The sequence below is a fragment of the Niastella sp. OAS944 genome (assembly GCA_024809215.1).
In the GTDB taxonomy this organism is placed as follows: Bacteria; Bacteroidota; Bacteroidia; order Chitinophagales; family Chitinophagaceae; genus Niastella.
The window spans coordinates 115,344-346,029 of sequence record JANUBW010000004.1; the positions used below are offsets into that span (position 1 = coordinate 115,344).

The following is a 230,686-nucleotide window of genomic DNA, read 5'->3' on the forward strand; positions in this document are numbered from 1 at the left end:
TTTTCACAAAACTGCCCGAGGTTCCTGAAGAAATTAAGATAGTAACCTTTATAGCTGGCGAGGGTGATATTTCAACCGATTTGCTGTCACCGGGTAACCAGGCCCACTCCCGTTCAGACCGTGAATTGCACGGAAAATGCATGATCACGCCAAAAGCACAAGCTGAGATCAAGGCGCTTCAGGCACAACATCCTGACAAAAGCGTTATGTTGATCGCCGAAAAAGGCACCATGGGCGTGGGCTCATCAAGAATGTCGGGCGTAAACAATGTGGCACTTTGGACAGGTAAACAAGCAAGCCCTTATGTTCCATTTGTTAATATTGCCCCCATTGTAGGTGGTACAAACGGAATTTCTCCCATCTTCCTTACCACCGTTGACGTTACCGGCGGTATTGGAATTGACCTCAAAAACTGGGTGAAAAAGGTTGACGCGGATGGCAAAATTGTTCGCGATGAAAATAATGAACCTATTCTTGAGGAAGTTTATTCTGTTGCTACCGGCACTGTTCTTACCATCAATACCAAGACAAAGAAATTATATAATGGCGACCGGGAACTGATTGACATTTCCAAGGCGCTTACCCCCCAGAAGAAGGAATTTATCAGGGCTGGCGGTTCATACGCTATCGTATTTGGTAAAAAGATCCAAACGATCGCAGCGAAACTCTTAGGCATTGAACCTACTCCTGTATTTGCTCCTTCAAAAGAAATTTCTCATGAGGGTCAGGGTTTAACAGCAGTAGAAAAGATCTTTAACAGAAATGCTGTTGGCACTACGCCCGGTAAAGTATTACACGCCGGTTCAGATGTTCGTGTTGAAGTGAACATCGTAGGTTCTCAGGATACCACCGGTCTTATGACCGCTCAGGAACTGGAATCTATGGCAGCCACTGTGATCTCGCCAATTGTTGACGGTGCTTACCAATCAGGTTGTCACACTGCTTCGGTATGGGATAAAAAAGCGCAGGCAAATATTCCAAAACTCATGAAGTTCATGAATGATTTTGGTTTGATCACTGCCCGTGACCCCAAAGGCGAATATCATTCCATGACGGATGTAATTCACAAAGTACTCAACGATATTACAGTAGATGAGTGGGCGATCATCATTGGTGGTGATTCTCATACAAGAATGTCGAAAGGTGTTGCATTTGGAGCCGACTCAGGTACCGTTGCGCTGGCGCTGGCTACCGGTGAAGCATCAATGCCAATTCCGGAATCTGTGAAAGTAACCTTCAAAGGCGAAATGAAAGATCACATGGATTTCCGTGATGTTGTACACGCTACCCAGGCGCAAATGCTGCAGAAATTTGGCGGCGAGAACGTATTCCAGGGTAGAATTATTGAAGTGCACATTGGAACACTTCCTGCTGACCAGGCGTTTACCTTTACAGACTGGACTGCAGAAATGAAAGCAAAAGCTTCTATCTGTATTTCTGAAGACGACACGCTGATCAAATCACTGGAAATTGCAAAAGGCAGGATCCAGATCATGATCGACAAGGGCATGGATAACAGCAGACAGGTTCTTCAGGGTTTGATCAATAGAGCCGACAAAAGGATCGCAGAAATTAAATCAGGTGAAAAACCTGCTTTAACACCAGATGCAAATGCGAAGTATTATGCTGAAGTGGTAGTTGATCTGGATGCGATCGCAGAACCAATGATCGCAGACCCCGATGTTAATAATGCAGACGTTTCTAAACGCTATACCCACGATACCATTCGTGCAATCTCTTACTATAAGGGCGAGAAAAAAGTGGACCTCGGTTTCGTAGGATCCTGCATGGTGCACAAAGGCGACTTGAAAATTGTTTCTCAAATGCTCAAGAACCTCGAGAAACAACAAGGTAAAGTTGAGTTTCGTGCACCGCTTGTAGTAGCAGCGCCAACTTACAATATCATCGATGAACTCAAGGCTGAAGGCGATTGGGAAATATTGCAGAAGTATTCTGGTTTTGAATTCAATGATGATGCACCGAAAGGCGCGGCACGTACCGAATACGAAAACATGATGTACCTCGAGCGTCCAGGTTGTAACCTTTGTATGGGTAACCAGGAAAAAGCAGCTAAAGGCGATACGGTAATGGCAACTTCTACCCGTCTTTTCCAGGGAAGAGTTGTTGAAGATTCAGAACGCAAAAAAGGAGAATCGCTTCTTGCGTCAACACCAGTAGTTGTTCTTTCTGCAATCCTCGGAAGAATTCCTAACATGAATGAATATAAAGAGGCAGTAGTGGGTATCGATTTAACCAAGTTCGCACCTCCTCTTAAGAACTTAACTTCAAGCAAAGACAGTCTTACTTACTAAGACTTAAAATTGATAAAAACAAAAGGCTTCCCGATGCATGGGAGGCCTTTTGTTTTTTAGGGAAGTTATTTGGTTATTTCACCTTCATACTATCTGCCAGCATTTTCATAAAGAATCCTCCAACAACACTTCTGGCCTTAAAGTTTTCGCGAATACCTGTGATGGCATCGTAGAAATCGTTGAGGGGAACGCGGGACTCTGTTTCAAGCGAATGCCGGTAAACAGGCGTTATTAGCTTTTCAAATTGTTCTTGCTGCGGTGCAAAAGAGGCCGTCCATAAGATCCAGTCATTCTTGGTATAGGTTTTCCGGCTATCCAATGGCAAACCGAATTTCTGCTGCCTGGTAAGATAGTACTGGGTTTCTGTGTCATATACCTTTTGTGGGAAAAGACGAAGATTGAGCACTTTATCCCATATAAGATTGTACTTCTGGCTCCAGGTTTCTTTGTTATCAAAAGTGAGGCTGTAGTGATCGCCGGCGTCTGCCATTTGCATCCACCTGGGAACCATGCTTTCGGCAATTTCCCGGTATTTCTTTGCAGTAGCGGTTTCACCTAACATCTCTGCCAGCTGCGCATAACAGGCAATAGCAACGATTGCCTTTACCGATAAGTTCGCATTCCGTGCCAGGTGACCGGCAAAATCATCTGTGCAAAGTTGCGTTTTAGGGTCAAGCCCTTCTTTTGTCAGGTAGTCGACCCAGGTAGTTAACGTTTTCCAGTGCTGTTTTGCATAATTGGCATTCCCCTGCACTTTAGCTATTGCGGCCGTCAATATGATCATATTACCCGATTCTTCTACAGGCATTGGCTCTCCATAGGTTTGACCGTTTGCAAGCGGATAAGTGCCAAGATCATGGGCAGCCCAGGGATGGTCATATTTACCGGTTTCACTAAAATGAAAAATACCATTTAACATACCCTGAACCAGATCGGGATTATAAAGCAGGTACAACGGCGCCGATGGATAAGTAACGTCAACCGTGTTTATAAAGCCTCCGCTATTGTTCTCCTTCGAAAGCCAAAGAATTTCTCCTTTAGGACTTTTTACCAGCGTGTGCGCTGCAATGCTTTGCCGATAAGCCAGCGCACAAAGGTGAGCATACATGTTACCCCCTGCTTTAGCAGCTTCATTATTCAGCTCTTTATTGAAGGCCGCACACTTCTCCATAACGGTCTTATATTCTTTCGCAGCATCAGCCAGTTGACCTTCTATCGTTTGCCTGCCATCATTATTCCACCAGGGACGCAAATTAGTATTGAAATACTGGATAGAATATATCTCGTCATAACCAAGCATCACCTGTCGCTCAACAAGGTCTTTACCTACAGCGCCGAAGGGCATTATTGTATTCAGCGATAGCGACTTTCCGGTAGAAGCGGTTGAAACTACCGCGCCATTACTAAAGGCCCGGGCTGCATCTGCACTTTTGGTAATAAATTGCAATGCACCGGATGACTGGGGTACAGCTACACAAAAATAGCCCCAGTCAATTCGCATATCATCCGACGACTTTTTAAGTATAGGCTGCTCGCGGGTACCAGTCTTCAGGATCGACAAACCACCGGCAGCATATTTTCGGGTAGAAACTTCCTGAGCTGGTTGATACACTGCAATATTTGAGGAAGCACCCAGGAATACTTTAACATTGTGCTTTTTTTCATCATTGGCCTGCACCGCATATGTAATGTATGAAACGGGTCGTGCAAGCAACTTCATATCATTCAGCAGCAACGGAGATGTAAATGTGAGTTTCAAATCAACATCGCCGCAGGTAAAATCATACATGGTTTGGGTAGCAGTAACCTCAACACCCTTTTGTTCAGCCAGCGCAATAGCATCTGTATTGTCTTTGATCTTATCTACCAGACCAAAGTCAAGAAACCTGCCACCTGCTGTATTTTTCAAATGAATGGCAATTACATTTTCGCCTGATTTAAGATCAGCTTTGTTTATGGGATGATACTGAAATGAATGCGTCCATCCCTCCTTGTTATATATGTTCTTTCCATTTAGAAAAACTTCAATATTGTCGTCATGGTTCAACTTCAGGAAGAGCTCATTGATACCGGCGAGGTTTGTTATATTAAAAGACCTTCTTACCCAAATGTTGTTTGATCGCCAACTGGTCTTTGCAATGCTTTCGTTATCACCGATGGGGGCCTGACCGGTTTTCCAGCCAGCATCATTGAAATTTGCCGACATCCAGTCACCCTGTGGTTGCTCTTCGGAATAACGAACCGGATATATGGTTTCATCGGCAGCCGTAACAATGGTCTTGTAATTAGTTTCAGCCTTGCCCATAAACCGGTAAATGCGGCCATCTACATTGATCAACCCCAATAATGAATGGTTAGCACCGGTCCAATGTTGCGTTGTTGAGGAATTCAACTGATCGGTAGTTGACCAAATGCTAAAATAGGTGTTGTGCGTAATGAGGGGGTAAGCAGGCGCTTGTCTCTCCTGTGCGCCAATCTGGGTAGTCGCAAATAAACCTGTGATGGCAGCAAATGCTTTAATAATGGCAAATCTCGTCATGTAAGATATCGTTGTTCAATGAAAAGAGAAGCAAAGTAAATAAATGGCAACTCTCAGAAGGCGCAATTTGTTTCAATCTTTGTTCAATTTGTTTCAAAATGATAAAACTGGTCTTTGAGCTTACGTGAGCCTTAAACTGTATGATGAACCTGTGCGGGCATGGTTGCGCAAAAAGCTAAAATAATAACGTTGGATAAAACCAATTAAAGAAATTATTTTAGCGTATGAAAATCAGAAACCTTGTTGAACTGTTTGCTGTTCTTCCGGAAGATGAACGAATAATTGTAGATGTTTTGCGGCAGATAATTGTTGAAACACTCCCTGCATATTGCAAAGAGAAAATATCATACAATGTTCCATTTTTTTACGGCAACAAAGGTATTTGTATTATTTGGCCGTCAACCGTTCCTAGAGGCGGTATCAAAAAAGGCGTTCTTTTAGGTTTTTGGTATGGAAATAAATTAAATGATCACGATCACTTTCTGTCACATGGAACTAATAAGCAGATCTTTTACAAGATCTACCACACACCCGAAGAGATCGATGACAAGCCAATAAAAAAGCTTCTAAAAGAAGCGATCAAATTAGACAGCTCCTTCAAAAAAGTATCCTAGGCCATTTTATTGGTAAAATATACATAACTCCATATTATATTTGTCCCTAAACTTATAATATACATGCGTTTAATTAATCTTGTTTTTAGTTTGGTATTAGCCCTGGGGTTTACGGGATGTAGTAATAAGGATAAAGAAGAGCATAGATGCACCACCGCAGCGGAAGATGATGCCAGTATGCAGAGTTATATTAGCGCAAACGGCATTACAGCTACCAAACATGCCAGTGGGCTGTATTATCAGATCATTGAGCCGGGCAGCGGTGCAACACCCACAGCCAGTTCAACAGTGAAAACAAACTATACAGGTAAATTCACCAACAACACTTCCTTCGATGCAGGAACAGTAAGTTTTCCGTTAAGTAATGTAATTGAGGGCTGGCAAATAGGTATCCCCCTTATCAAACAGGGCGGCAAGATAAAATTGATCATTCCGCCTTACCTGGCTTATGGATGTAATGATTACAGGAGTATTCCAGGCAATTCAGTATTGGTATTTGATGTGGAATTACTGGAAGTTCAGTAAACGCATGCCTATCCCATAGAAATAAAAAGTAATCTTCTGTTACCAGTTTTATAAATTAAATGGTCCCTGCTTACCGGCAGGGACCATTTAATTTATGATTATTCTAAAAAAACCAATTTATTATTGTAACCTTTTTCTGCTTCTGAGTAATATATAAAAACAAACTGCAGTTGGAGCTTGCCGATGAAATATACATGAAAGAAATACAGAATGGCCGGTTGGAGGCTATGGCTGTATTGTTTGATCGTTATCAGGTTCGTATATATAATTATTTCTTTAAACTTAGTTTCGACGCTTCACAGAGCGAAGACCTGACGCAGCAATTGTTCATCCGCGCCCTTCAATATCGCAACAGTTTTAGACCCGAGCAGGGACGCGTAAAAACATGGCTATACCGGATGGCGGTAAATCTGCATATTGATCACAAAAAACTTCAGGCGAAACACAGGATGACGGTTATGCCATTGAGTGATGTGCACGGAAACGTAGCGGAAGTCACCTCCGGCAATTTTACCGAGGCAGATTACAGCACGCTCGATAAGGCATTGATGCAACTTGAACCAGACCAACGGCAACTCATCATACTAAGTAAGTACCAGGGTTTGAAGTATGAAGAAGTGGCAACTATTATGGGCATCACTGTTGCGAATGTGAAAGTAAAAATGCACAGAGCAATTCTTGCTTTACGCACATTATATTTCAGTAAACCAAATGGAACATATGAATTGTGAAGAAGCGATGCAGGCTTTTCTAAATGCCCGCGAAACGGGCGCCGCCCTAAACAAAGCGGAGGCGCAGCACATAGAAAAATGCGAAGTATGCAGGAGGGAAATCGCAGAAATAGTTCACCTCTTTGCTGAAATAAGCAATGATGAGGTTTTACCTCCTCCCCCGTCTATACGACAGGTATTTGAGACAGCATTGGCAAATGAAATAGCGATATCCCAAAAAACAATAGCACCCCGCAGGGGCATCTTCCGGTCTCGCTTTACTACTATGGCCGCGGCCTGCGTATTACTGATCGTAGGGATTGGCATTGGACATCTGGTAACGCGCACCAGGGATAACCGTCCTTATCCAGAAGCTTTCAATGGCAATAAACCTGATTCCATTGCGTCAACATTGTACCAATCTTCCAGCGACCGAATTGAAACGATCAATAGGTCTGTGGAAAATAATACGCCGGATGATAGCCTGCTGGTTACACTTACCAGAATTTTGGCCAACGACAAAAATTCCAATGTTCGCATGGCGGCCCTGTATGCATTGGCAAAATACGCCGATAGCCCCTACGTTCACGAATGCCTGATTGCCTCTCTGGCACGGGAAACCGAACCGGTAATACAGGTGCTGCTGATCAATTTGTTGATGGAAAAAAAAGGAGATGGCGCCATTGACGCCATTCAAAACTTTATCAAAAACGAAGGCATCCGCAAAGAAGTAAAAATGGTTGCTCAAACAAAATTACGCTCATTATGAAACAGTTTTTATTAATATTTCAATTGCTGTGTTTCATCAACCTGTATGCACAACATTTTCAGACCCCCACCCAAAAGGTAAACACGATTAAGTTTGCCAATGTTTCCGGATATGTCAGCATTGAAGGCACTACAAATAAAGAGATAAGTATTGACTATTATTCGGATGATGCCCAAAGCAAAACATTACCAGGTAACACTGGCGTAGGGCTGGAATTGCAAAAACTTGATAGCGCCTGGGTTTTCACCGGCCTCCTTTCCGAAACAAGTAAAGGTCGCTATGCCATAAAAGTTCCGGAAAAGACCGTATTGAATTATCAATCAGATGCAGATCATACCCGGCATGTTGTAATTGCAAAGTGCAAGGGCGATATAGATATTAATATACCCAAAGATGTTACACTAACTGAGGTTTCAGGAGGTGTAGTAATACAATCTACGAGTGGTAAGGTCACTGTAAATTCGATTGCCATCAGTAAACATAAGCCTGTATCCATTATCACTGAAACTGGCCCTATTTCCCTTGCCATTCCGGCCAATACCAATGCCGAACTTAAGCTCGGTACAGCAACGGGAACTGTACATGCCGCATACAATAATGAAAAGGGAAAAACCTTGATGAATGGAAAACAATTGAATACAAAACTTGGTACCGGCGGCCCCCAAATTCATATCCAGTCTTTAAGTGGCGACATTCACTTTGTGCAATATTAATCTTATAAGTTGACCTGCCATGCGAAATAAAAACTTATGGGTCCTTATACTGACCTTCTCCTTGCAAATTCTTTTAAACGTGCAGGCTAAGGCACAGGACCAGATAATAAAGGTTGATTCGTTTTACTCCCAAATCTTACAAGAGCAGCGGTTATTACATATGGTTTTTCCTAAAAATTACAACCCGGCCTCTACTAATAAATATGAAATATTGTACTGTCTCGATGATATTGCCGATTTTCTTACTATGGAATGGGGCATGTTGCAATGGGAAGGATTTATACCCAAGAATATGATCATGGTGGGCATTACCAATCCTAAACCAAACGGTGTGGATATGCGAGACAGAGATTTTACACCTACAAAAACCTGGGGAAACACAGGCGGTGCAACAAACTTTATATCGTTTATCAGGAAAGAATTAATACCATACATCAATAATAAATATAAAGGCTCGAATGATGGTAATGTATTGTATGGTGGATCACTTGGCGGATTATTCGTAATGTATACCTTTTTAACTGACCCTGCCCTTTTTACCTCCTACATTGCTATTGACCCCAGTTTGTGGTGGGATGATTTTATACTAACCAAGACCGCCACTGGTAAATTAGACAGTAATAAAATGCTTCGCAACACACTTTATATTGCCGGCAGAGAAGGGAACGCTTTTAAAGAGATGGGAGTAGCCGCGATGGACTCTGTGCTTCGCAAAAAAACGCCAGTAGGACTCGACTGGACATGCGTTGCCTATCGCAATGAAACACACTATTCTACTAATTTCAAAGGATTTTGGGACGGACTAAAATTTTCTTATGGCGGCTTTTATGCCTCAACAGGTGGCTACTCTACTTCCAGAAAGATTGCAATTAAACCTAAAAGAGGCATCGTGCTGAAAGACGTTCCCTTTAACCTGACTTGTTACAACCTGATGGCAGATAGATACCTGCATTATACAACCAATGGCGCAGAACCTACTTCATCATCACCCAGGCTTGCCGGAGATGAAACGTCTATTTTACTTACCAGTAACTCGAAAGTTATTGTAAAATCTATAGGAGTAAGATCAGAATATAACAAGCTGGACAGTGCATATTTTGTTATTGGCAAAACTTTAAATCCGATCACCAAACCAACAAAAGTAAAGCAGGGAGGACTGCATTACGCTTACTATCAAAGTACCACGGATTCCTTTCCTGACCTTAAAATAAGCAAGCCGGTTAGCCAGGGAATTGCGGGTAAAGATTTTGATGTAAACAAGTTCACCACCGATAAAAATTTTGCTTGTATCCTCACCGGATACATTAAGATTGAACATGCAGGATATTATATCCTGGAAATGGGTGGCGGAAATGACCATTCAAGAGTTTACCTAAGTAACCAACAGGTTTTAGGCAACCATTTTATTCGCGATGAAGGCGAGATGTATTTGCTTCCTTTACAGGCAGGGTTTTATCCGTTTCGAATCGAATACTTTCATAAAAAAGGAGAAGCAGATCTGGCACCTATCTACCTAAAGCCGCAAGGGAAAGAAGATTTCGCCATTCCCTCTGAGATGTTATATAGCGATATAAGATAATGCTCATTTCCTGATGTTCGTCATTAGCGCTGTTTGCTGCAGGAAGACTACGTATATTAGTACTATCCTTAACGCATGAAAAAAATAACTTACATAGTAATTCTATTATTTCCAATGTTTCTTATGGCACAATCGAAAACGGAAGTCACAGAAACCTTTCTGCAGTCGTTTGCTAATGCCTTTAATGCGCACGACGTTAAACTGATCATGTCACATATGACTAATGATTGCATATTTGAAGCTTCAGCGGGGCCTGATCTTAACGGAGAAAAATTTATTGGTCAGGACCAAGTAAGGAAGGCATTTGAAAATGTATTTGAAACCTTCGTTGACGCTCACTGGGGAAATACCAGGCATTTTGTTTTTGCAAACAGAGGTTTATCTGAATGGGTTTTCACCGGCACCAAAACTGATGGAACCAAAGTAGAAGTAACAGGATGCGATCTTTTTACCTTTAAAGATGGAAAGATCTTTATCAAGAACTCATATAGAAAGAATCGCATACCCAAAAACTAAAGAAATTTCAAACCGATTAAACTTACTCATCTTCCAGTTTATCGAAGCTGCCTTTATCACAAGGACATAAAAATGAGCAGTACTTTTTTCTCTATTGCTAAATACCGGATCGCCGCCCCCACTTATTTCCTGCTCATTTCCTTCATTTGTTTCAATTAGTCGTTCTTTTGATTGGACACGATCAATCAAATAATAATCAGATGAAAAAGCAGGTTAAAGAAACGAACGATTTCATTTTGCAAGAGGTTTTAACCTCATTTAAAAGTGAAAACAACTTATTAGTGAAATTAACATAACTCCGCCTTATATTTGTCCCAACTGCTTTAGAATAAAACCCACAATCAAATTCGTACTAAGCCAATGGTCAATAATTATCAACTATCAAACGAGGACAAAAAATTAATTGACGGAAAATTAAAAGAAGATATTTTTAATAAAACGGATTCAGAAAACCAGATCAGGCCAGAGGTTTTACTCATGGATTATTACAGATTGAATAATATGGATTTTAATTGGATCATATTAGATCCAATGTCAAAACTTCTTCAACAACCAGTTTTCTACAGCTCTGGAAAAATCGGCTACATCAATCGGATGTCTGCTGGTAACTAAATTTCCATCGGTAACTACAGATTGTTCCAACACGGTTGCGCCGGCATTTTTCAGGTCACTTTGTATATTCCAATAGCCTGTGAGCTTTTTCCCTTTAATAATTTCAGCAGAGGCCAATACTACAGGTGCATGACAAATAGCTGCTATTAGTTTTCCTGATTTATTAAAGTCCTGAACAAACTTAATCACATCCTTATCAGCCCTAAGATTATCGGGATTCCAGGCGCCGCCGGGAATAAATACGGCATCATAATCACTGACTTTGATCTGATCTGCCGTGCGATCAAATTTTATCCAACCTACGGGCTGCAGATATTGTATAGCCATCACATGGGTTTTTGACATTTCAGGATAGGCAAGCCCGTATCGTTCGGGAGCCGGGTTGTATTTAGGCGCAACTATGTCTACGGTTGCTCCCAATTCCCTGAAATACCATACCGGTCCTGTCAATTCTATTTCCTCGAAACCGTCGGCAACAAGCACGGCTATTTTTTTACCTTTTAATGCAGATCTGTCTTTAACAGGTGTAAAGAAAAATGCCTTTAACGCCTCGTTCCCCGGGGCATTTAATAATTTAGATACAGGCATGTTTACAACAGCCGACGCTGTTGTCAATTGATTAATAACTGCCAGCTCGTTTGCATTTATCTGGGCTTCTGCATTATTCATTGCAAGCATAATTATGATCCCTCCTACGATTTGATTAATAGTTTTCATTTTCTAAAAATTAATTACCGTAAATAAATTTGATTGAATGTTGATTTGTGTCACTCACGAATAAGCGGTGCAAACTCAACGAGATTATGGATGCCATCCTGAAATGGTTGCTTTTTGATACTAGAATTAAGATAATCAATCACCGGTTTGATGGGAGGAAAGTTCAGATGATATTGAAAAGCCTCATTGCTTCTGAATTTTTCATAAGTCACAAACTGTGTATCGTCTTCTTCCAGTTGCGATAGCTGATAGGTGATCACACCCGGCTCACTCCTGAATTGTGGCATCGCTACATGGTACACATCCTTAAATTCCCCCTGTGTTCCTGCTTTCGCATCTACAAACAGCATAATGGTAAGCTGACTATCGGAAGTATTTGCAGGCCTGCGCCATTGCTGTTTTGAAATTGGTTCAATGTCTTTTATCCTGATACTTTTCAGCGGCGCTACCAATGCCATTTCCGCCAAACGGATTACTACTTTAGACTGTGCGTTGCTTTTTGCTTTCGTCCACTCTTCATTACTTTCCCACCGCTCAGTCAGCCAAAGTATGGAAGGGTTTTCCTTTTCATAATAGGCTTCTGCCATGACATTGCTTTCGATAACAATTGAATTCGATACATAATCAGCAACTGCTTTTCTGAACTGCTCCAGATATTCAGGTTTCACATCATATTGCGTAAGTATAGCCACCGCCTGCTGCTGCTTTAATATTGACAGTACAGCCTCTCCTACCGCTTTTGCGGATTGGGGATTCTGTCCCGTAACTACCCGTTGATCTGTTACAACATGTGATTGCCAAAGACCTGATTTTTCGAACATCGCACCGCGCTTAATTAGTTTCGATTCCAAAAGAAAGGGAACAACATTGTCAAGTTTAACAGCCACTTCTTCTTCATTGGTAAAGGCATTTATTCTTTTACCATCCACCAGGTATTTTCCATTAGACAATTTGATGTTTACAAGCCCAGCGGGGCCATGACAAACGGCACTTACAATGCCTCCGTTCTCATAGATTGCTGCAGCAATAGAAGCCAACTCTATATTGTCTGCAAAATCCCACATAGCGCCATGACCTCCTACATAATGGATGGCAATGTATTGCCTGGGGTCAATTGCTGAGGGCTTTAGTGTTTTTTCAATTTTTCGTCTGTATACAGCGTCGTTCCAGAATTTTTTATTTACTTCTTCCCCCAGGTTAAGTCCATCTACAGGAGCCCTACCTCCTGCGGGGCTAACAAAATCAATTTCATAGCCAGCATTCGTCAGCACTTCCCACGGATGGGCAGCTTCAGACAAGTAGAATCCTGTTTTTTCACCAGTATTTCCCTTTTTATTATGACTGGTTACAACAAATAGAATTTTCTTTTTCATCTTACTTACATTTTGTGCCTTTGTATACGAGGTGCTTACCAGGAGAAATATTACAATCAATACAAATACACTGTAGAATTTATACATCCTTGCTTTTGCATTCATTTCATGTTGTTTTGTGTTTTAATTAGTAATGCCGAGCAGCAGCTTTGATACTTCGTGCGGTTGGGAAAGAAATGGAGAGTGGCTGGTGTTTACCGAATAAACTGTTTTAATGCCTGCTGCCGCTATCATTCTATCCTGCAGGCCCGGAGAAATAACAATATCCTGCAGCGTTTTAATATATACTTTCGTTACGGCACCAAAGCCCTCATTGGTTAACGTAACTTTATTGGTAAAAGGAATGGCTGGCTCAGCACGATATTTGTCAATTACCTGGGTCTTAACCGCCGGAGTGCCATCATTGATAAACAGATAGGTAAGACTATCGGCCTTTACATCAAGTGTTAACTTGTCGGCAGACTGAATAAGCGAATTACCCAGTTTAGAACCAGGATCGGACATGGAAAGATCAACCAGCGCCTGCCCCGATGTCGGCAGGAAAGCTCCGATGTAAACCAGTTTGCTGATCCTGGCCGGGATCTTCTCTGCCACAGCAGTTACAACCATGCCACCCATACTGTGTCCAACCAGTATAACGTTTTCATTTGCTGCAGAAATTGCCTGAATAACTTTATCACGGTAAACATCCAGGCTCAGGATATACGTTGCTGTATTATCGTTACCATGCCCCGGAAGTTCAACAACAATTACCTTGTTTCCTGCTTTAAGCAAATCATCACGTACGGCATCCCATACGTATGGAGCCTGCCATGCACCATGTACCAGCACATAGGTCTTAGGCTTGGCGTTGTCTTCTTTTTTGTTACAGAATGCAAATGTGAAGATTGCGAGCATTGATGCCAGCAATGAGGAAGCTATTTTTTTCATTTTTAAAGTTCTTAGTTGTTATGATAACTCATTTCTTAGCCTAAGTCACCCATCTTTTCAGGAGCTGGCATATCAAATCCATTTAATACCGTTGCAATGAGACAATAGCCACTTATAAGGAATATAAGTTCACCGGTGCCATTTTGCCCAAACAACTTAACAGCGTGATTATATGTAGAGGCAGGAACAATGTGCCCTTTTACAAGTGCAGAAGCTACATCATGCGCAATGGCCTCCTGCTCCTTTAAACCTTCCGGGCGGCCACCAGCTGCCAATGATGCGATAATATTTGGTGAAAGACCAAAAGCAGCCGCCATGATCTCATGCGCATATAACTCGAAACGGGCTCCAAAGGCGCCTCCTACTGTAAGAATGGCTACTTCGCGCACCCTTTTGTCGAGTGTTGCATGGTTGTCGAGCGATCTTAGAAATGCTAAAGCAGGTACGCCAAACTGCGGGAAATGCAGCATGGGAGGAAAAGGGCCCAACAGCGCTCCCTGTGCATCCAGCATAACTACGGGGCCCTGGCTTTTGGTTATAAGATTAGCGATCTCATTATGAACGTAACGAAGATTAGGGCTCAATGAATCTGGTGGTAGTGGTTCTAAACGCATCATACTGGATTTTAGGTTTTACAAAAGTTCACCGGTGAACTGACCATCTAACAGAATAAAGGCCATGCGGCAGCTTTTGCCCGACCGGTTAGCCCAGGCATGGTTAGTACCCCGTTGTATGATAATATCCCCGGCTTTAATATTCACTTCGCCCTGATCAACTATTAATGTCATTTCTCCCTCAAGCACAATCCCATAATCAATAGTTGCGGTGCGGTGCATTAAAGGATGCGGTGCGCCTTGTCCTGCTTTTGAAGCATCTTCACCTCCCATTGATTTAAAAGTTTTACCCGCCTCATCTTTAGTAAGATTCCGGATCTCGTCCCCTTCGGGCGGGAAATCAATAACTCTTATGCGCGTGCCACCTTTGGGCGGCGCCAATACCAAGCTGGTTTCATCCGGCTCTCCGGATACGCTATCGATCAGCGCCGGCGACTGGCCGGTAGTCCATACTTCGTGAAACTTCGCTCCGTTAGGACCTCCAATCATATACGTGCGCCCTGCAACAGCGTCTGATAGAATAATTGCTTTTCCTTCTTTATTATGCCCTGTTACGATACGTCTCACTATTTGTTGTTGCTGATCCATACAATTAGCTTTAGTTTTTCTTTGATTTTCTGAAAACAAAAACGCCCAGGTAGTGAAACAGCACCCCTATTGCCCATGTTGGTGTAGACCATAAAGGCCATGGATAGGTTCTGTCGGTTAAATACCATACGATCCATATAGCCGGGGTGGCAAGAAAGAAAACAAGCAGGTGAATTTTGAAACCCTTTTGAGGATTGACAGATGCTGATGCTCCCCATTCTGTTTGTTGCGACATAAGTTTTAGTTTAATGACGTAATGATTTTTCTTAACAACCTTTGTAGTATAAAATTACCCCTGCAACCCACAACACGGAGGAGCCCCAGTCACTTTTAACGGGTGATCGCAATCACTATTAATAAGTGATTGCAATCACGCCTAATAACAAACGAGGGTGTCCTTATGTATCAGGACACCCTCGTTTATATAGTTCCTTTACCGCCTTCTTATTTACTGCTGGAGTATAACCGGCTTAAAGTTTCCCGGCGCAAGCCAAGAAATTCGGCAATCATTTTCTTGGGTATTTGTTGTACTAAGACGGGATATAATTTAGCGAACTCTTCATATCGTTTTTGCGGCGCATTGAAAAGTAATATTTTGATCCTTTGCTGCAAGGCAACAAATCCCTTAGTCATTTTAATCCTGAAAAAATGCTCCATCTTGTGCATCTCTGAAGCCAGCTTTTCTCTGCCATACAGGGTTAAACATAATACTTCACCCGGCACTAAACATTCAAGGTACATAGCTGCCGGCGTTTGATTAAAATAAGAATTATAGTCAGACATCCACCAGTTTTCCTGTGCGAACAGCAAACATATTCTTTTCCCCGATCGTCGGTATAAAAAACCTTGTAGATCCCTGATAGTACCAGGTATTCGTATTTTACCTCCTCCCCTTCCTGAATGAGATATTGATTCTTGCGAACTTTTTTTAATGTAAAGAAGGATTTGATGAATTCGAATTCCTCGTCGCTTACAGGGGTGATCTGTTCGATATGTAACCTCAATTTGTCCATATTATCATAAGTCTGTTCGCTTATGATCAGGGCTATTTGCATGCCATTAAACAGAAAAGTAAAAAGCAGGGGCCATTCAACCTTACAATAAAATGAGAACTAATTGCTTAGCAATTGTTGCGAAGAAACACCTGCAATTAAATACAGATATGTAGCTCCAAAAATATTGGAGGTTGCTGATCATACGTCTAAAAATATTGGAGTAGTTCATGTTGCTTAAAGATCATCCTTTTTAATATTCAGCTTTGCCATTTTGGCTTCCAAAGTAGTGGGCTTGATATTCAACAATTCTGCAGCACCATTGGTTCCCCGTATACGGCCATTGGCTTTTTTTAAAATGGAAATGATATAGGCTCTTTCTGTTTCCTGCTGAATGAGCTTTACATCACCGAGATTTTTGATGGCCATATTGCCGGGTACGTCGGGCGACGCCATGGAGAGGCTTCGCCTTAACTCCAGTTTAGCGCTACCGTCATTAAGAATAACAGACTGCTCTATAATATTCTCCAGCTCGCGAATATTCCCCGGCCAGCCATAGACGCACATTTTCTCCATCATGGATGGTGCTATACCGGTGAATGGCTTATTGAATTCCCTGCAAAACCTGTTTGCAAAAAATAATGCCAGTGCTTCAATATCAGTTTTTCGTTCCCGTAATGACGGTAATGTAATTGGGAAAACATTAAGGCGATAATACAGATCGAGCCGGAAATTTCCTGCAGCAACTTCTTTTTCGAGGTTTCGGTTGGTTGCTGCAATAATTCGAACATTCAGCTTTATGGGTGAGTTGCCTCCCACATATAAAATTTCTTTTTCCTGTAAAACACGCAGCAATTTAACCTGCATATCCAGCGGCAATTCTCCAATTTCATCTAAAAAAATAGCTCCTCCATCAGCCTGTTCAAATCTTCCTTTTCTTTTTTCGAGAGCGCCGGTAAACGCGCCCTTTTCATGACCAAATAAATCAGATTCCATCAACGTGGCAGGAATAGCAGCACAATTTACTTTTACGAATGGGCCCTGTGCTCTTTGCGAAAGTGCGTGAATATGCTCAGCTATTTTTTCTTTTCCCGTTCCGCTTTCCCCAAGGATCAGCACTGATGTGTTGTAAGGAGCTACCTGTATCGTAAGATCTAATGCAGCTAATAACAAAGGATGATTTCCAATAATATTCCGGAATGCCGAATGCTTCGCTGCGTCACTATTGTCTTTACCAAAGGAACCGGATTGGCCCATTGGGGCAGTTTCATACCCAATCATTTTTTCAGCGATAGCTGTCAAATGTATTTTCAAACGATTCAATATGGCAAAATGCTTTTCTGTATAAACAGAACGCTGACGGCTATAAAAGAAAAAGCGAACTGAAGACCCGTTAGGCAAAGCCACAGGAAACACCAGGTATTCCTGAAGATCAAAAAAATTAAACAAAATGTGTTGCAGTGAAGGGTCAGCCGGTTTTTGTTTTGATATTCCATCACTGAAAATGAGGGCATCATCATCTATACGGCTATTTTTAATGGCTTCGTAAAGAACTTCATTATTTAAACCAGTAATTGTGATCAATTCCTTTTCACCAATAAACTGATATTCATCAAATCCAATGCGTAAATAAGCCGAATCATTAAAATGTGCCTCATCATGCAGCCTGGGGCCCCACAAAATAAGATCAAATGGTATATAAGGTTGTAATAAACGGGTAATCTTCAGTAATTTTTCTTTAGCGTCTGAAGTTTCAATCCCTATTTCGATCAGTTGTTTTTTCAAAAATTCTTCCTGCCGGAATTTTGACTCAAGGCTATGACGGTGGCGATACAAGGCAATATCCAACGTGATCAAAAGGTCTTTTTCCCTGAATGGTTTTACAAGAAAACCATAGGGCTCGGTGGCCTTTGCTTCTTCCAATACTTTCTGGCTTGAATTGGCTGATAAATAAATGAAGGGGATGTTTTCATCCTTCAATTTCCTGGCCAGGTCTATACCCGAACTTTGTCCTTCCAATCGAATATCAAGTAGTGCAAGGTCTGGTTTTTGGTTTTGAAGATACTCTTCTGCCTCTTCAACCGAAGCAACAATACCCGCCACGCTATAACCGGCTTTTGCCACGGCCAAACGGAGTGTATTTGCTACAATAAATTCATCCTCTACAATTAGTATTTTGGTATTCATATATTTGTTACCCTGCTCTTAAAGGAGGATATAGTTTGAGTTCATTTAATTAAAACCGGAAACCTTACGGTTACATGCACTCCATCATTACTTTCAATAAGAAAACTTCCCTTTAGCTGTCTGGTAAGCCCCTGCATTAGATCGAGCCCCAGCGAATGATGCTCCATGGCGTGGAACCCTGCCGGTAAGCCAATACCATTATCCGATATTTTTAACAATAACTGATCAGTAGTCCCGCACTGTAACTGAATGCTTACTACTCCTTTCTGTCCATTCAGAAATGCATACTTAATGGCATTCACAACACATTCGGTAATGATCAATCCGAGTGGGATTGCCTGCGACACATCAAGACACACAGGTTCAATAGCTTGTTCAAAAACTATCTGGTTGTTGGTATCAAAACTCTCATGCAGATAGCGAACCAGATCGTCGATATAGGCAGGCATCTCAATGGTTGTTGTGTTTTCGTCCTGGTAAAGCTTTTGGTGAATCAGGGACATTGCCTGCATCCGTCGCAGGCTGTCATTGACAGCGAGCCTTGCTGTTTCATCTTCAAGATACATGGACTGCGAATAGAGTAAGCCGGTTACCATTTGAAGGTTGTTCTTAACACGGTGATGCACCTCCTTGATCAGCCATTCTTTTTCTTTGAGAAGTTTATCCTGGTCTGCATTCAGTGTTTCTAAAAATAAGTTCTTCTGATCCAATTCCTTTTGATTTGCCTCCAGTTTCCGGTTGCTTCTTTGTTTAATGATATAACGATTATATAACAACCCCACAATGATCAGCAATAAAGCTACAAAGGCTAAGGTTATATTCTTCGTTTTGGTAGCCTGCTCAACACTGATACGCTGCAATTGATTTTGATTGTTAAGCAACTTAATATCCTTTTCCTTTTTAGCGGTTTCGTATTGGATCTGCAACTCCTCAATTTGCCTGCTTTTGTTTTCTGTAAATATGGAATCGCTTATTTCTTTATTTCTAATTAAATATATGTTAGCAGATTTATAGTCTCCGATTGCTGCATATGCCTTATAAAGCATCAGATAAATACCTTTGATATCAGAAGCGTTATTAATGCCTGAGGAGGCATTAAGTGCCTTATGAAAAAATGCGGCAGCTTTAGTGTATTCTCTTTCGTCCATAAAATACTGCCCGATCTCGTAATGGGTATCCGTGGTTATTTCATTGTTTTTTTGCAGTTCGCCGGTCAGACTGATCAATTCAAGATAATATTTATCAGCTTGCTGGTGTTGGTTCATAACATGATAACAATATGCCAGCGAACCAAGTAAACTTGCTTTTGCATAGACCCCTATAGGATTATTTTTAGTTTTAATATCAAGAAGAAATGCAAGTGCTTCTCTTTCTTTTTTAAGCTTAATAAGTTCCCTTGCTAAAAAACCTGCATCCCTGAACATATACAGGTTGGTTGACCCGGTGAACTTCCGTTCTCTGAACATTTTCCCAAACCATTCCACGCTTTTTTCAGGTTGCCCTAATTCCCTGAACATATTGGCCATGCGACTGTAGAAAGTAGTGATCCTGGTAGTATCATTGGTAGCAGCTGCACTTTCTATTGTCTTTAAACTATAAATAAGAGCTTTGCTAAAATCTCCTTTATTGCGGTAAAGTCCCGATAGCAAATCATACACGTCATGCAGTTTTCGGTTACCAAATGCTTTGTAACGCTCCAATAAATTAAGCAATTGGGATTCTGCCAGGTCTAACCTGCCATGGCTCAAATTCATAACAGCAACGTCTTTTAATGCATCTATCTCTTTTTCCTGATCGCCGGTTTTCCTAAAAAGTGAGATCAGTTTTTCAAAGCAATACATCCTGGTTATGCCTGTGCTGTCACGTGACGGGATTAATTGTGCAAGGTCGTGCCATAAAAGGGCTTCTCTTTCTTCATTACCAGGATAACTTATTTTATCTATCATTTGCTGGTAATGATTTTTGCTTTGCGGCAGACCTTCAGTAATAAAGGAACACATTGCTTTAATATGCATGTACTCCGGGCGCCATTTTTCAGACAATTGATCCGGCGCTATTTTATTTGCCATCTCAAAAAAAAGCAGGGAGCTGTCCAGATCTTTTTTGGATCTGGCGGTACGAAAAAGATAATGCTTGCCCAACATGATCAATAAACGAAAACGGGTTGAATCGTGCAATGTGCCCATGAGGTTAATAGCAGGTCCTATTTCTTTTTTTCTGAGAAAGGCATCTCCTTTTAATAAAATTGCCTCATTTTTTCCATTTTCATATTTCAATACATCACTAAGACGAAGCGCCTGCTCTGCGCACCAGGATGCACTGTCGAGCTCCGCTCTGGGATTACCGGTCCTATTCAGGTAATACTCTCTGGGCATATAAAATTCACTCAGCCTTAGCAAAAGATGCACCCGGCTTGTATCTGCTTTGCTTTTTCGGAGTTGCAATAACAGCTGCGATGGATCATTCCACCTGCTTTGAGAAAAAGAAAATAGTGGAGTAACCAGCAAAATAATAATGATGGTAATAAAACAAGGAACCCTATTACTATCACGCTTCATATTAAAAAAGAAAGTCTTGTATATTTAAACGCGGCAGTTTACATTAAATTTATCAAAAATAAACAATACTCTCGAGTTACACTTAAACATAATAGTTACGGACTTTTCACGACAAATTCAAATTCTTGGGGATTGCGTTGGAGCTAATGTTTAACGATACGACAGAAGTAGTTTACTATGTCTCGTCCCTATTTAACTATGTGCTATCAATAACCAACTATCGTGCGTCAGTAGCTTAATATGCCGCATCTTGACCTAACTATGAGCTACCGGTACTTAAGTATGCGGCATTTGTAGCTAATTGTGAGTTATCAATAACTAATTATACCGCATAAATAACCATTTTTGTATAGCACTTACAAATATACGAGGCAAAATTGCTCCGGCACGAGCAATAGTTGGCTACTAATGAGCCATAGTTAGTTACCGATGATCCATATTTAGTTACTGACGACTCATAGTTACTTCCTGATAACACGTATTGAGTAAAGGATGTGTTATAATTGCAACTGTATAAAACATAGTGAGCAATGAGAATTACATAAATACTTCTTGAATAAGCATCTTTCACAATGGAATCAATAAGGAGGGTTATTTAATACAGGTGATTACTTCTTATACCCTGGTTGCAGCGTTGAAGTTATTGTATCGAATATCACCAATGCATCATATGCATTTTTGGACCCGATTAGAAATTGCTCCCCGTACGAAGGAATGGCGTTTATTCTATCGGCCATTAGACGTGAAGCAACTTCATCATGAAAGAAAATGCCACTCGCTATTCCAAACATGTTCAAAATTAACAGCGGCGTAGACGAGGCGATGGGCTGAAAAGACCGTATATAATAATACCGGTCTACAGTATTAACAACCGTAACAGCAGCTTCTTTGGAGTAATCTGTAAGCAAAACAAAATAACCTGATTGATAATGATGATAAAGATCCAGGCCCATGTAAGAGGAACCCTTGTACAGGTGAACGTTGTGTGCCCAAAGGACCGTTTTGTTGCCTGCGGCAAGATATTGTACGTTTCGTGCCATTATACTGTCCCGATATCTAATATCCCTGAATAGGTCCTGAAGGCCATTTACCTGGTTGCTGATATGGAAATGCAGTTGATCAAATGCCTTTTTGCCAAGGGACGCCGCTAATACATTTTTATGATCATTAAACCAGGCAAATATATCCCGCAGTTTCATGGAGTCGGTAGCTAAACTGCTGATCCATTTATTGACCATGATTTGTGCGCTGTCGATATTATGGCGGAAAATATAATTGTATAGGAAATAATTGCAGAAGACTTCATGAGAATCGGGAATATCAAAACCGCCTATTTGTACCATATAGCCGGGGTGACACAGATTGTATAGTTTTAACCAGCGAAACAGGGCCGACAATACAGATGCGGCAATGGGGGGTACCCGCAGCGGTTTCACCAGAGAATCTATAATAGACAATGTTTTTATACGGCGATCCGTGAGGTAATTGCGAATAGGCATACAATTAAAATCAGGCAATTCAAACAATATATTCCGGTACCCTTTTTTTTCAACCAGGTATTGTATCATTTTTACTTTAAGTGCAGCCGGTTCAAACCCGCCATGGCTAACCTCGCCCAGCCCTACTATTTGAATGCGGCTGTTGATCTTTGAATCGAATATGCGGGCTACCCAGGCAGTGCCCGAATCAATATGGAGGGGGCCGATCGGCGAATAGGGAATGGTAGCATCACTTTGGCCTGAAGCAATGCCAAAGCTCATTACATGAATTCCTACAGCTGGTAACAACCTTTGAGCCCAGCCCGGCAGATGGCCATAAAACTTTTTCATGACATAGCTTTTACGGGGTCAGGCTTTTGATTTGTAAATGCGGAATACAAAAAATGGGTCTGTTGCATTTTCTTTAATCGCTCAGAAGCATGATTGAACATTTCCTGCACAATCCCGCTGTTTGAATTTTGGGATGGAGTAACGTCGGAATAACCAAAATTCTTCTGGTGAGAGATGTATGGAAATAATATCATTTTATTGCGCGTCATTTGAGATATTTTGATATCGCCAATCACCGTTTCATCGAATGGTGCGTCTATAATTGTTTGAAAAAATTTCCGGTAAAGGATAATGAACTGCGTGGATAGAAAATGGTTCGCCCAAAAAAGATTGTCGGAAACAGGTACTGCATAATCAAATTTTCCGCTTCCTCCAGACAGATAATCGCAGCCCAGCATGTGTGCTTTCAGTATATTGCGTAAGAGCATTTCGCCGGTATAGTAATTGCTGAATTCATGATCATCCTCGCAAATAATCATCACATCATCATCATTTTCGATGGCCACGCTAACCGCTTTTCGAATGCTTTGCCAAAGGCCGTAGGCGCCTATTTCATGTTTGCAGGCATCGATCATGGTTATATTGAATTCTGTCTTTCCTTCAAATTGTTGTAGTATATGTTCGCGTCTGTCTGTTCTTTCCGGAAGATTGATGATATAAACCGGAATGTTTACATTTTGCAATGTAGTTGAATCTTTTGCTTCACTACCTGATGGCATGCTATTGTAGAAGCGCCGGATGCTGTTGCATATTCTGGCGCGCGCAGCACTTTTCACAAACAGGCGTTCAACCCGCCGGAACATATTGTTGAATGCGGTTGCATCGGAATACCCGAACTCTTTCTGTACAGAAATGAAGGGATTGATGAAAAAAATGCGATCAGATAAAGACGCCATCTTACCGTCGGCAATATCGTCTTTTGTAAATGTTGCTTCCAGAATGAGCGGAAAGAACTTTCTGAATATGATCAGAAACTGTGTTCCTGAAAATTTTTTTACCTGGAATAAAAGGTCGGACGCCTGCACTGCGTCTTCGAACCAGCTTACGCCACCGGATAATATATCTGCCTCCAATGCAATGGCTTCGGCAATGGCTTTTTTTAATATTTCCATTGAGTAATCGTCGGTGAACAAATGGTCATCCTCGCAAATAAGAATAAGATCGTTATCAGGAGCAGATAGTTCCAGGATTATTTTTTTTATGGAATTCCATAAACCAACATTGCCATATTGATGTATACAGGCTTCAACAATGGTAGTGCAAAATTCCTCACGTCCGGAAAATTCATTTAAGCAATGTTCTTTCCTGTCAGTACGGGACTTTAGGTTAATGATATAAGTGGGAATGGTCACGGTGGTTTTAATTTAATTTGGCGTTACCGGTTTAATTCCAGGTGTTAAATTTTTGAATAGAAACAGGGCATCTAATGGCCGGATGGCCGTATCCGGGACAATAGTGATTGCATCATTTGTAAAAGTTGGCAGTTCTGCAGGCAGGTATTGTTTCAACACCAGTGTATCTTCGGGAATAAAAAAGCGATCCTTTTTTTGGTACAACAGTTTTTCCTGCTGCGGCGCAATAAAAACCGAGTCCACAATTTTAGCGGCCTGTCGGTTTACGAGGAGCAGTCTTGCAGTATCTGAAAAACCGGTAAGGCAGGCAAAGTAGCCTTCTTTTAACTGCTCATGTAAATACATACCTGTATAAGAAACAACAGGCCTGCCGGGAATATAATCCAGCCGCGTGTTGGATCTTGCTATAAAATCATTTGAGGTGTAAAGAATGCTTCGTTGACTCACTTGTTGTAATATTTGATTTCCTATGATATTTACCGTAAGATCCATATACTGCGTTACATTGGTTTGCTTTGCCCGGCGACTCGTGGCATCATAATACGCCAGATCTTCTGCACATGCTGCCAATAGCGCCTTGTTTTTATTAACAAACGCCCTGTTTTTTACTATACCCTTATACCACTCTTTAACATCCTTAACGGCGAGCGAATCGGGATAGTTGGGTACCCCCCATTTTGTTGACAGGGACGTCCCGTTTTCTTTATCCAATGGATAAATATATGTGATCATGAAATAGGATATAGGGATAGCCCGCGCAGCACCAATACCGCGCAGGCTAACTATTTTATCCTGATGTAGGAGATTGTATTTCTTTAGCCAATACAAAAAAGTTCTGAAGCCCGTTGTTTTATACTGGAAGTTGCCTATGGTTTGTTGCACCAGTGAGTCAATGACCGTAGAATCGAAACTCCTTGTTCCGCTCAAATAGTGGTGCAGGGGACGAACCATCCAGTTATCATCCATTACCAGAAAATTCCGGAATCCTTTTTTTCTTATTAAAAAAGCAGCCAGTGTGGTATTGAACCTTACAGGTTCATAAGCCAGGGCTGCAGCATCTCCCAGTCCAACAAGTTTTACATTGTCCGGAATTTTGTTACCTGCCATCAATTCAATGTCGGCCATTGCGGCCTCTATTGATTTTCCGGGCACATGTTGTACCTGGCGGGCTCTGGTGGTGAAAAAAAAGCAAACAAGGCAGGCGCATAAAACAATGAGCTTGTGCATACTTCAATGATATGGTTGATCTTGATTTATAAGGAATAAAAAAGTTCTAAAAGCCAAAAGCACTTTTAAATTGCTGGATTATCTGAGTTACAGGTATTGAGCCGCTTACTTGTATTCTACCCGAATTGGGGTCAATTGAAATAGTACCTCTTAAGCCGTTTGCATCGGTATAGTTGATATGCGGAATACCACCGGAACCGGCCGGAGCGGTAAAGTCGAAAATAGCTCCACCTGATGTTGTATATCTCGCAGGCGCCGGATTACTGCCGGTAACCGGGAGTAAACTCCAGCCGGAACTGCTCGACGACGAACCATTAATGGAAAAGCTGGGTCTCCAGGGTGATGAACCGCTGCCGTTAAGTGCCGATACTAAATAGCCTTGCGATCCGCTGCCGAAATTTGAAAAAAGCAGGAAGGCGCCTGAACCGCTTCCAGAGCCATACTCCATATCCCAGGCAACTTCAAGGCTACTACCGTCAATATTGTCAAGCATACCAGAGGTAACCATTCCATAAAGATTATTCCAGTATTCATCTTCTGTATCCCATGAATCGGAAGTGTCGTCATATCCACCAACGATGGTCCTTAATTCTTCCTGAGAAATTACATCGCCTACTTCTTTCTTAAGTTCGGTAAATGGAAGTTTTAATTTTTTTTTCATGATACAAGTTTGTTAGCGTTTAAAATTGTTTTTTAGTTATTGTTAAATATTAAATCCTGCCATCATTTTTTAATACTGTAAGTAATATTGTCAAAGAGACGTTCTATCAGTTTCCTGTCTTTGGTAATTATTTCAGCACTTCCTGTGGCTTCGTGTTTAAAATCCAGTATCTGACCATAGTTGGTGGTAAGCCCCTTGTCGAATTTGATCGTAACAAGGTAAATTCCCATGCCGGCATCTTTCGTTCGGTCGCTGACTGTAGTAAGGGATATGGAAGCCACAGTACCTTTTACGGAACCGTACTCCGTGTATGGGTAATCGTTGAGCTTTACAATCACTTCCTGCCCTGTTTTTACTTTTCCAGCCCCTACAGCAGGGAGTAACACCTGGCCATACGGCGCTGAAATGGTTGGAAGTATCGTACATACCGGCTCGCCAGCCTGTACAAACTGTTTATTTGTCCAGAATTTCAAAAACTGGATGTGCCCGTCAAAAGGGGCACGTAACACATATTTTTTTTCCCAGGTATTTATATTATCCATCAGGTCGTAGTACGCCGCCATAATGCTTAGTTCCAGTTCTCTTTTTTTCTCCTGCTTCTGTACTTGCAGTTCCGCGATCCTGCCCTGTGTTTGCTGCGACTCTTTACGGGAGGTAATGTAATTTTTCAGGGCGTTATTCCTGTCGGCTTTGCTGCCAAGCAGTGATTGTTTGGATCTGTCGAATTCAGCTTCCGCAGCGATCTTATTGGAAAACAGAATGGAATCTCTTCGAAAAGCCTTGTTTATATAGTTGTCGTTTTCTTCAGAAATGCTTACCACCGCTTCACCAATGGATACTTCTTTTTGTTGTTCGGCGTTCAGCAATAAAAGGCTGGCGATCTGTTTATCATAAATGCGGTCAGTATTGAAATTATACATTTGGTGAAGACTGTTTAAAAAGATGTAAAATTTACCGGTGAGTTCCCCGAGTGCTATTCCCGGGGGTAACACCTTTAAAATATCGGTGCTAACCGGCTCGTCTACATGAAATCGCTGTAACATACTCTTTATCATTTGCACTGTATCATACGATACACCGTTTTCGATGATGGCAACGGCGGATTCTTTTTTTACAGGCGAGAGGCTGCTACCTCCGTTCAGGTTTAATTGACCCGTACTGGTGGCAACCAGTTTTACCGGCGATACAGGTGTATTGATTACAATGCTTCCGGTAACTACGTCGGGGTATCGGATCACCCAACCAAAAAAAAGCAGCAGGATAAGTAAGCCGGTAAGTATGGCAACCACCATGCTTCCAAAACTACCAGGCATGCGGTCAATAATATCCTGTACTTCTTCTGACCGGTGTTGATTATTATACTTGTTTGTGGTGTTCTCCGATTGCATCTGTTTTCAGTTGACCTTCGTGTTGTGTTAATATGTTTTCAGCCAGCGTTTCAAACGTTGTTGTTATATCCAGTTGTGACCTTATCAATTGGTGGTACCTGCCCTTCTGCTGCATTAAACTTTCATGATTGCCGGTTTCAACTATGGCACCATTCTGCATGACGACAATTTGATCGGCCTTTCGAATCGTGCTTAGCCGATGGGCTACTACAATGACTGTTTTATCCTTAAAAACATTATCCAAAGCCTCCACTATTTTTTGTTCATTCAGTGCATCCAGCGAGTTGGTAGCTTCGTCGAAAAAGAGAAAATCAGGATCTTTGTACAACGCACGGGCAATCAGTATCCGTTGCTTTTGACCTCCGCTCAATCCTCTTCCCTGTTCTCCCATTTTTGTTTGATAACCGAGGGGCAGGCGTTCAATTTCCTGTGCAATATTCGCTGCGTCCAGCGCCTTTTTTAATCGCAGGTAATCTATTTTTTCAGCATCCAGAACAATATTGTTCAGGATCGTATCATTGAAGATTTTTCCATCCTGCATAACGGCGCCGCATCTGTCGCGCCATTGCCTCAGATTTACATTATTGATATTCAGATTGCCTATTAATATTTCTCCGTAGGTAGGTTTGTACAACCGCAGAATTAATTTCAATAACGTGGTTTTTCCACTGCCGCTATCCCCGACAATAGCCGTTACTTTTTTTTCAGGAATTTGAAGGTAGATAGATTGTAGTACCGGCGTACTATTAGGCGTATACTGAAAAAAAACATTATTAAGCGTAATGGTTTTGGTATCGGGCAGGTCTACCGGATTTTCAGCTATGTTTTGATGTTCATCTTCCAACTGATGTATTTCGTTCAACCGGAGGAAGCTGATCTTTGCAAATTGGTAATTAACCATAAAGCCTATAAATTGGGCAACAGGGGCATTTAACACGCCAATGATAAATTGGATAGAGATCATTACTCCAAATGTGATCTCTCCATTTATCACAGCTTTTGCACAAAAAAAAGTAATGATCAGATTCTTGACATTGTCAATAAATTGTGCCCCGCTGTTTTGAAGGTTGTTTACCTGTAAGGAACGGGTATTGACCTTATACAGTTGCGCCTGGATGTTTTCCCATTTCCATCTTTTGGGCTGCTCATAATTGTTGATCTTGATGTCCTGCATGGCGCTGATGGTTTCAACCCAATAGCTTTGGTTTTTTGATATCAGCTCAAAGTATTGCCAGTCCAGTTTTTTTCTCAGCTTCAAAAAGCCCATTACCCATAAAATGTATAAGGTGCTGCCGACAACAAAAATTAAAAAAACAATTTTGTTATACAGGAGCAGCACTATTCCAAATATGACAAACGAAATGGTGGAAAATAGCATGCTGAGCGAATTATTGACAACAAAGTTCCTGATGCGTTCATGGTCGTTGGCTCTTTGTAAAATGTCGCCCGTCATTTTATTCTCAAAAAATGTAATAGGAAGAAGCATCAGCTTGTTGAGATAATCCGAAATAAGCGCGATATTCACACGTGAAGTAACGTGCAGCAATATCCAGTCTCTGGCCATATTTGAAAGCAGGATGCTGATATATATAGCAATATTGGCAATCAATACAAGATTGATGAAATGGATGTCGTTTGTATGAATGCCTACATCAATTACCGCTTTTGAAATAAAGGGAAGTAACGACTGTAACAAGGTTACAATGAGCATAACAATGCATAGGTGTACAAAGCTTTTTTTATAGGGTCGCAGATAGGTGAGAAAGCCAGCAAACGTTTTTCTTTTATTTTCTGTTTCCTGAATTTGTTTTTCATAGAATTCAGGTCCAGGTTCAAAAGCCATTAGTACGCCCACATTGGCATCCTTTTTTTTGATCCATTTTCGCGCAAACTCATCCGACGTGTATTTTATATATCCTTTGGCCGGGTCCGAAACATAAATAGTGCCTGTTTTGCGGCGGGTTTTATAAACTACCACAAAGTGGCTGTTATCCCAATGTACAATTACCGGCAGAGGCACTCTGTCCAACAGATCTTTTATCGTACATTTTAACGACAAGGTCCTGAATCCTATCTGTTCACCAGCATAACTAAGATCTAACAATGATACGCCTTCCCTCGAAATGCCGCATTTATCCCTTAGATAATGTAAGGAATAAAACCTGCCGTAATATTTTGCGATCATTTTCAAACAGGCCGGGCCGCAATCCATAATATCAAGCTGTCTGTCTATTGGGAACTTTCGTGGCATGATGAGATTAATATTTTATAAGTGATACGGAACGCGCAACCGTTGAAACCGGCAGATACTCAGTAAACATGACGAAAGCTTTCCAATGCTGCTGCCTTCAGAGAGGCACCAATTACCTGATGCATATCATAATATTGATAACACCCAAGCCGGCCGCCAAAGATCACATTGGGCACATCATCCGCCATTGACTTATACTTTTTATATAACCGATTGTTTTTTTCATCGTTAATTGGATAATAGGGCTCGGCCTCATCTTTAAAATTCATCGGAAATTCTTTTGTAATAACTGTATGCGGTTGATCTCCGAATTCGAAGTGCTTGTGCTCGATGATCCTGGTATAAGGAACTTCTCTTTCGGTGTAGTTGATAACTGCATTTCCCTGGAAGTTTTTTATTTGCTTACGTTCATGTTCAAATCGAAGGCTGCGGTATTCCAACCGGCCGAGCCTGTAGTCGAAAAAGCGATCTATAGAACCCGTAAAAACTATTTTATCGGCAACCTCGTGCAAGGCGCTGCGATGGGAAAAGTAATCTGTATTGATTCGAAGTTCAATGCCTTGCAATAGTCCACTTATCAGTGCATTGTATCCCCCTACGGGAACGCCCTGATATTTGTCGTCAAAATAGTTGTTATCGTACGTTAGGCGCAGTGGTAGCCGCTTAATAATGGATGCCGGCAATTCACAGGCGGGGCGTCCCCATTGCTTTTCTGTATATCCTTTTATTAACCTGCTGTAAATATCGTCGCCCAGAAGCATCAGGGCCTGCTCTTCGAGGTTCTTCGGCTGCTGCTTTGTAAAAGGAAGTGTTTGTTCGCGAATTTTTTCCAGTGCCTCGGTTGGAGTAGTAACGCCCCAGAGCTGGTAGAATGTGTTCATGTTAAAAGGCAGATTGTACATCTTGCCTTTATAACAGGCCAAAGGGCTATTGGTATACCGGTTAAATGGAACAAAACGATTGACAAACTTCCATATGAATTCGTCGTTGGTGTGAAAAATATGCGCACCGTAATTGTGTACATTTATGCCGTCTACATTTTCGCAATAGGTATTGCCGCCGGCATGATTTCTTTTGTCAATGACCAGGCATCGTTTGCCAGCTTTGTTCATCTCATAGGCAAATACAGCACCGTATAGTCCTGATCCCACGATCAGGTAATCGTATTTTTTTTGCATAGTATGCAAACTTTCGTTGTCTGAATTAGTCAACCGGTGAGTAGCGGATGTTTTTTGAAAAGGTGTCTGATGCAGTAGTTCCTACGACTGGATTCATAATATTATAACTAAATAATCAAATGCTGATATTTATTTTTATAAAAAATAAATAAACCTTTGTTGTGATTTTTGTTTAGCAAAGTTTTGCACTTTTTGCATTTGCAGAAGACCGTTATATAAATATCGTTTTCACTTGATGTGTTTCAGTTCAGTAGAAGTTTAAATTAATAATGTATGGTTGTGGTTAATCTAAAAGGAGGTTTGGGAAATCAGATGTTCCAGTATTCGTTCGGAAAAGGGTTGGCCATGTTGCTCAACCAGGAACTTTTCCTCAACACCGGTATATATGATCGCGGAAAAAGTAACCGTCAGTATGACCTCGACATATTTAAGCTGTCAAGCCATAGTATAGCAGGCGGCGAATCAATTTATCGTACTTTAAAAGAAAGTGATGGTCGAATATTCCATGTAAATGAAAAATACTTTCATTATCACGGCTCATTAATGAAGTCTTTAAAAAAGTATTCATTGGTCATTTCTCCGTCAGACAACGTTCATTGGTTATGTTCAGGTTACTGGCAGTCATATAAATATTTTGAACATATGGAATCCGTATTGAGGAATGACTTTACTTTTTGCAATCCAATTCATGAAAAATGGCCCAATATCGCGGAACAAATTGAACAACGGAATTCGGTAATGATAAACGTTAGAAGAGGGGATTATTTAAACAAGCTGGATTTTCACGGCGTAGTAGATATGGCATATCTGACGAAAGCCATGGACATAGTCTATAAAAATGTTATAGATCCCTGGTTCTGCATTTTTTCCGATGACATGAAGTGGTGCAGAGAGAATTTTGGCGGGCTAAAAAATATTTTCTTTGTAGATGAAACTTATTATGATCCCAAATACCAGTACTATCTGCAGTTGATGAGTATGTGTAAGCATTTTATAATATCCAATAGTTCTTTTTCATGGTGGGCCGCCTGGTTATGCCAAAGAAAGAATAAGCTTGTGATCGCACCGAAGAATTGGTTTAAGGATCAGGATATTAATGCAAAAGATCTTCTACCCCCATCCTGGCTCAGTGTATAGTGGCGTAATGTTCAGCTAGCGGCTTATGTAGAAAATTTCACGGGATGGTATAGTTTGTTTTGTAAGCTGCCAGCTTCCTGCATAACAGGCCGGTACCTAACTGTGCACTCGGCGTATTCATTTGTGTAAAACCTGTTTTCAAATCCAGGTTTTACAAAGTGGCCATTTCCGCCAAAATCTAATAACTGCAGATCATACAGATGAAAAAGTGTAGCTATCAATACTTCATGATGTCCTTTCCATTGCATAGCCAGCATATCACAAAGGAAGCGAAGCCCTTTATTAGATACCCGATATATAGGGTTAAATGATTTCAGCCTTTTTTCATAAGGCACATCATACGTCGGATGTTTCATCGAACTCCACCAATTCCACCCCGGTTCTTCATGGAAATGTCGTATTTGAGAAGTAAGCAAGTCAGCATGTTCCAATTCGGAACATGCTTCAAAGAAGTACGTCCATGAACCGGTAAATCTTACATCATCCTCGATGATCCAGTAGTGATCATATTTAGGATTGTTAAGAAAAAAATCGAGTAACGGAAAGTGGCCATTTACCGGCATCGGCTTTTTATCTAAAAGAAAATAACCGAGCTTGCATAAACTGTCATCGGTAAAGATAAAGCTATTGGCCTGGTTAAGGAACGGCGGTAAATCCTTTGTCGGCTGGTGATGATACAGAAATTTGCTCTTGCCCAACCCTTCCGTACACGCGCTCAGTTCCGTGAATAGGCTGATAGTTGTTGGACAAATGTTATTCGTTAGTAGTAAGAAAACCTGGTTTGTTATCATAAATCTGGAGAACGTTTGGGAAATACTTCTTCAATTACTTTCGTATAAGCCGGGAATATTTGTCAATGAAGGTTTGCTTCTTATGCAATTTCGGGTAAGAGTTTGAGTATTTGTTTCTTCCAACGCTTCAGCCCCGTCGGAATGATGATGCCGGTAACAATACAACACATTGGGAAAGCAATATGCGTTTTTAAAACCGGCAATCTCGAGCAGCGGAAGCATTAATGCCATGTCGCTTTCCATCATAAAAAACGAGCCGTCGTCGTCTTTTAAACTATTGCACTCCGAATCGATGCTTAGAAATTTTTTAAATAACTTATATTTAAAAGTTTTAAGATGCAAGGCATTCCACCTCGCTTTTCTAATATCTAAAAACTCCTGAGGAGTATAAGGCATAAAGTTTCCCATAAACCCGAAGTTGGTAATAAACTGTCCATAGGTAAGTAAAACATTAGGCTCATTATATTTTGCATTCAATAATTGAAATGCGTATTCGCCAAAAATGTAATCATCGCCATTTACTATTACAATGATATCTTCATCATTAACAGGCAGCGTGGTTAATGAGCGGTAAATAGTTGCTAAAGGGCCTATATGTTGTTTATTTCTTAATTGATGAAGGCAAGTGTATTCCTTATCCAACTCTTCAAGCGTGCCATCGGTAGAATCGTCATCCAGTAAATATATCTCGTAATTCGTGTAGACCTGGCTAAATATTGAATTAACGCAGTCGACAATAAAGCTACGTGCATTCCTGAAAGGGACCAATACAATCATTTTGTGTAATATGGTGGACATTTTTATAATGTTGTTGAGTATATAAGATCGTTTGCCATCCATTCAACCTCTGCGGTTGTGGCGTCTATTGATTCACCGTGAATACGTTATATCTGGCGGGTACTGGTGATAAAACTTTCTTTTGAAACGGTGTCTGATGAAGTAGTTCCTACGACTGGTGAGTAATATTATAAATAAATAATGAAATGCTGGTATTTATTTTTATAAAGAAAAGCAAATCTTTATGGCGGTTTCTGTAAAACGATCCTACATAGTAAAGATAGCCATCGAACGCTTAAAAGATGCTGAGAAAAAGAAACGGTCGTTAACGGACATCCGAATTAAGCAAACTGAAGTGCGAATTAGAGGCAGAGTGGAACCGACGAATTGCCGAACCATATCAAAAACTTTTAGATGCGCTGTGAACCTTTTCTTCTGTCCCGATGCATCGGGAAACCGCCGACGGATCAGGTTGAATTGTTGGGGGACTCCGGTGCGTTGTTTTGTTACAATACGGCGTATGTGGCTGTTTTTTGAGCATTGCTACCTGACCTTGATACGTATCTAAGCTGCAATGCAGCATCTCTCACTTACTTTGTACCGGTGCCAGGCTGCAATGCAGCATTGTTGAGCTGCAATGACCATTGCAAGCAAACTCCGGACCATTGCAACGCAACATTGGTCCGTTGCAACACAACAATGGACCATTGCTGTTTGTATTTGACTTGCAAATCACTAACAACGAACATTATCTCACTACAATTTTCAATTGTAAGTGACTTTGAGCTCATTGTAAGCTTGCAATTGCCAAAATACACGGAGCAACGCTCCGGAGTTGCGTTGCAATACTCCATTGTATCGTAGCAATGGTCTATTGTAAAGAAGTAACGCCGGAATAAAAAATACCGATCGGTATATTATAAGCGTCTTTCGTTAAATCATAATAGCATATTGATAAAAATCAACAGTAGTACAAATTCTCAACTTTTCAACATGGCCCGTTGGTTGTTGGTCAATTTGATCTGGTGAAGCCAGAAATGAGTTAGGGGCTCGAAAAATTTGTAAGGATTGAAAAAAAAATCTTCTATAAAATTTGTGTTATTAATTAAGAGTCATACATTTGCAACCCCAACGACGATTAAAAGGGAGTTTAGCTCAGTTGGTTCAGAGCATCTGCCTTACAAGCAGAGGGTCGGCGGTTCGAGCCCGTCAACTCCCACAGACAAAGGTTCACAGCAATGTGAGCCTTTTTATTTTTCGGCGGTTTCCCGATGCATCGGGATCAACTCCCACAGACAAAGGTTGGATCATATTGAACTCTTGGGGGATTAGTTACTTCGTTAAAAGCTGCATCGTTATGCTGTATGCGTAGTTAAATAAATGGCTGGTTAGTTATAATGCGGGAGGGTAAGTGTTGTCTGTACTCAATTGATGCAGACAGACCGGGACAAATACGATTCTTTATAAAGAACAGCCGTACCGACAGTTTAAATACCTGAAAATCAATTTATTTCTATTAAAGGGACGCTAATTCAATTGAAAAAAATGTAAATTCTTTTTAATTGAAAGTACTTCTAATTAAAAAAAAACTGCATTCTTTTTAATTGGAAGCGCATCTGATTGAAAAAACTGCACATTCTTTTTAATTGGAAGCGCATCTGATTGAAAAAACTGTACAATCTTTTTAATTGTATGGGCTCCCAATTGAAAAAACTCTTCTTCTTTTTCAATTGAAAGAACTTCTAATTGAAAAAACAATCCCTTCTTTTTAATTAGGAGAACCTCCAATTGAACAAACAGTTTCTTTTTTTCAATTCAAAAGACTTGTAATTGTATTATTCCATCTTTTTTCAATTAACCCGCCCTAAATTCCAACGGACGGGCTCACCCTGCATTTTGAAAAAAGCAAACGCTTCGTATATTAGTATCCAGGGCAAACTCTTACACCTAATTAACTTTATAGCCGTGAATTCGAAATTCAGCAATCACAAATTAACCCGCATGTTTAACCATGGCTATACACTACCCTTTGAAACCAATTCCCGAAAGAAAGAATGGAAAAAGATCTTCGCCTTATGGAGTTGCGTTGCGGAAGGCGGACTTAAACGGTTTATTGGTACACATTAGCAGCTCACCAGGGCCTCATTGATGTACAACTTTGAAAAAGCCAAACATTTAGGTCACAAAAAGGCAACAAAGAAACTAAAAGAACTTGCATCATAAACTATTATAACATGCATCACACCGTTATAATACTTATAAGCAAAAGGCCGCCGAAGCGACCTTTTGTTCAACACCATCTCTATCACTTATGGGTATAAAACTCTACATTCAACACAACGCTGCGGTGCTGGTATCTTAATAATCCCATTTATTTTTTACAGTTACCAGCTTAAACACTTTCCCAGTATTGCCCGAAGGGCCTAACATAGAAGAAACAGTCAGGTACACTTCACCATCATCATCGTTACCAAAACCACGCAAATAATATCCAACATCATCGGGATGGCTTTTCAACATTACTTCTTCATAAGACCATCTATCAGATGATGACGGGCTGGCCACAAACAATTCGCCATTAGCCGTTGTAGGCGTTTGTGAGAAGGTACCAAAGATGTATTTACCATCCCAGCCTTTAATATCCTTACCACGGTAAAAGTTTCCGCCAATAACTGTAGTAGCGATACCACCTGCGGGGTTTGCCCAGTTATTCAATTCTATTACCGGGTCAATCAAGTTGTTACCAAGATTGTCGACCATTGGACAGGAAGCCATTACCATGGTATTATTGGCGGCATTAAAACAATGGGTCCCCTCTTTTACATTCCAGCCGTAATTGCCGCCTTTCTTTACCACACTGATTTCTTCCCATAATACCTGGCCGGCATCACCAGCAACCAGCATATGAGTGCCACCCATATCAAACGCCATGCGGAACGGATTGCGAAAACCATAGGCATATATTTCATCCATGCCGGCCTTGTTTACAAACGGGTTATCGGAAGGTATGCTGTACGGAGTTCCATTTACATTTATACGCAATATCTTGCCAAACAAATTGGCTTCCACATTTTGTGCATTACCACCGGCATTGGCTGCATACCAGTCTTCTACGTGCCCCGGCGCTACATCATTGGCCGCGCCGCCGTCACCCAGAGAAATGTACAAGTAACTATCCGGACCAAATGCCAGGGTACCGCCATTGTGGTTCGATTGCGGATCATCCCATTCCAACACCACTCTTTCTGAACTCATATCGGCCACATTTACATTGCCCGATACTTTGAATTCGGAAATGCGGCTGAGATTATCCCATAACACACCGGTTGCAGGGCCGCCGGTACGGGGCGGCATTTGATAATAAACATAGAACTTACCATTTTCCCTAAAGCCGGGATGAAAAGCCAACCCCAGCAAACCGCGCTCATCATATGCCGGAGTAAGGGTCACTAATTTGCTGGTCAGATCAAGAAATGGTGTCGATAACTTATTACCGTTCTTATCAATAACCCAGATCTTTCCAACCTGGTCAATTACAAACATCCGCTTGCTGTTATCATCGGGTGCTACCAAACCAATGGGCGAAACAAAATTATCTGCTACCAGTTTTATATCCACTTCTCTATCCTTTTCATTAGGTACATCGTGCTTTTTACAACCAGACGCAAGCTGTAAAAAGATAACAACAGTGGCCACCACACGGCAAACCATGGCCATGGAGGAAATTCTCATAACCAACAATTTTAAATGGTTTACTAAACATTAATGTATTGCCAGGGCTGGCAAAGCGCCCCGTAATAAAAAAGTGGAGTTATTTATAAAGGAAGGGTTGGTTTGATAAAATGAATAAATGCAAAATTTATTCCCTGTAAAATAAAAATGATGGCGGAACCTGGTTTTACTATAATCTTAACAAAGCGCAGTGTATATTGGTAGCACTATGCCAAAGCTTGCCCTCCTACTCCCCTTTCTGTTTATAGCCCAACTGGCTACCAGCCAGCAGCAACCATTATTCAAAATAACCGTAAATGGGAAAATGGGTTTTATAGATAGTACAGGCACTACGGTTATACCAACCATTTACCATAATGCTTTCGATTTTAAAGAAGGGTTGGCAGCGGTACGTGAAAATGAATTATACGGCTTTATTGACGCCAGTGGCAAATATGTGCTCGCCCCGCAATTTGATTATGCCACTTATTTTGAAAATGGTATTACCCTCGTTTACAAACAAAGGCAACCTTACTTTATTGACAAAACCGGCAAAGTGATATTGCCCACTGCTTATCGTTCTATAGAATTTATAACCCCAAGTAAAGCAGTTATTGCAACAAAGTCGAAAAGATATGGCATAATTGATATACCAGCCAATCGACTTTTGTTAGATACACTATACAGCCACATCCATTTCTTTAATAGCGGAGTTACCGTCGTAAATTTATTCGATGCTGCGCATGAGGATTACGGTTTACGGCCCCGGGGAGTAATTGATACTGCAGGTAATTTTATAGTACCCATTGGCAAATATGATTACATTGGCGAATTTCATAACGGCTTTGCCGATATAACAATTGATTCAATCAACCGAACGCCTGGTACAATTGACGCTACCGGCAGGCTTATCAACAAAGAAGAGTCTATGCCATTAATTGGCGACGTAACATTTCCCATTCCTTACGGCTACTATACATTCCATAGCGTTTCCTCCGGCGAACAAATATATGAAGGGCTTATTAGCCCCAAAGGCGACACCATTTTAAACAACCCCAGTTACAAAAGCGTTAGCAGTTTTTCTTGCAACCGTATAGTAGTTGAAGATCATAACGAAAATTATTTTATTCTCGACCGGCATGCAAAACCAGTTTGCAATAAGTCGTTTGATGATATAAAGAAGTTCTTTAAAAATTACGCAATAGTAAAATCGGGCGGCTGCTATGGCATTATTGATACCACCGGGAAATTTGTTATACCAGCTACGTATGAAGACATAGCCTTTCCAGATTCAACGGCCGATCATTTCTTTTTTGGCGTACCCGACGGAAAAAATGAGTATACCCGTATATACGGTCTGGCAAACATGAAAAACCAGGCAATTGTTCAACCCGGAATGGACTATCCTGAAAAAAAAGCATTTGTAAATGGATTATTTAATACAATGGTCAATTACCAATCAACCTACTATAACCAACAGGGAAAAATTGTATGGCAGGACCCCATTGACCAAGAGGCTGTTCCACTGAATATCGACTATCTGGGTTATAGCCAATACCGCGATTATCCTGAAACATTAATAAAACTAAACAATAGCGATTCATCATATGTAGAGCTTCTGGGGAAACTAATTACAACCGCCGAACATTTACCAAACAACAAATTCATTTTCCAATTCGATACCACGCAGGGCTACGCCTCAAACGGCTTTAAAACCTATAAGTTAATTGTTGGCAACAGCACAAATGAAGCCATAAAGCTATTGCGCATCTCAGGCCTCATCATTTTACTTGAGGCGCTGGACGAGGACGGTGCCTGGAAAAAAATACAGATCATCGGTTACCCTACCCATACCAACGGGTACGATGACATTATATTAAACCCGGGAAAATTCTGGCCCTTTATAGTTGCCCAATACGGAGGCGGCTTTCCAACAAAACTAAGGGCTGCCCTATGGTATCTCAACAAAAATGAAAAAGTACAAACCATCTATAGTAATGTCATCAATACAAATATCAACAGGAGCCAATTCTGGCGTGAATACGATTATCCCAGGGGCGTATCTGATCCGCACCGGTGGAACCCGAGTATTGATCTTTCAACCATAAAAAGAGACAACTGGGGCCAATGGGACCTGCCAGATCTATAACTGATTTTTCATAACGATCAAATTTGCTACCAGTCCCGTCCAGCCGGTTTGGTGGGAAGCGCCCAGGCCGCGGCCATTATCGCCGTGGAAATATTCATGAAATAACATGTAATCCCTGAAATGCGGGTCGTTCTGCATTTTATCATTATCACCAAACACAGCCCTTTTCCCTTGCTTATCCCGCTTAAAGATATCAACCAGGCGGCAGGCAATTTCATTACCCACCTGTTTCAAGGTAAGGAACTGTCCGGATGCAGTGGGATATTCTACTTTAAAATCATCACTATAATAAAAATGATACTTGCGTAAACTTTCAATGATCAGGAAGTTCATGGGCATCCAAACCGGTCCGCGCCAGTTGGAGTTGCCGCCATACATATCGCAATCACTATCGCCGGGCACATAGGGCACACTCATTTCAGCACCGTTGATCTTTATTTTATAAGGATGCGTAACATATTCTTTCGATAATGAACGTACGCCGTAGTCGCTCAGGAACTCTGTTTCATCTAACATATGCCCCAGTAGTCTTTTCATTCTATGCCCACCCAGCAAACCAAGCAGGTGCGTATCAGCCTTGCCTTCTTCGTACCAGCGCGAAACCAGCAATGCCAGGTCGGGCCGGTGACGTAGGAACCAACTCATACGCTCTGCAAATAACGGGTTGTTATCAAGCGTTTCTTTAGTGATCACTTCCACAGCAAAGAAGGGAATAAGTCCTACCATGCTCTTTACTTTCAGCTTCAGCACCTGCTTATCCTGCAAATGCATTTGATCGTAAAAGAATCCATCTTCATCATCCCACAAACCGGTATTATTCTTACCCATACTGGCCATGGCGCCCGCTATATACAGGAAGTGCTCAAAGAACTTGGTAGCCATTCCCGTGTATGCCTTGTTGTAAGTTGACAGCTCCAGCGAAATATGTAGCATATTCAATGCATACATGGCCATCCAGCTGGTAGCGTCGGCCTGTTCGGCAAATACCCCTTCGGGCAATGGCGCACTGCGATCGAACACGCCAATATTATCCAGGCCAAGGAAACCGCCTTCGAAGATATTGTTTCCTTCGGCATCTTTCCGGTTCACCCACCAGGTGAAATTGATAAGCAGTTTATGAAATATAGATTCAAGGAATGCATAATCCTTTACTCCTTTTGCCTTGGCATCCATTCTGAAAATGCGAAACACGGCGCCCGCGTGTATAGGCGGGTTGGCATCGCCCAACGACCATTCATAAGCGGGCAGCATACCCGAAGGATGCATAAACCATTCTTCGGTGAGCATTTGCAGTTGCTGTTTGGCAAAATCCGGATCAACCAGCCCGATAGTTACACAATGAAAACCCAGGTCCCAGGCTGCATACCAGGGAAATTCCCATTTATCGGGAACAGAAATGATGTGCTCGTTATTGAGTTGTTTCCAATCGTTATTCCGGCCGTTCAGGCGTTGCTGCGGTGGCGGTGGTGATGCCGGATCGCCATCGAGCCATTGCTGTACCTTATATGAATAGAATTGTTTATTCCACAACATACCGGCAATGGCCTGCCGGTGAATATTTTGTTCATCTGCATTTGAGATGCCCGTTTGCAGATCGGAATAAAATGCATCGGCATCCTGAAGACGTTGCTCGAACAAGGCGTCAAAATCATCAAACGCATCCTGCGATTCTGTATCGCTTAAACGTAAACGAATAGTATGGGAAGAACCGGCCGCAATGGTAAGCTCATAATCAATAGCAGCCTTGGTGCCCATCATGGCCGGGTTCACTGTTTTTTTACCATGCAGTAAATGATCGGCTATGCCATCCTTAGGAAAGTGCTCATTGTTATCGTAATGGTAACAACGGCGGGTATTGGTTTCATTCTCACAGAACAACATGTTGCCATCCCCCTCAAAATAGAAGTTCGACACTGCCAGCTTTTCATGCTGTATGCGAATGGAATGATCACCGTTCTTGTATAATGAAGGTTTATAATCGTGACGGCCCCAGCTCCAGGTATTACGAAACCAAACGGTAGGTAAAACGTGCAGGCTGGCATCTTCCGCGCCGCGGTTATGAATGGTAATTTTTATAAGAATATCATCGGTGCCCGCCTTGGCGTATTCAGTAAAAACATCGAAGTATTTATCATCGTTGAAAATACCGGTATCCATTAGTTCGAATTCCGGTTGCAGGCGATTGCGGCGGCCATTCTCATCTATTAGCCATTGGTAAGGAAACTCCTGCTGCGGGTATTTGTACAGCATTTTCATGTACGAATGGGTGGGCGTTGCATCGAGGTAATAATATACCTCTTTTACATCTTCACCATGATTACCCTGCTGGTTGTTGAGCCCGAACAGCCGTTCTTTTAGTATGGGATCTCTTTTATTCCAGAAAGCCAGTGCAAAACACAACAACTGTTTTTCGTCGCTGATACCGGCAATACCTTCTTCACCCCAGCGCCAGGCTTTGCTGCGCGCCATATCGTGTGTGGTAAAATTCCAGGCGTCGCCATTGGCGCTATAATCCTCCCTTACTGTTCCCCATTGCCGGTCTGAAACATACGAACCCCATCTTTTCCAGTTGGGTTGCTGTAGTCGTTGTTGTTCTGCGTTCATACTATTTGCTTCCTCTGTAGCAAATGTACGCAGGGTAGTTTATAATATACAATTAAAAGTCAATAAGAAACATCCAGGCTCTACCTGTTAAAGCTTACAACTCAACGTAAGTAAAAACGTAGTACCTGATTGACTAAAATGCGAACCATCGTAGGTAGCTATGCCATAACGGCCGTTGAAGGTAACTGCATTGATATTTCGTCTTACTTCTTTAGGATCGTTCAGCAATTCCTTGCCCGCGCTATTTAAGGGTTTTAGTGCATACTGCGGTAACACATTAAAGATATTGTTAACTGCAAAGTTGGCGCCCAGCCAGGGTGTGATCTGGTAACCGATAGCACCATCAGTTACCAGCTTGGGTAAAAAGACCATTTTTATATTCCTGTTGAGCCCTTCGCTACGGAAAGTAGCCGGACCAAACAATGTATTGTTTATGTTAAGCGACCATTTGTTTATAGTAATATCGCCGCCAAGTATGGCTTTGTATTTTGGCCGGCTGGTAAGCAATAACGCCTCCTGCATATAATCGAAAATGGCCTGCCCGGCATCATCGATCAGTTTCGGGTTGGCTACCACACCAAGCAGTTTATTGGAAATAGTATAATTACCAGCCAGGTTAAGGGCCAGACGGCCGGTGGTCATTATACGAATGTTCTTGATGGCAGCCACCAGATCGAGCCCCTGGGTATTGGTACTGATGCCATTGGTAAAAAAGCTAACGCCAATGATGTCATTGGCGCTTAAAACAGCATCGAGCTGAGTATTTCTATTGGGTGTATGCGTAATGTCGGAGCTGAGAATAATTCGATCGCGAATATTGATATTATAATAATCGAGCGTAATGCTTACATGCTTAAACGGTCGTAAACCAAAACCTGCGGTGAAATTCACTGAACGTTCGGGCTTTAATGCGGGCACACCCAATACCTGCGCCTGCATACTTTTATTGCTCACCACGCCTTTTGATTGCACACCCATACCTGGTGAAAATATCTGTTGTACGATCTGCAGGTTTACCTGGTGCAATCCCGGCGCACGAAAACCGGTAGATACAGAAGAACGTAATGTAAGTTTGTCGCCCGCCAGCTTTTTGCGCCCGCTTGCCTTCCATACAAACGCGCCCCCAAAATCATTATAATACTCCTGCCGCGCCGTTGCATTCAGCAGCAGCGATTTGGTAACGTCATAGCTAATATCGAAATAACCACCAATATTAAACCGGTTCGATGTATTGGCATTTATATTAGAGATCCCAGAAAATGAAATAGGGCCATTACCGGTATAAGATGCCCTGTCGCCTGCGATAATGATAAAAGATTCATTTCTGAATTCGGTACCAAAAGCCACGGATAATTTTTCATTTACAGTATGACTTACATCTACATTGCCTACCACATGATGAAAGGCATAACCGCCGGGCCTGAATGTGGTTGGACTGTTCTGCCCCATCGAGGGATTCCAGGTATTATCAACGGTATACAATTGCCGGTTGCCCCCAACCGTGGCGCTTACATCGGTGATCCATAAACCTTTTTCTTTTTTAAAACCAAGCGTGGCATTATAATCGTTCAGATCGCCGGCAAAAGTAGGTCCAAAGCCAAGATAGGCAGCAGCGGTGTCGTGTAATAAATGATAGGGGTCCTGTTTCCAGTACGAGGTACGGTAGTTGGCATAACTTTGAATGTTCTTGTAAACATAGGCGGCATTTGCGTAAAAAACGCCATTGTGTTTTACGGGTATACCTGCATTTACCAGAAATCGGGCAGCCATAAGCGCCGGTGTACCATTTATGTTGCGGGCATCGGGAAATTGATCGAGAAATGCTTTTACTTTTTCCAAACCGGCCGCTGTTCCATCGCCCAGGTCGATATTATCCTGTTCGGCATCTACCCTGCCCGGCCGGCTGGTACGATTCTCTTTTTGAAAGTTGATAGTATAGTTCACATATCCGCGGCTACCAAAGTTCACCCCGCTGTTAATACTGGTGCCAACAGAAAATCCATCCCCTTTACTGGTGATGCCTGTATTGGCTTTATAGTTTGTGTATTCAAACCGGTCTTTCAAAATGATATTCATTACACCGGCAATTGCGTCGGAACCGTATTGGGCCGAAGCGCCATCGCGCAGGATCTCCACGCGTTTAATAGCATCGAGGGGAATGGCCGACAGATCGGTTTCCGTTTCTCCCCGGCCCGGCGAGGTTTGAATATATACCAGCGAGCCCGGGTTCTTTCTTTTACCATTTATTAAAATGAGCGTGCGGCAGGGCCCCATATTCCTGATCTCATACGGATCGCTTAGTGAAGTAGCATCATGCACCGGCATATTCACCGTATTAAAAGAGGGGGCACGGAATTGCAGCGCTTTATCGAACGACAGCTGCCCCGTGGCCAGCAGATCGGCTCCATTGATATTATCTACCGGCAGCGAGGTATTGGTAAATGTGCGTTGCGAGGCCCGGCTGCCAACAGCCACTACCACCCCGCTAAGATCTGTTACTGCATTATACAATGTTACATTCTTTACTGTTTCTGCATGCTGCATTTTAACCGAAGTAACATAACTGTTATAGCTAACGCTGCTGTAATAAATTTTATGATTACCATCTTCCAGGGGAAGGCGATAATTACCCTGCGCATCGGTTACCGTACCTCTTGTAACACCAATAACGATCACCGAAACGCCCTGCACCGGTTCGTTCTTTTCATTAAGTACGGTACCCGTTAACAGGTTATGCAGTTTATCGTTAGGATCGGCCTTAGTGATCTTTTCGCGATAGCGGCCCGGCGCTTCAGAAATAATGATCTGCGTGGGCGATACCTTTTTAAAAGTTAAACCGAATGGGGTGAGCAGGTTGCGCAGTGCATTATCAGCGCTGGAGCTATCGGCAGTATCGGGAAGAACGTTCTTGTTTTGCAGCAGTTGTTCGCGGTAAAGGATACTAACGCGGAATTTCTTTTCAAGTGCAACGATCACATCTTTTAACGGCAGGCTGTTTTCTGTAGGAATGGTAAGCAGGGGTGTTTTGTCGTTTTTGTCACTACGGACAATCCGCTGTCCGTACACGGCGTTCGCCATGCATAAGCATAATAAAGCAGCAGTAAGCCAATAATGAAACAGGCTTTTTCTCATAATCAAAAAATACGCTCAGGGCGTTATTCAACAATGATCTTATTTCCCTCCTTTGTAATTTTTGTTTTGAACAGTTCACCAAGCACAGTCAACATCACCTGTTCGTTATTCAATTCAAGCGTGCCGGAAACAGTTTGTGTGTCAAGCTTATCGTTGCGAATAATAAAATCGTATCCAAAATAGGCTTTCAGGGTTTCGCAAACTTCTTTTACCGTTGCGTTCTCAAAGCGATACTTGTGTTCCATCCAGGCCGTGAACAGATCGGGATTGGCTACACGGGTAATTATTTTTTGTTGAGCGGCATTATAATAGCAATAGTCGTTAGGTTGCATTAAGGTTGCGGTGTGGCTGGCCGGGATCGAAAACTTTACTTTTCCCTTCTTTAAGAAAACCGCAGTCTCATTATTAAGGTCCTTCACATTGAACTCGGTGCCCAGCACTTCTATTACCGAGTTTCCGGCATGTATATTAAATGGAATTGTTTTACCATCCATTACTACATGTCGCACTTTAAAAAAGGCTTCACCACTTAATAAAACTTCCCGCGCGCCCCGGCTTTTACTGTACCGTACAGATGAATTGGCATTCAGCACCACTTCTGTACTATCAGGCAGGTATACCGTTTTAATAGCTGCATATGGTGTAGAAAAATAGGTATAGGAAGGGCGTCTGTTAAAATAACCTATGCCTATCACAATGATGCCCGCAACAATACATGCGGCTTTTAACCACACCCCGGGAATTTTCATTTTTCGCACCGGCGTTCTATGCTCAGCCTCGATGGTATTATCTATCCTTTGTTTCAGGTTCACATAGAAATTTTCGGCAATTGTTTCCTTATTGAAATCAAAGGAACGGATAATATCTACGGCTCTTTGCGCGGCTTCTCTTTTATCGGGGTTGGCCTTCATCCATGCCTGCCAACTCTGGCCGCCCGGCGCATCAGGATCTAAAACCCATTTGATAAAATTCTCATCCTGAAGAAAATCCTCAGTTTGATATTGCTTGTACTTGTCCATTTTAATTTTTATTGGCTACCATTTCCAAATAACAACACTCCATTCTTCTCCATCAGGAGCCGCATATTCATATATAGTTTCAAAACCAATTCTTTTATGCGCATTTATAGAGCGTTGATTCCGGATCGCTATTTCAGTGATGGCAAACTCATACTTATCTTTAAAACTATCTCTATAGGCGGCATAACACGCATCAAATACACCCTTGCCACGATACCCTTCGGCAACACAGGCCTGTCCTACCACTATGTACTTATAATCGGCGATCTTCTTTTCCTTGTAATTCACCCGTTCAAACATTTCGAACAAAGGGAACAGAACAGGCACATCGAACCTCGACTGCGCCGTCATAGCCAGCAAATAGGCCACCACACGATCGTCGTCTTTACCAATCACATGTTGTTCAATTTCATTCATCTTCTTCAGATCTTCAAAGCGGTGCGAAACGGTTACAAATCCCTGTGAGCTTATCTGCTCCCTGGTGAGCCCCGCTGCCAGGTTTTGCTTTTGCAACGCCAGAATTTGCTGAAGGTCGATGTCGTTTTTCGCCGTAGTATACGTTATCATAATATTTAGCAGGCAGGGATTGGCAGTTGTTGCAAAACTGCCAACCACCTGATCCTGCGGCAATCTACAATTTAAAATTCAGCGTAGCCAAAAAGGTTGTGCCCAGTTGACTGAAATGCGCGCCATCATACGTTACCAAGCTATACCGGCCATTGAAGGTAATAGCGTTCACATTCTTTTTCACAAGCGCAGGATCAGCCAGGATCGCATCACCATTGCTATTCAGCGCCTTCAATTTCCATTCCGGTGTTATGTTGAATATGTTATTTACTGCTATTGATGCATTTATACGGCTGCTAAACTGATAGGCAATATTTATATCGCTAACCACCTTGGATTGAAACTCAAGTTTCAGGTTTTTATCAAGCCCGTCATTACGAAAAGTGGTAGGGCCGTACAAAGTATTGTTCAGGGCAAAATTCCATTTGCTTAAAAAAAGATCACCACCCAGCACCACTTTATATTTTGGCCGGCTTGTAGTAAGCAATGCTTCCTGAATAACATCTAATGTCGATTGACCGGCATCACCTATGAGTTTTGGATTGGTAATATTACCTTCCAACCTGTTCGAGATAGTATAGTTACCGGCTAAATTGATGGTCAACTTGCCGGAATTACCTACTGCAATATTCTTGTAGTTGGCCACTACATCAATACCTTCTGTTTGGGTACGAATGGCATTGGTAAAGAAGCTTACGCCTACAATACCATTATTGCGTAACACCTCATCCAGTTCAGTATTGCCGGCTGCTGTATTTGTGATATTTGAGCTAAGGATAATGCGGTCTTTGATCTCAATATGATAGTAGTCGACCGTTATACTGAAGTTCTTTGTTGGGTTGAACCCAAAACCCGCAGTGAAGTTGGTCGACTTTTCGGGGTTTAGTGCAGGCACGCCTAACAAATGCGCCTGTGGGCTTTTATTACTTACGATACCTTTGGTTTGAATACCCTGGCCCGGCACAAAACTTTGTTGGGCAATTTGCAGGTTGATCTGGTGTAAGCTGGGCGCCCTGAAACCGGTTGAAATAGATGAACGCAGGGTAAGTTTATCGCTTACTTTTGCCCGGCCACTGAGTTTCCAAACAAAGGTGCTACCAAAATCGCTGTAATACTCTTCGCGTACAGTACCGTTTACCAGGAAGACCTTTGAGATATCGTAGTTCACATCGAAATAACCGCCAATATTAAAACGGTTCACCTTAATGGCATTCACTTCATTTACACCGGGAAATGAGTTAGCGCCTTCGCCCGTGTAGGAAGCGGTATCGCCGGCAAAGATCTGAAAGTTCTCACTGCGGAACTCGCTGCCAAAACCAATGCTTAATTTATCGGTCACTTCTTTGGTTATGTCTATATTACCAACCACATGGTTAAAGGCATAACCGCCGGGTTTAAAACGTATGGGGCTTTTTGAACCAAGAGAATGGTTTACAGTGTTCTCAACAGTATACAATTGTTTGTTGCCACCGGTAGTAAAACTGATATCGTGCGTCCAACCGCTTTTGGTGGTTTTAAAACCAACGGTAGCGTTATAGTCGTTTAAGTCGCCTTCGAAGGTGGGGCCATAACCCACGTATTCGCTGCCGGCTGCATGCAGCAGGCCATAATCCTGTTTCCAGTAGGGCGTGCGGTAGTTGGCAAAGCTTTGCACTTTTTTATATACGTAAGCCGCATTGGCATAAAAGGTGGTGTTCTCGCTAACAGGGAGACCCGCATTTACCAAAAACTTGGCAGCGGTGCTGGTAGGTGTACCGCTTATATTTTTTGCATCGGGGAAGCGGGCAAGAAATGCTTCTACCTGTTGCAAACTGGCGGCGGTTCCGTCGCTAAGGTCGTTATTGTCGCCAACGGCGTCTACATTACCGGAGCGGTTGGTTTTGTTTTCACGTTGAAAATTGATAGTGTAATTGATAAATCCTTTGCTGCCAAAATTGGCGCCGCCATTAAGGCTGGTAAGAAGCGAAAAGCCATCGCCTTTATGGGTTACGCCGCTTGCAATTTTGAAATTGGTATAATCGAACCGGTCTTTTAAAATCACGTTCATTACACCGGCAATAGCATCGGAACCGTATTGGGCCGAAGCGCCATCGCGAAGGATCTCAACGCGTTTAATGGCTTCAGTAGGTATAGCGGCCAGGTCGGCGCCGGTTTCACCACGTCCCGGTGAAGTTTGAATATACACCAGTGAGCTGGGGTTCTTTCGTTTGCCATTAATAAGAATAAGTGTACGGCTGGGGCCCATGTTCCTGATCTCATAGGGATCGAGCAAGGAAGTAGCATCATTCACCGGTGTGTTCACCGTATTGAATGAAGGCACGCGTAATTGCAGGGCTTTATCGAAGGAGAGTTGCCCCGAGCTTGCCAGCTCAGCGGCATTGATATTATCAACCGGCAAAGGTGTGGTGGTAAAAGTACGTTGCGAGGCGCGGCTGCCTACAGCAACAACCACTTCACTAAGATCGGCCACTGCAAATTGCAACACCACATCTTTAGTAATGGTGTTATTGTCGATCTTAACGTTCATAGAATACGGATTAAAACCCACACTGGAAATAAAGATCTTGTAAGTACCCGCGGCTAAAGAAAGGCGGTAGCTTCCCGACGTATCGGTAGATGTACCGCCTTTATTTCCGCTCACAACGATAGAGGCATTGGCCAGCGGTTCGCCGCTTTCACTCGTTACTGTACCTTTTAAAATACCTTGCGCGGCTGCAATTGAGCTCCATAGCAGCATAACTACCATCGGAATGGCATATGTTAATTTTCTCATGTGACTGATTTAATGATGGTTTACAATGAACAGCAAGCTACTCGCATCAAAAGTCACCGCGCGGTTTAAGGTTAAGAGAAGGTTACCTTATAAATTACCCCATGGATTGAGGTATATTTTTAGAATTTATGTGAGCGGGTAAGGGAGTTGCTACCTGGGGGCTGAAAGGGAGTTGCTATGGAGTTACCATGGAGTTACGTCGCGATAAGGTCGCTATAACATCGCTATAAGGTCCCTATAACATCGCTATAAGGTCGCTATAAATGGCAACCTGAAACCTGAAACCAAGAACTGGAACTCATAACTTAAAACTAAGAACTAAAAACAAACAACACACCATATTCTCCCTCAGAACACTAATAGCCCGGCCCATTAATTTATAGCAGGCTTTTACCGATAAATTCATATTCTGCGCTATGTCTTCGAAGTTCAGGCCCTCGTAATAACGGAGATAGATCACTTCCTTTTGCTTGGCAGTGAGGGTGAGCAACACAGTTTCAATCTGTTGTCGTATTTGTCGCTGTTGTTCATTTTGTAAGAAAAGCGTTTCGGGTGTTAGTTGTAGTTCGAATGTATATGACTGGTCGTCGCCGGCGTTTATTGTTTGCACCCGGTGTTGTTTTTGCAGCCAGTGCAGCATGGTGGTACGCACCGATTTAAACAAATAACTCTTAACCGAAGTATGTATATTCAGCTTGTTGCGATTGGCCCATAACCACACAAACACATCGTGCAGGCAATCCTCTACTGCACCCATGTCGGGTGTGAATTTTAAACCATATTGGGTAAGCTGACGAATATATTTATTATATAATAGGGTAAAAGAATCATAGTCGCCCGATCGTACTTGAACGATCAGTGACGCATCCTCCTGTGCACTATGTGAATCCAAGGGTATTCGGGCCATGAACGGTGTAATTACTTAACCGTCTGTAATTTAACAACAAATTGCACTGCCGCAACATTTGTAAATTGTATATATGAGTTATTCATCGCTAAAAATCCAGCTTCGGAGTATGGTTTTCCCGCTTAGACATTTTTTAAGGCCCAGGACTTGGTGACTTGTTATAATCCAGTAACTTAGATGGGAGTTGACAAGTTGAAGAGGGGTTCTGTGCGGCAGGTTGATTAATTGCTGACATTTACTTATGGCAATAGTAAAGTTTACATATGCTTTAAAAAGATTCTTTCCAACGCTTAAAGAGACTACTACAAGCGGTAAAACGCTTCGGGCTGTTATTGAAGAAATGGAGGCCCGCTACCCCGGTGTAACGCGATACGTTTTAGATGATCAGGGCCGGCTTCGGCAACACGTGAATATTTTTATCGACGGCGCCATGATCAAAGACCGAAACTCCCTAACCGATCCGTTTCAGGAAAATAGTGAGATCTATATCATGCAAGCCTTGTCTGGAGGCTAGTAAATAAAAAATATTGCCACATGAAAAATACACTTCTCTTAGGTACACGCAAAGGTTTGATCGCTTATCGTTTTAAAAACGATGAATGGAAAATAGAGAATATTTCATTTGAAGGTGTTCCTGTTTCCATTGCCTATGCCGACCCGCGCAACGGTACGTGGTGGGCCTGCCAGGACCATGGCCATTGGGGCGTAAAGCTGCAACGTTCGAAAGACCGTGGCAAAACCTGGGAAGAAGTAATTGCACCGGCCTATCCAGAAGGTGCAGAAGTAAAAGATGGCATGCCCGCCACCACCCGTTATATGTGGTCGATGGCACATGGCGGCAACAAGCATTTATCACGATTATGGATAGGCACCGACCCCGGCGGTTTGTTTGTAAGTGAAGATGAGGGCAACAGCTTTCAGTTGGTTGAATCGTTATGGAACCACCCTACCCGCAAAGAAGGCTGGTTTGGCGGTGGCCGCGACCTGCCCGGCATTCATTCTATTATTGTTGACCCACGTAATGAAGATCATATTCATATAGGTATCAGTTGCGCCGGTGTCTTTGAAACAACAGATGGCGGTAAAAACTGGGCCATTCGTAATAAAGGATTGAACGCAGCCTTTCTCCCCGACCCCAATGCAGAAGTTGGGCACGACCCACATATTATAGTAGCGGCGCCCAGCAATCCCGATGCCTTGTGGCAACAAAATCACTGTGGCATTTTTCGCTCCACCGATGGCGGACAACAATGGCAGGAAGTAAGCGAGACCGGCGGCCCCGCCCGCTTTGGTTTTGCCATGGCTGTTGCACACGACAATCCCGACCAGGCATGGGTAGCACCCGCCGATAGTGACGAAATACGTACTGCCATTAAAGGCTCTTTATTTATATGCAGAACCGATGACGGCGGTAAAACCTGGAAACAATTACGAAAAGGTTTACCGCAGGAAAATTGTTTCGATATCACCTACCGCCATGCACTGGTGAGCGATGGCGATGCCGTTGCCTTCGGCACCACCACCGGCAATCTCTTTTTCTCATGCGACAGGGGGGATAGCTGGGAGGTTATTAATAATTACCTGCCTATGATCTATTCGGTGCAGTTTGTGGATTGAAATGGTGAGTGGTGAGTGGTGAGTGCTTGACATTCGAGACGACCGAGTATTTTCAGCTGTCACGAATAAAGGGCCTTTATCAACTTTATCACCTCTATCAACATTTCAACTATTACTGAACCAGCTGCACAGAGTACAACCTCGTTAACTTGTTAACTAGTTAACTACTTGTCCATATCTCCAATGTTCCACATATTTCCCATCTTTCAACGTAACAATATCTATAAGATGCATAACGATGCGCTCATTGGTGGCGGGCTTATTAAGAAACTCTCCTATTTGAATACCTGAAATAGATTTACGGGTAACAACGGTATCGCCTTCGGCGATCTGATCGTATATTTCTACTTTTACATCGGTAAGGGCCTTGCGCAAAACATCTACGATGTAATCTTTTATCCCTTCCCTGCCAGCGGGAATATGTAAGGTAGCTGCGCTGCGATTCACAAAATCCAGGGCAACGATCTCTTCAAAGGCATCGAGGTTTCCTTTTTCAATAAACTCCTTGTTGAATCTTTGTACTACTAACTTGTTTCTTTCTTGTAATATATTCATTTCGTTCTTATTTAACAGAAGTAAGAAATAAGATGTAGGAAGTAAGACGAACCCTAATTTTGAGCTTTAAAATTCAATCTCTTCATACTTCTTACCTCCTACTTCTTACTTCACAAAGCTATTTACAGTAGCCCTTCCACCAGTAACGGTAAAAGTTCAAATAATTACGATTTCAGCTCAGCCCTATTCTTGCAAAAAATAATTAGCACCCTCAATCTTAAGCAGTTATAACTTTTTTCAAAAAGATTATCCACTTTCCGTAGGGTGCCACTATCATTTGGGTACATATATAGATAGTATGGACAAGCAATCATTTTTCAGCATATTGGATAAGTACCAGAACGGCACGGCCAGCGCTGCCGAAAAGGCCCTCGTTGAAGAGTACTATCGACGAATGGAAAAAGCGGGCAAAACAGAACTAACTGCCGATGAAGAAGCGGTGATAAGAAGAACAATGTACAATCAAATAGCAGCCAGCTTTCAGGACCCGGAGGCAAAGGTGATTCCCATAAAACGCAACTATAGTAAGATGGCCGCAGCTGCCGTAGTATTGACCATGATTGGCGCCGGTAGTTATTTTTTCTTATTTAAAAAACCGGCTACCGAACCGGCCCATGCAGAGACAGCGAAAACAAAACCGCGCGATCTGCCACCGGGTCATGATGCAGCTGTGCTTACATTAAGCGATGGGCGCACCATAATTCTCGATTCAACCCGTGGCACTATTTCACAACAGGGTGGCGCAACCGTTATAAACTTAAACGGACAGGTTTCCTATGCCAACACGGCAAAAGATAAACCTGCAGCTGTAGTGTATAATACTATTAGTACAGCACGTGGTAACCAGTATCAATTAATACTTGCCGATGGATCGAAAGTATGGTTGAACTCAGCCAGTTCGCTACGCTTTCCAACAGCATTTACCGCCGAAATACGCGAGGTAGAGTTAGATGGGGAAGGATATTTTGAAGTTGCTAAGAATGCCAACAAACCATTTCATGTTAAAACAAAAACCCAGGATATAGAGGTACTGGGCACACACTTTAATGTGAATGCCTACGACGATGAAACAGCAGTTAAAACAACTTTATTAGAAGGGTCGGTGAAAGTGAATCAATTGGCAACAGACAATAAGCAATTGGCAATAAATGCCGAACGTTCAGTTGTCCTAAAGCCGGGCGAGCAGGCTGAACTGTCGCGAGTCGCCTCACCACTCACCACTCACCATTCACCATTCACTATTGACCATTCACCAGACATAGATCAGGTAATGGCGTGGAAGAATGGCTGGTTTGAATTTGATAAGACCGATATCAAAACCATTATGCGACAAATAAGCAGATGGTACGACGTAGATATCCGATATGAAGTAAAACCTGATAGCCAAACTTACGGTGGAAGAATAAGTAGAAATATAAATCTTTCAAACATTCTTAAGATGTTGGAGATGTACGGTGTTCATTGTAAGCTGGAAGGAAAAACATTAACTGTCATTCGATAAACATAATTGATTCATGGTTTACTGATGTGGATTTTTCTTGGACGAATAAGCAAAACACAATTGGCAATAGACAGAAGGCATTGGAGCTTGCCCCGGCTCTCCGGGGACTGTAGGTTTTAACAATTGAGAACAGTGCGTATAAAACAACAATTCAGGGATATTCATGATACAGACTCGATACCTGAAGTACTTATTGCCAGTTGTTGAGCTTGTTTGAGCCAATAGGCAATTGACAATAAGCAATAGGCAATGCTTAACGTTAGCGAAGCCGGAGAATTATCAGATGCCTGAAATAAAGAAACAATGAACTGTGAACTATAAAACATAAACTATAAATAACCAATATAGATAAATAAGATACTAAGGTCTCTTGGCCCCTTTAGGAGGTCGGGGGGTAAAAAAAAAGCCGCTTCGTGGCCAGACGAAACGGCGGTGTTCAGTAATAATAAACAAGTCTGTTGAGGAATCATTTATTCAATCACCAAACCAAACAAAGTTATGCAAATAACTGCTATGATCCGCTTTCGTAAATATACGAGGTGGACAAACTCCTGGTTAACCAGCCAGGAAAAGCACAAACTGCTTAAGGTCATGAAATTAACCACGGTACTGTTATTCATCGCTTGCTTGCATGCAGTTGCCCATACCAGTGGGCAAACTGTAACCCTGACGCTAAAGAACGTGCCTGTACAAAAGGTGTTCAAAGCGGTATCAAGGCAAACAGGCGTGTCGATCGTTTACTGTGAGGACCTTTTTGAGGGACTCGATCGGGTTACCATTAACGTGAAAAATGCCGCCGTAAAGGATGTACTGCAACAATGCCTTACCGGCGCCCCCTTCGAATACAGTGTTCAGGGCAATACGATCGTTATCAGAAAACGCTCAGCTATAGAAATACCAACCGTTACCAATGAACCTCCGCCCCCACCCCCGGTGCCCATTAAAGGCAAAATAGTAGACGAAAAAGGTGAGCCCATAGTTGGTGCCAACATACAGGTAAAAGGCACTAAAAAAGGCACAAGCACCAACCCTGAAGGAGAATTCACCATCGATGCCGACAAAGGCGACATTCTTATCATTACAAATATTGGTTATACATCACGTCAGGTGATCATTAGCGATACTAAATCCCTGAACATAACGCTTACCGCCACCTCGCAACAACTGGGCGAACTGGTGGTAACGGCCCTGGGAATTCAACGCCGCCAAAAAAGTTTAACCTACAGCACCACCAAGATCAATAACGCCGAACTTACCACCGTAAAGAACCTGAACCCTATTGGCAGCCTTAACGGTAAGGTGGCTGGCTTACAGATCAACCCCAGCTCATCAGGTGTGGGCGGTTCGGTAAGGGTTATCCTGCGCGGACAAAAATCAACCCGTGAGAACCAACCATTATATGTAATTGACGGGGTACCGCTTACCAACTTTTCTTCGGCCCAACCCGTTAACCTGTGGGGTGAGGCTGGTGGTATCAATACACCCGGCCGCGATGCAGGCGATGTGCTGAGCACGTTGAACCCTGAAGATATTGAGAACATCACCGTACTGAAAGGCGCCTCCGCATCGGCATTGTATGGCAGCCAGGCTGGTAATGGTGTAATCATGATCACCACTAAAAAAGGTAAAACCGGTACATCAAAAGTAGATTTTTCTACTTCGGTCACGTTTGAAAAACCAATGTACACGCCCGATTTACAGTATAACTTTAACCAAACCAATAAAGACAATATTTACAGCTGGGGCCCCGCCGGATCAAATCCCGACCATGTAAAGCCCTTCTTTAAAACCGGAAAGACCTTTATCAACACCATTGCTTTTACCGCAGGTAACGAAAAGGCACAAACTTATTTCTCCTATAGCAATACCAACAATACCGGTATTCTACCCACCAACGAATTCAAACAACATACATTCAACTTCCGTCAAACCTCTAAATTCTTTAACGATAAATTGAATGTAGACGCTAACATCATCTTCAGCACCCAGAAAACAAACAACCGGCCATCAACGGGTTTGTATTACAACGCGCTTACCGGTTTGTACCTGTTCCCAAGGGGCTTGAACTTTGATGAGTATAAGAATAATTTTGAATACTACTCCCCGCTCCGCATCATGAAGGTGCAGAACTGGTGGAATATCAATCACGATAAAGAGCTCGGCGGTCAGGACAACCAGCAAAACCCATACTGGGTGCTGAACCGCGATGTGAACATAGGTAAAAAAGACAACCTGTTTGCTTCGCTTACATTGAAGTACCCCATTACCAAATGGCTGAACATTCAGGCGCGTGGAAGCATTAACCGCAACTACGACAGCTACGAATTACATGCATATGCCGGCACCCAAATAACACTGGCCGACTTTAATGGCCGCTTTTCTTACGACCGTTTAACCCGTACGCTATTATATGGCGATGTAATTCTTTCGGGTAACACCAAGATCACCGATAAGATCGGCTTTAACTTCAACGCCGGTACCAGCATCAACGATCAAAAGCAGGACCACGATTACATAGACTCTAAAGGAGCCGACCTGGCCTATGCCAACATCTTTACATTGGGCAACCTGAAACTAAACCCGGCGCTGATGGTTTCACCAAGCGGTTTACGTCGCCAGGTACAATCGATCTTTGCTACCGCTACATTCGATTTTGATGAAAAGATCTTTGTTGACCTTACTGCCCGTAACGACTGGTCATCTACGCTGGCTTATACCCCACAGGCAAAAAGCGGTTACCCGTATTTTTCTGCCGGTGTAAACACCATCGTAAGCGACCTGGTTCAGTTACCACAATTCATCAACTACAGTAAAGTACGATTCTCGTTTGCGAAAGTGGGTAATGATGTGGAACCTTTCTCAACCAACCCAACCAACCTCATCAGATCGGGTAATGTAGTTACCGTTCAGGAAAGCCCTTACCTGGGCGCTACCCTGAAACCGGAAGATGCCCGCTCTTATGAAATTGGTACAGAATGGAAATTCCTGAACAACCGGTTAAGTTTTGATTTCACCTGGTACAAGACAAATACCAAAAACCAGTATTTCGATTTCAGCGCGCCAAGAGGCAGCGGTTTCTCGCGCTTCTTTGTAAATGCCGGTAATATCGAGAACAAGGGTATTGAAATGGTGCTGGGTTACGATGTACTGCGCAAAGGCACCACAAAATGGAACAGCAGTATAAACTTCACACGCAACCGTAATAAGATCATACAACTGTTACCCGAGCTGGGCGGTATGTATGAATTAACACTGGCCGGCGTGAACAGTTATTCGCTTCGAATTCGCGAAGGTGGTTCTTATGGTGATATTTACGGTATTAAATTCCTGCGTGCAGCCGATGGATCTATCGTTGTAGACGATAAAGGAAAACCACAGGCAGATAAATTCGGTTTTGTTGGCAACCCCAACCCCGATTTCCTTGCAGGCTGGACCAACACAGTAGAAGTTAAGAACTTTGTTATATCGGCGCTTATCGACGGACGCTTCGGTGGTAAAGTGATGAGCATTACCCAGGCTGTCCTTGATGAATACGGTGTTTCGAAAGTAACAGCAGATGCCCGTAACAACGGCGGCGTAAACATTCCTGCCACAATGATCAATGGCACGAAATGGGCAGGCCCAATTCCTGCTGAAACTTTCTATACTTCCGTGGGTGGCCGTGCAGGTATTTCAGAATATTACATGTACGATGCTACTAACATCAGATTGCGTGAACTATCAGTGGGTTACAAACTGCCCTCAAAGTCAACAATTATAAAAGATATGCGCCTTTCACTGGTAGCACGCAATCTTTTCTTTATTAAAAAAGAAGCGCCATACGATCCTGAGCTGAGTATGAGCACCGGCAACGGGTTACAGGGTATAGATGTTTTCTCATTACCCGCCACCCGTAGCATGGGATTGAGTTTCAGGTGTTCGTTTTAATTATAAAAGTTTGTGGTTTGTAGTTTATAGTTTGTGGTTCTTCAATTCAATAATTCCTTATTAATAGCGAGGCTAAAAAGCGCGGAGCAACTACAAACAACAAACCACAGACAACAAACAGAAAAACAATAGTACAATGAACAAACAATATAAATATATTCTTTCCATAGCTACAGCTGCAACTCTTGTAGCAAGCAGTTGCACAAAAAGCTTCGAGAGCTACAATAAGAATCCATATGGCGCTACCAATGACGATCTGTTGCCCGATTACGGATTGGTAGTAGGCCAGCTGAAAGAAGCGCAACGTTCCATTTATGTATATCAGCCAGCCTGGGTTACGCAATTACAGCAAAACCTCATGGGCGATGTGTTCAGCGGTTACATGATGCCGCCCACACCTTTCCGCGGTAACAGCAACAATATGAACTACGACCTTGTTGATGGCTGGAACCTGTTTGTTATGAGCTCTGCTTATAGCAGTCCGGAGGCCAGTGTAATGGCCCCGCTGTGGAGTGTTGAACAAATTACCAAAACAGGAGCGCCCGACCTATACGCCATGGCCAAGATCTTAAAGGTGGAAGCCATGCACCGGGTGAGCGATATTTTTGGTCCCATCATGTACTCTAAATATAAAGTAAGGGCCGATGATGGCGGATATGATTACGACTCACAACAGGAAGCGTATAATAATTTCTTTAAAGACCTGAATGAGGCCATCACCATTCTTACACCGCTTCGTGCAAAAACGTCGACACCTACATTTACCAATGCCGACCTGGTATACGCGGGCAGTTATGCGAAATGGTTACAATTCGCCAACTCATTGCGCCTGCGCCTGGCCCTGCGAATTGTAAAGGCCGATGCCGCCAAAGCAAAAACAGAAGGTGAAGCAGCACTGGCAAATGAAGGTGGACTGTTAACCGATGCCGCCGACAATTTCAGCATTAACATTGGCGCTACCGAACATCCATTGAACACCATCAGCGGTGCATGGAACGATATTCGTATGGGCGCACCCATTGAATCGATCATGGCCGGTTATAAAGACCCGCGCCTGCCCAAATATTTTATACCTGCAAAAGACGCAGCCGTTGCCGGACAATACAAAGGCATTCGCAATGGTATTGACATTGATGCCAAGAGCCGGTACCAGGATTATTCACCACTGGCCAAACTGCCCAGCCTGTTACAATTGATGCCTGCAGCCGAGGCCTGGTTCCTGAAAACAGAAGCCGCCATACGCGGATGGGCAAAAGCCGGCAACGCCAAAGACAATTACGAACTGGGAGTAAGAGCTTCATTCACTCAATATGGCTTACATGCCGATTCAGCTACCAAGTACTTAGCCGATGACGTTAGTAAACCAATCCCCTACATTGATCCCAAAGCAATAACACCCGGACAAAATGATATAACCACAGGATCGCCCTGGCTGAGCACCATTACCATTAAATGGGACGATGGCGATGCCTTTGAGAAAAAGCTGGAAAGGGTGATCACCCAAAAATGGATAAGCATGTTCCCTGAAGGACAGGAAGCCTGGAGCGAGTTTCGCAGAACCGGTTATCCTAAGCTATTCCCTGTTGTGATCAATAACAGTGGTGGTAAAATTTCGAGCACTACGTTTATTCGTCGCATCAATTTACCACCCGATGAATACCTGACGAACCCTAAAGGAGCGCAACGCGCAGCGGCTACGTTGGGCGGGCCGGATAATGGTGGTACGAGGTTGTGGTGGGATAGGTAGTGAGTTGACGTGTTGACAAGTTAACAGGTTGACAAGTTTCCTGTGTGCGGCAGCTTGATTTAATAGTTGAAAGGTTGATAAAGGTGATGGAGTCGATAGAGGGTTTCTGTGCGGCAGATTAATTAATAGCAAAAAGTCTGATTTTCAGGTTAACTAGTTAACTCGTTAACAAGTCAACTAGTTAACCTGGTTCAAAGAGTATACTGATCAAAGGAGGTTAAGAAAGCAACGCCCTGGCAAAGGAGAAAATTGCAACCTATCCGGCGCCTGGGCAATACGGGCAGAAAGAGCTTAAAGGGGAGTTCTCATATGCCCATCTGCGAGTTTTTGATTGACGCTTCTGCGAAAGCCGGGTGCAAACGAATAAAAGGGTTGAAGAAGGTCTCTATTATTCGATGCTGATGTCTATCCCCGGCTTCCCGGAAGCTGGAGATTAAGGAGTAAAAGAGTTTGAAGAAGGGCTCTTTTGCTCCTTTTCTCTTTTTTAAATAGTTATGTTCAACAATTTCACAAAAAAAATAATATCTGCTATCTTTCTTGCAGTTTTCTGCCCCGGGCACTACCAGGAAGGTTAATTTTGTCTTAACTTTCGGGTACAACGTGCAAAATTATCTTATCCATACCGACGACCAACTACTGCAACTTCTTTATCAAAGCGATGAAGCGGCTTTTGCTGAAATTTATAACCGTTACTGGAAACCTCTCTACACATCTGCTCACAATATACTACAGCTAAGGGATGCCGCACAGGATGTTGTGCAGGAAGTATTTATTTCATTATGGAAACGCCGGCAGGAAATAAAGGTGGATATTTTACAATCCTATCTGCATCAGGCTGTTCGGTTCCAGGTTTTCAAAGCCATCAGGGCCGAAAAGACCGACCAGCTTTTTTTCAACAGGCTGTCCCAGATCTCAAAAGACATTCTTTTTGAAGACCCTGTACTGTTCAAGGAACTGGAATCGATATACAAACAACTTATTCAATCACTCCCACCCGACGAACAGGAGATCTTCCTTCTTCACCGCGATGGCGGACTTACCTATAAACAGATCGCCGAACAAAAGAACATTTCCGTAAAAACAGTTGAGAAGAAAATGAGTCGTGCGTTGAAAGAGATACGGTTTGGAATGGATGATGCCATGATGGTTGCAGTGGTGACTTCGGCTTCGATCTTACTAAAGTAAGATGTAAGATGTAAGACGTATGAAGCCCCCGATAATCGAGGCTCGCCACATTATTTTGAAATACAACATTCAAGTTCTTCTTACCTCCTACTTCTTACCTCCTACATCTGTATCTTTACACGATGGAGAAACAACAAATCATTGAGGCAACAATACAACACGTAAAGGAAACACTAAAAGAAGCCGAAGGGGGGCACGACTGGTGGCATATTCATCGCGTATGGAAAACCGCGCAACTGATCGCCGCTGCAGAACATGCCGATGAACTGGTTGTTTCATTGGGCGCGTTGTTGCACGATATAGCCGATTCAAAATTCCATAATGGTGATGAAACCATTGGTCCACGTATGGCCCGCACATGGCTGCAATCACTGGATGTGGAAGAAGCCACTATACAACACGTTGAAAATATCATTTCACATATCTCTTTCAAAGGGGGAAATCACCAACAGGCCTTCAAATCAAAAGAACTGGACATTGTGCAGGATGCCGACCGCCTCGATGCCATAGGCGCTATTGGCATTGCACGCGCATTTAATTATGGTGGATTTAAAAACCGACCACTGCACGACCCCGCCATTCCGCCCAACCTTAGCATGAGCAGGGAACAATACAAACACAACACCGCTCCTACCATCAACCACTTTTATGAGAAGCTGTTGTTGTTGAAAGACAGGATGAATACAGTTACCGGAAAGAACTTAGCGATACAAAGGCATGAGTTTATGGAGAGTTATTTGAAGCAGTTTTACTATGAGTGGAATGCAGAATAGTTAACGAGTTGACGAGTTAACTTGTAAACCAGTTAACTCGTCAACTTTATAAAGACTGTACAAACCCCGTAAGACTCTCGCCATTCTCCAAATTCAACTTCTTCTTCAACCGGTACCGCGATACCCGAAGGCTATCCTGTGAGATACCTAATAAGGTGGCCATATCTTTTGATGCCAAATTTAGTTTGATGAGCGAAAGCATTCGCAGGTCATTAGGGGTAAGGTCGTCGTTGTATTTTTTCAGGTTATCGAAGAATGGCTGGTGAATTTGTTCAATGGTTTCCCTGAATTCATTCCAGTATTGATCGTGATTAAAGTTCTCATTTATTTGATGAAGCAATTGCTGTAACTGTTTCTTTTGATCACGTTTATCATCTTTGATCATTATCTCCAGCTTATTCTTCAGGTCTTCCAGCGACTGGTTCTTTTCAATAATATGCAGGGTATATGAGGTAAGTCCTTTCTTTTTTATTTCCAGCTCTTCCATTAGCCTTTCTTCCTGCAGTTGTTTATTGGCCAGTTCGGCTTGCATCAGGTCTTTCTGCGTTTCATAAATATGCTGGTTTTGCTTACTCAGCATTTGTTCGTTCTTTATTTTTAACCGTTGGCGACTGATGGTCACCCAGCCCAACACAACCAGCAACACCACTACAATGATAACGGCAATGGTAATCACCACTGTAAATTGACGCGCATTTTCAAGCTGTACTATTTCGTCGTTCTTTTTATCAATATCGAACAACACACTTAAGAAAGCAGTCTGCCGGTTATTTTCTGCAGAATACAGATCGATGGCGGCCTTGCGTGAAAGTTCTATATAATAATAAGCGCTGTCGTTCTGCCCCAGCAAATGCCAGGCTTTGCCCAGGTCGCGATACGCCGAACCTTTTTGATAACTGTCGTTGATGATCACGGCGCGGGCAAGCGCTTTATGCGTTTCGCCAATCGCTTCGCGGTAACGGCAGGTCTTTCTATAAATATCACCCAGGTTATTGATCACTTCAATGCCCGCTACCTGATCGTTTACCTGGTCGTACAATTGTAATGAACGGTTGAAGTAATACCAGGCCGAATCATACTTCTCCAGGTCTTCATAAATACTGCCCAAGTTTTCATAGATCTTGGCCACCAGTTGTTGCTGTCCCGTATCGGCGCATTGCTGCAATGCCAGGCGTTGAAAAGCAAAAGCGCTGTCGTATTGTTTTTGTTTTTCGTACAGGTGACCAATTTTTCCATAGGTATCGGCCAGCCCTTCCCTATCGCCGCTCCTGTGATAAATAGATAAGGCCTCTTCATATTGTTTGCGGGCAACGGCCATCTGGCGGTTCTGATAATATACCAGTCCCATATCGTTCAGGTTGCGGGCAACCTGTTCCGTATTATTTGTTTCGCGAAATATTTTATCGGCCTGACGGTGAAAATCGAGCGCTTTGGGATAGTTGCCAAGGTAATAACAGATCTGTCCCATCTGTTGCAAACAGGTACCCATCGTTTGCATATCCTTTCCGGCAATGGCCTTGCTGTACATTTCTTTCAGTAGTAAAAAAGCGGAGTCGGGGAAGCGCTTGCTCAGCCGTTGGGTATGTTGTAACTCCGAACGATCGTTCTCCTGAGCTTTAACTGCACTAACTGGCAGCACTACGCTAGTGACCAAAACCAAAATAACTACCCGAAGCCTGTTCATATTACAAGCGAAGAAACAGGTTTAATGTTAAGTAATTATTAAGTGAACCTCTCGTCAACTTGTTAACTCGTCAACTAGTTAACTAGTTAACAATTCCTTCATGTTGCGGTAATAAATTGGTAATGACGTTTTTTGTTCTTTGACATGCACTGACAATCAGTACCTTAATTGCCTTCTGTTAACGTTGTTGCCGTGTTGTTAACGGCGCCTGTAACGCTGTTACCAATATGTATACGCCCGTTTTTCCGATTCCTACGAGCCCTGTTACACATTTGCACCTGGCATGAACACAACAGCATGCTACCAAAAAATTGGCTGTTATGAAGCACATCTTGTCTTTTCTTTTTACCCTGACCAGTCTCGCTATTTCTGCGCATGCGCAGCAGAAACTATTGCAAGGACAGATCAGGGACAAGCAAACGGGCGAATTATTACCCAACGCAACCATTTCGTTTAAAGGCCCCAGAGGCGTTAATGTCGTTTCGGGGTTGAACGGCACCTATTACGTAAGAAGCCTTCCTACCGGCGACTACACCATCAGGGTTAATTATGTAGGGTACAAACAATTTGAAGGCACTTATACGGTAACCACCCAACGACAACAGATCTTTTCGATAACACTCGAACCTAACAAAAACGACCTTACCGAGATCATCGTTGCCGGAAAACACGATAAAGGCTCAGACGCCTATGCACTGCTGGCAGGCCGTCGTGCCGATCTTATTCAAAACGCGGTATCGTCTAAAGCCATTGAAATATCTCCCGATCTGTCGGTGGCCAACGTAACCCAACGCGTTTCGGGTATTTCGCTCGAAAGAAGCACCAATGGCGAAGGACAATATGCCATTGTAAGGGGTATGGACAAACGTTATATATATACCCTGGTGAACGGTATCAAGATCCCCAGCCCCGATAACAAGAACCGCTACGTTCCACTGGACATCTTCCCCGCCGACCTGCTCGACCGTTTGGAAGTATCCAAATCACTTTCCCCTAACATGGAAGGCGACGGAATTGGCGGCGCAATAAATATGATCATGAAGAATGCACCGGAGAAATTTTCTGTAAAAGCCAATGTCGCAGCAGGATATGCCGACAAATTCATCTCTCAGGACTTCAACAAATTCTCTACCTCCGCTTCACCCAACCATTCTCCACGTTATAATAACGGCGCCGCTTATCAGGCCACGACGAACGATTTTACAAACGACGCCTTTACTTATAAAACCAAACACAATCCCATTGCAGCCCTGGCTGGTGTTTCTGTTGGCGGCCGCATGCTCAACAATAAATTAGGTATACTGGTAGCAGGCAGTTTCCAAAACAACTACCGCAATGTGTACAGCGTTTTCTTTAATACAGAAACCGACCGTAACAATGGCGACGCTACCGTAGAAGGCATACAAACGCGTAATTATTCTATTCAGCAGCAACGCAGCGGTATTCATACCCGCTTGGATTATCAACTGAACAACAACCACCGCTTAAGCGCCTATGCCGGTTATATGAACCTGATGAGAAATGAATTCAGGTTTGTATCAGACACAAACTTGAAACTGGGTCGTGTGGGTCTTGGCAGCGGTCGCATCAGCAACAGTTATCGCACGTTGCACGAAGTACAGAAAATAGCCAACACTACTATTGGTGGTGAACAAACCTTCACAAGGATTTTCCAGGTTAACTGGACAGCCGCCTGGTCAAAAGCCATTGGTAACCGCCCCGATGAAGCTACGCTGAACCTGGTAACCGGCGTATCAAAAGACCCCGCAACAGGCAAGATGGTAGAAGCGCCCCTGAATCTCGACGGCACCTCCTACCGCCAGTTTGCGCATAGCATTGATGAGGATAAGAACGGTTATCTGAACCTTATTTATCAAACCCAACTGGGTGCTATACACGCAACCTGGTCGGCCGGTGGTATGTACCGCAACAAAACAAGAAAAAGCCAGTACGACAGCTATTCACTGCGCCCCACACCTGGCATACAGGTTTATAATGGCGACATTAACAATAATACCTTCTCGGTATTCAATGGCGAAGGAACTTCAGACAATGCGCTAAACTATACCACCGAAGAGAATGTAGGTGCAGCCTACGGTATGGTGAAGCTCGAGTACAACAAACTGCAGGTTACCGGTGGCGCCCGTTATGAGAATACCGATCTTACCTGGAACAGCAATGTACCGGAATCGGTAAAAGGTAAAACCGGTTCTATTTCTTATTACGATGTATTGCCTTCGGCACATATTAAATATAGCCTCGACAAAACAATGGCTATCCGTGCATCTTATTATTCAGCTATCAGCCGTCCGAACTTTTATGAAGTGGTACCACATACCAGCGGTGATCCTGATGCAGACTATGTGGAGATCGGCAATCCTAATCTGAAACGCACCACTGCCGATAACTTTGACCTGCGTTATGAATTATATCCTAAAGGCCTCGATCAATTGCTTGCCGGCGTGTTTTATAAAAGATTAAAAAATCCTATTGAATACGCGCTGGAAGATGAGGGCACCAACACCTATTATTTGCCTGATAATTTTGGGAATGCTACCAACTATGGTTTTGAACTTGACCTGGCTAAATATTTCCGTTGGTTTGGCATTAAGGCGAACTATACATTCACCGATTCACGTATCACCACCTCAAAGGTGAAACGCTACAGCACTGCCACCGGACAAAGCACTGAAGCGGTAGATCAAACCCGTCCGTTACAGGGACAATCGAAACATATTGCCAACCTTTCGTTAATGGTAAAACATGATAATATTGGCCTGAACGCGCAACTGGCCTTCAATTATACCGGCAGAAGGATCAACACTGTATCGCAGTTCCTCAATAATGATATCTGGCAGAAAGGTTTTGCCCAAATGGATTTTTCTGTAGAGAAAAAACTGGCCCGCCGCTGGTTTGTATACGCCAAGATCAACAACATTCTTAACACACCATACGAACTGGAGATCCGCCAACCCTATACCGGAAACGACATCACCGGCGATGTACCACATCAGTCTGTTGGCAGGAATGTGTTTGTGCGGAAGGGTACTTATGGTGCTAACTATTTACTTGGCGTTAAATTTAAACTGTAGTGAACAAACAAGCTGGTACAGGTACAAGTTGCAGGTACCAGGTACCGTTACCAGTTCCCTGGTCCTGTATTTTGTATTCCCCGGCAACTGGCAACAGGTAACCAGTAACATAATCCCTGTATTCCCTGTAACCTGCACTCTGTAACATGTAACTCATAAATACTACCACAATGAACAATTACATAAAACATATACTTGGCATAGCATTACCTGTATTGGTACTTACCGCATGTCACAAAGAAGAGATCGTAGATATTTCAACGGCGCGCATCTCGGCCGGACAAACCATCACTACAGATACGTTGAGTGGCACCATAAAAGGTACGCTGCAAAGCGGCAAAACCTATTATTTCAAATCAGATATTGTTATCAATGCCGGCGATACTTTATTAATGCTGGAAGGTTCTAAACTCATTGCCCTTGGTGATGGCAAAAGCACAACCACCAGTCCGCAGATCACCTGTAACGGAACATTTATCAGTTTGGGTACACCAAACAACCATAACTTCATTACAGTAGCAAATGAGCTACGCAATACCAGCACCATTGGTAAAGGCATTTGGGGCGGTATTCAATGCGGCGCCAATAGCGGCGACCTCATTATTAAATGGACACACCTTGAATTTGCAGGTGGTCCTGCCGGTCAGGCATTTGACGGCGCTGTATATTCCGCATCGGGCGATCCACGCTACACCATTGCCTATACTAACATCAATGGCAATGTTATTTTTGAAGACAACTGGGTATATGGCAGCACCGACGATGGCATGCGTATACTGCATGGAAAGATCAGCGTTATGCGTAACACCTATGAGGCCTGTGGTAAAGCAGGTGGCGAAGCCCTGAACATTAAAAACGGCACTGTTGGTGATGTAGCTTATAACCTGGCTATTGGTGCAGCTACCAATGGATTTAAAGTTTCGAACAGTGGCGATGGTCCCGTACAAACCAATGTGAACGTATACAACAATACCATTGTCAATTGCGGGTTCCGTCAGGTAAAATCGGGACGCGGCGGATCTATCAATTTTGAAAAAGGCGCGCAGGGTAAAATATACAACAACATGGTAGTTAACTGCCGCTTTGGATTGCGCGTTACTTCCGATGCCGATGTAGCACACATTAACTACAACAACCAGTTTTATTACGCCAACGACCAACGCCTCATCAACCAGTTCAACGCAACTGACGGCGTGGCCAAAACACAAAATGCCGACATCCGCAGCGAATCGCCCAAAGGCAATAATCCTTCTTTTGCATCATACGATGTAAACCAGTTTGATTATACAACCGCAGCCATTCCAATGGATATTTCGGCTATGCCATTAAGTATCATTACCGCCGGCGCCTATAATTTTGGTTTACTTCCGGGCTCACCGGCGCTTAAAAAAGCCAATGCCGATGTATTTAAACCATCAAAGACGGTTCCACAAGGTGGTACTTATGGAGCAACCACGTCGGATGCGGGTGTTGATATAGGAGCTTATCAGGGAGATGGATCAGGAAATTTACACTACTCATCGAGCCTCTCTTTCAAATAATGCTTTTGAGTTAAAACGAAAAGTAACATGGCATATCTCATACGAACATATATAGTAACAAGCATCATTCTTTCATTTCTATCGATTAAAGCACAAAGCAAACAATTGTATGCCGGAACTAAGACTCCTTATCCTACTCCGGCCCAACAATACACGCCGCCACCGGCAGGGTTTAAACCGGTATTTGTAAATCATGTAGGCCGGCATGGATCGCGGTTCTTAACAAAGGCAGGCAGCGATCAAATGGTTTTTGATATATTAAACAAAGCACAAAGTCAAAAGGCATTGACCCCGCTGGGTCAGCAATTGCTTGGCATGACGGAACACTTTGTTGCTATTCAAAAAGAAAATTACGAGAACATTACCGGGCTTGGCAAAGAAGAACAGGCTTGTATTGCTAAAAGAATGCTGAACAATTATGCTGATGCATTCAAAGGAAACGGACTCGAAATTGTAGCCACCCATAAAGTAAGAACACAGCAAAGCGCTTCGGCCTTTCTTACCAGTTTTAATAATTACAAGGGTAATAAACAATCAACCATTGTCCCCGATTCACTTGATACCACCCTGCGTTTTTATGATCTGTCGCCCGCATACCAGGCTTATAAAAAAAGCGCTGCCGTATCAGCACCTGTTGATTCATTACTTAAAGACGCCAAAACCGCCACAATGGCCAGGGCCATTTGCAAGCGCATCTTTAAGCAAGGCTTTGCAATAGAGCCTGTTAATTTTACCATTGGGTTGTACGACATGTATTGCGGCCGGTTTTCGATCACTGAAGAAATGAAGCAACACGGCTTTACCAATAAAAGCATCGACTTTAGCATTGCTTTTAATTCGCAACAATTACAATGGTTAGATTTCATTAACGGCGCAGAAGACTTTTACGAAAAAGGCGCCGCCCGCGACACATTGGGTATTCAGGCAACGGTAGCTGCACCTTTGCTGAATGATTTTATCAAAAGCACCAGCGCTATTGTCGATCATACCAAACAGGAAGATGCTATTCTGCGTTTTACCCATGCCGAAGCAATTTCACCATTTGCTACTTTACTGGGTATTCCTCAGGCTAGTGTACCGGCCGCATCGGTTTATGAGTATAATAAACATTGGTCGGCAGCAGCTATTATTCCCCTTAGCGCAAATATTCAATGGATCGTTTATTCGAATGGAACGGAGTATTTGGTAAAGGCGTTGTTGAATGAGAAAGAAGTATCGTTGCCGGTGCCTACCAATCAATGGCCCTACTATAAATGGGCAGATCTGAATGAGTATTATTTGCGGAAATTAAAGAAACTGAATTAATATCGAATATCGAATTTTCAATGTAGATTGTCGAAGTGAATACAGTTCCAATTTGCAACTTTTGTATTTCACTTCAACATTCTACATTCTTCTGTTCAACATTCGATATTCCTACTGACACCTGCTACCAAGAAACTTAATCGTAGTCTTATTCATATCACTATAAAACTGATGCCCTGCGAACATCACATCTATTTGCCCTTTTACAAAATCACGCTGTAACAAATTGAGTGCATTAAAAGCCGGATACACAGCCGTATTGGCCAGCGCTATTTTCGATACACTGTCTGAATTTGCTTTTATATAATTCTTATCAGTAAGCCATTTATTATTCTTCAATTCATTGAAAATCGCGATGGAGGTAGCTATACTTATATCAGAGCGGCGGGCAAACCTTTCGGGATACACCGGGCTTTTATCATTTATAAAATATTTACTACACACGCCCCTACTGTTCAATCCATTTGAATTGGTTAACGCATCGGCATTACCGGTGGCGCCCACCTCGGGCTGATCGTCGTTCTTCGCCATACAAAACTGATACGGAACGGTGGAGATATCAAACACTACTTTATACGCCTGGGCGCAATATGACACGCCCGATCTAAACTTATACACATAAGATAAACAGCAGGAGAACGCCCCGCCATTGCTCATACCAATTGAATACAGGGGTATGGCCGGTGTGCTATAACCACGGGCATAAAAAGTATCACGAATGGCTTTTATATTGGCAAGATCAACATTGGTAGTACTGTCGAGCGGTGAAGGCTTCCAGCGAATAACGCCATCGCCATTCAGGTCTTTGTTCAGCGTAGATTCTTCCGACTCAGTAACCACAACCGCATAACCCGCAGCCACCAGGTCTTTTATCATTTGCAACCATTCATAATTGATAACAAGATTAGTTGCGTTGCCCCCGGTGCCATGCAAGAGGAAAGCAGTGCCTTTATGTGATGCCGGAAAATAATAGTAAACGTTCTTGAGATTATCGACCCCTTTTATTTTTTCGTTTTTCAGTGTGAACGGGGTAATGGCTTTTAAGTTGGCCGTTACATTCACATTCTGTGCAGGCATTACGAAGCTGTTATGCCATTCACCACTATTCTGTAATATACTGGTGTAACCGGTCCATTGATCAAAAACATAGTTGTCTGAAGCCGCATTAGACCAAATGTGCACGGTGTCGCCGATCTTATATTTACCGCCTCCATACCCATTTACCACAGTTACGGTAGCACTATCGGTACTTGTTACCGGAGGATCGGGTGTAGGATTGTCCGGAGCCGGGTTGTTATGTGATTTTTGACACGAAAAGACGAAGCATATTAATGCCAAACCAGGGAAACAAATTTTTCTCATAAGATATAGTCTAAGGGTTAAACGTTGGGTGTTATAAATAATTGCCCTTATAGACTTATATCATGCTGAGTGGTTTAATTAAAGAGTATAATACTAAGAAAAAGAAGTAAGATGTATGATGTAAGAAGAGCCTTAAATTTCGGGTTCTTCCTACTTCCTACTTCTTACCTCCTACTTCATATTTTAAGCTACCGGCTGCTTAGTTAAAACTTCTTTAAGCCTCTTTTCATCAGTAAGATCCAACCTAAGCGGAGTAATAGAAACATAATCATTTTCAACTGCCCAGCGGTCGGTGTCTTCTTCAGCCGGCTCAAGCGGCGTTACGGTGAACCAGTAATGTTTACGGCCCATAGGGTCAACACCGGGAACTATTTTGCCATCATACAACCGTACCGACTGGCGGGTCCATTTCAACCCTTTTGGTTGCGGCGGAAAATTTACGTTATATAAACCGAGCGACGTATTCTCAAACAATACCGCAAGTGTTTTTTCAACAAACGGCGCCAAGGCCTCAAAATCGGGCTCTGTTTTACCAACCGGCGTACTTAGTGCAATACCCCTGATACCTAACAGCACGGCCTGTTTAGCCGCAGCCAGCGTACCAGAGTGCCACATACCGTTGCCAAGGTTGGGGCCCATATTTATTCCCGATAAAACAACATCGGTTTGTGCGTATAAATGACTGCCCAAGGCAACACAGTCGGCCGGTGTGCCATTCACCCGCCAGGCCTCTATGCCCTCCCCTTCAAATACAATGGGCGATTTCTTCAATGATAAAGGCCGGGAATGCGTTACCGCATGTCCCATACTACTTTGTTCCACATCAGGTGCAATAACGCTTACTTTACCAAAACGCGAAGCTATTCGTGCAAGCGCGGCAATACCCGGACTGTAAATTCCATCGTCGTTGGTTATCAAAATGTTCATAGGCTATTTTTTAAAAAATCACAAATAACAAGAACCAAATAAATCACAAATGCAAATCCTCAAATACAGGAGTTCACCTGGAATTTGGGAGTTTGGAATTTGGTGCTTTTTTGGAGCTTGGAGCTTGGTTCCTGAGATTTTAACAGTGATAATCGTGCCAGGGCGGGTGGTATAATTTTATGATCGTTATTCAGGTCAACACACAAGAAATGAAAACGATCCATCTTATACACAACCCCGGTGCGGGTGACGAAGCACACTCTAAATCAACGCTCTTACGGTTTATTGAAGCAGCCGGATATGAGTGTAGATATTGTTCTACAGACGATGGCGACCAATGGAAAAATATTGATCCCAATACCGATTTTATTGTGATTGCCGGTGGCGATGGCACTGTAAAGGAAACCATTTCAGAACTGCTGAAAAAAGAAAGCTCCAATAAACGGTTACCAATAGCCATTCTGCCCTGCGGCACTGCCAACAATATTGCAGGGTCGTTGAATATAAAAGGCGAACTTATTGATATCATCCGCTCCTGGAGCAATCCTGAAACTACTGCCATCGATGTAGGTGAGATCTTCGATGTAGAAGAATCACCGGATTTCTTTATTGAAAGTTTTGGATATGGACTGTTCCCGTTCCTGATGCAGGAAATGGAAAGAACAGGCAAGAACAAGATAGAGGACAAAGAGGAAAAGATAAAAGCGGCGCAACAACTCATGCACGACATCTCACATTCCTATAAACCACATACCTGCGAACTGATCATAGATGGCGAAGATCATAGCGGCGAGTACCTGATGGCCGAGATCATGAACACCCGCTTTATTGGTCCTAACCTTTTTTTATCGCCGCATGGCCACCCCGGCGATGGCACTTTCGAAGTCGTACTTATACCCGGCGAAGACCAGGAAAAATTTGCCGCCTATGTTGATAGTAAGATCAAGGATTCTGAAGTGATGTATTCTTTCATTACCATAAGAGCGGAAGATGTAAAAATAAAATGGAAAGGCACACACGCACATGTAGACGATGAAAAGATAAAACTAAAAGAAAATGCACCCGTACATATACGGGTGCAAAAGAATGCTTTGACGTTTTTGATTTAAATTAATAACGTTCTGCTATATATAAGCCTGTGTTATGATACATTCAAATCCGGAACCGGGGTAATAAAAAATGTATCTCTTTGCACCAAACCAATACGTATAAGATACATTTGGCTGCAACGCAACGCCAACAAAAGAATCATGCTTATCAAAGGTCGAAATAAAATGCGATTCGAAATTAAACATGGTTGTAATCGAAACTGCCCCATCTGTAGACCAGGTAAAACCGATTGTGTGAGCCACTGAATTGTATCCGATTTGCATGTTATAGGGATCGTAAAATAGTTTTACAGCGGCATGTTTTCTAATTTCATTTTTCTTAAAGCTTTTTTGACTGAGCGAATGTTGACCGTTATTGGTTTCTTTTGTTGTAAATCCAAATAGAAGAACCAGCATGGGAAGGATGGATAAAGTTTTCATATTTTTTTATTTTCATGAATATAACATTAAAAAATAAAAAAACAAAAACCACCAATCTATATTTAGAACAACCGTTTGCGTTAGCCACCCACTAGACTAGTTGACATTCTCAATATAACGACAATTCAATAACAGGGACCTGCATATTGGGTTTTTGCGGCAGCTGTAGCAACAGATCAGCTGAATTATCAGCTGCTGCCTGGTATTTTATTTCAGAATTATCATGCAGGAACTGGGCATACTTTACCTTTCCCTTATATCCTTGCAAAGTGATGCTTGCACGGTATTGCATCATGTGCAGGTATAATTTATTTGTAAGCGGGTTATAAGTAAGCAAGGTATTTTCAGGTGCTTTGTATATTGATGGTGCCTGTGTACAACCATATATAGCATTGTTGTTGTATTTCATCCATATGCCTACACTATCCAAAGCGCGAACTGCGCGATGATCAAAATACCCCCTTGCCGTGGGCCCTACATTCAGGATCAGGTTACCACTTTTACTAACGGCTGTGATCAAAAGGGTAAGCAGTTCCTGGTTCGATTTCCAACTGTTCTCATCGCGAAAATATCCCCACGATCCCGAAAAGGTTTGACAGGTCTCAAATGGCATTCCTCCATACTGGCTTTGCAGTTCCGATGGTTTCACCTGTTCCGGCGTAGCAAAATCTGCCCCATCTGAATATTCATCCAGGTCGAGCCGGTTATCAACAATAATTCCCGGTTGCAGTTTACGGATCATTTTCAGCAGTTCAACAGATCCCCAGTCGTTTTTACCTTTGCCATGTCCGTTAGGATTTGGATATGAAAAGTCGAGCCACAGGATGTCTATTTTTCCATAATTGGTTAATATTTCCCTGATCTGATTATGCAGATAGGTTTTATATTTATTCCAGTCTCTACCTTTGTTAATATTGGCATAATCTGAATCAGATTCACTTTTTGGCTGTAACGGATGAACGCCGTCTACAATAAAATCAGGGTGATGCCAGTCGATCAGTGAATAATAAAACCCTACCCTGATACCCTCGGCCCTGAACGCCTCAACAAACTCCTTTACCAGGTCGCACTTTGCTTTTGTGTTGGTAGATTTATAATCGGTATATTTTGAATCGAACAAACAAAATCCTTCATGGTGTTTGGTGGTTAACACGGCATATTTCATACCTGCTGCCTTTGCCTGTTTTGCCCAGGTTTTAGGATCGAACATATCGGGATTGAAATTATCGAAATACGGTTGATATTGTTCGTCGTTCATCCGTTCCCAGCGTTTTACCCATTCGTGGCGGGCGGCCTGAGCATATAGTCCCCAGTGAATGAACATACCAAACCGGTCGTGCGTCCACCAGGCCATTCGCTTTTCTTTTTGTTGCGGTGTTTCATTGCCTATTTGTAACTGTTCATGTTGCTTTACCCATTCACGTTCCCAAACAAACCAATCGATAGGCGGGCTGGTTTTACCAGCCAGATTGTTACGCAACTGATCAAAATACAGTTTCCATCGCAATTGATAGAACGAGGTCATTAAGCCTGCCCATTCCTTGTACGCATATTCATGTAAATTATCTTCCTGGTGGTTGTTTTCGCCCCAATAGGTTATCAACATCATGGCATTATGCAGGTTATTCCTTTTCTCTTCAGGCGTATTGCCTGCCCGCAATGCCTGTTGCTGATAGCTTGTAAGCCTGTAATATGAATGACTGCCGAGCAGGTCGTTGGTAAGATCATGCAAGGTTAAAAATTCGTTAGTTGCCTTATTAAAAGTCTCCACATTCTTTTCATTGTATGCACTTACCACATCGGCAAATACTTTATCGGCCCTGTTCGACAATACCTGCCGGGTGAAATTGATAAGATCAATTTTATAAGTCTCGCTTTTAGCAAACAAAGGGGCTGCAGCCGCAAAACTTTTTACGGCGTTTGCAAACAGCGCCGTATCGTATCCTTTTTTTAAACTACCCCAGCTCGATACTGATTTTATTTGTAATGCCGGGCGGGCGCATAAAATATTTTCAGGTGGTCCTTCCTGGTAGCCGGGGTTACTGTAAATAGTTTGCAGAAAACCCTTCCAGGCAGCAGTTATATTATCGTTTGATTTTCCATAGCGGGCAACGATGTAGTCGTTGATCCAGTTATCAATGGCCACCTGTTTATTATGCCAGCCCAGTTCCAACACCAGCTCATACGATACGGGGTTATTATTAATGCCTTCAGGCATAATTCCCACGCCTTTCATATATTGTTTGTAAGCGCCGGTACCAGCACGGTATACCTCGTTTGTATATCTTTCCAGTTTACCATTTAAACCTGGCCGCTCACCAAAGTTATTTACGCAACACCAGATAAAAGGCGTGCCTTCATACCCATTACGCGTTTCCCAGTTATTGGTGTTTTCGCCAAACAATTCCTGTATAAGCAATGCGGAGCGATCTGTTTCGGCCAGCAGTTCTTTTTTAGGATTATCCTGCCAACCCTGCAATACCCAAATAGCGCCAGGGAAATGTTGTTGCATTGCCTTTTGTATAGCGGCGCCGGCTTTTGCCAGGTTCACTCCTTGCGTAATACCGCCTTCATGAAAGGGATCGCCCGAAAAAAAGCGAATATGCTTTCCGTATAGCTTTTTTGTTTCTTCATAAAAAATACCGGCAACCCGGTTAAAGGCAGTGTCAGTTGGATCGAGAATGGCCGGCCGGGTAAACGCGCCCCAGGTTCCCTGAGTAATGACATGGCCTTTTGTTTTGGTGTTGAAATTATGTGGCACCATACCATAAAAACCAGGCATTACAGGTTCTATACCCAATGCCTGCATACGGGCCAGCATTTTTTGCACCATCACTTTGCGGCTATCGATCTGGCTTTGCGGCATAGGCCCACCCCAGCCTTCAATATTGCCCATCAGCCACCAGGCATTGTAAGCCGGACCAGTAATAAAATCTGTGATCTCTTTTTCGGTATAACCCGTACGGCGTAATACATTTTGCCATACTGCCTCATGCCCATTGGCTACCAGCATCAGGTTTACACCGTTCAGCGCCATCCAGTCGAGCTCGCGTTCCCAATCATTCCAGCTGTAAAAGCTCATGGTGTAATTGTAGGTGCAATAGTTCAACGCAAACCTGTACTGCGCAACTGCATCGATGGTTACCGTTTCTTTTACTACAGGCAATTGCGACACCGGTGATAAATTATCGCCCATATGCGACATTGCGCGATGACAATAATATTTCAGATACCAGTTCAACCCAACAGCAGCGGCATTGGGCCCTGTGGCTGTTATAATGATGTTTCCGTTTTTCGATTGTAATTGAAATGCTTCTTTATTCTCTGCATGCGCCATTTTTGAGAATACCAGCTTGCCTGCCAGCCAGGGCACTCTTCGTTTAGCTAACTGGGTTACACCGTCAAACTCACCCGCCCACAAACAGTAAGGCATTAACAGTAATAAAACATACAAACCTTTTCGCATCAAATTATTCATATTTAAGATGAAAGTATTTTTACAAACCGGGGTTTATTTTTTTAAATAAGGTTTAATGGCTATTGCTAATCTTTTATATCCTGCTGCATTGGGATGTAATCCATCCTCAAACAAGGATTCATCAATTTTCTTCTTACTGTTGAGTAAAACAGTACCCGGGTTTACGTATTGTGCTTTTACCCGTATGGCCAGGGAAGCAATCAGAGTGTTCAGTGTAACAATGCGTTTTTCCATATCTCTACGTGGCAATATTCCCGATACCACAATCGAAGCTGTAGGCTGGCGGACCTGTATTGCTTCTATTAACATTTTTAATCCCGATGTTATTTCAGCATCTGTATTGATGGTTAAATTATTGGTACCGATCATTACCCACACTTGCACTGCCTGAAAGCCATCCAGCTCATCGTGGTACACACGCCACAATACATTTTCTATTCGGTCCCAACCAAATGCAAAGTTTTTAACGCCTGCCGGTTCAAGGTATTCGTTCCAGGAAGCAGCCCCACGGGTTAAAGGGGCTTGCGGGCGCCCGCCCCAATAATGAATGATTGAATTACCCAAAAAAACAATGTGGGGGGCTTCCTTTTTATTTCCTGTAATTATTTCTTTATGCCTGTTACGCCAGTCGTAATAACCATCCCGGCTCTGTACAACAGGAATGGTAGTAGTTAACATTCCCTCCTGTTCATGCAAAATGAAACGAATGCTTTTTTCATAGGCTCCTGCATATGCCATCATACCTGCATCATTTGGATGCAATCCGTCTACGGTTCCGTATGAATACAGGCCTATCTCTTTATTTGATAAAAGATAAATACCCGTAATGCCCGCTGCCTTCATTTTATCAAAACTATAATGCAGCATTTCATTGGCATTTTGATAATCATGCAAAGCGGCTGTATCAATAATACCAATATCGGAACCACCGCTGTGATCAACTAACAATACGGGCACATGAGGCCGGTGTTCTTTCAATGCTTTTACGGCTATCAGTATTCTGTTTTCCAATTCCTGTTTGGTAATACCCGCCCGGGCTGTAAGGTTGGGTATGCAATCCAATACATATATCCGCGCATCAATTTCAAGCATCAACTCAATAACAGATGGCTCCAGTTTTCCGGAACCAGAAAAGCCAAGATTTATTAACGGACGATCTAACCGTTGCTGTAATATAGAGGTCCATGCCATACCGGGTCTGGAAGCACAGGCGCCCTGGGCAATAGAGGTTCCGTACACAACAATGGGTTTCTCGCGCGACAAAGGCATAAAATGAAATGAGCTATTATCGGGCACTCCAATAGTAAGCCATGTAACCGTATTATATAATGGCAAATACAACCTGTATTCGTAATCCCTGCCTGAAAATTCACTGCTCACATTTATATTAGCAAAGCGGTATTCAATGGTATCGCCAAACGAACGGCTTGCAGGCGCCCACATCCATTTTCCGTTGGGATCAATAGCATATAGGTCTACTCCGCTAACACCGGTAACCGGCATATGTGTCATATCCAAAGCGCCTTTCACTGTATAGCGAATGACTATGCTGGTTGCATTTGTTTTAAATTTTATATACAATCCGGCACTGCTGTGCGAAATATTCCACACATTGGGATTAAGTGTTTTTTCTGCGCGGGCGGGAAAACGATCGTAGGGCGCAGATACTTCCGCCGCCCATGCCTGTCCCTCTACAACCGGAAAATCATTGGCAGCCGGGTTTCGCCAAACGAACTGCGATGGCGCCTGGGCGAAAGACAATACAGACAACAATAACTTGAATGCTAAAAATATAGGGACCTTACCTTTCATGTACATTTTTTTATCAGTACGCATTTAAAACTGCTTTTGCTTTTTGTAATTGCATAGCCGCCGGTTGCTCCTGCAATGCAGCTGTTTCAAATATTTTTAATACATCAAGCAGCGGCTGCAACTTTGCGGGTTGATCTTTATATTTATCTTTCAACATCCTGATCTTTTCATAATCCTGAATACCTTCTACTAACCGTTCAAACCGAATAGAACTTCCACCCGGATACACGAAATAGGTATCCCCGGCCGACCAGGTGCTATACCGGGAATCGTGCAAAGGATCTTTTGGCCAGCAATTGTATGCCCAGCGCAAATACCCATTGAATTGTTTATTGGCTGCATACCAGCCCAACCAGGCAGCTTCTGCTGGCGGGGAAAATGTAAATGTATTGGGATGCCCTTCCCAGCAATAAGTGTAATAGGTGGTAGGCAGCCCGGCATCGATCCGTTTGCGCAGCACCGTTGAATCAAAATTTTCGGCCGATGCAATGCAATAGTCGTACAGCTCACTGGCCAGTTCATGGTGATAGCTTCCTGCCAGCGAAATTTTAATACCACTATCAACCTCTCTTATAAGCCTGATCACTTTCTGCATATCTTCCAACGGACGCTCGTCCATAGCTATGGCCGTTTTATGATACCAGCCTTTTTGTTTAAGATGTTGTACGAAACCGGTGAGCATTGGCCGCCAGTGCGCTTCATATTCCGGCGTTCCTGTTTTTGCTATCAGCAATGTATCGCGTTGCAGCGCTTCATCGTAATAATAGAACTTATTATTCCAGGGCACCATGGTGTAACAATTGATCAGTTTATTAATGCCCAACGATTGCATAAAACTTACCCATTGGTCAAAAACGCTGTAATCGTACCACCATGTTCCATCTTTTTTCTTTATCCACCCGATCATCGATTTATAGATGTCATATGTTTGACCACGCCAGGGATCATAGATCATACTTACCGTAATGGTCTTTTGCCCCGCAGCAGCCAGCCATTGCATATATGGCCTCAAATGATCAAAATGTTCTTTTGACCATTCTTTAACCCCGTACACCCTGCCAACTGCATATGGATTTTGCCACAGATCAAGATGAAAACTCCATTGTGCCGGAGGCGGCAATGTATGCGCTTTTACATGAATACTGTACTGCAGTTTACGGGTATCACCATTGCAATGCACATTCAACAATCCGTTGTATTTTCCTGGAACGGTATTTACCGGAACAGCTATACTTACCCAAACCGGTTGTGTGGTAAAAGCGGCTACAGCCTTTTGCTGAACAAGATCAATACCATCGGCAACCAGTGATGAATCTGATGCAGATGCCGGCGGAATACCACAACCGTGTCCTTCCTTATTCAGACTGTCGGTTAACACATACCTGATAAATCCGGTTGTAATGGCTGAAGCAGGAATGCTTTGTCCTTTGCCGTTGGACAATGCACGGCCTGTTACCCGCAGGTTTTTTATTGAGATCTTTGTATAGACCAACAATTGCAAATGCACCCGCTCTCCTTTCCAGGCAATTGACTGATTAGGTTGTTGTGTTACAACCGGCGGTAAATTTTTAGCATACCTTACATCAACACTTCCAAAACCAACCTGAATATCAGTTTGTGAAAATAAAGTGACGCCTTTTATAAACAGTACCAGGAACCAAATAGAATATTTCATTTGCCGATTGCTTATTGCTTATTGCCTATTGTTTTACGATCTCTGTATTACCGCCACCGCGTAATGAAAGATCAACGGGTTTATTGGTCTTCCACGAGCCGCCGGTAAAATCGGGCATATCGATTGAATTAGAGCGATGAGCTACAGACCATATACTTAAAGGCGTAACCGCACACCAGGTAGCCAGGTCATACACATCCTGATCGAGCGCCAAACCATTGCGCAAACAATCTATCAACCGCCAGTCCATGATAAAGTCCATACCACCATGACCGCCTATTTTTTTAGCTGCCGTTTCAACATGGCGTATCAGTTCGGGTGTATATTGATCTTCGAGTTTTTTCATTTCTGCTTCATTGGCTATTCCATGCCCAAAAGCAATTTGCGGCGAAGGGAATTTTTGCACAAAACCTTTTGTACCGCTCAAGGCATGAATACGGCTATATGGTCTTGGCGATGATATATCGTGCTGCACCATGATGGTCTTTCCTTTATTGGTTTTTACAACCGAGGTATTCATATTGCCGCGATAATGTTTACCCGTATACTGTTTATACCAGTCGTCGGCGGCAGCCAGTTTTTCGGCCAGTGCTTCCATCATAAAATCGTTCGACGACATGGAGGTGAGGTAATCCATTTTATCGCCACGGTTAATATTCATGGCCTGCGCCACAGGTCCCAGGCCATGTGTTGGATAAAGATTTCCATTCTTTTGGTTTTCTTTCCAACGCCAGGCGCCTTCGCCGGCATAATCATCCGGTGTTTTTGGTCTTGCGCCAAAAAGCCCATCGAGCAGGGCATGAATATATGCTCCTTCGCCATGTACCAGTTCGCCCAGCACGCCCTGTTGCGCCATATTGATGGTAAGGGTTTCAAAGAAATCGTAGCAGCAGTTTTCAAGTTGCATGCAATGCTTTTTGGTACGCTCTGAGGTTTCAACCAACTGCCAGCATTCTTCGAGGGTACAGGCAGCAGGCACTTCTACCGCCACATGTTTTCCATGCTCCATGGCATAAACCGCAATAGGTGTATGCCATTGCCAGGGCGTAGCAATGTAAATGAGGTCAAGATCTTCCTGCTCACACATTTTTTTCCAGGCATAGTCATCACCGTAGTATTCCTTTGCCGCAGGCAAGCCTGCTTTTTTCAGCGTTTGCTGATTTTGCTTAACCGCCGGCTCACGCACATCACAAAGCGCCTTTATTTCAACATTTTTTAAATTGGTCATACGGGTAACCGCCCAACTACCCCGGCCGCCTATACCAACATAGCCAATACGAACAACAGGTATTTTAGGTGCCGCATAGCCACTCATATTAAACACCTGTTTTCTTTTTTTCGACTTGTCTACAGCGCGCGCCACATCATCATTTAACGCATCTGCCGAGGCAAATCCATTTAACCAGGGCAATATCAATCCGCCGGCAGCGGCCGTCGTATTCTTTAAAAAGCTTCTGCGATCATTACTCATTGTTGTGCTCCTTTACTTATTTTATTGTTTATAATTCTTGGATTACCATCTATATCAACACTGCCATTTATTGCTTCGCTTATTACAACACCGGTATTTTTTGCGGGTGAACCTGATTGAATATGAAGATCAGAGGAAAAGATATTCACCAGCAACGGATCTATGCCATTGGTGGAAGCGCCATCGCCGCCACAGGCAGTTCGCCACGCGGCGAAACTGGTGTATTCGGTACCATTCCAGATCCATTTCGCCGCGCCCGAGTTATAATACAGGTTATTATCGATTACATTATTAGCTCCGGTAGATGTGTATTTATGAATAAACACGTCAACAGGCCGCGCGTAAACGATGTTGTTTTTAATAACATTATTATTACATCTTTCCGTTAACCGGATCTCCCCTTCTATTTCGCCAAAAGCGCCTGTTTCAATATTGTTTTGATATAACGTATTATTTACAACGTAACAATCATTGGTTCCCCCTGAAGTGTAATTGAGATAGCCGCCCAAATAAATACCGGTGCACCAGTTATTATAAACAAAATTGTTCCGTACAATGCAGCTACTGGTAGGATACAGATCGTTTTCACTAACAATACCAATTCCCCGGTCGCATTCATGAACCTTGTTACGTTCAACAGTTATGTTCCTGGCGCCGTCAACATAAATCCCTATAGCGCCATGGCCATGCACGCCGCCGATGGGCCCGGTGGTCATATCTATATTATATAATTCATTTTCGCTGATCAGTCCGTTGCGGGCGTAGTTGTAAGCGGGATTGCTGTTAGCCGAATAACCGCCTGCGGCATCGATACCAATATTTTCGGCATTGTATATTTTATTCCTCCTTATTATAAAGCTGTCAACATACCCGTTGATAGTAAGGTTTTCGCTATACCCGGTATTACAGTCGTGGATCTCGTTCTCCTCTACCAGAATGTTTTTCATCATTACATCGGTATTGCCAATGATCTCAATGCCATGGCCGCTTCTGCCATCTTCGGGTTTTACGTTATGCTCTATGTTATAGATCCTGTTTTTTTTGATCTGTATATTTTTCGATCCCTGATCAACCAATATTCCGTTGACGTTCGTCCACGGTGTAGTGCTTTTATAATTGCAGATATCGAAGCCTTCCAATATGATATAGCTATTACTACGTATAGTCACCAGCGCTTCCTTGCCTGTTACAGAAAGCGGGGTACCATCGATGATGGATTTTTCGCCGGGGTAAGCTTTTAGGGTTATAAATTTATCGAGCCTGCCCGATTTGGGAAACACGATCTTTTCGGTGTAAGTTCCGTTTCGAACGAGCACCGTGTCGCCGGGAACAGCTTTGCTTAAAGCCGTATTAATGCTTCGTAGCGGATCATTGCTATTTCCGGTATTGGCATCGCTGCCATCGGTTGAAACAAAATAAGTTTTTGCAGTTGCCGTGTTTTCAGAAGTGGTGATGCTGCTTTTTTTGCTACAGCCGGTTATAATACAGAGCAACAAGGCCGCCCCGCACAATTTGAATTTATTCATAAATAAAGATGAGGTAAAGGCTGACCTGGAGGAGCGCTGGCACTTAATATAAATGCAAACTCAAATGGCGCACCTTACAGGTCAGCCTTTAGATTATTCAGAAATGATCTTCCTAATGCGGTTGTTATTTTTATCGAGCACATACACGGTGCCGTTTTTATCAACAGCAACACCGGTAGGTGCGCTGAATGCGGCGGCTTCACCTACCGCATCGGCATAACCGGCGCTGCTGCTACCAGCAAACGTGCTTACATTGAAAGTGGCGCCATCTATATAACGTATGGCCTGGTCGGCATTGGTAACGCTACCATCCCAGGTACCATTTGTTGCCACATATACATTTCCACCGGCATCAACAGCCAGCCCCCAGGGATTAGCAAATTTTGCCACTGAAGGAGCGCCATTCGCATACCCCACAACGCCTGAGCCGGCAGTAGCCGCCAAAGTCCAGGTTGCGGCCTTATATTTTTTGATCATATTATCACCATGCATCGATACATATAAATTACCGCTGTTATCGAACTTGAAACCTGCCGGATAATTGAGTCCTGTAAGTATAGGCGTACCTACCGACCATTGACCGTTGATGGGATAAATGCTTCCGGGAGAACTGCAACCGGCCCAATAAACCTTACCTGTTATTTTATCAAACGCTACACTCCAGGGTGCTTCACTGCCCCAGGCCCAGGTTGTAGCTGTACCATCGGGCTCTATTTTGCGTATATCCCAGTTACCGGGGTCAGCACACCATAAGTTTCCCGATGCATCTAATGCGAGGTCATAGGGCAGGCTAAACCTTGCCGCCGTTCCTTTACCATCGGCATAACCCGAAACGGCAGTGCCGGAAAACGTGGTCACGTTGGCATTGCTATCTATTTTTCGAATGCAATGGTTACCGGGGTCAGCAACAAACACATTCAGTTTGTCATCCACCACAATACCCATACTGCGGTACCAGTTTGCGCCGCCCAAATTAAACATGGCATCGGTGCCTTTGCCATTGGCAAAACCCGCGGTATTGCCACCGGCAAAGGTGCTTACCGTTCTTGTGTATACATAATTGAAAATACCGGTGCTTACCACACTGTCGTCACCTATCTTTACCACAAAATGACCCGAGCCCGCTTTTTTGGGCACAACAGCCATGATCTGCGAACCATTTACACCCACCACTTTTAAAGGTTTACCATTTAAGGTTACCGTTACCTGGTTGGTATCGTTTATATAGTTGGAACCGGTAAATAATACTTCTGTTCCACCCCCACCCTGTACAGGTAGAAATTCATTTATTACAATGGGCTCACCGGCGTTGTGGCCATTACCGCCGCTTTCTTTCTTACATCCCACTGCACAGGTCATCAAAAAAAGACAACCAATAAGTATATAGGCATTTATATTTTTGAGCATAGCTTTTCTGTAATTGCGTAAATAAACAGTTTACCATCCGGGGTTTTGAACAAGGGCCCTGTCCCTTTCCAGATCGCTTTGCGCAATTGGGAACAGGTACATGCGATTATCCCAATACCTTTTCTGGAAAAGGGTGCGCTGGTAAAAACCGGTAAATGAAAATCCAAGTCCGCCATCGTCTGCATTTACATTCAACCCATAAATGGTCTGGTTTTCGGTATTCTCCAGCAACAACCTTCTTACCAGCGTATAATACCGGTCGCTTTCAAAACACAATTCAACGGCGCGTTCACGCAAAATGTGTTTGCGCATTTCGGTTTTATTGCCCACCGCTGAAGCATACACGGTTTCTATACCAGGCAGGCCTGCACGCTTACGCACCAGGTTCAGATATTTTACGATATCTGTATTGTCGGGGTCATATTCATTCAGCGCTTCTGCATAATTCAACAGGACTTCGGCATAGCGCATGAGAATATAAGGGCGGTACGTAGTAACATCATTGCGAATATTGTCAGAAGGATTTACCCGCTTCAGCACATCATAACCGGTAAGGTTATTGGTGCTTGTTGACTTTTGGCCCGATTTACCACTGTAATAAAACTCCGTCCGGCCACTACCGTCTTTATTGGCATCGGAAGAATAATAGTTCTTATCATCAAGTGATGGCGCCGGTAATACGGGGCGGCCATTGTATTGGATATAGGCATAAAAGCGGGGCTCACGATTGGCAAACATATTCCAGTCGCCTTTTTTATGTTCCCAGTAATTGGCGCCGTTGGCAGGTGAAAAACCATTTTCTACATAACCTGAAGCCGGATCGCTGATGGTTCTTCCGTTACTCATACTAAATGCATCCACCACATTCTGCGTGGCGTTATACATGTTATAACCGCCGGGTCCGGGGGAAACGCATTTTGTCCAGCCCCAGTGCAACCAGTTATTATTGGAGAGAATGATCTCGTTGTTCCAGTTGGTAAGAAAAACATCGCGGCACGAGAGGTATGGATCAAAACCTGAGCCGCCATTAGCGAGGTTTGTATATAGCTCATATGTATTAAGATCGATCACCGCCTTTGCAGCATCGGCCGCCGTTTTCCATTTGGCGGCATCGTATTGCGTGGGCGCCAGCAAGGTGCCGTCCTGATTCTTAAAGTTTGCAAAGCGGGTATTGCCATTCCATAGCGGACTGGCCGCCAATAATGCGAGCTGGGATTTTACTGCCAGGCAGGCGCCCCTGGTTGGGCGACCGTAATAAGCCGAAGAACCCCAGTTAACGGGTAAGGTTTTCGCGGCAGTGTTCATCAACTCATTTATATAAGCAACGCAGGTATCAAATGGTGCGCGTGGATACTGATTATAATCTTCTGACTGAGTTAACACACCCGTTACTTTTACAAACGGACCATATTGTTTTAACAGCTGTAAGTAAAAGAATCCGCGCAGGAATACACTTTCCGCTTTATACTGCGCTTTCAGATCATCGCTCATTTCGGCAAGCGGTACTTTATCGATGTTGGCTTCCAGTACAAAAGTTTGCCTGATGCCTACATACCACCAACCCCAGTTATAAAAATAATTGCTGGCGGCGCTCCAGTTACCGGCAACCATTTGACGTACATTGGTGCTGGGAATACTTATGCTCGATTCATCGGCGGCTCCTATACTGGCATAATCGTCGCCATTTGTATAGTGCATGTAGCCGTATATGTTATGAAGGTACGATTCAGCATTCGCCCGGGTTTGCCAGATCATATCTTCTGTTAACAGGTTGTCGGGCTTTTTATCGAGGTAATAACATGAACCCATTACAACCGGTAACAACAGGAGAATTATGTATTGAATACTTTTATATTTAGCCATAATACATTCCATTTAATCGCTTTAAAATTGTGCTCTTATACCTAATGTTATAGTGCGGGCAGGCGGATAGCTTGCACCCGCAGAACCCAGTTCTGGATCCCACAATTTGAATTTTGAAAAAGTGAACAGGTTTTGTGCAGCCGCATACAGGTACAGAGATTCGCAACCGGCACGTTTAAGCGCAGCGGAACCCAGGTCGTAACCAACAGAAGCCTGTTTTATTCGTAAAAAGCTTCCGTCTTTTAACCACCAGGTACTGTTTTGATAATTATTGCTGCTTTGGTTCGCAACACTGAGTCGTGGATAATCTACGCTCTGCGAAGGATTTTCTTTTGTCCACCGGTTGTTTACATTCGCAAGCACATTGCCGGGGTATTGTCCTATACCGGCGAATGGAACAACGCCCACACCACCGGCTGCGCCACCTACACCACTTATACCCGAACCATTGGCCATAATGCCTACATCGGAAGTACCCTGTAAGAATACAGAGAGATCTAACTTTTTCACCCCAATGGTAAAACCAAGTCCATACAATAAAGTGGGGAATGAAGATTTGCCCAGGTACCCCCAGTCATTTGCATCAACCACACCATCGCCATTGCGATCGTTGTATTTAATATCACCGGGTTGCAAAAGCACGCTGCCCAGTTTTTGTTCAGGGCTTTTATTTATGTCGCTCTCATCAACAAACAAACCAAGTGATGTATAACCGGTAAATTCAGGATAGCGATGCCCTTCTCTTTGCTGATAGGCATTGATGCGTTTGGGCTCATCGGCATAAATGACCTTATTTTTTGCATAGGTAAAATTGCCAAACAACCGCAACCTCATATTCCGTCCAAACTTATCGTTGTATTCAATACTACCGTCAACCCCTTTATTGGTCATTTCACCCATATTGGCGTAAATGTTGCTCAATGAATACCCACCTATGGAGGAAATAGATTGGCGTTGTATCAATATATCTTTCCGGCGATCACGGAACACATCTGCTACTATGTTTATTTTATTAAACAGCCCCAGTTCAACACCCAAATTATCTTTGGCCGATTTTTCCCAGCGGAGGTTCTCCACCCCAAACACCTGTTCTGTTATACCCTGATAATAAGAAGGGCCCATACCAAATGCGGCAGAATAACCATTTGAGATATAGGTAAGGTAGCCAAAGCGATCACCGACACCAATTTGATCGTTACCGGTAACACCATGCGATGCCCTTACTTTAAACAGGCTTACGGTATTGGTGAGTGGTTCAAAAAATGCCTCGCGCGAAATGACCCAACCTACCGATACAGCCGGGAAGAAACCAAAGCGCTCGCCTTTTTTAAAGTTCTCTGACCCTGTGTAACCAGCATTTACTTCGGCCAGGTATTTTTCATCATAAGCATAGGTGATGCGGCCGGCAATACTTTGATTACGATATGGGATAGCATACTTTACGTCGCTGGCGGTGCCCACCACGCGGTTACGCATATTGTATAGTAACAATCCGCCCAGGCGATGCCCGTTAAAAGTGCGGTCGTAATTGATATTACCTTCGAGGTACATTACGCGCTGACCAGCAGAGCTGGAAGAGTAGCCCAGGAACTGGTTACCCGTACGCACATGTTCATATACGAGTTCCCCATTGGTATTTCTTGAACCTGCATACCAAAGATCGTTAACGCCTTTACGACTATTATCGAATTCGCTATAAGAATCGAATGAGAACCGCATCATAGCGCTCAGCCCTTTTGTTACAGCGTCGAGTTTTTGATTCACACTTACAATTGATTGAATAGTGGGTCTGAACTCGGTACTGTACCCGGCATTTTGCACCAGGTTAAAAGGATTGGAACCACCGTTGTTACGCGGCCCCGCCCATTTGCCACCGGGATAAGAAACCGGGAAAGCCACCGGATTGGTGGCGTAGGCAGCATACCAGATACCACCGGCCGAAGTACCAGGATAGCGGCTGTTCACCAACATGGCATCGAGGTTCAGCGAAAGCAAAGTTGTTTTGCTTATATTCACATCTATATTGCTACGGAAATCGTACCGTTTGAAATTGAGGTTGGGATTGTACCCATTTATTTTTGATACATTATAACTTCCATCCTGGTTGTAAAAAGAACCGGAGATATAATAACGCATAGCCTCACCTCCACCACTTACATTTACATTGGCATTGTACATGGTTGCCCAGTCTTTATAAATGGTATTTATCCAGTTTACATTGGGGTATAAATAGGGATCGAGGCCGCTGGCGGTTTTCTTTATCACTTCATCACTGTACACCGGCGTTTCGCCCATATTGGTTTTAGCCTCATTCATTAATTTCATATAGCTAACCCCATCGAGCATTTCGGGTGTTTTGGTTAACCCGCTTAAACCCGACTCGGCCTTCATCGAAATACGGGGTTTACCGGCAACACCTTTACGTGTGGTAATGATCAATACGCCATTTGCGCCGCGAGCGCCATATACGGCCGTGGCAGACGCATCTTTCAACAAAGAAATAGAGGAAATATCTTCGGGATCAATATTATTATAAGCGCCGCCAAAGGTGCTGTTCACATCATCCCGCTGTACGCCATCGATAATGATCAGTGGTGATGTACCACCGGTAAAAGTGCCAATACCCCTGATGGTGAATGTCGGGTTATCGTAACCCGGCTCGCCGCCGGTTTGCATAGAAATAATGCCCGCTACTTTACCCGCCAGGGCATTGGTAAGGGAACGCACCGGCGTGCGCATATCCTGCATATTTACCGATGCAATGGAACCGGTAACACTTACCTTTTTTTGTTTTCCATAGGCAATTACCACAGTTTCATCGAGCCCTTTTTCAACGATCTTCATTACAACAGACAAATAGGTTTTGTTGCCAATTTTAAGGGAAACCGTTTCATAACCAGTGTAGGAGATCTTTATTATATCATCGGGTTGAGTGCCCCTTAGCTGAAATACTCCGCTTGCATCGGTTTGGGTATTGCCGCCTCGTGGTAAACTTATGGTGGCGCCTGCAAGTGGTTCGCCCTGTTCGTTCAACACCCGGCCGCTTACATCAACCGGCGGTGGCATGTTTTCGTTTGCCGCGGTTGTAAGTGAAGGATGTTCTTTTTCTTTAACCGCAATGGTTTTACCAACAACCTCGTAGGTTAGCGGCTGGTTGGCAAAAATAAGTTTCAATACGTCTTCAAGCATTTCGTTTTTAACAGAGATGTTTACAGGGCGTGCATTTTGCAACAGTTTGTCTTCGTACCAGAACTGGTACCCGCTTTGCTTTTTGATCTGCAGCAATACTTTTTCGAGCGGCGCATTCTTCTCTGACAGGGAGATTTTTTGCGCATGCCCGATTGCACTTACCTGTAAACAGGTTGCCAATAGCAGAATGGCAGTTAGCTTCATGATCAGCAGTGTTTTGGTCTTTCGACTCCGCTCAGGATAACCCATGGGGGTGCCCCTGAACAAAAGCGAATGAATTTTGAAATCCATACCTTTGTTTTGTTTTGGTTAAGCAATAAAACAGTCAAACGTTTACTTTCCGGCTTTGCCGGAATTATTGGCTTGATCCAAACGCTTTACCGTTCCGGCTCCACCCGGGACGGTTTTTGTTTGAACCAGTTCCTAGTTCATAGTTTTTAGTTCTTAGTTATGTACAATTAATCTATTTCCTTCTACGCGAAACTTAACTTTGCTAACTTCCAGCAATCGCAGCAATTCTGAAAGCCGGGCGCTTCTTTCAATACCGCCGGTGAATGTGCGTTGTGGAAGATCGCCTTCGTACACTACATCTACATTATACCACCTTTCTACCTGCCGCATGATGCTTTTTAGGTCAGCTTTGTTGAAAAGAGTAAATCCATTCTTCCAGGCCATTACGTCCTCCAAATCGGCGTCGTGAATCGTGAATCGTGAATCGGCAATAAATACAGCTTGCTCACCAGGTTTTAAAATTGCCGATTGCCGATTGCCGATTGCCGACTTCTGATTGCCGATTACCGGCGTCACTTTAACAGCGCCTTCCAACAATGTTGTCCTGGTAGATGGTTCATTTGAATAGGCATTCACATTAAAATGCGTTCCCAACACTTCTACATCCTGCGTGGGTGTTATTACATGAAATGGTTTATGGGCATCTTTGGCCACTTCAAAATAGGCCTCACCGGTAAGTTCTACCCGGCGATCGTTCCCAATAAAAGCTACGGGGTAACGGAGAGAAGAAGCGGCATTCAACCATACCCTGCTGCCATCGGGCAGCGTTAATTGGTATTGACCACCTCGGGGAATCACCAGGGTGTTATAAGCAAGTGGTGAGTGGTCGGTGGTGTGTGGGCCCGCAGCATTTTTTGCAGTTTTATCATACACAAGCTCACCGTTTTTCGTTTTTATTATTTGCGAACCGCCCTGTTGCGCAAGTTGACCATTAGCGGCGCTGTCGAGGGTAATTACAGAACCATCGGCCAGGGTGAGTGCCGCTTTATTGCTACCGGGCAATATATCGGCCGCTGAACGTTGTACCGGCTGATCATTTTTAGCTACCCCGTTTTTGGTGCTCCGGTTAATGAGCCAGTACCCCACTACACCAACGGCAATTACGACAATTGCGGCAGCTGCCGCCCGCATCCATAGCAATCTTTTAACCTGGCTTATATTAACCTGTTTTTCTCTCTTTGGCAGTACCGCCTGTTCAAACATATGCTCCCAGTCGGTTTCCGGTGCGCCGGCCACAGGTTGCAGCACTTCGTATTCGGCATCCATTAATTCTTCAACCAACGCCCGGTTCCCGGGCTGGGCAATACAGGCAAATAATTCCTGCATTTCCTGCTCGCTGCAGGTCTTTTGCAAATATTGCCTGAAGAGATATCGTATTCTATCGGTATTGACAGACATTTAATAAAGTATTGATGATTATAAGGTAATGGCTTGTACAGGTAGTACAGACAATTGGGAAAAGCCGTAGGACCGGCAAAAATGAAAATATTTTTTTGCTATACTAATTGCACACTATAGCTGGTAAAGATGAGAGCTGAAATAATGGGAGAATAATGTGCGAGGTAATCCCTGAGGTGTTTTAATATTTCAACGATGATATTCTTTACCCGGCTTTTCGATAATCCAAGCCGGTTGGCAATTTCTTCGTGCGAAAGCCCCTGTTCGCGGCTTAATGCAAAGATGGTTTGCCGTTGTGGCGATAGCTGGCTTATTGCTTTATCGATCAGTTGGCGGCATTCCTGCGCCTGCAACAATTCTTCCGTAGCATTATCATGCTGCGATACATTTACCCATAGCTGGTGCAGCAGGCGGCGATCGCGGGCCAGCCGGGTTAAATGATTCAACGTTTTATTACGGGCAATGGTGTAAATATATTTTGCCGGGTAATCAACCGAGGCAAGGCCGACGCGGCTTTCCCATAATTTGGCAAATACATCCTGTACAATTTCTTCGGCATCAACCCGCGAATGGGTCATTTGAAGTACAAAAGAGTACAGCTTTAATTTGTATTGATCGAATAGCTGCCTGAAAGCAGGCTTGTCGCCATTGGCCACCAGTTGTAATAATTCCCTGTCGGTATATCTGTTCTCCAATAGCAATCAGTGCGTAGTTATTTGTTTAGTTTGGTTTGTGCCTGACTAAGATAAACATAAAATATTGCATTCGCGTACTCAGCACAAAATGCATATTGCAATCGTTTGCGCTACAAAAACTCATTTCCTTAATAACAATCATAAATTGAAGTGATGGTCATCATAAAAAACTATCCATACCTGTTATACATTCGCATTACGGGTTTTTCATAGGATATTTAAAAAATCAGATCGAGGCTCCGGTTTTCCGGAGCCTCCTTTTTTTGTGTATACCACAAAAAGCAAAAGCCCTTTTGTAAAAGGGCTTCCTACTTTTTAATAATTTTATTAATCTACAGGTAAATACTGAAAGCAACAGCTAGTTCAATAAATTCTCGAGTTCTTTTTCATTTAGAATGGTAATATAACCGTCATGTATATCGATGAGTTTTTCACTTTTAAATTCACTAAGCGTTCTGATCATAGAAGCGGTGGCTGTACCTGCAATGGCGGCCAGGTTCTCGCGACTTAAATTAATAGAGCATTTGTATTTTCTGTTCACCGTAATGAGTGCGTCGGCTACTTTTTTACGGAGCGAATTATAAGCAAGCCCCAATAGCAGTTGTTCTTTTTCGGTAATGTTCTTCGCCAGCATGGTCATAAAGCGGGTCACCATTTCGCGGCGGGTGCTCATCAATGCATCAAACTCATCTTTGGGAATAATAGCCAGTTCGGTATTCTCCATGGTTTCGGCCCGTTCTTTATAAACAGTGCCTTCGAGTAAGGCAACATAACCCAAAAAATCGCCTTCGCCATAAATACCAACAATCAGTTCTTTGCCTTCTTCATTTGTTTTATACGTTTTTACTTTTCCTTTCTTTATATAATACAATCGTGCGGGGCGGTTGCCTTCAACATAAATGATCTGTTTTCTTTTGTATTTGCAAACATCACGATTGTCTGATAAAAGACTGAGTATATCTCTTTCATTACAGCTCTTCGACACTTCATTCATAAAATGATCGTTACCGTTTAAAGCTGTATCATGTTGTACATAATCCTGCTTAAACCATTCAGCCCTTTTGAGGCGGCATTCAATGGCTTGTAATAATTCCGTTTTCTCAAATGGTTTGGTAATATAATCATCGGCGCCCAAGGCCATGCCCTTTCGCATTTCTTCGCGCTCTGCGCAAGCCGACATGAAAATAAATGGTGTGTTGCGAATGGAGGGATTCTTATGTATCAGGTGCAGAACGCCAAAACCGTCTAATTGCGGCATCATAACATCGCATAAAATGAGGTCTGGTTTCTCTTGCAAAGCGATCTCAATTCCAATTTTCCCATCTTCGGCAGTAAAAACCTTGTAATTAGCCAACTCCAAGATATCCGCAATTGTCTCCCTGATTCCGGCATTGTCTTCAATAACAAGAATCTTTTTCATGTTTGGTTGAGTTTTAAAGTAAATAAAGCTGGTACCATGCTATGGCGAGCACAGTTTGAAAAGACATAGTCTTCGTTGGAACAAATATGTATATGGATCCGGATGGATAAGGTGCTGGTAAGAGCTGCTTTTGGAGAGTTGTTCAATAGCGGGGAGAAAATAATCTCAACTGTTCACTGAAATGAAAATCAAAACAGTGATACTACAATTAAACCTGCCAAGGATTTGGTTAACATTAGAGCAAATGAATCAGATGGACTTCTCTTTTAAAGATAACGTATTTCATACATTAATCCCATCCCATTCATATTTTTTTTATTAATTCTTCAGGTATTGATTAAACATTTTACAAATAAATCTGGATCAATTTTCAGGTAAGACACGGAAGGGAAATGCAAAGTTGCATCAATTCATTTTTTTTATCATCCTGTTCTATAAGGTTTGAACAGCTATAAAAAGTATTTTTCTATCTATAAGTTTTGCACCACAATGTTTCTACATTATTCATGTAGCAAAGAGTATAAATGATTACACTAACAAGAAATTACTATTAAGCAATTATGAAGAAATGAGTAAGACCTGTAAGGTCCATCATATAAACTCAAACTAACAGCAGTTCATTTGGACCTGACAGGTCTGCTCTTAAGGTCGACCTGTCAGGATCGCTTTTGCCTAATAATTTAGCAAGCTCAAATAGCGAACCTTACAGGTCGACTCCAGCATGTTTTATTGTGTTACCTCATCTAATAAATACAATATTGACCGGTAATTCTTTCCAGTAGCATCGGCCATTGCCATTTCACAGGTTTTAGCAGTGGAATAACAATCAGTGATGTTTGTGCCATTTACTTCTCCGGCTTCGGCACGAGTGGCTGAAGCCGTAAGGCCCGGATAATAAAAACCACGGTCACCGGCCATACCACAACAACCTGCCGTACTTGGAATAACAGGATTTTCAACGGTGTAGGCAGCCAATTGCGCCAGGTTCTTATTCAGGTTCATTTTATACAACGAACATACCGGATGAAATACTGCTTTGTCTTTCTTTTTGGTAATGGTAAGCCTTGGTAATAATATATCGGTTGCAAATTGAAGGCTGTCAATGATCTGTAGCTTATCAAAACGCTGCTGATTTTCGGGGCTCAAATGCGGCCGGCATGTTTGCAGCGAATGTGTACACGAAGTAATGTCGAGCACAACAGGCAGGGCGCCCTGTTTGCTCCATTCCCACAGGGTATCGATGGTCTTATTTACAAAGAAGCTGTACGCGGGGGTAAAACCTTTTGATGAAAAAGGCTGGGCGCAACAGGTGCCGGTTAAATTAGCAGGTATTAGCAAATTGACTTTGGCCTTCTGCGCCAGCCGTTTACATACATCTACAATGGACTCCTGCTTTTCTACATCTTTACCCATGGTTCTGCTGATGCAGGAAACAAAATACACCACATCGGCCTTTTGCGGCAATTGCGCCTTTACCATCACAGGCGCCGTCAATTGCTCGGGCCATAAAGGAAATGCGGGCGCTATCTTGCGCATACCGCTGGTAATGTTGAACATCGCTTTCTTCCCAAACACACTGTTCACCAGCTTCCCGCTGCGCAAACCGGTTTTTATAAGCCGCTCAACCAAACCAAAGTTCTTAGCCACCTGCATGGCAATGGCGTTACCGGTTTTTGAATGGTTTTCTTTTCTTAACCGCTTTACCAGTTCGCCCGTATTGATGGCAACGGGGCAATCGGTGGCGCACATGCCATCTACTGCACAGGTATCGAGCCCGTCGTATTGATAATCTTTTAAAATGCTTTTATAAGTTGCGGCATCACCGGCCTTTTGCAATCGCGATAATGAGCGACGCAATACAATACGCTGGCGGGGCGTAAGCGTGAAATGCCGGCTGGGACAACGGTTCTCGCAATAACCGCATTCAACGCATTTGTCAACCTCCTCTTCTACCACCGGCATGGACTTCAGGTTCTTTAAATGACACTCATGATCGGGATTGATGATGACACCGGGGTTCAAAATATTATCGGGGTCAACCAGTGCTTTCAATTCCTTCATAATGGCATACCCTTCCTTACCCCACTCCTGCTCAACATATGGTGCAATTTGGCGGCCCGTGCCATGTTCGGCTTTCAGCGCGCCATCGTATTTGTTGATCACCAGGTTGGCCAACTCATCGTTAAAAGCGCCAAAAACGGCTATTTCCGCCGGCGTGTCAATAGACTGCGACAACAAAAAGTGCAGGTTTCCTTCCTTGGCATGACCAAATACTATAGCATCGAAATATTTGTATTTGATAAATAGCTTTTGCAGGTCCTCAATGCAATCGCCCAACCGGTGTACCGGCACGGCAATATCTTCCAACATTACAGAAGTGCCCTTTTGCCTCACCGCCGCCACCGAAGGATACATTCCTTTGCGCAGCTTCCAGTAATTGGCCTGCACCGCCTCATCGGTACTGAACTCAGTTTTATATGTAATAGGTAATGCATCGATGAACTTCCAGGCGCCGGCAAGCTTTTGCTGCAAACCGGCTTCTGTATCGCTTTGATATTCGCACAAAATACCTGCGCTGTTTTCGGGTAATGTTTTTAAAAAGGCCGGCGCACCGTACAGGTCTTCAATGGAATGAATAGCGGCGCGGTCCATAAATTCAAGCGCCTCGGCATCGCTTTCGCGTAAGGCCGGAATGGCATTACAGGCTGCGGCCGGCGTGGCAAAAAACAATAAGCCGGTACTTTTATAGGGTTTGTCGGGAATGGTGTTCAACACCGCCTCGGCGATAAATGCCAGCGTACCTTCTGCCCCAATGAGCAAATGCGCCAGCACATCGAGCGGATGCTCGTAATCGAGAAAGGCATTGATGCTGTAACCAACGGTGTTCTTTATTTTATACTTGTCCCTTATTTTGGTAGTAAGCGCCGGGTTCTCCTGAATACGTTGCTTTAATTGTTGAATACCCGCAAATAATTGTGGCTGAGACGTTTCAAAACGTTGGTAGTCGCCGGCATTTTCCGTATCGAACACTTCGCCATTGGGCAAAACAAACTTAATGTGTTTCACCGTATGGTACGAGTTGTTGACCACTCCGCAGCACATACCGCTTGAGTTGTTTGATAAAATGCCACCCATCATGGCGGCATTGATGGAAGCCGGGTCGGGACCGATCTTCTTTTTATACTTTTTCAGAAAATGATTCACGCGGCTGCCCGTAATACCGGGCTGCACCCGCACAGCGCCGCCTTCCAGTTCTGCCTTTATCAATGGCCAGTTGCGCGACAGATCTACAAGGATACCTTCAGTTACCGACTGGCCCGATAAACTGGTGCCACCGGTGCGAAACGTAAGCGAGGTATTGTGTTGTTTGGCGAACCGGAACAAAAACTGTACTTCTTCAATGTTTATAGGGAATACTACAGCCTTGGGCACCAGCGTATAAAAACTGGCGTCTGATGAATATGCATGCAGGTCAATCAGACGTGTTTTTAACCTGTCTGCCGGGAATTTTGCTGCCAAAGCCTGTTGTAATTGCGTTTCCTTTGTCATAGGGGTAATTGCTTCCCCCGCAAGTTACGCCATAGCTACGGAACGCCGAATTTGAAACACAGAACAATGTAATAATCAGGGTTTCAGTGATATAGATTAAAACTAATGGATGGTTGCAAGAATCGGCAACCGGCAATCGATAATCGGCAATAGAACCCCAAATCCGGTGCTCGCTACTAATAGTTCCCGGTTCCCGGTTTCCTGTTTCCTTAATTTCGGGACTCGCGACAACTTGCATGCTTTGCTTTGTAAGTTGTTCAGTTGGTCAGTTATTCAGTTGTTACTAATTGCTGTTTTCGCGAGGTTTAAGGGTGGAAATGATCCATTGCAAGCCTGCCGGGCGGTATAAGTTTCGGCAAAGGTGCCTTTGTTTTTCCCGCACAACCTATTGTAATCCGACTCCGAATCGTTGTTTCGTTACAATGGAGCGTAAGTAGCTTACTTTGATCAGTTGCAAGCTTGCAATGGACCGTTGGTAAGCTACAATGAAGTAATGTTAGCCAACAACGGTCCTTTGCAGCCCTGCAATAACCTTTGCAGTCACTGCAACGACCATTGCAAAGCAACAACGGTCCATTGTAAGCCAACAATGGTCCGTTGCAACGCAACAATGGACCATTGCAGCTTGCAATTGGTTTGCAAATCACTTACAATGACCATTATCTCATTGCAATTATCAATTGTAAGCGACTTCAATGTCATTGTAAGCTTGCAATTGCGAAATTACACAGAGCAACGCTCCGAAGTTGCGTAGCAATACTCCGTTGTAACGTAGCAATGGTCCGTTGTTGCGAAGCAACGACGGAATTAAAAATACCGATAGGTATATTATGAGTTATAATACCCCGGTTCGTTTAGCAAATCGATTGTGGCTATGGGCGGTAGTAATATTTTTCGGTATAATTATATGTAGTGGGCGACACCATACCAATAGTTTGCTTCCAGGCTACTGAACTCAAATTACCATTGGCATCAAAAGTATTGGTATAAGAATATGTGGTTGAATTGCCATATTTTTCAGACAGCAACACATTACCCGTAACAGTATTTATGGTAGCCAGGGTTGAACGAAAGGCAAATAATTTTGATCGGGAAAACCATAACAGGTCGGTAGCCCATTGTTCAAGGAATTTATGAAGCTCTTTTGGCGTTTCTGACGCCCGCTGATACGTATATACATAAGGCGTATTAGTATTCCATTGATAAGTATTAGTAGTTATATTACCAGCAGCATCATATTCATATTTATTCTGGCTGCTATCGAGCCTGCCCGCAGCCGACCAATTACTATATCTTTTCTCATAAACAACCTTATCATTCACCAAACCCACCTGGTAAAAATCCTGGGCATCGGTATATTTTTCAGGATGTTTGAGTGTAGAATCAAGATACGTGACGAAAGTAGTATCACCCCGTTTGTCGTACTTTACTGAACCTTCACTGGCGGGCATTAAGCCATTCTTATACCCAGACAGCACTTTTACCACTTTGCCACCGGCATCACGTACAAACTCCATACGGCTAATGTATAACCGGTTATAATTAGATATCTTTTCATACAATACCAGCTTGTTTTGGCCATCGTACGTATATGTTTCAACTGAAGTATCCTTATTTACACCCTGAATACCATATGACCTGAAGACAATTTTATTGTTTACAGAATCGATAACTATTTCAGTGCTGTCTGAATTATTATAACTACTGCCATTGGCAATCGAAGAATACACTACTGTTTTTAACTTAAACCAGTCGCGGGTATTCGAATTCGCCGGCGGGTTATCGTTATTGTCATCATCATTTTTGTTGCAGGAAATAACAAGAAGGCAAAGGCCCATGAGAGCCAGATAAATGCTTTTCATGATCTAATAAATTGTTTAATGTGCGCCTGATCTGGCATTATAGTACGATAATTACAGGAGCGGATCTTTTAAGAATATGCAAAAATAGTGCGCAAATACAAAAATATTACCATCAAATACTAAATTTTTATTAATTACAACCCTCGCATTCTGCGCACATCCATGCACTTATGCCTCGCATACACAAGCTCGTATAAAGATTACATTTAAAAATATGCATTACCGTTTGCTCTATTTTTTTTAAATTCAGTAAAATTTCCACCTGAAGAAGTTTGCCGCCATAATGTTGCTTACCATACACCTGTTTAACCTAACGGGGTATACGCTTTTGTTTGATTATTTCATTCAGCGGTCAGATGAGCAACTGATACATCAATTAGATGCGCACCAATACGATGATCATGAGCTGCTTGAAGTAAAAATAGCATTACACACGCCCTATCTTAGCAGCTGGAGCGATTATGAACGGGTAGATGGCGAAGCGGAAGTGAATGGTATTTATTACACTTATGTAAAAAGAAAGATCCACAACGATACCCTGTATCTGTTGTGTTTACCTAATAAAAATAAAACCCAGTTAAACGCCGCACGAATTGAGTATGCGAACAAGGTACAGGATGTACCCGTTAATGCTAAAAGCACCCTTAAAAAGAATCCGGCCGGCTTCGAGTACCAACAACCGGTAGCGCAGTTTTTTGTAAGAACGATCACTACCACTTCCCGGCAGCCGTTCCATCATCGGGCCATTTCGGTATCACAGTCATTTATATCCGCCCCCTATCATCCTCCCCGGGTATAAGCGTAACATTCGCTTATATAATTACACTAACCCGGCGGGGAGAAACATTCCCCAGCCCCATTACTAACTTATAGCTTGTTATGAACCATCTATTCATGACGAGTAATAATATATTCTTCCATGACCATTGCCTTTTCCAAAACAAGGCTGGCTATATTCTTATGGCCGGCCATTTGTTTTATTTCAGGCTGCACATCACAAACAACGCCCAATAAAGAAATGATCAGCCTGCTGGCAGGCATTGCAGCCACAGAAAATGACTTCCACAATACATTTGCACCGGAAGCAAAAATAAAATTTTGCGACTCATTACTGAAAGCTTCAGCTGTTTATGCCGATTCGGCCACTGCCCTGTTTGGTATGGCCAATACCCTGCTGGAACTGGGACAGGAAGAAAAGGCCATTACCATTTTTGAAGACATGCTGAAGCGACTGCCCTACTGGATGGCAGACAATAGCAGGCCATTAATAATGAAAGCCCTGGCCATAGCCTATCTGCGCCTGGGCGAACGAAAGAATTGCATTTACGATCACACCGGGGAATCGTGTATTTATCCCATTGCAAATAAAGGCATACACAAACACAAAGAAGGCGCAGAGAAAGCCATTGAGCTGTATAAATCATTGCTGAAATACGATGCCAATGATTTGGAATCGCGCTGGCTGCTGAATATAGCGTATATGGCAACAGGCGGGTATCCATACAATGTACCACAGCAATATTTACTTGAATTAACAACACCCGATACCAGTTGCTCCGTAAAGCCTTTTACCGACCTGGCCGGCAAACTGGGTCTCAATATAAAGAACCAGGCCGGCGGCAGTATTGTTGACGATTTTAACAACGATGGTTATGTTGATATTGTTACCAGCAGCTGGTCGCTATACGAAGGCATGCATTATTTTGTTAATAACGGCAACGGCACTTTTAAAGATATGGCTGCAGCCGCAGGTATTAATGAGCTTACCGGTGGACTAAACCTGCAGCAAACCGATTACAATAATGATGGCTGGAAAGATATTTTTGTGCTGCGCGGCGCCTGGCGCGGAAAGTTCGGCAAAGAGCCCAACTCTTTATTGCGGAATAATGGTAATAGCACATTTACCGATGTAACCAAAGAAGCCGGACTGCTCTCCTTCCATCCCACACAAACCGCCACCTGGGCCGATTTTAACAACGATGGCTGGCTCGATGTCTTTATTGGCAATGAAAGCGTAAAAAGCGACATCAACCCCTGTGAGTTTTACATCAATAATAAGAACGGCACTTTTACAGAAATATCAGCCAATGCCGGCTGCGCCATTATTGAATTTGTAAAAGGCGTAACCTCCGGTGACTATAATAATGATGGTTTCATGGATATTTTCCTTTCTACACTGAATGGCAAAAAGATCTTACTGAAAAATGAGGGCCTGGCAAATGGCGCCCTTCATTTTAAAGATGTATCATTTGATGCGGGGTTAACCAATAACTTATCAGGCACTTTCACTACCTGGTTTTGGGATTATGACAACGATGGCTGGCTCGATATACTGGTAAGCAGTTATGAATTTACCAAATCACTTTCCTGGTACGCGGCGTCTGAAGCGCTGCGCAACCCGACTGGCAATTCCGGTCACATTTTTCTCTATCGCAATAACCACGATGGAACATTTGAAGACGCATCAGAAAAGACCGGCTTACACAACATCGCCTTTTCTATGGGTGGTAATTTTGGCGATATTGATAACGATGGCTGGCCCGACATCTATTTAGGTACCGGCAATCCGCAATACACCTCGCTGGTGCCAAACAAGCTCTTCAAAAATATCGGCGGCAACCGTTTTGCCGACATTTCTATTCCTTCGCGTATGGGCAACCTGCAAAAAGGACATGGAGTTTCATTTGCCGACCTCGATAATGATGGCGACCAGGATATTTATATTGATATGGGTGGCGCCTATGTGGGTGATGCGTATGATAATGCATTGTACGTTAATCCCGGGCAAAACAACAATCATCAATTGACCATTTCGCTGGAAGGAAAACAATGCAATAACGCGGCCATTGGCGCCAGAATAAAAGTGGTATTTACCGACAATGGCGTCAAAAGGGCAGTTTTCCGCGATGTAAATTCAGGAGGAAGTTTTGGTGCTAACCCATTACGTCAGCATATTGGTATTGGGCAGGCCGCCAATGTAGAAGAAATAGAAATACAATGGCCCGGCAACAAAACAACCCAGGTATTTAAAAATGCGCCGGCAGATGCCATCATTAATATTATACAAAACGAACCTGCGTTCACTATTACACGTTTAAAAAAATTCAATTTTCAAAGCATAACACCGAATACGATAGATTGTTTTCCGGAAACAAAACTGCCTAAAAATCACCCAATTAAAGCTGCTAAATTATAGCCCGGTCAAAGTTTGGCAAAATGATTGCTATATGTTCCGCGGAAAGGGGCCAATCTCATGCACCACATCTCCGGTCCTGCCATGCTATAACCAATTCTGATTAGTCAAAAGGCAACAACAGGCACTGTCAACATAGTTGACAGCATGCCCTGATGTATTCCGTTATTACCCTACAAATTCATTTTACAACCAGCATGCAATACCGGTAAAAAAACCGGTAAATGGAAGTGATTATGCAATTAAACCTGCATGCATTACTTTCATCCAATTGCAAACTTTTTATTATTCAATATGCAGCGTGAACCAACGACGATACTTTACATTGATGACGACCAGGATGATCTGCTGATCTTCGAAGAATCTGTAAGTTCTTTGTACCCCAACGTTACGTTGTATAAGGCACAAAGCAGCGAAGCGGGGATCCAGATATTAGATCAGCTGGAAATGGAAAGTAAACCTTTTCCATCGCTGATCATGATAGACATGAATATGCCTAAGATGAATGGCCGTGAAACCCTGCAGCATATACGCAATAACAAGAAGTGGCACGATATTCCGGTAGCCATTTTCACCACCTCTGCCAATAAAGAAGATATTGAGTTTTGCCGAAGTTTTGGCTCAGCCTGTGTTACCAAGCCGATGAGTTTTTCGGATTTCAGCACTACTCTCCAAAGGTTATTTAGTCATATAATACCCCCAGGCCCGCTGAATGGGGAAGTAAGAAGTACGAAATAAGAAATAAGAGGAGCTTGAATTTCGCAAAGTGTCAGTAATCGCGAGGCTCAAATGTCGGGTTCTTCATACATCCTACTTCATACCTCCTACTTCTTTTTACTTTGCTTCGACAATCACCACCGGACCAAGTAAGCCCGACGACATAAGAGGCGCATCTTTTTTGAATACTATATTCGTACGGGTGAGCCTTTTTTCGGGTGGCAATGCGGCATCGCCAATAAGGCGGTTGGGCCAACAGTTAACAACCACTATCTCCAGCACATTACCTGTTGACTTTAATAAGTCATGGGCAGGTACGCGCCAGGGCGCCGTCCATAAAATGCCCAGCTTTTTGCCATTCAAGGTTATTTCTGCAATATTCTTTACTACACCTAAATCGAGGTGATAGAGTTTTCCCTTTTGAAAATCCGGTATATCGAAATGTTTTACATACCGGGCTTTACCCGAGTAATACTTAATGTTCTCTTCGGGCCGTTGGATCCAGTCCTCTAATTTATTGAACTGAATACTGGCGGGACCGCCCCATTCTGTATCGAAGTGTACCGTCCAGGCACCGCTTAACTCCTGTACAGGCATCATAGGCCGCAGCAAATTGGTTACGGGTGTTGTATACTTATCTTTAACATCGGGTTTTCTAAATATTATAAACCACGATTGAAACGGCGCGAATGACAGTTCGATCTTTGTGTGATCTCCTACTACCTTATAATCCGCTATTTTACCCGCCTCACCAATAGTTGCATCCCATAACTCAGGCGTTTTGCCCGTTACCCTAAAACTGCAAACAGCTTTTTCTTCGCGGTTGTTCCTGTTGGTAATAAAATAGATGTCGGTATCGCCTACGCTGCGGTGAATAAAATCAATATACGCATTTTCATTATCGTAAATAAAATCAGGCCTTATCCCTTTTTCGTTCAGTATATCTTTTACAGGCATATTCCAATAGATCTTCCCCTTGCCATACACCTGCTGTTTTACGGTTACGCCATCACACTTACCCCACACGGCGGCTGCCAGCTCCTTTACCTGAACATCACATTGCGGGTAATTTTTCAACCCGCTGTCTTTTTCGGGTTTGGGACCAATTACCGTTGCGCCTGCAGCAACCAACTCCTTTATTTTCTTTATAACAGGCACGGGCATGTTCGTATTTTCAGGAAGCACCAGTACACGATAGCTCATACCATCGGGCAGCACAAGTTTGCCGTTTTTAACGCTTAGCCTGGTAAGCAGCACTTCTTCATTGCATACATCGTAATCGTATCCCTTACCAACAGAAGGGTCAATATGTTTGGGCAGAACGATGTTTGGCGTAACATCGCCGTTATAATATAAAATATCAGCTACAAACAACCCTTGCTGTAACATGTACTGGCAGCGGCTGATATAATCAAGAAAAGCGCCTGCCTGCGGCCACCAGGTTACATTGGGATTGAAATGTGTGCCCGCACCGTATTCATAACCCGGCTTTCCATCCTGCGGCCGTGTAGCCGTTGTTGTATGAAAAAGAAAACGATTCACGCCCTCACAGAAGGCACGGTCGGCCGCCTGTTTCATATTACCGGGATAATCGTACCAATGACGGAATGAAGTGAATGCTTCTGCCGAAACCGTTTTCTTACCATAAATATGCGCAGCAGAAGCTGCCATTTTGGTCACTTTGTTTTGTCCTTTTTCGAGGCGCGTAACCCCATAGCCCAACTTGTCATCAAGACCACCTTCCTCATCGTGTTTGGCACCCAGCCAAAACTCGCCCTGCGGTCTGTCGCTACGGCCCAGGTTCTTTAATGCATCCATACACATGGTGCCCGAGCGACTTGGCCCGGCTGCTTCATTCTGCACCTCTATACCATTCTTATGACACAGGTCGGCAAAATGTTTATAATGTTCATCGGCCAAACAATCGGCTACAGTTTTGCGATAGTCGTTCAGCCAGCGGTCGCTTTGTTCTACACTGCCAATAATATAACCATTCAAAACGGGCAGGTAAGGCGTGGGATCATAACCCCGGTATTTCCTGAATTGGGCAATAATATTTTCGGTCCAGTTAGGGAAACCATCCTCAAAACTATCATCACATAAATACACCAGTGTTTTACCGGCCAGGTCGCCGGCTTCCTGTAATAAGATCTTTCCTAAATTCTCAAACTGTATATCAACACCGGTATGGCTTAACCAGTCAACCGATAAGCCACTGGCTTCGGGTTGCGCTATCATTACTTTGGACCCCGTCATGCGATGACCGGTGCGAATGATGGTCCACTCACCGGCAGGCACATCCCAATCGAACTGCCCATCTGCGCCTACCTTAGCGGTAAGATCGATGACCTTATCGGGTGCAACGGGCTGGTCGCCGGGCATGGTTTCCCAGGGTGTTGACACAGGCCCCATTACATCATTGGCTTTTATAAAATTGCTGGCATCTTTGCGGTTGGTTTTGGCCGGGAACAGTGCGGCGCGTTTGTCGGTCTTTAGCGGATTGCTGTTAGCGCCGGCAGGAATGGCTACAATAGCCGTATCGCGGTAATCGATTTGCTCCAGCGGAAGGTCGATATATTCTTTCCAGCCGGGTGCATTCACCAGGTTATCGTATCCATCGCGGTTTCCCGGCAACGGTAGTTTACCGGAGAACTTTTGCGGACCGGTTACTGTAATTTTTGATTGAAGAAACCAGCGGCAGGCATGTTGCGGCGGCACCCAGGGGCCACCCATACACCAGCCCGAGCTCATGTTCACCCCCATTTTTAAACCAAGGCGGTTACACTCCTTCAATGCATGGCGATACAACTCTTTCCATTGGGGCGAAAGAAACAAAGCGCCTTGTGGTACTTTAGCGCCCCCCAATCCATCTGCCGAGTTTATCATCAACACCTCACCCATTCCCTTAGCCTTAAACTCAGTAAGGTCGCGGGTAATGCCTTCTTTATCCATCAGCCCGTTAAACCACCACCAGTAACCACCTGGTTGAAAAGGCTGGCCGGGTTTACCGAATGTTTCTCTTAGGGTAGAGAAGGTTGGCGTTGTAAATCCACTTTCATTTACCCATTGAGTAAGACCACTTTTTACGGCAGCTAACTGTAAACCGGTAAGTCCGGTGAGGGTTATAAACTTTCGCCTATTAAGATTCATAAACTGTTCGTGAGTTATTTCTTTCCAAAAAACTTCTTCTTATCAGTCTTAGCCGGTTGTAAAGATTTAACAGCTGCCGCCGCTTCAATGGCGCGATCCGCTTCAATAACATCGGCGCCGCTTTTGATGATCTGCGCATAGGCCCTGGCGCGCTCTTCAACAGTTGGCAGTTTATCGTAAACAGGGGCAGTAGAGATCATACACATAACGCCGCGCTGGTGCAACAGATCGAAGATCTCTTTATTTTCGGGTTTATCCTGTGGTCCCACATAAGCCATGATCTGCGCCCAGGGAATACCCGCCTTCTCATATTCTTCCATAGCCTTTTTTGTTTTTACAAAAGCTTCAAACATCACCTCTTTATTATCGTCGTAATAGAATTTAGCCTCTTTGGCATTGTGCACAGTGATCATAACCCATGCCTCGGCATGATGCTTTTTTATAAGCGCCGCCGTTGTGGTGAACGGCACATCTTTTTTATCGAGAATAAGCACCGTTTTCCCCTTGGCCCAAATAATGGCTTCTTCCAGCGTAGGAATATGAAACGGCGTTTCATTGCCATTCACATCTTTCAACTTCAGCTTTCTTACTTCTTCAAACGTATATTTATTTAACTTACCATGCCCGGTGGTAGTTCTGTCGAGGGTATCATCGTGCAACAGCACCACCACACTATCTTTTGTTAACCGGGGGTCTATTTCAAAAGTAGCGGGCGTAAATGACAATGTATTCGCCATTGCCTCTATACTGTTCTCGGGGGCATTTTTATCGGGGCCGCCGCGGTGACCGCTGATCAATGGAATATCGTTACCGGTATATTTAAAATAGCCCTGCAATTGCTTTGGCGTGCTGATCTTTAACACATTTAACTTACCCTGCTGGCCAAATGCCTGTGTAGAAATAACGAGCGTGGCAGCAACTATGAGTTGTCGCATTTTTTTAGAAAGCACCATAGTAAATATTTTTTTAGCTAAGCGATCAGAATTTTGAATTAAGGTGGCGTAATACAAATTCACCATCAGGCTCCAGCGTAAACATGCTTGGCAATGCATTCTCCATAAAGAACCGGCGGTAATTGCTTAATGGCATTCCCAGTTTATGCGACAGGTACAAACGGTTCACACCATTGTGCGCCGCTACCAGAAAATTACCTGAGCTGTATTGTGTTTGTAATGATTGAAAGAAATCATCAACCCGTTGTACGATCTGCGCACCGGTTTCACCGGTGCCCCCTGCCCTGTTATTGGCAGGGTCGTTCATCCAGCTGGTCCACAGTTGCGCATTTTCTGCAACAAACTCTTCTTTTGTTTTTCCTTCCCACATTCCAAAATCGGCTTCTATAAGACGATCATCTTTTATAACAGTGGCGCCACTGGCAATTTGTGCCGTAGTGTGCGCACGTTGTAATGGGGAAGAAAAAACAGCATCCCATTTTATTGAAACCAATTGCTGACGCAGGGTTTCAGCCTGCTTTAATCCTTTTTCGGTTAATGGAATATCCGTTCTTCCGCAATACCGGTTGTTATCGGCATTCCAGGCAGTTTCACCATGCCTGATCAAATAAATATTAAGCATATTGTGTTTTGCTGATATAGCCTTTTGAGGCCAGCAGCTCTAAAAATTGCTGATAATTGTTTTGATAAATAGCCGCCGCATCTGACTGCGGATACACTTCTTTTTCAATTTGCGTCAAAGCTTTGGCGGCTTCGGTCAATGTCGCAAAATGCGTTTGTGACGCGGCAATGATAGCGGCCCCTACAGCACCGGTAACATGTTTCATTTTATAAACCGGCAGTTGCAGCACATTGCTTCTTATTTGTAGCCATACATCGCTGTTACTACCGCCACCAGCCGTAAATACAGCCGACACTTTTTCGCCCGACAATTGCTCTATCACCTCAAACGCATATTTTTCTATATACGCCACGCCTTCCATGCTGGCTGCAAATAATTCAGCATGCGATAAACCCTCGGGATGAAAACCTGTTGCCTGTGGTGCAATAAACGGAAACCGTTCGCCCTGTTGTTTTAATGGCCAGGCCAAATGTTTTGTAGGCACCAGTGTAGCGGCTTTCGCTGTCAACTCTTTTAGGTCGGTGCCAAAGTCACGCGTTACCCAATCGGCCCCGGTATTGCTGGCCCCACCGGGCATCCAATATCCTTCGGGATGACGATGGCAATACAAACGCCCATGCGGGTCATTGATCTCCTGTGTGGTTACGCCTTTTACTACCAGCGTTGTTCCAATAGTGGTGTTCCAGTCGCCTATTTGAACAGCGCCCGATGCTATTTGTGCCGCACAACCATCCGTCATACCTGCTACTACCTGTATGGTATGGGGCAATCCCAATTCGTTAGCCAGTTCGGGCAATATAGTGGCAATGGTTGTACCTGATGGCTGTACTGTTTGTAACCAGCTTTTTTGAATGGGCAACTTCTCCCAGATGTATGATGGCCATTCTGTTTTACGAACATCGTAACCCGATTTCAAAGCATTGGTAAAATCGGTAACATCATAGCGGCCGCTTAATTTACCAATAATATAATCGGCTGCATGAATAAACTTTCCCAATTGTTCAACCTTACCGGGATACCGGTTAATGAACCATAACATTTTAGGCAAACCGCTGCTGGCGTTAAATGCAGTATAGCCATTGCTATGTTCGGCCAGCGCCACTTTTTTACAATAGCTGGCTTCTTCTGCCGACCGCGGATCACTATACATGATGGCATTATGCATCGGCTGGTTGCTTTTATCGATGGGAATAATTGTGCCTGAAGTTGAAGTAACGGAAATGGCTACTATATCGGTGGCATTTATTTGCGACTTTACCTGCGCCATTACCTGTTGCAGGCACAACAAACAATCCTGCCACCATTGCCCGGGCGATTGTTCTTCGCGCGATTGATTGCTTAACGGAAATGCCTGTTCACCACTACCCAATACCTCACCGGTTACATCAATCAATACTGCACGTGCGCCCTGGGTACCTACGTCTATGCCTATGAAATATGGACTATTCATGAATGTTTACGTTAAATTGGATGCTGGTTAGTTTTAAGAATCTGTTTCAGGTTACAAGTTTCAGGTTCCAGGTGCCGGTTACCGGTTGCAAGGAAATACAAAATACAGGCTGGAGCAATTGACTCTTAATCAATGGGTGCAAAGTTCGAGTCTCTGCGGGGACACAACTACGTAAAACCTGTCAGGATCGCGTCAGCTACCTTTTCTTTCAAGACCCGATGGCGAACCTTACAGGTCTTCCCGACGGCTGTTTTCCTCTATCAACTCTATCAACTCCATCAACTTTTCAACCATTAATCAGCGTGCTGCACAGAGAACATCCTTGTCAACCTGTCAACTTGTTAACTTGTCAACTGTTCCTAAAGAAACTCCTCGTCTTCTTCCACTCCTTGTAAAGCGCCGCATAATACTGCTGTTGCTGCGGATGAATGACTTCAATGGTATCGTCAAATTCCACGGTCGCTTTTAAAGCTTCATTACATATAAGGGCGCCGCCGATCACTGATGATTGTTCGAAACCTTTACGTACCTGCACTTTCTTATTGAGCAAACCGGCGAGTAATGTACGAAGCGCCACGCTTTGCAACCCGCCGCCGCAGGCCCACACATAATCGGGATTATGACCAGCCACTTCACATAATATTTTATAATTCTCTGCAATGGAACAGGCAATATCAAGTATGGTAGCCCACACAAAATGTCCGCGTGTTAATTGATGCGATACCGGCGTAGGGAAAATAAAACCTCCTTTTATCAACGGCGTTTTTTCATCGGCTACCAGCGAACCCAACGACGCCATACAAAATGCATCTTTGGTAACTGCCAGCTCCTGCTCTATCACCGCATAACTTTCATTAGGGTAAAAGATCTCTTTCAGGCGTTGAAAGTTCAAACCCGTTACACCGGCATTGGCTTCAAACACCAATCGGTCCTGCACAATGTCGCGGCTCGTCCAGGTACGCTGATGTGCATCCAGCATATAGGTATCAACCAGCTTTACAATAGGTGTTGTAGTGCCCGATACTATTACAATATCTTCCACTGCTGGTTGCGTGCTCTTAATGGCAAGTTGCGTATCGCCACCGCCGGTAACCACAACAGCTTCTTTTGAGATCTGGAACGATTCGGCAATAGCCGGCAATATGGAGCCCAATATTGTTCCTGAGTTTTTCAGCTCTGGTAATAAGGAGGGGTCAAGACCGAACAGGTCGCACAGATCGTCGCTCCACTCGCGCTTCTCCACATCATATAATAAAGTTTCTGAAGCCTGCGAATGTTCATACTTTACTACACCGCTCAATTTGTATTCAACCCAATCGCTGATGCTTACAAAACTTACACAGTTTTGCCACACTTCTTTCCAGCGTTTTTTTATACCGAGTAATTTAAAGGCCGAGAACAACGAGGTGGGATACCTACCGGTGAGTTTATATACGATCGTTTTATCGGGCAGAATATCTTCCCACTCGCGGCCGCGGTGATCGATATTGGGCAGTCCCACCAGCGATTCACCATTCTTACCCAACAACACAATGCCTTCGCGCTGGCTGGTGCCTGTTAATGCACGCACCGTAACACCGGGCAATGATCTTATTACTTCATTTGCCAGGGCCGTTACCTGATTCCATAAGGCATTGGCATCAAAATACAAGGCATCGGGATACTTTTCATCACGAACGTATTGAATATCTTCCCGGGCAACACCCAACACGGTACCATTGGCGCTTGTTGCCGCCACGCGTACATTGCCGGTGCCGATATCTATTATTATATATGCTTCTTTTGCAGTCATGGTATGCTTTATATCTGTACAGTAAGTAATTCTTTATTGGCCAGTCTGGCGCCGGTCTTTTTATTATTCACGTACCAGTCAACCAGCGTTTTATTTAAAATGGTCACATGATGATCTTCCACTTCAAAAGTTGCACCTGCAATATGCGGCGTTGGCAGCACATTGGGATGATCGATGATCTTATAATCAATTTCATCTGGCGGCTCATTGTCGAACACATCTAATATAGCACCGCGGATCTTATTTTCTTCCAACACGCGCAACAGGTCTTCGCGTTTTACCACTACCGCCCGGGCCGTATTTACAAATATGGCTTCGGGTTTCATTTTCGATAGCAGCGAATAATCGATCAATCCTTTTGTTTGTTCCGTTACCGGCAAATGTATTGATACTATATCGCTGGTAGCAAACAGTTCTTCCAACGAAACCGACTTGTACGCTTCATCATGCGTGGTCACATACGGATCGTAGAATTGTATAGGGCACGGATAATCTTTTAACATACCGGCAATAAGCTGGCCAATGGCGCCAAATCCAACCATACCCACTGTTTTACCCGCCAGTTCGGTTCCTTTGAACTGAAGGTACGAAGTATGTGCACCCGCGGCCCAATTGCGCCCTCTTAACCATTCAATACCCGCCAGTGTATTACGCATAAAAGTGATCACGTTGGCAACAAACATTTCGGCCACTGCCTGGGCATTACGCGCCGGCGTATAAAAAACAGGAATACCGTGTTTGGTGGCTGTTTCTATAGCAACGTTCGAAGGGGTGCCCCGACATACGCCAATAAACTGTAAATGAGAATTGGCGTTGATCACTTCAGCAGTTACGTGATCGTGCTCGGTGATCAATGCATCGGCTGCTGTAGACTGTAACAGTGCCGTTAACTCATCGGCATAATAAGCACGGCCATGTGGTTTCCAGGGCCTGTAAATTACCTCACCAAAATGTTCCTGCAATGTTATTAACCCGTTATCATTATACGGCGCCGTCACAAGGATCTTCATAATGTATGTTCTTTAATTATTATTTCTGTTGTTATAGTTAGTTTCTATTATTGGGTGGAATCGGCAAACGTGAAACGTGAAACGGCAAACGGCCGCTCAATTTCGAGGCTCGCGTTTTGTTGGTGATCAGCAATTAATTTGGGGCGGCGCAAATTCGTAAGTGAATCTAGGAAATTTGCGAGCCCTTTCACGTTTCACGTTTTACGTTTTACGTCAATTCTCCAGCTTGAGTTTTTCCATTTCAACCTGCACACTCTCACTCTTCACATGATGTAAAGTTTTCGCATTATCGGGCAGGGTAATAAATTTGGTAAGCACCGCACTAATGAAATACAAAATGGCCAGGATCCAGATAATACCTTCATTACCCACAGCTCCATAAAACAAACCCACCAGCGCAGGGCCAACAAAAACCGGCAGGCCTGCACCCAAATTCAGGATGGCAATAGCAGCACCTTTATCCTTCTTCACCAATGAAGGCACCAATGCCGATAAAGGAACGTAACCAGCCAAACAGGCGCCCCATAAAATACCAGCCGTTAATACTACAGCAAAATTGCCCGGTACCGCCTGCGGTATATAATACAGCAACAGTGTTGTAATGGCGCAACCAATGCCGCCAAACCACATAATGGTATTGCGCCAGCCAAAGCGATCGCCCACAAAACCAAAAATGAGATTGAAGATGATGTTACTTGTAAAGATGGTGCCCCAGATCTTTAACCAGGTGGTAGTATCGAAACCATGTTTTTCCATGTACATGGGAAGAAATACCGGAAACGCAAATTGCGCCGTTGTGTTAATTATGCGTACTATTCCGCCAAGAAGCACTTTAGGCTCTTCTTTTACAATGACCAGTCCCTTCATTAGCTCGCGGGCCTTACTGTTAGCTTCATTGCCATTTGAATTGGGTTTGAAGGCGGCCCTGTTTAACACCACGGCAAAGAAAGCGCCGATAGCCACCCAAAACACCGAGCTCCATAACGTATCGATCTCGCCCAACTTTTCAATGGCCCAGCTTGAGTAGAAGGCGCCAAGTACATTCAGTCCGCCAGTGAACACAAACCAGAACCAGCCCACAGCACGCCCCAGTTTTTCCTTGGGACTTTGATACGCGATCCATACCATAAATGAGTAAGCGAATAAAGGATAACCAAAGCCACGTAATGCATAGGTTACGATCATAACAGGGAAATTAAGGTGGGCAAGGCCATAGCCTACAAAGCCACAGGTACCGGCCAGGTATAAGAACAAACCAGCCAGCATGATCTTCTTGGGACCAAACCCTTCGGCCAGCACACCCGAGAACCAGGCCGAGATGGCAACAGTAATTCCATAGGCGGTGAACAGTGAAGCATTTTGTTCAATGCTCATGCCTCGTGTTTTAAGGTATGGGCTCAACCAGCCTGTTTCCATACCATCGCCCATCATAAATATGAGTATACCTACATAGCCCCAGAGCAGGGACATTGGAATGCCGGTTTTGTCGGCGAAAGATTTTTTGGCAGCAGTCATTAGTATATCGTTGTGTTTGTTTTGAATATAGACTTATTGGTTTTAACTGTCAGTTTCAGGTTGCAGGTTGCAGGGTGAATCGTGAAACGTGAAACGGCAAACGTGAAAGGGTCGCTTAATTTCCAGACTCACGCTGTTGTCGGCAATCGTGAATCGGCAATCGGCAATAAAGTCAAACTAACCTTGTCAACTTGTCAACTTGTTAACTCGTCAACTTGCCTTTATCACCTCTATCAACCTTTCAACTTTTATGCATTACGTCGCACAGAGAACAACCTCGTCAACTCGTCAACCTGTTAACTCGTCAACTAGCAACCTACTTGCACAAATGCACCACACTATCACTATCATAACTAAAAGAACAAGGCAACAACCACCTACCCTTATACGCCTTCAACCCATTTAACTGATACACTGTATTCCCCTTCATATCAATCACTTTATCATTGTACCATTGTTTATCGCCATCGATGGATTGTAACAAAATGGCCGGGTATTTTTCGTTAGGCCCCGATGAAACACTTTTTACTCGTGGCAGGTCGCTTTGTTCTGTTACCGCTTTTGTACTTACATTAATAGCCCAGATCTTATTACTTGTTGTTAACCACAATGAGTCTTTGCCATATAACGGAAAAAGATCGTGACTACCACTAGCCGGCAGCGTTGTACTGTCTTTCAATGTTAGATCGGGTGCAGCACAATTGAAATTATAAGTAAAAGCGTACAGTTTGTTTTTGGAAGCAGTGAACAGCAGTTGCCGTTTTTTATCCCACACCACATTATGCGCATCTGCCACGGTGATCTTTTTGGTGTAACCACTAAATGGATATGCCGTTGTATCGGTCTTAAACAACATTAAATAATTGCCGGTGCTGGCTGCGATCACAATATTACCATCGGGTAATACTTCGGCCGAATGCACATTACCATTACCCGCATAGGCATAAAAGACAGTTTTCTTATCGGCTATTCGTATCAATGCCACACCGCCGGTTGATGCATTGGCTAAAATGTACTTATTATTATATACCGGTTTGGCGTCGCTCATATTTACAAACCATTTCACATCGTTGACGCCTACATTCGATTTTTCGGGCAACCACTCCCACACAACTTTATTACTGTCTACATCGGCAATGGCTACGCGGTTTACACTTTGATCGGCCAGCACTATTTGCCGAACAGTTTTCGGCGGATTGTTAACAGTAGAATCACCACCATTTTCGGGCGGATCGCCACCGCCGGATTTTGAACATTGAATGGTTATAACCGCTACCAGGACTGCCAGGGCCAACATTTTACAAGGATTAGTTTTCATAAGCTTAATTGTCTCAATCGCTTTAAATTTTGTTTAATAGTTTAAAATGGAACTGCGATTATCTACAATTGACTGCCATTTCAACCAAAAAGTACTAGACAACCTTATAAAAGGCTGGCTAAAACGGGCAACCCTGCCTGGTAATGTGTAAATCCTGACGCCAAATTAAACAAAATTTGCACTATTTAAACAAAATTCAACCTAAATTAATATTTTTAAACTTTAAATTAAACCCATTTAATCACCCAATGGGTTATTTTGATGTTATCTCTATTTAAAAAATTAAAGCATCTGTAACCTTTTTACATAAACTTAATAGCTTTGTGAAATACAAAAATTCCAGAAACCAAATACCAGGAACCAAATAATAAAACCCAAATCCCAAAATTCATCCAACTTTTTAATTCAAACTAATTAGCTAAAAATTCGGGCATATGAGTTTTGCATATTGTGATTTATTTGGATCTTGGAATTTGTGATTTGTGATTTAGCTTCCTAAAAACCATTAACCTTCAATTATTCAAAAAGCTACTTAGCACTTTAATCATATGACCATCACAGACAGACACCAGCTTATAATTCAGAAACTGCAGGAAAACGGACGGGTTGATATTCAGGAACTGAGCGAAGAACTGCAGGTTTCGGGCGTTACCATTCGTAAAGATCTTAAACTGCTGGAGGAGAAGAACCTGTTGTTCCGCACCAAGGGCGGCGGTTCTATCAATAACCCTTACGCTGCTGAACGCACCATCAATGAGAAGGAATTCATCAATGCCGATCAAAAGAAAAAGATAGCGAAAGCGGCGCTTAGCCTGCTGGGTCAGAACGATAGTATTATCATTGGTTCGGGCACAACAGTATTCGAGCTGGCGCAGGCATTGTACCCACCCAAACATATAACCGTTATTACACCCGCCTTGCGTGTTGCTATGGAATTATGCAACCGGCCAAACGTTGATATTTTACAAATCGGCGGACTTATTCATCACAGCTCAGCTTCTGCTGCCGGCGCTTTTGGCGAACGCTTGCTGGAAGACATTTCGTGCGGACTGCTGTTTATGGGCGTTGATGGTATTGAACCAGAATTCGGATTAAGTATTACCAACCTGGCAGAAGCCAGTCTTGATAAAAAAATGATCTCCGTAGCGCAACAGGTGGTTGTAATGGCCGACAGCACCAAGTTTGGCCGCCGCGGTATTGGTCGCATCTGCGGCCTCGACCAGGTTGATTATATTATTACTGATGCGGGGGCACCGATGGATAGTATCCGGCAATTAGAAGAGAAAGGAGTTAAGACAATTATTGCTGAGTAATCCTTGCCTAAAGGTTGTGTGTACCCTGTGTGAACCATGTGTCAAATAGCATACTTTACTAAGGGAACACACATGTTTGACACATGGCTGACACATGCATTATGCATTTCGTCCCAGGTTTTATGTGTGCTCGTCCCATTTTTATATAGAGCTTACGCAGCAATTATGCAACTCGTCCCTCACTTGACACATGCTCGTCCCAGGTTTGACACATGCCCGTCCCATTTTTTAAAATTGCGTTGATCATATTACTACTTTTGTGATGCGTACGTAAGTTCATTGAAATAGTTGATAGTTGACATGTTAACGAGTTAACAGGTTGACAAGGAGGTCAATGTCGAAGCTCGCAACTAATTGTTACTGTCCAAATTCTTTATTGAATATCAGCCATTTACCCACTTATCCTGTATGCTGTCTACACTTTGTCTACGCCCTTTACTCGTATTTCACCGGGGTACTTGCGTTTTTTGTGGCAGCAATTACAGCCCTTTTATGAAAGCTAATTACACCCCTACTCCCTTCGTTTTTTTAATTACCATCTTACTGACAATTACGCAAACTGCGTCGGCCACCATTAGGTATGTTTCACAATGGGGCACCGGCGGCGGCACATCGTGGGGCAATGCCAGCGGCGATCTGAAAGCAATGATCGATGCCAGCCAACCGGGCGATGAAGTATGGATACTGGAAGGAACGTACCAGACACCCGACAACCAGTCGATCGTAATGCGGCCCGGCGTAAAAATTTATGGCGGTTTTTACGGCGGCGAAACTTCCCCGGCCCAGCGCGACCTGTTAAACCATGAAACCAGGCTATATCCCTACGATAATGAAGTGCTGATCCAAAACATCAATAATGGGCTAACCAGCACAGCCTTGCTCGATGGTTTTATCCTTACAGATGCCGTTCAAAGCGCCGTTATTAACCAGAATTCATCACCGGCTTTCACCAATTGTACATTCGAGAACAACAGCACCTCCTCTAGTGGCGGAGCCATGAAAAACACCGGTTCCTCGCCAACAATAACCAATTGTTTGTTTAGGTGGAATACAGCAGGCGATATGGGTGGCGCCATATACAATTATCAAAATTCATCCCCTTTATTAACCGCGTGCACTTTCACTTCTAATGAGGCCGATTATGGTGGTGGTATGGCCAATGATTTTCGCTCATCGCCCACACTCAACAATTGCCTGTTCAATGAAAATAAGGTCATAAACGGTGGAGGTATATTTATAACCACAAACTGTGCGCCCGTACTTAACTCCTGTACATTTAATGAAAACGAAGCCTCAATCGGCGCAGGTATTTACAGCTCAGATGCAAGTCCGGTACTTACAAACTGTACTTTTACCACCAATTATGTAAACAATTACGGCGGCGGCATATATAGTAAAAATTCAGCCATTACACTTTATAATTGCACTATCAGAAGCAATTCGGCCACTTATGGCGGCGGCCTGTATTGCGAATCTTCCACCTGCCATGTAGTCAACTGCCTTTTAAGTGGCAATAGTGCAAGCTACGCGGGAGGCGGCGCATATACCCGGGGTTACTATGTTTCCTTCACCAATTGCACTATTACCAGCAACTCAGCAACCTCTTTAGGTGGCGCCATGTATAACAACACAACAACCAATCTTTTCATCCGGAATTCCATTATATATAATAACAACTCGGGAATATCCAATAACCTTACAACTCCGGCCATAAGCAACAGCCTGGTACAGGGACTAACAGCCACCACTAACGGAAATATTTCCGGCACCACAAACCCTTTGTTTGTAGCTCCGGTTCCACCCAACTCAGGCATCGACGCCCATTTGGCAGCAGACTACCACCTGCAGGCCTGCAGCCCTTTAGTGAACAAAGGCAGCAACAACTTCTATGCTGTTGGGCAGAGCCCCGACCTGTCGGCCATCACTACCGACCTCGATGGCAATGCACGTTTTTACAACGGCAGCGCGGCAGACATGGGTTGTTATGAACGAACAGGTGAGCCAACTATCTCTGCAACCAATGGCATCATTTATGTAAAGGCCAATGGCACCGGTACAGGAGAAAGCTGGGCCTGCGCCACCGGCGATCTGCAGGCGGCCATAAATGGAGCAGTCAGCGGAAACCAGGTATGGGTGGCCGGTGGTATTTATATACCTAACCGAAGGTCAGATGCTACCGGCGTTATTACTGTCGGCGACCGCAACAATGCATTTGTATTAAAGAACGATGTAAAAATTTATGGCGGTTTTGCCGGAACCGAAACCTCATTGACCGATCGCAATCTTTCATTAACGGCCAATGCCAGCATACTTAGCGGCGACCTCAGCAGCAACGACAATGGCTTTACCAATAACGGTGAGAACGCTATACATGTAGTAGTTAGTTCCGGAAACAATAGCGCTACCCTGCTCGATGGCTTTACCATACAGGGCGGCAATTGCGACAATAGCGGCGGCGCAGGTATTGCCTGTAATAATTCATTAGCCGTATTCAATAACCTCATCGTAAAAGGCAACGCCGGCCGCTATGGCGCCGGTCTTAATATAAGCTCCTCATCACCCACTATTACCAATAGCATTATTACCGGTAACGCCGGCTTCTATGGCGGCGGCATCATAGGCAGCAATTGCGGCGCTATTATTACCAATGTAATTATTAGTGGCAATACGGCAGTAGAACAAGGCGGCGGTATGTATAACGAATGGAGCGTAGCACCGGTTCTTACCAATGTAACCATTGCAGGTAACAGTACCCAATATGGGCCGGGCGGCGCTATGTACAATAACCTGGGGCCCGCATTGCAGCTGCGCAATTGTATTGTATATGGCAATAGCAGCGGCATTTATAATAATGCAGGCACACCCAATATACAATACAGCCTGGTACAGGGAGAAGCCAGTACCGCCAATGGCAATATCAATGGTTCTACCAACCCATTGTTTGTGAACCAGCCAGCTGCCGGACTGAACACCGGCGGCGATTTCCGGCTACAGGCGTGCAGCCCGGGCATTAATGCAGGCAGCAGTTCAGTTTACAGCGTTGGCCAAACGCCCAACCTCTCGGCCGTTACAACCGATCTTAATAAAGCCGCACGAACACAAGGCACAACAGTAGATATGGGTGTATATGAATTTACCGGCAACTACAATGGCAATCCCGGCGCCACTGATCTTTTAGGCGTGAATAACGACGCCGCCTCTACGCCTATATCAGGCATCACAAATTGTATTGCCAGCAACACCGACTGCCGCCTGATCGCCACGCTGCAATCAACAAACGACCCCTACAACCCTCTTAATGGCAATGTAAACACCAAAGTATGGATAGAAAGCAGTCAGCCTTCCGATTATGTAAAACGTCATTATGAAATATATACGGTAAATAACAGGCGTTATGCAGTTGGTAAAGCAACACTTTATTTTACCCAGGCCGAGTTCGACGATTTTAATGCAGTAAACACGATAAAACTACCCACCGGTCCGGGCGATGCCCTGGGAAAAGGCAACCTGGTCATTTATCAATACAAAGGCAACAGCTCCGATGGCACCGGACAACCTAACACGTTTACCCCCGGAGATCAGTCGACCATTAACCCGGCCAACAATGCCATTATATGGAACGCCACCAAAGCCCGTTGGGAAGTGACATTCGACTTTACCGGTACCAATGGCTTTTTTGTATCATCCGAAATAGATGTATTACCGCTCACCCTGCTCAACTTCAATGGCCATACTTACAATGGTTACAACCAACTGCAATGGGAAACCGCCGACGAAGTGAATACCAGTCATTTTATACTGGAACGTAGCACCAATGGCAACACATATGCATCAGTGGCTACCATACCGGCAGGCAACAATGTTTACAGCTATAAGGACTACAATTCCTTCAATGGAAAAATATATTACCGGTTGAAGATGGTTGATAAAGACGGGCAATTCACTTACAGCACCATTGTAACATTGAACAATAACGGCACAGGTTCGGTTAGCATTTACCCTAACCCTGCCAATGATAAAGTATACCTAAACACCGGCAGTGAACTATTGCAACAGAGCGCCCGTTTGTATGACGTTAGCGGTCAGCTGCTGCAAACCATTCAAATAAGAAATACCCTTCAACCCATATATGTACAACACCTGAAAAGCGGATTGTACCTGTTGCAATTTGATAATGGAACAACGGTAAAGTTTGTAAAGAAATAGAGAACGGGTGGTGTTTTAAAAAAAGAAAATCTCCCATACATTGGGAGATTTTTCTATAAATAAAGTTACAGGTACCGGTTACCGGTTTCCGGGGTCCTTATTTCAGGATCAAAGTTACTCTGTATTTGTATTCCCTGGAAACCGGAAACAGGGAACCGGAAACTTCATAGTTAAGCATTTGAAGTTTCCGTTTTCACTGCAGTAGCTTCGGCAGAAGTTTGTACCGGAACAGGAACCGCTTCTTCTTCAACCCAACCCTCGGGTAAATAACCTTTATACTTCTGCATTAACGGATTCATTTTTTTCTTCACCCATTTAGAGATGACCTCAAACACTATAAAGCCAATGATAATGGAAATGGCCCACTCCATAAAGCTGAAGGTTTGTTTATCAACGACTGTTTTTTTTGCGGTAAGTCCCCACAGGTTTTTAATACTGCGGGTAGTAAAAAAATGCGCAACCAGGCGGGTTGAGGCCATACCAATGGCAAAACCTATAAAATTGCCTGTATAGCTGCTGTATACATATTGCAGGAACTTCTGGCTGGTTTGTTTCATAGACGACAGTTTGATGATGGTGTCACCAAAATAATATCTTCTACGCGTAAAAGCCAGCATGTGTAAAAATTAACCATTTTACAACACAACCATCCTGCGATTGCTGGTTTCCAGCATCCGTTTCAGCTGTTTTAAATTCCTGCGGTTAATATTTCTGATGGTAAGGGCCATAAAAGGCGTTATCATTCGCGATAAGGCGCGGGGAATGCCGCGGCTCCAAACAGTCATACAGGTGGTATTTTCATTAACGGCCTGCCAGGCAACCACCGTTTCCATACGCATGTTGCTGTTGCGGGTTTTCATTACCATTTTCTGATTGGGAATGAACTCCACCACTTCGCATACGTATTGCTGGTAACGCCGCATGCCCCGTTCATTGAAAACGATCTTTGCGCCGGCGCGTATGGGAACGTGCTGGTTCCAATCAACTGTTTTAATATGAGAACACCAACTGGGAGCATTGCCAGGATCAGAAACATATTCGGCCACTATTTCCTTAGGGAGATTGATAATAATCTCGGTTTTTACGTTTACCATTATTAATGCATCTAAATAAACAAATCCATTTTAGCGAGGGTCGGATGCGGCTTTCAAAATTCAATCGGAGATATTGTAAAAATCGGGAGGCCAAATATAAATGTTTAAGCAATACTAACCTCAATTACCATTCGAAAATGCCGAAGTTCATGGTTTCTGGTGATTAGTTTCAAGTTCTCAGTTCACAGTTCACAGCTCTCAGTTCCCGGTTATTCAGCTATTCAATTATTGAGTTGCTGACTAATTGCCGGCCACCGGCGATAGCAAGTGGCGGTTGCAGCTGTATTTGCTTTTAGCTTTCAGCTTTAGGCTTTAGACCATCTTCTATTAACCTGAAAATAAACAACTTACCACACAATTACCCATTATAACAAATCATAAACCAGAAAGAGATTATTTTTGCCGCATGGATTATTTCAAAAGCCTGCTCGATCTGCTGAAAATAGAACGTGAAGAGGACCGGCAATTATACCTGAAACTGAAACAAACATCTTCTGTTGCACAACGCAGGGCCAGTGGACTTACCTGGTATCCCATTGCTATTCGCGACCAGGAAATGAGCCGTGGTGATTATCTTACCGTTGAAGTTGAACGTACTACACATCAGGATATTATTCACCAACTGCGCTTTGGTGTGCCGGCGGTGTTGTTCTCGAACCACGACCCCGAAAGCAATAAAGTTGAAGGCACCATTACTTTTGTAAAAGGCAACCGGCTAAAGATCACTTTGCGCACCGATGAACTGCCCGATTGGGCCAGCGATGGCAAACTGGGTATTGACCTGTTGTTCGACGATAACAGCTACGATGAAATGCAAAGCGCCTGCAAGCTGGCATCAACCCTTGCTGAAAAACCCGCCGAAGGCCGGTTGATACAAATACTTACGGGTAATAAAAAGCCTGCATTTGAGACCAGCGCCCCCGCAGTTATACCATCATTAAATATATCGCAACAAGCCGCTGTAAATAAAATACTCGCGGCAAATGACCTGGCCATTGTACACGGCCCGCCGGGAACGGGTAAAACCACTACCCTGGTACAGGCCATTAAAGCCATGATAAAAAGAGACAACCAGCAGATACTGGTGGTGGCACCCAGCAATACTGCTGTGGACCTGCTGAGCGAAAAATTAAGCGATGAGGGACTGAACGTATTACGCGTAGGTAACCCGGCCCGGGTAAGCGAACGGTTATTTTCGTTAACGCTCGATTACAAGATGGCCGAGCACAGCCATACCAAGGAAACAAAACGCCTTAGAAAACAGGCGGCAGCCTATCTTGATATGGCGCACAAGTACAAACGCCATTTTGGAAAGGCGGAACGCGATCAGCGCAAGGCCCTGTTTGCCGAAGCGCGCAACATTATGAAGGAGGTCGACAATTCGGAACAATACATCATCAACGACCTGGTGGCCAAAGCGCAGGTGATCACCGCTACGCTGGTTGGCGCCAATCATTATACCGTACGTAACCTTAAGTTCAACACCATAGTGATCGACGAAGCCGGCCAGGCCCTTGAACCTGCCTGCTGGATACCCATTTTAAAAGCACAGAAAGTGATACTGGCAGGCGACCATTGCCAGTTGCCACCCACCGTAAAAAGCGCCGAAGCCGCCAAAAACGGACTGGCCACCACCCTGCTTGAAAAATGCGTGGCCCTGCATCCTGAGTCGGTAGTATTGCTGGAAGAACAATACCGTATGAATGAAGTGATCATGGGTTATTCTTCTTCTACATTTTATGACGATCGATTAAAAGCGCATGCATCCGTAGCCAGGCATGTGTTGTTCAACAATGATAATCCACTGGTATTTGTAGATACTGCCGGCTGTGGCTTTGATGAAAAAACAGAACAAACCAGTACCTATAATCCGGAAGAAGCAGCCTTCCTGTTCCGCCACCTTACCCAACTGGTGTCGGCGCTCGACAGCCATTACAAACCCGATAATTTTCCAAGCATTGCCATTATTTCGCCCTATAAACAACAGATAGATACGTTAAAGGAGCAATTCCAAAGCTCACCTGCATTACAGGTATATGAGCATAAGATAGCCATCAATACCATCGATAGCTTTCAGGGCCAGGAGCGCGATATTGTTTACATCAGTATGACACGTAGCAACCCCGATAGCCGCATCGGCTTTTTGAGCGACATTCGCCGCATGAACGTGGCCATGACGAGGGCGCGCAAAAAGCTGGTGATCATTGGCGATAGCGCTACCCTGTCGCAATTCGATTTCTATTCCAATTTTATTACCTGGGCGCAGGACAGGAATGCATATCAGAGTGCGTGGGAGTTTGCTGAATAAGTATTATACATCCTGTGTTTCCAAATATCGCTTGGCCTGCATATTGTACAGGGCCGCATACTGTTTATCGAGCAGCATAAGCTCCTTATGCGAACCGAATTCGGTAATGCGGCCATGTTCCATTAATATGATCTTATCGGCGTTCTTTACGGTGCTGAAGCGGTGTGAAATAAGGATCACCGATTTACCCTCCATATTCTTTTCCAGCGTATTGAAGATCCTTTCTTCCGTTACCGCATCGATGGAAGCGGTAGGTTCATCGAGGATAGTTACAGCAGCATTACGATAAAACATACGCGCCACTGCCAGCCGCTGGTGCTGCCCCTTCGACAGATCGATACCGCCGGCAAAATCTTTCCATATCAACTGATCATAATTCTTTATAAAATCATCGGCGCCCGAAAATTGCGCAGCCTGAATTAGACGGGCATCTTTATCGCCCTGCAGGCTGCCGTTCTCATCTAACCGGCCCACGCCAATAGATTCGCGAATGCTTAAATTATAAATGGGAAAATCCTGGAACAGGATACCCAGTGCGCTCTGCCAGCTTTCGAGTTTTATATCTTTTAAATTAATACCGTTTATATAAATGTTTCCCCCGGTAGGATCATATATACGGCAAAGCAGTTTAATGAGCGTTGTTTTGCCCGAACCATTTACTCCCACAATGGCTACTTTTTCACCGGGCTTTATTGTGAAAGTAAGATCGTGCAACACATAGGGCGTTTCGCCTTCCTCAGCAGGATATCGAAATGAAACATGATCAAATTCTATCAGCGGTGGTTGCTTACTATCAATACTCACTGCATTTTCTTTCGAAACAATGCGGGGCTGTATATCAAACAGCTCGAACCAGCGGGCGGCATATCGCGATGCTTCTTCTGCCACGGAAATACTTTCAATATATCCGTTTATGGTTTGGTAAAACCGGGTATAGGTACTAAAGGCCAGCAACAAACCGCCTACGGCAATACCACCGGTCAGCGCTTCATTTGTCATTAATGCAATGGCAGCAAACAGGAACAACAAATACCAAAGGCTCATGATGCTATATGAAATGGCTTTCTTGCGTTCGGCCTTTACAATTTTATCATTGAACTCCTCTTTACGGCTTTTAATTTGCCCGTGTAACCAGCCCTGTAATTTGAGCAGAATAACATCAACCGCCTTTTGTAATTCTTCGAAATGCGAAATGCGATTGCGAATAATACGCTGGTCGTTTATAGAGAAATGCCTGATGCGGAACACCTCCATGCTGTATTTATTATAAAAGAAATACACCGGCGCAGCGGCCAGTACAGCAAATACTACCAGCCAGTAATTCAGCGACCACAGGATAGTGATAGAGGTTATGATGCTGGCAAAATTATGGGCCGAACTAAAAAAGAAATCCTGCAGGCTCAGCACACTGCCCGTGCCCCACTCCTGCGCACTTCGTAACAGGTTTTGATAAGAACTGCTTTCAATGGTGCCAATATCTAATTTACCCTGCCGTTCTATTTTATACAGATCGAGGTGCAGGCTTTGTTGCATACGAAAGATCATGCGGTAGTGCCCGCCCAGGTTGCTGATAAAAACCGGCACCAGGAACGATAGCCCCAACACCACCGACAACCATATCAACTGGCTGGTTTTACCAGTTCCCTGTTTTATTTTAATGATCTCATCAACAATAGCTGAAAAACTGGTGAACTGCAGGTATATAATAGCGCCATTAAAAACACTGATCAACATGAGGATTATGAGCAGCCTTCTGTTGGTTCGCCATGCAAAACCTATTGATTTAATGGCTATAGTGAACATATTCTTGTTGTTATTCTTCATTCAGTTGTATTATAGTAATTACAGAGAGCAACATAATTTACGAAAAAAAGTTCACCAGCCCGGCAACGAAATGAATTTGTTAATACCGGAAAATTTATTTGGAACATTCGTTCCAATACCTCTACATTTGTACCGGAATGATCGTTCCGATATTAATTACTCAAACAATTTAATTCAATCCATCAATTATGAGTCGTTTACAAAATAAGGTAGCCCTTATTACCGGGGGTAACAGCGGTATTGGTTTTGCCACAGCCAAAGAATTTCTTGAACAGGGCGCTAAAGTTATTATTACCGGCCGCAGCGAAGCAGGATTGGCACAAGCTAAAAAAGAATTGAACGGGCAGGTTCATACCATTTTATCGAATACCAGCAGCCTGAGCGATATTCGCAACCTGGCCAAAGAAGTACAACAAATAACCCCGCATTTGGATGTAGTATTTGTAAATGCCGGCATTGGTAAATTCGCCCCTATTGAAGCGGTTACAGAAGAGCATTTTGACGAACAATTCAATATCAATGTAAAGGGGGCCTTTTTCACTATACAGGAATTATTGCCGTTGGTAAAAGATGGCGGTTCCATCATTCTTAACAGCTCTATCAACGCACATTTGGGCATGGCCAACTCGAGCGTTTATTCGGCTACAAAAGCGGCGTTGCTTACATTTGCGCGTTCGTTATCAGCAGAGTTATTACCCCGCCGCATCCGGGTAAATGCCATCAGTCCGGGCCCTGTTGTTACACCTATATTCGGAAAGACCGGCATACCAGCCGATCAAATGGACGGATTAAAATCTGCTATCCAAAGCAAAGTACCTATTGGCCGCTTCGGCGATGCTTCTGAAATTGCCAGGGTTGCTACCTTCTTCGCTTCGGATGATTCTACCTTTGTACTGGGCACTGAATTGATCGCAGATGGCGGTATCGTTAGCGCTTTCTAAAATTTGTGTACTTTTGGAACGAAAATTCCAAATACGCCGATGCCAAAGACAAAACAATTTGATGAAAGGGAAGTGCTGGTGAAAGCCAGGGAGGTTTTTACGGTAAAAGGATATAACGGCACTTCGATGGACGACCTGGTTCAGGCCACCGGTTTAAGCCGTTCGAGCATATACGATACTTTCGGTGATAAACATGGGTTGTTTCTGAAAAGCCTTGCCCAATATTGTTGTTCGCAACAGGGCGAGCTTGAAAAACAATGTGCCAAAACAGATAGCCCGAAGAAAAAGATCCGCGCAATTTTTGATTATACCATCAGGGATATACTTAACGATAAAGACAAGAAAGGTTGTTTAATGGTAAACATGAGCATGGAACTGAATGCGGTTGACAAAGAAGTGGCTGCCGTTTCTCTTGCGAATATGGAAGGCATGGAACAAACGTTCAGTGCGCTGGTAAAAGAAGGCCAGGCCAAAGGTGAGATCCCCAAAAAGTTTACGCCAAAAGCATTGGGCCGTCTTTTGTATAACAGTTTAATGGGCCTTCGGGTTAGTGGCATTAACCGCCCCGATGCCGATTCGCTAAAAGAAGTGGTAAAGCTTACCCTTTCCATACTGGATGAATAACTTTCCGTAACTTCGCGAATAAAGCTAAACGCTTAACGCGTAACGCTGAACGCGAAAGACAGGCTCGCGAAGCTTGTTTTTCGCGTTTTGTTTTTGACCTGCTGCACACTCAACCCGCTCCATTTTTAGGAGCATTCGACCATTCGGGAGCTGGCGTTAAGCGTTTTGCGTTCAGCGTTCAGCGTCTTACTTTTGCAGCCTATGCTGCAAGACAACTTATTACTGGTGCTTTCGCTTTTATTTGTCATTAGTATCCTCACCATGCTCAGTGGCAAATTAAAAATTGCTTACCCCATATTCCTGGTAATAGGCGGTTTGCTTATAAGCCTCATTCCCGGCATACCTCGTATCTCGCTTCATCCCGACCTGGTGTTCCTTATTTTTCTGCCGCCCTTATTATATGCTGCAGCCTGGAATACCTCCTGGAACGACTTCTGGCGACTTAAACGCCCCATCAGTTTGCTGGGCTTTGGGTTGGTGATCTTTACCTCAGCAGCCGTTGCCTGGATCTCTAATTTATTGATACCCGATTTTTCGCTGGCAGCCGGTTTTCTGCTGGGCGGTATTATATCACCTCCCGACGCCATTGCCGCCACTTCGGTTTTACAGGGACTAAAAGTACCTAAACGGGCAACCATCATCCTTGAAGGGGAAAGCCTGGTAAACGATGCCGCGAGTTTGATCGTATTCAGGTTTGCACTTACTGCTGTACTTACCAGCCAGTTCAATTTGGGAGAAGCTACCCGTACCTTTTTTGTGGTGGCCATCATGGGCATACTTATTGGATTGGCAATTGCGCATATTGTTTATGCCATTCACCGGTTCTTCCCTACAACACCGGCCATCGATGCAGCATTCACACTTATTTCACCCTACATCATGTACATAACGGCCGAGCATTTTCATGTATCGGGTGTACTGTCGGTAGTAAGCGGTGGCTTGTTCCTCACCTTTCGTTCGCAGGACCTTTTTACTTACGATGCCCGTATTCAGGTGCTGGGTTTGTGGGACACGCTGGTTTTTCTGCTGAACGGTTTTGTATTTATACTGATCGGTTTGCAGTTACCCGAAATTGTACGTGGTATAGAAGGTTATTCACTCGGCGAGGCTATCAGGTATGGAGTTATCATAAGTTTGCTTACCATCATCATTCGTATCATTTGGGTTTTTCCGGGTACCTATGTACCAAGAATGTTATTTAAAAGCATTCGTGAAAAAGAGCCTAACCCGGGTTGGCGCAATGTGTTATTGGTTGGCTGGAGCGGTATGCGCGGTGTAGTTTCACTTGCCTCGGCACTGGCAGTACCACTAACACTTACCAATAACCAGGCCTTTCCCCACCGCAACCTTATATTGTTTATTACATTCGTAGTAATACTTATTACACTGGTATTACAGGGGCTAAGCCTGAAACCGTTGATAAAAATATTAAAGATAAAAGGCGATGAAACGCAATCGGAGGAGTTACAGGCGCTTGATATGCGACTGCAATTAGCACGCGTTGTACTGGCCCATATGGATGGCCAGTATGCCAGGGAAATAGAAGGAAACGAGACCTACAAACGTGTGCGCGACCGTTACGCGCGCATGATTGAAATAACCCAGAAAAAACTGGAAGCAGAAGAAACCAACGAGGAGCAGCACAATTTCTTACCCCATTACCGGCAAATGCTGATTGAGCTGGTTGATGTACGCCGCCGCGAACTCAACCGTTTTCGCCATGCGAAGATGTTTAGCGATGAATTGATACGGGAAAGAGAATGGGAACTAGACCTGGAAGAGGCACGTTTAAGAAGGTAAGTCTAAATAACCAACGTATCATTACTATTATCAGGGGCCTGCGGCATGTTCTCAAATTCCACTTTAACAGTGCAACCTTTTCCAGGCGCAGATTCAATATCAACTTTGCCGTTAAACACATCGGCGCGGTTGATGATATTATTAAAACCAATGCCTTTGCGTTTGGTGGCCGGGTCGAAGCCCTTGCCATTATCGCTTATGATCAATGTGATCTTTTTGCCCTGCTCTTTAATGGTGATATTTATTTTACTGGCTTCGGCATACTTTAAAATATTTGTCAACTGCTCCTGCACAATACGGTAAATGGTGAGCTTTAAGCCATAGTCGAGTTTTGCTTCATTGATGCCGCCATGATTGAAACATACTTCAATTTTCTGCGCCCATTTTATATCACCGATCATATCACTAATAGTTTCAATAATGCCCAGATCTTCTGCACTGGGGCTCACCAATGATTTAGACAGCTTACGTATTTCTTCAATGGCCATATGAATATGCTCTGCCGCTTTATTGGTAAACAACTCCCGCTCATCACCTTCGAGGAATGGCGAGCTAAGGAACAATTTAGCCGACGCGAGGATCTGGTTTACATTATCATGCAGCTCCTTCCCTATTTCCGAACGCTCATGCTCCTGCGTATTGATGGTAGCACGGGCAATTTGCCGTTGATGGTTCACTCTTTCTTCCATTAGCCGGGCTTCCTGTTGGCGCAATTGCTCTTCTGCTAATTTATGATTGGTAATATCATGTAATACCCCAACCATTTTATCGGGTTCTCCCAAATGATTTCTGATCAACTGACCTTGCGAATGTAAAATGCGAACGGTACCATCGGGGCGAATAATACGGTGTTCCATGTCAAAATCACCTCTGCCTTCCATGGTATTTTGTAAATTCATCAGCACATACTCTTTGTCATCGGCATGAATAAAAGAGATCTGTTGCTCCGATGTTGGTGGTGCCTCGTCTATATCCCAGCCAAAGATGCGGTACATTTCATCTGACCAAATAGTTTCGCCCGTTTTCAGATTATTTTCCCAACTGCCCAGGCAGGCAATACGTTCGGCCTGTTGCATCAAACGCTGGTGATGCGCTATCTGTTCTTCCGATCTCTTGCGTTCAGTGATATCGATGCAAATGGCAAAATAGCCGGAAAGCTTGCCCTTGTTATCAAATTGTGGTTGCGCCTGCAGGGTGATCCAAACCTTACGGCCCGATTTTGCATAGATCAACAACTCGGTATCAAAAGTGCGATGCGCCCTTTTATTTGCCAGTAAACCTTTTATGGCATTTTCGTTTGTTTCTTCACCATACAAAAAGTCTTCAGGCCGTTTACCAATCACTTCATCGAAGGTATATTCTGTAACCTGCGTAAACGCCGCATTGATCCACTGAATCCTTCTATCTACATCGGTGATCACAACGGGGCTTAATGTTTCACGGGCAATATGAGAAAGCTTTTTCAGTTCTTCTTCAGTGATCTTCTTGGCCGTAATATCGCGCAGAATGGTACTCATGCGTTCTTCCCCGTTAATGTCTTTAAAATAAACCGAAGAGAACTCGCAGGGAAAATGCTCGCCATTCTTTTTTATACCAATCAACTCACCCTGAACAAATCCTTTGGTGATCCGGTCTTTTACCATTTGCAGCAATTCGGGTGTATGCAACACCACCAACTGCCGGTTACGCTTTATAAATTCTTCCTCGGTATATCCAAATAATTCGCAGGCTTGTGTATTTACTTCCAGTATGGTACCATCGGGTTTACCTAATATAAATGCATACAGGCTGCTATTGGCAATGGCCCTGTACTTGGCCTGCCCCAGGTATATCATTTCCTCGGCTTGTTTATGCTGGGTGATGTCCTGAAAAGTACCAACCAGTTGAATGGTCTTATTGAACAGTTGTTTGGGCTTGCCAATAGTACGGATCCATTTCACGGGCGAACCACAACTACTGCAATCCAGTTCAAGATTAAAAGGAATTCCTTTAGTGACGGCCAATTGAACGGCCTGTTTGAATTGCAAATAGGCGTCGTTGCCAACAAATGACAATATATTTTCCCAGGTAATAGAGTTGTATTTTGGAACATCGAGCAGTTTATATAACCCTTCGGTACAGGAAAGCCGGTTGGTTTGCACATCGAGCTGCCAGCCACCGATGCCGGTTGCCAGTTCGGTTTCTTCGAGCAGGTGTTTGTAATTATTTGTTTCGGTAATATCTGTAATACAAACCATTAAAAAGCGCGAGCCATCTGGTTCAGTAATAACATTGAGCTGGCAATTGGCGCCGAAGATGTGGCCGTCTTTTCGAAGTATGGGAAATTCAGTTACTGTTTGTTTGGGAACCGGCGACGACATAGCCGCATTAAACGTATATAAGGTAAAATCGCGCTGTATTTCCGGCACCACTGTAAGAAAGTACTTCCCAATGAGTTCCTTGCGCTCGTACCCTATCATGCGGCAATAGCTCTCATTCATATCCACAAAAAAACCTTCGCAGTCAACAACGAGTATTCCTACTTCCAGCGCATTGAACACTGAATTAAATACCGGATTGCTCGCACTGCTCACCGCAGGAAACTTCGCCCCTTTGCTCTTGGTGTGTATTCGCATAATAACCTTTTAACCAAAACAACCTCGCCAACTGGCAGAAGAAGTCAGTGTAATAATTTAATATTCAGTATTTATCAGGTACCAGAAACGGAATTGTTAGTACAGGAACAGGTCGCCAAAAAATTCTTCCCGTGTACGGCGGGAACAGAGCAGGATAACTGATTAGTGCAGTATTGATTAGTTTGGTAGAATGATTTCACCAGGACTGGTGATAAAAATAAATTTACAATTTTATTTAATAAATAGGTAGAAATTATTGTTACCAGCTGTATGTTTTCTGTTGTTCAACGCGGGTTTAGCGCAATTTCTTAGCCTGGATCATATTATTGGTAAATATATAGACCGTAAAAGGCGGGTTCCCTTTTGAGGGGAGCTCGCCTTTATAATTGAAGGTGAGCCGCTCTTCGAGAGCGACCCACCTTTGATTGTCTATAAAAAAACGGACAAATCCATCTTGACTTGTCCGTTTTACGCTTATTGTTGAAACAAGGATCTACGCTATTTAGCAGTAACGTCCTTGATCTTTGCTTTACCAAAATCATCGGCCAGTTGGTTTAACTGGGCTGCAGATATTGTTACCGGTCCCTGATCAAACACAACACGGTAAACAAAACGAACCGATTCGCCTTTTTTCAGTTTAAGGTTAGTGGCTGTTTTACCACCGCTGAACACTTTTGCACCAAGCGGGTTGGCGGCAAATAAACCATACCCTCTGGCATGCCAGTAGGTAGGATAATTAATGTTGCTTGGGTGATCTATGATGGCAATGCTGATTGAGTCGTTCTTCATTTTACCAAACATCTTACACCATACTGCTCTTGTGCTCCATGCGCTATCGCCTGTTTTGCCGGCGCTGGTAACATAGTTACCGGTGGCCATAGCATCGGTATTTGCTTTTACAACAGTTACATTGCCTTTATCGTCGGTAAATACGCCGTCTTTTTTGCTGCTGATCTGCATTTCATGTGCTACCCGTAAACCCAGCAAACCATCTTTTGCATCGGTAAACAACACTTCCATATTTGCTTTCAGTGTTGTTATACGATCAACAATGCGCTGGCTGCCCGAACCGCTGAACTCATACTGCGTGGTTTCTTCCAGGAGTATATTGTTCTTATTGTCGACCCAGTTGGCATGGTAGGCCAGAATGCCTTTGGCGCCGTCTTCTTTTTTAATGATGCGGTCGGTTTTAATAGAACCGTACATGCCTTTTTTATCGGCCGGAATGGCAAATGAGTTATTCCAGAAATCGAGTCCATTCACGTTCTCGAAATTAAGCCACAGCCCAAGGTGATGCGGGTGATCGGTGGGGTCGCCGGCCAGTGGGTACATGGGATAACCACGAGTGAGCATGGCGCCGTTCTGTGAAAATATGGGATACAAAACCGGCTTGGCTAATGAATCGGGGTAAATAAAACTTGTGAACAGGTTATTGCCGATAATAACATTGATGGTATTCTTGTCTTTTTCCTGTACAAGCTTTACCGTTTCTTTTTTCTGGGCGAAGGATATTGAACTAATAAAACAACCGGCAGCCCAACAAAAGATCTGTTTCATAAAGGTTATATATGGTTTTTTTATGTTATTGAAAAACCTGTCACGCCGGGGGTTGTGACAGGTTTACATTCAATTACAAGTCAAACTTAATACTTAAATGCTTTTCCGCCTACCATTACTTCCTGTGTTTTTTCATCAAAGGTGGCCTTTTGACCGGTGCGTGCAGCAGCTGTGGTCATAATACACGCAATAGAATGGTTATACCCTGCTTCTACTGGCGCATTTGGCGTTTTGCGGCTACGAATGCACTCCATCCAGTTACGCACGTGGTTGCTGGTTAGTTTATCGCCACCGGTATTGGCACTGGCCACCACCGCTTCGGTATTTGATAAACTTAGCTCGGGCAGCAGGTTTGGCTGCATGCCCATATCTTCTGCAAATTTCTTTGTAAGACCGCCTTTAGGCGAAACTGTATTTGTAATGAGGTTGAGCTCACCGCCATTTGAGAAGTAAATTTCAGAGGGGCGTTCGTCGCCATTGTGCATACGGCTGCCAAAAACCACCTGAAAACCATTGGAAGGATCGTTTAACGGACCATAATCAAATACGGCTGTAATAGTATCCCAATTCTTTCTGCCGTCTTTCCACATGTAAATACCGCCATTTGCGACAACGCTGCGCGGGTGGGCCAGTCCACTGAACCAATGCACCGTGTCTATCTGGTGGCTCATCCACTGACCGGGCAAACCTGAAGAATAAGGCCAGAACAGGCGATACTCGAGGTATTTACGCGGGTCGAACGATTCGAATGGACGGTTCATGATAAAGCGTTTCCAATCGGTATCTTCTTCTTTGAGCTCTTTTAATAAAGCAGGGCGGCGCCAGCGGCCAGGCTGGTTTACATTCCAGGTAAGTTCAACCATGGTAATGGGACCAAATTTGCCGGATTTTATAAAGTCTTCAGCGGCGTGGTAGTTTGAACCGCTTCTGCGTTGCGAGCCTATTTGCACAATGCGGTCGGTTGCCTTTACAGCTTTCAGTGCGGCGCGGGCGTCTTCCATAGTTTCAGCAAAGGGCTTTTCGACATAAGCGTCACAACCGGCTTTTACCGCCTCAATGGTATGCAGCGCATGTTGAAAATCGGCTGTACTGATGAACACGGCATCTACCAGTTTTTTGCTGTATAATTCTTCGTTATTGCGACAGGCAACAATATCGTGCCCCATCTTTTCTTTCCATTGTGCAGCCCCCTCTTCCCTTCTCTTCTTCCAGATGTCAGATACGGCAACAATATCGAAATTCAGCTCCTTGTAGTGATTCATAAAACAAGGCATATGCGAACTGCGATGGCGGTCAGAAAAACCTACAACACCTACTCTTACCCTGTCGTTTGATCCTAGTATCCTTCTATAACTTTGTGCAGAAAAGCCAGCCTTTGCAGCTAATAAACCGGCTCCGGCCATAGTGGTTTGCTGAATAAACCGGCGACGAGAATTTTTCATATTCGGCAATTATTAAATTGGTTGTTTGAGTGGCAATAAAATTAAGGAGAAATAAAATACCTCCAAGCCCCCTAATAAGGAGGTTAGTTTGGAAGATGAAGATTGAGGAAGGAAGGTTGCAGGAGAAGTTCTTAGTTCTCAGTTTTTAGTTCTCAGTTTCTTTATGTGAGGCTCGCGATCGCTGTGAATCGTTAATCATGAATGGTGAGTGGTGAGTGGTGAGTGGGCTCGCTAATGTTAAGGCTAATATACTATCTTGCGGCGCCCGAACTTTATTGCCGATTGCCGATTGCCGATTGCCGATTGCCGATTGCCGATTGCCGATTGCCGATTGCCGATTGCCGATTGCCGATTGCCGATTGCCGATCACTGAAACTGCAGCGCAAAATATTCCAACGGCGTAGTTCCGCTATTCTTCAAAGAATGCAATGTTCCCGATGAAAAGAAGATGAGGTCGCCGGCAGCTACGTTTTGGGTCCCTTCGCCTATCAGCGCCAGCCCGGTGCCTTTTCTTACCAATATAATTTCCTCCTGCGGATGTTTATGTGGTGGATGACTGACCAGTCCGCCATTTAATGAGGTAACGTGCAGTTCCATTTTCTGAAACATGGCAGTAAAGCGGTCGAACACCTGGCGTCTTTCGCCTTTTTCGTTTTCCTGTACGCTCCACTGGTCCCAATCGCCGGCAAATGAACCACCGGCCCCTTTACCACGATCGGCATTGATGGGTGTAGTTGTTTTAAAACGCAACGTATAATATATGGTTTGAACCTTACCCGTGTTTTCGAAAGTATGTGCATCGCCCGGCATAATAAGCGCTACGCCGCCCGGGCCAATGATGGTTGAAGTGCTGCTTGTGGTCACCTTTAGATTTCCGTCTTTAACAACAATGAGTTCTTCTGCATCGGCATGCGACAGCATGGAATGGGGTGTTTTACCCGGCTCCAATTCAACCACCTTAATATCGAGATTTGCTAAAGTTGCAGTGGCGCCATTGGCCACTTTCATAAAGCTGAAGCTGGTGTCTTTTTCAACGGCAAAACTTTTCCAGCCAAATACTTTTGAGGTTATTGTTCCTTGTTGCGCAGCTGCAAAAAGGCTGGTTAAAACGGTAATGGTCAGGAAGATAGGTCTCATGGCACAAATATAACAGGTATTCGTTATAAGATGCAATGTCCTATCTATAACGCCAATTCGTAGCATTGGATTGTGGATAACCTGGGAAAAATGAAAACCGTGCCACGGTTGCCTGCAACGACACAGAAACCATGACACGGTCAGAAATCAAACGTAACCTATTCTTTGATCAGTTTCGTTGTGGTTATTTTACCATTATGCACCAGTTTCAAAGTGTACAAACCGGCAGACAAACGGCGCGGCTCAAAGGTAGCACGGTGGCTGCCAGCCGATAAATTGCCATTCACCAGTACGGCCACTTCTTTTCCGGTAATGTCAAATACCGACAGGTATACATGACCCGATTGTTCCATATTGAATATAACCGTATTGCTTTGTTTGAACGGGTTCGGATAGGCCTGTAAGGTAGCGCCGGTTACCGGAGTGGTTGACCGGTCAATAAGCGATGAAACGATCTGCCTTTGTGTAGCAGTTGATGCATTTATCACCAGCTGCGGCGGATTGTTGCCTGCCTCTGCCGAGTTGAAGAAAATACGTGAATCGTTTGCTTCGGCGCTTTTCAGTGCCAGTGAAATGAGTTTACGCCCGGCGGCAATTTCGCTTTTGACGTAATTGGTAACATCCCAGGTTACATAGTTATATGCTGCGCTGGAAACAGCTGCCGTAGCCAAAGCAGTACTACCACTGGCAGGTTTGTTGATCCAGGTAAGGGCATTTTCTGTCCAGCTGGTGGTGGCTACCGAAAATACACTTACAGGTATGCTGGCAATTGTTGTAAGGTCAACCTTGCCATACACTTTCAATTCAACCGAATTAATAGTGCCGGTAACGGTGCTTGCATTGAACAGCAAATAGCTTTCGCGATTATTACCCGTAGCAGTACTGGGGTTCACTTTGCTCATGAGCATGGTGCTATCGGTAGTTCCATGCGTAATGGCGGCATTGGCGCCATCACGTACATACGCATCCTGTATTGGCAGTAATGTATAAAGTTGATTGTTGCCTGTACCGGTTTGAATTTTCACCTCGGTATAACTGTTCCAGGCATTCGCACTATTGCCATGCCCAACTATACGTATGTACTTGGCAGTGCGTGGCGAAAAAGTAAATGTTTCCAGGTTCAGCGAAGTACCACTGCTAACCACGTTGGAGGCTGCAGTTGTCCAGTTTAGCCCATCGGTACCTGTTAAAATATCAAATGAAGATGTACGGGTGTTGCCGCTGTAAAAAGCGATCTGCACGCCCGATACGGTTGTGGCTGTATTTAAACAGAACTGTATGTACTGGCCGTCGCCGCTGGCGCTCCAACGGGTGTTGAGATCATTATCCAACACATTCGTGGGCACATTGCCATCGTTGCTGCTGGCCGTAACAGGTTCGCAAACCGGCGTGCCGCCGCCGGGGAAATCATCGGCCGGGCTTAAAATACGTTCGCGCACCCAGGCACCGGCAGGTTTCAGTCGCGCGGTTGTCCACGGCCCATTGCTACAGGTACCTGTAGTCCATACAGCACCGGAACGATTATCGTCAGAATAGTTCCAGTTTGTCCAGCTGATCTTTTTGGTACGCATAAGATCGATGAACTGCTGCGCCATGGTGAAATCATTTGGCCCATCGCCACTGGCTTCCTGGGTACCAAACTCAGTTACAAATACAGGCAGCCTGTCGCTGGCCGTATTCAACTGGTTCAAATATGCGGTACGGTGGTCCTTTGCATAAAAGTGAAAGGTGTACATTACGTTTGCATGTGTTAACGGATTGTTGAACACATCCTGTAAAGAACCATCGCCCGACAAGCCGAATGTTGACCAGCCATGCGTGCCTACAAGAATAACCGCATCGTCGTCAATGGCACGAATATGCGGTATCATCTGATCGGCATAGGTCTTGATCTTTGCCCAGGTAGCGCCAGAGTTGGGTTCATTACAAATGTCGTAGATGATGTTATTCTTGGTTTTGTGCGCATTGGCAATAGCAGTGAAGAATGTTTTTGCGCGCGACAAATTGTAATTAGGATCGCCTGGTGTCAATTGATGCCAGTCGACCAGCGCATACATACCTCGCTCGGTAGCTTCTTCAATAAGGCGGTTTACCTGCGCCGTAAAACCTGCCGGATCGGTTTCATAACCACCTTCCTGTACGTACAGGGAAATGCGCAGCACATCGGCGCCCCAATCATAAGCAAGGGCATCGAGCGAGGCTTCGGTTAAACAGCTTCCCCACCCATACCATTGAATACCGTGCGTGCTCATACCACGCAACTGAATGGGATTGCCATACTGGTTACATAATTTAGTACCGATCACGCGCAGCTGGCCGTTCTTGGCCACTGGTGTTTGCGCGTTTGCTACTGATGCGGTTAGCAGCAACAGTAAGCTCCATAAGAGACGATTTGGTGTTTTTCTCATTGGATGGTTTGTTTATTTTAGGTTAACAATCTTCCTCATCATCACCTTTCCATCAACAACAAACTTTAACCAATAAACTCCCGCGGCAAGTTGGTTAGCATTGAACGTTGTACGATGAATACCGGCTCTGGCCTGTGCATTCACCAGCATGCGTACCTGCCGCCCGGCAACATCGAGCACGGTTAGCTGTACATGCCCATCTTTTTCGAGCTGGTAAGTAATATTGGCGGTTGATGTAAATGGATTGGGATAACTGGTTAGCATAGTGCTTGATGCCGGTGCGTCTTCCGCAACCCGCGCAGCAACGGTATTGGGCAGAATAACTACTTCGGTATAACTGTTCCAGGCATTTACACTATTGCCATGGCCCACAATACGTACGTATTTTGCAGTTACAGCTGTAATGTTAAATGTTTCCAGGCTGGCGCTTGTACCACTGCTAACACGGCCAGCGGCAGCAGTTGACCAATTAATGCCATCGGTGCCTGTCAAAATATCAAAGGTAGAGGTGCGTGATGTGCCGTTATAAAAAGCGATCTGCACACCGGTAACGCTTCTGGCATTCTCTAAACAGAATTGTATCCATTGGCCATCGCCACTGGCGCTCCAGCGGGTGTTAAGATCATTATCCAATACATTGCCGGGCACATTGCCATCATCGGCACTGGCAATTACAGGCAAACAGTCAAGCGCATCGCTGCCATTATGCCCAACCATGGAAGCAGAAAGTATCCGTGCAATTACAGGCCCGGTTGAAGTTTCATCGGCGCCCTTATCAAGCGGCGAGGTGCGGCTTTGTCCGTCCATATCCACCGTAACAGCTGCATATGTTCCGGTAGCTGTACCAATAGCCGGACTGCCACTTTGCAAATGAAAAGTTCCGGTAGCATTACGCGCCAGTAATGGATTTACCGAAGTATAGCCACCCGAAGGCATGGAGCCGGCGCCATTGGTTTGGTAAATAATATTACCGCTCCATACCGCACCGGTATACGGGCCGGCAATAGAAGCCGCGGCGCCCCCACCCTGTACAATATTATTGGCAACGGTTGTATTGGTAGCGCCTAGCCCATTGGTACGACCGCTTTGGGTAATATTGGCTGTATTATTTACAAGGGTATTGAAAGCAATGAGCACGCGGTCGGGCCGGTCGTGCACAGTAAGCGCATCGCCATCGGCCACTTCGCCATCGCCATTACCAATATTGATGGCCGGGTTACAGTTCTCGAAGTGATTGCTGAAAATAGCATGATCATCGCCAAAAATCCGAATGCCCGGGGTATTGATAAAATAATTACCATATACCAGGCAACGGTTGCCATGGCGCAGCGTAAACTGGGCAGGACAATTCCTGATGGTATTATAACGAATAGTAACAGCCGATGCTTTTATGGAGATCATTTCGTTCTCGCCTTCACATTCTTCAAATACATTATACTCTACAATGCTGTTGCTATTTGAAAGACTTAAACCACTCAAGCCAAACTGAAGCGTTTCAGCGCCATTTCCCGTTTGAGGTTGCTGGTCCCAAAAATAGTTATGATGAATATGCAGCCGCTGGGCGATCTGGCTGCCAGAGCCGCGAACGGCAATAAAGCGACCCAGTGCATTTTTATGTTGAAAGGTGTTGTAATCAACTTCATGATCGTTACCATTCAACAACAGGTTTTCGCCTTCGCCCGGTGTTTCAAAAATATTGCGCGTCCACCGGCAAAAGCTGGTGCCGGTACCCATGGTAGCCTGCGAAGCGCTATGGGTGAATTTAAATCCTTTAATGATGATATACTTTGCGGGACTAACGATATTGAAACCGTTTGTTCCGCCAATAACAGCGCCGCCAATTGATGCCGCCTGAATGGTGATAGGCGCTGTAGCTGTGCCTTGTTTATTAACAGTAATATCGGTACTGGCGGTGTAAGTACCATTGGCAAGAATAATGATATCGCCGGCAGCGGCGTTATTAATAGCCGTTTGCAGGGCCGATAATGAAGTTACAGTAATAGTAGCTGCAGTAAGGCATGCGGGCATTACATAAAGCAATACCAGCAATGAGTAAATTTTTTTTCTCATTGTTTTGATGATTGTTTTAAGGTCATTTAACTGGCATGGCAATCCCGGGCAGGGTTTTATATGCTGCCAGCTAAATGAACAGGAATAAAAGGGGGACTATACTTTTCCTGCAAATCCTTGGAACAATGGTGCGAAGAAGGTTGAAATATAACTGCCGGATGCTCCTGCACAAATCGCACCGCAATTATTAAATGGGGAAAACTAAAGGGAGTTTGCAGGAAATTAATGCAAAGGCGTGTTAGTAATAAGAGTATACATTACCGATATACTCAGCAGTAATCGTTTTTTTCATGTGACAAGCGTTTTGATGAATGGTTATAACAAACGAAGTAACCATATTTTACCACCCGCGCTAGTAGGGGTATTGGCTGTTAAATAAACTATTTTAACACGAATAGCAGTAAAGCATAATATTTCACCGTACGCCTGCTAATTTGTACATTGCAAGCCAACCAGACCAATAACAGTTAACAATGAGAGCATTGCTTTGGGTAATATGCCTTACCCTTTTCACTTCTACGATAGCGCCTGCACAGCCAACCGGCAACCCAATTATTCCCGATCTTATTGCCGACCCCAGTATTGTAGAAATTGATGGTACATTCTATTGCTATGCCACTACCGATGGCTATGGTCAGGGACTTGCCAAAAGCGGCCCACCGGTGGTATGGTATTCAAAAGATCTTGTGAACTGGAGCTTTAAAGGCACGTCGTTCTTCCCCGCAGCAGTTGGGCAATTATACTGGGCGCCCAGCACGGTAACCAAAGTAAAAGGTAAGTATTACCTGTACCCTACCATTAACCACGATATTCATGTAGCAATGGCCACCTCGCCCACAGGCCCCTTTCATATAGCCAATGGCGGCGATACATTTACCGGTGCCGATGCGCCAAAACCGTTGGTTACCGACAAAGGTCCCAAGGGCACCAAGGGAATAGATGCCGAAGTGTTCATTGACGATGATGGTAAAGCATATATGGTTTGGGCGCAACGTGGCGCAGCCCGGGTTAACCCCGATATGATCACACTAGATACTACTGTAGTGGTACTTACCAAACGCAAGGGTTATTCAGAAGGGCCGTTCCTGTTCAAAAGAAAGGGTATTTATTACTATCTGTATACTTTATCGGGACATGAAAATTACCAATACGCTTATATGTTCAGCAAGGTATCGCCATTGGGCCCGTTTGAAGCGCCCGAAAACGATATAATTGCTACTACCGACCGGGCAAAAGGTATTTACGGCCCCGGCCATGGTTGTGTATTTAATGTAAAAGGAACAGATAATTATTATTTCACCTATCTGGAGTTTGGCCGCGGCAGCACCAACCGCCAGGTATGGGTTGATAAATTGTTGTTCAATGAAGATGGTACAATAAAACCGGTAGAACTTACCCATACAGGCGTTGGCCCCATACACCCGGCTAAAAATGCACTAAAAACACAAGCCATCAAAAGTGCAACTGCCTCCAGTTCATTATCCGAATTAAAAGTAAAACCCATCAAAGATTCCACCCTCAACAGAACAGAAACGTATGTGCCGCAAAACGCCATCGACGCTTCTAATGGTACGCGGTGGATGGCAGCAACAAATGATTCCCTTGCTACATTTACCATAGACCTGGGTTCGGCCAAAAAAGTAAACCGGTTAGACACTTACTTTGTAATGCCAACAGCCGGGCATGCGTATCAACTCGATTACAGCACCGATGGAAAAACCTGGAAACGGTGCGGCGGTCATACCGATATTCGAATACAATCGCCCCATATAGATTTACTTACCATTACCGCGCAGTACCTGCGGGTAAGCTTTATAAAAGGAACACCCGGCATATGGGAGGTGAAAGTTTATTAATTTGCCATTATGCACGAATCTCTGATAAACAGAATACAGCAATTCGTTCCGTTAAGCGATACAGAAAAAGAATTGATACGGCAATTGTTTAAAGTGAAAACATTTGCCCGGGGTGAGTACTTTTTGAAAGAAGGACAAATATGCCAGCATGTGGGTTTTATACAAAAAGGACTGGTACGATATTACATCAATAAAGAAGGTGAAGAACTGATCTATGGATTTGGGATGGAAGGCTATTTCGCCTGCAATTACGAGAGTTTTCTCGACCATTCCATTTCAACCAAGAACATCCAGTTCATTGAAGACAGTACCCTGTTAATGATCACTCATGCCGGCCTGCAACAATTTTATTCCGATATAAAAGGCGGCGAACGTTTTGGCCGTCTTATTGCCGAACACATCTTTGTTGAATCGGTAAAACAGATCAGTTCTTTGTATAGTGATCCACCGGAGCTCCGTTACCGCAAATTCCTTGAATCGTACCCCGAACTGCTGCAGCGTATACCACAATATCATATTTCTTCATATGTTGGCGTAAAACCACAATCGCTTAGTAGAATAAGAAAAAGGATACTGGGATGATTTATTCTGTTAAGGCCTGGAGGCGGTAGCGCCTGTATTGTTCATCATCTCAATACTGCCACTCTTCGACATACTGGAACTAAGCAGAAAACTCTGTTCTTTCTTTCCATAAATAATACGCACAAGGGCGGTATTGGGTGGGTATTCGCCCAGACTTTCGGCATATATCACCAGCCGGTTGGGATAATCGGGAAACAGCGGTAGCTTAACGATATATGGTTTTTCTTTCAGGCTTAGTTTTGGCACAATCAGCTGGCCATTGTAAAACACGCTGATGGTATCGCCATCAATAATGCCATTGTCCATAAAACGTATTTCAACGCTATCGGCGTTTATGACGTATCGGTTTGGCGTGCTTACCGTTCGGCCGGCAAAGAATTCGCGCCCAACCATTGAATCTTTATAAACGGGTTTTATAAAGTTAAACCCATTGCCAACGCTGGCGGTTTTGGCGGTTGTGCCGCCTATATTTTTGGTATTGGCAGTATTGACGGGTGTAGCGGCTGTTTTGTTATTGAGTTTGCGCGGCGAAAGATCGGGTTCGTACAAAAAGGCCGCTTTATACACCAGGGAGCCGATGTCTTTGGAATAGCGCGCCACTATATTACAAAGTGTATCGCATCTTCTTTCGCCCTGTAAAACCACGCTATCGCCAACTTTTTCAAAACTGTACTTCATACTGTCGCACAGGTTGCAATGTTTGGCCCAGGTATAGCGGCCCGGCGGATCTTTAAAGTAAACAACCTCTTTTAATTTGGTCATGATGTGGTGGGCGTAAATGCGGCCTGTAATACGTGTATGTAGCCGTACAGAGGTATCGCTGGGCAAAATGCATTGCACTATACCTTCGAACGATGAGCCGTTCACCTTGTTGATCTGTAGCCGGGTATCGAAGGTTTTTGTAAGCTTGCTCTTCTCACCAAAATAAACACCGCTCCAGGTTCCTGTTAACCATTTATTTTCCTGGCCATAACCATTTAATACAATAAGCAAACAAACCAGCTGAATTAAAACCAGTATATATCTTGTCATTATTGGTACAGTTGTACAATTAGCAACTACTGTACGGTTCAGGGAGTTCGATCAGGGGTGGGGAAAAGTGAGGCAATTTAAAGCCAAAAAACATGCCGGCAAAAATGAAAAAAATGAATGATGAAAGCCAGTGAATTATGAAGTTTTAACGAATAAATAAGCCCCGACAAAAGCGTCGGGGCTCATCCTCTCAAACATGTAGTATTCGGAACCTATTTAAATCGTCTTTTTAAGCCACATTTAACACCGGCTCGTGTTGTTTATCCAAAACCCGGGAAAACAATGTATCATCGAGCAGATCTTTTACAGATTTAATAATAAAATCCGGCGCATATCCAAACTGATCGAGGTCTGCCTCCCGGGTTACCCCCGACAGGGTCAATACCGTTGTAAAACCCATAGAGCCGGCTCCTAATATATCGGTGCTCATGGTATCGCCGATCATAATGGTTTCGTCGGTTGACAATTGTAAGATCTTTCGCGCCATACGCATCATTACCGGACTGGGTTTACCAACACTGAACGCCTGTTTGCCGGTAGCAAATTCGAGCATTGCGACAAATGCGCCACAACCGGCCCGGTACTTTCCACTACCTACAGGGCAATTAGGATCGAGATTGGTAGCAATGAGCTTCGATCCGTTCATGATCATGTTGATGGCTTTATCAACCGACTCAAGCATAATCGTTCTACCCTCGCCTATGATCACATAATCCGGATGATCGTCAACAATTGAATAACCCACATTATGCAGCTCGGTAAGCAAACCACCTTCGCCAATAACATATGCGGTACCATGTTCTTTACGTGATGCCAGGTAACGGGCTGTTGCCATAGCACAGGTAAAAATATCTTCGTCGTTTACATTGAAACCTAATTTGCGCAATTTGTAGCACACATCGCGGGGAGTACGCTGACTGTTGTTTGTTAAGAACAAAAAAGGATACCCTTTTTCACGCAATGAATTGATAAACTCAACAGCTCCGGGAATGGGTTCACTGCCTTTGTAAATAACTCCATCCATGTCGATAAGAAAGCCCTTTTGTGCCATAGGTAAATATTTTTATGATTAATAATTGCTTGCTTTTCCAAAATGGCATGCAGGACAAGCGGCAATCATAATAAGGTTGCACTCAGGCAAGAAATTGAAAAATTACAGGCAAGAAATTTTGGCAAGAAGTTAAGTAAGAGATGGAATGCAGATCCTGTACAGGCAAGTACTATTCGCTAAACGTTAAGTGGCTACGTGTTATTGTAAAGAGCTGAACAAATATAGGAGTTAATAACACAAAAACAAGTAGTGCCTTTATTAAGGAATCGTGAATGGAGAGTGGTGAGCGGTGAGCTGCTTTCAATAATATGATCTATGTAATGTTATTTGTAGAAATATTGAATCAACAAGCGGAATTATATGATATAGTATGTTAGAAAATATTTTTCACATTTACTAAAACGGCAATCGTGAATCGGCAATCGGCAGTAACACCCGTGAAACGGCAAACGTGAAACGTGAAATAAAATACAGTTGTATGCTGACGCACAGAAGGCCTTTATCAACTTTTATCACCTCTATCAACTTTTCAACTTACCCGTCAACTCCCCTCCTCCATATCTTTTAATGCTTTATTGTAACGATACAACACCTCAACATATTTCTCCAGCACCGGCAACAACAACCAACCGGTTGCTTTGCCATCAACCAGCATAAAATAATATTGAACGGCGCGCCGTATGTCTTTTTGTTCAAGACAGATCCATAAACGTGTGAGCCAAAAATTGACCACCTCCGAAGAATGATATTGTTCATAACCCGGCACGGCATCGCGAATATCTACATGCGCGTAAATGTTCTCAAACCGGTCATCGGGCTCATGCTGAATAAGCCCGCCCAGCGCCAACGTGAAATTAAGTACCGGATAATATTTATACATTTTAAGTGCATGCTGTTTTGCAGTTGCACATACAGCGCTTAAATCGAGCAATATACCCTGTTCATATATAGTTTGCAATGCAAGCGGATTGTGCGCATACTTATTTGCAAGGGCGATCATCTTCTTTTCATACGTTTGCATCAACTGCTCATTGTTACGGTCGAGCAATTCGGCCAGGTCGTCGGTTTGTTTGGTAACCTCTATGTGTTCTTCAAAATGTTCTTCCAGTATATTATTGGGATCTTCAGCACCATGCCCTATTTCATCCCACATCTCATGCCACATCACTTCTTCGGCAGCTGTACAGGTATTTATTTCGGGCGGCAATAAACGCGTAAGCAATTCTGCATGAATAGTTATTTGTTCAAGCACAGAACGTTGTTGAACCTTATCGGTATTCAACATATCATCTGAGCGAATACTTTGCACATTACTTAAACTTACTTCACCAGCGGGAATGGTATCTATGTCGAGGTTAATAGCCACCACCTCTTCACGCAAACGCGGCGCACCCTGCTCTTCAATAGTGTAATAATAATTCCCCTCGCCGGCATATTGTTTTAATTTGGCGAGTATTTCGGCAAACTGGCCTGCTTTTTCAACAATTAAATGCGGCAACCCATCGGTACCTACCGGCACTTCAATAACAGGTACTTCATGATCGTCTTCTTCCAGTATAAAACGGGTAATTTCAAAATTATGATGGGGATGAATATCAAATTCAAGGGCAAAATCGTGACCGGCAAAAATAATATTATGCGCCAGGGCATAATCTATTTCCTTAAAATCGGCCAACTCGCGGCTATAAGAAGTAAAAAACTCGTCTTCAGACGTATTGAAAAAAAATACAGTATCTTTTACACCCAGGCATAACAGATCGATGCGATATAAACCTATTGTAACATTTCCATTCGCGTGTTTACGCATTACCGAAACATTGGCGATCTGGCTTTCTTCCCAATCTTTATTCACCATACACTTAGTAAGGGGCAATGTGCGCGCTTTAGTTTGCACAAATTTCCGGGGAGACAGCGTTTGCATACCTGAGTATTTTATTGTTGTGGGTTGCGTTCGTTCCGCAAATGAGATCGAACCGTAATGTTGCAGTTAACAATCGTTATTCATACTTTCAAACAGCAGTTGTTCCTGATACTTCAAAGTAAACACATTTTACATTGCAACGGATCAAAAGTTGTTGTCAATATTTGCACACATTTCTCAACAATAATGATAAAACCCTGCTGTATATTGTTTTGCGAACAACAAATAATTTGACATGGATCATTAAATTTTATTAACCCCTTTGTGGTATTGGTATGCCGCGTACAAAAGCCTAGATTTGATATTCGTTATAGTCCCACTCCTACCCATACACCTTTAAACAAACGATATGTATTCGCCAGCAACATTAAAAAAGCCGCTAACATTGCTTTTATTTGTAGTTGTACCCGCAATAACCTGCATTTTTACCAGCTGTAGCAGCACAAAAATAATTACAGAATACGATTGTGCCGATGCTACCAACATTAATAAGGACACAACCGTTTGGCATTACTTCTGGGGACTGAAACAATCAAAAGACATACGACCACAATGCGATAAACGTTATAATCACCTGAATAAAGTAGTAATAAAAAGCACGCCGGGTAACGTGTTACTAACAGTTATTACGCTTGGTATTGTAATTCCACAAAAAATTTCCTGGTGTTGTTCGCCGCCTAATCTTCAACCCGGGCATCTCGGAAATTAGGTAAAGTTGACAAGTTAACAGGTTGACATGTTAACAAGTCAAAAAACAATCAGACCGCTGAATTCAGGACAACCTTGTCATCTGTTAACGTATCAACTTATCAACTCTTCCTTATGTTACCTGAAGGTATCACATTGCTTCTTATAACCAACTGGCAGAACGGTCATCAAAACTTTACGGTTAACCTCACAAAAGATGCAAGCTTTAACCTGCGACTGCCCTTTGCCTTTACCGAGCAGGAAAAGAATTATCACGCCACTACTAAAAACTTTCAATGGCTTATTCAGCATGCTATTGATAACAACATCCGTTTGCGTGCCATGGGTAATGGCTGGAGCTTTAGTGAAGTGGCCGTTTGTAATGGCGGCATTGTAGATACCCGGGAGTTGCGTACTTTTTTTTCAATTGGTAATAGTTTTTTATCACCCCAATACCTGGCCACTGGTAAAACTGCACAAGATGTTGTATTTACCCAATGTGGCATGAGCATTTTGCAATTGAACAAAGAACTGGAAGATGAAAATGGCTGGTTACGGTGCCTGCGCGCTTCGGGCGCCAGTAACGGACAAACCATTGCCGGCGCTACAGCTACCGGCACTCATGGCGCGGGTATAAAAGCAGGCGCTGTTCATGACGCTATTATAGGTTTACACATTATCACCGGCGCCAACCGGCATGTTTGGCTCGAACGGGCATCGTACCCCGTAGCATCGCAGGCGTTTACCGATTGGCTGGGGGCAGAAGTTTTTCGGGATGATGAATTGTTTAATGCCGCCGTGGTAAGTTTTGGCAGTTTTGGTTTTATTCATGGCGTGCTGCTTGAAACAGAACCTATTTACCTGCTTGAAAAATATACTGCGGCCAATATTCCTTACAACGACAAACTGAAACAAGCCATCAACGAATGGAAGTTTGAAGCGTTGAATGAATTTCTTCCCTTTCCGCCCGAAAGCCCCGGCCGTAGTTTATATCATTTTGAAGTGGTAGTAAACCCACATAGGTTTGCGGCCAATGATGCCGATAAAGGTGTTTTTCTAAAGGCCATGTACAAAACGCCATACCGCACCGATTATACTAAACCTGAACCGCCACCAGGCAATTTTCAATATGGCGATGAATTGCTAGGGCTCATTCAAACCATTCTTGATAACATTGGTAAAAAGCTTACACAAAAACTGGTGCCCCCGTTGGTAACGAAACTGTTTCCATTGGCATTTGCATCAAACGAACAGGTTACCGGCACCATAGGCGAAATTTTCACCAATACAAAATTTCGTGGTAAGGCGGCCAGCGCGGCCATTGCTATTGATAGCGCCAATGCAAGCCGTGCTATTGAAGAAATTGTAGCTATTAACGCCAAAGTACCTTTCGCCGGCGGACTTGCCCTGCGTTTTGTAAAGGGCACCAGGGCAACTTTGGGCTTTACCAAATTCGAAAAAACCTGTGTGCTTGAAATGGATGGGGTTGAGAGTGCCAGCAGCCGAAAATTTTTCAGTAGCGTATGGAACCGCTTTGAAGAAATTGGCTTAGAGTATACACTTCACTGGGGCAAAATAAACTTCAATCTGAACGAAGCCCGCATTCGCAAAATGTATGGCGATGCAAACATTAATAAATGGCTTACGGCCAGACATAAGTTGTTAGATGATGTTACACAGAAAGTGTTTACGAATGAGTTTATGGAACGTACAGGCTTGAGTTCATGAGTTGTTCAGTTATTCGGTTGTTCAGTTTTCAGTTACGAACTGAACAACTGAATAACTTACAAACTAAACCTTCACATATATCTTCTTCTTATCCATCCACCACCCAATTACCCAACATAGCAACATATAAGCAATGGCTTGTAACAACGAACCAACATACGGAGTGGCGTGAATAAAGATGTTTTCATACAGCCAATGGAATAAGGTTTTTCCGGAAGGCAGCCTGAATGTGTTCCATACAAACACCAGTAACTCCGACAGCATATAAATGAACAGCGGGTTCTTGCCAAACACCTGAAAGAAAGGTGTCCAGGAAGTTTTTTGTTGAATGTCGGCTATGTAAACAATGGCAGCCAGAATAAGACAATCGAGCCCAACGGTGTGTAAAACGAAGGAGCTTGTCCAGAGTTTTTTATTGATGGGGAAAGAATAATTCCAGAAATGCGCCAACACCAGCAAAGTAAAACCGGCCAGCATCAATTTTGTAAGCGATTCATAGGTACCGCCTTTCTCCTTTAAATATTTTCCAACCCAAAAGCCTGCCACTACATTACCAATTGCCGGGAATGTACTTAAAAAGCCTTCGGGGTCAAATGGCACACCACCATTGCCATGGTATAAATGATCGGGGCCAAGCAGCAACAGATCGAGTTTTACCACTGCATTACCCTGTAGCGACAACGGGTCGGGCGCATCGCCAAAGAAATACATTACGGGGTAATACAAGATCAAAATGGCCGCAGTGATAATAACAGTTGTCCTGAATTTTAGGAAGTAAAGCATTAACGAGGCAAAACAATAGGCCAGTGCTATGCGTTGCAAAACGCCAAACACCCGTGTTTTGTCGAAGGGCAGCCAAAGATATTCACCCGTTTTTTCATCCAACCGCACAAAGGGAAACCAGTACATGAGGTAGCCCAATAAGAATATAAGCAGGGTGCGTTTGAATATTTTGGTAAGAACAAAAGACGTTGAGGCCGCTTCCCACTTCGGCATTACAAAACTCATGGCATTGCCAACAGCAAATAAGAAGGATGGAAATACCAGGTCTGTAGGCGTAAACCCATGCCATTTGGCATGTAGTAATGGCGCAAAAGTATGATCGCCATCGGGAGAGGTATTCACAATGATCATGAAGCAGATCGTCATGCCCCTGAAAACGTCAAGGGCCAGGAATCGCTTTTGTTGTTGCATGTAGGCTTAAGAATTAGCGTAGCAGTAATTACCTGAACGGTTCGAAAGTAATAAATTCAGCCGAACATGCAAACTTTGGTCTTGTTAATGACGAATAAAAGCACTCAACGCTTTGATCTTGTCGGTATTAATATAGTCAACCTTCAGGCTCATCAATTGCTGCCAGGTGTTTTTTGTATCGGGCGCGCCCCAAAAACGAACGGGTTTGCCCAAGGTATGCGCCCGGCTGATGGCCTGTTGCAGGGTATCGCGCTGTGCAGGGAGCAGCTCGCCTTTTCCATTCCAGCTGGTGTATTTTTTGAACTCGGCGCTTAGCATCACAATGCGGGCAAGTGCTTCGGTAGAATATTCCAGCTGCAATTCCCCATCGAACCAAATAAAGCGTGGGTAAGAAGCCCAGGTATTCGCATTAGGCCGGTTGCCGCTGATGGCAATTTTCAGCGTAGCGCAATTGGTAAGCGCCGGGTATTTTTGTAATAATTCAACAAGTGTACCCAGGGTAGTATCGCCGTTTGTTTTCAGATCTATCATAAACTGCAGGCTACGTGATGTATCGGCATAAATATAACCTTTGTTCTTTTCAACATATGCTTTTAATGGCTTCAGGTACAGGTCCTCCAATGTGCGATGTGTAACCAGTTCTTCTTTCTTATGCGCCACCAGTAATTCGCCATTCTGCCAAAAAATATCCGCTTCAATTGACCCGAACATTTCGTTATAAGCAGTGGTTAATGGAACACGTTGTTCATAGTCATTATGAGAATGGGCATTTGCCGCAGTGTAAGAAATTGGCTGTGCAACAGAAACTGTGCTTATAAGAAGCATTAAGAAAAAAAGTATCTTATTCAATGCTATTAGTTATTAAGTTGTTCAGTTAGACGCACAATATAGAGATTATAGCCGCCATTAGCAGCCATTTATAATTAAGAAATTATTAGCTACCATTCCTGCCCGATATTTTCTATTTTGGAGCCAGAACCCTACTCCATGCCTGCAACCCGCATTCAACTTATTGTTCTCATCATTAGCGCCGGCCTTTTGAGTTATTGTACAAGTCCCATACGCGCTGAAAAAAAACACCTTATTGGCCTGCAACCTATTGGCCCATACGATAAACAGCAACTACAATTTATTCAAAACGAACTGCAAAGCTTTTTCAAAACCCGGGTAGTAGTTCTTAATGAGACCACCATGCCCGCCGCCTTTTTAAATACAACCAAAGGTGAACGTTACTCCGCCGATTCACTCATAAGATGGCTGGCCCGAAATACCCCGGATTCAATTTACAAAGTAGTTGGACTTACCCATAAAGATATTTTCACCACCAGGTACGCAAACGGAGCAATCAAAAAGCCGGAAAATACCTATACCGTTTGGGGCATTTTTGGAATGGGTTTTAAACCCGGAAGATCGTGCGTGGTTAGCGATCATCGTTTACATACCAGCAACATGCAGCAATTCAAACACCGCATTCGTACAGTTGTCATTCATGAATTGGGACATAACCAGGGTCTCGATCATTGCGCTACAAAGAATTGCATTATGAGCGATGCCAATGAAAGTATAAAAACGGTTGATAATAGTTCAAATCAGTATTGTAAAAAATGTAAAGACAAGTTATCGGGTTAGCCTTACCTCTCTCGTCTATTATGTAGGCCGAATTCAGCTTAGTCCGCTATCATTTCTCAGGGAAAATGGGCAGTTTCCGAATAACATAGGTTCATATTCCCGGAAAAACAGTTTGTTTCCCGGAGAAACACATCATTCTTCCGGGAAATTTTAATTATTCCCGGAGAAATTCTCATTTTTCCGGGAAAATTATCTTTTGCCAATTGGAATTGGCTAATTGCCACCGGCAATTAGCCAATTCTCCGGAGAATCATATCAAGTTTGTTTCCCGGAAGAATGGTTCGCTTTTCCGGAAAAACGACTTTATTTCCGGAGAATAGATTCATATTTCCGGGAAATTTTGAATTTTCCCGGAAAATCATATCGTTTTTCCGGAAAACTGACCTATTTCTCACGGGCAATTATATAATTACTGATGGAAATGGGTTCATTTTCCGGAGAATTATATCATATATCTCTACATTAAATCACTCCACATTCTAAAAACAAAAAACCTTCCCAGGGCAATTAGCCCCGAGAAGGTGAAAGAAACGGATCAAAAAGTGGAACTATCGGGTTATCATTGAACAGTAATAGGAATTTCCTGCACTTCGCCCTTTTCACTATACCGGTTTATATTGGCCGAAACAAACGTAGCCTTATAAGTACCAGCAGTATTATAAATATAATTGAGCGACGACATGCTTGTGGTCATGTTCTTCAAAGGGGTGCCGGTATCGGGTAACACCTTCTTTACGTTTATGGGTTTTGATACCACCCAGCCTTCTGTATCGGCTACGGAATTAGCATCTGAAGTATAACCTTTTATGCCTAGCTGCGTGGTAGAGATCGTCCAGGCAATGGCAGGCACTTTCATTGGCACCGCTTTAAAACCAACGGTAGATTCGCCAATGCCAAGCACTTCAAATGAAGTACTATCCTTCAACACATTATCTACCGCCAGCAATTTAATAGCCCAGGTTCTTTGTGCAGTGAGCGCCTTGCCGGTATACTTAAACGCTATATATAAAGGTTTATCACCATCAACATAAGGGAACAGATCTATATTACCTGATTTAGTATCTGCAGCACCGGCCAACGTCGCTTCTGCGGTAATGTCGGTCCAGGTGGCCTGATAAACATTAAGCGAATCATACACGCCCGAAAAGTTGGTTGACACCAGCAAACGCAGGGTATTCGTTTGTTTACCAACAGTTGCTGTTGAAGTGAACGACAACACGGGTTTGCCACTGTCTGCAGTTAACCTGTCGCGGTATTCGTACCGGTGATAAGGCTCGCCCGAATAAAATGTAAGGTACCAGGGATTGCCGGTGAAGGCAAACTTCACTGTATCGGATGTGGTATATATCTCTTTATCTGACGTAACTGTAAAGCCGGTTGCATCAACCTCTTTTTTATTACAGGCTACTCCAAATAAGATAGCTATTGTTATGATGAAAATTCTTTGCATTAGGATTTTTTTATGAGTTGTCAGTTGTGAGTGGTGAGTGATTACCAGAATGGGTTCTGCACCATTTTCTTGTTCAACGACATTTCGGCTAATGGAATGGGATACAGTAAATGCCTTTCATTTACACTGGCTGCATTTACAGCTGCATATTGAAAAGATGCATTCGCCCTTGCCCTGAATTCGTCTGCTACATCTTGCATAGTTTGCACAAAAATTCCCCAGCGAATAAGATCGGGTTTACGCAATCCCTCAAAACACAACTCACGTGCACGCTCATTTCTAATTTCTGCCCTGAACCCTTCCTGGGTGGCAATTGTTGTATCTGCCAACCTGGCCCTTTTGCGTACCAGGTTCAATGCTTCATGGGCCAGTGCCGTAGCACCGGTAACTTCGTTCTCAGCTTCGGCCAGCATCAGCAGCACATCGGCATAGCGCAACATGGGAAAATTGGTTGGCGTATAGTTCTTGGTCTTTGGCGACACCACCTCATATTCCCGGCGCCATTTGGCACAGTTACGTCCATAAATATTGCTGGCAGCCAAAGTTGTTTTTACCCCGGCGGTATTCATACTGTATGTAGAAATAGTCCAATCCCTGCGTACATCATTAGGTGCATACAAAAAATATTGCCTGTAGGTAGTACTGTTGAACCCGTAAGCATAACCAACGTCTTTAAGTATATCATCGGTTGCCCGGCACAATACGCCATTCTCATTGCCTATGCGGCCTCCTTCGCGATAGGGATCAGTATTGGTGCCATAGGCTTCGGCCTCCCAAATACATTCCTTATTATCTTCAACATCGGCACATTCATTAATAAATATTTTTGAAAATTCGGGGTTCAGCATATGCTCACCGCTCTCCTTTACTTTCAATGCCCATTCCCGCGCATCTTTAAACTTTTCGGTATCATGTAAAGGGGCGCCGGCCATGGTTAAAAATACCCGCGCTAAAATGCCGCGCACGGTTGATTTGGATACTTGTCCCGATGAACCGATCTCCGAAGATGTTTTCACCAACGTTTCAGCTTCTTTCATATCGGCAATGATCTGCGCATATACTTCTTTGCTTGGTGTACGTTCAATATCTACATTATTTACCGATGTCGATGGCAACAGTTTCAATGGCACATCGCCATAATACTGCACCAGCGTAAAGTAATAGAAGCCGCGCAGGAACAGGGCTTCTCCTTTTGCAATGGCCCGTTTGCCATTATCCATTTCGGCTTTGTCGATATTGAACAGCAGCGTATTCGCTCTTTCAATACCGGTATACAGGTTGCGCCAAAGCCCGCCTACATACGTATCGGAAGCATCATAATTATATCTGAATGGGCCCGAGGGGAATGTTTGATACGAAAAAAACGACTCATCGGTAGTAGCATTGTGCCTGATGGGAATTTGTCCGCCCCACATGGTTTCCTGGCCTACAATATCATATATGCCGGCCAGTGCCGATTTTACGTCGTTCTCGTTGGAATAATAAGCATCGGGACCAAGGAAATGCGGTTTCTTATCAAGAAATTTTTTGCAACTGCCCGCCACTGCGATCATCACAGCCAGCGAACCCAGTAAAAAAAATCTTCTTTTCATATTATTATCGTTATTGATCTAAACAATTTTATTACGTTTCAGGTATTGGTTACAGCGACAAATTCAAACCGGCTGTTATTGTTCTGGCACGTGGATATGCCGAATAATCGAAGCCTGGTGTAAGCGCTGAATAACCGATCGATACTTCAGGATCGGAACCGGAATATTTCGTCCAGGTTAACAGGTTCTGCGCAGCTAAATAAAGCCGGCAGCTTTTGATCTTTATATTGCGCAATAATTTTGAGCTAAGGGTATAACCCAACGCAGCGGTTTTAAAGCGCAGGTAACTACCATCTTCAATAATGCGGGTTGAATAAACATAACCTGGCTGGCCACCGGCACGGGGTATATTGCTGGTGGGGTTCTCGGGCGTCCAGCGTCCTTCGAAGCTTGCATACTGATTGAGATAGGTTTTGTTACCGATCTCAAAATTCAACCTGTTGGCATTTACGAGATCATTGCCATACGACCATTGGAAGAATATATTCAGATCGAAACCACGGTACTTGAAAGTATTGCTTAAGCCACCGATATGAACGGGCAACCCACGACCAATAACCGTACGATCATTTTCGTTTACCAATTTATCATTGTTCAGATCACGATACTTGGCATCACCTGGTTGAATGGTGTTGCGGGTAGCGCCATTGGTAGTTATATTGTCTCTCAGGATATATTTACCGTTAATATCCTTGTCAAAATCTTCATACTGGTAAACCCCGTCATAAATGAAACCATACATTTGACCCAACGGTTGCCCCAGCTTTGAGATATATAAAGGAACTGAAGAATACCATGAGTCCCAGGCCATATTAGAGGTCATACTTTCCTGGTTTTGGGCAAGCGCCATCACCTTACTCTTATTGAACGAGATATTAAAGCTGGTGTTCCAGGTAAAATCTTTATTGCTAACATTGGTTGTGGTTATACCGAGCTCGAATCCTTCGTTCTGTGTTTTACCAATATTCTTATAAGCTGTAGGATAACCGACTGTTGGCGGTAATGCCGCATTCAGCAACAGGTTGTCGGTTGTTTTTTTGTAATAATCAACGGTAAGGGTAAGACGTTGTTTAAAGAAACCTACATCAAAACCGAGATCGGTTTGCGTGGTATTTTCCCATTTCAGGTCTTCACTGGCCAAACTTGCCAGTACGGCGCCCTGTTGCGGAGTATTATTGAAAGAATAATAGGCAGAGGCCGGGAAATCGACTTTGGGATAAGTTGCATATTCGTTTACGCGGTTATTACCTGTAATACCCCAGCTGGCCCTTAACTTGGCATCGCTCAGGAAGGAAATATCTTTCATGAACGGCTCATTCATTATACGCCAGGCAAAAGCACCTGAAGGAAAATAGCTCCATCTGTTCTCTGGTCTGAATTTAGAACTACCATCTGCCCGGAACGATGCTGTAAACAGATAGCGGTCTTTAAACGTATAGTTAACACGCGCCAAACCCGATACCAGCGCCCACTCTAACAATTCAGGGGTTAACGGTGTAGGTTTGCCATAACCTAAACCACTTAGGCCAAGTGATTCATAAGGCAATTGACTGGCCACAGTGCCATTATAGTCGCTCCGGTTTCCCTGTACAGTGACACCCGCTACGGCATTTATCTTATGATTGCTGTTAAAGCGTTTCTCAAAGGTGAGGGTATTTTCGTTCAGCCAGTTGGTAACTTCAAGAAACGTGATAGAACCATTTACCAACGTTTGCGTATTGGCATTACCCGAACGGGTTTTGGAGTTGTTAAAAGCATCGCTGCGTTGCACATTCCTGTTAATACCACCGGTTACGCGCAGTTTAAGGTTTTTCAAAAAACTGATCTCAGCATATCCATTGGCAATAAGGTTGGTGATATTCTTTAACCGGTATTCGTTCTCGGCTATTATAACGGGGTTCATCCGGTAATCGGTTGACGATGCCACCATATCATCGAACAGCTCTTCTTCGTAATCTCCGTCAACCTGTTTTACAGGGTTCAACGGGTTTACAGGCCGGTAGCCCCAGGCACTGTACAACAGGTTGTTCATCGATGAGTTCGACTGGTTTGAAGGAATGGTGCCAAGACGTTTGGTGTTGGTATATAAAATATAACCACCCACCTTAACTTTATCGTTAATTATCTGGTCGAGGGAAATCTTTCCCTGATAACGTTTGAAATTAGAATTTATAATAACACCATCCTGATCGAATAAATTACCCGACACGCCGTACCGCGTTTTACCCGAACCGCCGGTGATAGACAGGTTATGGTCCATCATGCGCGCATCGCGATACAGTTTTTTCTGCCAGTCAATGGCTTCTACATTTTTGTAATCTTCGAGGGTAACACCATTTGCGAGGTAGGTTTGATTAAGCTCAGACACACCCTGCTCCTGTTGCAGTTTTACAAATTCATAGGGGCTCATTACGGGAATGGTCTTATTTATCTGCTGAACACCATACGAGCCATTATACCTTACCACCGGGGGACCATCTTTACCTTTTTTTGTGGTAATGATGATAACGCCATTTGCGCCTCTTGCGCCATAAATGGCGGTGGCCGATGCATCTTTCAATACATCTATTGATTCAATGTCATTTGGGTTGAGGATGTTATTGTCGGGGTTCTCAATGGGAAAGCCGTCGATCACGTACAAGGGAGAATTATCCTGTGTAATGGAGTTGTTACCACGAATAACGATGGTGGTGGCGGAGCCGGGTTGTCCTTCGGTAGAAGAAACCATTACACCGGGCATACGGCCGGCCAGCGCTTCTTCAAATGAGCGCACGGGCGCTTTTGACATATCTTCCATACTTACCTGCGAAACGGAGCCGGTAAGGTCTTTTCTTTTTACAGAACCATAACCTACTACCACAACATTTTCGAGGCCTTTTGAATCTACTTCCAGGTTTACAAACAGCTCTTTATCTACATCGGCAATTTTTACTTCGGCCGTTGTAAAGCCTACATATGAAAACACCAGTATAAAACCGGATTCAACGCCTTTGATGGTGAACTCACCTTTGGCATTCGTACGGGTTCCGCGTACCTGACCGCGAATAGCTACCGTAACGCCTTCAATGGGTTCTCTTGTGGTGGCATTACGTACGGTGCCATGTACATCGGCAAATACGGCATTACCAATGTTCAGTTTTTTTGGCGCATCCTTAACGCTCAGTACAATTGTCTTATCAACTATGCTATAGGTCAATGGCTGATCATGTAGCAATTGGTCCAGCACTTCTTTCAATGGAGCATTTTTCACATCAATAGAAACCGGGCTTGCTTTTTGCAGCCATTCGAGGTCGTAGAAGAACAGGTAACCGGTTTGCTTGCGGATCTCTTTAAAAACCTGATCGAGCGACGCTTTATGACGGCTCAATGTTAGTTTTTGAGAGTATCCGGTAGCATGTACCTGCAGGCAAACAGCCAGTAAAAACACAGCGCTAAATCTCATAAGCCACGCGGTTTTAAAAAGTAATCGTTTCACCTTCCGCTCCCCTTGGGGAGAAGGCGCTTGGCAAAAAACCTTCAATGACATAGTTTTGTAATGGATTGCGGAATAGAGCAGCCGGCTCTCAATTCGGAGCTCTTTTTCCTTTGGTTAAAGTTTAGCAGTTACGAATTAATTGTTACCCGTTAACCCAATCATTTCAACCGGGAACACGCCAATGTTTCCGGTTTTTTTATGGGTTAAAAGGCTTCTTAATGGTTTTACGGGTCCATAGGTTTTATATATTGGTTTTATGGTGTACAGGAAAGTAACTTAGTCATGAAACAGCAAAAGGCCCCCTCCCCTGACCCCTCCCCCGGTGGGGGGAGGGGCTTATCTTTCAACCTGTCAACCCCTCACTACGGCACTACGGTAACAACATCACCCTCCACGGTAAAGTGAATCTTACTCAACTCCAGTATCTTCAAAACTTGTGAAAGATTAGAGTTCCTCGATACCTGTCCGGCGAAGCGGCGTGCAGGGATCTTGCCTTTGAAGATCACCTGCACCTTGTACCAGCGTGCCAGCTGCCGCATGATCGCCTGTATGTCTACGTTATCAAAATAAAACAGTCCGTTCTTCCAGGCTATGGCCTCTTCAGTATCAACATCGTTTACCACTCTTATATGACCATTGCCTATTGAAGTATTCTTTATTTGCGCCTGTTGGCCCGGCATCAGAATGGCCGTGTTCTTATCGCTGCTCGCTATTTTTACTTTTCCTTCGAGCAGGGTGGTCCTGATGGTACTTTCATCATTGTAAGCATTTACATTGAACTGCGTACCCATCACTTCTATCACCCCCTCCCGGTCTCCCCCATCTTTCGATGAGGAAGTGAAATGCACCCGGAAAGGTATATTTTGGTTTTTCTTTATATCAAAGTAGGCTTCACCGGTTAACTCAACCAGCCGTTCTTTGTTATTGAATGCCGTTGGATAGCGTATCGATGATGCTGCGTTCAGCCACACTTTGCTACCGTCGGGCAGTTCAAGAAAGTATTGTCCGCCCTTAGGCGTTGACAACAGATTATATTCAACTGCATTTATTGCCGATTGGCGGTTGCCGATTGCCGGTTCATACTTTAATGCCCCGTCCTTCTTAGTAATTGTGGTATTGTTTTGCTCGCTCAACGTTCCATTGGCAGCACCATCAAGATCTATTATCGATCCATCGGCTAAAGTCAATGTTGCTTTGTTACCACCGGGCAATGCATCATTTTTTGGCGTTGCCGGTTTATTATTTGCCCGAACTACCTGTTTGGGAGCAGGTGTTTTTATAATATAATAGTATACGGGTATACACACCAATACCACCACGGCAGCGGCCATAGCACTGCGAAACCATAATCTTTTTACAAGAGGAATACGCTGCGGTTGCAGTTTAGCCTGATCTATCTGTTGCCAGATGGCTGCTCTCATCTCGTGCTTCAGCAGTTCCTTTTCCTCTTCGCTCTCAATTTGTGACTGGTCGTTTGATGCATCAAAACTTTCGTAATAGGCTTCAATGAATTGTTCTTCTTCAGGCGAAGCCTTGCCTGTCAGGTACTTTTGAATTAGCCGGATGAATTTTCTCCTGGCGTTTGAATAAGCCATTATGCGGTTGCTTTTATAGTAAGTACCGGAAATGGCAAAAACTCCCTTGCGGAATGCAGGTTTTTTCGAAGTTTTCTTACGTTACAACATCATAAAAAAACTGGCAATATGTAGTCTTAAGCGGGAAATGGTGGCGCCCAATTGGTTCTGCACTGTTTTTTGTGAAAGGCTTAATTCGTTGGCTATTTCTTTGGTAGACTTATCGTGTTGGGTATGAAGCAGGAACATTGTTCTTTTTTTCTCCGGCAGTTCATCGATCCACTGTTTTACATGTTCAAGGAATTCTTTTTCCATTATGTTTCCTTCGGCGTCAAATGTAGAGGCGGCAATGGTTTCGTAGAGTTCAAAAAAGGCAGGACCGGCTTTTTCTTTTGCAACTAATTTATAGATCTGAAAGCGAACGGCAGTTAACAAATATGCTTTTATGTTATCTATGGAGACTTGGCCGCGCCGGCACCAAAGATCGATAAATACTTCCTGAATGATGTCTTTACATTGTTCTTTATCTTTTAATCGTCGCTGGGCAGCATTGTATAATAGTTCCCAATAACGGTCGTATAGAGCGTCAAAAGCGTCTCTATTACCCTTGGCTGTCAAATCAAGCAAATCGATGTCTGTGTGTTGTCTCAAAGCAGGTGGCTATGGTTTGTTCGGTTCTCGTAAAAATAAAAAAATAGCTGAAATATTTCCACCTGCTATTGCATGCAAACGTTTGCGTGAAAAACAAAGGCGTGCCACGGAACCGCGACACGCCTGCAATGAACTTACAAACTACATATCTTTCTTAAGAAATTGTTCAAACCCTTCAGCTGAAGTAAAGCGGCTATCACTCTTCTCCCAGCCTGCATAAAAGCGATATACAACTGGTTCGTTGTTTTTAAGATTGGCTTTAATAATATATGTATTTTGAATGTCTGTATTGGCGTTAGGTGTTGTGGCAGTGCCTGCTACCTGTGCTTTGGGCATAACAATGGCCATACCCAGTTTGTCTTTATTTTCTGATTGAACATCATATGTAAAGATGCCTTTGAAATTTCCGGCATTTAATTCATGCACTGCATTGCTATGCAGGTTAACAATACCTGTTACCAACTGAGCGCCTTTAGGTGCACCGGTTACAGTAACATGGCTTTCATAAAAGTATTGTCCGCCCCAGATATGAATTTCTTCTACTACAGTTACAGGCTCTACTCCCTCTGCAATTTTCCAATTGCTATACTTTAAACGGCAAATGGCGCGTACGGGGCCATCAGCTACTTTTTCATAGGTAACCTGTTCAATGTTCTTTCCGCCTAAACGTACTAACGTATCTTTTCCATTAGCTAAAGGAGCCTGTAACGCCAGCGATCCGGCGCCTAATGAAGCGCCTACTTTTAATACATCCATTCCCCAATCGGCCTGATGATGATAGTTCTTAGCAGTATCTGTTCCTACTTCATCGAGCACCATGCGTTCGGTTGTTTTGCCCCAGATGTCTTTTCCATTACGTACATCGAAATACAAACGAAAACCAACTTTATCATTTTCCCAGGCCGGGCCTTCGGTGAGGTACGGCGGCAATGCTACTTTTGAAAAATCGGTAGGCAATGCATTTACAGGCATGGTATCTTTATCGAGCGCTACCGGACCGAATGTATTATCGGCATTCTTTTTCATTTGCCGTACATGCGCACGCACCATGGCTTTTATTGTGGCCGGTGAGCCAGATAACTCGGGTTTAAAGGTTACCTTTTCATTTGGTGCAAAGGAATATAAGAATGCAGCTTCATCCCACTGGCCATCGCCATTCAGATCATCGAACTGAATGACCATGGGAACTCCGGTTGGCTTTTTTATAGTGATATACTTTCCGGCACCAATAGGGCCTGTCTGTTCTTCAATGGCCGCTCTTTTTAAAACGATCAATTGATCGGCCAGTGAGTCTTTGCTTGAATTTTCAAACTCAAATGGCTTTGGGGTATTATTCGACTGGCAGCTGGCCAGAATCAGTAAATATGCTAACGATTGCGCTACTCTAAATTTCATTATGCGTTTAGATTGTTTTGCAATAATAGCGAAAAGCTGCAAGCCGCACACGTAAGGGCACAAGCAAATATATAAGCCCAATTTACTTCAGAATATAAAAGCTTTGCTCAACGGGTTCTGCTGAACGCAGCGCAGGCCCGGCAGTACAACCATACTGCCAGGCTACAATTGTTACTTTTACCGGGAACTTACTTTGCGGGGGAATTTTGGTGAAGATCAATTTATCATTGGCAATAAAGGCGGGGCCTTCCCGAACATAATATTGTACAGGCACGCTGGCGCTGGATGTTGCCATTAATGGTAACGATCTAACATGCTGCTTAACGTTTTCTATTTTAGGGAAATTGATAGTTTGTGATCTTCCTTCTGTATTTCTAACCGGTATGTCCATTTTAGCCTGCTGCACGGCCGGTTTAAAGCCTGCATCGCCTGCATGTTCTGCCGCAAACCAGCATTGATATCCCTTTGCAAGATCATTGAGTCCTTTTTCAAAACATATTTGAAATGTAGAATCATTTATTTTTTTGAATGGACCTGTAATGCGGTTTATAACAATATGACCATTATTTGCATGAGCAATGGGAGAACCGGCCGGCAAGCCGGTCCACTCGGCAGTACGGGCATGAGCAGCCGGAACTGTATCTAAAAATGCAGGTGTTAGCTTAAAAGTGATGCCATCATGTAATGGTTGAAAAGCAAGGTCTACCTGCTGATGCGTATTCCTTTGCGCAACAATTTTATTGTTTTGGATAAAACCAAGTAACTGTGCTTTTTTATTGCGGTAAGCAGCCTGATACGCCTGCGTAGCGTTTACCATTTCCTTATCAAAAAACCAAAAAGCCTGTTTTGCATCACCGGTATATTCTTTCACAGGAGCAGGCGGTGCAGCGGGCCCTTCATTCAATCGCCACTTATCCATTAACCAACCGGTATTTGCAGGATCTACCGGTAATAATACAGGCGCTGTATTCGCCGGTTTGTTTTTCGGCAGCCGGTATTGCGCGGCTTTCTTTATATACAAAGCAATGTATTTTATCTTTTTTTCCGAGGCGGAAAAATGTCCTTCGGCGGGGCAGGCAAGCATACTTAAGGGTACATGCGGATGATCATTTCGTTCCTTCAAACCTTCTGTTGACCAGGTAGCAGCAGCTTCATACTCCCCCATTGTTTCTAAACAGGGAATACCATCTATGTTCTGATCTTTTTGCCAGATATCAGGAGCAAAGGTTGGATGGCGAAAATAAGGCCATTGACCGCTTACAGATATTGCGCACAAAGTACGTTGCGGAGCCCAGGCCGCAAAATAATAAGGCCAGCTGGCAGCGGCAGAATGGCCAACGGCGACCACCGGCGCATAATTCAATTCGGTATATCCCGATTCAGCTGAAAGATCGTTCATGAAAGCATTGAATGTTTCACCGGCCCCTTCATTAAAGCGGAATAAATGATCGAATGACGGCGATACCCAAATGATGGCAAAAGACAGCCTGCTCATTTCTTCCCTAAATACCCGATGTTCAATAATCGATTGTTCCTCCATGTTATTCTGCGCCAGGATCACCGCCCTTACACTTTTACAATCGGGTGGCACCCATAAATAAGCACGGGCGTTCGCATTACGGGCATTTTTAACCGGCACCGACCATTGCCATATTTGAGCCAATAAGGGGCTTGTTGTTATCAACAGCAACAACCCGGTGATAAGATACCTGATCATGATGAATCGTAGGTTCAATATCGTTAACTCTTAACTAATTTCTTTTCCAATTCTTCTAACGAAACACCCTTCGTTTCAGGAACCTTCGTAAGTACCCACAATAACTGCAACGCCATCATAAATGCAAAGAAGGCAAAGATGGGCCAGGGACCTAAATCTTTAAAAACACCGTTTTCTTTATCTAAAAATACCGGTGTTATCAGGGTAATAATCGCCGCAAACACCCAGTGTACGCTGGCGCCGAATGACTGCCCCATCGCCCGTACTTTGTTGGGAAAGATCTCTGCAATAAAAACCCAGATAACTGCTCCCTGACCAATGGCATGGGATGCAATAAACAACAACAGGAATACCAGCAGCAAGCCGGCGCTGGCATGCGCATAAAAACACCAGGCAACCATGGCCAAACTGATTATATATCCCAGCGAGCCGATGATCAGCAGCGTTTTTCTACCCAATCTATCTATCAGGTAAAGGCCCACAAAAGTAAAGATGAGGTTGGTGCCGCCAATAGCAATTGAATTCGACAGTGACTCTTTAGCGGCCAAACCCGCCTGGCTGAGGATCTCCGGTGCATAATATAAAATGAAGTTGATACCCGACCACTGGTTAAAGAAAGCTACAAGAAAGGCAAGCCACAGGATCGTTTTGTATTTTGAGCTGAAGAAGCGTTTGCTGTCATGTCCGGCATGCGCTTCATGTTCCGCGCTGGCGTTTATCAGTTTGATCTCCTCATCTATATTGGTCATACCAAGCCGCTCCATTACTTTTCTGGCAGAGGCGTCATCTTTTTTTACAGATACGAGCCAGCGTGGACTTTCTGGAATACTGAACACCATAACTGTATAGATTAACGAAGGAATGGCCATAACGCCCAGCATCCAACGCCAGTCGTTGCTTCCCCCTACTCCCTGCAGAAGATAATTGGAGAGAAAGGCAACGAGAATACCAAACACAATATTGAACTGGTACATGGCAACCAGGCGGCCTCTTGTAGAGGGTGTAGAGATCTCAGACACATAAGTAGGCGCTGCTACCGACGACACCCCTATTCCCAGGCCACCAATAAACCGGAAAAAAGAAAACGTATACGGATCGTTGGCAACGGCCGACCCCAGTGCCGACACGCTGAAAAAAACACCTATCCACAACAACACTTTCTTGCGGCCATATTTTTGTGTGGGCAAACCGCCAAAGATGGCGCCAACTACTGTTCCCCATAGGGCCATAGACATTATGAAAAAACCATGGAACCAGGGCGAGGTATGCCATAGTTCTTTAATGGGCAGGTTCGCACCTGAAATTACAACGGTATCGAAACCGAAGATAAAACCGGCCAGGGCAGCAATCAATGATATACCGAACAGGTTGGCGGAAGAAGATGTGCTTCCGTTCTGTGCAGTAGCCGGGGTATCGAAAGAAACTTGCATGTTGATGGTTTTAATTGTACTAAAAGGTAACACATTTAATCCGGCATTGGTAATTTCTCCCAATCCCTTTGATCAATATATTATTTTACAGCAGGGGTTAACCAAATGGCTTGTCCGCCAGATGGCTTTAATTTACTCTCCATTATTGTAGAGCCAAGTATTAGTTTTTTCTGTATACCCACTTTTGTTTTTGTTGGCGCGGCATCATCATCGCTATAGATAGTTGCCGTGTATTTTTTTCCTTTGGGCAGAAAATCAAATGTCAATTGTAACGACCGGGCATCGTTATTTGTAATAGCGCCAATAAACCAGTCGTCCCCTTTTCTTCTGGCGGTTACCACATACTCGCCGGGTTTACCCTGTACAATTTTGGTTTCGTCCCACGATACGGGGATCTTATCCCAAAATTCCAACTCGGGTTCGTTATTGCTCATTGCCGGTTTATCGTACCAATACAACGTTTGAATAGGACTGTAATAAACAGCTGCCAATGCCAGCTGATGGGCGTGTGTTGTTTTTATACGTTTGTCGTAATAACAGATCGTGTAATCCGCTGCGCCGGCTATATAACGTGTGAATGGCAATACAGTATTATGCGTAGCGTCGGGCATTTCTTCATTACCACGAATACCTTCAGCCGTCATAAGGTTGGGCCAGGTCCTTTGCTCACCGGTTGGGCGCCAGTCGTCGTGCACGTTCACCATTATTTTATTCTCAGCACATTTCTTAAACATCTCTTCCAGCCAGGTTGTCCAGCGATGTGAACCAGCCTGTACAAAACCGAATTTTACGCCTTTTACGCCCCAGCTGTGATACACGCGAAACAGCGAATCAGACTGTGCATACAACCCCTGCAGATTGCAGTATAACCATACACCAATGCCTTTTTCTTTTCCATATTTTATGATACCGGGCAAATCAAAATCGGGGATGGCCACCTTGGTTGCATCAGAAGTATAGGTGAATGCGGGGCCATACCACTTCCAGTCGAACAAAATATATTGCAGCCCGTGTTTTGCAGCGAAGTCGATATTCTCAAATGCATCTTTGGTTGTTTGCGTCATCACCCGCATGATCTTACCGGGTTGTATCCAGCTTGCATCTTTGATCTTTGAAGGATCGTTGAGGTTAAGAATAAGATCATTGTTCATTACCAGGTCGCCGGGTTTTTCGGCTACCATAATTACCCGCCAGGGCGTACCCACCGGTGAAATAAGATCGGCCGGTGTGTACATCGACGTTACAATTGTATTGGGTATTTCTTTACTTAGTTTGAATTTGGTGCGTGCATAATCAACCATTTGCGCTTCGGCCAAACAGGCGTACCAGCCATTTGGCAATTGCAGGGTTAAGGGCCTTTCACTTTCATCGGGCCAATTGTTCAATGGCAATAAATTATACGGCGCCTGCGCCCACGATGCATGCCAGGCCTTTGTACCTTCCGGCAAGGTAAAACCGGTATTTTCGGCCACTACTCTATAGTATGTTCCTTTAATATTCTCGGGAAAAAAATAGCGAATACCTGCACCTTCATTGTATACGCGCAACTCCACGTGCATCCAGTAAATAGGATTATCATCTTTTACCAGCTCAATAGTTACCGCATTGTAATTATCTCTTATAATACTTCGTTCGCCATATAATGGTTTCCAACTGCTATCTTTTGATGTATACTTAATGGCCTTCACCTGTAAGTTCTCGCACCATTTGGCATGTTTGTCAACCTTCAATGCCATGGCGCGTTCTGACAAATTATTATCCAACTGTATATCCAACACCGACTCAGCGATCACCGGTTGTTGTTTATAGGTAAGCGTATAAAACATACCGCGGGTACCACCGGCCAATTGTTTTTGATAAAACGTAACGGTATAGTTTTTATCGGGTGAAGTGATCACCGCTTTTGTTGAATCGATTATGTTCTGTGCAAACACATTCGATAATACAAACAGGGCTGCAATTATTGTAATGATCCTTTTCATATATGTTTCCCCTCCTTCAATTTTTTCAATCGTAACAATGCTTCTATAAAGTAATAATCGGCATAAATAATAGAAGCATCTATTTCGCCGCCATTGGGTTTATGACCGGTGCTATGTAAAAGAAATGCATTATTCACCTGGCGGCTTTCGTAAGCAGGAGAAGAAAGCGACTTCAACATATGCACCGCTTTCTTTAAATACATTTTCATTTTAGCCGTGTCGGTTACCAATGTACTTAATTCGAGCAAGGCAGAAGCCGTTACTGCTGCTGCTGAAGCATCGCGGGGCGCATTGGGAATACCGGGCGCATTAAAATCCCAATAAGGGATCAGATCATCGGGCAGTTTATTTAAATACACATCAGCCACCTTTTGCGCGAAATCTAAAAAACGCGGGTCTTTTGTTTCGCGGTATACCATCGCAAAACCATAAATAGCCCAGCTTTGCCCGCGCGCCCACATACTGCTATCGCTATACCCCTGATGGGTGATGCCTTTTATCTTCTTCCCTGTTGCTGTATCATACACCACAACGTGATAAGAGGTATAATCCGGGCGGAAATGATTTTGCATGGTGGTTTCCGCATGCTTTACGGCAATATCATACAACTGTTTATTACCGCCATGCTGAGCAGCCCAGAATAATAGCTCCAGGTTGATCATATTATCCATAATGGTGTTGTGCCGTAGTGGCCAGTCAACACCCGGCACTTTGCGCGGCCACGAAAGTATGGTACCTACTTTTGGGTTGAACAATTTCCCCAGCGTATCGGCTGCCCGTAACAAAACAGTACGATACAAGGTATCGTGTGTTAACCTATATCCATTGCCAATACTGGTGAATACCTGAAAACCCAGATCATGATCAATAGCTGCAGAATCAACCAATGGGAACAATGCCCGGGAATAACGTTGGGCAGAACGCTTTAGAGCCTCGTCATTGCTATATTCATATGCATACCATAAAATGCCCGGCCAAAAGCCGCATGTCCAGTCGCGGTAGCCTACAAAACGCCAATCGGTTTTACCATTTGCAATACTGCGTGGGATCTGAGCAGCATCTGCCGGCAGCGTTTTCAGCGTTTTATTCGCCTGGGTTATGCAGTAATGCAAGGCTGAATCAATGTCAATTTCGGCCGGTTTATTATTACAGGCCATTAACAACACTGCAAAAAAGATCGTACTTATTTGTTTCATCCGTATGTATCAGTCAATTTTTGTATAAGACATAGCCGGCAGATCGAACGACAACACATTCTTGCCATTTACAATTTTCTTCTTCCCTGTCACTGTTCCCGATGTCAATTTTATAGACGTGCTCCCTAATAATTGCTGGGGTATGGTAAGCGTGAAAGCATGCGAGCCACCAATGTACCAGCCATCCTTTTGTTTGCACAATACCACCGAAGCGCTGTCGCTGTTGGCAGTTAAGGTAAGGCCGCCGTTAGACAACGAACGGCCGTTACCAATGAACATATAGTTTATTTCATGGCCATACTCACTAACCACGGCATAAGTACCCTGGAATGAATAATTCTTATAAGTGACGGTTGCACCAGCGGCAGCCGTTGAGAAAATAGTTTCCTTACTGCCGCTCTTACTTTCAACAACAATGCCGGCAAAACCGGCCGGCGCTTTGGCTGGCGTAAATGAGGTAATTGTTGAAATGGTAGCAGGTTGATTTTTGGATGAAGGCTCAAACACCGCCACAAATGGTTTTGTAAACGCTTCGCCATATTGCCGCGCCACAATAGTTGGCAATGGCAACTCACTGATCTCTTTTGGCACAATACCTCTGTCGATGGCGGTTGACCTGGGCGACTTCATGGTAAAGATCTCCCGGTTGGGTGCGCCTTTCATCCACATGTTCATAAAGATGGAATCGCGGCCGGGCATTTTTAATTGAAAAGTGGCTTTTATATCGCCTGCAGTTTGTACCGATCTCTCATCATATAAATAATCGTAAGCAAACAGATCGCCATTGGCAAATGCGAGTTTGTCAACAGGCTGTAGATCTGCAGGCTTGTTTTTATTGTCGCTCACTGTAAGCCCCTGCCCCATGTTGTGATAAAAATAATCGTGGTATTTATCGCCGCCTTCTTTTTTGGCTGAACGAAATACATCTACATAATAACCGGTTGTATCGCTGGTGCGAATAATGCTCATCATCCGTTGCTGACTGGCATTGGTTTCGGGTTCCAGGAAGTACAGATCGGCGAATGTTATATAAGGAAAGATACTGGATCTTACACCCGATGCCGGGTAACAACTGTTCAGTTTAAAACCATGATTACTGCGCATTTCGGGGTAAGCAGAAATACCATCAACCACTACGGTATTATGCGCCGGAAATTTGGAATAGTATTCTGTATAATCGGGTTGAAAATAAGAAGTACCAATACCTGCTTCCGGCGCCAATGGCAATCCTTTACCATACAACTCCAGCGAAATACCATTCGCATGCATATGATTGCCCAATGAACCATTTAATGAAATGGCCAATGCCGTTTGTGGATCGGTGCCGATCCTTTGCATCAACCAGCTTACATTGGGTGAATAAAACAATGGACTTACAAAATCAGACAACTTACCTGCCGATATGGATTCTTGTAATTTAAAATCCGAATAAGTAAGCAATGAAGCCAAATCGCGAGACTCTATTGCCGATTGTCGATTGCCGATTGCCGATTCCTGAATCATCTTAATAAACGCAGTGAATAACTTTTCCTGTTCAGGCTTCTTATGCAACATGGCATTCATCACCACCTGCTTCGCCGGCTCTGTTGACAATTTTCCATAATGTGAATCACCAAAAGAAACAGCATAGCCGTTCGGCATTAAATATTGCGCCGTTGCCAGCACGGCTTTTTTGAGAATGGGCAATTGTTCAAGCAGGTCGAAATTCAGTACGCGATCGAACATCATTACAAATTGCATAAACTCGGTTATTACCACCTGCGAATAACCAGGGCTTTCGAACCAGATACCGGTGTTAGGGTCATAGCCGCGTTTTATTAACTCATTTAATGACCATTGACGCACGGCCGATCTATTCAATACCTGATCGAGATAAAACTGGCAACCGCGGCCATCTTTGTAGGTTGTATTATTTTCCAGTATCAATGCAATAGTAGTTACAAACCGCGCTTCAATTAAATCCCAGTTATTAAAGGGAACACCGTTCTTTATAATTATATCGGCCCATTTCTTAAAAGCAGCCGCATATATAGACATATTAGCGGGTGCATGCTCCTGAATGTAATTATGTAAAAAATCGTAACAAACGGTCAATTCGTTCAATATATCTTCATGAATAACTTCGAATGAAGAAAGCCCCACCAGGGTTTGGTTATGCCCATGATTAAGGTCGTACGGTTCGTTACGATAATAAATGCCCTGCATATAGGTATTAAAAAGATCATAGGCAAACTTTGCATATTTTTCTTCACCGGTATACCAATACAGAATTGATGCATTTTGCGCCATGCCCATGATCTTGCGATTGATGCCTTCTACTACCCTACCGGTTTTTGCCTGGTCAACCCATTCCAATGGCTGGCCGGGTTTTGCGCGATTGACGTAATACAAACCACGCGGGTCATCCATATAAGGTTGAATGTCGTCCAGCTTTGGCGCACCATAAGAAGTAACGGCATCGCGGGTGCCGGTAAAACGTACTGTTGGCACAGGCGCCTGTCCTTCGGCATGATCGTATACGCCGCCTTTTATAAACACATCGGTGGATCTGTTTTTCCAATACATCTGCAACCGCGAAACGATCCAGGTACTGTCGGTTTGGTGACGGTTTACATATTCATCGAGGTCTTTCTTCGATTGTTCTAATGTGTTCTGCGCCCAGTTTGCAGAACCGATCAGTTGCTGCAACCTCGGCTTCTCACTGGCGTTTGTGAGAAGCCTCGGATGCAACGGTGTAATTGTGGCCGGGATTTTTATTTCCTGGCTTGTTACATTCAATATGAATAACAGACTTAAGCAACTTATGCCAATGCGTTTCATTACCAATCGGGGTTTTGATCAAGATTTGGATTAAGCGTTCTTTGTTGTGCAGGTATAGGCAGCAGGTAATTCTTATTCGCCCATTTGCGGCTGTCCTCAAAGATCAGGAAGCCATTGGCATCAACAGGGTAAGGCGATTTGCCGTTCACTACCCAACGGGTTTCCCAGCGGGTGCCTTTCCATTTAATGCCCAATACATTCATCGGCATTTCAGTTTCGGCTGTTTTCCAGCGTTTCAGGTCATCAACCCTAAAGCCTTCCAGGTATAATTCAATTGTTCTTTCGCGTCTTATTTCGGTGCGCATATCCAGTGAATTCGCTGAAACCAAAGCGTTACTTAATTTCGGCATGGTCTTGTTCACGCGGTTACGCACAAGATTGAGCGATTTATCGAGGTCGGCATCGCTAATGCTTCCGTTGCGTTCATACACAGCTTCTGCATAGTTCAGGTATACTTCCGCCAGACGTATCACCGGCCAGTCATAGCCTTCCTCATTATCATTCAACCTTCTTTCGGTTGCCCATTTCTGGTTTTGATAACCGGTACCGCCCCCCGCATTGTGCATACCTCTTGAGCTGGCTATATCAGCAGCATCGCCTGTCCAGGTGGTGCGTGCGCCTGGGTTCTCGTTATCCCAATAATAATTGCTATCGATCATCATCGTATAGCGCATGCGGTTATCGCGGTTCATGTATTCAGACCTCGTCCAGTCGTACCCCTGGAACAACGGAGATTTAGTGATGGGCAAACCATCCTGGCACAGGTACATATCAGCAAACTTTTTTGAAATACCACCGCCCAGCAGTGTATGTGTAACGTTGTTGCGTATCTGGCGCTGGGTATAAGAATAGCGGTTGGCGAGAATATACTCTTTATTGGCTGATTTGTTAATGCCGGCCGGGTTCGATTTTTCATCTTCGAGAATGAACATGTATTTCTGCGCTGAATCGCCTAATATACCTGGAGCAAACAGTGAGTATTGCGTGCTGGTGATCACGGCATTGCTGGCGGCAATGGATTTATCGAGCAGGCCGTTATAGCGGGCCGCATCGCCATTGCGGAATTTTTGCCAGGTACCTTCGTAAAGCGCTACCCGGCCAAGGAATGCCTGTGCTGCGCCTTTGCTGATGCGGCCTTTATTGGCTGCAATAATAGCTGACTCCAACGGTAATACAGCAATGGCCTCTTCCAGGTCTTTAACAATAAGATCTACCACTTCTTCTCTTGAATTGCGTGGCGCCTGTAACTCCGGTGACTTGTCATCAAGCGGCCGGGTAACGATGGGCACACCACCAAACTGCTGCAGCAGGTCAAAATATACATACGCACGGAAGAACTTTGCTTCTGCTACATATACCAATCTTTCACTCCTTAAAGTATTATCAATATCGGCACTGTCTTTTGCTAGTAAATAATTAATGGACCGTAACCGTTTATAAGCATTGGTCCAGTTGTCGTCAGAAAGTGGAATTGTGTTGGAACCATTGCTGAACGCACTGCGCGAAGTGGTGAGGTCGCTGCGAATATCAGAATGCGGTGAAGGCGGGGTGCTCGGCGCCGGATCATACAACTCATTTGCGAATGTTACCAGGTAAGTATAGAATTCATTCGCCGCTAATTTATATTGATCGGCCGTTTTCCAGTAATCAACGTTAGAAATTTCGTTGATGGGTTTCATATCAAGCAGCTTATTACAAGCAGCCAGCCCCACGCTCACCATCCCGGCAATAACAACTATATATTGAAAAGTTATCTTTTTCATTTTTCCTGTTTTAATAATTAAAAAGTAACATTTACCCCAGCGGTCAGATAACGATAGAAGGGATAACGACCACTGCTTGTGCTTACGTTATTATTATTTGTATCGCCTGAATTATTTACGTTCCGGGTGGCTTCAGGGTCCCAGCCATCGCGGATCTTTGTATGTTCCCACAGATCATTACCCGAAAAATACACCCGTAGTCTTTGTATATGGGCCTTTTGCGTAATGCTGGCAGGTAAAGTATATCCTACTACCAGGTTTTTTAATCGCAGGTAAGCGCCATTCTCTTTCACCCAATCGGAAGGGAAATAGTTGTAGTTATTAATTGCGCCGGTTGCAGAAATACGAGGTAAATAAGCGCCGGTCCTTTCGGGCGTCCACCAGGCATTTTCAAAGGCTTTGTTCTGTGCCTGAAAAATAACATTGGCAGGTATACGCCAGTTTCCATCACGAACAATGGTACGTTTACCAACACCCTGGAAAATAACATTAACGTCAAAGCCATTCCATTCCAATCCTGCATTCATTGAATATACCAGGCGTGGATCATCGGTACCCAGGAACTTGGCGTCTTCGGGGAAAGTGATCTTGCCATCGCCATTCAGATCTTTGAACATATTATCACCTAATGCCAGGCGGCCGTTAGGCAATGCTGTGGCTGCACCGGAAGGCATGCCGATGTTATTATCTTTAATATAGGCGCGGTAATCCTCCAGCTCTTTATCGGTCTGTATCCTACCGGCATATTCCAAACCGAAATACGAGTTGATCGGATATCCTTGTACGGTTTTATTTAAACCCCGATCATCGGTTTTTATTAAAGTTTGTCCGCCAAAATCTACCAACTTGGTTTTATAAGCTGAAATATTACCGCCAACACGGTAGGTTACTTTACCAATGCGGTCGCTCCATGTCATTGACAGGTCCCAGCCATCGGTCCTCAACTTTCCGTTGTTTGTATTGGGGGCATCAGCGCCCAACACTGCCGGCAGCGTACGGGGCAGCAACAGGTTGTCATTATTTTTTCTAAACAATTCAACACTTCCGCTCAACCGGCTGTTGAGCACACTGAAATCCATGGCAAGGTTCGTGGTTTGTACTCTTTCCCAGGTCCTGTCGGGCGCAGGTATACCGCCGGGCGACACCCGAACTACCGGACTGGTGCCAATAATAGGAAACCCTGCACTGCCGGGGCCGGTTGAGAAATTCAGGTTCATGAGCTGAACATATTCATACAAATTCTGTCTTGTAGTATACTGGTTACCCACATTTCCCCAGGAGGCTCTTAACTTCAGGTCATTGAGGAAAGAAATATCTTCCATAAACGGTTCCTGCGAAATACGCCAACCTCCTGAAAATCCATAAAAGAACTGCCACCGGTTGTCTTGCTGAAACCGCGAAGTACCATCATAACGACCGTTTATTTCGAACAGGTACTTATTCTTATAGGCATAATTAAAACGCCCGAAATACCCTGCCAAAGCGACATGATACTGGTCTTCACCTACTGTTTTTGAAGTACCATCGCCGGTGCTAAGACTTAATGAAGAAGGTACATCGGCCATTACATCAAACGCTTTGGCCAAAAAGCTGGCAACCTCCTGCCGCTCGTATTGTGTACCAACCATCATTTTTACATCATGGTCTTCATGGAATATTTTTGCATATTCCAAATAAGCGTTCACGTTATAATACGCCTCTTTGCGGTTGGCACGCTGGTAAAAGCTTCTGTTGCTGTTTGAAGGCGACAATGTAGAAATGGGTATTGTACCCGAGTAATCGTACCAGGTGATCGCATTCTCGCGCGTTCTGTAATCGGTGTTATTAAAATAATACCCGATGGCAGTTACACCTTTCAGATTCTTTGTAAAATTATAAGTAAGATTAATGCTGCTGTTCAAACGGGTATTCAGTTCCTTGCCATCACCGCCATATTTGGCTATGTTATTGGTAGTGGCATTGCCAATGCCGGAACCCCACACATAAGGTTTGCCGTTCATGGCTTCCAATGGCATACCTGGTTGAATACCGTTATTAAGTACCGCGCCGATATTGGATGGCTGAATAATATCATTTTTTTCGAGCGAGAAATTGCTTTCCATCTTCAGCTTTGGAGAGAACTGATAATCGTGCGTAAGACGAAGGTTATATCTTTTATTGGAATTATTGCCAACCTGTAACAGGCTGCCATCGTTCAGGTAACCCAATGAAATACGATAACCCGATTTATCGCCCTTTGATGAGATGCTTAACTGATGTTCATTGGAAACTGCATCTCCCCACAATACATCCTGCATAGTGCCGGGGAAGAATACAAAATCCTTAACATCGGTAAAAAACCCGGCAGCGCCCAATCCCTGGTTATTTAACCAGGTAGCCGCATCGGCATATTTTAAGTACTGGATATTGTTAGCCACTGCGTATTGCGCCAGCTTGCCATATTTGTACCAGATATCATTTGGCGCCACGCCATCGGTAACTTTCGCTTCCTCCATCATGGGCCCCCATCCTTTTATATCCACCAGTTCGGGCAGCAGCCCAATTTTTTTCTTCGACAGCGATCCATTGTACTGAATGGATGCTTTGCCCGATTTGGCTCTTTTGGTGGTAATGAGTACAACACCACTGGCGGCGCGGGAACCATATATAGAAGCAGCAGCAGCGTCTTTCAAAAAAGAAATATTCTCAATATCAGCCGGATTAAAAGAGTTCAGGGCCGCAGTATTCGGTAATGTCAGTCCATCAACGATCACAAGGGGTTCAGTACCGTTAGTCGATGAATTACCTCTTATCAGGAAATTCCACGATTCACGGCCCGGTTGCGCCGAGCTTCTCGTTACCGCCACCCCAGGCACCTGCCCCTGTAATGCTGCCAGAGGGCTCGCAATTGGACCACGGTCCTGGAAAGTTTTTGCATTTACAGTTGATACTGCACCGGTCAATGACCCCTTTTTGGCAGTACCATAACCTACTACCACTACTTCGCCTAAAGAAGTATTGTTTACGGCAAGGCCAATGGTCATGGCCTGGGTAAAATCGGCCGGTATTGTTTGTGTGATAAATCCTACAGCGCTGATCTCAATCGATGCATTGGCAGGCGCCGGTAAAATGAACGTACCATCTTCTTTGGTTGTAGTAATTTCTTTCCCTTCTTTTACTTTTACCGTAGCACCAATGACGGGTTCTTTATTATCGCCATTGATAACTTTACCCGAAACTGTTTTGGTTTGTGCTATTGTTGTATTACTTAGCAATAGCAATAGTAAAAAGGAAGTAAAAGCAACAGACTTCCAAAGCAATCGTTGAAAGCTTCTCATTGTACTTAGTTTTAAGTTCTTAGTTTTTAGTTCATAGTTCTTTTATCCGGCACCGCCGAATAATTTCAGGCTGCCACGCCTACCCTTGTTAACTCGTCAACCTGTTAACTCGTTAACTTATTAACCTGGCTCGATTCGCGGATAATGAGTTTTGTTTGTAATACAATGGTCTTCTTCCCCGGTAACTTTTCATTACCGGTTAAACAGGCCATTAATTGTTGCATTACCTGGTCAGATATTTCCCGGATAGGTTGTGCCACCGCTGTGATCGATGGTGAGAATAAGGAGAAATGGGTGTTATCGTCGAAGCCGATAACCGCAATATCATTTGGTATTGAAAGACCGAGTTGTTTAATTGCTTCCAGTCCGCTAATAGCCAGGTAGTTTGTTGCAAACAATACAGCCTCTATTTTCGGATTATCCTGAAGGAATTGTTTTATTTCCGCTGTTATTTTTTCCTGGTCGGGCTTTAAGTCGAAGCCGATCATTTTTACATAAGGAGTAAGCCCCTTTTCATTTACAGCATGATAATACCCGCTCGATCGGTCGCGCATTTGGGTTTGCGTTGAATGAATGGTCACAAACCCTATGTTCTTATAATCATGTTTTACAAAATGGCGCATGGCCTGGTATACGCCGTCGAAATTGTCGACTATAATATTGCAGGTGGCCAGTCCGGGGAAGTACCGATCAAAAAGTACCACGGGCAAATTATCATCTATCAAACCTTGTATCTCCTCCTCCAAACCGGGTGGCGGTACAATAATATAACCATCTACCTGCGTGTCGCGAAAAGCGCCCAGGATATCCTTTGCAATACGCGTTTCGTTTTCGGTGCTGGCATAAAAGATCTTATAATCGAGTTTGTAGGCCTGTTCTTCCACATTGCGTGCAATGGCAGAAAAAAAAGGATCGGCAATACCTTCAACCAGCATACCTATGATCTTACTTTTACCGGTGCGTAAACTTTTCGCTACCCGGTTTGGCCGGTAGCCTAATTGCTTTACATGCTTCAGGATCCGCTGTTCCATTTCTCCACTGATACGCTTCTCGGTAGCCTTTCCGTTCAGCACAAAAGAAACCGTTGCGGCCGAAACGTTTAGCTGTTTGGCAATATCATGTATAGAGACTTTCTTTTTCAACGTGTTATAATATTTAATCGATTAAGCAATTCCTTTAAAAAACAACGACCTGCCGGCCACTGTATTTGCAGCCGGTGCGTACATCTTTTTACCAATAAATGCAAACGAAAAAAGCGCAAAATGTGCTTGTGAGCGTAAGAAGTGATTTGCAATACGCTGATATACATCGGGAAACAGCGCTAACAGGATATTAATATAATAAGCAGGAGTTACTGGCATAGCAATCTTATTTCGCAGGCAAAAGCAGTTTTTTAAAAGAAGCAACCCTTCTTTTTTTACTACTAAACCGGCTGTTTAGTTAATCGATTAGGCAAATAATGTAAATTGGTGTCAAATTAACGCTTCTACCCGATTGCTGCATCCTTATCCCGTTTCTTTATTTGGGCAAACGTGTGCACTGTTAGTTGAAAAGTTGACAAGTTAACAGGTTGACAAGGGCTTCATATTCGAGGCTCGCAATTGAAGGCGGAAGGTTGTAAATACAGCTGTAAGCTCTACGCTACAAGCTGTAGGCGAATGCAGAATACAGCCGAAAGCTTAAGGCTTAAAGCATAAAGCAAATACAGCTCCGCTCGCTGTTTACCGCCGTCACGGAACTTGAAACCTGAAACTAAGAACTGTAGCGAGGTAACTATTAGCAGCGAGTTGCGAAATAAATAAACTATAAACTAAAAACTGCGAACTAAGAACGATTGCTATGAAGAGTGAAAACATTACCATAAAAGATATTGCAAAGGCGCTGAACCTTTCTTACTCTACCGTTTCGCGGGCGCTGAAGAGTAGTTATAAGATCAGTGAAGCTACCCAGCAACTGGTTAAGGAATATGCCGAAGCACATCATTACCGGCCCAACCTGATGGCGCAAAGCCTGAAGAACCAAAAAAGCCGCTGCATTGGCGTTGTGCTGTGCAGTATTCCCAATAGCTTTTTTGCGGAAGTGATCAGCGGTATTGAATCCGTTGCTTATAGTAAAGATTACCTGCTCATCATAACCCAGAATTTAGAATCGTACGAACGCGAAGTAAAGAACCTGGAGAACCTTACCTGGCGATCGGTTGATGGGTTATTGATCTCTTTATCGACCGAAACAAAAGACGTAAGCCACTTTCAGGAATTACATGAACAGCGTTTACCCATGGTTTTCTTCGACCGGGTTACCAATGAAATTCCTTCGCACCAGGTAATTACCGATAATATCGGCGGCGCTTATGCAGCTACCCGTCATTTAATAGAACGCGGTTATAAACGTATTGCCACTATTACCAGCACGCCTTATTTATCAATATCACAGGAACGGTTGGAAGGTTACAAAAAGGCACTGACAGAATTCAACATGCCGGTTCACGATGAGTATATTCAGTACTGCCCGCATGGCGGCATGATCATAGATGAAATTGACTCCGCACTCAACAATCTCCTGCAATTACCTGAACCGCCCGATGCATTGCTCACTGCCAGTGACCGCATCACCATTGGCAGTTATTCGTTAATACAGAAAAAAGGGCTGGCGATCCCTGACGCAATTGCCGTTGCTGGGTTCAGCAACTTCACCGCACCTGAATTGTTCAACCCGCCATTAACGACGGTACGACAAAATGCCTTTGAAATGGGTAGAATGGCGACTGAACTTTTGATACAGCAGGTGGAGAGCAAAAGGCCGGTTACTTCGTTTGAGAAAAAAATACTTCCTACGGAGCTTATCGTTCGTAGTTCTACTTAGTTACCTGTTTCCGGGTACCAGTTACCGGGCCTGGTGACCGGGAACCGGAAACCGGTGACCTTTAACTGTTTGCAAATTTTCCCCATCTGTGCAAAAATCCTGTTTACATTTCCCTCCCACCCGCATATTTTTGCCAATTACCCTATAAAGTAATATTTGGCAAATGATATCTACAAAAAGCGATCAGAAAAATGTGTTATTGTTACAGCCCCATCGTTTGTTGTCAGATCATAACCTGTTGGAATGTTTACAGATCACCAAGGAAAAAGGCATTCCCAAATATGTGAACTCGGAGCTTAACAGCACTGAGCTCAATAAGAATTATCCCAAACTGCCCAAAGAGGTGCGGGATGCGCTTTTGTCGTTCAGTAAAGAACGCATTATCCTTTTAAAAGAGGAGATCCAAAAAAAATATACCCTGCAACGCGCAGGGGTTTCGTACGAAGTATATTCAAAAACCGCCATCAGCCGCCGCTTGCACGAGCATATGGAAAGAATGAAACCTTTTGCCGCACTGGTAAAATGGTATCATAAGGTCCCCGGCGAAAAAGGGAATTTCAAAACAGCGCCCGGCAGCTTCAGCACTTTTAAACCGCAGTTGCAGTTTGAGGTCACTAAAAACGGGAACGCCCTTCAGCTTAATACCGTTATTTCTATAAACGGTACCCCTTATGGCCTCGATCAATTCACCCGCTTTCAGTTCTTATTAATAAGCAATGGTGAATACTTTATTCTTTCTTATAAAGATTATCAAACGCTGGAATGGCTGCTGGAAAACGATCCACAACAATACAGCCTGCAACCACAGGAGTTTTCAGAGATCGTACTGTCGAAACTCGAATCTTCAGACTATACCGTAAACCGCAACAACCTGTTCCAAAAACACGAGATCAGGGAAAAACCGGTGAACCGGGTTATGCTGAGCGAGATCAGTCAGTCGTTCCTGGTGTTAACGCCCCAATGGGAATACGATGGTTTTATAACCGAAGGCCCCTGGAAAGAAACCTACGAGATCACACGCAATGGACAATCCTACGCCATTTATCGCGATCAGCAGGCGGAGAAAGACCTGTGGCAACTACTGGAAGGGTTACACCCCAATTTTGAAAAACAGCTGAACGGTTATTATTATCTCTCCTTTGAGGAAGCGCAGAAAAAGCAATGGTTCCTTAAAGTATATCACAAACTGCTCGACCTGAACATTCAGGTAATAGGTATGGATATGCTGCAACACTTCCGCTATTCGCAGCATAAGATAACAACCGGGGTTACCATAAAACAGGAAGCTACCGATGCGCTGGTGTTGCATATGACGATCTCATTTGGTGAGGAGCAGGTAGCACTTGTTGAAGTGCAAAAGATCATTCTGGCAGGCCAGCGGGCCATACTATTACAGGATGGTTCACTGGGTATTTTACATGAAGACTGGTTGCATGCTTATGGCACCATCGTTCGCCATGGTAAGATAAAAGACCAGGAAATACAGGTGCCACGCTGGCTGGCATTTAGCGAAGAAAAAACATCGGATGGCACCGAGGTATTGAAACCGGTGTTGCACGATACCTGGCTGGAGAAATGGCAGCAATGGCAAAAAGATGGTGAAACGGTATACGAAGTACCATCAACCATTAAGGCCAAACTACGCCCCTACCAGCAAAAAGGTTTTGAATGGATGTTGCTGTTGGCCGAAGCAGGCGCCGGCGCTTGTTTGGCCGATGATATGGGTTTGGGTAAAACCCTGCAAACAATTAGTGTGCTTACCCACCAGCTTGCACAAAAAGCAACACAACGCCATTTGATCGTGGCGCCCTCATCACTTATATACAACTGGTCGCAGGAGCTTGCAAAGTTTGCGGCACATGTAAAAGTGCTTATTTATCATGGCGGCGGCCGCAGTATACAGGAGGCCGCTACCGGCGATTACCAGGTGATCATTACCAGCTATGGCACCGTGCGGCAGGATATTGAAGAAATGTGCCTTATTGGTTTTGGTACTATTGTGCTCGATGAAAGCCATAATATTAAAAATCCGGCTGCACAGATCACTAAGGCCGTTGAACGTTTACAATCTAATTTCCGTGTAGCCCTCAGTGGCACACCTGTAATGAACAATACGTTCGATCTGTATGCCCAAATGAATTTCCTGTTACCAGGCATCTTTGGCAGCAGGGAGTTTTTCAGAAGGGAATATGCCGATGCCATCGATACGCATCGCGATGCTGATAAGATAAAGACCCTGCAACGCATTACAGCCCCGTTCGTACTGCGCCGCACCAAGGAACAGGTTGCAGGCGACCTGCCCGAAAAAACCGAAATGGTGATGTGGTGTAACATGAGCGATGCACAAAAGCGTTTGTACGATGAAGTGAAAGACAGCATTCGCCAAAGCGTGTTCCTGAATATAGAGAACGAAGGACTTGGCAAAAGCAAACTGGCCGTATTGGCGGGCATGTTAAAACTGCGTCAGATCTGTAACTCGCCGCTTTTACTACCCAACGAGGAACAAACCTGTAATGATTCGGTTAAGACCGATCTGCTGATGAATGAATTGCAAAACAACCTGAAAGACCAAAAGGTACTGGTGTTCTCGCAATTCACTACCATGCTGAACCTGCTTGCTGAAAAATGTAAAGAAGAAGGCATAGCATATTATCATTTAGATGGTTCAACCCCGCCCGAAAAACGGCAGGAGATGGTAAACCGCTTCCAGGAAGAAGGTAATACTCACAATGTATTTTTAATTAGCCTGAAAGCCGGTAATGCCGGTTTGAACCTTACCGCTGCAGGTTATGTGTTCCTGTTCGATCCCTGGTGGAATACCGCGGTTCAACAACAGGCCATTGACCGTACGCACCGTATTGGCCAAACCAAGAATATATTTGCCTATAAAATGATCTGTAAAGATACTATTGAAGAAAAGATCATTTCACTGCAACAACGTAAGAAACAATTGGCTGAAGAATTGATCTCGGAAGATGAAGGGTTTGTGAAGTCGTTGACGGAAGATGATATTAAGTATCTGTTTAGTTAGATATAAAAAGTTTGTGGTTTATGGTTTGTTGTTTGTGGTTCATTAAATTCAGGAAGGCCGATAGAAATGCAGCCTTCCGAAAAGCGCGGCAGCAACAACAAACCATAGACCACAAACCACAAATATTTTAATGCCTCATCATATCAATTTCTTCCAACGTCTTCCCTTTCGTTTCTACTACCCGACTGCGCACAAACAAAAACCCTAACACACAAATACCGGCGTACATATAGAATGGTCCATAAGCGCCGAGTGTTTGCGCCAGCACGGGGAAGGTGAACACCAACACAAAATAAGCGGCCCATAATGCAACCACAGCCACGGTAGTGGCGCGGGCACGAATATGATTGGGAAATATTTCAGCTATCAATACCCAGGTTACCGGCGCCAGCGAAGTAGCATACAACGCAATAGCTATAAGCACAAATACAGATACCAATGAAGCTGCGGCCTGGTTCTTTAACAACAAAGCCAACACCACATATATGACCGATAAGCCCGCTGCGCCGGCCAGCATCAACGGTTTGCGGCCCAGCTTATCAACCTGCCACATGGCAATGACCGTAAACACCAGGTTTACGGCGCCAATAGAAACCGTTTCAAACAATTGTTGATTGAGCGAAGCGCCCACCGATTCAAAAATGGTAGACGTATAATTGAACACTACATTAATACCACAGAACTGCTGGAACACCGCCAGCAAAATGCCCACTACCACGGCGCCACGTACCGCCGGCGCCCATACGCTGAAAGAGCCGGCATTTTGTTTCGCGCTGTTTATCGATCTTTTTATGTCATCCACCGTATGTTCGGCAAAACCTGCATCCCCTATTTTGGCAAGGATGCGCCTGGCCCGTTCGTGCTGGTTAACCTGCATTAACCAACGCGGGCTTTCGGGCAACCACAAAACACCCAATAAAAACAATAAGGAAGGCACGGCGCCCAGGCCAAACATCCAACGCCAGGCATCGGCACCATTATCGGCCAGCATATAATTCACCAGGTTGGTAATGAGAATACCTATAACAATGGTAAGTTGATTGATGGCCACATTGCGGCCACGCACTGAAGCCGGCGACACTTCAGCAATATACATGGGGCTTAACATAGAAGCCATACCAACGCCAATACCGGCGGCAAATCGCATGGCAATGAAAACAGCCAACGAACCCGATAAAGCCATACCTATTGAAGATAATGCAAATACAATGGCAGCGGTCATTAACCCCGGCCTGCGGCCAAACCTTTCGGCCAGCGCACCCGCAATAAGACAACCCGCAATACAACCCAGCGCCAGTGAGCCGGTAAGAAAACCTTCCCACCAGGGCGTTAAACCAAATGTGGTCTTCAGGAAAGGCAACGCACCGGAGATCACCGCAAAATCGAACCCAAACAAGTACCCACCCAATGCAGAAATAAATGAAATAGCTATTATGTAACCTGAATTAAATTTATGTTGGGTCATAGCAGACAGTTAATTGGTGCATGTTTATTAATGTACAAAAGGATAACTGATAACACGATAACCAGCCGGGGTACAAATATCAAAACCGGCACGGGCGTTCATATCCTCCAATGTAAAGATGAATGTTTCGCCTGGTTTTAACGTTGGTAATTTTTGCTGCAACATCTTATTCTTACCATTTGGCCAGGTAACCATAAAATCACGAACAATATACGAAGGCAACTGGTCTTTATTCTGAATGGTTACCTGTACCGTTGTTTCGCTCAGCTTTTTTACATTGGTGATAAGAATGGGCGAAGCCAGTTGTTTAAATACATAATACGATGACTTCCTGTTAAAATACATATCGGTAATACCATGAATACGGGCCTTGTAGTTAGCCGATCCGTCTTCACCCATATGTGTACGATAATCGTTCAAACAGAAATATATACAGCCGGCAATGTATTTGCGTTTGGCCCATTCATTATAATGATAGATCATATCATCGATGCGTCGCAGATCGCCACCGGCAAAGCGGGGCTCACACAATCCGTTCTCTGTAATCAGCAACGGCCGGTTGCCCATAGCGCTTTCTACTTCGGCAAAATAGGCCGGCAGTTCATTGGTTTGTTTTCCAAACCAGGTGCCAATGTATTCATTCCAGGTAGGCAGATCGCCAATAAATGATTCATCGTTTTGTTTACGTCTGAAGGTTTCGTTCGACACTACATTTGCCATGCGCACACTATCGAGCCCTTTTACAAACTGCTTTAAAGCGCGGTACTGGTTTGGATCGCGGTTATTACCATGTACTTCATTACTTATACCCCAGGCAAAAATGCAGGGATGGTTATAATCACGTTCTATCATTTCTGTGAACTGCTTTCGGGCCACTTCTTCCAGTTTTGGCGAAAGCTTATCGGGTTGTTGCCACCAGGGGATCTCCGCCTGTAGCAAGATGCCCTTCTCATCAAACTGATCGAGCATATATTCATCAACCTGCCAGTGAAAACGGCTGATGGTTACGTTAAGGTCCTTCATCATATTAGCCACAGAATCCATCACCCAACGTGGTTCGGCGCTGCCATACTGCGGGTGGCTCGAAGGCATGTATTCGAGCCCCGGCAGGCGAACCGCTTCGCCATTGAGGAATAACTGCGGGCCGCGCAATTCTATTTTGCGGCAACCAAAGGTTTGCGTAACCTGGTCGGTAGGTTGTGTATTGTTTTGAAGTGTTACCTGTACCTGGTATAAGAACGGATCATTGAAATGCCACAGATGCACCTTCCCTATGTCAACAGCACCTATAAACTCATTACCAGACTTAGACAATGCCAGCTTTTGATTGAACAGGTTCTTACCCGATCTCTTTTCATTGATGCGAACAACCGCCTGTACTGCTGTAATATCATCTTCCCATAGTTTCAGGTTAATGGCAGCTTTTGCAGTTGAATCGGTCAAATTAATATCGGGTGTAATATGCACATACTTTATGGAAGGTTTGCCGGTAACCTGCAAATGAACACCGCGAATAATGCCGCCATCGGCACACCAATCGAACTTTTTCTTATATGGCAAATTCGAATCGGAGAAGTTGTTATTTACAGCGATCACCAGTTTATTAGCCGATGCCGCCTTTGCCTCCTTGGTAATATCTACATAAAATGTCGTATAGCCGGCATTGGTATGTGTTGCCAGTTGTACACCATTGAGGAAAATAATTGCATCATGATAGATTGCTTCAAACTTCAATCGCAACTGCTTATTGCGGTATTGTGCAGGCACGGTAAATTCTTTTTCATACCAGGCCAGGCCAATATAATCTTCAAGCCCTTTCATAACATTCCAGGTATGGGGCACCTGAACGTTCACTGCAGCCCCCGGCAATCCCTTTGACCATTGTTTAGCCACACCTGCATTCGTTGAATCGGTAATAAAACGCCAATTCCCATTCAAAACAACCGTATTTCTTAAGGTTTGGGCCTTAAGTGATATTATATTAATAAGGACAAAGCATATTAAGCAGAACCTTTTTTTCATGATGGCAGCATTGTGAACTTATATGAAATAATGTACAAATATGCCGGATAGCCACTTGCAGGAAAATAGAGTTTTTTATTGAAATGATGGACAATGTTATTTTCCCAGCTATCAATAATCAATTATATTTAACGACAAATCATACAATCAGCTTGCCATGCCTGTACTTAAAAAAAGAGAAGGCTTTCAGGGTCAAAAATCAATAGTGCTGCCAAGGAAGATCATTACTGAGTTCAGTAATAGCAATTCCATTGCATCGGGTATGTATATTACCGATATTGGCTATTATCCCAAGGCAAAATACCATTACCGCCAGCGCACACATGGCAGCGATCAGCATATACTTATCTACTGTCTCGAAGGAAAGGGTAAGGCCCAGGTGCAAAAAAACAATTATATTCTGCAACCGGGTTCGTTCATCATCATTCCCGCCGGTGTTGCGCACAGCTACGCATCGGCCGAAGAAGATAGCTGGACTATTTACTGGATCCATTTTACAGGATCAGTATCAAAAAAGATGGTTGAAACACTGAAGCAAAAGATCAATGGCTTTAGCGCCCGGGTGGCTTTTAAACAAAAGCGGCTCGATCTTTTTGATGATATGTACGCCTGCCTGGAGCGCGGGTACGGTAACGATAACTTATGCTATGCCAATTTATGTTTGTATCATTTCTTTTCATCATTCCTGTACGATGATCAGTTTAACCTGCATGAAAAAACACATGCCGATGACCCGGTTGAAATGAGCATCAGTTTTATGCAGCAACATATTGCACAGGTTTTGTCACTGGAAGAAATAGCCCGCTCGGTAAACTTTTCAGCATCGCACTACTCTGCGCTTTTTCGTAAAAAGACGGGATTTGCGCCCATAGAATATTTCAATCACCTGAAGATACAGCTGGCCTGCCAGTATTTACATTTTACCGAACTACGTGTAAAGGAAATAGCCGATAAGCTGGGCATTGAAGACCCTTATTATTTTTCGAGATTATTTACAAAGCTAATGGGTATGAGTCCCAATCAATACAGGAATAGTAAGATTTAATAGACAATCATGAATTATGAAGGGCGCACGAATCGTAAAACGGCAAACGTGAAACGTGAAAGGCTCGCGAATTTTGAGATTTGTTTACGATCTTGCGCCGCCGGTTGCCGCGTTGCTAACGCGAGTGCCGGGAATAAGACTTTCACGTTTGCCGTTTCACGTTTCACGTTAATCTATTGCCAATTGATATTATTTCTTTCTTACACTTACCGAAATTCTTCTATCCATTTTTCTTTGTTCATCTGAAGCATTGGCACCTGCTTTTGCATATTTAGAGCCATAGCCTTCGGCGCCGGCTAATTGCGCGTTACTAATACCGTTACTTCTTAACTCAGCAACAACTGCATCTGCTCTTGCTTGAGATAATTTCAGGTTGGCCGGTTCATTGCCGGTTTTATCGGTATATCCGCCTATTTTAATACTGGCATTGGGGAATGCTTTTAAAATAGCGGCAATATTCCTTATTTGCGGCATGCTTTCAGGAGTTATCATAGAGCTACCGGTTTCAAAGTTCAGTTTATCAAAATCGAACCAGGTATTATTATCAACCTTTCGTGCAGGATCATTCAGAAAGCTAACCAATTGGTCTTCTATACCGTTTCTATAGGCATTTAATTCAACACCATTGGGCAATTTTACTTTTACAGTTCCAGGGGCTGTTGGCGAAGCAGCAATTCGCCCGGGTTCTGTTGGAGCAGCCATGGTAGTATCCCTTTCAATCCTGTTGTTCTTAAGGTTCGAAAAATACCATACCAGTCCTAGTGCGGCTAAGATCACTACTACAGGCATTACCCAGGTGGAGCTTTTTTTTCTACCTGCATTATGCGAGCCCCTTACCTGTTCAGTAACCCCTGATATTACATTTGAATGCCTGTGGGCCATATTACCAACACTGCTTAATCCCATTATACCTGCGAGATTAAGTCCGGAAGGCATTGCATGCATAACTGTATCTTTTTGATTATCGAGAAAAGAAACCAAAGAGCGTTCATCCATATTAGTTGATGTAGCCTGAACACCTATAGCACCTAAAGCAGCCGGCGCAGTGATACTCATAAGCGAAGCGGCTGAGGAAGATTTTATACCAGCAAAATTAGATATCAAATTTACAACATCATTCATGCGGCCGCCAAAGATGCCTTTTAACAGATCGGTGCCTCGTTCAAGTAAACTATTGTTACCGAAAAAATTACTGAGGCTTGAGAAGGTACCGCTATTGGCCGTATCTTTTGCCATGGCAAGTACCCGGCCGGCATCGCCCGAGTCGGCTTTTTGAATAATTCCCGAAAGCACCGCAGGAACAATGCCCGACATAGCCCGTTGCACCCTGGATTCATCTTCATGCAACTGGGTACTGGCTTTGGGAACCAGGTCAGCTCCCAAAAGACCCCTTACTGAATCTATGAGATTGAATGACATAATTTTAAGTTTTAAAATTATTAATAGATTTCCCAGAAAGCAGATATAAGATCAATACAAGAAGTGATAGGATACAAATTGTAATTGTGCCTGTAAATGAAGGCAAAGATTTGAGGCGAGAGCGGAAAGAGATACCACTAAGTTACCGTATTAGTTACACCTTTCAAAAACTATTTATGTAAGCTATTACCAGCGGCCTTTAGCATTGTGTATAAATGAAGCATTGATCATAATCAAAACTTCGCACAACATGATCAAACATGCATCGCGTATCAACAATATGATTATTTTTATGGTATACGTTATAGTTAGTTCATTATACCATTAACTCAGTCACATTAATAACCAAAAACCTTGATGTTATGGGGAAATTTATAATTACAAAACGCATAAATGGTGAGTTTCAGTTTAGTTTAAAAGCCGGTAATGGCGAAACCATTCTCAACAGCGAAGGCTATTCAACAAAATCAAATTGCCAGAATGGTATTGATTCGGTTAAACGCAATGCGGCAGATGAAAACAAATACGATCGCAAAATAGCTTCCAACGGGAAACTGTATTTCACCCTGGAAGCAGCTAACGGCCAAACCATTGGCTTCAGCGAATTATACGAAAATGAAAGCGGCCGTAATAATGGCATCATGTCTGTAAGGACCAATGCACCGAATGCCATTATTCAGGATGCAACTATTTAGATAGAAAGCGTGCAATTCAACCTAGTGCGTCCCCTCAAAAGGACGCATTTTTTATTTTCTCACACGTGTCGCAATCACCCCCCGGATTTGTCTCAACCACACCCCGTGCAGGTTTAAAATTTGCATGAACTTTATACCCGGCCAAAAGCAAACCCAAATTTTAAATAAAGAAAATCGAACACTCATGGAAAAGCAAACGTTTAAAATTGCCATCGATGCACCGCGTGAAAAAGTTTGGAATGTTCTGTGGGCAGATGATTCATATCCTACATGGACAGCACCATTTGCTGAAGGTTCACAAGCCATTACCGATTGGAAAAAGGGCAGCAAAGTATTGTTCACAGATGGTAAAGGCTCGGGTATGGTTTCAAAGATCGACGAATCAGTTCCCAATGAATTTATGAGCTTTTTACACCTGGGTATGGTTAAAGACGGTGTAGAAGATACTACCAGTGATGAAGTTAAAGCCTGGGCCGGTGCGCATGAAAACTATACTTTAAAAGAAGCGCAGGGAAAAACCGAATTGGAAGTTGAGATTGACATTGATGAAAACCATAAGGAGTATTTTGTTGACACATTTCCCAGGGCTTTGCAAAAGGTTAAAGAATTAGCTGAAGCTTAGTTTTCAGTTCACAGTTCATAGTTCTTAGTTCACAGTTCAACGAAGCTATATGTATTTCCTGTAAACGGTGAACTGTGAACTATGAACTTTTATATAAAAAATTAACCTTAATTAACTCCGGATTCACTTCTACTATCATTTTTCGGCAAGAGAACAACCATCCTTCACATTCTGTCGTCATATAGCCTTGATTTCACTAATTTTATCAAAACCAATATCATGGCTAGCTATACAATCACCGTCAACAATCAAAAAAGAACTGTTGATGTTTTGCCAGATACTCCACTTTTATGGGTTTTACGCGATGAACTGAACCTGGTAGGCACCAAGTTTGGTTGTGGTATTGCACAATGCGGCGCCTGTACTGTACTGATGAACGATAATGCCATCCGCTCCTGCTCCTATCCCGTTTCTGCGGTAGGCACCAACAAAATTACCACTATTGAAGGCTTAAGCGAGAACGGCGACCATCCGGTGCAACAGGCATGGGATGAAATGGACGTTGCTCAATGCGGCTATTGTCAAAGCGGACAGGTTATGGCGGCTACAGCCCTTTTAAAAAGAAAGCCCAACCCTACCGATGAGGATATTAATGCGGCCATGAGTAATATATGCAGGTGTGGGACGTATGTGAGAATTCGGAAGGCTGTTCATTTAGCTGCGGAGAAAGCTGCTGGCAAGTAGTTATTATCCGGCAGAGGCCTTGTCAACCTGTTAACTTGTCAACCTGTCAACTATTACCAATGAAACAAGCACCAACCAATATATCACGAAGAAACTTTCTCAAAATCACCTCACTAGCCGGCGGCGGCGTTCTCTTCGGCTTCGAACTCCTGGCCAATGTAGCACCCGAAGCAGCGGCCAATGCGGCGCTTTTTGCGCCAAATGCGTATTTGTCAATAGATGCCAACGGCATTATTACGCTTATGGCGCCAAATCCTGAGATCGGGCAGGGTATTAAAACCTCATTACCCATGTTGCTGGCCGAAGAGCTGGATGTTGACTGGAATAAGGTAGTGATAACCCAGGCCGCTTTTGATAAAGAAAAATATGGTAACCAGTCGGCCGGCGGTAGTGGCGCTATAAAGGGCCGGTATGAACCTATAAGAAAAGCCGGTGCGGTGGCCCGTCAAATGCTGATCGCCGCAGCTGCACAAACCTGGGGCGTACCCGAAGCGGAATGCGCTACAGAAAATGGTTTTGTGATCCATAAAACCAGTGGTAAAAAACTTAGCTATGGCGAGCTGTCGACCAAATCGGCCTCCATGCCGGTCCCCGAAAACGTTACGCTAAAAGACCCAAAAGACTTCAAGATCATAGGGAAACGCATTAAGAATATCGACAACAAGAACATACTTACCGGCAAGCCATTATTCGGCATAGATACCCGGCGCGAAGGCATGCTTTATTGCATGGTATCGCGGCCACCGGCTTTTGGTAAGAAATTGAGATCATTCGACGATACCGAAGCCCGCAAAATACCCGGCGTCAAAAACGTCGTTCGCACAGAAACGGTAGTGGCTGTTTTGGCCACCAATACCTGGGCTGCGAAAAAGGGCCGTGATGCTTTGAAAGTAGAATGGGAAGATGCCGGCAAGCTCGAAAGCACCACCGAACATATTGCCGCTTTTAAAAATCTGATCCAACAAAAAAGCGAAAAGCCCGATCGCAACGATGGCGATGCCGAAAAGGCGTTGGCTAGTGCAAAGAAAGTACTGGAGAGCATTTACGAAGTGCCTGTGCTTAGCCATGCCCCCATGGAGCCCATCAACTTTTTTGCCGATGTACGTGATGGCAAGGCCGACCTGTACGGCCCCACCCAGGTACCTGGCCGGGCCATTACCGATGTGGCAAAAGCATTGGGAATAGCAGAAGCCAATATTACACTTGGTTTGCCCCGGCAAGGCGGTGGTTTTGGCAGAAAACTCCGCAGCGATAATGTGGTGGAAGCCGCATTGATCTCTGCCGCAGCCAAAGCGCCCATACAAATGTTATGGACACGTGAAGATGATATGCAGGGCGATTTTTACCGGCCCAATAGCATGTTTAAATACAAAGCCGCCATCAATAACAACAACGAGCTCGATGGCTGGCACCTTACGGCAGTGGCCCTGGGTGGCCGCCCGGCAGCAGTCGATAATTTTCCCGCCGGAGCATTGGCCAATTACCGTGTTGACGGCCATAGCCTGCAATCAAATATTCAAACCGGCCCCTGGCGCGCCCCAACACATAATGCCGTTGGTTTTGCCGAGCAAAGTTTTCTCGATGAAATTGCGCATGAACTAAAAAAAGACCCCATCGATTTCCGGCTCGAGTTGCTGGAGCGCGCAAAAAACAATGCCGCCGGCAAAGTGAACTATGATATTGAAAAATTCAAAGGAGTAATAAACCAGGTGCGCCAAATGAGCAACTGGGATAAGAAAACGCCTGGCCGTTTTAAAGGATTTGCCGCTTATTATTCTTTCAGCACCTATGTTGCCGAAGTAGCCGAGATCTCCATCGTAAATGGCAAACCCAAAGTGCATAAGGTATACGCCGCCGTTAACTGCGGACAGGTAGTGAACCTGAGCGGCGCCGAAAACCAGGTTCAGGGCGCTATTGTTGATGGACTGGCCCATGCCTGGTATACTGAGCTCACGTTCGACAAAGGGACGGTTCAACAAAAGAATTTCAACACCTATAAAATGATGCGCATACAGGATGCACCGCTCGATGTGGAGGTGCAATTTGTGGCCACCAACGATAAACCTACCGGTTTGGGCGAACCGGCCCTGCCGCCTATTGCAGCGGTGGTTTGTAATGCCATCTTTGCAGCTACTGGTAAACGAATAAGAAAATTGCCTTTTGGGAAGGAGCTGAACGCTTAAAATAGTTCGTAAGTTATTCAGTTCATAAGTTATTGAGTTAACTAACTTACGAACTGAATAACTGAACAACTGAATAACTTTATTCTTACTTTTAAGCCTTTATGAACAATTCAACGTTGTGGTTCAAAAGACTTATATCTACACAGAATAAACGCTACTTCTATATAGCCGGCGCAGCAATCATTGTTCAATTTATACTATTCAAACTTTGCTATCCCTTTGCTGATTATTTCAACGACAGCTTTACTTATATAAATGCAGCAGCAAAGCATCACTCCATGAGTGTGCGCCCCATAGGTTACTCCCGGTTCCTGCAGCTTGTTCACTTAGTAACTTCATCAGACACCGTAGTTGTTTTTTTACAATACTTTACCATACAGGCCGGGGCATTGATGTTATTTTTTACCCTGCGTTATTTCTTCCCATTACCTAAAAAAGCGGGCAACTGGCTGTTCGGCATTCTGTTGTTCAATCCGCTATACTTATATATCGGTAATTATATCAGCAGTGATGCCCTTTTTGCCGGTGTTGGTTTAATGTGGACCGTTACCCTTATATGGGTAATTAACAAACCACGGTGGTTACAGCTGTTGCCATTGGCCGGGTTGCTTTTCATAATGTTCTCCCTGCGTTATGCCGCTTTATATTTACCAGCCGTTGCGTTGCTCACCTTACTATTAAGCCGGCGCAGTTGGCTTTTTAAACTTACAGGCATCACCGTTACAGTGCTTCCCTTATTTATAGAATATCAACGCATAAAATCCGTTACAAAAAAAGAGACCGGCACAGCAGTGTTTTCAGCCTTCAGCGGCTGGGTGGCAGCCAATAATGCGTTGCATATGTACCCCTATATTCATGTGCGGAATGAGGATTTTTTGTCCCCCGAATGCAAAGCTTTAAATCATTTAGTAAAGCAATATTTCGACACGGTGCCGGCATCGGCACTCCCCTACCCTTATGCCAGGGTAAATTATATGTGGGGAGATATCAGTCCGTTAAAAGCATACATGCGGGCAGTAGAAGAAAAGAAGAAGATAAAGAGTTATTTTGATGCCTGGCATGCCGTAGCACCCGTGTTTTTACAATATGGCAACCAATTGATACTGCAGCATCCAATAGCCTATGCGCGTTATTTTATGTGGCCCAATACCAAAGAATATTGTGTGCCGCCGCTTGAATCGCTGTTGTCGTATAATGAAATGAGAACGACTGTTGATTCTACAGCAATAAAATGGTTTCGCTATAAAAGCGAAAAGATGAGCAGCATCAATCCCACTATTCAAGGCAAGATACTGTCACCTGTTCCCTGGTTATTCTTTTTAGTCAATATTTTCTTTTGCGGGTCGCTGGCCTTTATTCTTATCAGGAGAAGGCAATACGCCCTTTCACCAGATTTACTGCGAACGCTGTTACTGGCCGGTGTGTTCTTTATCATTACTTTTTGTTTCAGCACTTATGCTGCGCCTATCACATTGCGGTACCAATTACTTCCTATGGTCATTTACAGCGCTTTTTTAATCGTAATGATCAACGTTATAATAAGCCGCCGTTACCAGCCATCGGTGCAATAAGCGCGCGTCCATAAAGTAACGTGTAGCAATACTGCTTTACACCAGGCTTTGTGCATTTTTTCTATAACCCCCAGGCTATGCCCTTTTTTAGCCAGAAAGGGTTTTACAGTATCGTTTACCACGGCCGTAAAGGCTATTACATATCGCATAGGAATATGCGGCGGCGCTTCCACTTTATCGGTTTCATTTTTCTTTACATACATGTGGCGTAAACCAATTTCATACTGGTAATTCAACCAGTCCTGATCATATGGTTTGGTGCACACATCCATGATCCATTGCTTAAAGCGTTCTTTCACTTTAGCTTTATACTCCTCATTGATGTTTCCGTTGGCATCTTTAAAGTAATATGAAAGATGTGGCATTGTACTAATGACGCCCCGCCATAAATTCACCAGCGAATCTGTTTGATCTTCCAGCACTTCGGCGGCCATTCGTAAATACCTCATATCTTCGGAATCGAGCGTTATTGTTTGCTTAAGCTCATCGAGGTCCTTCATAGTTACCGGTGAGGTGGCCAAATCGTTAGCACCATAGGCGTACCCGGCAATATTGTCCACTACTGATTGCATAACTAATTGTTTTTATTCATTTTAAATAAATCAGAAAAAACCGTACCATCGGCTGTTCAACATAGCAGGGAGAAAAATACACGCACCCCATATAAAAAAGCAAACAGAAGTAAATAGTACCACTAAATCCGTAAATTCTGCCACTATTATGGTACCAGATCGTTGTAATTTTGACTATCGAAATGAAAAAGACCATCCCCTTATATGAAATATGCACCATTGACCGTACTGTACACCAGGACCTGATGGTAGAACGACTGGCCACTTACCAGGATAAACATTACGCCAACCTGCATAAACCACACCGGCATACATTTTATCACCTGGTGCTGTTCACTAAAGGAAAAGGCGCACACACCATTGATTTTAGTCAGTTCAAAATAAAACCTTACCAGATCTATTTTATGGCGCCCGGCCAGGTGCATAGCTGGCATTTTGAAAGCCCTATGGAAGGTTACCTGGTTCATTTTAACGCCGGGCTGTTCAGTACTTTTTTGCAACGACCCGACTACATTCAGCAGTTCCAGTTCTTTAATGGCAACAGCGAAAACGGCGTTTACAACTTACCGGTTGACCTGCACGATAAAGTAACGAGCCTTATGGAAGCTGTATTAAAGGAAATGGATAACACCCAACGCAATCTCGATATGATACGGGTGTTGTTACTGGAACTATTTATACATATCGATCGCCGTTGCGTAAATGAAAAAACGAAAAACATTCCGCAGCAGAAATTGATCACGCTTAACCAGTTCAAACAACTGATAGAAAAACATTATCGCTTGTTACGGCTGCCAAAGGAATATGCCGAACTGATGTATATAACGCCTAATTATTTAAATGCTTTATGTAACGATGTTGTTGGAAAAAGTGCCGGTGAGCTTATCCGCGACCGCATCTTACTGGAGGCAAAACGTTTTCTTACCAATGCCGATATGGACATTAGTGAAATTTCGTACGAGCTGAACTTCCAGGACAACTCCTACTTTACCCGATTCTTCAAAAAAAGTACTGGGATGACACCTGAAGCATTTAGAAAAAAGATGACCCAATAATTTTTATATGATCACACATGACACCTCAAAACCGAATGTAATTCTTAGCGTATTGCACAACAACTGTCCGCGTTGCAGAAGAGGAAGACTCTTTAAATACAGCAACCCGTACAAACTGAATGGCATGTTGAAGATGAATGAAAAGTGCGAGGTATGCGGACAAACAACCGATATGGAACCCGGTTTTTATTATGGCACCAGCTACGTTAGTTATGGGTTGGCAATAGCCGTAACCGTTGCCACCCTGGTGGCCTGGTGGGTATTGATAGGTTTTTCGTTGCAAGACAACCGCTTTTTCTGGTGGATGGGTACTAATGCTTTTATTTTAATAGCACTACAACCCCTGTTGATGCGATGGTCGCGAACAATATGGCTTTCGTTTTTTATTTGGTATAGTCCTAAGTGGAACGAGGGCGATGTGGTTGTTCCCGAACGTACAAATGACAGTCTGAAAAACGCGTGGTAATCAGCTATTTCGCCAGCCACGTTTTTCAATAGTTCTTACGTTCTGTACTGTTTTTAATGTTAACAGATAGTTGTATAAATGCCGGAGTTCACAGTCGTTTACATCGCCTGTGAACTCTTTTATATAAATGGCATTACCATAATTGGCCCTTGATTTTTCGGGTGAGTCGTCGATGATAAGGATCTGCTCAAGCCTGAATCCTTTCTTCTTTAATTTATCGAGCCGCTTTTCATATACATAGGTATCATACATGGCATCGCGCCGCGGCGTGCATCTGCTATTTGCCCAAACAATGACCGGCTCAATGGTTTCGGGCCAGATCTTACTTACAATTTCCTGCACATAAATATCACCGGCCGAGCTCCAGATGCCAATTTGAAAATGATTTGCAATGTCTATAAGAAACTGCCGCAGCAGTGGGCGTTCGTAAACGTAGTAATCTTCATAAGTAAAATGCGGCGGATAATCCAGGGCTGTGTCGGTAGCATGAATAAGGGTTTCATCAAGATCGAAGATGATGAGGTTAGGTGATTTGTTTTCCATGGGTTAGGGTTCATTCTATACGCAATAATATAACAAATTTTCATTCTCTTTACCCATGATCCAATTACCGTCTTTTCACCCTTTTTTTCTTTAACTAAATCACTGAACTTGGGCCACGCCCCTTAAGCCCCTTCCGCTTACTTTAACCATTCAATACCAATTGTATGAACGCTTCGCTTTCGCCATCCCCTGAAAGTAAAAAAAAGCTGTATGCCCTTCTTGTAGGCATCACCGATTACCGGGAAGATCTAAAGGTGGGCAACGAGTCGGTGTTCTTTCCCAAACTTTCTGCCTGTACTACCGACGCCGATAAAATACAGGCTTATTTACAAACCGACACCTACTACGAACCGCATATAAAAACGCTTTACAACAAACTGGCCACCAAAACCGCCATTGCCGAAGCCATTACCCAACACCTGGGCCAGGCCCGCGAAGGCGATGTAGCCTTCTTTTATTTCAGCGGTCATGGCACCCAGGAGTTTGCCGATCCGGCGCTGTTCCCCGCCGAAACTGATAAGCGGCTTGAATGCCTTGCCTGCTATTACGACGAAACGTTGAAAAATGATTTCTTATTAGCCGATAAGGAACTAAGATGGCTGATAAAACAACTGAGCGCCAACAACCCACACATAGTTACCATATTTGATTGCTGTCATTCGGGTGAGAACACGAAGAACGCTAAGGTGTTGACCAATGCATTTAAAAACGTAGTTGAAAAAAAGGTAACTTTTACCTTTCCGCAAAGGACCTGGGAGCAATTTCTTTTCAATACGGCCATTAAAAAAGAAGATCTTATTGGTAATGGCGTTGCTGCAACGCTGCCCGAAGGCCGCCATGTACAATTCTCAGCCTGCGAGTCGGACGAATCGGCGGTAGAAATAGACCGGCAAAGTGTATTCACGCAGGTTTTAATAAGTGTACTGAAAAGTGTGGGCGGCGATCTTTCGTACCACAGCCTCAACAGCAGGCTAAGGCAATATATGCGCGGCGTATACGACCAAAAACCCACAGTGTATTATGGCAATCCCGACACCAATACGCGCTACCTTGCTTTTTTAAATAAACCCTACAGCGTTGCCAAAAATGTGTTTGGTGAAATAACCTATAATATGGCGCGCGAATGGCAACTGAACCTGGGCGCCATTCATGGCATAAGAAAAGATCAGGCGCTGAAGCTTTTTGAAGCAGCTAATCCAACTCAAATTATTAAAGCATCCATTGGGGCCATTAAGATCGATCATTGTGAAATAATGACCAGTGAAAAGCTTGACGAAAACAAAGTGTACTTTACCAATTGGGAAGGGCTGGGCACCAAAGCCATTCGGGTACACTTTGATACAACCGGTGCCGATCTGCAAATACAGCAAACCATCTTTCAGGAACTTTTTACCGGCGCCAATCAACAGGTAGTAGCTGAAGATGAAGAAGCCAATGCCCAATATGTGCTGCGTTTTCTAAACAACAAATACTATCTCACGTTACCCAACGAACGCTTTCGCCCATTGTTTGAACCATTGGCCGCTACCGAAACCGATCTGGCTAAAAAAATTGCCTTTTGCTTACACAGCATTGCAGCCTGGGAAAGCCTGAAACAATTGGTGAACGAAGATGAAATTACCAATATACCAGCCAATGCCCTCGCTATTGAAACAGCCGTTGGTAATGCACCCTATACAACACTAAATGGCAACACACTTGAGATTGGTTACGTACAACAACAGAATGGTGAATATACAAATACGCTGAAAATGAAGCTTACCAACAACACCGGCAGGAACCTGTATATCTGTTGCGCCCATTTTACGTCTGATTTTGCCTGTTATACCGGTTTTCTGAACCCACCGGTATACCAATTAACAGCCGGCGATTCTGTAGAGTTAAACCAGGAGGCCGATACCACCTTGCCAGTGAGCCTGAGTGACTATATAAAATGGTACAATTGGAAAGAAGAACAGGAAACCATAAAGCTTATTGTTAGCTCAGAACGTTTTGATGAAACGCTGCTGAATATAGAAGGGCTTACACCTCCACCCCTGCCAGGCGCCGCTAAATCGGCTATCGAAGGAATCATATTAAGTAAAGGCATAGTGAAAAAAGACCCGGCAAGAGTAAGAGGCTGGCGCACCATAGATGTAAAACTCATTTACCGCAACCCGCTTTACAATACCATTACAGATAGCGACCTGCAAACCACGATGCAGGATGCAAACACTGCTGATTTTGCGCGTGGGCTTTATAAAGGCGCAGAAATAAAGGTTACTTCAACTTTACAACCGAGTTAATACAAAACAAAATTGTCAATTTATGCCAAACACAACACTCATCCAGGACCACGATATTAGTGAATACGTATCTGGCCTTTCACTCGCGGAGCCCGAAGCCGGTTTTCCTAAATCAAAAGACGCCGCTACAGACCAGGTAGCAGAAGGTGTAGAGCAATCGTTTTTAAATGCCAAAAGCCTGGTATCGTTTGTATCGGAGTTGAACGGACAAAGACGAAAAGATGTGTTGAATTCTGTTCTTATTGCGCAACTGGCCGCCAATAAAGCACATCCCGATGAATCGCAGATACTGGATTGGTACAAAACATTTATTGATGTATTGAATAAACTGGGCTGGGTAATTGAAGCAGCCGAATTTTCGGAGTGGGAATCAAAAGGCTCGGTGTTTGAAGTGGAGAATGCCATCATTGACATTCTTACTGCGGCCTTTGGTGGCACCTTTGTATCGGTGATCAAAAAAACATTATCGGCCATTAAAGACCTTGCCGATAGCAATGGTAAAATAACCGCTTTTGAAAAGAACACCCACTCCATATCAAAAGGCGCCTTTCAAATAGGCATTGCAAAAGAAGAAAACGATACTGTTGCCATGCAAATAGGCACCTTCCTGCTTACATCAGATAATCAGATCAAAAAGATCCTCTTCTTTAAATCGACCAAGGAAAGCACCAAACTGAACTATTGTTCAAGAAAAGGTACGTTAAACGAAGAACTGTACGCAAAGGGCCGCGATGCCATTGTAGAAAAACTGGGCAACCGCGTAACGGAATTTGTTACAGTAATTGATATTGATTAGAATAAGAGAACGCTACGGTGACAGCACCGTAGCGTTCTCTTATTTGTGAGCAACATCATACCTGTAAAACTTTACATCAACCTCCATCCGCGGAAAGCCGGCGGGCAGTTCTGCCACTGCAACTTCTTTAAAATTGTTCTTCTCATAAAAGCGATGGGCAGCTAAAAATTTCGCTGTTGTACCCAGGTATATTTCGGTTAACTCTTTTTCCTTTACCCAGTTGAACAAGGTATTCAGCAATAACTGGCCGGTACCATGTTCTTTGCCTCTATAATCTTTATGCACAAACATTTTGCGCAAAGCGCCCTGACGGTTGCCTATATCGAGTAATGAAATGGTGCCCACTACTCTGCCATCGTTAACAGCCAGCCAAAAATTGCCATTATTGTTTTGGTAGAACGTTGGAATTTGTTGCAGATCGGGTTGATCTGCCGGCGTTATGGGTATATTGAACTCTTCCTGCTGAATGGGTATAATTAAATCAATCACCTGTTGTTTGTACCGTTCGGTATACACTTCTACTGTTGTTTCCATGATGCTGCAAATGTACACAATTGCAGCAGTTAGGCCCGTAAGGTAATTTGCATGGCTTGTAAGTTGTTTTACATGGCTTGCAGGCACATTTACATCGCTTGTAAGATGATTGCGCTCGTTTGTAAGAAGTTTTGCATCGCTTGTAAGATGATTGACATGGCTTGCAGGCATATTTGCAGCGTTTGTAAGATCATTTACATCGCTTGTAAGCATTTTCTATTTACTGTTAAGCATATTTACATCAGCGATAAGCATTTTTTCTTCAGCAGTTAACCTGTTTGCCTCGTTTGCAAGCTTGTTTTAGTTGCCAGTTAGCTTGTTAATCATGTTTGCCCGCTTGTTTGTATTGTAAGTTCACTTGTTTACCTTGTTCGCCCGCTTGTTTGAGTTCGCAGTTCACTTGCTGGTCTTGTTCACCCCCTTGTTTGCTTTGCCAGCCCGCTTGTTTACCTTGCTAGCCCCCTTGTTTGCCTCAGCGGTTCGCTTGTAAGTCCTGCTCACATCACAAAAATAAATTTATAAGCCTATAAACTTATAAATGGCCATTATAAGTCTATAGGCTTATACCCTATAAATGGTATTTTAGAACTATTTACTTTCGGTTAAATTTATATTTCTTGATACTAATCAAATTAACGCAATGAATTTACCCGTTACTAACGGTATCATTTATAAAGTAAGTATATTAGTTCCCATATGCTAACTGGTTATGAGACGAAGAATGCTTGTTATGTGGTTACTGCTGGCGCTAAGTCCTGCGGTACTTAAAGCCCAAAATATCAGCCTCGCTAAATTATTGTCGCTGCAAAAATCCTCCCTCATAAATATCCAGGATTATATTGAAACGGGCGCCTGGAAACTAAAAGGCATTATTACTTTGAAAGAAGTAGACAGCAGTGTATTTCAAAACCGCACCAGATTATATTTAGATTCCCTGGCCAAATACCGCAAACCCGAAGGCAACCCGCTTACCGCCAATCATTATTATGGTCAACTGGTTGAAAATACCCGCTTTGATGCCCCGGCCTGGATAGAATACCTGAGTAAGGCAGATACCAAAATCAACAACTCAACGCTGTTCACCAACTCCATCACCGTTACGCTGCCAAAGTTTTACATCTTTAATGCCATCAACCTTAATTTGCACAACTTCGACCGGCATACCTTCAACCATTCGCTTCGCTTTAGCTTTGGCGACGACGACACGTTTAAATCATTGCTGAACGATATTAAGATCCTGCAAATACCCGAAAAAGATCAGTACGTTATGTACAGCAAACCTTTAATTACCCGGGTTTATAAGCTGGCCGACCAGGTGATTAACCTTACCATTTTAAACGCATCTATAAAATCTTACTCACTGGAAGTTTATTCACGCGCCGATTACGATTACCTGCATGCTACCGAACAGGAACTAAAAGGCAAGAGTGATTTCATTCCTTAACTTACGAACTCACTAACTCACGAACAGGCAACACATGTTCATTCAGTTTCACTTCAGGATTTAGTATATAAGTAGCAATGGTATTATCCTGCATAACTTCTACCATTCTAAAACCCTTATACGTTGTACCCCAGCTGCCGCCGATATGTGAATCGAACAGAAAAGGTATGCCTTCTTTTTCTTTCATATCGTCCTGGTCGTGATCGTGGCCATTGAATACCGCCCGCACATTTTTATAATCTTTCAGCAGGCTAATAAACTCCGGACAATCCTTTGCATTGTCCGTCCATTTAACGGGTGTAATATGAATAGCAATAAATATGTTGGGTGCATGTTTGTATTTCTCCAACTGCGCACGCATCCAGTCGAGATCGGGACATAAATACTCGCCTTTTTCATTGCTGGTAGTGGCCAGCAGGAACACCTGTTTATCTACAACAAACGAATGATTGAAGGGCATGTTCCAGGTATTCTTCCATACTTCTTCATTTACCATATCGTGATTACCCTGGGTAACGTAATAAGGCATTTTCAATTGATCGAGCTGTTGCTTGGCCAGCGGCAACATGGCTGGGTCGTTATGAATGATATCGCCGTTAACGATACAAGCCTTCAGCTTATTCTTTTTATGCTGTGTGTTTATGTGCTGAATAATGTTTGTATAATCGCTTTCCCAGCTGGTTTTCGGTTGCCCAAAGTGCCCGTCACTGGCTACCGCAAACCTGAACTTTACTTTATTATGTGTTGAACCGATAGACAATGCCGAGCGGTACAACATTTTACCATTAGTTAGTAGTAACAGTACGGGGGCTGAGTTTTTAATAAATGAACGGCGATCCATGTGTTTAATTATTTGAAGTGAATAACCTGATTATTATTCGTTTCTATTGGGCAGTTACAGGTTACAAGGTACAGGTTACCGGTTACCGGTTTCCCGTTGCCGGGACCTTAATTCGAGACTCACGACAAAATGCTCAAAGCCCCGGCAACTTGCAACCTGGAACTTGCAACGGCTTATAATTATGGTATACTTCAAACTATTCACCATTGACCATTGACCATTCACCATTTACCACTTTCCCTCAAGCATTTTCATGAAGTAACCACCAACAACACTTCGGGCCTGAAACCCTACTTGTTTCGCATTGGTTGTTTCGTGCCAGTCGCTAAGGGGTACCCGCGTTGGGGTTTCTGTAAGATACGTATAAACCGGGTTGATTAGCGCATCAAAATCAGCAGCATTATTTGCCAGCGTGGCCGTCCATACTATCCAATCTGATTTGGTATAGGTTTTCCGGCTATCGAGCGGTAACCCATAGGTATTTTGTTTGGTGAGGTAGTATTTTATCTCCTTCTCGTACACTTCGGCCGGAAACAAATTCAGTCCTAATATTTTATCCCAGGCCAGGTTGTACTTCTGGCTCCAGGTGTTTTTGTCAGAAAAAGTGAGCGCATAGTGATCGCCATCATCGGCCATTTGCATCCACTTGGCCGCCATATCCTTTGCCATAGCGCGGTATTTTGCGGCCGTGTCTTTTTCCTTTAGCATATCGGCCAGCATGGCATAACAGCCAATACCTACAATGGCTTTTACCGAAAGATTGGTATTGCGCGCCAGGTGGCCGGCAAAATCATCGGTACATAACTGGTTGGCGGGGTCAAACCCATCGCGGCTTAAAAATTGAACCCAGGTGCTCAATGCCTTCCAGTGCTTTTTGGCGTAATTGGCGTTCTTTTCGGCTTTGGCTATGGCTGCAGTTAAAATGATCATATTGCCCGACTCTTCCACAGGCATGTCTTCACCATAGGTTTGTCCGTTCGCCAATGGGTATGTACCCAAATCATGCGCGGCAAACGGTTTGGTAAACTTGCCGCTTTCACTGTAATAAAAAATACCCGTTAACATACCCTTCAGTAATTCGGGATTGTATAACAGGTACAACGGCGCCGATGGATACGTTACATCAACTGTATTGATAGAACCATTGCTGTAATTCTCTTTCGACAGGAATAACAATTCGCCCTGCGGGTCTTTTACGATCTTATGCGCGGCAATACTTTGGCGATAAGCTGCTACACATAACTGCGCATATTTTTCACCGCCTGCATTTTTAGCATCAGCATACAATTTCTGATCAAAGGCAATACACTGTTGCATTACACTTTTATAATCAGCCGCCGCTTTTGCCAGTTCCTTTTCAATGGTACGGCCTTCGGCGCGCCATACCGGCGGCAGGTTCTTTTTAAAGTATTGAATGGAATACACATCATCGTACCCAAGCATCAGGAACTGCTCCTGCGGTTTGCTGTTTGTTTTTATACGAGAACTGGTACGCAAAATGAAATTAGTACCCGTTTGCTGATCGGGCAGCGGTTTTATGACTACCGGAAATTCAGTATCCGCGTTGGCAATATACTGATACACATTGCTGCCCTTTGGCGCAGCTATATACATATACCCCCAATCTATCCGCAGATCGTCGCCCCTTTTTTGCAATACCGGTTGCGTGGTAGTACCGGCTTTCAGCACCTGTAACCCATCGGCGGTAACCAACTTTTCAGCTTTTACTTCCTGATCGGGTTTATTTACGGCTACATTGGTTGAAACACCCAGTATTACTTCGGCATCGTGCTCTTTGCCATCGTTCGATTGCAGGGTAACTGTTATATACGACACCGGCCGGGTTAACACCGCCCAGTTGTTCAATAACAACGGCGAGGTAAATTGTAATTGTACATTAACCCCACCACAGGTATACCGGTAAATGGTTCGGGTGGCAGTAACTGTTACATCGGTTTGTTTGGCAACGGCAACGGGTGGCAAATTTTCAGTGGCAAATCCCTGCGACAGGCTATCTTCCTGGCCCTTATTGCCCTTTCCCATAATACGAAAGAATTGTTTATCAACCACCACCCAGCCGGTCAGGGGTTGATCGGCGCCGGTCCAGTGTTTGGTACTGCCGCTGGTAAGATCATCGGCAAACGACCAAATACTAAAATAGGGATCGTGGGTAATTAAGGGATAGGCGGGCGCTTTTTTCAATTGCGCTGTTGAGATCACTGAAAAAAGCAAAAAAACAGGTAGTAAAATGTTGTATTTCATATAATGAGCAAGTAATTATCGTATTTACATCAATAATGTGGCTGACCAATATCAGGCCGAAATATTGCATGTGTTAGCTTTCAATCGTTAATTATGGCCGAATTTAAGCGTTCAGCAATTAAAACTGAGATCACGGTAAAATGAAACGTGAAATAAGTTCATCCTGTGGACTCCCTTTATTCTCAGCGTTTCAGAATTTGTTCAGTTTGTTACATTTAATTAAATAATGTTATAAATGAATTGGCATACATCCACTACAGAGGACGTTATTAAAGAACTGCAAAGCAACATAGATGGCCTAACAGCGGAGGAAGTTGCAAAACGAATACAACAATATGGTCCTAACCAGTTGCAGGAAAAAAAGAAGCGGCCGGTATGGCTGTTGTTCCTGATGCAGTTTAAAGATGTCATGATCCTTATCCTGATGGTGGCCGCCATCATCTCGGCTGTTGTAGGTGATGTAAAAGACATGATCGTGATCCTGGTCATAATCATGATCAATGCCGTTGTAGGTTTTGTGCAGGAATTCCGTGCCGAAAAAGCCATTGATGCGTTGAAAAAAATGTCGGCCGCACATGTACGCGTGCGTCGCAATAAACGGGTTACACAAATTGAAGCAACGGAAGTAGTGCCGGGCGATATTGTAATGATGGAAGCCGGCGATATGGTGGGCGCAGATATCCGCATTATCGAAAGCCATTCATTAAAAATAGAAGAAGCATCCCTTACCGGCGAATCGCAGGCCGTTGATAAACGACCCGATGCCATACAGGAAACTGAAGTACCCCTGGGCGACCGGGTAAACATGGCCTACAAAAGCACCATGGTAACTGCCGGCAATAGCGTTGGCGTGGTAGTAGCTACCGGTATGCAAACCGAAATAGGTAAAATTGCCGGCATGCTGCAGGAACAAGAAGCCACTACCCCACTGCAACAACGCCTGGCCGATTTCAGCAAGAAATTATCATTCATTGTACTGGGCATTTGTGTGGTGTTGTATTTTATTGGTATTCTACGTGGCGAGAAACCGGTGAACATGTTGCTTACCACCATTTCGCTTGCAGTGGCGGCCATTCCAGAAGCACTGCCGGCCGTTATCACTATTGCACTGGCGCTGGGCGCTAAAAAACTGGTGCGTAAAAATGCATTGATACGCAAACTGCCCGCCGTTGAAACGCTTGGTTCTGTAACCTACATCTGTACCGATAAAACCGGCACGCTTACCCAAAATCAAATGACGGTGCAGGATATTTGGCAACATGACAGTTTTGAACTGATTATTCCCGAAGTACAAAAAGAACAGGTACTGCTGCTGGTGATGTCGCTGAACCACGACTCACATGAAGACAATACCGATAACAATAAACGAAAAGGCGACCCTACTGAAGTGGCGCTTGTAGAATACGCCATGAAGCAGGAAGGTTACAATAATAACTGGGCACAGGCTTTTCCACGCAAACAGGAATTGCCGTTCGACTCGGACCGTAAGCTTATGACCACCGTACATGCGGCGAACAATGAATTTCTGGTAGTGACCAAAGGCGCATTGGAATCTATTTTTAAGATCACTCAATCAACCAGCGAAGAAAAAATAACTGAAAAGAGCGATAAACTGGCTGAAGCGGGGCAAAGGGTAATCGCCTACAGTTGCAAACTCATAAAACAGCTGCCGAATGAAGGCGATATGGAAGCGCTGGAAAGCGATCAGCATTTTTGTGGTCTTGCAGGCATGATAGACCCGCCGCGGCCCGAAGCACAAAAGGCAATAGCAGAATGTAAAACGGCCGGCATTGTTCCTGTAATGATCACCGGCGATCACCCCATAACGGCCGCTGCCATTGCGCGTGAGATGGGCATTCTGCAAAACAAAAGCGACAAAACCGTTACCGGAATAGAGCTGGAAAAAATATCAGATGAAGACCTCGATAATGAGATCACCCATATAAAAGTGTATGCCCGGGTAAGCCCCCAGCAAAAACTACGGATTGTAAAAACGTTACAAAAGAAAGATCAATTTGTTGCCATGACCGGTGATGGTGTGAACGATGCACCGGCCCTCAAACGCGCCAATATTGGCGTAGCCATGGGTATTACCGGTACAGACGTATCGAAAGAAGCGGCCGACATGATTCTGCTCGACGATAACTTTGCCACCATTGTTAAAGCGGTAAAAGAAGGCCGGCGCATTTATGATAACATCAGACGGTTTATACGGTATGTGCTTGCCTGTAACTTTGCAGAAATACTCACCATTTTCCTGGCGCCTATAGTCGGTTTGCCTATTCCGTTACTGCCTATACATATCTTATGGATCAACCTGGTTACCGATAGTTTACCCGGACTGGCACTGGCAGGAGAAAAAGCAGATACAAAAGTAATGGAGCGGCCGCCCAGAGACCCCAGGGAAAGTATTTTTGCGCTTGGCTTAGGCTTTAGTGTTATTTGGGTGGGAATACTAATGGCTGCCGTAGGACTGGTTACACAGGCTTGGACCATAAACGATGAGGATACGCACTGGCAAACGATGGTATTTACTGTATTATGTTTTAGCCAGATGGGACATGCATTGGTATCGCGCAGTGAACATGAGTATATTTTCAGGTTAGGCGTTTTTTCGAACCGGCCATTGGTGGGAGCTATTGCGCTTACGTTCGTACTTCAAATTGCGATCATTTATTTACCCTTTCTGAACAAGATCTTTAATACAGCCCCACTAACATGGAAAGAACTGGGAATATGTTTGCTTATATCCACCATTACTTTCCATGCTGTGGAGTTGGAGAAATTTATTAAAAAAAGAACGGGAAAACTTTAGTTATCAGAGATCACATATTCGTACGGATACAACAGCACTTTCCAGGTTACACCGCCATCGGCCGTAATATATAATTTCTGGCCGCCATACATGATGCCATTCAGGTCATCCTGAAAGTGCAGTTTCTTCATGTTAATGTATTCGTAATTGGCGGTATTGGTAACCGTATTCCAGGTAACACCTGTATCGGTACTTTTTACCAGGTTTTCCTGGGTAACGCCATAAATAATATTATCGTTCACCATGTGGGCCGAAGTAAGTTTCAGATCGGCCGAAGGCTTTTTCCAGGTAGCGCCGCTATCGGTTGAAACATAGGCATTGCCAAAATTTTCGAGCGCGCACAAATTACCTTTTACCCCGGTTTGTAATTCAGAAAGCACCCTGTCGGCAATGAGAACCGGTTCGCTCCAGGTACGGCCGGTATCGCGTGTTTTAGAAATATACGAACTGTATTTGCTGTTTTTATACAGTAATACATAACCCGTTTTTTTATCAACGAACTTCACATTTGCAGGGTAATAAGCATCATCAAAAAAGCTTACACGGGTAGCTATTTTTGTTGTAAGGTTCAGCTTATAGAATTTACGGCTATCGGCATTGCTGGTTGACTTCTGCTGATAGGTAAGCATTATGTAATTTGAATCGATATAAGATGCATCAACCAGCTCGGTGGTATTATAACCCGTTGTGCTGATGCCGGGCGAAAATGAAGAGGCAGTAAGGGCCAAAGAGCCCCAGCTGGCACCAAAATCAAAAGAATAATATACGATAGGCGCTATAGTAGTACCCGACGCAATTACAATACCATTTCTGCTGGAATTGAACGACGTTAATTTAGTACCGGCTACATCGTAAACGTTATGGCTAAAAGTTTTAAAATTGTCGGTAGTGCTAAAGTACTTATTCGTAGTTAAGCCACGGATAATATTGCCACTATCGAGCCGCGCTGTGGCCAGGTTGTTATCCTTGATCAACAACTTTACATCGGCATTGATGGCCGGTTCGGTAGGAATTTGTGTAATGAGAAATCTGTCCTTATCGCCGCAACCAAATGCAACAGCACTGACAAGAAAAAGATAGTATAGTTTTTTCATAGTTACTTTTTGAAGTTCAGGTTAACGCCTACGCTTAAGTTTATTGAACTGCAATCATATACTTTATGGTCGGGCATCAGGATGCCGCGTGCCATCATTTCGGCAACGTAATCGGCATTTACTTTCAGATCGGGTTTGTAATACTCATAATCGAGTTTTACATACAGATCGCCCGAGCGTACAAGCATAACCCCGCCGTCGAATGAAATGCCTGAACCTGTCAATATTTTACCGGTGGTTTTAATACCTTCTGTTCCTGTTTTTTCTTCGTTGATCTTTGTAAACTGGCTCGATGACATGTTTTGATCGACCCTTACAATGGGGCAAATGGCAAATTTGCCAATGGTGTATACTTTATACTGAAGCTCGATACCGCCTTTCCAGGTAATGAAGGCTTCACGATGCCCTTCGCCAAGGTTGACCTTTTTCCAATAATACTTCAATCCACCTACGGGACGAACCCACAGGTTATCATTAAAAAATGCAGTTTTAAAACCGATAGAGGCATTAAGACCGCCCTTAAAAACGTCGCTTAATTCAGAATTGGCAGGAGAAGCAAAACCGGCATCTGCATCGAGCGCAAAACGCCATTTCTTTTTAACCTTTGGCTTTTTGGTTTTACCATTTTCAACGGTAATCAGCGGTGTGGTTAAACCTGAAGATGTTGTTGTTATTGCAGGAGCTGCAGGGGCCAGCTTCGCTGACGAATCAGTTTGCGCCTGTACTACCTGCTGCATAAACAGCACAGAAAAGACCCATAGGATACGACGGATACAAAGGGTTTTCATTGGATATTTTTTATAATCTGTCTACAAAATAAGAACACGGTGTTCTGACGCCTGGTTATTTTAGTATAAACAACATGTAAAAACAGCATCATTATCAGCACTATATGCTGAATTATTTACCCTGTTATTGGCCGCATCAAAACACCCTATAGCACTATAAAACGCTAATATCCATAGTTCTATTGTATCTGTTAATTAGTTGTTTGTTTTAGTAGCAAAGAACATTGAACTGTGAACTGTGAACTATAAACTCTATGCTTCCGGCTCCTTGTCGCCCTGTTTACCTGGCTGTTCGCTGGGTTCTGGTACAGGAATTTCGCCGGGTGAGGTGCCACCGGGGTCATCTTCGGGTTCAATTTCCGGTTCCTGGAAAGGTGGTGTAGGCCGGTTAGGCACTGTTTCAGGCGTAATTTCCGGATTTTCAGGTTGAGGTATCTCTTCTGGTTTATTAGGATTTGTTTTCTTGGCCATAGTATTTCATTTACACCCTAAAATGCAAAAGGCATTCCATGCCTTGGTTAACAAGTTAACATGTTGACTAATTGGTTTAAACTTCAAGGCTCAAAAGCAATGGCAAAACCCTAAAAGCGCAGCACTAAAAACTGGGAACTGGGAACTGGGAACTGGGAACTGCAAACTTCCAGGTGGCACGATTGTTCCATAAATAATGCTATGAGCTCCCACTTTATGTTCCAGGACCGCATCGATGCTGGCCTGGCACTGAGCCAGCATTTACAACACTATAAACGTGTTGATGGCGTAACGCTGGCCGTTCCGCGCGGCGGCGTACCGGTTGCTTTTCCCGTAGCCAAAATACTGGAGCTACCCCTTGATATTATATTATCGAAAAAGATCGGTCATCCCATGCATAAAGAATATGCCATTGGGGCAGTAAGTTTAACCGGTAAGATCGTTGCACCAAATGCAGCCGCAACAGACGATTATATAGAACAGGAAACGATGAACATACGTGAGCAATTAAAGCAGATGTATGTAAAGTACATGGGCGATAAAAAACCAACGCCCGTAAAAGGCAGGATCGTTATCATTATCGATGATGGTGTTGCTACTGGCAATACGTTATTGAGCACCATCGACATTATACGTGACGAACACCCGAAAAAAATTGTGGTGGCTGTACCAGTGGCATCGCAACAGGCAGCAAAGAAACTAAGCGAAGTAACCGATGAATTTGTTTGTGCCTGGATACCCTCTAAGTTTAATTCTGTAGGAGAATTTTATCTTGACTTCACCCAGGTTACTGATGAGGAGGTTATAGAGATGCTTAATGCGCAGCTTGAGAAATGAAGAATAAAGTTGACTAGTTAACAAGTTAACGAGGTTTTCCTATGTGCGGCAGTCTGATTAATAGTTGATATGTTGACAGAGATGATAAAGGCAAGTTGACGAGTTAACAGGTTGACAAGTTAACAAGTAATGCGAACCTCGCGGGCATGGTATTATTGCCGATTGCCGATTCACGATTGCCGCAGACGTGAGCTTCAAAATTGAACGGCCCCTTTCACGTTTCACGTTTGCCGATTGCGGGCAGCTACACCTTAACCGTACTCGTTATCTGATCGGGCAAACCCTGTTGTAACCTGGCTTGCTCCTGAACCGCTTTTTCCAGCTCATCTACTGCGGCACAAGCGCTTTCATTAAAGCTGGCCGAACGGCGATGCACAAACAGTGAATCGCCATATAACGTGAGCCTGATCTCACAAATCTTATTTTCCAGTGGAGAAGCAGCAGCATCGTCGCGCAGTACGATTTCGGCTTTAACAATATCTTTAATTAGATGAGAAAATGACAGCACTTTCTCTTTCACGGGTTTCAATAAGGATTCATTCACTTCCGAATGCGGGGCATGAATCTCAATAATCATTGACTCAAATCGGAATGCCATAAAAAAAGTGTATATTCTAAGTTACGACTATAAATGCAATAAAACGTGAATTTTAATCTGCCCACATCTTTCTGCCGGCCACTTTATTGAAAGAACTTGTTTGCACATCGTTCACTAACTGCAACAAAGGAAGAATATTATCTTTATTCATAGCATCAAAACCATGCACCATTCGTTCCTTTTCATCCGCATCATTTGTGGTACGGGATGCCAGTTTAAGCATCAGTTTATGGAGCCAGCTAAGGTCATTGATCACCAGCCGGCCACGGAAATAGAAAACTGTCACAAGGTCTTGCAACAGCGCCGGAATATTATGCTTTGCAATTTGTTCAAGCACATCCTTCTTATCGGCAGGCGTAGCACAAACAATAAACAAAAACACTTTCTTTCGCAGCAACTGATGCGCATGTTTCTTCAGCCAGTCGTGCAATGTTAACTGACCGGCATATACCGAGCCGCCAACAATAACGACATCTGCGTCATCGAGTGTTTGATTTAACAATTGTTCGGGCGTGAACAGCGGCCAGTTCAATGCTTCGCCTATCCAGGTGGCATATTGCCGGGTAGCGCCGTATTTTCCTTTATATACAATGATCCCTTTCATATGACAGGTTTTATATGGTGGTTAATGATGTGTGATAAAGAAAGGCAGATTAATAGTCTTTAACAACAACCCGGCAGTGGCAGGTTTGAAAACACCCGATAACCAGCTTCGGCCAAAAGCGCCCATTACGACAATGGTGTTTTGTTTACCTAACAACCGGCCATATAATTCTTCTGAAGCTTTTCCTTTCAACACCTGAAAGCCAATGCTGGAATAATGCATGCGAAGCCATTTACCCAGTTTGTCTTTTTCGGTAACCGGTAATGAATCGTCTTTGTTTACTTGTAAAACGATGGCTTTTTTATCGGCCAGTTCGGGGAATAAATAAGTGAATTGTTTAATAGCAAAAACAGCGGAGCGGCTGCCATCATAGGCAAATACAATTTCTTCAATACCCGTAACGCTCGATGGAGCCACCAATACAGGACATTCTGCATTGGCCAGAATTTCTTTTACCAGGGCGGTAGGCGCTTCTTCCAACCTCTTCTCAAACGACAGCGTAGGTTGTACTATTACCAGGTCGGCAAACCGGCTTTCTTCTAAAATAGCCTGGGCGGCATTTCTTTTCGTGTTATTTAATACCTGGCAACGAATACCTCTTACAGCACAGGTACGTTCAAATTGTTGTATAAAGGCGAATTGTCGTCTTTCAGCAACGGTGGGTATGCAATGGGTTGATACAGTTTCATTATGCTGCGCAACAAACGCCACATTAGCCACAGCTTCCTCTTCACGGGCATCGCCCAGAAAATAGCCTATCAGCGTTGAATGCGTGAACGTTGCTACGTTACAGGCAAAATGAATAACCTCTGTGTCAACGTGATCGGCATCGATGGCCAGCAGGATCTTTTTCATGGTGATTTATTTTACACCAAAGCTATTCCTGAAGGCTTACTATGAAGATGACCTTTATTAGGCCGGGGAATGATTCTTGTCAAAGGGGCAGGCCGGCAATCGTGAATCGGCAATTGGCAATAATTTCCCAATTTCCTGGCCTCGCTACCGTGAAACGTGAAACGGCAAACGTGAAATGTGAAATGCTCACGCTCATCAACCCGATAACTATTCGTCAGTCTGCTGCACAGAAACCCTCTATCAACTCTATCACCTCTATCAACATATCAACTATTAATCAACCCGCCGCACAGAGTAAATTCTAGTCAACCCGTCAACTCGTTAACCCGTCAACTCAACGCCCCATCCCAATCCTTCCAAACCGGTTCATACCCAATAGATGAAATAACACGGGCCATTTCGGCCGGTGTGCGCTCATCGGCTATTTCAAACTGTTCGAGCGATTCCGGTTCAACGGCATAGCCACCGGGATTTGTTTTTGACCCGGCGCTGATAGAGGTAATGCCTAACCGCATAACATTATCCCTGAACCTCGGATGCTCGCGCGTTGATAACGACAGCTCTACCTCCTGGTTAAAGATGCGCCAGGCGCAGATCAGCTGCACCAGCTCGCGATCAACCATTTCAATCTTAGGTTCCAATCCGCCCGAAAAAGGCCGCAGGCGTGGAAAGGAGATACTATATTTTGTTTGCCAGTAAGTGCGTTCAAGATAATTCAAATGCAAAGCGGTAAAAAAAGAATCGGTGCGCCAGTCTTCCAAACCTATCAGTATACCCAAACCGATCTTATGCACCCCTGCCCTGCCGAGACGGTCGGGCGTTTCAATACGATATTGAAAATTCGATTTCTTGCCTTTGGGGTGATGTTTTTTATAATCTTCGCGATGATAAGTTTCCTGGTACACCAGTACCGTATGCAACCCTTCAACCGTTAGCTCGCGGTAATCTTCTTCATCGAGCGGTTGCACTTCCATAGAGATATGGGCAAAATGATTACGCAACAGACTGATGGCATTTTTAAAATACGGCACATGCACGGTATGATTGGCTTCTCCTGTTACCAGCAATACATGCTCATACCCCATTTCTTTAATAGCCATGGCTTCCTGTAATATTTCGGTGGCCGACAGAGTTCGCCTGCGTACTTTGTTATCTAAACTAAAACCGCAATAGGTACAAATATTATTGCACTCGTTAGAAAGATACATGGGCACATACATTTGGATGGTTTTTCCAAAACGTTGCTGTGTGAGTTGCTGACTTAGCTGTGCCATGGGCTCCAGGTACTTTGCTGCCGCCGGCGAAATAAGCGCCATAAAATCATCCAGCGTTCTGCTTTGTTTGCCCAATGCCGCTTCTACATCCGCAGCTGTTTTGCTGTAAATGCGTTCCTTTACCTCGTCCCAACTATACTGATTGAAGATATTGATAAAACTATCCATGGTATTCATCTAAAAAAGCCGTTAAAGGACTGCTTGCTATTGCTGTATTCAAAGGTTTGGCCAACCGGGCCTCATATGCTATACGACCTGCCTCTACTCCCATTTTAAATGCAGTGGCCATTTGCACCGGATTACCAGCCACCGCAATGGCCGTATTTACCAGCACCGCATCGGCGCCAATCTCCAGCGCTTTTGCTGCATCGGAAGGTGAACCAATACCCGCATCTACCACTACCGGCACTTTGCTTTGTTCAATAATGATCTCGAGGAAATCTATGGTCTTTAATCCTTTGTTGCTGCCGATGGGTGAACCAAGTGGCATTACTGCCGCAGCGCCCGCTTCTTCCAGCCGTTTACACAAAACAGGATCGGCATGAATGTATGGCAATACCACAAAACCAAGCTTTACCAACTCTTCGGTTGCACGTAAGGTTTCTATGGGATCGGGCATCAGGTACTTGGGGTCAGGGTGTATTTCCAGCTTCAGCCAGTTTGTTTGCAAAGCTTCACGCGCCAGTTGTGCTGCAAATACCGCTTCTTTGGCAGTACGCACGCCCGATGTATTGGGTAATAAATTGATATGCGAATGTTGCAGGTGACGTAAAATATCGTCCTGCGGATCATTCATATCAACCCGTTTCAATGCCACCGTCACCAGTTCTGAGCCCGACGCTACCAATGCTTCTTCCATCACATCTACAGAGCTGAACTTACCGGTACCGGTAAATAACCGGGAGTTGAATGTTTTGTCTGCTATTTTTAACATAACACTTCTTTTAATTGAACAACTCGTTTATTTTGTCCACTTCTGCCAGAGGATCTGACGCAGTCATGATAGCCCCGGAAACAGCTACACTATACAAACCAGCATCACGCAAACCCGGAACATCATCGCTTACAATACCACCAATGGCTACAATGGGTAATTGAATATTGGCCGCTCTTACCTGCTGCATTATACGTTGATACCCTTCAAGACCAAGGATGGGACTTAACTTTTCTTTGGTAGAAGTAAAACGGAAAGGTCCCAGCCCGATATAATCAACACCTTCCTGCACCCGTTGCTGGATATGCCCGAAGGTATTGGCAGTGCCCCCTATTATCATATTAGGGCCTACAATGGCGCGCACTTCGCGGGGCAACATATCCTGCAAACCAACATGAATACCCCAGGCGCCCACAGATTTGGCTACATGCGGATAGTCATTTATCACCAGCTTTGCATTATACAGGTCGCACAAAGCCTTTGCTTTTTTTGCTTGTTCTAACACAACGGCTTCAGGCTCCTTCTTCACTCGTAACTGTACCAACTTACAACCTGCCTCTAGTGCTTCTTCAATAGCGTTCAGGTGCGTTTTTGTTGCGGTTTGTTGTGAAATAAAATACACGCGCTCTAACATACTATATCTTGTAAATTGAGATTTGAAATTTTTATTTGGATCTTGGAATTTGAGATTTGGATTTTTTTATTTGGATCTTGGAATTTGAAATTTGGATTTTATGTATGATATCCCAGTAATGACTGGTTGCTGTTTAAAAAGGTTTCAACATATTTTTTTGCTAACCGGCAGGCTTCCTTTAATGAATGGCCTTTTGCCAGTTGGGCGGTAATAGCAGCGGCCAATACACAACCCGATCCATGTTTGGGAAATGCCTGTTTTACACCTGCGCTAATGATCGTATGACCATCGGGTTCGTATAAGGTATCTGTTCCAATGGCATCGGGGCGGTGACCGCCTTTCAATAACACCGAACAAAACCTGGCCTTCTCTTCTTTTATCAATTCTTCTTTTGTGATCGATTGCAACCGCTGCAGCTCATTATAGTTGGGCGTTACCAGGGTTACCGTTGCCAGTATGGCTTCCAGGCTATGAAAGGTATCAACCGAATGAAAATCATAACCGGCGCTGGCTTTTAATACCGGGTCCCATACAATTTTAATGGCAGCATTGTGCTCTTTTAAAAATCGGATCACTTCTATCAACGTTTCCGGTGAATTAATGATGCCGATCTTACAGGCCATGATCCCGAACTTGCTTATCAATGGTTGCAGTTGCTCAATGATCTGTTCGGCCGAAAGCCAGTGCAGGTTTAAAAAGCTGTCATCGGTTTGAACCGTTAAGGCTGTGCAAACGCCAAAACCGTATACGCCGTGTTGTTCAAAGGTTTTGCAATCGGCCAGCACGCCGGCGCCCCCACTGGGATCAAAACCGGCGATGGTCAATACGTATGGTCGTGGCGATTGCATGATTAATCTTTTTAAATTGTTCAACTGCTTTTTCCGGTTCGTTCCAAATGGCACCCAGCAATGCAGCCCCATCAAAATTCATGGCAGGCAGCTTACCTACATTATCAGCATCAATTCCACCCAACGCAATTACCGATACCGCCTTTTGTTCATCTTTCAAATAAAAATCATCATCGATCACACGCTTGTAATCCTGTTTCGAAATACTATCAAACACAGGCGAAAAGAAGGCATACGAAAAATGTGATGACAAATTTTGCAGCACAGGTATCTCATGCACCGAAGTACTAAAGATCCGTATGGGCCGGTCCCCTTCCGAAAGGGGGCTCGCCCTCTGCTCCATTTGCCAGGGAGAGCTCCCTTTGAAAAGGGAACCCTCCCTTTCTGCCTGCAGGCGATGCTCTTCTCTATAATGCAGTCGATGCATACCATATTCCTCCATCAAATGAAAGAAACCATGCATAACAATGCGATAATGATATTTAGTTGGTATGGCTTCTATCAACTGCCGCACCGACTGTTCATCGGCATTGGGTTTACGCAGGTGAAACACTTCCAACCCTTCAGCAAATAACTGCTGAATGATCTCCGCCTCACCAGGTAACATAGCGGCATGTGATATGACAATTAATTGAAACATTATAAATACAATTGACTTCCTTTTTCAGCAAACTCTTTCGATTTCGCTTCCATTCCTTTTTGAATGGCATCGGCATCCTGCAAGCCATTGCTTTCTGCGTATTCCCTTACATCCTGCGTAATTTTCATTGAGCAGAAATTGGGGCCGCACATAGAACAGAAATGCGCCACTTTGGCGCCATCGGCCGGCAGGGTTTCATCGTGAAACTCGCGTGCCGTATCAGGATCGAGCGAGAGGTTGAACTGATCTTCCCAACGGAATTCAAAACGCGCTTTGCTCAGTGCATTATCGCGGTATTGTGCACCAGGATGCCCCTTTGCCAAATCGGCCGCATGTGCCGCTATCTTGTAGGTGATAACACCATCCTTTACATCTTTTTTATTGGGCAGTCCTAAATGTTCTTTAGGTGTTACGTAACATAACATAGCCGTACCAAACCAGCCGATCATGGCAGCCCCAATGGCCGAAGTAATGTGGTCATAACCCGGAGCAATATCAGTAGTCAAAGGCCCGAGCGTATAGAACGGGGCTTCATGACATTCCTTCAACTGTTTATCCATATTCTCCTTGATCATATGCATGGGCACATGGCCGGGCCCTTCAATCATCACCTGCACATCGTGCTTCCAGGCAATTTTGGTAAGCTCGCCCAATGTTTCCAGCTCGGCAAACTGTGCAGCGTCATTGGCATCGGCCAAACTACCGGGACGTAAGCCATCACCCAATGAGAAAGCCACATCATATGCTTTCATGATCTCACAGATCTCTTCAAAATGCGTATACAGGAAACTTTCTTTATGATGCGCCAGACACCATTTGGCCATAATACTACCACCGCGCGAAACGATACCAGTAACACGTTTGGCAGTCAAAGGAATATAACGTAACAGCACACCTGCATGGATGGTGAAATAATCTACCCCCTGCTCGGCCTGTTCTATCAATGTATCTCTAAACAATTCCCAGGTCAGGTCTTCAGCTTTTCCATTCACCTTTTCCAATGCCTGGTAAATAGGCACGGTACCAATGGGCACTGGTGAGTTACGAATGATCCACTCCCTGGTTTCATGAATATTTTTACCGGTGCTTAGGTCCATAATAGTATCGGCGCCCCAGCGGCAGGCCCATACTGCTTTTTCCACTTCCTCTTCAATGCTCGATGTAACGGCTGAGTTACCAATATTGGCATTGATCTTCACCAAAAAGTTGCGCCCGATGATCATGGGCTCACTTTCCGGGTGATTGATATTGCTGGGGATAATGGCGCGGCCTGCGGCCACTTCGTCCCGAACAAACTCCGGTGTGATATAATTCTTTGGTGTATTGGCGCCAAAGCTATGCCCGGCATGTTGTTGCGACAGTAATGCATAGCTGCCATTCAGTTGTTCTTTCAACAGATCTATGCGCTGATTTTCACGAATAGCTATGTATTCCATCTCCGGCGTAATAATGCCCTTCTTTGCGTAGTGCAGCTGGCTTACATTAGCGCCGCTTTTGGCGCGCCGGGGTTTACGAAGATGTTCAAACCGAAAAGCATCGAGCTTTTCATTGTTCAGGCGCTCCATACCGTAAGAAGATGACACCTGTTGCAACTGCTCTGTATCATTACGATCGATGATCCACTTTTCACGCAGCGGCGACAAACCTTTCTTTACATCGATGATCACATTGGGATCGGTATACGGACCGCTGGTATCATACACAGTAACGGGCGCATTCTTTTCAGTGGCGCCTTTTTTTCCATGCAATGCAGTATCGGTAAGCGAGATCTCGCGCATGGCCACTGCAACATCTTTATGCAGCTGCCCTTTTACATATATTTTCTTCGATCCGGTAAAGGGATCGCAAGTAATCTTTTGCTGATTGGGAATACTTTCTTTCTTCATAATCTTTTATTGTTAGAAATGAATGAGCGATTGGGAACTGTTACCGGTTAAAGGTTTCAGGGTACCAGGGCCTTAATGCAAATGCCCGCCTTTACTTAAGCTGCTTTAAATTTGAGCCCCGGCAACAGGCAACAGGTAACCGGCAACTGCACTGTATTTCATTAGCACATTATCTCATTATCACATTATCACATTGGTATTCATCCTCCTTGAGTAGCTCTTATTAGCATAACCTTATCTGCCTCGCGTAACATATACACAGGCCAATCGGTGCTGGGAATAACGGTTTGATCAACCGCTACTGCCAAACCGGCCACAGGTATGCCTAATACCTGGGTAAGCAACTGCTCCAACGAACATTGATCTGGAATATCCCTGCTTTGTTGATTGATAATGATGTTCATACCAACTGTTTTAAATACTTCAGGGAATGAACATGCAGCAAAAGAGAATAAAGAGAAAGAATATATAATAGAAGACTTTCACTTTTCCCTTCGGCAGTATGAACTGCATCAGGTTCAAAGGGTATTATCTCAGTCCCTAATGGACACCCCTAAAGTGCGGTAAAGGTATACAAAAATTGGAATTACAAAACTTTTTTCACGGGCGAGCTCATTTTTTGCCCCTAACATTAACAATACTGTCATATCTGCTTTCATCCTGCCGATGATCTTAATTTGTAAATCACTGAATCAAAAACAGCTATTTTAATGCATGTTTAAACAGGTGTATGGTTGACACTTTCGTTGTCCCCATTGAATTTTAGATTGATAAAATAGTTTAAATTAGTTGACGAGTTAACAGGTTAACAAGTTGACAAGGTTATACTCTGTGCGGCGGGATGAGTAATAGTTGAAAGGTTGATGAGCGTGGAGCATTTCACGTTTCACGTCTGCCGTTTCACGTTTCACGATAGCGAGGCCTAAATTTTCGGAAATCATTGCCGATTCACGATTGCCGATTGCCGATTCATAAAAACACGTCATATGAAAAAAATGAAACCTTTCCTCATGGCAGGGATGATTACCTTGCTATTTACCCAATGTAAGAAAACAATAAAAGAAACAACGGCGCCTGCCGGTAATAACAGAACAGCCACACCTGAAGCATTTGAAACAGTGATCGACGGCACGTTTGCAAACTACACCACCTTTGAACAGTACTGGAATTATTTATATCCCTGGGGCAGTGATCATAACGGTTCTGCACGTATGTATGGCAGCTCAACCGACCACAATCATATTTATCTCGATGCATCGGGCGTGTTAACCATTAAAGCCACCCGCATCACCTGGAATGAAGGCAACAGCAGTTCGAGCCCATACTTAGCTATCCGATATCATTCAGGCGCCATCAATACCAGGTTTCATGTACTATGTAATGACCAATTTCCCAACTATGAAATAAGAGGTGATTTTCAGGCGCCTTCGGTAACAGGTTCCTGGCCTGCATTCTGGCTTACCGGTGTAAACAGCTGGCCGCCCGAAAGCGATATTATGGAGTTCAAAGGAAATAGTAACAATTGGCAAAACACCTTCCGTACCAGCAGCGATGTATCATCTATTATCACCAACGTTTCATCACCAGGCAACTGGCACACCTATCGCATCTGGATGACAAAATCAACAGCTACCGATGTGATCATTCATTACTATATAGATGGTGTTTGGAAAGGACAGCATACAGGAAATTTTGTGGGCAAGCCCATGTATATAATCATCAATATGCAAATGGAAGGTAGTAGTGGTTCACCCGGCCCAACAGCAGATACCTACCTGCGTGCGCGGAATATATATGTAGGAAGAACAAGAGCTTTCTAACTAAAGCATACAACATGAAAAACTGAGAGTCGGGAAGTCAGCAAAGTCCGGAGATAAGAAAGATAGTTACAGAGAGGGTTTCTTTCAAACCTCCGGACTTTCCGACTTTCGGCCATGCTATCCATTTCTGCGCAACACCGCCGTCTAAAATGTGTCTGCCAGTATTGGGTTAACAGTGGCCATCCCGTTCGGTATCACCGATCTTGCTTAAAACTCTATAACACACAACGATTGCATAACAAAAGTACAATGGCTTACCAGGCTTGCTCATGATATAACGCAGGGAATAATATGATATAAATCAAGAGATAGTCTGATACTTTTCAACTATTATAATCGTTTACCTTATATCTTTGCTGGAAATTCAGGTTTTGAACAAATGGTGGACGATAATATTCTTGATAAGCATGCTGGGGCAAACCTTCAGCAAAAGCCTTATCGTCCTGAATTTCAAGATGAATCAAAAGATCATCGCCGCCACCTTGTGTGAAAACCGCACAAAACCCAAAACCTGCTGCCAGGGTAAATGTTACTTAGGTAAGCAGTTAAATAAGGACGAGAATTCGCAAAACACGCCATTAAACGGTGGTTCAAACTTTAAGTTCGAGATAGTACTGTACAGCGAAAAGAAAGTTGAGACCCACTACTTTGTATTCAACGAAAAACCGGTACATGTATCGCGGTATACCGATCCCATTTCTCAAAAGGTAATAGACGCCGTTTTCCATCCTCCGCAAGCGTAACTTCTTTCCAACACAACCTGTTTACATTCATTTTAGTATTGTTTTTTGTAAGTCTATGCTTATGCCCATGGCATACATATTTCTTACATATAATACTGTTCCTGTGTTCCAATAACTTCAACCTAAGCATCAGTAGGATGAACAGGCCATGTATTGCCTGAATGCTACCGCATGCACCAACGTTATCTTTTATGAAAGTCTTTATAAACAGTGTGATCGCTATCCTGATCATATTGACAGGCGCGCGCACTTATGGCCAAAACAATTGTTCAGGAAAAGTAATAGATGCCGCCACCAATGAGCCGCTAGCCAATGCATCGATACAGATCAGAAATACCAATAAAGGAACTGTTACCAATAACAAGGGTGAATTTTCATTACCGCTTACAAATACCGAAAACGAACTTATAATATCTTCATTAGGATATTTACCAGTAACCATTACCAATACTACGCTGCAAAAAGAATGGCTGATATCGCTGCGCAGCAACAATAACAGTATGCAGGAAATTGTGATCAGCGCCAGCAGAACAGCCCAAAAACGAAGCGAAGCGCCGGTAGCCATTGCCACCATCAGCAAACAAACGATGGAAGATACCAGGGCCACACGTATAGATCAGCTGGTAAATAAAGTGAGTGGCGTAAACATGGTGAACCTGGGCAATGAGCAACACCAGATGAGCATTCGCCAACCCATGACCACCAAGAGCCTGTTCTTATATCTTGAAGACGGCATTCCTATTCGCACCACCGGCGTGTATAATCACAACGCCCTGCTTGAAATGAATATGCCTGCAGCCCGCCAGATAGAGATCATAAAAGGCCCTTCCTCTTCACTCTATGGTGCAGAAGCCATTGGCGGCGCCATTAATATTATAACACAGGCGCCACCAGCCGTATTCAGTGGTCAGGCCAGTGTGCAGGCAAATAATAATGGCTATAAAAGAGCCGATGTACAAATTGGAAATACCTTTGGCAAATTCGGCTTACTTATAAGTGGTTATTATGCCAACCGCCAAAACGGCCCCATCGATCATAGCGATTTTCATAAAACAGGTATTACCCTGCGCGGTGATTACGCCATTAGCGACAAAACAAAATGGGTGAATGACATCACTTATGTAAATTATTTCAGCGATATGCTGGGTTCGCTCGACAGTGCGCATTTCGCCAATAAAGATTATAGCACACCACAAACCTTTACCTATCGAAAAGTGCCTGCCCTGCGGTATAAATCGCAATTGTTTCACCAATGGAACAGCAACAGCAGCACCCAGGTATCGTTTGTTTTTCGTGATAACTCGGTACAACAAAACCCATCGTACCGGGTAAAAAATATAACCGCCGATCCTACTCGCGCTTATGGCGAGATCAATGAAAGCGCTTTCAATACCTATATGCTGATCGCTCAACACCAGCAATCGTTTAACTTTTTAAACAGTAAATTAATTGCCGGTATATCGGTTGATAACAGTCCGTCAACCTATAACAGCAACTTCATTAACATCAATCGCGACGAACGCGGTTATTATGTAAGTTATGCTACTACCGACTCAGTACTTAGCCAGTACAAAACAGGCATCAACAACCTGGCTTCTTATGTTCATTATGAAGCGGAAATAGTAAGAGGATTAAAACTTACTGCCGCCCTTCGGTACGATTTCTATCATTATGATTTTGAGAATGCGTTGCCTCCTTCAGCATTTACCGGGGCGCCTTCTACCACTAACAACTTCAAACGCTTTTCGCCCAAAGTTGGCGCTACCTATAACTATAAAGGCATTGGCTTGTATGCCAACTACAGCGAAGGTTTTGTGCCACCACAGATCAGTGAACTGTATACAGGTGTAAAAGTGCCATACCTGGGCCCACAAACATTTTACAATTACGAAGTGGGCGGCTGGTTCTCTTTGCTGAAAAATAAGTTATATGCCGACTGGAGCTATTACCTGTTAAATGGCACCAACGAGATCATTACGGTAAAGAACCCCGATAATTCAACCGAGAACCAGAATGCGGGTAAAACAAAACATACCGGTATTGAATATGGAATTACTTATCGTCCGGTAAATTCTTTATCAATCAGGTTCAGCGCCGCCAACAGCAAACATACCTTTGGCGATTATGTAGAAAAAGGCGTTGCATATAACAATAATGAACTTGCCGGTGGTCCACGCTTTATTGCCAATGCCGAAGTAACCTACAAACCGGTATTTGTAAAAGGTTTACGCGTAAGCGCCGAGTGGCAACATGTTGGTCCCTACTATATGGACAATGCCAACAGTAAAAAATACGACGGCTTCGATCTGTTGAACCTGCGTGCGGGCTATACCATTCACCAATTTGAACTTTGGGTGAATGCACTCAACGCAACAAATACCTATTACTCCACATATGCCAGTAAAAGCGGCAGTACGTTAAGTTACAACTTAGGTGACCCAAGGGAGTTTACGGTGGGGGTTGCTTATAAGTTTAGGGCTTCAGGAAAATAACTTACACTATTTACCAAACAATCAGTTACAGGTTACAGGATTCAGGTTGCAGGGGTTTATTTTCAAAGCTCATGTCATTGTATTGGCTCCCTGAAACATGTAACGTGTAATCTGGCATTGGTTGCAAGTTCCAGGTTTCATGTTTCAGGGTTCTACCTCGTAACCCACGACAGCGTTGGCTGCAGGTAGAGTGTTTCAGAGTTCATAATTCACATGCGCCACCTGAGTGCTTGCGCAAAGCTACTGATAGCTTGAAACTGAAGCCGCTGGCCAAACAATCGAGCGCCCCAAAATTAAAGCCCGGTAACCGGAAACAGGTAACTGGCAACTTGCATCCTGTCGGAACCTGGAACCTGCATCATGCAACCTGTAACCTGAAACAGTAACTAATTTACAATAATCATTCTACTAAATTAAATGCTTCGTAAAAACATATACAAGTACCACAGGTACCTATCACTCATTATTGCCATACCCGTACTACTGTGGGCAATCAGCGGCTTTATGCATCCATTGATGACAAACATAAAGCCCAGGGTGGCTTTGCAAAAATTATCACCAGTAACCATTGACAGCAGCGCCATACGTGTGCCTTTAGCAATTGCTTTGCAGCAGAACAGGATCGCTTCGTTTCATTCGGTAAGGCTTATACATATCGATACCAATTTCTTTTACCAGGTACAACCGCAGGTAAACAAAGCACCGGTATACCTAAGCGCTTCTAATGGCAAATTATTGCCAATGGGCGATTGGTTGTACGCGCAATACCTGGCCAGGCTCTTCCTGGAAGGACAACCTGCCTCCTCCCCTTCTAACCCACATGCCGCGCATATAGCTATGGCCGAAGAAGAAGGTCACGACTGTTGTAATGCAGCTACTGCCTGTGTGCTGAACAATACAACCGGAACTAAAGTAGCCAATGTATCACGGTTAACTGCATTTGATAAAGAATACAAATATGTGAACCGGATCTTACCGGTGCATAAAGTAACATTTAACCGCGCCGATGGTATTCGCATTTATGTTGAAACCACCCAGGACCGGTTTGCGTTTGCCATGGATAATAAACGGGCTGTATTTGATAATATCTTTCAATTACTGCATACCTGGTCGTGGCTCGATGCATTGGGTACTACCAAATTGTATTCTATTATTGCTATTTGTCTGCTGGCGTTCACCACATCTGTTTTGGGTATTTATATTTTCTTCATCACGAAAACAAAGAAAATGAATGGCAATGGCACGCTAAAAGCCCGGCGTAACCACCGGTACACTGCCATTGTAGGCGCCGCATTTACTATAGCCTGGGCATTCAGCGGCGGTTGGCATGCATTAGAAAAATTCAAGACCGATGACCGCGATGCATTTTATATAAGCAACCATTTCCCGGCTAAGATCAATTTAGATTTTGCGCGATTGCAGCAGGCCGTTAACAAACCAGTGAGTAATATCAGTTTGATAAAAATGAATGAGCAAACCTGGTGGCGCGTGCTTACCAGTACAGATATAGCGTTTGTGAACGCCGGCGATTATTCTGTTCTACCTAATGGAGAAGAAAAATATGCAGGCTGGCTTGCCACTCAATTCAGTAAACAAACGGCAACTGCCATTAAATCGGTAACAGCCGTTACCAAATTCAACGATGAATATAATTTCAGCGATAAACGTTTACCCGTTTGGAAAGTAAGTTATGCCAAACACCCCGACAGGTATTTTGTAGAAACCTCTACCGGCAGGTTATCTGTACGTGTAAACGATAGTGAATTAAGAGAAGGCTATTCTTTTGCAATTTTACACAAACATCACTTTATGGATTGGGGTGGTAAAACGGCAAGAGACTACAGTACCATGTTTTGGGTGTTCTTTCAGATCGTTTTGATCGTAGTTGGATTGATGCTTTGGTGGAGGAAGAGTACGAAATAGGTTGCAAAACAAAAAAGTTCTGGATCACACAACACAGGTTCAAGATCACATCGCAAAGGTTCGTGATATCGCAGCATAAGTTCGTGATATCATGCTAAAGGTTTGCAATATCAGGCAGCAAGTTTCCAATATCAGCCGGCAGGTTGCGAACTATTCAGTCAGGTTGCGAACTTATAGCGTGAAGTTGCGAACCGGTGCTGTATAATTGCGAACTTATAGGGTGAGATCACGAATTTACGGTGTAAAGTTGCAAACCTGCACTCCAAAATCACATACTTACGCCGGTAGGTATCGCACCTACGCGGTACTGTGGCTCATATATACCTAATCCTTTTTCTGCGACCGGTATTGCTTGGGCGACAAACCTATGATCTTCCTGAACCGTTTTGAAAAATAATACGGATCATCGAAGCCCATGCTTAAGGCAATGTCTTTTACCGAGCTGGTACTGAAATCGAGCTGCTGGCTGGCCTTTTGCATTTTCATTTGAATGAAATAGTCAATAGGCGCATAGCCGGTCTTTTGTTTGAACAGGCTTGAAAAACGCGAAGCAGAATAATTGTAATGACTGCTAAGATCCTGCAGGGAAATATTTTCATTGATATGCTCCTGCATATACAAAATGGCACTGTCGACCACATCGAGCTTATCGGTGGGACTAACGGTGGTATGTTTGGAATTATAAATGAACAGGCTCAGGAAATGCGGCAGGCACATATTGGCAAAAATGAGGTTATCGGTACTATACCCCAATTCTAACGCCTTATACATACGCGAGAACATGGTAATGATCTCTCCGCTGCTTTTTATATAAAATGGTTTGAAATGTTTTTGAACCGCATGAAGCTCGTTGAACTTAGCCAGCGAATCGCCGCCGAAATGGATCCAGTAAATGGTCCAGGGATTATCATCGGCACTGGCATAAGCATGTTCAACATTTTGTGGAAGGATAAAGAACTGGTTCGGGCCAACTTCAGATCTTTTATCACCGATCTGATACCAGCCACAGCCATCGACACAATAAAATAAAAAGTTTTCTGGTAACCCCTTCTTCCGGTAAGTATAATGACCACGCGCGTTAGGATAATACCCCAGGCTGCACAGGTACAACTGATTCAACATGGCATTCGGTTGGATCTTTTGCTTTAGCACCGTTTTGGGTATCTCTATTCGCTGGCGGCCGATGCCATACCAGATGTTCTTATGGGACCCCTCTTTATTTTTCGCATTCATATGGTATAACAATAAAATTTAAGGCAAGATACTTACATTCGCTGATTCCCGGTCACCCCTTATACCTCCCGGACCGGAAATTTAGAATGTATAATACTCATGAACACAAGATACGCAATATTGCTTTTAGCCTTTTTCATTTGTCAATTGTTTTCGCTGGTTTCACAGGCACAGCCCGTACTCCCCTCCTATAATGTTACCTGGAATTCGCAAAGCCAGCATGCTGCCGGCTCTATGCCCTGTGGCGGCGGCGATATTGGTTTAAATGTTTGGGTTGAACATGGAGAATTATACGTGTACATGGCCCAGAGTGGTTGCTTTGATGAGAACAATGCCTTGCTAAAACCAGGCAGATTACGTGTCAAATGCACACCCAACGCTTTTGATGGTAAATATTTTAAACAGGAGTTGAAACTGGAAGAAGGTTATATACAGATCGACGGACAGAATAACAAACTGCAAACAACCATTAAAGTATGGGTCGATGTATTTCGCCCGGTTATACATATTGATGTTTCGGGTAACGAAGCCATAAAAACCGACGTATCATTTGAAAACTGGCGCTATACCGACAGGGTTAATACCAGACGGGCCAATTTTGGCAACTCCTACAAATTTGCACCACAGGGCGAAGTAATTACTAATAAAGATAATATTGAATTTAAAGGCAATAACGTACTGTTTTATCATCGTAACCGAACTGATGGTTCCGATATTTTTAATGTTACGGTAAAACAGCAAGGTCTTGAAGCGGTAAAAGATAAATTATATAATTCTTTAGCCAATCTTACATTTGGTGGTATGTTGCAGGGTACCAACCTGCAACCGGCCGGCACGTATAACGGTAAGTATATAGATACCGACTTTATGGGCTGGAAATTACAGAGCAAAAAGGCAAGCCGCCAACACCAAATTACCGTTACACTACATAAAGCACAAACGCCCACTGCCGAAGCCTGGTTAAACGGGTTACAACAGGCAGCGACAAATACGCCTAAACAGGCAGCAACCGCCTGGCAGCAAACCCGCAACTGGTGGAAACAGTACTGGCAACGCAGCTTTATTTATTTACAACCCAACAAACCCGATACGGCTTCGGCAGTATGGCAAACGGGCCGCAATTACCAGTTGTTCCGCTATATGCTTGGCTGTAATGCCTTTGGTAATTCACCCACCAAATTCAATGGCGGGTTGTTCACCTACGACCCTTCGCTTACCGATACTGCCATACACGTTACACCCGATTTTTGCAACTGGGGCGGTGGTATTCATACGGCCCAGAACCAACGGCTGGTTTACTGGCCTATGTTGAAAAGCGGTGACTATGACGTTATGAAACCCCAGTTTGATTTTTACCTGCGTTTATTACGGAATGCAGAACTGCGGAGTGAATTTTACTGGAACCATAAAGGGGCCTGCTTTACCGAACAGCTTGAGAATTTTGGATTGCCCAACGCCGCCGAATATGGCTGGAAGCGCCCGGCCGATTATGATAAAGGTCTTGAATACAATGCCTGGCTTGAATACGAATGGGATACGGTACTGGAGTTTTGTTTAATGATGCTGGAAACAGAACGGTATACAGGCAGGGATGTTAAAGAATATGTTCCGTTCATTGAAAGCTGTTTACGCTTCTTCAACGAGCACTATCAATACCTTGCCGGTAAACGGGGAAGAAAAGCCCTCGACGGTAATAATCATTTAATAATATTTCCGGGTTCGGCAGCTGAAACGTATAAAATGGCATACAACCCCAGCAGCACCGTTTCGGCCCTGCGCACCGTTCTAACGCGTTTGCTTGAACTACCGGCCACCTACCTTACCGATTCATCACGCGCCCAATGGCAACAGATGCTTACGCGCATCCCTCCCATCAGCTTCAGGCAGTTTGGCAACTACACAACCATTGCACCTGCACAGCTATGGGAACGGATCAACAATACGGAATGTCCGCAATTGTACCCTGTTTTCCCCTGGGGCATTTACGGTGTTGGCAAACCGGGGCTCGACACTGCCATCAATACCTTTAAACACGATACCGACGCCCTTAAGTTCAGAAGTCATGTGGGTTGGAAACAGGACAATATTTTTGCGGCACGTCTTGGCCTCACTAATGAAGCCCTTCAATTGACCACCCAAAAATTAAAGAACAGCGGCCGTCGATTCCCCGCCTTTTGGGGACCGGGTTACGACTGGACGCCCGATCATAACTGGGGTGGCAGCGGCATGATAGGCTTACAGGAAATGCTGTTGCAAACCGACGGCAAAAAGATCTTTCTGTGCCCTGCCTGGCCAAAAGAGCAGGATGTGCATTTTAAATTACACGCGCCTTACAACACTACGGTAGAAGCCTCCGTTGTAAATGGGAAAGTGCAATCGCTTATTGTTTCACCGGAAGAAAGGAAGAAGGATGTGATCGATATGCTGTTGGCGCAATAACAATTAACTAAAATCTGGGAACCTATATGAGATCCTTATTCACCGCTGCATTTGCTTGTTGGGCCGTTAGCGTCTCCTACGCGCAAGGGCCCTGCGACAAAATAAAGTACCTCGACAAACTGGCCATGGCCCCATCGGAACTGCCGGTGCAGGATTTCAAATTATTCGATTATAACCTGATCCCCGATTCGGTAAAGGCCCGTTTGCAAAACGAGATCGTTAAAGAAACATCGGCAACGTTCTATAAAGAATTAAAGGTAAAAACAGTTAAGTATCTCGATTCAACTATAAACGCAAACCTGTTCACGCCGGTTGTAATTACCGACAAAGACGATAATCCGGTTGATTTTGTATATGCCATCTTTTACGAAATGAAGTTCAAAGGCGAAATACCTTTTGTGTTCAAGCTGGAGGTAAAACAAAATGGCGGGTTATTGAAGAATGGGCAATTTGAAGGAATAGTTAACCAGAAGAAGAAGATCATCCCCTGCTCAAAAGCGTTATCAATAGCGGCCACAGATAAAGAAGCGCCTATTACTAAAGTTGGAGATATTTACATTTACTATAATCAAACTTTCAAAACAATAGTGTGGCAAATTATGGAAGCCGACAACACCACCGGCGATAGCCAACACGTAACGGTGATCAATGTGTTTGACGGGGAGATCCTTGACAGGAATGAGTTTCTTAAGGGGATGTCTAATTTTGACAACGAGCTTCAAGTTCCATAGAATATGAAGTAAGAGATAAGAAATAAGAAGTAGGAAATACAACATTCGCGAACCTCGTACTTCTTACTTCGTACCTCCTACTTCGGTCGCTTATTTGCACAATCCAAACAATTAAGAAAAACTTTGCTATTTACTTTCTGATCCAAACAGTCATATCACTCTTACCACGATTACCCCAGGCATAATAGGGAACCATTGTAATTTTAATAGGCGTTGAAGTGGCACGCACTTCTTTATACAGATCATTCGACCAATCGGTTTTTGGTTGCAACATACCAGTGCCCTGTAATGTAGCGATCTTGCTTTTGCTGATGGTTGTAATAACCGGCTTCAGATCGTTCTTTAAGGGAATAGCAATATCAAACACATTGGTCCCTTTTGGCAGATCGGTTGACTCGAGACAATACACAACAGGACCACGTTTTACCGCCATTTGGTTACGCGTTTCTTCAACCAGCGGATTGCTTTCGATTAATGTTACAGGCATGCTCAGATCGAGTTCTACCACATCCCCTGTTTTCCAGGTGCGGTTCAATTCAGCATAGGTGGCAGCCTTTGTATTTACGGCAACCGGTTTACCATTCAATTTTACACTGGCATTCTTACACCAGCCGGGTATACGTAAGAACAAAGAATATGGAGTAGCCGCCGTTTTATTTACAGTGAATTTAATGTGCCCATCCCAGGGATAATTGCTTTGTTGAGCTATTTGCACAGCAGCGCCGTTGAATTGTGTATTCAGGGTATTACCACCATACAAATGCACCCAAACGCCTTTATCGGATGTGGTGTATGCATAGTCGGCCACTTCTGTAATGGTACGCACGGTATTGGGCGGGCAACAGTT

Annotated in this window: 164 protein-coding genes, 1 tRNA gene and 1 riboswitch (2 of these 166 only partly in view); of the genes, 58 read left to right on the forward strand and 107 right to left on the reverse strand. The window is 43.8% G+C overall.

Going from position 1 to position 230,686, the window contains the following annotated elements:
• A protein-coding gene (locus GGD38_RS18950) for a bifunctional aconitate hydratase 2/2-methylisocitrate dehydratase (protein WP_375301954.1) crosses the window boundary here: on the forward strand, nt 1-2,312 show its 3' portion. 481 nt of this gene lie to the left of the window's left edge; 2,312 of the gene's 2,793 nt are visible here — the last part of the coding sequence; its start codon lies beyond the left edge, outside the window; it ends in the stop codon at nt 2,310-2,312.
• A 73-nt stretch (nt 2,313-2,385) separates the two neighbouring features.
• Here GGD38_RS18950 and GGD38_RS18955 read toward each other — a convergent pair whose 3' ends face one another.
• The gene (locus GGD38_RS18955; RefSeq protein ID WP_375301955.1) at nt 2,386-4,851 is read right to left on the reverse strand and encodes a glutaminase domain-containing protein; all 2,466 of its coding nucleotides are present in this window, start codon (nt 4,849-4,851) and stop codon (nt 2,386-2,388) included.
• A 224-nt stretch (nt 4,852-5,075) separates the two neighbouring features.
• Between GGD38_RS18955 and GGD38_RS18960 the strand changes: the two genes are divergently transcribed.
• From GGD38_RS18960 to GGD38_RS18990, 7 genes are all read left to right on the forward strand, one after another.
• On the forward strand, nt 5,076-5,465 hold the full coding sequence (locus GGD38_RS18960; RefSeq protein WP_375301956.1) for a DUF1801 domain-containing protein: 390 nt from the start codon (nt 5,076-5,078) through the stop codon (nt 5,463-5,465).
• Nucleotides 5,466-5,528: 63 nt separating this feature from the next.
• Nucleotides 5,529-5,990, forward strand: a complete 462-nt coding sequence (locus GGD38_RS18965) for an FKBP-type peptidyl-prolyl cis-trans isomerase (RefSeq protein ID WP_375301957.1) — start codon at nt 5,529-5,531, stop codon at nt 5,988-5,990.
• 194 nt (nt 5,991-6,184) lie between these two features.
• On the forward strand, nt 6,185-6,721 hold the full coding sequence (locus GGD38_RS18970; RefSeq protein WP_375301958.1) for an RNA polymerase sigma factor: 537 nt from the start codon (nt 6,185-6,187) through the stop codon (nt 6,719-6,721).
• Entirely contained in the window at nt 6,711-7,469 is a 759-nt protein-coding gene (locus GGD38_RS18975; protein ID WP_375301959.1) for a hypothetical protein, read from the forward strand. Before GGD38_RS18970 ends, GGD38_RS18975 begins: the two co-directional genes overlap by 11 nt.
• Nucleotides 7,466-8,182 carry a DUF4097 family beta strand repeat-containing protein gene (locus tag GGD38_RS18980; RefSeq protein WP_375301960.1) on the forward strand — a complete coding sequence of 239 codons (717 nt, stop codon included), beginning with the start codon at nt 7,466-7,468 and terminating at the stop codon, nt 8,180-8,182. Before GGD38_RS18975 ends, GGD38_RS18980 begins: the two co-directional genes overlap by 4 nt.
• Nucleotides 8,183-8,201: 19 nt before the next feature.
• On the forward strand, nt 8,202-9,761 hold the full coding sequence (locus tag GGD38_RS18985) for an alpha/beta hydrolase-fold protein (RefSeq protein ID WP_375301961.1): 1,560 nt from the start codon (nt 8,202-8,204) through the stop codon (nt 9,759-9,761).
• Between the two features lie 75 nt (nt 9,762-9,836).
• Entirely contained in the window at nt 9,837-10,277 is a 441-nt protein-coding gene (locus GGD38_RS18990) for a nuclear transport factor 2 family protein (RefSeq protein ID WP_375301962.1), read from the forward strand.
• Between the two features lie 534 nt (nt 10,278-10,811).
• Here GGD38_RS18990 and GGD38_RS18995 read toward each other — a convergent pair.
• From GGD38_RS18995 to glf, 16 genes are all read right to left on the reverse strand, one after another.
• Entirely contained in the window at nt 10,812-11,558 is a 747-nt protein-coding gene (locus GGD38_RS18995) for a DJ-1/PfpI/YhbO family deglycase/protease (protein ID WP_375303861.1), read from the reverse strand.
• Nucleotides 11,559-11,656: 98 nt separating this feature from the next.
• Nucleotides 11,657-13,084, reverse strand: a complete 1,428-nt coding sequence (locus tag GGD38_RS19000; protein ID WP_375301964.1) for an antibiotic biosynthesis monooxygenase — start codon at nt 13,082-13,084, stop codon at nt 11,657-11,659.
• Between the two features lie 18 nt (nt 13,085-13,102).
• Nucleotides 13,103-13,909 carry an alpha/beta fold hydrolase gene (locus tag GGD38_RS19005; RefSeq protein WP_375301965.1) on the reverse strand — a complete coding sequence of 269 codons (807 nt, stop codon included), beginning with the start codon at nt 13,907-13,909 and terminating at the stop codon, nt 13,103-13,105.
• 35 nt (nt 13,910-13,944) lie between these two features.
• Nucleotides 13,945-14,526, reverse strand: coding sequence for a carboxymuconolactone decarboxylase family protein (locus tag GGD38_RS19010; protein WP_375301966.1), 582 nt, complete (start codon nt 14,524-14,526; stop codon nt 13,945-13,947).
• Between the two features lie 15 nt (nt 14,527-14,541).
• Nucleotides 14,542-15,111, reverse strand: a complete 570-nt coding sequence (locus GGD38_RS19015; RefSeq protein ID WP_375301967.1) for a cupin domain-containing protein — start codon at nt 15,109-15,111, stop codon at nt 14,542-14,544.
• A 10-nt stretch (nt 15,112-15,121) separates the two neighbouring features.
• Nucleotides 15,122-15,346, reverse strand: a complete 225-nt coding sequence (locus GGD38_RS19020; protein WP_375301968.1) for a 2TM domain-containing protein — start codon at nt 15,344-15,346, stop codon at nt 15,122-15,124.
• A 209-nt stretch (nt 15,347-15,555) separates the two neighbouring features.
• The gene (locus GGD38_RS19025; RefSeq protein WP_375301969.1) at nt 15,556-15,894 is read right to left on the reverse strand and encodes a Crp/Fnr family transcriptional regulator; all 339 of its coding nucleotides are present in this window, start codon (nt 15,892-15,894) and stop codon (nt 15,556-15,558) included.
• Nucleotides 15,895-16,340: 446 nt separating this feature from the next.
• Complete coding sequence (locus GGD38_RS19030) at nt 16,341-18,290, reverse strand: sigma 54-interacting transcriptional regulator (protein ID WP_375301970.1); 1,950 nt, start codon at nt 18,288-18,290, stop codon at nt 16,341-16,343.
• A gap of 41 nt (nt 18,291-18,331) precedes the next feature.
• Entirely contained in the window at nt 18,332-20,665 is a 2,334-nt protein-coding gene (locus GGD38_RS19035) for a histidine kinase dimerization/phosphoacceptor domain -containing protein (RefSeq protein WP_375301971.1), read from the reverse strand.
• 791 nt (nt 20,666-21,456) lie between these two features.
• Nucleotides 21,457-22,677, reverse strand: coding sequence for a hypothetical protein (locus GGD38_RS19040; protein ID WP_375301972.1), 1,221 nt, complete (start codon nt 22,675-22,677; stop codon nt 21,457-21,459).
• Nucleotides 22,674-24,029, reverse strand: a complete 1,356-nt coding sequence (locus GGD38_RS19045; protein WP_375301973.1) for a hypothetical protein — start codon at nt 24,027-24,029, stop codon at nt 22,674-22,676. Before GGD38_RS19045 ends, GGD38_RS19040 begins: the two co-directional genes overlap by 4 nt.
• 12 nt (nt 24,030-24,041) lie before the next feature.
• Complete coding sequence (locus tag GGD38_RS19050; protein ID WP_375301974.1) at nt 24,042-25,256, reverse strand: hypothetical protein; 1,215 nt, start codon at nt 25,254-25,256, stop codon at nt 24,042-24,044.
• Nucleotides 25,257-25,302: 46 nt separating this feature from the next.
• Entirely contained in the window at nt 25,303-25,917 is a 615-nt protein-coding gene (locus GGD38_RS19055) for a hypothetical protein (protein ID WP_375301975.1), read from the reverse strand.
• A 62-nt stretch (nt 25,918-25,979) separates the two neighbouring features.
• Nucleotides 25,980-27,305 (reverse strand): HlyD family secretion protein, encoded by a 1,326-nt coding sequence (locus GGD38_RS19060; RefSeq protein ID WP_375301976.1) that lies wholly within the window; start codon nt 27,303-27,305, stop codon nt 25,980-25,982.
• Nucleotides 27,274-29,556, reverse strand: a complete 2,283-nt coding sequence (locus GGD38_RS19065) for a peptidase domain-containing ABC transporter (RefSeq protein WP_375301977.1) — start codon at nt 29,554-29,556, stop codon at nt 27,274-27,276. Before GGD38_RS19065 ends, GGD38_RS19060 begins: the two co-directional genes overlap by 32 nt.
• 59 nt (nt 29,557-29,615) lie before the next feature.
• Complete coding sequence (gene glf, locus GGD38_RS19070) at nt 29,616-30,734, reverse strand: UDP-galactopyranose mutase (protein WP_375301978.1); 1,119 nt, start codon at nt 30,732-30,734, stop codon at nt 29,616-29,618.
• A 273-nt stretch (nt 30,735-31,007) separates the two neighbouring features.
• On the opposite strand from glf, the gene GGD38_RS19075 reads away from it, so the two are divergent.
• Nucleotides 31,008-31,871, forward strand: a complete 864-nt coding sequence (locus tag GGD38_RS19075) for an alpha-1,2-fucosyltransferase (RefSeq protein WP_375301979.1) — start codon at nt 31,008-31,010, stop codon at nt 31,869-31,871.
• Nucleotides 31,872-31,894: 23 nt separating this feature from the next.
• Here the strand turns inward: GGD38_RS19075 and GGD38_RS19080 are convergent, their stop codons facing one another.
• Both GGD38_RS19080 and GGD38_RS19085 read right to left on the reverse strand, forming a co-directional pair.
• Entirely contained in the window at nt 31,895-32,662 is a 768-nt protein-coding gene (locus GGD38_RS19080) for a hypothetical protein (protein WP_375301980.1), read from the reverse strand.
• A gap of 30 nt (nt 32,663-32,692) precedes the next feature.
• Nucleotides 32,693-33,460 (reverse strand): glycosyltransferase family A protein, encoded by a 768-nt coding sequence (locus GGD38_RS19085; protein WP_375301981.1) that lies wholly within the window; start codon nt 33,458-33,460, stop codon nt 32,693-32,695.
• Nucleotides 33,461-34,583: 1,123 nt separating this feature from the next.
• Here GGD38_RS19085 and GGD38_RS19090 point away from each other — a divergent pair.
• A tRNA-Val gene (locus GGD38_RS19090) sits at nt 34,584-34,658 on the forward strand.
• Nucleotides 34,659-35,017: 359 nt separating this feature from the next.
• On the opposite strand, the gene GGD38_RS19095 is transcribed toward GGD38_RS19090, so the two are convergent.
• Nucleotides 35,018-35,197: a hypothetical protein gene (locus tag GGD38_RS19095; RefSeq protein WP_375303862.1), complete on the reverse strand. Its 180-nt coding sequence runs from the start codon at nt 35,195-35,197 to the stop codon at nt 35,018-35,020.
• Nucleotides 35,198-35,404: 207 nt separating this feature from the next.
• Here GGD38_RS19095 and GGD38_RS19100 point away from each other — a divergent pair, with 207 nt between their 5' ends.
• Nucleotides 35,405-35,566 carry a hypothetical protein gene (locus GGD38_RS19100; RefSeq protein ID WP_375301983.1) on the forward strand — a complete coding sequence of 54 codons (162 nt, stop codon included), beginning with the start codon at nt 35,405-35,407 and terminating at the stop codon, nt 35,564-35,566.
• A gap of 231 nt (nt 35,567-35,797) precedes the next feature.
• Here the strand turns inward: GGD38_RS19100 and GGD38_RS19105 are convergent, their stop codons facing one another.
• Complete coding sequence (locus GGD38_RS19105) at nt 35,798-37,171, reverse strand: PQQ-dependent sugar dehydrogenase (protein ID WP_375301984.1); 1,374 nt, start codon at nt 37,169-37,171, stop codon at nt 35,798-35,800.
• Between the two features lie 208 nt (nt 37,172-37,379).
• Between GGD38_RS19105 and GGD38_RS19110 the strand changes: the two genes are divergently transcribed.
• On the forward strand, nt 37,380-39,299 hold the full coding sequence (locus GGD38_RS19110) for a WG repeat-containing protein (RefSeq protein WP_375301985.1): 1,920 nt from the start codon (nt 37,380-37,382) through the stop codon (nt 39,297-39,299).
• On the opposite strand, the gene GGD38_RS19115 is transcribed toward GGD38_RS19110, so the two are convergent.
• The 6 genes from GGD38_RS19115 to GGD38_RS19140 all read right to left on the reverse strand — a co-directional run bounded on the left by GGD38_RS19115 (nt 39,294) and on the right by GGD38_RS19140 (nt 50,301).
• Complete coding sequence (locus GGD38_RS19115) at nt 39,294-41,903, reverse strand: glucosidase (RefSeq protein ID WP_375301986.1); 2,610 nt, start codon at nt 41,901-41,903, stop codon at nt 39,294-39,296. The two genes, GGD38_RS19110 and GGD38_RS19115, sit on opposite strands and share 6 nt — an antisense overlap.
• A gap of 87 nt (nt 41,904-41,990) precedes the next feature.
• On the reverse strand, nt 41,991-45,035 hold the full coding sequence (locus GGD38_RS19120) for a TonB-dependent receptor domain-containing protein (protein WP_375301987.1): 3,045 nt from the start codon (nt 45,033-45,035) through the stop codon (nt 41,991-41,993).
• Nucleotides 45,036-45,058: 23 nt separating this feature from the next.
• The gene (locus tag GGD38_RS19125; RefSeq protein ID WP_375301988.1) at nt 45,059-46,054 is read right to left on the reverse strand and encodes a FecR family protein; all 996 of its coding nucleotides are present in this window, start codon (nt 46,052-46,054) and stop codon (nt 45,059-45,061) included.
• Nucleotides 46,055-46,069: 15 nt separating this feature from the next.
• Complete coding sequence (locus tag GGD38_RS19130) at nt 46,070-46,621, reverse strand: GNAT family N-acetyltransferase (protein WP_375301989.1); 552 nt, start codon at nt 46,619-46,621, stop codon at nt 46,070-46,072.
• Between the two features lie 64 nt (nt 46,622-46,685).
• Nucleotides 46,686-49,394, reverse strand: coding sequence for a TonB-dependent receptor domain-containing protein (locus tag GGD38_RS19135; protein WP_375301990.1), 2,709 nt, complete (start codon nt 49,392-49,394; stop codon nt 46,686-46,688).
• Nucleotides 49,395-49,692: 298 nt separating this feature from the next.
• Entirely contained in the window at nt 49,693-50,301 is a 609-nt protein-coding gene (locus GGD38_RS19140) for an RNA polymerase sigma factor (protein WP_375301991.1), read from the reverse strand.
• A 241-nt stretch (nt 50,302-50,542) separates the two neighbouring features.
• Between GGD38_RS19140 and GGD38_RS19145 the strand changes: the two genes are divergently transcribed.
• Both GGD38_RS19145 and GGD38_RS19150 read left to right on the forward strand, forming a co-directional pair.
• Nucleotides 50,543-50,815 (forward strand): MoaD/ThiS family protein, encoded by a 273-nt coding sequence (locus GGD38_RS19145; RefSeq protein WP_375301992.1) that lies wholly within the window; start codon nt 50,543-50,545, stop codon nt 50,813-50,815.
• Between the two features lie 20 nt (nt 50,816-50,835).
• On the forward strand, nt 50,836-51,918 hold the full coding sequence (locus tag GGD38_RS19150; protein WP_375301993.1) for a glycosyl hydrolase: 1,083 nt from the start codon (nt 50,836-50,838) through the stop codon (nt 51,916-51,918).
• Nucleotides 51,919-52,074: 156 nt separating this feature from the next.
• On the opposite strand, the gene GGD38_RS19155 is transcribed toward GGD38_RS19150, so the two are convergent.
• The gene (locus GGD38_RS19155) at nt 52,075-52,473 is read right to left on the reverse strand and encodes an ester cyclase (RefSeq protein WP_375301994.1); all 399 of its coding nucleotides are present in this window, start codon (nt 52,471-52,473) and stop codon (nt 52,075-52,077) included.
• A gap of 298 nt (nt 52,474-52,771) precedes the next feature.
• Here GGD38_RS19155 and GGD38_RS19160 point away from each other — a divergent pair, with 298 nt between their 5' ends.
• The 5 genes from GGD38_RS19160 to GGD38_RS19180 all read left to right on the forward strand — a co-directional run bounded on the left by GGD38_RS19160 (nt 52,772) and on the right by GGD38_RS19180 (nt 61,606).
• On the forward strand, nt 52,772-53,974 hold the full coding sequence (locus tag GGD38_RS19160; RefSeq protein WP_375301995.1) for a FecR domain-containing protein: 1,203 nt from the start codon (nt 52,772-52,774) through the stop codon (nt 53,972-53,974).
• Between the two features lie 498 nt (nt 53,975-54,472).
• Nucleotides 54,473-57,901, forward strand: coding sequence for a SusC/RagA family TonB-linked outer membrane protein (locus tag GGD38_RS19165; protein ID WP_375301996.1), 3,429 nt, complete (start codon nt 54,473-54,475; stop codon nt 57,899-57,901).
• A gap of 136 nt (nt 57,902-58,037) precedes the next feature.
• Nucleotides 58,038-59,648 carry a SusD/RagB family nutrient-binding outer membrane lipoprotein gene (locus GGD38_RS19170; RefSeq protein ID WP_375301997.1) on the forward strand — a complete coding sequence of 537 codons (1,611 nt, stop codon included), beginning with the start codon at nt 58,038-58,040 and terminating at the stop codon, nt 59,646-59,648.
• 600 nt (nt 59,649-60,248) lie between these two features.
• On the forward strand, nt 60,249-60,833 hold the full coding sequence (locus tag GGD38_RS19175; RefSeq protein ID WP_375301998.1) for an RNA polymerase sigma factor: 585 nt from the start codon (nt 60,249-60,251) through the stop codon (nt 60,831-60,833).
• 122 nt (nt 60,834-60,955) lie between these two features.
• Entirely contained in the window at nt 60,956-61,606 is a 651-nt protein-coding gene (locus tag GGD38_RS19180) for an HD domain-containing protein (protein WP_375301999.1), read from the forward strand.
• 46 nt (nt 61,607-61,652) lie between these two features.
• Here the strand turns inward: GGD38_RS19180 and GGD38_RS19185 are convergent, their stop codons facing one another.
• Nucleotides 61,653-63,260 carry a tetratricopeptide repeat protein gene (locus tag GGD38_RS19185; protein WP_375302000.1) on the reverse strand — a complete coding sequence of 536 codons (1,608 nt, stop codon included), beginning with the start codon at nt 63,258-63,260 and terminating at the stop codon, nt 61,653-61,655.
• 350 nt (nt 63,261-63,610) lie between these two features.
• On the opposite strand from GGD38_RS19185, the gene GGD38_RS19190 reads away from it, so the two are divergent.
• Entirely contained in the window at nt 63,611-66,382 is a 2,772-nt protein-coding gene (locus GGD38_RS19190; protein ID WP_375302001.1) for a TonB-dependent receptor domain-containing protein, read from the forward strand.
• Here GGD38_RS19190 and GGD38_RS19195 read toward each other — a convergent pair.
• Entirely contained in the window at nt 66,372-66,530 is a 159-nt protein-coding gene (locus GGD38_RS19195) for a hypothetical protein (RefSeq protein WP_375302002.1), read from the reverse strand. The genes GGD38_RS19190 and GGD38_RS19195 overlap by 11 nt on opposite strands.
• Nucleotides 66,531-66,552: 22 nt before the next feature.
• On the opposite strand from GGD38_RS19195, the gene GGD38_RS19200 reads away from it, so the two are divergent.
• Both GGD38_RS19200 and GGD38_RS19205 read left to right on the forward strand, forming a co-directional pair.
• On the forward strand, nt 66,553-67,923 hold the full coding sequence (locus GGD38_RS19200; RefSeq protein WP_375302003.1) for a hypothetical protein: 1,371 nt from the start codon (nt 66,553-66,555) through the stop codon (nt 67,921-67,923).
• Between the two features lie 27 nt (nt 67,924-67,950).
• Nucleotides 67,951-69,228 (forward strand): histidine-type phosphatase, encoded by a 1,278-nt coding sequence (locus GGD38_RS19205; RefSeq protein WP_375302004.1) that lies wholly within the window; start codon nt 67,951-67,953, stop codon nt 69,226-69,228.
• A gap of 111 nt (nt 69,229-69,339) precedes the next feature.
• Here GGD38_RS19205 and GGD38_RS19210 read toward each other — a convergent pair whose 3' ends face one another.
• A complete protein-coding gene (locus tag GGD38_RS19210) occupies nt 69,340-70,590 on the reverse strand; it encodes a hypothetical protein (RefSeq protein ID WP_375302005.1) in 1,251 nt (416 codons plus the stop codon).
• Nucleotides 70,591-70,773: 183 nt separating this feature from the next.
• Nucleotides 70,774-71,517, reverse strand: coding sequence for a 5'/3'-nucleotidase SurE (surE, locus tag GGD38_RS19215; RefSeq protein ID WP_375302006.1), 744 nt, complete (start codon nt 71,515-71,517; stop codon nt 70,774-70,776).
• A gap of 209 nt (nt 71,518-71,726) precedes the next feature.
• Here surE and GGD38_RS19220 point away from each other — a divergent pair, with 209 nt between their 5' ends.
• Entirely contained in the window at nt 71,727-72,626 is a 900-nt protein-coding gene (locus tag GGD38_RS19220; protein ID WP_375302007.1) for a diacylglycerol/lipid kinase family protein, read from the forward strand.
• Nucleotides 72,627-72,641: 15 nt separating this feature from the next.
• Here the strand turns inward: GGD38_RS19220 and GGD38_RS19225 are convergent, their stop codons facing one another.
• From GGD38_RS19225 to GGD38_RS19295, 15 genes are all read right to left on the reverse strand, one after another.
• Nucleotides 72,642-73,046, reverse strand: coding sequence for a hypothetical protein (locus GGD38_RS19225; protein ID WP_375302008.1), 405 nt, complete (start codon nt 73,044-73,046; stop codon nt 72,642-72,644).
• A gap of 109 nt (nt 73,047-73,155) precedes the next feature.
• Nucleotides 73,156-76,524, reverse strand: coding sequence for an alpha-N-acetylglucosaminidase TIM-barrel domain-containing protein (locus GGD38_RS19230; RefSeq protein WP_375303863.1), 3,369 nt, complete (start codon nt 76,522-76,524; stop codon nt 73,156-73,158).
• 33 nt (nt 76,525-76,557) lie between these two features.
• Nucleotides 76,558-78,336 (reverse strand): SGNH/GDSL hydrolase family protein, encoded by a 1,779-nt coding sequence (locus GGD38_RS19235; RefSeq protein ID WP_375303864.1) that lies wholly within the window; start codon nt 78,334-78,336, stop codon nt 76,558-76,560.
• Between the two features lie 13 nt (nt 78,337-78,349).
• Entirely contained in the window at nt 78,350-80,011 is a 1,662-nt protein-coding gene (locus GGD38_RS19240; protein ID WP_375302013.1) for a glycoside hydrolase domain-containing protein, read from the reverse strand.
• A 25-nt stretch (nt 80,012-80,036) separates the two neighbouring features.
• Complete coding sequence (locus GGD38_RS19245) at nt 80,037-81,482, reverse strand: Gfo/Idh/MocA family protein (protein WP_375302014.1); 1,446 nt, start codon at nt 81,480-81,482, stop codon at nt 80,037-80,039.
• Entirely contained in the window at nt 81,479-83,008 is a 1,530-nt protein-coding gene (locus GGD38_RS19250) for a right-handed parallel beta-helix repeat-containing protein (protein ID WP_375302015.1), read from the reverse strand. Before GGD38_RS19250 ends, GGD38_RS19245 begins: the two co-directional genes overlap by 4 nt.
• A 93-nt stretch (nt 83,009-83,101) precedes the next feature.
• Nucleotides 83,102-84,415, reverse strand: a complete 1,314-nt coding sequence (locus GGD38_RS19255; protein ID WP_375302016.1) for an IPT/TIG domain-containing protein — start codon at nt 84,413-84,415, stop codon at nt 83,102-83,104.
• A gap of 30 nt (nt 84,416-84,445) precedes the next feature.
• Nucleotides 84,446-86,278 (reverse strand): RagB/SusD family nutrient uptake outer membrane protein, encoded by a 1,833-nt coding sequence (locus GGD38_RS19260; RefSeq protein ID WP_375302017.1) that lies wholly within the window; start codon nt 86,276-86,278, stop codon nt 84,446-84,448.
• 21 nt (nt 86,279-86,299) lie between these two features.
• Nucleotides 86,300-89,758 carry a TonB-dependent receptor gene (locus GGD38_RS19265; RefSeq protein WP_375302018.1) on the reverse strand — a complete coding sequence of 1,153 codons (3,459 nt, stop codon included), beginning with the start codon at nt 89,756-89,758 and terminating at the stop codon, nt 86,300-86,302.
• Nucleotides 89,759-89,911: 153 nt separating this feature from the next.
• A complete protein-coding gene (locus tag GGD38_RS19270; RefSeq protein ID WP_375302019.1) occupies nt 89,912-91,156 on the reverse strand; it encodes a FecR family protein in 1,245 nt (414 codons plus the stop codon).
• Nucleotides 91,157-91,254: 98 nt separating this feature from the next.
• On the reverse strand, nt 91,255-91,851 hold the full coding sequence (locus tag GGD38_RS19275) for an RNA polymerase sigma factor (protein ID WP_375302020.1): 597 nt from the start codon (nt 91,849-91,851) through the stop codon (nt 91,255-91,257).
• Nucleotides 91,852-92,209: 358 nt separating this feature from the next.
• Entirely contained in the window at nt 92,210-93,271 is a 1,062-nt protein-coding gene (locus GGD38_RS19280; protein WP_375302021.1) for a response regulator, read from the reverse strand.
• 726 nt (nt 93,272-93,997) lie between these two features.
• Complete coding sequence (locus tag GGD38_RS19285) at nt 93,998-96,820, reverse strand: FAD-binding and (Fe-S)-binding domain-containing protein (RefSeq protein ID WP_375302022.1); 2,823 nt, start codon at nt 96,818-96,820, stop codon at nt 93,998-94,000.
• A 540-nt stretch (nt 96,821-97,360) separates the two neighbouring features.
• The gene (locus tag GGD38_RS19290; protein ID WP_375302023.1) at nt 97,361-97,522 is read right to left on the reverse strand and encodes a hypothetical protein; all 162 of its coding nucleotides are present in this window, start codon (nt 97,520-97,522) and stop codon (nt 97,361-97,363) included.
• A gap of 170 nt (nt 97,523-97,692) precedes the next feature.
• Entirely contained in the window at nt 97,693-98,682 is a 990-nt protein-coding gene (locus GGD38_RS19295; protein ID WP_375302024.1) for a hypothetical protein, read from the reverse strand.
• A 283-nt stretch (nt 98,683-98,965) separates the two neighbouring features.
• Here GGD38_RS19295 and GGD38_RS19300 point away from each other — a divergent pair, with 283 nt between their 5' ends.
• The 3 genes from GGD38_RS19300 to GGD38_RS19310 all read left to right on the forward strand — a co-directional run bounded on the left by GGD38_RS19300 (nt 98,966) and on the right by GGD38_RS19310 (nt 102,613).
• Nucleotides 98,966-99,481, forward strand: coding sequence for a hypothetical protein (locus tag GGD38_RS19300; protein ID WP_375302025.1), 516 nt, complete (start codon nt 98,966-98,968; stop codon nt 99,479-99,481).
• A 120-nt stretch (nt 99,482-99,601) separates the two neighbouring features.
• The gene (locus GGD38_RS19305) at nt 99,602-101,878 is read left to right on the forward strand and encodes an FG-GAP-like repeat-containing protein (protein ID WP_375302026.1); all 2,277 of its coding nucleotides are present in this window, start codon (nt 99,602-99,604) and stop codon (nt 101,876-101,878) included.
• 291 nt (nt 101,879-102,169) lie between these two features.
• Nucleotides 102,170-102,613: a response regulator gene (locus GGD38_RS19310; RefSeq protein ID WP_375302027.1), complete on the forward strand. Its 444-nt coding sequence runs from the start codon at nt 102,170-102,172 to the stop codon at nt 102,611-102,613.
• Nucleotides 102,614-102,709: 96 nt separating this feature from the next.
• Here GGD38_RS19310 and GGD38_RS19315 read toward each other — a convergent pair whose 3' ends face one another.
• The 8 genes from GGD38_RS19315 to GGD38_RS19350 form a co-directional block, all read right to left on the reverse strand.
• Complete coding sequence (locus GGD38_RS19315; protein WP_375302028.1) at nt 102,710-105,742, reverse strand: glycosyl hydrolase; 3,033 nt, start codon at nt 105,740-105,742, stop codon at nt 102,710-102,712.
• Between the two features lie 14 nt (nt 105,743-105,756).
• Complete coding sequence (locus GGD38_RS19320; protein WP_375302029.1) at nt 105,757-106,677, reverse strand: glycerophosphodiester phosphodiesterase family protein; 921 nt, start codon at nt 106,675-106,677, stop codon at nt 105,757-105,759.
• Nucleotides 106,678-106,720: 43 nt separating this feature from the next.
• A complete protein-coding gene (locus GGD38_RS19325; RefSeq protein WP_375302030.1) occupies nt 106,721-107,317 on the reverse strand; it encodes a histidine phosphatase family protein in 597 nt (198 codons plus the stop codon).
• Nucleotides 107,310-108,767 (reverse strand): FGGY-family carbohydrate kinase, encoded by a 1,458-nt coding sequence (locus tag GGD38_RS19330; RefSeq protein WP_375302031.1) that lies wholly within the window; start codon nt 108,765-108,767, stop codon nt 107,310-107,312. Before GGD38_RS19330 ends, GGD38_RS19325 begins: the two co-directional genes overlap by 8 nt.
• 349 nt (nt 108,768-109,116) lie before the next feature.
• On the reverse strand, nt 109,117-110,559 hold the full coding sequence (locus GGD38_RS19335) for an FGGY-family carbohydrate kinase (RefSeq protein WP_375302032.1): 1,443 nt from the start codon (nt 110,557-110,559) through the stop codon (nt 109,117-109,119).
• A gap of 8 nt (nt 110,560-110,567) precedes the next feature.
• Complete coding sequence (locus GGD38_RS19340; RefSeq protein ID WP_375302033.1) at nt 110,568-111,569, reverse strand: 2-hydroxyacid dehydrogenase; 1,002 nt, start codon at nt 111,567-111,569, stop codon at nt 110,568-110,570.
• A 213-nt stretch (nt 111,570-111,782) separates the two neighbouring features.
• A complete protein-coding gene (locus GGD38_RS19345; RefSeq protein ID WP_375302034.1) occupies nt 111,783-113,084 on the reverse strand; it encodes an MFS transporter in 1,302 nt (433 codons plus the stop codon).
• A gap of 316 nt (nt 113,085-113,400) precedes the next feature.
• Nucleotides 113,401-114,402, reverse strand: a complete 1,002-nt coding sequence (locus GGD38_RS19350) for a DUF6528 family protein (protein WP_375302035.1) — start codon at nt 114,400-114,402, stop codon at nt 113,401-113,403.
• Nucleotides 114,403-114,950: 548 nt separating this feature from the next.
• Between GGD38_RS19350 and GGD38_RS19355 the strand changes: the two genes are divergently transcribed.
• Nucleotides 114,951-115,715, forward strand: coding sequence for a DeoR/GlpR family DNA-binding transcription regulator (locus GGD38_RS19355; protein WP_375302036.1), 765 nt, complete (start codon nt 114,951-114,953; stop codon nt 115,713-115,715).
• A gap of 492 nt (nt 115,716-116,207) precedes the next feature.
• Nucleotides 116,208-119,921, forward strand: coding sequence for a choice-of-anchor Q domain-containing protein (locus GGD38_RS19360; protein ID WP_375302037.1), 3,714 nt, complete (start codon nt 116,208-116,210; stop codon nt 119,919-119,921).
• A gap of 170 nt (nt 119,922-120,091) precedes the next feature.
• Here the strand turns inward: GGD38_RS19360 and GGD38_RS19365 are convergent, their stop codons facing one another.
• Nucleotides 120,092-120,478, reverse strand: coding sequence for a hypothetical protein (locus tag GGD38_RS19365; RefSeq protein WP_375302038.1), 387 nt, complete (start codon nt 120,476-120,478; stop codon nt 120,092-120,094).
• Between the two features lie 78 nt (nt 120,479-120,556).
• Nucleotides 120,557-121,015, reverse strand: coding sequence for an SRPBCC family protein (locus tag GGD38_RS19370; RefSeq protein WP_375302039.1), 459 nt, complete (start codon nt 121,013-121,015; stop codon nt 120,557-120,559).
• A 406-nt stretch (nt 121,016-121,421) separates the two neighbouring features.
• Here GGD38_RS19370 and GGD38_RS19375 point away from each other — a divergent pair, with 406 nt between their 5' ends.
• A complete protein-coding gene (locus tag GGD38_RS19375) occupies nt 121,422-123,323 on the forward strand; it encodes an AAA domain-containing protein (protein ID WP_375302040.1) in 1,902 nt (633 codons plus the stop codon).
• A 3-nt stretch (nt 123,324-123,326) separates the two neighbouring features.
• On the opposite strand, the gene GGD38_RS19380 is transcribed toward GGD38_RS19375, so the two are convergent.
• On the reverse strand, nt 123,327-125,147 hold the full coding sequence (locus GGD38_RS19380) for an ABC transporter ATP-binding protein (RefSeq protein WP_375302041.1): 1,821 nt from the start codon (nt 125,145-125,147) through the stop codon (nt 123,327-123,329).
• 188 nt (nt 125,148-125,335) lie between these two features.
• Between GGD38_RS19380 and GGD38_RS19385 the strand changes: the two genes are divergently transcribed.
• The 3 genes from GGD38_RS19385 to GGD38_RS19395 all read left to right on the forward strand — a co-directional run bounded on the left by GGD38_RS19385 (nt 125,336) and on the right by GGD38_RS19395 (nt 128,512).
• On the forward strand, nt 125,336-126,088 hold the full coding sequence (locus GGD38_RS19385; RefSeq protein WP_375302042.1) for an SDR family oxidoreductase: 753 nt from the start codon (nt 125,336-125,338) through the stop codon (nt 126,086-126,088).
• A gap of 39 nt (nt 126,089-126,127) precedes the next feature.
• Nucleotides 126,128-126,712 (forward strand): TetR/AcrR family transcriptional regulator, encoded by a 585-nt coding sequence (locus GGD38_RS19390; protein ID WP_375302043.1) that lies wholly within the window; start codon nt 126,128-126,130, stop codon nt 126,710-126,712.
• A 201-nt stretch (nt 126,713-126,913) separates the two neighbouring features.
• A complete protein-coding gene (locus tag GGD38_RS19395) occupies nt 126,914-128,512 on the forward strand; it encodes a Na+/H+ antiporter (protein ID WP_375302044.1) in 1,599 nt (532 codons plus the stop codon).
• 2 nt (nt 128,513-128,514) lie between these two features.
• Here the strand turns inward: GGD38_RS19395 and GGD38_RS19400 are convergent, their stop codons facing one another.
• From GGD38_RS19400 to GGD38_RS19425, 6 genes are all read right to left on the reverse strand, one after another.
• Nucleotides 128,515-131,127, reverse strand: a complete 2,613-nt coding sequence (locus GGD38_RS19400) for a PAS domain S-box protein (protein ID WP_375302045.1) — start codon at nt 131,125-131,127, stop codon at nt 128,515-128,517.
• 498 nt (nt 131,128-131,625) lie between these two features.
• Complete coding sequence (locus GGD38_RS19405; RefSeq protein WP_375302046.1) at nt 131,626-132,684, reverse strand: PmoA family protein; 1,059 nt, start codon at nt 132,682-132,684, stop codon at nt 131,626-131,628.
• An 86-nt stretch (nt 132,685-132,770) separates the two neighbouring features.
• Nucleotides 132,771-134,126 carry a Gfo/Idh/MocA family protein gene (locus GGD38_RS19410; RefSeq protein WP_375302047.1) on the reverse strand — a complete coding sequence of 452 codons (1,356 nt, stop codon included), beginning with the start codon at nt 134,124-134,126 and terminating at the stop codon, nt 132,771-132,773.
• Nucleotides 134,127-134,492: 366 nt separating this feature from the next.
• Nucleotides 134,493-135,263, reverse strand: a complete 771-nt coding sequence (locus GGD38_RS19415) for a cupin domain-containing protein (protein ID WP_375302048.1) — start codon at nt 135,261-135,263, stop codon at nt 134,493-134,495.
• 158 nt (nt 135,264-135,421) lie between these two features.
• Nucleotides 135,422-137,671, reverse strand: coding sequence for a cellulase family glycosylhydrolase (locus GGD38_RS19420; RefSeq protein WP_375302049.1), 2,250 nt, complete (start codon nt 137,669-137,671; stop codon nt 135,422-135,424).
• Between the two features lie 12 nt (nt 137,672-137,683).
• On the reverse strand, nt 137,684-139,741 hold the full coding sequence (locus tag GGD38_RS19425) for a chondroitinase-B domain-containing protein (protein ID WP_375302050.1): 2,058 nt from the start codon (nt 139,739-139,741) through the stop codon (nt 137,684-137,686).
• 473 nt (nt 139,742-140,214) lie between these two features.
• On the opposite strand from GGD38_RS19425, the gene GGD38_RS19430 reads away from it, so the two are divergent.
• Together GGD38_RS19430 and GGD38_RS19435 are read left to right on the forward strand one after the other, a co-directional pair.
• A complete protein-coding gene (locus tag GGD38_RS19430) occupies nt 140,215-141,597 on the forward strand; it encodes a family 43 glycosylhydrolase (protein WP_375302051.1) in 1,383 nt (460 codons plus the stop codon).
• A 9-nt stretch (nt 141,598-141,606) separates the two neighbouring features.
• Nucleotides 141,607-142,179 (forward strand): Crp/Fnr family transcriptional regulator, encoded by a 573-nt coding sequence (locus GGD38_RS19435; RefSeq protein ID WP_375302052.1) that lies wholly within the window; start codon nt 141,607-141,609, stop codon nt 142,177-142,179.
• A 9-nt stretch (nt 142,180-142,188) separates the two neighbouring features.
• Here GGD38_RS19435 and GGD38_RS19440 read toward each other — a convergent pair whose 3' ends face one another.
• The 3 genes from GGD38_RS19440 to GGD38_RS19450 form a co-directional block, all read right to left on the reverse strand.
• On the reverse strand, nt 142,189-143,211 hold the full coding sequence (locus tag GGD38_RS19440; RefSeq protein WP_375302053.1) for a hypothetical protein: 1,023 nt from the start codon (nt 143,209-143,211) through the stop codon (nt 142,189-142,191).
• 229 nt (nt 143,212-143,440) lie between these two features.
• Entirely contained in the window at nt 143,441-144,262 is an 822-nt protein-coding gene (locus tag GGD38_RS19445; RefSeq protein ID WP_375302054.1) for an HAD-IIA family hydrolase, read from the reverse strand.
• Nucleotides 144,263-144,803: 541 nt separating this feature from the next.
• Entirely contained in the window at nt 144,804-146,183 is a 1,380-nt protein-coding gene (locus GGD38_RS19450; protein ID WP_375302055.1) for a hypothetical protein, read from the reverse strand.
• Nucleotides 146,184-146,532: 349 nt separating this feature from the next.
• Between GGD38_RS19450 and GGD38_RS19455 the strand changes: the two genes are divergently transcribed.
• Both GGD38_RS19455 and GGD38_RS19460 read left to right on the forward strand, forming a co-directional pair.
• On the forward strand, nt 146,533-146,892 hold the full coding sequence (locus GGD38_RS19455; protein WP_375302056.1) for a hypothetical protein: 360 nt from the start codon (nt 146,533-146,535) through the stop codon (nt 146,890-146,892).
• A 113-nt stretch (nt 146,893-147,005) separates the two neighbouring features.
• A complete protein-coding gene (locus GGD38_RS19460) occupies nt 147,006-148,598 on the forward strand; it encodes an FAD-binding protein (protein WP_375302057.1) in 1,593 nt (530 codons plus the stop codon).
• A 63-nt stretch (nt 148,599-148,661) separates the two neighbouring features.
• On the opposite strand, the gene GGD38_RS19465 is transcribed toward GGD38_RS19460, so the two are convergent.
• Nucleotides 148,662-149,792: an acyltransferase family protein gene (locus tag GGD38_RS19465; RefSeq protein WP_375302058.1), complete on the reverse strand. Its 1,131-nt coding sequence runs from the start codon at nt 149,790-149,792 to the stop codon at nt 148,662-148,664.
• Between the two features lie 84 nt (nt 149,793-149,876).
• Nucleotides 149,877-150,641, reverse strand: a complete 765-nt coding sequence (locus GGD38_RS19470; protein ID WP_375302059.1) for a phosphatidylinositol-specific phospholipase C/glycerophosphodiester phosphodiesterase family protein — start codon at nt 150,639-150,641, stop codon at nt 149,877-149,879.
• Between the two features lie 117 nt (nt 150,642-150,758).
• Between GGD38_RS19470 and GGD38_RS19475 the strand changes: the two genes are divergently transcribed.
• Complete coding sequence (locus tag GGD38_RS19475) at nt 150,759-151,421, forward strand: matrixin family metalloprotease (protein WP_375302060.1); 663 nt, start codon at nt 150,759-150,761, stop codon at nt 151,419-151,421.
• Nucleotides 151,422-151,980: 559 nt separating this feature from the next.
• On the opposite strand, the gene GGD38_RS19480 is transcribed toward GGD38_RS19475, so the two are convergent.
• The 15 genes from GGD38_RS19480 to GGD38_RS19550 form a co-directional block, all read right to left on the reverse strand.
• Complete coding sequence (locus GGD38_RS19480) at nt 151,981-152,871, reverse strand: DUF5017 domain-containing protein (RefSeq protein ID WP_375302061.1); 891 nt, start codon at nt 152,869-152,871, stop codon at nt 151,981-151,983.
• 41 nt (nt 152,872-152,912) lie between these two features.
• Nucleotides 152,913-154,463, reverse strand: a complete 1,551-nt coding sequence (locus GGD38_RS19485; protein ID WP_375302062.1) for a RagB/SusD family nutrient uptake outer membrane protein — start codon at nt 154,461-154,463, stop codon at nt 152,913-152,915.
• 49 nt (nt 154,464-154,512) lie between these two features.
• Complete coding sequence (locus GGD38_RS19490; RefSeq protein WP_375302063.1) at nt 154,513-157,905, reverse strand: TonB-dependent receptor; 3,393 nt, start codon at nt 157,903-157,905, stop codon at nt 154,513-154,515.
• Nucleotides 157,906-158,300: 395 nt separating this feature from the next.
• Nucleotides 158,301-159,533, reverse strand: coding sequence for a FecR family protein (locus GGD38_RS19495; RefSeq protein WP_375302064.1), 1,233 nt, complete (start codon nt 159,531-159,533; stop codon nt 158,301-158,303).
• Nucleotides 159,534-159,614: 81 nt separating this feature from the next.
• Nucleotides 159,615-160,163 (reverse strand): RNA polymerase sigma factor, encoded by a 549-nt coding sequence (locus GGD38_RS19500; protein ID WP_375302065.1) that lies wholly within the window; start codon nt 160,161-160,163, stop codon nt 159,615-159,617.
• A 141-nt stretch (nt 160,164-160,304) separates the two neighbouring features.
• Nucleotides 160,305-161,558, reverse strand: coding sequence for a DUF4861 domain-containing protein (locus tag GGD38_RS19505; RefSeq protein WP_375302066.1), 1,254 nt, complete (start codon nt 161,556-161,558; stop codon nt 160,305-160,307).
• A gap of 82 nt (nt 161,559-161,640) precedes the next feature.
• Nucleotides 161,641-163,275 (reverse strand): hypothetical protein, encoded by a 1,635-nt coding sequence (locus tag GGD38_RS19510; protein ID WP_375302067.1) that lies wholly within the window; start codon nt 163,273-163,275, stop codon nt 161,641-161,643.
• A 23-nt stretch (nt 163,276-163,298) separates the two neighbouring features.
• Entirely contained in the window at nt 163,299-164,705 is a 1,407-nt protein-coding gene (locus GGD38_RS19515) for a sugar porter family MFS transporter (RefSeq protein WP_375302068.1), read from the reverse strand.
• Nucleotides 164,706-164,785: 80 nt separating this feature from the next.
• Nucleotides 164,786-166,687 carry a glycoside hydrolase family 97 catalytic domain-containing protein gene (locus tag GGD38_RS19520; protein ID WP_375302069.1) on the reverse strand — a complete coding sequence of 634 codons (1,902 nt, stop codon included), beginning with the start codon at nt 166,685-166,687 and terminating at the stop codon, nt 164,786-164,788.
• Nucleotides 166,684-167,883, reverse strand: coding sequence for a glycoside hydrolase family 88 protein (locus GGD38_RS19525; protein WP_375302070.1), 1,200 nt, complete (start codon nt 167,881-167,883; stop codon nt 166,684-166,686). Before GGD38_RS19525 ends, GGD38_RS19520 begins: the two co-directional genes overlap by 4 nt.
• A gap of 9 nt (nt 167,884-167,892) precedes the next feature.
• Nucleotides 167,893-170,703, reverse strand: coding sequence for a heparinase II/III family protein (locus GGD38_RS19530; RefSeq protein ID WP_375302071.1), 2,811 nt, complete (start codon nt 170,701-170,703; stop codon nt 167,893-167,895).
• Complete coding sequence (locus GGD38_RS19535) at nt 170,703-172,466, reverse strand: RagB/SusD family nutrient uptake outer membrane protein (RefSeq protein ID WP_375302072.1); 1,764 nt, start codon at nt 172,464-172,466, stop codon at nt 170,703-170,705. Before GGD38_RS19535 ends, GGD38_RS19530 begins: the two co-directional genes overlap by 1 nt.
• Before the next feature lie 17 nt (nt 172,467-172,483).
• Nucleotides 172,484-175,783 (reverse strand): SusC/RagA family TonB-linked outer membrane protein, encoded by a 3,300-nt coding sequence (locus GGD38_RS19540; RefSeq protein ID WP_375302073.1) that lies wholly within the window; start codon nt 175,781-175,783, stop codon nt 172,484-172,486.
• Nucleotides 175,784-175,887: 104 nt separating this feature from the next.
• Nucleotides 175,888-176,925: a LacI family DNA-binding transcriptional regulator gene (locus GGD38_RS19545; protein WP_375302074.1), complete on the reverse strand. Its 1,038-nt coding sequence runs from the start codon at nt 176,923-176,925 to the stop codon at nt 175,888-175,890.
• Between the two features lie 21 nt (nt 176,926-176,946).
• On the reverse strand, nt 176,947-177,144 hold the full coding sequence (locus tag GGD38_RS19550; protein WP_375302075.1) for a hypothetical protein: 198 nt from the start codon (nt 177,142-177,144) through the stop codon (nt 176,947-176,949).
• Between the two features lie 478 nt (nt 177,145-177,622).
• Here GGD38_RS19550 and GGD38_RS19555 point away from each other — a divergent pair, with 478 nt between their 5' ends.
• Nucleotides 177,623-178,645, forward strand: coding sequence for a LacI family DNA-binding transcriptional regulator (locus tag GGD38_RS19555; RefSeq protein WP_375302076.1), 1,023 nt, complete (start codon nt 177,623-177,625; stop codon nt 178,643-178,645).
• A 163-nt stretch (nt 178,646-178,808) separates the two neighbouring features.
• On the forward strand, nt 178,809-181,676 hold the full coding sequence (locus GGD38_RS19560; RefSeq protein ID WP_375302077.1) for a DEAD/DEAH box helicase: 2,868 nt from the start codon (nt 178,809-178,811) through the stop codon (nt 181,674-181,676).
• Nucleotides 181,677-181,803: 127 nt separating this feature from the next.
• On the opposite strand, the gene GGD38_RS19565 is transcribed toward GGD38_RS19560, so the two are convergent.
• Together GGD38_RS19565 and GGD38_RS19570 are read right to left on the reverse strand one after the other, a co-directional pair.
• Complete coding sequence (locus GGD38_RS19565; RefSeq protein WP_375302078.1) at nt 181,804-183,141, reverse strand: sugar porter family MFS transporter; 1,338 nt, start codon at nt 183,139-183,141, stop codon at nt 181,804-181,806.
• 27 nt (nt 183,142-183,168) lie between these two features.
• The gene (locus GGD38_RS19570) at nt 183,169-185,079 is read right to left on the reverse strand and encodes a glycoside hydrolase family 2 protein (RefSeq protein WP_375302079.1); all 1,911 of its coding nucleotides are present in this window, start codon (nt 185,077-185,079) and stop codon (nt 183,169-183,171) included.
• 241 nt (nt 185,080-185,320) lie between these two features.
• Between GGD38_RS19570 and GGD38_RS19575 the strand changes: the two genes are divergently transcribed.
• Nucleotides 185,321-186,208, forward strand: a complete 888-nt coding sequence (locus GGD38_RS19575) for an AraC family transcriptional regulator (RefSeq protein WP_375302080.1) — start codon at nt 185,321-185,323, stop codon at nt 186,206-186,208.
• Between the two features lie 189 nt (nt 186,209-186,397).
• On the opposite strand, the gene GGD38_RS19580 is transcribed toward GGD38_RS19575, so the two are convergent.
• Nucleotides 186,398-187,627, reverse strand: a complete 1,230-nt coding sequence (locus tag GGD38_RS19580) for an OmpA family protein (protein ID WP_375302081.1) — start codon at nt 187,625-187,627, stop codon at nt 186,398-186,400.
• A gap of 362 nt (nt 187,628-187,989) precedes the next feature.
• On the opposite strand from GGD38_RS19580, the gene GGD38_RS19585 reads away from it, so the two are divergent.
• From GGD38_RS19585 to GGD38_RS19605, 5 genes are all read left to right on the forward strand, one after another.
• Nucleotides 187,990-188,322, forward strand: a complete 333-nt coding sequence (locus tag GGD38_RS19585) for a YegP family protein (RefSeq protein WP_375302082.1) — start codon at nt 187,990-187,992, stop codon at nt 188,320-188,322.
• Nucleotides 188,323-188,506: 184 nt separating this feature from the next.
• Nucleotides 188,507-188,944, forward strand: a complete 438-nt coding sequence (locus tag GGD38_RS19590; protein WP_375302083.1) for an SRPBCC domain-containing protein — start codon at nt 188,507-188,509, stop codon at nt 188,942-188,944.
• Between the two features lie 219 nt (nt 188,945-189,163).
• Nucleotides 189,164-189,628 carry a (2Fe-2S)-binding protein gene (locus GGD38_RS19595; RefSeq protein WP_375302084.1) on the forward strand — a complete coding sequence of 155 codons (465 nt, stop codon included), beginning with the start codon at nt 189,164-189,166 and terminating at the stop codon, nt 189,626-189,628.
• 59 nt (nt 189,629-189,687) lie between these two features.
• Nucleotides 189,688-191,811, forward strand: coding sequence for a molybdopterin cofactor-binding domain-containing protein (locus GGD38_RS19600; RefSeq protein WP_375302085.1), 2,124 nt, complete (start codon nt 189,688-189,690; stop codon nt 191,809-191,811).
• Between the two features lie 101 nt (nt 191,812-191,912).
• The gene (locus GGD38_RS19605; RefSeq protein ID WP_375302086.1) at nt 191,913-193,382 is read left to right on the forward strand and encodes a hypothetical protein; all 1,470 of its coding nucleotides are present in this window, start codon (nt 191,913-191,915) and stop codon (nt 193,380-193,382) included.
• Here the strand turns inward: GGD38_RS19605 and GGD38_RS19610 are convergent.
• Complete coding sequence (locus GGD38_RS19610) at nt 193,361-193,954, reverse strand: protoglobin domain-containing protein (protein ID WP_375302087.1); 594 nt, start codon at nt 193,952-193,954, stop codon at nt 193,361-193,363. The genes GGD38_RS19605 and GGD38_RS19610 overlap by 22 nt on opposite strands.
• Before the next feature lie 182 nt (nt 193,955-194,136).
• On the opposite strand from GGD38_RS19610, the gene GGD38_RS19615 reads away from it, so the two are divergent.
• On the forward strand, nt 194,137-195,009 hold the full coding sequence (locus GGD38_RS19615; RefSeq protein ID WP_375302088.1) for a helix-turn-helix domain-containing protein: 873 nt from the start codon (nt 194,137-194,139) through the stop codon (nt 195,007-195,009).
• A 7-nt stretch (nt 195,010-195,016) separates the two neighbouring features.
• Nucleotides 195,017-195,475, forward strand: a complete 459-nt coding sequence (locus GGD38_RS19620) for a DUF983 domain-containing protein (RefSeq protein ID WP_375302089.1) — start codon at nt 195,017-195,019, stop codon at nt 195,473-195,475.
• On the opposite strand, the gene GGD38_RS19625 is transcribed toward GGD38_RS19620, so the two are convergent.
• Nucleotides 195,476-196,018: an NIF family HAD-type phosphatase gene (locus GGD38_RS19625; RefSeq protein ID WP_375302090.1), complete on the reverse strand. Its 543-nt coding sequence runs from the start codon at nt 196,016-196,018 to the stop codon at nt 195,476-195,478.
• Between the two features lie 164 nt (nt 196,019-196,182).
• On the opposite strand from GGD38_RS19625, the gene GGD38_RS19630 reads away from it, so the two are divergent.
• Together GGD38_RS19630 and GGD38_RS19635 are read left to right on the forward strand one after the other, a co-directional pair.
• Nucleotides 196,183-198,303 (forward strand): caspase domain-containing protein, encoded by a 2,121-nt coding sequence (locus GGD38_RS19630; protein WP_375302091.1) that lies wholly within the window; start codon nt 196,183-196,185, stop codon nt 198,301-198,303.
• Between the two features lie 22 nt (nt 198,304-198,325).
• Nucleotides 198,326-199,099 (forward strand): hypothetical protein, encoded by a 774-nt coding sequence (locus tag GGD38_RS19635; protein WP_375302092.1) that lies wholly within the window; start codon nt 198,326-198,328, stop codon nt 199,097-199,099.
• A gap of 39 nt (nt 199,100-199,138) precedes the next feature.
• Here GGD38_RS19635 and GGD38_RS19640 read toward each other — a convergent pair whose 3' ends face one another.
• The gene (locus GGD38_RS19640) at nt 199,139-199,846 is read right to left on the reverse strand and encodes a GNAT family N-acetyltransferase (protein ID WP_375302093.1); all 708 of its coding nucleotides are present in this window, start codon (nt 199,844-199,846) and stop codon (nt 199,139-199,141) included.
• A 496-nt stretch (nt 199,847-200,342) separates the two neighbouring features.
• Here GGD38_RS19640 and GGD38_RS19645 point away from each other — a divergent pair, with 496 nt between their 5' ends.
• The gene (locus tag GGD38_RS19645) at nt 200,343-201,077 is read left to right on the forward strand and encodes a hypothetical protein (RefSeq protein WP_375302094.1); all 735 of its coding nucleotides are present in this window, start codon (nt 200,343-200,345) and stop codon (nt 201,075-201,077) included.
• 1 nt (nt 201,078) lies between these two features.
• On the opposite strand, the gene GGD38_RS19650 is transcribed toward GGD38_RS19645, so the two are convergent.
• Together GGD38_RS19650 and GGD38_RS19655 are read right to left on the reverse strand one after the other, a co-directional pair.
• Nucleotides 201,079-201,918 carry a metallophosphoesterase family protein gene (locus tag GGD38_RS19650; RefSeq protein ID WP_375302095.1) on the reverse strand — a complete coding sequence of 280 codons (840 nt, stop codon included), beginning with the start codon at nt 201,916-201,918 and terminating at the stop codon, nt 201,079-201,081.
• A 228-nt stretch (nt 201,919-202,146) separates the two neighbouring features.
• The gene (locus GGD38_RS19655; protein WP_375302096.1) at nt 202,147-204,180 is read right to left on the reverse strand and encodes a glutaminase domain-containing protein; all 2,034 of its coding nucleotides are present in this window, start codon (nt 204,178-204,180) and stop codon (nt 202,147-202,149) included.
• A gap of 235 nt (nt 204,181-204,415) precedes the next feature.
• On the opposite strand from GGD38_RS19655, the gene GGD38_RS19660 reads away from it, so the two are divergent.
• On the forward strand, nt 204,416-206,995 hold the full coding sequence (locus GGD38_RS19660; RefSeq protein ID WP_375302097.1) for a calcium-translocating P-type ATPase, PMCA-type: 2,580 nt from the start codon (nt 204,416-204,418) through the stop codon (nt 206,993-206,995).
• On the opposite strand, the gene GGD38_RS19665 is transcribed toward GGD38_RS19660, so the two are convergent.
• The 3 genes from GGD38_RS19665 to GGD38_RS19675 all read right to left on the reverse strand — a co-directional run bounded on the left by GGD38_RS19665 (nt 206,992) and on the right by GGD38_RS19675 (nt 209,348).
• Nucleotides 206,992-208,089, reverse strand: a complete 1,098-nt coding sequence (locus GGD38_RS19665; RefSeq protein WP_375302098.1) for a hypothetical protein — start codon at nt 208,087-208,089, stop codon at nt 206,992-206,994. The genes GGD38_RS19660 and GGD38_RS19665 overlap by 4 nt on opposite strands.
• A 2-nt stretch (nt 208,090-208,091) precedes the next feature.
• Nucleotides 208,092-208,877 carry a hypothetical protein gene (locus GGD38_RS19670; RefSeq protein ID WP_375302099.1) on the reverse strand — a complete coding sequence of 262 codons (786 nt, stop codon included), beginning with the start codon at nt 208,875-208,877 and terminating at the stop codon, nt 208,092-208,094.
• 252 nt (nt 208,878-209,129) lie between these two features.
• The gene (locus GGD38_RS19675; RefSeq protein ID WP_375302100.1) at nt 209,130-209,348 is read right to left on the reverse strand and encodes a hypothetical protein; all 219 of its coding nucleotides are present in this window, start codon (nt 209,346-209,348) and stop codon (nt 209,130-209,132) included.
• Between the two features lie 201 nt (nt 209,349-209,549).
• Here GGD38_RS19675 and GGD38_RS19680 point away from each other — a divergent pair, with 201 nt between their 5' ends.
• The gene (locus GGD38_RS19680; protein ID WP_375302101.1) at nt 209,550-210,185 is read left to right on the forward strand and encodes a phosphoribosyltransferase; all 636 of its coding nucleotides are present in this window, start codon (nt 209,550-209,552) and stop codon (nt 210,183-210,185) included.
• Between the two features lie 244 nt (nt 210,186-210,429).
• Here GGD38_RS19680 and GGD38_RS19685 read toward each other — a convergent pair whose 3' ends face one another.
• From GGD38_RS19685 to thiS, 10 genes are all read right to left on the reverse strand, one after another.
• Nucleotides 210,430-210,783 (reverse strand): HPF/RaiA family ribosome-associated protein, encoded by a 354-nt coding sequence (locus GGD38_RS19685; RefSeq protein ID WP_375302102.1) that lies wholly within the window; start codon nt 210,781-210,783, stop codon nt 210,430-210,432.
• A gap of 52 nt (nt 210,784-210,835) precedes the next feature.
• Nucleotides 210,836-211,387, reverse strand: coding sequence for a flavodoxin domain-containing protein (locus GGD38_RS19690; protein ID WP_375302103.1), 552 nt, complete (start codon nt 211,385-211,387; stop codon nt 210,836-210,838).
• A 21-nt stretch (nt 211,388-211,408) separates the two neighbouring features.
• Nucleotides 211,409-212,242, reverse strand: a complete 834-nt coding sequence (locus GGD38_RS19695; RefSeq protein ID WP_375302104.1) for a hypothetical protein — start codon at nt 212,240-212,242, stop codon at nt 211,409-211,411.
• A gap of 329 nt (nt 212,243-212,571) precedes the next feature.
• Nucleotides 212,572-213,684: a 2-iminoacetate synthase ThiH gene (gene thiH / locus GGD38_RS19700; RefSeq protein ID WP_375303865.1), complete on the reverse strand. Its 1,113-nt coding sequence runs from the start codon at nt 213,682-213,684 to the stop codon at nt 212,572-212,574.
• Nucleotides 213,677-214,450, reverse strand: coding sequence for a thiazole synthase (locus tag GGD38_RS19705; RefSeq protein ID WP_375302106.1), 774 nt, complete (start codon nt 214,448-214,450; stop codon nt 213,677-213,679). Before GGD38_RS19705 ends, thiH begins: the two co-directional genes overlap by 8 nt.
• 10 nt (nt 214,451-214,460) lie before the next feature.
• Nucleotides 214,461-215,084, reverse strand: a complete 624-nt coding sequence (locus GGD38_RS19710; RefSeq protein ID WP_375302107.1) for a thiamine phosphate synthase — start codon at nt 215,082-215,084, stop codon at nt 214,461-214,463.
• Between the two features lie 98 nt (nt 215,085-215,182).
• Nucleotides 215,183-215,932 (reverse strand): hydroxymethylpyrimidine/phosphomethylpyrimidine kinase, encoded by a 750-nt coding sequence (locus GGD38_RS19715; RefSeq protein ID WP_375302108.1) that lies wholly within the window; start codon nt 215,930-215,932, stop codon nt 215,183-215,185.
• Entirely contained in the window at nt 215,889-216,572 is a 684-nt protein-coding gene (locus GGD38_RS19720) for a thiamine phosphate synthase (RefSeq protein WP_375302109.1), read from the reverse strand. Before GGD38_RS19720 ends, GGD38_RS19715 begins: the two co-directional genes overlap by 44 nt.
• Entirely contained in the window at nt 216,572-218,458 is a 1,887-nt protein-coding gene (thiC, locus tag GGD38_RS19725) for a phosphomethylpyrimidine synthase ThiC (protein ID WP_375302110.1), read from the reverse strand. Before thiC ends, GGD38_RS19720 begins: the two co-directional genes overlap by 1 nt.
• 200 nt (nt 218,459-218,658) lie before the next feature.
• The gene (thiS, locus tag GGD38_RS19730; RefSeq protein WP_375302111.1) at nt 218,659-218,862 is read right to left on the reverse strand and encodes a sulfur carrier protein ThiS; all 204 of its coding nucleotides are present in this window, start codon (nt 218,860-218,862) and stop codon (nt 218,659-218,661) included.
• 68 nt (nt 218,863-218,930) lie between these two features.
• A riboswitch (TPP riboswitch) is annotated at nt 218,931-219,023 on the reverse strand.
• Between the two features lie 421 nt (nt 219,024-219,444).
• Here thiS and GGD38_RS19735 point away from each other — a divergent pair.
• The 4 genes from GGD38_RS19735 (at nt 219,445) to GGD38_RS19750 (ending at nt 225,436) form a co-directional block, all read left to right on the forward strand.
• Complete coding sequence (locus GGD38_RS19735) at nt 219,445-220,278, forward strand: glycoside hydrolase (RefSeq protein ID WP_375302112.1); 834 nt, start codon at nt 219,445-219,447, stop codon at nt 220,276-220,278.
• A 455-nt stretch (nt 220,279-220,733) separates the two neighbouring features.
• Nucleotides 220,734-221,021 carry a hypothetical protein gene (locus tag GGD38_RS19740; RefSeq protein WP_375302113.1) on the forward strand — a complete coding sequence of 96 codons (288 nt, stop codon included), beginning with the start codon at nt 220,734-220,736 and terminating at the stop codon, nt 221,019-221,021.
• Nucleotides 221,022-221,212: 191 nt separating this feature from the next.
• Nucleotides 221,213-223,513 carry a TonB-dependent receptor gene (locus GGD38_RS19745; protein WP_375302114.1) on the forward strand — a complete coding sequence of 767 codons (2,301 nt, stop codon included), beginning with the start codon at nt 221,213-221,215 and terminating at the stop codon, nt 223,511-223,513.
• A gap of 504 nt (nt 223,514-224,017) precedes the next feature.
• The gene (locus GGD38_RS19750) at nt 224,018-225,436 is read left to right on the forward strand and encodes a hypothetical protein (RefSeq protein WP_375302115.1); all 1,419 of its coding nucleotides are present in this window, start codon (nt 224,018-224,020) and stop codon (nt 225,434-225,436) included.
• Nucleotides 225,437-225,760: 324 nt separating this feature from the next.
• Here GGD38_RS19750 and GGD38_RS19755 read toward each other — a convergent pair whose 3' ends face one another.
• Nucleotides 225,761-226,669 carry an AraC family transcriptional regulator gene (locus GGD38_RS19755; protein ID WP_375302116.1) on the reverse strand — a complete coding sequence of 303 codons (909 nt, stop codon included), beginning with the start codon at nt 226,667-226,669 and terminating at the stop codon, nt 225,761-225,763.
• A gap of 99 nt (nt 226,670-226,768) precedes the next feature.
• On the opposite strand from GGD38_RS19755, the gene GGD38_RS19760 reads away from it, so the two are divergent.
• Both GGD38_RS19760 and GGD38_RS19765 read left to right on the forward strand, forming a co-directional pair.
• Nucleotides 226,769-229,108 (forward strand): DUF5703 domain-containing protein, encoded by a 2,340-nt coding sequence (locus tag GGD38_RS19760; protein ID WP_375302117.1) that lies wholly within the window; start codon nt 226,769-226,771, stop codon nt 229,106-229,108.
• Between the two features lie 26 nt (nt 229,109-229,134).
• Nucleotides 229,135-229,839 carry a hypothetical protein gene (locus GGD38_RS19765; protein ID WP_375302118.1) on the forward strand — a complete coding sequence of 235 codons (705 nt, stop codon included), beginning with the start codon at nt 229,135-229,137 and terminating at the stop codon, nt 229,837-229,839.
• A 130-nt stretch (nt 229,840-229,969) separates the two neighbouring features.
• Here GGD38_RS19765 and GGD38_RS19770 read toward each other — a convergent pair whose 3' ends face one another.
• Nucleotides 229,970-230,686, reverse strand: partial view of a glycoside hydrolase family 127 protein gene (locus tag GGD38_RS19770; protein ID WP_375302119.1) — the end only. The gene runs 1,299 nt beyond the window's last position; only the last 717 of its 2,016 coding nucleotides appear in the window; its start codon lies beyond the right edge, outside the window — the gene reads right to left on this strand; it ends in the stop codon at nt 229,970-229,972.

Excerpts from the sequence above, each read along its gene's own strand:
- GGD38_RS18955 (WP_375301955.1), bottom strand. The coding sequence starts at position 4,851 with ATGACGAGATTTGCCATTATTAAAGCATTTGCTGCCATCACAGGTTTA.
- GGD38_RS18960 (WP_375301956.1), top strand. The coding sequence starts at position 5,076 with ATGAAAATCAGAAACCTTGTTGAACTGTTTGCTGTTCTTCCGGAAGAT.
- GGD38_RS18965 (WP_375301957.1), top strand. The coding sequence starts at position 5,529 with ATGCGTTTAATTAATCTTGTTTTTAGTTTGGTATTAGCCCTGGGGTTT.
- GGD38_RS18970 (WP_375301958.1), top strand. The coding sequence starts at position 6,185 with ATGAAAGAAATACAGAATGGCCGGTTGGAGGCTATGGCTGTATTGTTT.
- GGD38_RS18975 (WP_375301959.1), top strand. The coding sequence starts at position 6,711 with ATGAATTGTGAAGAAGCGATGCAGGCTTTTCTAAATGCCCGCGAAACG.
- GGD38_RS18980 (WP_375301960.1), top strand. The coding sequence starts at position 7,466 with ATGAAACAGTTTTTATTAATATTTCAATTGCTGTGTTTCATCAACCTG.
- GGD38_RS18985 (WP_375301961.1), top strand. The coding sequence starts at position 8,202 with ATGCGAAATAAAAACTTATGGGTCCTTATACTGACCTTCTCCTTGCAA.
- GGD38_RS18990 (WP_375301962.1), top strand. The coding sequence starts at position 9,837 with ATGAAAAAAATAACTTACATAGTAATTCTATTATTTCCAATGTTTCTT.
- GGD38_RS18995 (WP_375303861.1), bottom strand. The coding sequence starts at position 11,558 with ATGAATAATGCAGAAGCCCAGATAAATGCAAACGAGCTGGCAGTTATT.
- GGD38_RS19000 (WP_375301964.1), bottom strand. The coding sequence starts at position 13,084 with ATGAATGCAAAAGCAAGGATGTATAAATTCTACAGTGTATTTGTATTG.
- GGD38_RS19005 (WP_375301965.1), bottom strand. The coding sequence starts at position 13,909 with ATGAAAAAAATAGCTTCCTCATTGCTGGCATCAATGCTCGCAATCTTC.
- GGD38_RS19010 (WP_375301966.1), bottom strand. The coding sequence starts at position 14,526 with ATGATGCGTTTAGAACCACTACCACCAGATTCATTGAGCCCTAATCTT.
- GGD38_RS19015 (WP_375301967.1), bottom strand. The coding sequence starts at position 15,111 with ATGGATCAGCAACAACAAATAGTGAGACGTATCGTAACAGGGCATAAT.
- GGD38_RS19020 (WP_375301968.1), bottom strand. The coding sequence starts at position 15,346 with ATGTCGCAACAAACAGAATGGGGAGCATCAGCATCTGTCAATCCTCAA.
- GGD38_RS19025 (WP_375301969.1), bottom strand. The coding sequence starts at position 15,894 with ATGTCTGACTATAATTCTTATTTTAATCAAACGCCGGCAGCTATGTAC.
- GGD38_RS19030 (WP_375301970.1), bottom strand. The coding sequence starts at position 18,290 with ATGAATACCAAAATACTAATTGTAGAGGATGAATTTATTGTAGCAAAT.
- GGD38_RS19035 (WP_375301971.1), bottom strand. The coding sequence starts at position 20,665 with ATGCCCAGAGAGTATTACCTGAATAGGACCGGTAATCCCAGAGCGGAG.
- GGD38_RS19040 (WP_375301972.1), bottom strand. The coding sequence starts at position 22,677 with ATGAAAAAGTTTTATGGCCATCTGCCGGGCTGGGCTCAAAGGTTGTTA.
- GGD38_RS19050 (WP_375301974.1), bottom strand. The coding sequence starts at position 25,256 with ATGCACAAGCTCATTGTTTTATGCGCCTGCCTTGTTTGCTTTTTTTTC.
- GGD38_RS19055 (WP_375301975.1), bottom strand. The coding sequence starts at position 25,917 with ATGAAAAAAAAATTAAAACTTCCATTTACCGAACTTAAGAAAGAAGTA.
- GGD38_RS19060 (WP_375301976.1), bottom strand. The coding sequence starts at position 27,305 with ATGCAATCGGAGAACACCACAAACAAGTATAATAATCAACACCGGTCA.
- GGD38_RS19065 (WP_375301977.1), bottom strand. The coding sequence starts at position 29,556 with ATGCCACGAAAGTTCCCAATAGACAGACAGCTTGATATTATGGATTGC.
- glf (WP_375301978.1), bottom strand. The coding sequence starts at position 30,734 with ATGCAAAAAAAATACGATTACCTGATCGTGGGATCAGGACTATACGGT.
- GGD38_RS19075 (WP_375301979.1), top strand. The coding sequence starts at position 31,008 with ATGGTTGTGGTTAATCTAAAAGGAGGTTTGGGAAATCAGATGTTCCAG.
- GGD38_RS19080 (WP_375301980.1), bottom strand. The coding sequence starts at position 32,662 with ATGATAACAAACCAGGTTTTCTTACTACTAACGAATAACATTTGTCCA.
- GGD38_RS19085 (WP_375301981.1), bottom strand. The coding sequence starts at position 33,460 with ATGTCCACCATATTACACAAAATGATTGTATTGGTCCCTTTCAGGAAT.
- GGD38_RS19105 (WP_375301984.1), bottom strand. The coding sequence starts at position 37,171 with ATGAGAATTTCCTCCATGGCCATGGTTTGCCGTGTGGTGGCCACTGTT.
- GGD38_RS19110 (WP_375301985.1), top strand. The coding sequence starts at position 37,380 with ATGCCAAAGCTTGCCCTCCTACTCCCCTTTCTGTTTATAGCCCAACTG.
- GGD38_RS19115 (WP_375301986.1), bottom strand. The coding sequence starts at position 41,903 with ATGAACGCAGAACAACAACGACTACAGCAACCCAACTGGAAAAGATGG.
- GGD38_RS19120 (WP_375301987.1), bottom strand. The coding sequence starts at position 45,035 with ATGAGAAAAAGCCTGTTTCATTATTGGCTTACTGCTGCTTTATTATGC.
- GGD38_RS19125 (WP_375301988.1), bottom strand. The coding sequence starts at position 46,054 with ATGGACAAGTACAAGCAATATCAAACTGAGGATTTTCTTCAGGATGAG.
- GGD38_RS19130 (WP_375301989.1), bottom strand. The coding sequence starts at position 46,621 with ATGATAACGTATACTACGGCGAAAAACGACATCGACCTTCAGCAAATT.
- GGD38_RS19135 (WP_375301990.1), bottom strand. The coding sequence starts at position 49,394 with ATGAGAAAATTAACATATGCCATTCCGATGGTAGTTATGCTGCTATGG.
- GGD38_RS19140 (WP_375301991.1), bottom strand. The coding sequence starts at position 50,301 with ATGGCCCGAATACCCTTGGATTCACATAGTGCACAGGAGGATGCGTCA.
- GGD38_RS19145 (WP_375301992.1), top strand. The coding sequence starts at position 50,543 with ATGGCAATAGTAAAGTTTACATATGCTTTAAAAAGATTCTTTCCAACG.
- GGD38_RS19150 (WP_375301993.1), top strand. The coding sequence starts at position 50,836 with ATGAAAAATACACTTCTCTTAGGTACACGCAAAGGTTTGATCGCTTAT.
- GGD38_RS19155 (WP_375301994.1), bottom strand. The coding sequence starts at position 52,473 with ATGAATATATTACAAGAAAGAAACAAGTTAGTAGTACAAAGATTCAAC.
- GGD38_RS19160 (WP_375301995.1), top strand. The coding sequence starts at position 52,772 with ATGGACAAGCAATCATTTTTCAGCATATTGGATAAGTACCAGAACGGC.
- GGD38_RS19165 (WP_375301996.1), top strand. The coding sequence starts at position 54,473 with ATGCAAATAACTGCTATGATCCGCTTTCGTAAATATACGAGGTGGACA.
- GGD38_RS19170 (WP_375301997.1), top strand. The coding sequence starts at position 58,038 with ATGAACAAACAATATAAATATATTCTTTCCATAGCTACAGCTGCAACT.
- GGD38_RS19180 (WP_375301999.1), top strand. The coding sequence starts at position 60,956 with ATGGAGAAACAACAAATCATTGAGGCAACAATACAACACGTAAAGGAA.
- GGD38_RS19190 (WP_375302001.1), top strand. The coding sequence starts at position 63,611 with ATGAAGCACATCTTGTCTTTTCTTTTTACCCTGACCAGTCTCGCTATT.
- GGD38_RS19195 (WP_375302002.1), bottom strand. The coding sequence starts at position 66,530 with ATGTTACAGAGTGCAGGTTACAGGGAATACAGGGATTATGTTACTGGT.
- GGD38_RS19200 (WP_375302003.1), top strand. The coding sequence starts at position 66,553 with ATGAACAATTACATAAAACATATACTTGGCATAGCATTACCTGTATTG.
- GGD38_RS19205 (WP_375302004.1), top strand. The coding sequence starts at position 67,951 with ATGGCATATCTCATACGAACATATATAGTAACAAGCATCATTCTTTCA.
- GGD38_RS19210 (WP_375302005.1), bottom strand. The coding sequence starts at position 70,590 with ATGAGAAAAATTTGTTTCCCTGGTTTGGCATTAATATGCTTCGTCTTT.
- surE (WP_375302006.1), bottom strand. The coding sequence starts at position 71,517 with ATGAACATTTTGATAACCAACGACGATGGAATTTACAGTCCGGGTATT.
- GGD38_RS19220 (WP_375302007.1), top strand. The coding sequence starts at position 71,727 with ATGAAAACGATCCATCTTATACACAACCCCGGTGCGGGTGACGAAGCA.
- GGD38_RS19225 (WP_375302008.1), bottom strand. The coding sequence starts at position 73,046 with ATGAAAACTTTATCCATCCTTCCCATGCTGGTTCTTCTATTTGGATTT.
- GGD38_RS19230 (WP_375303863.1), bottom strand. The coding sequence starts at position 76,524 with ATGAATAATTTGATGCGAAAAGGTTTGTATGTTTTATTACTGTTAATG.
- GGD38_RS19235 (WP_375303864.1), bottom strand. The coding sequence starts at position 78,336 with ATGAAAGGTAAGGTCCCTATATTTTTAGCATTCAAGTTATTGTTGTCT.
- GGD38_RS19240 (WP_375302013.1), bottom strand. The coding sequence starts at position 80,011 with ATGAAATATTCTATTTGGTTCCTGGTACTGTTTATAAAAGGCGTCACT.
- GGD38_RS19245 (WP_375302014.1), bottom strand. The coding sequence starts at position 81,482 with ATGAGTAATGATCGCAGAAGCTTTTTAAAGAATACGACGGCCGCTGCC.
- GGD38_RS19250 (WP_375302015.1), bottom strand. The coding sequence starts at position 83,008 with ATGAATAAATTCAAATTGTGCGGGGCGGCCTTGTTGCTCTGTATTATA.
- GGD38_RS19255 (WP_375302016.1), bottom strand. The coding sequence starts at position 84,415 with ATGCTCAAAAATATAAATGCCTATATACTTATTGGTTGTCTTTTTTTG.
- GGD38_RS19260 (WP_375302017.1), bottom strand. The coding sequence starts at position 86,278 with ATGGCTAAATATAAAAGTATTCAATACATAATTCTCCTGTTGTTACCG.
- GGD38_RS19265 (WP_375302018.1), bottom strand. The coding sequence starts at position 89,758 with ATGGATTTCAAAATTCATTCGCTTTTGTTCAGGGGCACCCCCATGGGT.
- GGD38_RS19270 (WP_375302019.1), bottom strand. The coding sequence starts at position 91,156 with ATGTCTGTCAATACCGATAGAATACGATATCTCTTCAGGCAATATTTG.
- GGD38_RS19280 (WP_375302021.1), bottom strand. The coding sequence starts at position 93,271 with ATGAAAAAGATTCTTGTTATTGAAGACAATGCCGGAATCAGGGAGACA.
- GGD38_RS19285 (WP_375302022.1), bottom strand. The coding sequence starts at position 96,820 with ATGACAAAGGAAACGCAATTACAACAGGCTTTGGCAGCAAAATTCCCG.
- GGD38_RS19290 (WP_375302023.1), bottom strand. The coding sequence starts at position 97,522 with ATGACATTGAAGTCGCTTACAATTGATAATTGCAATGAGATAATGGTC.
- GGD38_RS19295 (WP_375302024.1), bottom strand. The coding sequence starts at position 98,682 with ATGAAAAGCATTTATCTGGCTCTCATGGGCCTTTGCCTTCTTGTTATT.
- GGD38_RS19300 (WP_375302025.1), top strand. The coding sequence starts at position 98,966 with ATGTTGCTTACCATACACCTGTTTAACCTAACGGGGTATACGCTTTTG.
- GGD38_RS19305 (WP_375302026.1), top strand. The coding sequence starts at position 99,602 with ATGACCATTGCCTTTTCCAAAACAAGGCTGGCTATATTCTTATGGCCG.
- GGD38_RS19310 (WP_375302027.1), top strand. The coding sequence starts at position 102,170 with ATGCAGCGTGAACCAACGACGATACTTTACATTGATGACGACCAGGAT.
- GGD38_RS19315 (WP_375302028.1), bottom strand. The coding sequence starts at position 105,742 with ATGAATCTTAATAGGCGAAAGTTTATAACCCTCACCGGACTTACCGGT.
- GGD38_RS19320 (WP_375302029.1), bottom strand. The coding sequence starts at position 106,677 with ATGCGACAACTCATAGTTGCTGCCACGCTCGTTATTTCTACACAGGCA.
- GGD38_RS19325 (WP_375302030.1), bottom strand. The coding sequence starts at position 107,317 with ATGCTTAATATTTATTTGATCAGGCATGGTGAAACTGCCTGGAATGCC.
- GGD38_RS19330 (WP_375302031.1), bottom strand. The coding sequence starts at position 108,767 with ATGAATAGTCCATATTTCATAGGCATAGACGTAGGTACCCAGGGCGCA.
- GGD38_RS19335 (WP_375302032.1), bottom strand. The coding sequence starts at position 110,559 with ATGACTGCAAAAGAAGCATATATAATAATAGATATCGGCACCGGCAAT.
- GGD38_RS19340 (WP_375302033.1), bottom strand. The coding sequence starts at position 111,569 with ATGAAGATCCTTGTGACGGCGCCGTATAATGATAACGGGTTAATAACA.
- GGD38_RS19345 (WP_375302034.1), bottom strand. The coding sequence starts at position 113,084 with ATGACTGCTGCCAAAAAATCTTTCGCCGACAAAACCGGCATTCCAATG.
- GGD38_RS19350 (WP_375302035.1), bottom strand. The coding sequence starts at position 114,402 with ATGAAAACTAATCCTTGTAAAATGTTGGCCCTGGCAGTCCTGGTAGCG.
- GGD38_RS19355 (WP_375302036.1), top strand. The coding sequence starts at position 114,951 with ATGACCATCACAGACAGACACCAGCTTATAATTCAGAAACTGCAGGAA.
- GGD38_RS19360 (WP_375302037.1), top strand. The coding sequence starts at position 116,208 with ATGAAAGCTAATTACACCCCTACTCCCTTCGTTTTTTTAATTACCATC.
- GGD38_RS19365 (WP_375302038.1), bottom strand. The coding sequence starts at position 120,478 with ATGAAACAAACCAGCCAGAAGTTCCTGCAATATGTATACAGCAGCTAT.
- GGD38_RS19370 (WP_375302039.1), bottom strand. The coding sequence starts at position 121,015 with ATGGTAAACGTAAAAACCGAGATTATTATCAATCTCCCTAAGGAAATA.
- GGD38_RS19375 (WP_375302040.1), top strand. The coding sequence starts at position 121,422 with ATGGATTATTTCAAAAGCCTGCTCGATCTGCTGAAAATAGAACGTGAA.
- GGD38_RS19380 (WP_375302041.1), bottom strand. The coding sequence starts at position 125,147 with ATGAAGAATAACAACAAGAATATGTTCACTATAGCCATTAAATCAATA.
- GGD38_RS19385 (WP_375302042.1), top strand. The coding sequence starts at position 125,336 with ATGAGTCGTTTACAAAATAAGGTAGCCCTTATTACCGGGGGTAACAGC.
- GGD38_RS19390 (WP_375302043.1), top strand. The coding sequence starts at position 126,128 with ATGCCAAAGACAAAACAATTTGATGAAAGGGAAGTGCTGGTGAAAGCC.
- GGD38_RS19395 (WP_375302044.1), top strand. The coding sequence starts at position 126,914 with ATGCTGCAAGACAACTTATTACTGGTGCTTTCGCTTTTATTTGTCATT.
- GGD38_RS19400 (WP_375302045.1), bottom strand. The coding sequence starts at position 131,127 with ATGCGAATACACACCAAGAGCAAAGGGGCGAAGTTTCCTGCGGTGAGC.
- GGD38_RS19405 (WP_375302046.1), bottom strand. The coding sequence starts at position 132,684 with ATGAAACAGATCTTTTGTTGGGCTGCCGGTTGTTTTATTAGTTCAATA.
- GGD38_RS19410 (WP_375302047.1), bottom strand. The coding sequence starts at position 134,126 with ATGAAAAATTCTCGTCGCCGGTTTATTCAGCAAACCACTATGGCCGGA.
- GGD38_RS19415 (WP_375302048.1), bottom strand. The coding sequence starts at position 135,263 with ATGAGACCTATCTTCCTGACCATTACCGTTTTAACCAGCCTTTTTGCA.
- GGD38_RS19420 (WP_375302049.1), bottom strand. The coding sequence starts at position 137,671 with ATGAGAAAAACACCAAATCGTCTCTTATGGAGCTTACTGTTGCTGCTA.
- GGD38_RS19425 (WP_375302050.1), bottom strand. The coding sequence starts at position 139,741 with ATGAGAAAAAAAATTTACTCATTGCTGGTATTGCTTTATGTAATGCCC.
- GGD38_RS19430 (WP_375302051.1), top strand. The coding sequence starts at position 140,215 with ATGAGAGCATTGCTTTGGGTAATATGCCTTACCCTTTTCACTTCTACG.
- GGD38_RS19435 (WP_375302052.1), top strand. The coding sequence starts at position 141,607 with ATGCACGAATCTCTGATAAACAGAATACAGCAATTCGTTCCGTTAAGC.
- GGD38_RS19440 (WP_375302053.1), bottom strand. The coding sequence starts at position 143,211 with ATGACAAGATATATACTGGTTTTAATTCAGCTGGTTTGTTTGCTTATT.
- GGD38_RS19445 (WP_375302054.1), bottom strand. The coding sequence starts at position 144,262 with ATGGCACAAAAGGGCTTTCTTATCGACATGGATGGAGTTATTTACAAA.
- GGD38_RS19450 (WP_375302055.1), bottom strand. The coding sequence starts at position 146,183 with ATGCAAACGCTGTCTCCCCGGAAATTTGTGCAAACTAAAGCGCGCACA.
- GGD38_RS19455 (WP_375302056.1), top strand. The coding sequence starts at position 146,533 with ATGTATTCGCCAGCAACATTAAAAAAGCCGCTAACATTGCTTTTATTT.
- GGD38_RS19460 (WP_375302057.1), top strand. The coding sequence starts at position 147,006 with ATGTTACCTGAAGGTATCACATTGCTTCTTATAACCAACTGGCAGAAC.
- GGD38_RS19465 (WP_375302058.1), bottom strand. The coding sequence starts at position 149,792 with ATGCAACAACAAAAGCGATTCCTGGCCCTTGACGTTTTCAGGGGCATG.
- GGD38_RS19480 (WP_375302061.1), bottom strand. The coding sequence starts at position 152,871 with ATGCAAAGAATTTTCATCATAACAATAGCTATCTTATTTGGAGTAGCC.
- GGD38_RS19485 (WP_375302062.1), bottom strand. The coding sequence starts at position 154,463 with ATGAAAAGAAGATTTTTTTTACTGGGTTCGCTGGCTGTGATGATCGCA.
- GGD38_RS19490 (WP_375302063.1), bottom strand. The coding sequence starts at position 157,905 with ATGAGATTTAGCGCTGTGTTTTTACTGGCTGTTTGCCTGCAGGTACAT.
- GGD38_RS19495 (WP_375302064.1), bottom strand. The coding sequence starts at position 159,533 with ATGGCTTATTCAAACGCCAGGAGAAAATTCATCCGGCTAATTCAAAAG.
- GGD38_RS19505 (WP_375302066.1), bottom strand. The coding sequence starts at position 161,558 with ATGAAATTTAGAGTAGCGCAATCGTTAGCATATTTACTGATTCTGGCC.
- GGD38_RS19510 (WP_375302067.1), bottom strand. The coding sequence starts at position 163,275 with ATGATCAGGTATCTTATCACCGGGTTGTTGCTGTTGATAACAACAAGC.
- GGD38_RS19515 (WP_375302068.1), bottom strand. The coding sequence starts at position 164,705 with ATGCAAGTTTCTTTCGATACCCCGGCTACTGCACAGAACGGAAGCACA.
- GGD38_RS19520 (WP_375302069.1), bottom strand. The coding sequence starts at position 166,687 with ATGAAAAGGATCATTACAATAATTGCAGCCCTGTTTGTATTATCGAAT.
- GGD38_RS19525 (WP_375302070.1), bottom strand. The coding sequence starts at position 167,883 with ATGAAACAAATAAGTACGATCTTTTTTGCAGTGTTGTTAATGGCCTGT.
- GGD38_RS19530 (WP_375302071.1), bottom strand. The coding sequence starts at position 170,703 with ATGAAACGCATTGGCATAAGTTGCTTAAGTCTGTTATTCATATTGAAT.
- GGD38_RS19535 (WP_375302072.1), bottom strand. The coding sequence starts at position 172,466 with ATGAAAAAGATAACTTTTCAATATATAGTTGTTATTGCCGGGATGGTG.
- GGD38_RS19540 (WP_375302073.1), bottom strand. The coding sequence starts at position 175,783 with ATGAGAAGCTTTCAACGATTGCTTTGGAAGTCTGTTGCTTTTACTTCC.
- GGD38_RS19550 (WP_375302075.1), bottom strand. The coding sequence starts at position 177,144 with ATGCCAGTAACTCCTGCTTATTATATTAATATCCTGTTAGCGCTGTTT.
- GGD38_RS19555 (WP_375302076.1), top strand. The coding sequence starts at position 177,623 with ATGAAGAGTGAAAACATTACCATAAAAGATATTGCAAAGGCGCTGAAC.
- GGD38_RS19560 (WP_375302077.1), top strand. The coding sequence starts at position 178,809 with ATGATATCTACAAAAAGCGATCAGAAAAATGTGTTATTGTTACAGCCC.
- GGD38_RS19565 (WP_375302078.1), bottom strand. The coding sequence starts at position 183,141 with ATGACCCAACATAAATTTAATTCAGGTTACATAATAGCTATTTCATTT.
- GGD38_RS19575 (WP_375302080.1), top strand. The coding sequence starts at position 185,321 with ATGCCTGTACTTAAAAAAAGAGAAGGCTTTCAGGGTCAAAAATCAATA.
- GGD38_RS19580 (WP_375302081.1), bottom strand. The coding sequence starts at position 187,627 with ATGTCATTCAATCTCATAGATTCAGTAAGGGGTCTTTTGGGAGCTGAC.
- GGD38_RS19585 (WP_375302082.1), top strand. The coding sequence starts at position 187,990 with ATGGGGAAATTTATAATTACAAAACGCATAAATGGTGAGTTTCAGTTT.
- GGD38_RS19590 (WP_375302083.1), top strand. The coding sequence starts at position 188,507 with ATGGAAAAGCAAACGTTTAAAATTGCCATCGATGCACCGCGTGAAAAA.
- GGD38_RS19595 (WP_375302084.1), top strand. The coding sequence starts at position 189,164 with ATGGCTAGCTATACAATCACCGTCAACAATCAAAAAAGAACTGTTGAT.
- GGD38_RS19600 (WP_375302085.1), top strand. The coding sequence starts at position 189,688 with ATGAAACAAGCACCAACCAATATATCACGAAGAAACTTTCTCAAAATC.
- GGD38_RS19605 (WP_375302086.1), top strand. The coding sequence starts at position 191,913 with ATGAACAATTCAACGTTGTGGTTCAAAAGACTTATATCTACACAGAAT.
- GGD38_RS19610 (WP_375302087.1), bottom strand. The coding sequence starts at position 193,954 with ATGCAATCAGTAGTGGACAATATTGCCGGGTACGCCTATGGTGCTAAC.
- GGD38_RS19615 (WP_375302088.1), top strand. The coding sequence starts at position 194,137 with ATGAAAAAGACCATCCCCTTATATGAAATATGCACCATTGACCGTACT.
- GGD38_RS19620 (WP_375302089.1), top strand. The coding sequence starts at position 195,017 with ATGATCACACATGACACCTCAAAACCGAATGTAATTCTTAGCGTATTG.
- GGD38_RS19625 (WP_375302090.1), bottom strand. The coding sequence starts at position 196,018 with ATGGAAAACAAATCACCTAACCTCATCATCTTCGATCTTGATGAAACC.
- GGD38_RS19630 (WP_375302091.1), top strand. The coding sequence starts at position 196,183 with ATGAACGCTTCGCTTTCGCCATCCCCTGAAAGTAAAAAAAAGCTGTAT.
- GGD38_RS19635 (WP_375302092.1), top strand. The coding sequence starts at position 198,326 with ATGCCAAACACAACACTCATCCAGGACCACGATATTAGTGAATACGTA.
- GGD38_RS19640 (WP_375302093.1), bottom strand. The coding sequence starts at position 199,846 with ATGCTTACAAGCGATGTAAATGATCTTACAAACGCTGCAAATATGCCT.
- GGD38_RS19645 (WP_375302094.1), top strand. The coding sequence starts at position 200,343 with ATGAGACGAAGAATGCTTGTTATGTGGTTACTGCTGGCGCTAAGTCCT.
- GGD38_RS19650 (WP_375302095.1), bottom strand. The coding sequence starts at position 201,918 with ATGGATCGCCGTTCATTTATTAAAAACTCAGCCCCCGTACTGTTACTA.
- GGD38_RS19655 (WP_375302096.1), bottom strand. The coding sequence starts at position 204,180 with ATGAAATACAACATTTTACTACCTGTTTTTTTGCTTTTTTCAGTGATC.
- GGD38_RS19660 (WP_375302097.1), top strand. The coding sequence starts at position 204,416 with ATGAATTGGCATACATCCACTACAGAGGACGTTATTAAAGAACTGCAA.
- GGD38_RS19665 (WP_375302098.1), bottom strand. The coding sequence starts at position 208,089 with ATGAAAAAACTATACTATCTTTTTCTTGTCAGTGCTGTTGCATTTGGT.
- GGD38_RS19670 (WP_375302099.1), bottom strand. The coding sequence starts at position 208,877 with ATGAAAACCCTTTGTATCCGTCGTATCCTATGGGTCTTTTCTGTGCTG.
- GGD38_RS19675 (WP_375302100.1), bottom strand. The coding sequence starts at position 209,348 with ATGGCCAAGAAAACAAATCCTAATAAACCAGAAGAGATACCTCAACCT.
- GGD38_RS19680 (WP_375302101.1), top strand. The coding sequence starts at position 209,550 with ATGAGCTCCCACTTTATGTTCCAGGACCGCATCGATGCTGGCCTGGCA.
- GGD38_RS19685 (WP_375302102.1), bottom strand. The coding sequence starts at position 210,783 with ATGGCATTCCGATTTGAGTCAATGATTATTGAGATTCATGCCCCGCAT.
- GGD38_RS19690 (WP_375302103.1), bottom strand. The coding sequence starts at position 211,387 with ATGAAAGGGATCATTGTATATAAAGGAAAATACGGCGCTACCCGGCAA.
- GGD38_RS19695 (WP_375302104.1), bottom strand. The coding sequence starts at position 212,242 with ATGAAAAAGATCCTGCTGGCCATCGATGCCGATCACGTTGACACAGAG.
- thiH (WP_375303865.1), bottom strand. The coding sequence starts at position 213,684 with ATGGATAGTTTTATCAATATCTTCAATCAGTATAGTTGGGACGAGGTA.
- GGD38_RS19705 (WP_375302106.1), bottom strand. The coding sequence starts at position 214,450 with ATGTTAAAAATAGCAGACAAAACATTCAACTCCCGGTTATTTACCGGT.
- GGD38_RS19710 (WP_375302107.1), bottom strand. The coding sequence starts at position 215,084 with ATGTTAGAGCGCGTGTATTTTATTTCACAACAAACCGCAACAAAAACG.
- GGD38_RS19715 (WP_375302108.1), bottom strand. The coding sequence starts at position 215,932 with ATGCAATCGCCACGACCATACGTATTGACCATCGCCGGTTTTGATCCC.
- GGD38_RS19720 (WP_375302109.1), bottom strand. The coding sequence starts at position 216,572 with ATGTTTCAATTAATTGTCATATCACATGCCGCTATGTTACCTGGTGAG.
- thiC (WP_375302110.1), bottom strand. The coding sequence starts at position 218,458 with ATGAAGAAAGAAAGTATTCCCAATCAGCAAAAGATTACTTGCGATCCC.
- thiS (WP_375302111.1), bottom strand. The coding sequence starts at position 218,862 with ATGAACATCATTATCAATCAACAAAGCAGGGATATTCCAGATCAATGT.
- GGD38_RS19735 (WP_375302112.1), top strand. The coding sequence starts at position 219,445 with ATGAAAAAAATGAAACCTTTCCTCATGGCAGGGATGATTACCTTGCTA.
- GGD38_RS19740 (WP_375302113.1), top strand. The coding sequence starts at position 220,734 with ATGAATCAAAAGATCATCGCCGCCACCTTGTGTGAAAACCGCACAAAA.
- GGD38_RS19745 (WP_375302114.1), top strand. The coding sequence starts at position 221,213 with ATGAAAGTCTTTATAAACAGTGTGATCGCTATCCTGATCATATTGACA.
- GGD38_RS19750 (WP_375302115.1), top strand. The coding sequence starts at position 224,018 with ATGCATCCATTGATGACAAACATAAAGCCCAGGGTGGCTTTGCAAAAA.
- GGD38_RS19755 (WP_375302116.1), bottom strand. The coding sequence starts at position 226,669 with ATGAATGCGAAAAATAAAGAGGGGTCCCATAAGAACATCTGGTATGGC.
- GGD38_RS19760 (WP_375302117.1), top strand. The coding sequence starts at position 226,769 with ATGAACACAAGATACGCAATATTGCTTTTAGCCTTTTTCATTTGTCAA.
- GGD38_RS19765 (WP_375302118.1), top strand. The coding sequence starts at position 229,135 with ATGAGATCCTTATTCACCGCTGCATTTGCTTGTTGGGCCGTTAGCGTC.